This window comes from Pseudomonas sp. SBB6 (genome assembly GCF_024213215.1).
In the GTDB taxonomy this organism is placed as follows: domain Bacteria; phylum Pseudomonadota; class Gammaproteobacteria; order Pseudomonadales; family Pseudomonadaceae; genus Aquipseudomonas; species Aquipseudomonas donghuensis.
Genome location: NZ_JANAVH010000003.1, coordinates 56,862 through 283,366, shown reverse-complemented (window position 1 = coordinate 283,366; position 226,505 = coordinate 56,862). Strand labels below are relative to the sequence as shown.

Sequence of the window (226,505 nt, the reverse complement as noted above, 5' to 3'; positions counted from 1 at the left end):
TGAGTAACGTCCTGACCAACTTGGCCACCTTGTAGGGATTCAACATGCAAAAGCAAAACCTCTTTGTAACTCACGGTGGCACCAGTTACGCCGGCTACGACTATGAAGCACTGCCGTTGGCTGCCGCGCTTGTCGTTGTAGCCCAGCAAATCGATCTGGCTGCAGATCATTCACGTATTGCTGTGCTTGGTGACTCCTTGCGGGTGGCTGAATACCAGTTGGCCGAGGAAGAAGCCAAGGCTTTCGAAGCAATTCACTTCGCAGGAGAAATGCCACCGGCTGTAAAGGCTTGGGCAGACGCCGCCAACCTGCCACCGCAAGCAGCGGCCGAAAGCATCCTCACTGAGGCAAATGCCTGGAAAGCCGCCCTGTATGCCATTCGCGCCGCCCGCCTGAAGGGCAAACAGTCCGCGCTCAAGGCCAGCAGCCACGATGAGGCTGAAGCCATTGCCGATCAGGCTATTGCCGCCATTCGCGCCAGCGTGGTCGGTGTCGGCAACGCCTGAGAGTCTGGAGCATGTTTGAGCGCCCCGACCTTCGGGGCGTTTTCGTTTCTGCAGCAGGCCGGGAGGTAACGGCATGAGTAGTGTGGATCTTTCGGCGCTGCCCGCGCCGCAGGTGCTGGAAGACCTCGATTTCGAGGCGCTCTTCCAGACCGACCTGGCGACCTTCCGGTCGCATATGGGCGACAACTGGGACGCCGTAGTCGAAAGCGACCCGGTGAACAAACTGCTGGAAGTCGGTGCCTACCGCAAGCTGCTCAACCGCGCACGGGTCAACGACGCCGCCAAGGCGCTGTTACTGGCCTATGCGCAAGGTTCCGACCTGGACCAACTGGCGGCCAATGTGCAACTGCAGCGGCTGGTGGTGCAGGCCGGGGACACAAACACGGTGCCGCCAGCGCCGCAGGTGCTCGAAGCAGACGATGCCCTGCGTGAGCGGGTGCAACTGGTCTATGAAGGGCTGACCACCGCCGGCCCGCGCAACAGTTACATCCTGCATGCCCGCAATGCGTCCGGCCAGGTGGCTGATGCCACGGCCGAAAGCCCGTCGCCGGCTCAGGTAGTGGTGACGGTACTGGCGCTCGAAGGCGATGGCAGTGCCGCAGCAGCGCTGCTGGAAACCGTGCGGCTCAAGCTCAATGACGATGACGTGCGCCCGGTTGGCGACCGCTTGACGGTGCAAAGTGCGCAAATCCTGCGCTATCGCATTGATGCGGTGGTGCACATGAGCGGTAGCGGTCCGGAAATCGAAGCGACGCTTGCCGAGTGCAAACGCCGGTTGCAAGCCTGGATCAATCCGCGCCGACGCCTGGGTGCTGAAGTGGCCCGCTCGGGCGTGGATGCCCAGTTGCATATCAACGGCGTCAGCCGGGTCGACCTGAACAACTGGACCGACATCCGCCCGACCCAGGCGCAAGCGGCCTGGTGCGACGGGGTCACCGTGACCCGGGGGAGCTGACATGGACAGCCTGCTCCCGCTCAACAGTACCGATCTCGAACACGCCATCGAGGCCGCCGGCGTTGAAACCACCGAAGTCCCCCTGCGTGCGCTGTACAACCCCGACACCTGCCCGGCGCACCTGTTGCATCAACTGGCCTGGGCCTGGTCGGTAGACCGCTGGGATGAAACCTGGCCAGAGGCAATCAAGCGTTCGGTAATCCGCTCGGCGTTCTACGTGCATGCACACAAGGGCACCATCGGTGCGCTTCGCCGGGTGGTGGAGCCGCTGGGTTACCTGATTGAAGTGAAGGAGTGGTGGCAGACGGTACCGCAAGGTGTGCCGGGTACCTTTGCGCTTCAGGTCGGGGTGCTGGAGAACGGAATCTCCGAAGAGATGTACCTGGAACTGACCCGGCTGATCGAAGACGCCAAGCCGGTCAGCCGCCACCTGACTGGGTTGGCGATCACGCTCGCGAGCAATGGTTATTTGCGCCTGGGAGTGAGCCTTTCTGAAGGCGATGAAATCGACATCTATCCGCCGGCCTCACGCGACATCGAAGTCAGCGGCAGCTACGGCCATGTTGGCCGCGAACACCAAATTGAAACCCTGGACGTGTACTCATGACAGACCAGACAAGCCAGTTCTTCGCCATCCTCACGGCGGTGGGGGAGGCCAAACAGGCCAATGCCAACGCCCTGGGCGTGCCTTGGACCTTTGCACAAATGGGGGTTGGCGATGCCAACCTGACCGACCCGATCCCGTCGAGGGATCAGAAAAAGCTCATCAACGAACGCCGCAGGGCACCGCTCAACCAGGTCAAGGTCGACCCGGACAACGCCAGCGTCATCATCGCCGAGCAGGTGATACCGCCGGATGTGGGGGGGTGGTGGATTCGCGAAATCGGCCTGTATGACGCTGACGGTGACCTGGTTGCGGTGGCCAACTGTGCGCCGAGTTTCAAGCCGTTGCTCAATCAGGGCACCGGCAAGACTCAGGTGGTGCGGCTCAACATTATCGTGACCAGTACTGCCAATGTGCAGTTGAAGATTGACCCGGCCGTAGTGCTGGCCACCCGTGAGTACGTTGACTCGCTGATTTTGAGCGTGCTGCCGCCAAACAAGACAGTAGGCACTTTCACGAAGGTCAGAACCAATGAGCGTGGCATTGTGCAGGAGGGCTTCAACCCGACAACCCTGGCCGGGTATGGCATCGTGGATGCGATTCCCAACCTGAACCCTCTACCTGGTGGAAGCCTGGATGTTCATGCGGGTTTGTACGGATTCCTGTCGTCTGTTTCGGAATCGGTCTTGGCTCAGAATTGCTATTTCAATGGGGTCGATTGGGTTCGGCATAACCCCAATGCGACGGCAATTTGCATCGCTGCTTCAAACGGCAATTTGTTCATTCGTCGCTCCAAGGCCGGGACTAACCCGATTGTGTGGGAAACCACCTCTACCGCGCTGGACACCTCGAACATCGAATTCAGCCATCTGCATCAGCTGCCGCAGACGCTGGCGGGATACGGCATCACCGACGCAGTCAATACGATGGACAAAGCCAGCCAGGCCGAGGCGGAAGCGGGGGTAAGTAGCAGTAAGTGGATGACGCCCAAAGGAGTTTTTCAGGCGATTTATAAAGCCGTTATCCAAGCGACCGAGACCGTGTTGGGTGTGGCGAAAGTAGCGACTCAGGCAATGGTTAACGCAGGAGTTGATGACACCACGTTTGTCACACCTAAAAAGCTTCGTTGGGGCTTTCTGATGAGCATTGGTAGCTCCGGGTTCATTGTCTTTCCTGAGTTTCTGGGTGGTTTAGTGGTCCAGTGGGGCGGCTTGTTTGTTTCTGGCGGTAGCCAAGGATCGGACATAACCATGCCGCTGGCGTTCCCTAACGCGGGCTATGGCCTGTGGCCGATGTGGGCACAAGTTGTACAGGTAACCGATACTGCTCCCACGTTCATGGGCAGCTTTCTGGACAAGACCAAGTATCGAATCTTCACCAATCAGGCGCTCGGCAATTACGGCGTTGTCTGGTTCGCCATCGGGAAGTAACCATGCACATCTTCTATAGTCATGCAAGCGGCGGCTTCTACGCGCCGTGTGTTCATTCTGAAATGCCTGCCGATTCGGTGGCGCTGACTGACAAGCAGTATCAGGCGCTCAAGAAGGGGTTGGAATTAGGGAAGCGAATCGGGCTCGATGTGGACGGGGTACCGATTCTCATCGACCCACCACCGCTGAGCGCGGAAGAAGTGGCGGCCATGGAGCGCAAGTGGCGCGACAGCCAACTGGTTGCTACCCAATGGCTCGTGGCGCGCTACAGCGAAGAGCAGAGCTTGAGCTTAGCGACCACCAACACCCCTGAGCAGATAGCAGTGTTGCTGGGCTACCGTCAGTCTCTTCGAGACTGGCCGCAGTCTGAGGTATTCCCCGATACCCGGCAGCGGCCGGTAGCGCCGCCGTGGATCGCCGAACAAGTCCAATAAAGCCCCGCACCGCCGGGGCTTTTTCTTACCCGCAACAAACCCTTTGAAGGCCCCGCACCGCGGGGCCTTCGCATTTCTGGAGACTTACCCATGAGTGGATTCTTCCACGGCGTTACCGTAACCAACGTCGACACCGGCGCACGCACCATCGCGCTGCCTTCTTCCTCGATCATCGGCCTGGTCGATACCTTCACTGAAGGCCCGGGCGCAAGCGCCAAGGCCAATGACCTGGTGCTGATCACCAGCGAACGTGAAGCCATCGCCGCGTTCGGCGCCGATGCGCCGATCACCCGGGCCTGCCAGGCCATCTACAGCCGCGCCAAGGCGGTTATCGTCGCCTGCGGCGTGGCCAAGCTCGAAGAGGAGGTGGCGCAGACCTCGGCAATCATCGGCGGCGTGCTGGCTGATGGCAAACGCACCGGCCTGCAGGCGCTGCTGGACGGCAAAAGCCGCTTCAACGCCCAGCCACGCCTGCTGGTAACGCCAAAGCACAGCTCCACCCTGGCGGTTGGTACCGCCCTGGTGGCCCTGGCCGACAAGTTGCGCGGCCTGGCCATTATCGATGGCCCGAACAGCACCGACGAAGCGGCGATCGCTTATGCCGAGAACTTCGGCGCCAAGCGTGCCTACCTGGTCGACCCGGGTGTGCAGTACTGGGACACCGGCAAGAACGCAACCCTTGATGCACCGGCTTCGGCCTGGGTTGCCGGCCTGTTCGCCTGGACCGACAGCGAGTACGGCTTCTGGGCCTCGCCGTCGAACAAGGCGTTCGTCGGCATCACCGGTACCAGCCGCTCGATCGAGTACCTGGATGGCGACGCGACCTGCCGGGCCAACCTGCTGAACAACGCCAACATCACCACCGTGATCCGCGATGACGGCTTGCGCCTGTGGGGCAACCGCACCCTGAGCAGCGACCCGAAGTGGGCCTTCGTCACCCGCGTGCGGACCATGGACATTGTCATGGACGCGATCCTCTACGGCCACAAGTGGGCGGTGGACCGCTCGATTACCGCGACCTACGTCAAGGATGTGACCGAAGGCCTGCAGGCGTTCATGCGTGATCTGAAAGCCCAGGGCGCGATCATCAATTTCGAAGTGTTCGCCGACCCCGAGCTGAACACCGCCAGCCAGCTGGAGCAGGGCAAGGTGTACTGGAACATCCGTTTCACCGACGTGCCGCCAGCCGAGAACCCGAATTTCCGTGTCGAGGTCACCAACCAATGGTTGACCGAAGTCCTCGACCAAGCCGCTTAAGGAGCAATAACCATGGCAATGATTCCCGAAACCCTGGCGAACCTGAACCTGTTCGTCGATGGCGTCAGCTTTCAAGGTGACGTCCCCAGCCTGACCCTGCCAAAGCTCACCCTGAAGATGGAGGAGCACCGTGCCGGCGGCATGGACATGCCGGTCGAGATCGACATGGGCATGGAAAAGCAGGAAGCCGGTTTTGTCACCACTGGCGTTCGTCGCGAGTCGCTGAAGTTCTTCGGCCTGGCCGACGGCTCGGCGTTCAACGGCACCTTCCGCGGTGCCTTCAAAGGCCTCAAAGGCAAGATCACCCCGGTCATCGTCACCTTGCGCGGGGCGCTGAAAGAAGTCGACATGGGCGACTGGAAGCCGGGCGACAAGGCCGAGATCAAGCACAACGTGGCCGTGACCTATTACAAGCTCGAAGTCGATGGCCGCCTGGTCTACGAAATCGATCCGATCGGTATGAAGCGCGTCATCAATGGCGTCGATCAGCTTGTCGCCCAACGTTCGGCCCTGGGCCTGTAAGGAGCTGTCATGAATCAAGCAAACAAGACCCCGAGTTGGCTGGCCGTGAGCACCGAACGCGTTGTCGTGACACTCAGTAAACCGTCCGAGGCCAATGGCGTGCAAGTCGACAGCCTGTCGCTGCGTGCACCGACCGTACGCGACATTCGTGCCGCGCAATCGGCCTCTAACAGTGACGATGAGCAACGGGAACTGAACCTCTTCGCCTCGCTGGCCGAAGTGGGGGTCAAGGACCTCGAAGGGCTAGCCCTGAAAGACTATGGCCGCTTGCAGGCCGGGTATTTTCGCCTGGTGCAAGACGACGAGGTTTGACCCCAATGGGCAGAAGGCGGCGGCAAAGCGATTGGCCAGGGAGCTGAACTTTTCCGCCGCCGAAATCATGAGCATGTCGTTCAGCGACATGCTCTGGTGGCTCACGGATTAAGCCTGTGGCGTGGCTATAGGGGGAATCAGATGACGAGCAATTCGGCATTGAAACTGGAACTCGGTGCCGCCGTCGCATTTACGGTAGGTATTGCGTTCAAGTCGATCGAAGACCGTATCAAGGAAAATACCAACGTTCTGGAGAGCATTTACGCTGAAGTCTTCAGCTTGCGCAACGGCGCAACGTCTGCACCGCAAGGCAGCCTGGACTGGCTGGGCGAGTTGCGCCCTTACCTGCAGGCAACGCTCAACCTGCTTGAGCGGCAGGTCGTTGCGCTGGGCAGGTTTCGTCAGCAGCAGATCGTGGTGGCTGTGGGCAAGGCCGGGCCGCCGGCAACGGATACAGCACCCAAACGGGACAACCTGAAGGTCATTGAGGACATTCCGCTCGTTGGCGAGGTATTGAAACGTTCGCGGGTGTTGCTGCTACCCACCCAGATCAGCGCTGAGTATCAGAAGATCACCCGCGATCTTGCCATCAGCGCAGGGGTGGCCGATGGTGCAGAACCTTCGGCGCAAGAGCAGGCAATCATCGCCAAGGTGACGACGATCACCGACGCAACAGGGATGGAGCGCAATCAGGCAGCTGAGCTGATCAAGCAGTTGTTCGACACGGGGATGGGCTTGAATAAAGCCCTTGCTTACGCCCCCGTGGCGGCCAGATTCGCGGTTGGCCAGGATGTGTCAGCCAAGGAGGCGGCACGCCTGGTCGGCGAGGTTCAGAAAAAACCTCAGGTGAGCGGGCCGGATGAGCTGGAGAAAGCGCTGGAGCACATAGTGTTTCAGCGCAAGGGAACGGGCGAAGGCGCTGCCGACAGTCTGTCCGCAGCGCAGAACCAAACGTTGGACAAGGCACTAGGCAGTACCGAAGCCTCGGGTGCCAAGGGCGTGCTCGACAGGGATTTGCTTGCACGCCGTGGAACTTCTGATCAGCGTTTGAGCGAAGCGTCCAACGCGGTCGATGAGGCGCTACGCAGCTTGGGTGATTCCCTGCGGCCGTTGGCGGATGGCTTGGCCTTGGGCGTGGCTGCCATGGCCAAAGAATTCACGGCCGCTCCGGATGCGCTCAAGTGGTTGGTAGCGGGTGCCACGGTGCTCGGTACGACCTTGCTGGCACTCAAAGGTGGTGAAGCTGCCAAGGGCCTTTTGAACAGGCTCAAACGCAAGCCGACGCCGGAGGGGGCTGCGGGCGGTCCAGGGCAGGGCACTGACCTGTCGAACGTAAATGTGCTCAATAACCCGCTCAATGTGTTTGTCGTCAATGCCAGTGACATTGGCTGCTGCGTGAGGAAGCCGGGTCAGTGCCGCAAGCCGACCCGCAACGGGCGAAAGGCACCGCAAGGCCGGACGTCGCAACGCAGGGCACCGCAACGCCAGCCTCGCGCATCGACTCGGCGGGCTCCGACGCGCCCGGCGCCTGCGCCACGTCCGTCCACACCGCCGCCAGCGCCTCCCGCCAGCCCGGTGGGTGCTGCCGGCAAGATTGGTGCGGCGATCAAGGGCGTTCGTGGCCCGGCCTTGCTCACGTCGGGTATCAATACTGTTGCAACGTTCATGACTGCCGACACCCCGGAAGAAAAAGCCGAGGGTTACGGTGCGGCTGCTGGCGGTCTGGTGGGGTCGGTCATTGGTGGCGTGGTGGGCTCGTTCGTCCCGGTAATCGGAACATCCATTGGCGCCATGCTCGGTGGGATGGCGGGTGATGCAATCGGTGGCTGGCTGGGCAAGCGCATGGTGTCTTGCGCTGAGGGAGAAAAGCCTGCCGACACCCAGGCGCAACCCACTAGACCGGTGGCTGCACAACCGGGTGAGGTGGCGCGTTCACTGGTGAGTGCAACGCCTGCAAACGACACCCTGCCAGCGCCGATAAAGCCGGTGGGCGAAGGGCTTGGCCAGCCGCAATCGGTTACCCAGCAATTCACCTTTACCCCCAGCATGCCCATCACGGTCCAGGGCAGCGTCACCGACCCGATGCTGCTCGCCCAGAACCTGCAGGCCATGGTCCGCCGTGAATTCGAGGAACTGATGCGCATGGCGAACTCTCGGCAGTTGTCCGACGTTCCCCATGTTTACGTTTAAGGAGAGTCCATGACCTACATGCAGCAGCTACAGTCGGCGCTGCGCTTCGTGGTGGCGGCAGGGCAGGCGGGGCGGCGTAGCGCCGATGACATGCTGGCACCGATGAACGGCGCTGTCAGCGACATCAGCGGCGCTGTTGCCGAGCTTGAGGCCATCCCTTTTGTCGGGCCGGTTATCGGGGCAAAGCTGCAACGTACGATGCGCGCCATCCATAGCGCACAAGCGGCCGTTAACCGCGTCTCGGCCAAATACGATCAGGGATTGGCAGTAGTGGTGCAGGTTCAGGAGCGGGTTCAGGCATTCGGCGAGCAGGCGGCCAAGGCAGCAGCGACGATCAACCGAATTGCCGGCAAGATCAGCCCATCGCTGGGCAATATTCTGCCCACCGGCAGTTTCGCCCCTACCGTCACCCCAGCCGCGGAGGCGGTCAAACCTTTCCCGCACCTGTTGATCCTGCAACCGCTGGATGGTGAGTCGCCGGGTTACTACTTCAACCTCGACACGGCAGCCTTCGAAGAATTGCGGCGCCAGACCAGCTTTCGCTGGGTCGGCCAGGAGCGTCTCACGCGCAGTGCCGCCCAGCAGGCGGTGAGCCTGGGCGAGGAAAAAATCAATATTCGGGGCGTGATATTTCCCACCTTCAAGAGCGGCCTGGGTCAGTTACAGACGTTGCGCAGCATCGGACGGTTGTTGCGCCCCTTAAGTCTGATCACCGGTTACGGCGAGGTCCTGGGTAACTGGTGCCTGCTCAGCATCGATGAAGATCAGAGCAACCTGTTGGCGGGGGGCATCCCCAGAAAGCAGGGCTTTACATTGGAGTTTGTGAGCTATGGCGACGACCTGCAGAACCTCTGAAGGAGACGTGCTCGATACCCTTTGCCAACACTACTACGGGCATCTCAATGGCAGCGTCGAGGCGGTGCTCAATGCCAATCAAGGGCTGGCCGACGAACCCCAGCCTTTTCGCGCCGGGGTGCTGGTTCAATTGCCAGACCTGACCGCCGCTGCCGATGCCACGGTACAGCTATGGGACTGACACCCCGGCCTGCCGTGCAACCAGCAGCCCCCGCCCCGTGCGGGGGCTGCTTTTCTGGAGCATGAGCCATGCAACCTGTTTTTCGTGTTGTCGCCGATGGCAACGACATTACCACCGTGATCAATGATCGCTTGTTGCTACTGCGCACCTCGGATAAGCCTGGCATGGAGTCGGATGATTTCGAGCTGCGTATCGATGATCGCGACGGTGCGGTGACCTTGCCCGCGCGTGGCGCGCTGATCGAGATTCACCTGGGGTACGCCAGCCAGACGTTGACCCGTCTGGGGTGCTACACCGTGGATGAAGTCGAGTTGACCGGGCCACCCGACAGCGTGGTTATTCGTGGCAAGGCCAGCGATATGCGCGGTACCGGCAAGACCACGCGCAGCGGCAGCTGGGAGAACATCCCGTTGCAGCAGATCGTGCGTGATATCGCCGCGCGTAACGGCTGGCAACCAGCGTGTCCGGTGGTGACCAGGGTGCTGCGGGTCGATCAGTTCAACGAATCGGACTTCAACTTCATCACGCGTTTGGCCAAACAGTACGACTGCACGGCCAAGGTCGGCGACGGCATCCTGCTGGTGCTACCGCGTCAGGGCGGTCAGAGCGCTAGTGGCAAGGCGCTTGGCGTTGTCGGCGTGCGTCGGGCGGATGTCACGCGTTGGCAGTTTCGCCTGGCCGACAAGGGGACCTACAAGGCGGTCCAGACCCGTCATCAGGACAAGCGTAGTGGCCAGCTCATGGTGGTCGACCTGGCGAACGCCGAGACACCGCAGGGGGTGGCGCCGGTTCACACCGACCGCCACCTTTACCCCGACAAGGCCTGCGCCGAGCAGGTGGCCAAAGCCAAGCTGGCGGCGCTCAACCGCAGTACCGCCAGTGTCCGACTGGATATGCCCGGGCGTACAGATCTGTTCACCGAACGGAGCGTGGAGTTGAAGGGCTTCAAGATCGGGCTCGATGGTGAGTACCTGGTGGAGTCGGTGGAGCAGGTGTTCACGGCGTCCGGCTGGACGACCACGGTCGAATGCAATGCTGGCAAGCAGGGCAAGGCTCGGGCCAAGGGCGCCAGGCCGCGCAAAGGCGGTGTCTCTCGTTGAATGGACTAAGCAATACGTATGAGGTATCAATGGCGCTAACTGAAAAAACGCTGCAGTTGATGTTCCCCAACGCCCGCCAGCAAGCGGGCGTTTTTGTTTCTGCGATAAATGCCGCCATGGTCCGTTGGGAAATCGATACCCCGCGGCGTCAAGCGGCCTTCCTCGCCCAGGTCGGCCATGAGTCCGGCCAGTTACGCTACGTCAAGGAACTGGGCAATGACCGCTACCTGGCGCGCTACGACACCGGCACCCTGGCCCTGCGCCTGGGCAATACCCCCGAGGCTGACGGCGACGGTCAGCTGTACTGCGGCCGCGGCCTGATTCAGGTCACCGGGCGCAACAACTACCGGGCCTGCAGCATGGCCCTGTTTGGCGACGAGCGCCTGCTCAAGCAGCCGCAATTGCTCGAACAACCGCAATGGGCAGCCGAGTCTGCGGCCTGGTTCTGGCACTCGCGCGGCCTCAATCAACTGGCTGACCGCAGCGAGTTCAACCGTATCACCCGGCATATCAACGGCGGGCTCAATGGCCTGGAGGACCGCCTGAAACTGTGGGCCCGGGCCCGTGAGGTGCTGTGTTGAGCCGCGTGCAGTCGGGGGCATGCCTGCTGCTGACGCTGCTGGCCTGTGCGCTGACCTGGCAGGTCCAGGGCTGGCGCATGGGCCGGCAACTGGCGGAGCAAGCCGAACAGCATGGACGGGAGTGGCAAGCCCAGGCTGAATCCGCGGCCGCGCAACTGGTCGCCGAACGCCTGCAACGCCAGGGGCTGGCGCAACGGCTGGAAGTCAGTGAGCAGCAACATTATCAGGAGTTATTCGATGCCCAACAGACTCAGGCACGCCTGCGTGATCGCCTGGCTACTGCTGACCTGCGGCTGTCGGTCCTGGTCGAGCGCGACGCCGCCGGTTGCGCCGGCGTGCCTGCCGCCGCCGGCGCCGGCAGCCTGGATCATGACCCCGTACGCGCCCGACTTGACCCGGCGCATGCTCGACGAATTGTCGCCATCACCGACGACGGTGACCGCGGACTGATCGCCTTGCGCGCTTGCCAGGCTTACGTGCGGGCGCTGGCGCAATGAGACTGTGTAGCTGATCGCGGCTGGTGTAGGGTAAGCGGCAGACTTTCAAGGAGCCTGCCATGGACCCGATCACTGCGCTTTCCGCCCGCCTGGGGGAACATTTGCGCCGCTTCAATGCCCAAGTGAGCACTGCCGAATCCTGCACCGGAGGCGGCATCGCCGAGGCCATCACCCGCACTTCGGGCAGCTCGGCGTGGTTCGAAGCCGGTTACGTGACCTACTCCAACAGCCAGAAGACTCGCCAACTGGCGGTGCCCGAGGCGTTGTTCGGCGAGGTCGGGGCGGTCAGCCAGGAAGTGGTCGAGGCCATGGTCCGCGGCGCCCAAGCGGCCAGCGGCGCGCGCTTTGCCGTGGCGGTCAGCGGCGTGGCCGGGCCCGATGGCGGCTCGCCGGCAAAACCGGTGGGTACCGTATGGCTGGCCTGGGCCGACGGCAGCCATGTCAGCAGCGAGCGCCGGCACTTCGACGGCGACCGTGATGCGGTGCGCCGACAAACGGTAATCGCCGCGCTAGAGGGCTTGTTACAGCTTGGTGCAGAGTAAATGCACATCGGGGGTAGGCGGGAAGAAAACCCTGTGGAATAATACTGGCTACTTATACAGGTGTTCTGGCCGTCAGGCCCTATCGATTACGTGAGGACTTCAATGGACGACAACAAGAAGCGCGCCTTGGCTGCGGCCCTGGGGCAAATCGAGCGTCAATTCGGTAAAGGCGCGGTCATGCGCATGGGCGACCACGAGCGCCAGGCGATTCCGGCCATTTCCACCGGCTCCCTGGGCCTGGACATTGCCCTGGGCATTGGCGGTCTGCCTAAAGGCCGTATCGTCGAAATCTACGGCCCTGAGTCGTCCGGTAAAACCACCCTGACCCTGTCGGTGATCGCCCAGGCGCAGAAGATGGGCGCTACCTGTGCCTTCGTTGACGCCGAGCACGCCCTGGACCCGGAATACGCCGGCAAGCTGGGCGTCAACGTCGACGACCTGCTGGTCTCGCAGCCGGATACCGGCGAACAGGCTCTGGAAATCACCGACATGCTGGTGCGTTCCAACGCCGTTGACGTGATCATCGTCGACTCCGTGGCGGCCCTGGTACCCAAGGCCGAAATCGAAGGCGAAATGGGCGACATGCACGTGGGCCTGCAGGCTCGTCTGATGTCCCAGGCGCTGCGTAAAATCACCGGTAACATCAAGAACGCCAACTGCCTGGTAATCTTCATCAACCAGATCCGCATGAAGATCGGCGTGATGTTCGGCAGCCCGGAAACCACCACCGGTGGTAACGCGCTGAAGTTCTATGCTTCGGTCCGTCTCGACATCCGCCGTACCGGCGCGGTGAAGGAAGGCGACGAAGTGGTCGGCAGCGAAACCCGGGTCAAGATCGTCAAAAACAAGGTTGCGCCACCATTCCGTCAGGCTGAATTCCAGATCCTTTACGGCAAGGGCATCTACCGCAATGGCGAGATCATCGACCTCGGCGTGCTGCACGGCTTCCTGGAAAAATCCGGTGCCTGGTACAGCTACCAGGGCAGCAAGATCGGTCAGGGCAAGGCCAACTCGGCCAAGTTCCTCCAGGAGAACCCGGAAATCGCTGCCACCCTTGAGAAGCAGATCCGCGACAAGCTGCTCAACGCCGGTGCTGTCGAAGCAGCTGGTAAAGCTGCAGTAGCCGAGGCTGAGCCGGAAGACCTGGCTGACGCTAACGCTGATTATTGATCGCACCCATGTCCGCCGTACTCGATACTCCCGTCGCCGTAAGGCGGACAGCCATGGACCTGCTCGCACGTCGCGAGCACGGTCGAGTCGAGCTGACGCGCAAGTTGCGTCAGCGCGGCGCTCCCCCCGAATTGATTGACCAGGAGCTCGACCGTCTGACGGAAGAGGGCCTGCTCAGCGAAGCCCGTTACCTGGAAAGCTTCATCAGCTACCGTTCACGTTCGGGCTATGGCCCGGCGCGTATTCGTGAAGAGCTGGGCCAGCGCGGGCTGCACCGTAGCGATATCGATCAGGCCCTGCGTGAATGTGGGGTGGACTGGTTGGCGCGGTTGCTGGACGTCTGGCAACGCAAGTTCGCTGGTCAGTTGCCGACCGATCAGCGCAGCCGCGCACAGCAAACCCGTTTTCTGGTCTACCGTGGTTTTTCCATGGAAGCTGTCGGCCGCTTGTTAAGCGGCCGAGGGCTGGATGACTGACCCTAGGTAACTTTCAGCGCTTCACGAGCCCGCTGGGTGGTATGCATGGGTTCAGGCTTGGCCCAGTTTTCCGACAGGTTGATGTAATCCACCAATTCACGCAGGCGGCCCTGGTCGCGACCGTTGAAGGCAAACGCCAGACGCGTCAGGTGGCTGAAGCGCGCTTCGTCATGGTGTTCGCCGCCATAAGCGTGCTGATGGAAGTGGCCACTCAGGCGCAAGTCCGCAAAGCCTTCCTGCAAATCAAACAGCGCTGCTTCGCTGAGCGGATGCTGCATGCGGATCACGAACTGGTTCTTCAGCCAACGGCTGGAGTGATAGTTGCTGTAGAACTGGTTGATTTCCTCCACGGCCTCGTCGGCGCTGTACACCAGGCGTAGCAGCTTCATGTCGCTGGGCAGGATGTAGCGATTCTCTTCCAACTGGCGGGTGATGAAATTCAAGGCATCCTGCCAGAAGGTGCCGCCTGGTGAGTCCAGCAGCACCACTGGCACCAGCGGACTTTTGCCGGTCTGGATCAGGGTGAGGACTTCCAGCGCTTCATCCAGCGTGCCGAACCCACCCGGGCACAGCACCAGGGCATCGGCTTCCTTGACGAAGAACAGCTTGCGAATGAAGAAAAAGTGGAACGGCAGCAACTTGTCGGTGCCATCCACGGTGGGATTGGCATGTTGCTCGAACGGCAGGGTGATATTGAAGCCCAGGCTGTGCTCCACGCCTGCGCCTTCATGGGCGGCGGCCATGATGCCGCCACCGGCGCCGGTGATAACCATCAGGTCGGAGCGCGCCAGGGTGGCGCCCAGTTCGCGGGCCAGGGCATACATCGGGTGCTCGATTGGGGTGCGGGCCGAGCCAAACACCGTGACCTTGCGTCGACCCTTGTACTGTTCCAGGGTGCGAAAGGCGTGATCAAGCTCGCGCAGGGCCTGCAGGGTAATCTTGGCGTTCCAGCGGTTGCGGTCATCGTGGGCCATGCGCAGGACCGTCAGCATCATATCGCGGTACAGCGGCAGGTTAGGGCTGTTGGGCGCAACCAGGTTCAGTTGTTCTTCAATCTTGCTCAGGTCGATTCCGTTGTCCTTGAAGTGGTTCGAAAGCAGTTCGTTCGGTTGGTAAGGCATTCAAGCGTCTCCTTCTGCAGCAAAACCTCTGACCGGGCTGCAATGGGCTGCCCGGCCGCGACACTGCATGTGTCGCTGGCTGCCGTGGCTCGAGTGTGACCCCCGAGCAGTGCAGTAGACCTGCAAGGTCTCAGTGCAGTGGTAATGGGTCTATACAACTTATTGTTCTTCATGTGCGCAAAGCGTCGCTGGGCAACCCCCTTTGCTTGCCCGAAAAATGAAGGGTGGTTGCTATCAATCTAGACCCTGACACGCGTTTATGCCGAATGATACGAGCGAGACACGCCACCAGGCGGCGCTTGAGCACAGACCGCTCGTCAGCTGGGATCCAATCATTGCGCGAGGGTGGTTAACTGAAGTTCAGAGCGACAGTCGCGGTGCAGGGAGGCTGCAACATGCAACGGCTTGATCTAGAGCTCGACGAGCAGCTATACCAGTTGCTGGAGCGTGCAGCCCAGGCCAATAACCTGAGCCTTGAACAGGAGTGCCTGCGGCGGCTGGGGGGAGGGGAGCGGCACTCGCGGTACATCCAGGCCCTGGTGGCCGAACTGCGCGCCGATGAAAAACAACGGCGCGACAGGGAGCGGGTTGCCTAAGGCGGTTACTTCTTGACGGTCAGGCCACAACTGGCGGCATTGAACGCTTGTTCACCCACCATGCGGTTGCTCTTGTACTCGGTGAAGCGATAGGTCAACACCGCGCCTTTGGCCAGCAACTGGCGAAAACCGCTGTTCTTGCACACGCTGGCGCCCAACTGGTCGCGAACCTTGTCCGGGTTGGCCTGCATTTGCTGGGCGTGGCTGGCGCGTACGCTCAGGTGGTTGATCAGTTGTTTGCCTTCAACGGTATAGCCTTGGTCGAGGATGTCTTCGTTGATCGCCCGCGGCGTGCCCACGCTGCTCTGCGTGGCAACTTTTTGCAGCATCTGGCTCAGCTCGTATTCCTGCTTGGACGCGGCATTGGCCGCCAGGGGCAGGGCGAGCAACAGGCTCAGGGACGGGACGATGAAACGCAGCATGTATCTCTCCTGGTTCGGTAACTGGCAATTGGACCAACAACGGCGCACGGTGTTCCGTCACGGCGCAACGGCAATGCCAGCGGGTAGCGACAGGTTGAAGATTATAGGGAGTCGCCGCTATAGCTGCACGGCAATTCCCCTCAACCCGTAAGCAGGCTCTGATAAACTGCGTGGGTTTCCCGTCTTGCCGAGTCCGTGCAGTGCCATCCCTTTCTTGCTTACGTTGCGCCCAGTCATGAGCCATGCCGTATCGCGCCTGCGCGCCGAACGCTTGGCACGCAGTGTCAAACCCTTCGTTGCCCGCGGCTCTCGGGCGCCACGCTGCCCGCAGTGCCGGGTCATTTTCAGCTATTGCCTATGCGCCTGGCGCCCGCAAGTGCCGGCCGACTCGGGCATTTGCCTGTTGATGCATGACACCGAGCCACTCAAGCCGACCAACACCGGTTGGCTGATCGCCGACCTGATTGCCGACACCTCGGCATTCGGCTGGCAGCGAACGGCCGTCGACGAGTCGCTGCTGGCCTTGCTCGATCAACCGCACTGGCAGCCTTACATCGTCTTCCCCGGCGAGTTCGTCGAGCCTGGGCGGGTGGTCAACGAGGTGGTACGTACGCCGGGCAAGCGTCCGCTGTTCATTCTGCTGGACGCCACCTGGACCGAAGCACGCAAGATGTTTCGCAAGAGCCCGTACCTCAACCGCTTCCCGGTGCTGAGCCTGCAACCTGAGCAGATATCGCGCTATCGCCTGCGCCGCTCCAAGCGTGACGATCACTTCTGCACCGCCGAAGTGGCGGCCATGTGCCTGGAGCTGGCTGGTGATCAACGCGCAGCACAAGCGCTGGACGCCTACCTGGATGTGTTTACCACCCATTACCTGAGCGCCAAGCATCAATTGCCGCTGGATGAGCAGGATACCGTGCACCAGCGTTTGCATACCTTCCTATAGTACAAGGGGCAGGCGCGGGACTTTGTTGCATAATGGGCAGATTGGTGGCCAGGGTCGGCGAGCGCGGCGGGTATTGAACTTGACCACCCGGTCCGGGCTCGGCATCCTTGGCGCCGATTCGGGCACGACGAAGGCTTGAAACGCTGTTTTTCCTGGCCTCGATGTGCCTGTTGGGCATACGGCGTCGCCGTAGCCCCGAGTTGCCCGCCAGGCGCCTATTCTTCCTTCCTGCGCCTGCACAGAACAGGATCATTAGATCGATGGCCACATACGAAATCCTGATTGCCGATGACCACCCGCTGTTTCGCAGCGCGCTGCGCCAGGCCGTTACCCTGGGCCTGGGCCCGGATGTACGTCTGGTTGAAGTGGCAAGCATCGCCGAACTGGAAACCCGCCTGACTGAAAAGGCCGACTGGGACTTGGTGCTGCTGGACCTGAACATGCCTGGAGCCTACGGGTTCTCCGGCCTGGTCCTGCTGCGCGGTCAGTATCCGCAGATTCCAGTGGTGATGGTTTCGGCTCAGGAAGAAGCCGCGGTCGTGGTGAAGTCTCGTGAATTCGGCGCCAGTGGCTTCATTCCCAAGTCCAGCCCCCTGGAAGTGATTCAGGACGCCGTGCAGAAGGTCCTCGACGGTGAAGTCTGGTGGCCGCCGCAGGCTTTCGAGAAAGTCGATGTGTCTGCTGAGGCCAAGGCCGCCAGTGAAGGTCTTGCGAGCCTGACGCCGCAACAGTTCCGGGTGCTGACCATGGTCTGTGAAGGTTTGTTGAACAAGCAGATTGCCTACGAGCTGAGCGTCTCGGAAGCCACCATCAAGGCCCACGTCACGGCGATCTTCCGTAAGCTCGGCGTACGTACCCGGACCCAGGCCGCCTTGCTGCTGCAACAACTGGAATCGGTTTCAGCCGGTTAAGGCCTTTGGCCTTCACGCTTTTTTAACCCCGCCTACACTAGGCTGCAGCGTTTTCAGTGGATGAAGTGACCTTCTATGTCGTCGCCTTTCAAGGGCCAGACCGGCCTTAAACGTATTTTCAATGCCGCCGGCTATTCGTTCGATGGCCTGCGCGCCGCGTTCACCGGCGAGGCAGCGTTCCGCCAGCTGGTGCTGCTCAACGTCTTGTTGATCCCGATGGCGTTCTGGCTGGATGTCAGCCGCGCCGAGCGGGCGATCCTGATCGCCGTGTGCTTGCTGGGGCTGATTGTCGAATTGCTCAATTCAGCGGTAGAGGCAGCGATCGACCGTATTTCCCTCGATCGCCACCCCTTGTCGAAGAACGCCAAGGACATGGGCAGTGCCGCCCAGCTCGTCGCCCTGAGCATGGTCGGCCTGGTCTGGGCGGTGATCCTGCTTTAAGCGATGGTCGGCAGGACGATCTCGTCGCTGCGGCTGACGCCGGCAGTAAAGCTTCTGCACAGTTCGAGAAACTCGCGCATGGCGGACGTCTGGTACTTCTGCTTGTGCCAAATGAAGAAGAACTGTCGGGCCAGGTCCAGTTCCGGGGTTTCCACCGGCACCAGGCTGCCGCGACGAAAGGCATCGCGCAGGGCCAGGCGCGAAATGCAGCCAATGCCCAGGCCCGACTCGACCGCGCGCTTGATCGCCTCGGTGTGCTCCAGTTCCAGGCGAATGTTGAGGTTGGAGCGGTGGTGACGCATGGCCTGGTCAAAGGTCAGGCGGGTGCCCGAGCCCTGTTCACGCAGGATCCAGGCCTCATGGGTGAGCTCCTCCATGCTCGCCTGGCCGCGTTTGGCCAAGGGGTGCTGAGGCGCACAGAACACCACCAGCTCATCTTCGACCCAGGGCTGGACCTCCAGGTCGGGGTGGTTGCAGTCGCCTTCGATTAGACCCAGATCAATTTCGTAGTGAGCAACCTGTTGCACGATATGCGCAGTGTTCTGTACATGCAGCTTGACCTGGCTTTCCGGGTGGATCTGCATGAAGCTGCCGATCAACAGGGTGGCCAGGTAATTGCCGATAGTGAGCGTTGCACCCACCGCCAGCGAGCCGAAACCGGACTTGCCATTGAGCAGGTCCTCGATTTCCTTGGCCTGGTCGAGCAGGGCCACCGCTTGGGGCAGCAGTTGATGGCCCAGGGCGTTGAGGCTCAGGCGTTTACCGGCGCGGTCGAACAGCTGGCAACTGGACTGGCGCTCAAGTTCGGTGATCGATGTACTGGCGGCCGATTGCGATAACGCCAGTATCCCGGCGGCCCGCGAGACGCTTTGGTACTGGGCCACGGCAACGAACACCTGGAGCTGACGAAGGGTAAATCGCATATCTATATAACCGATAAGACATATCTTGATAATTCATTTAACAGATATTGTCGCTGGCACTAAACTATTGCGCAATCGCGCTCTCGCTTAGCGCCGCGTTTTTCTTCAGGAGCCCGTACATGAGCAACATGAACCACGAACGTGTCCTCAGTGTTCACCACTGGAACGACACCCTGTTCAGCTTCAAGTGCACCCGCGATCCGGGCCTGCGCTTCGAGAACGGTCAGTTCGTGATGATCGGCCTGCAACAGCCAAACGGCCGCCCGCTCATGCGCGCCTATTCGATTGCCAGCCCTAACTGGGAAGAGCATCTGGAGTTCTTCAGCATCAAGGTGCCGGATGGCCCGCTGACCTCCCAGCTGCAGCACCTGAAGGAAGGCGATGAAATCATCATCAGCAAGAAGCCTACCGGCACCCTGGTGCTCGACGACCTGAACCCGGGCAAGCACCTGTATCTGCTGAGCACCGGCACTGGCCTGGCGCCGTTCATGAGCGTCATCCAGGACCCGGAAACCTACGAGCGCTTCGAAAAAGTCATCCTGGTCCACGGCGTGCGCTACGTCAACGAAGTCGCCTACCGCGAATTCATCACCGAGCACCTGCCGCAGAACGAGTTCTTCGGTGAGGCCCTGCGTGACAAGCTGATCTACTACCCGACCGTGACCCGCGAGCCGTTCGAGAACCAGGGCCGTCTGACCGACCTGATGCGCAGCGGCAAGCTGTTCAGCGACATCGGCCTGCCACCGATCAACCCGCAGGACGACCGCGCGATGATCTGCGGTAGCCCGAGCATGCTCGACGAGACCAGTGAAGTGCTCGATAGCTTCGGCCTGAAGATCTCGGCACGTATGCGCGAGCCAGGCGATTACCTGATCGAGCGTGCATTCGTCGAGAAGTAAGCGGCGCTGAAAACAAAAAAGCAGGCTTCGGCCTGCTTTTTTTGTGCCTGAAGTAGCGGGTCTGCATGCCGCGGACTTGTGGGCGCGGGCCTTGCCCCGCGATCGAGCGCGAAGCGGTCGCAATCCAGGCGATACCTGATGTGCTGGCTGTACTGGCCTCATCGCGGGTCAAGCCCGCTCCCACTGGCTCGCCAGCCAGGCCCAATGAAGCGCAAGACGCTACCTACAGGTCCATCACCACTTCCAGCACCCGGATCTGATCCGGCTGCGGGTAGTGCCAACGCACCTGCACATCCCAGAACTTCACCCCGTACACGCGCTCGGGCGGTGGTACCTGGTAGGCGGGGCGCGGGTCCTGGGCCAGGCATTGCTCAATCAGCTCCACCAGCGGCTCGGCAAGGCGCAAGGCGTGCTCGCGGGCCTGGGGCAGGGCCGCATCACTCCAGTGTACCGCTATCGCCTCAGGCGGCGCGTCGGCCATCTGGTTGACTGCCACGGCCACGGCGTCGGCGTAGGGGACATAGGGCTTGATGTCGAGCACCGGCGTGCCATCGAGCAAGTCGATGCCAGACAGCCAAAGGCGCCCTGCCTCGACTTTCTCCAGCCTTACCACGGACTGGCCAATGCCATTGGGCCTATGCGTCGCACGGGTAGCGAACACGCCCATGGACTTGTTGCCGCCCAGCCGTGGCGGGCGCACCTTCAGCCGTGGCTTGTCTTCCAGGGCCTGGTGGAACAGGAACAGCAGCCAGACATGGCTGACCTGCTCCAGGCCGGCCACCGCCTCGCCATTGTCATAGGGCGCCAGCAGCTCCAGCACCCCACGGGCAGCCGGCGCCAGCTGTGGCTGGCGCGGAATGGCGAATTTCTCCTTGAAGCAGGAGCGGACGTAGCCGATCGGTGCGACGCTGTAGTTCATCGCCGCTTCAGCCACGAACCCGCAGGGTCAAGCCCTTGAGGAAGTTGCGCAGCAGCTGGTCGCCGCAGGGGCGGTAGTTGTTGTGCCCGACCTTGCGGAACAGCGCGCTGAGTTCCGGCTTGGACACCGGGAAGTCGGCGGCCTTGAGGATCGCGTGCAGGTCGTCTTCCTTCAGCTCGAAGGCCACGCGCAGCTTCTTCATGACGATGTTGTTGGTCACCGGCAGTTCGATCGGCAGCGGCGGGCGGCTGTCGTCCTTGCCGCGCTTGAAAATCACCAGACCGTCGAGGAAATAGGCGATGACCTCGTCCGGGCAGCGCACGAAACCTTCTTCGTCTTCCTTCTTGAGGTAGGCGGCGATATCGGCAGTGGACACCTCGAAGCCGGTCAGCTTGATGATATCGGTGAGCTTGGCGTCGTTGACGTCCAGCAGGTAGCGCAGGCTGCGCAGTACATCGTTGTGAATCATTGGGACAATCCTGTTCAGGGGCGCCGCCCGGGTGACGGCGCCGTGTTGCTTAGAATCTTTCGCTGGTTGCCAGGTAGCGCCACTGGCCGAGTGGCAGCTTGCTCATGGCGACGCCGCCCAGGCGGATCCGGCGCATGCTCACCGGGGTGACCCCGACGCTGCTGCAGAGCAGGTTGATGAGCCCGGCGGGCGGGTTCTTCAGGACCATGCGCAAGCGCGTTTCGTTCTGCCAGCTGGCCTTGATCTTTGGCAGTTCATTGCCCTTCCAGTTGAAGCCTCGATTCAGCCGTTCCAGGCCGTGGGCAATCATCTCGCCGCTGACTTCGACGATGTATTCCTGCTCGAGCTTGGCCAGGTCGGCATTGAGCTTGCGGGTCACGCGCCAGTCCTGGGTGAACACCTGCAGGCCGCTGGCGCCTTCTTGCAATGGCGCGGCGCAGCTCAGGCGGGCGAAGTGGCCCTTGAGCGGACGACGGCTGTAGCTGTGCTCTTGCGAGAGGGTGTCGGCGCTGATGCTGGCACAGGCGCTGTCGACGTCCAGTTCGGCGGGCTGGTTGAGCAGCAGGGTGACCGGCTCCAGGGCTTCGGCTTTGGCACCCTGGCGCAGTTCGACCTTGTGCTCGGTGACCTTGAACTGCGGCTCGTCGATCACGGTGCCGTTAACCGTGACCCAGCCGCCCTCGATGTACAGTTCGGCCTCCCGCCGGGAGCAACCGACCAGTTCGATGAGGCGTTTGGAAAGGCGAATGGGTTCAGACATGACGACAGCCGTAGGCACAGGGAAAGGTGCCTATTGTAACTGCCCCGGCTGGCTTGGGGCCGGGAACATTCGTCGATCCGACCATTAATCTGCTGTTTCGCGGCATTTCAGAGGAAGATTACACAAGCCTTCAGCCGGAGCGGGCAGACTGCGTACGAATTAGCCTCATATGAAGTAGGGGGTAGGGCTGGCCCATGCCGTCCGTTTCCGAGCGGCCGACCACCTCAAAGCCCTGGTGCAGGTAGAAGCCAAGGGCCTGGGCGTTCTGCTCATTGACGTCCAGTTGCTCGGCGTGCAGCTCGTCAATGGCCACCCGCAGCAGCCGTGAGCCCAGGCCCTGGCCGCGTGCCTCGGGGTCGATGAAGAGCATCTCCACCCGCCCGCAGGCGACCCCGGCAAAGCCGCGGATACGCTGCCTGGCGTCTTTGCAGCAAATCAGCATCACCGCGTCCAGGTACTGGCTCAGCAGCAGCTCGCGCAGCAGGCAGATGTAACTGTCGGGGAGAAAGTCATGGGTGGCACGCACGGAGGCTTCCCACACCCGCGCCAGCTCCGGGTAGTCGCTGAGGCTGGGCGTCTGCACGGTCATCTGCCTGCGCATGGCGGTGCTCTCCTCGGGGCAATTGAGGAAACGATAGTTGCAAAAAAAAGCCCCGCCATTGCTGGCGGGGCTTTTTTATCGGCGCCGAATCAGATCGGTTCGGCCCACATGTCGTACTCGTCGGCGTCGGTTACCCGGCAGCGAACCGTGTCGCCCGGCTTGAAGCCGTGGTTGCCGTCGATGAACACGTTGCCGTCGATTTCCGGGGCATCGAAGAAGCTGCGGCCAACCGAGCCTTCTTCTTCGACTTCATCGATCAGCACGTCGATTTCCTTGCCGATGCGCAGTTGCAGGCGTGCGGTGCTGATGGCCTGCTGATGGGCCATGAAACGGTCCCAGCGCTCCTGCTTGATGTCGTCCGGCACTTCGTCCAGGCCCAGGTCGTTGGCCGGGGCGCCTTCGACCGGCGAGTACTGGAAGCAGCCGACGCGATCGAGCTGGGCTTCGGTCAGCCAGTCGAGCAGGTACTGGAAGTCTTCTTCGGTTTCACCCGGGAAGCCGACGATGAAGGTCGAACGGATCACCAGCTCAGGGCACTGCTCGCGCCAGTTCTTGATGCGCGCCAGGGTGCGGTCTTCGAAGGCCGGGCGCTTCATCGACTTGAGCACTTTGGGGCTTGCGTGCTGGAACGGGATATCCAGGTACGGCAGGATCTTACCGGCTGCCATCAGCGGGATCACGTCATCGACGTTCGGGTACGGGTACACATAGTGCAGGCGCACCCAGGCACCCAGGCTGCTGAGGGCTTCGCACAGCTCGAGCATGCGCGTCTTGACCGGGCGACCGTTCCAGAAGTCGGTCTTGTACTTGACGTCGACGCCGTAGGCGCTGGTGTCCTGGGAGATCACCAGGATCTCCTTGACCCCGGCCTTGACCAGGCGCTCGGCCTCGCTCAGCACTTCACCGACCGGACGGCTGACCAGCTTGCCGCGCATCGACGGGATGATGCAGAAGCTGCAGCTGTGGTTGCAGCCTTCGGAAATCTTCAGGTAGGCATAGTGGCGCGGGGTCAACTTGACGCCCTGAGGCGGTACCAGGTCGATCAGCGGGTTATGGTCCTGGCGCGGCGGCACGACTTCGTGCACGGCATTGACCACCTGCTCGTACTGCTGGGGACCGGTCACCGACAACACGCTCGGGTGCACATCGCGGATGCTGCCTTCCTCGACACCCATGCAGCCGGTGACGATGACCTTGCCGTTTTCCTTGATGGCTTCGCCAATCACTTCCAGGGACTCGGCCTTGGCGCTGTCGATGAAGCCGCAGGTGTTGACCACCACCACGTCGGCGTCCTGGTAGGTGGGCACGACTTCATAACCTTCCATGCGCAGCTGGGTCAGGATGCGCTCGGAATCGACCAGGGCCTTGGGGCAACCCAGGGAAACGAAGCCGACCTTGGGCGGGGTGGGCGTAGGGGTGGTGGACATGACTAACCTCGGTGTTGAAGGGCTTGCGGGGCCGGGCAGGCGGGCAAACCTGATGGGCGCTTTGGGCGCCTCTGATCAAAAAGTGCGCAATTCTAGCGAGCGCAAAGTCACTTGACCAGCAGAAATACGACGAACGCTCAGCTATGCTTCGCGGCGATATGCCTGCGTTTGTGTCGGGTCCTGGCAGTGCCGGCGGCGCCGTAGCAGAAATCATAGCGTCTGGCGCGAATCTTACCGGCCTCAAGGGTCTTGGTTGCGGGAGTGGTGGATGGTTCAGGCAAGCAGTCAGACCGATAGCGGGCATTCATCGGCGAAACCGCTGAGCCTGCTGGTGGCGGCAGTGGGGGTGGTCTATGGCGATATTGGCACCAGCCCGTTGTACACCCTCAAGGAGGTGTTCTCTGGCGGTTACGGGGTGCCGGTCAACCATGATGGGGTGCTGGGCATCCTGGCGTTGATTCTCTGGTCGCTGATCTGGGTGGTTTCGATCAAGTATGTGTTGTTCATCCTGCGCGCCGATAACCAGGGCGAGGGCGGCATCATGGCCCTTACCGCCCTGGCCCGGCGCGCCTCGGCGCCTTATCCGAAACTCAAGGTATTGATGGTCGGCTGCGGGCTGATCGGTGCGGCGCTGTTCTATGGCGACAGCATGATCACCCCGGCGATTTCGGTATTGTCGGCGGTAGAGGGCCTGGAGCTGGCGTTTGAGGGTATCGAACACTGGGTGATTCCAGTGGCGTTGATCGTGCTGGTGGCGCTGTTCCTGATCCAGAAGCACGGCACCGCGCGCATCGGTATTCTCTTCGGGCCAGTGATGGTCACCTGGTTCGTGGTGCTGGGGGCGCTGGGCGTGCATGGCATCCTCCAGAGCCCGGAGGTGCTCAAGGCCTTCAACCCGGTCTGGGCAGTGCGCTTCTTTATCGTCCATCCGGGCATGGGCGTGGCCATTCTCGGCGCCGTGGTGCTGGCCCTGACGGGCGCTGAAGCGCTGTATGCCGACATGGGCCATTTCGGTCGCAAACCCATTGCCCGCGCCTGGTTCGCCCTGGTGCTGCCGGCGCTGGTACTCAACTACTTTGGCCAGGGCGCCTTGCTGCTACAGACCCCGGAGGCGGCGCGCAACCCGTTCTACTTGCTGGCGCCGAACTGGGCGCTGATACCGTTGGTCGGCTTGTCCACCCTGGCCACGGTAATCGCCTCCCAGGCGGTGATTTCCGGCGCCTTCTCCCTGACCCGTCAGGCCATCCAGCTCGGCTACGTGCCGCGCATGCAGATCCAGCACACCTCCAGCGACGAGCAGGGGCAGATCTACATCGGAGCGGTGAACTGGTCGCTGATGGTCGGGGTGATCCTTCTGGTGCTGGGCTTCGAGTCTTCCGGGGCGTTGGCGTCGGCCTACGGCGTGGCCGTGACCGGAACCATGCTGATGACCACCTTGCTGGTGTCCACCGTGATGCTGCTGTTGTGGAAATGGCCGCCATTGCTGGCGGTCCCGATCCTGCTGGGCTTTCTCTTTGTCGATGGCCTGTTCTTCGCCGCGAACGTGCCGAAAGTGGTGCAGGGTGGGGCTTTTCCGGTACTGGCGGGGATTGTCCTGTTCGTGCTGATGACCACCTGGAAGCGCGGCAAGCAGATCCTGGTCGAGCGCCTGGACGAAGGTAGCTTGCCGCTGCCGCTGTTCATCGGCAGCATTCGCGTGCAGCCGCCGCATCGGGTCGAAGGCACTGCGGTGTTCCTGACTGCGCGGGCGGATGCCGTGCCCCATGCCTTGCTGCACAACATGTTGCACAACCAGGTGCTGCATTCACAGGTGGTGCTGCTGACCGTGGTCAGCGAGGACACCCCACGGGTGCCGGCGCAGCAGCGCTTTGAAGTCGAGGCGTATGGGGAGGGTTTTTACCGGGTGCTGTTGCACTTTGGCTTCATGGACGAGCCGGATGTGCCCGCGGCGTTGAAGCTGTGTCATCTGGAAGGGCTGGATTTCAGCCCGATGCGTACCACCTATTTCCTCAGCCGCGAGACGGTGATTGCGTCGCGGCTGGTGGGCATGGCGCGTTGGCGGGGGCTGTTGTTTGCCTTTTTGCTGAAGAATGCCAACGGCAACTTGAGGTTCTTCAATTTGCCGTTGAACCGGGTGATCGAACTGGGGACTCAGGTCGAAATCTGAGTTGCCAGTGGTCGGGGCTGCTGTGCAGCCCATCGCTGGCAAGACCAGCTCCCACAGGTTCGGTGCACACAGGGCCACTGTAGGAGCGGGTTTGACCCGCGATGGGGCGTTCAGTTCTGCTCGGCGACGCTGGTCTTGCCCTGGCGGTTCTCGATGTCACCAATCAAGCGCTTGGCCAGCGCCGGGTAGTTTTCGTCAAAGTGATGCCCGCCGGGCAGCTTCAGGCGCTCGCCGACGGCGGTATGGTCGGTACAGCCGCTCTCGTCCGCCTCTTCCTCGCCATACACGCAGACCACCTTGGCGGCCGGCAATTTGGCCATCTCCGGCCCGGTCGGTGCTTCCTTGCCGGCATTGCCCAGCCAGCCTTCGACTTCGATTTCGAAGCTGCCACTGCGGGCAAAGGCCAGCAGGATCACCGCATCGATGCGCTTCTGGTCTTCGGCTGGCAAGCGGTTGTAGATCGCCGGCAACACGTCGGCACCGAAGGAGTAGCCGGTCAGCACGAAACGTTTGGTGCCCCACTTCTGCCGGTAGTGCTGCATCAGTTCGGAGAGGTCGATGGCACTCTGTTCCGGGGTCTTGTGTTGCCAGTAGTAGCGCAGGGTGTCGATGCCGACCACCGGGTAGCCGAGCTTGGCCATCTCACCGGCCACGTCGCGGTCCAGGTCACGCCAGCCGCCATCGCCAGAAAGAAACAGGGTCACGGTATCGGTGGTCTGCCCGGCAGGCACCTCGACCACCGGGATGCTCATGGCGTTGCCATCCTCCCCCACCAGCGCCTGGGTCAGTTGGGCCTTGAGCACTTGCGGCAGATGGATGTCATAGTCGCTGATGCTGGTCTCGGCATTCGGCTGATCGCGGACGAAGGCCGCGCTGGCGTCATCCGGGTTGTCGTTCCAGGCCACGCTCCAGTGGCCGTGGGCGGCAGACTTGGGCAGCGGCGTGGCGCAGCCGGGTTGTTCGAGCGTGAAGTCCACCGAGATTGCCTGGGCCTTGTCATCGGTCTGATTGGCAAGCCAGTTCCAGGCCTGGGCCGCTCCAGGCCCGATCCCGGCCACCAGGGTCGGGGTGCCCTGGAGTTGTTGCAGTGCCTGCTGAAGGGCTTGCTGCTGCTTGCTGCAATCGGCAGGTGGAAGGATCACCTGGACCATCTGCGCTTCACCGCTCTGGCTCAGGTCGAGCAGTTGCTTCTCGCTCAGGGCCTGGTCCTGGGGTACGGCGATGGCCACTCGCGCCCTGGCGCGGGTGCCCGGGTTGACCCGGATCAGGCTGCTGCCATCGCTCAGGCTCAGGTGTTCCAGGCTCGCCTCGGGAGCCGGGCGGGTCCACAGCCAGAAGCCCAGGGCGGCAGCCAGCAAGGCCAACAGCAGGGGTACCAGTAGATACAGCCAGTAACGTCGAATCATCAGCGTTTCACCAATCCAGTCAGGCCGCCCGCGATCAGGGCGGCGGTGTCGGCCAGTGCCACCAGCGGATCGAGTCCGGCCGGCACGGCCATGTAGCGAGGTTCCCAGTCCGGCTGGAACTTGTCCTTGAAGCGGCGCAGCCCCTGGAAGTTGTAGAGTTGCTCGCCGCGCTGGAACACCATCGAGCCCAGGCGCTGGGTCAGTGGCGCGCCGCGCCGTGGTTGCAGCCCGGAAAGGGGCACCATACCCAGGCTGAAGCGCCCATAGCCGTGCTGCTTATAGTGCTGGATCAAGCCGATCATCATGTATTCCATGGTCAGCTTCGGCGCTTCGGGATGGGCGCGCATCAGGTCGAGGCTGGCCAGTTCCAGGCTGCGGGTTTCCAGCAGGTTGGCAAACGCTACCGGGCGCCCTTCGAAGCGGATCAGGGCAATGCGAAAGTGTTGCAGGTACTCAGGGCTGAAGCGGCCAAGGGAGAAGCCTTTCTCGCGCACGTTCTTGCCGCTGAGCCAGGCATCGGAGATGGCCTTGAGTTCTGCCAGCGGGGCTTGCCCCGGCTCGTGCACTTCGAGGCTGAGACCGTCGCGGCCGCCGCGGTTCCAGGTGTAGCGCAGGTCTTTCATCTCCTTGCCTTTGGCGTCGAGGTCAAAGCGCTTGAGGTCGACCCGGGCCTCTTCGCCCAGTTTGATTGCGGTCAGGCCGATGTCCATATAGAAGGGCAGGTTCTCCGCGCGCACCTGGTAGAACACCGGGCGGGCGTGATGCACGTCGCACAGGTCGCGGAACTGCCAGATCATCTCGGCGCGCTCATGAGCCGGGCCGATCGGGTCATACAGCGCCACCAGGCTGCGACCACGGCGGGCATACATGAGGAAGGCATCGTCATTGGGGTGGAACAGCAAGGCCTTGTCGCCGGTCAGTGCCAGGCCGCCGTCGGGTTGATCGGAGGCTTGCAGGATAGCGTTGGCGCGTTGCAGCTCTTCGCTCGTGGGCAGGTGGATGACTGGCCGTGCGGTGCGCAGCAACCAGGTCAGGGCGACGATCACCAGCAGCACCGCGCTGCCCAGTGCCGAGCGCAAGCCGCGTGGGGCATCGGCGTCGAGGGTGAACTGCCACCAGAGTTGATGGCTGTACGGCACATCCTGATAGGCAAACAGCAGCAGCCATACCGACGCGCCCAGTACGCAGGCGCTCGCGGCAAGATAAACCGGCGAGAACGGCAGTTCCAGCAGGCGGCTGGGGCGGTAGAAGGAGCGCCGGAAGACGGCCAGCAGGCAGGCGGTAAAGGTCAGGATGCTGGCCTCTTCCCAGTCGAAGCCCTTGAGCAGCGAGAGCAGGGCGCCGACCAGCAAGAGGATGGTGGTCAGTATCCAGGCGGCCGACAGGCGCCGCCGCAGGCCCTGGGCCAGCAGCAGGCACAGTACGCCAATCAGGCTGGCGCCGAAGTGCGAGGCGTCGATCAAGCGGTGCGGCACCAGGAACCCCAGGTGTTTCAGGCGCTCATCAATTTCCGGCGTGGCGCCTGAGAACAGCAGCACCACGCCGGAGAGAAACACCAGCACCGCCAGCACCGGGGCTGCCAGCCCGGACGCCGCCCTGATCGCCTGCTGGGCAAACAGCAGGCGCCTGGCTTCGCTGGCAAGCAACAGGACGCAGGCCAGCAGCAGTGGCAATACCACGTAGATCAGGCGATACAGCAGCAGGGCGGCGGCCAGCGGTGCAGCCCCCAGCTGGTCGGCAAAGGCCGCCAGCAGGATCGCCTCGAAGACCCCGACGCCGCCGGGCACATGGCTGAGTACCCCGGCCGCCAACGCCAGCAGATACACCAGCAGGAAGGCGCCAAATGGCGGCGTCTCCGGCAACAGCAGGTAAAGCACCGTGGCGGCAGCGGCAACGTCCAGGGCGGTAATCAGCAGTTGCAGCAGGCTCAGGCGCGCGCCGGGCAGGCGCAAGGTGCGCCGGCCTGCTTGCACCAGCAGGTTGTCAGCCAATGGTTGTTCGGGCAGTCGTCGACGGTAAAGGCCATAGACCAGCGCCGCGCTCAGACCAAGTACTGCCAGGGCGATCGCTGCCAGCAGCGCAGGCGAAAGGTGCAAGGCTGAAGCGGTGGCAGGCAGGTTGCTCAAGGTTGCCAATGCCGCCAGGGGCGGCAAGGCGCAGCCGAGGGACAGGCTGGCGAACAGGGTCATCCGTGCCACTTCTGCGGCCCCGATGCCATGGCGGGCGTACAGGCGATAGCGCACCGAACCACCGGACAGCAGCGACAGGCCGATGGCGTTGCCGATGGCAAAGGCACTGAAACCGCCCATGACCAGGGTGCGCGTCGGCAACTGAACGCCGGCGTAGCGGCTGGCCGACCACTCATAACCGAGCAGTATGACAAAGCCTGCAACCGTGGCCAGCAACGCGCCGGCCAATGCTGCTGGCGGCACGCTGAGCAGCGAATCGTGCAGGGCATAGATGTCCAGCTCGCTGAGCAGATGACGGCAGGCGATCAGTGCGACAGCGAACAGCAGCAAGGTCACGCCCAGGCCGATGGGCTGGCGATACTTGCTCAGGCGTTCGAGCCAGCGCAGGCGATGCTCGGCATTGGGCAGTGCGGCAGTAACAGGAGCTTGTGTTTCGGGTGTCTGGGTGCGCATCAACCACCTCGTGGCTTGCGCGCGACAAGCAGGGTGTATCCGGTCAAAGTACCAATCCCTATGGAGATGTAATGGCCGGTATGATCGGGCCGCTGAGCACCTTGAGGATAGTTAAAGAAGTTTCATATTGCCTGAACGGCAGGGGGAGGGCGCGGTAAGGGGAATTGCTTGAGGTACAGACGCAAAAAAGGCCACTTTTTTCAAAGTGGCCTTTTCTGTTGTTTGGTTGCGGGAGCCGGATTTGAACCGACGACCTTCGGGTTATGAGCCCGACGAGCTACCAGACTGCTCCATCCCGCGTCTGTGGGGCGGATTCTACAGCGTTGGGCTTGGCTGTCAACGCTTAATTGTTGATTTACAATAAAAAATTGCCTGGAGCTTTATTTCGGGCAAAGAAAAAGGCCACTCGTGAGAGTGGCCTTTCCTGAATCTGGTTGCGGGAGCCGGATTTGAACCGACGACCTTCGGGTTATGAGCCCGACGAGCTACCAGGCTGCTCCATCCCGCGCCTGTGGAATGAGATTCTACAGTTTTGCCCGTGGCTGTCAATAGCTCATTTACAGAAATCCTTTTCCCTTCAATCGCTTAGGGCGCCCGAAAAGGGCTGCAGGCTAGCTGGGGCGGGCCTTGCAGGGTATCTGCCGGAGAATAAATTAGTTGTGATGCATGGGCCGCTATCGGGTGAGATACTGCTTACATCACTTTAAACCTGTTCTTACGCTACCTATGTCTCAACGCAAGATCATCCATATCGACTGCGATTGTTTCTACGCCGCCATCGAAATGCGCGACGACCCGCGTCTGGTCGGGCGGCCGTTGGCGGTGGGCGGTTCGGCGGAGCGGCGTGGGGTGATCGCCACCTGCAACTATGAGGCGCGGGCGTTCGGGGTGCGTTCGGCGATGTCCTCGCGGCATGCCCTCAAGCTGTGCCCGGACCTGCTGATCGTCAAGCCGCGCATGGATGCCTATAAGGAAGCCTCGCGAGAAATTCACAGCATCTTTCGCGAATACACCGATCTGATCGAGCCCTTGTCACTGGATGAGGCTTACCTGGATGTGTCGGACAGTTCCTGGTTCGCCGGCAGCGCCACCCGCATTGCAGCGGATATTCGCCGTCGGGTTGCCCAGCAGTTGCACATCACCGTGTCAGCCGGCGTCGCGCCGAACAAGTTCCTGGCCAAGATCGCCAGCGACTGGCGCAAACCCAATGGGCTGTTTGTGGTCACCCCCAATGAGGTCGAGGACTTTGTTGCCGCCTTGCCGGTCAGCAAGCTGCACGGGGTAGGCAAGGTCACCGCCGATAAGATGGGCCGCCTGGGCATCAGCAATTGCCTGGAGCTGCGTGACTGGAGCCGTCTGGCCCTGGCCCGTGAATTCGGCAGTTTTGGTGAGCGGCTGTGGGGGTTGGCGCGAGGGATCGATGACCGACCGGTACAGAACGACAGCCGTCGTCAGTCGGTCAGCGTGGAAAACACCTACGATGCCGATCTGCCGGACCTGGCCAGCTGCCTGGAGAAACTCCCGGAGCTGATGGAAACCCTCGCCGGGCGTATGGCCCGTATCGACGACAGTTATCGCCCGGGCAAGCCGTTCGTTAAAGTGAAGTTCCATGATTTCAGCCAGACCACGCTTGAACAGTCAGGGGCGGGGCGTGACCTTGGCAGCTATCAGCAATTGCTCAGCCAGGCCTTTGCCCGTGGTGGCAAGCCGGTGAGGCTGTTGGGGATCGGCGTGCGCTTGCAGGATTTGCGCGGCGCCCATGAACAGCTGGAACTGTTCACTCAGGACTGAGGAGGGCAGCGCCAGCAGGCTGGCGCTATCCGGGTAACGCGCAGGTCAGTGTACGCCGGGGTCGGCAACCAGGCGGCCAGCGTCCTTGGTCAGCGACTTGAGGAATTCCTGTTGCAGCTCCGGATCGTTGCGGGTCAGCTCGATCAGGCTTTGCTCCAGTTCACTGGCTTCTTCTTCCAGGCCCAGCTCCGACAGACGCTTGACCCGATGCACCCACTGGCTGACTTCATCGTCTTCCAGGTCATCGAAAATCAGTTCGTGGGCTTCCACCAGTTTGCCGCGCAAGTTGCTGCTGATCAGCAGGCTGGCATCGCCACGCACATTGTTGTCTTCATCCGCCACCTGCAGGTGCAGGGTGCCGATATGGGTCAGGTTCTGCTCGCTGAACGGGCTGTCGAGCAGGTTCAGCTGCAGTACGCCATTACGGTCGGTGGTCAGCTCGTGATTCACCTTGCCAGCCTTGACCGTTACCGGCCGCTCGCTCCACGGCACGCTGGCGTACTCCTGACGCTTGTCCTTCTGCACCTCGGTGATGCCTGCCAGGTTCTGCTGCGCACGACCGTTGGACTGGGCGTTCATGAACGGGTTGAGGCCGTCGAAGCCATAGCTCAACCAGTCACGGGTAACGCTGTCGGGCAGGTTGCCCAGGGCAAAGACGTTGACCACGTTGGCGCCGACACCGGCAACCACCGCCACCGCGCCCAGCGGAATCTCGTAGACTTCGCGCCAGGGCTGGTAAGGCGTGTAGCGATCGTAGCGACGAGTCACTTCGAACTCGGTGACTTCGAAGTTCTTCTGCTCATGGATGCGCACACGCCGCTGCGGCAGTTCGAGTACCTTGGGGTCTCCGACATCGATCTGCAGGCTGTGTTCGAGCAGCTTGCGCTCGATGCGCTCCTCATGTTCGCTGCGCTGGGACATCTGGTTGGCGCAACCGCTGAGGAGCAGGGCGCCGCACAGTGCGGCACCCCCCAGGTTGATGGTACTTCGCTTGAACATGATTACTCTTGCGTTGGCTTAGCGACGAATGCGGGCTTGCAGGAACGACAGCACCTCGGCCACTGGCAGCGGCTGTGCGTCACGCTCGGTACGGTGCTTGTATTCCAGGTTGCCGTCAGCCAGGCCGCGGTCGCTGACCACGATGCGGTGTGGAATGCCGATCAGTTCCATGTCGGCGAACTTGATCCCCGGGCTGGTTTTCTTGTCGCGGTCATCCAGCAGCACTTCGAAACCGGCGGCGGTCAGTTCGGCATACAACTTGTCGGTGGCTTCGCGAACCTGTTCGGTTTCGTAGCGCAGCGGCACCAGGGCGATCTGGAACGGTGCCAGGGTATCGCTCCAGATGATGCCGTTCTCGTCGTAGTTCTGCTCGATGGCTGCGGCAACCACGCGCGATACGCCGATACCGTAGCAACCCATGCTCAGGGTCACCGGCTTGCCGTTCTCGCCCAGCACCTGGCACTTGAGTGCTTCGCTGTACTTGGTGCCGAGCTGGAAGATGTGCCCGACTTCGATGCCGCGCTTGATCACCAGGGTGCCCTGGCCATCCGGGCTTGGGTCGCCTTCGACGACGTTGCGCAGGTCGGCCACTTGCGGAACCGGCAGATCACGCTCCCAGTTGACGCCGAAGTAGTGCTTGTCGTCGATGTTGGCGCCAATGCCGAAGTCGCTCATCAGGGCGACCGAACGGTCGATGATGCATGGCAGCGGCAGGTTCAGCGGGCCGAGGGAACCGGCGCCGGCGCCAATGGCGTTGCGCAGTTCTTCATCGCTGGCCATGACCAACGGGCTGGCAACCTCTGGCAGGTTGGCGGCCTTGATTTCGTTGAGTTCGTGGTCGCCACGGACGATCAGGGCAATCAGCTTGCCTTCTTCGGCGGCGTGGACGATCAGGGTCTTGACGGTCTTTTCGATCGCCAGCGCATAGTTTTCGACCAGTTGGGTGATGGTCTTGGCGTCCGGAGTGTCGACCAGGCGCAGCGCTTCGGTCGGCGCAGGGCGCTCGGTTTCCCGTGGGATGGCCTCGGCCTTCTCGATGTTGGCGGCGTAGTCGGAGCTGTCGCTGAAGATCACATCGTCTTCACCGGACTCGGCCAGCACGTGGAACTCGTGGGAGTAGCTGCCACCGATCGAGCCGGTGTCAGCCTGCACTGGGCGGAAGTCCAGGCCCAGGCGGGTAAAGATGTTGCTGTACGCCTGGTGCATGCGATCGTAGGTTTCCTGCAGGGAAGCCGGATCGGCATGGAAGGAGTAGGCGTCCTTCATGATGAACTCGCGACCCCGCATCAGGCCGAAGCGCGGACGGATCTCGTCACGGAACTTGGTCTGGATCTGGTACATGTTCAGCGGCAGCTGTTTGTAGCTGTTGAGTTCGTTACGGGCAAGGTCGGTGATGACCTCTTCATGGGTCGGGCCCACGCAGAACTCGCGACCGTGGCGGTCCTTGAGGCGCAGCAGCTCGGGGCCGTACTGTTCCCAGCGGCCGGACTCTTGCCACAGCTCGGCAGGCTGGATGGCCGGCATCAGCACTTCAAGGGCGCCAGCGGCGTTCATTTCCTCGCGGACCACGGCTTCGACCTTGCGCATTACCCGCAGGCCCATCGGCAGCCAGGTATAAAGGCCGGATGCGAGCTTGCGGATCATGCCGGCACGCAGCATCAGCTGATGGCTGATGACGACCGCGTCGGAAGGAGTTTCTTTCTGGGTAGCGAGCAAATATTGACTGGTGCGCATGGTAGGCCGTTGTCGGTTGCTTAAGACTTTAAATGACCCCGCATTGTACGGGGGCGATTCGGTGACGTACAGGATGCCGGAGCGCGAAGGCGTTGTCAGCCCGAATCGAGACAAGAAAAAGCCCGGCAGTGCCGGGCTTCTTCGTACTGGGGATACTGAAAGCCTAAGGCTTACAGGATGCTCAGCGGGTACTCGACGATCAGGCGCAGTTCGTCGATCGATGGCGAACCGTAGTAAACGCCGTCGCCGGAACGGTAGGTGGCTTGACGAATGCGGAAGCTCAGGTCTTTGGCCGGACCTTCCTGCAGGACGTACTTGGCCTCGATGTCGCGTTCCCATTCCTTGCCGTTGTCGGTGCCTTCGACGTTGGCGCCGGTACCTTTGACATAACGGGTCATGAAGCTCAGGCCTGGCACACCGTAGCTGGCCATGTTCAGGTCGTAGCGAGCCTGGAAGGATTTCTCGTCTTCGGCGTTGAAGTCGGAACGGGCGATGGAGTTAGCCAGGAAAATGGTACCGCCGCCATCTACACCGTAGGCATAGTCGCCGTCACCGGTAACTTTCTGGTAGGCCAGGGTGAAGGTGTGCGCGCCAATGTTGTAGGCGCCCGACAGGCTGAACGCCCGGTTGTCCAGCTTGGTTTCGCCGTCGAAGGTACGAACCTTGCCTTCGCCGTCGCTCTTGGTGTCATAGATGTTGAAGTCGAACACCAGGCCTTGCTCGTCATTGATCGGCAGCGCCCAGTTGACGTTGGCGTAGTATTTGCGCCAGTAGTCTTCGACCTTGGAGTAGTAGAGACTGGTGCTCAGGGTGTCGGTGAAGGCATAGGTGCCGCCGAATACGTCGGCCTTGGTCAGGTGCAGGCTGTCGCGGTTGGTTTGTTCTTGCGCGGTGAGGCTGGTGAAGCGGCCAGCGTGCAGGGTCAGGCCCTTGATGTCGTTGCTGGTGATCAGTGCGCCCTGAGCGATTTCCGGCAGCAGGCGGCTGTCGTCGGTCGCGAATACTGGCAGTGCGGTGAATTGGTCACCCACTTTCAGTACGGTGTCGGAGATACGGAACTTGGCGGCTGCACCACCTTTGGAGTAGTCGTCCTGCGAACGACCATCCTCGCCCTGCGGGAACAGGCCGGTGCCGGCGCGGCCCTTGCCGCTGTCCAGTTTCAGGCCGAGCATGCCGATGGCGTCAACACCGAAGCCCACGGTGCCTTGGGTGAAGCCCGACTCGTAGGTGCCGAGGAAGCCCAGGCCGGTTTCTTCACGGCGGCTTTGTTCGTCGCTGGCGTTGTTGCGGAAGTCGCGGCTGAAATACAGCATGCGGGTCTTGACGCTAAGTTTGCTATCTTCAACGAAGCCCTTGGACTCATCCTGAGAAGAGGCCACTGCCATCTGCGAGGTGCCGGCTGCAACAGCCAGGGCGATTATGCTCCACTTCATCACGCGCATCGTGATTTGCTCCTTTGGTTTTTAGGAAGAGTACTGCCGTCGCTGTTTGATTTTTTTATACAGCGCGGCTCTTTCTTTTTGTGTCGGCGGAAATGTATATCACGCTGACCATCGTTGGCGATATGGGGGCAAAGAACCTTTCGGTAACTTTACGGTCATGTCGCTAACCGTTATGTCCTTGTCGCAAATCACGCCCCGTTTTTCGCGGGCCGTACAACTCCAGCGCTGTTTCAGGCGGTTTAAGGATAGGTAAAAAACGCTAGCCCGCACCTTCTGAAACTCCCTGGTTACCCCATGCAGCTGTTGTTATTTGTCGCCGCTCACCGCTTCAATGCAGATGGCGTGCCGACTGTGGTGGATGACAATGCAACAAGCGTGCACAAAATCGAACAGGGTTCACGAAATTTTCACTTTTCTGCAGTGCAGGGCGGCCAGGTGCCGAGAAACCGGGGGTCAAAGAACCTTTGGTTAGCCGTCGGCGCTTGCCATGGAATAACTGAAAAAGTTGCCCGTAAAGTCAAAGCGTTACCGCTGAAGGCTAAAGCTGAGTAGTTTGTGGATGTTCGGTGGGCGAGGAGGGGATGGGTGGCTTCATTTTGGTGCGAAAAGTAGCGTTTTATCGATCGGGCACCGTAACACCCGTTCGTCTGCAGGCCTTTTTTCAGCCGGTATGGGGCCAAAACAGTGCGTCTCTTCATTTATACGGCAGCAGGCAATGCCCCGGCAGCCGATCAGGAGTATCCTGCTGGCTGTGGCTCGCGGTGCTTGCGTGGGCGAGGTATTGTGCTGTTGTAGGAGATTTCGCTGTGTTTGTTCTGGATCAACGTCTTCAACAAGACACCTTGTGCCTGGGGGACTTTCCACTATGTCGCCTGCTGCTGAGCAAGGATGCCAACTATCCCTGGTTTATCCTGGTGCCGCGCCGTGCGGATATCAGCGAATTATTTCAACTTGATGACAAAGATCAGCAGCAACTCTGGAAAGAAACTACAGCCTTGGCGCAGGTGCTCAAGGATACCTTTGCCGCCGACAAGATGAATGTGGCGACCCTCGGCAATGTAGTTAGCCAGCTACATATGCACGTCATTGTTCGTCGTCGCACTGATCCGGCCTGGCCGGCGCCTGTTTGGGGCAATAAGCCTGCGATTGAATATTCGCCACAACAGTTGGCCGATGTTCGTTTGCGCCTTGCCGAGGTATTGGTTGACGATTTTCAGTTCATGGAGGCTTGAATCATGACCCTTGAAGCGCGGGTGACCGAGTTGGAAAGTCGGCTGGCCTTTCAGGACGATACCTTGCTGGCCTTGAACGATGTGCTGGTCGAGCAGCAGCGCGTGGTTGAACGCCTGCAGTTGCAAATGGCGGCGCTGCTCAAGCGCTACGAAGAAATGGTCGGCCAGTACCAGGCCAGTGAAGAAGAAGCACCGCCCCCCCATTACTGATTCTGGGGTGTAAAAAAACCGCGATGGGCAGTGATGCCGTCGCGGTTTTTTTGTTGCTGGCGATCAGCGTCGTGGCGCGGCAATCACATCTTCGGCCTGCAGGCCCTTGTCACGGTTCATGACCGAGAACTCGACGCGTTGACCTTCTACCAGGACGCGATGGCCCTCGCCGCGAATGGCGCGAAAGTGAACGAAGATGTCATCGCCCGAGTCGCGGGAGATAAAGCCGAAACCCTTGGACGTGTTGAACCACTTCACGGTACCGGTATCGCGATTGGACATGTCGTACTGGGTGTTCTGGCTGCGTGAGGCCGTGTTTTTGGCAAAGCCGGCAATCAGGTGCAGGGCGCTGGCCAGCAGGGCGCAGGCCAGCGCTGGCAGGTTGCCGAGCTCTGGACGGGCCAGCAGGGTCACGGTCTGCAGGATCACGGCAAGCACCAGCAAGGCGCTGGCAGCACGCTGCAGATGTTGCCGTGCGCCCCGGTAATGCTGGGGAAGCACGGGAGCAATGACCAGGTTGAGCAGGCCGAAGAGTGCCAGATAAACGGCCTCCGGTTGCTGCAGGAAGGGAATGGCTTCGGTTCTGAGGCTGGGTATGAAGGACAGCAGCAAAGCTGCAACGCCCGTCAACAGGTGGACGATCTTGAACATGTTGGTTGGCTCACATTGATAAGGCGGATCACAGGAAGAGCTGACTTCACGGCGCGCACGGGTCAAAAAGCGCAAAAACGTGAAAAAGGTCAGCCTATGCGCCCGCGCAATGACAATCGGCGCGGGCGGCACGCTGCCTATTTAACAGCAAAGCCCCGGGCTTCTCAAATCAGTGGCCCACCGTGTGTCGCGCGGCCTGCAGCCCTGTGTCGCAGGCACGAGGCTGCAGGGGCTGAAAACTCTTGGTACAGTGGTTTGTACCCGCTTGATCAGCAAGCACTAAGCAAAGGGGAACTGCATGGCAATCGATATCGGTATCAGCGAAGAAGATCGCAAGTCCATCGTCGAGGGTTTGTCGCGCCTGTTGTCGGATACTTATGTACTTTATCTGAAGACCCACAACTTCCACTGGAATGTCACCGGCCCGGCGTTCCGTACCTTGCACCTGATGTTTGAAGAGCAGTACAACGAACTGGCCCTGGCCGTCGATTCAATTGCCGAGCGTATTCGTGCCCTCGGCTTCCCGGCGCCCGGCGCTTATTCGATCTATGCGCGGCTTTCCTCAATCAAGGAGGAGGAGGGCGTGCCGGCCGCCGACGAAATGATCAAGCAGCTGGTAGAAGGCCAGGAGGCAGTCACCCGCACGGCGCGCAGCATCTTCCCGGTGCTCGACAAGGTCAGCGACGAGCCGACCGCCGACCTGCTCACCCAGCGCATGCAGGTGCATGAAAAGACCGCCTGGATGCTGCGCTCTCTGCTCGAAGGAAAGTGATCTTCGCGTTTCTCGAGCCCACTGCAAACGCCCGAACTTGTTGTTGAGTTCGGGCGTTTTAGTTCGTGTGGAAGTAGTTTCCGGTGTTTCAAGTACCGGGTTTATTACCGAGTCTTCCTACAGGCAGAGTGAGTGAGTCTGCTGGCACCGACCGACGGCACGGCGCTTTATTAAGGGCATGTTCCGGCGTGCACAGCGCACGCGGGTTTGTTTCCCGGTTAAACAGTGGCGTGGTACGACTATGTCGGCATGGATGAACCATACAGGGCGCACAGGTGGTGCGCACAAGGAAGGCGTCGATCCGTTCGAGGCAGATTTCAATATGGGCCTGGCCCAGCCGTTATCGCGTTCGGTGCGCCTGAACGGCTTTGCCACCTGCCTGCGCCTGGAGGAGATCTACTGGACCATTCTCGAGCGCATCGCCGAGGCCAACCAGTGCACGGTCAACGCGGTGCTGTCGTATGTAGACCGTGAGGTTCACCTGCGTCATGGCGGGGTTAAAAATTTCAGTGGGCTGATCCGCGTGGTCTGCGTGGTCTATCTGTTGGGGGCGAAGGTGACACGCTAGTCGGTTGCCGGGCTGCACAGCACTCCTTAACCATATATAATCCCGCGCTTTACTGCCTGAACCAGCCTGCGCTGTGGTTAACGAGACACGCCTATGCCCATGTACGACTATCAATGTGCTTCCTGCAACCACCAGATGGAAGCCCTCCAGAAGCTCAGTGCCGCACCGCTGACCGATTGTCCGGCGTGTGAGCAGCCTGCGTTGAAGAAGCTGATCTCGGCCCCGGGGTTCCGCCTGGGCGGTACGGGCTGGTACGAAACCGACTTCAAGACCGGTGCGAAAAAGAACCTGGCAGGCGGCGACAAGGCCGACTGAGTTGATTGCCCCGGCAGGGTCTTGCACTATTAGCCCTTTGGGGCTGCAGGGCCTCCACTGAACATACGAATGACGAGAAGCGAAACCACCATCATGATGCGCAGCCATTATTGCGGCCAACTGAACGAGAGCCTGGAAGGTCAGGAAATTACCCTTTGCGGATGGGTCCATCGTCGCCGCGACCACGGCGGGGTGATTTTCCTCGATATCCGTGATCGCGAAGGCATGGCCCAGGTCGTCTTCGACCCGGATCGCGCAGCAAGCTTCGCCGCCGCCGACCGCGTGCGCAGCGAATACGTGGTGCAGATCACCGGCAAGGTGCGTCCGCGTCCGGCGGGTGCGGTCAACGCCAACATGGCGTCTGGCGCCATCGAAGTGCTGGGTTACGAGCTGACCGTACTGAACGAAGCAGAAACGCCGCCGTTCCCGCTCAACGAATACTCCGACGTTGGCGAAGAAACCCGCCTGCGCTATCGCTTCATCGACCTGCGTCGCCCGGAAATGGCCGAGAAGCTGCGCCTGCGCTCGCGGATCACTACCAGCATCCGCCGCTTCCTCGATGAAAACGGCTTCCTCGACGTCGAAACGCCGATCCTCACCCGTGCCACCCCCGAGGGCGCGCGTGACTACCTGGTGCCAAGCCGTACCCACGCCGGCAGCTTCTTCGCCTTGCCGCAATCGCCTCAGCTGTTCAAGCAACTGCTGATGGTGGCCGGCTTCGACCGCTACTACCAGATCGCCAAGTGCTTCCGTGACGAAGACCTGCGCGCCGACCGTCAGCCGGAATTCACCCAGATCGACATCGAGACCAGCTTCCTCGATGAGTCCGAGATCATGGGCCTGACCGAAAGCATGATCCGCAAGCTGTTCAAGGAAGTCCTGGACCTGGAATTCGGCGAATTCCCGCACATGACCTTTGAAGAAGCCATGCGCCGCTACGGTTCCGACAAGCCGGACCTGCGTATCCCGCTGGAACTGGTCGACGTTGCCGACCAGCTCAAGGAAGTCGAATTCAAGGTCTTCAGCGGCCCGGCCAACGATCCGAAGAGCCGCGTTGCGGCCCTGCGCGTGCCGGGTGGCGCGAGCATGCCGCGCAGCCGCATCGACGAGTACACCAAGTTCGTGGGCATCTACGGTGCCAAGGGCCTGGCGTACATCAAGGTCAACGAGCGCGCCAAGGGTGTCGACGGCCTGCAGTCGCCGATCGTCAAGAACATCCCTGAGGCCAACCTCAACGTGATCCTTGATCGCGTGGGTGCGGTCGATGGCGACATCGTGTTCTTCGGCGCCGACAAGGCCAAGATCGTCAGCGAGGCGCTGGGCGCCCTGCGCATCAAGGTCGGTAACGATTTCAACCTGCACACCTGCGAGTGGGCCCCGATGTGGGTGGTTGACTTCCCGATGTTCGAAGAGAACGACGACGGCAGCTTCACCGCCCTGCATCACCCGTTCACCGCGCCAAAATGCAGCCCCGAAGAGCTGGAGGCCAACCCGGCCACCGCGCTGTCGCGTGCCTACGACATGGTCCTCAACGGTACCGAGCTGGGTGGCGGTTCGATCCGTATTCACCGCAAAGAGATGCAACAGGCGGTCTTCCGTCTGCTGGGTATCGAAGCGGCTGAACAGGAAGAGAAGTTCGGCTTCCTGCTCGACGCCCTGAAGTTCGGCGCACCGCCGCACGGCGGCCTGGCCTTCGGCCTGGACCGTCTGGTGATGCTGATGACCGGCGCCCAGTCGATTCGCGAAGTGATTGCCTTCCCGAAAACCCAGAGCGCTGCGTGCGTCATGACCCAGGCCCCGGGCCTGGTCGATGCCAAGGCCCTGCGTGAGCTGCATATCCGCCTGCGCGAACAGCCCAAGGCTGAGTAAGCGGACCCCGGGCGCATCCACATGGATGCGCCTTTGCGTTAAGGCGCATGTATTCAAGGTCTCGGCCGGGTGTGAGCGCGGCCGCGGCGTGACATTGTTTCAAAGGATTCGGAGTGCGTTATGGCTGGTCATTCCAAGTGGGCAAACATCAAGCACCGCAAAGAGCGCCAGGATGCCAAGCGAGGCAAGATCTTCACCAAGTGGATTCGTGAGCTGACCGTTGCCGCCAAGCAGGGCGGTGGCGACCCGGCCTCCAACCCGCGCTTGCGCCTGGCCCTGGACAAGGCGCTGGGGGCGAACATGAGCCGCGACATCATCGACCGGGCGGTTGCCCGCGGTGCTGGCACGGCCGAAGCCGACAACGTCGAAGAGCTCAGCTACGAAGGTTACGGCCCGGGTGGCGTGGCGGTGATGGTCGAAGCCATGACCGACAACCGCAACCGGACCGCAGCGGCTGTGCGCCATGCGTTCAGCAAGTGCGGCGGCAACCTGGGGACTGACGGCTCGGTGGCCTATCTGTTCGAGCGCAAGGGCCAGATCAGCTTTGCCGCCGGCGTCGACGAAGACGCGCTGATGGAAGCGGCGATGGAGGCCGATGCCGACGACGTGGTCAGCAACGAAGATGGCTCGTTCGAGGTCTTCACCTCGTTCAACAGCTTCTATGCCGTGCGCAACGCCCTGGAAGAGGCCGGTTTCAAGGCTGCCGACGCGGAAATCGTCATGCAGCCGACCACCAGTGCCGAACTCGACCTGGACGGCGCGCAGAAGGTACTCAAGCTGATCGACATGCTTGAAGACCTGGACGACGTGCAGAACGTCTACTCCAATGCCGAAATTCCTGACGAAGTCATGGAGCAGCTCGGCTAGTCTCAAGTCGTTCATTTAGGTGGGAGCGAGCTTGCCTCGCGATGCGATTGGGTGGTAGTGCGCAATCGCGGGGCAAGCCCGCTCCTACCGGCCCGAGGCCGGATCTGCCTGCAGTTGCATTGCACCTGCAAGCCGGTCCGGCTTCTGTTTTTACTATGGCGCAAAGACGTATGACTCTGATTCTTGGCATCGACCCTGGCTCGCGCATCACCGGCTATGGCGTGGTGCGCCATACTGGGCGCGGCTGCGAGTATGTGGCGTCCGGATGTATCCGTACCGGCGCGGGCGAGCTGCCGGAGCGACTGCAGATCGTGTTTCGTGGCGTGCGCGAGATCATTCGCCAGCACGGCCCGGTGACCATGGGCATCGAGCGGGTGTTCATGGCACGCAACGCCGATTCGGCGCTCAAGCTCGGCCAGGCCCGTGGTGCGGCCATCGTCGCCGCCATCGAAGAAGGCCTGGAGATTGCCGAGTACAGCGCCACCCAGGTCAAGCAGGCGGTTGCCGGCACGGGTGGCGCCAACAAGGAGCAGGTGCAGATGATGGTCATGCACCTGCTCAAGCTGACGCAGAAACCGCAGATCGACGCCTCCGACGCCCTGGCCATCGCCTTGTGCCACGCCCATACCCGCTCAAGCCTGGTGCCCCATGGCCTGGGGGCGGCGCGCAGTCGCAGCGGGCGTTTGCGGCTCTGATAGCATCATCTGCTGAAACACATTTTGCCCGGGCAATGCCATCGGCCATTGCATTTGCTGTTAGGGTTGACCGGTCGTTTGCCGGTGCCCATGAGGAAGGATCGGAACGTGATTGGACGTTTGCGCGGAACCCTGGCTGAAAAGCAGCCGCCGCACCTGATTGTCGATGTCAACGGCCTGGGCTACGAGCTCGAAGTGCCGATGACCACCCTGTACCGCCTGCCCAAGGTCGGTGAAGTGGTGACCTTGCACACCCACCTGGTAGTACGCGAGGACGCCCATCTGTTGTATGGCTTTCATGAAAAGCGCGAGCGCGAGCTGTTTCGCGAGCTGATCCGTCTCAATGGCGTGGGTCCCAAACTGGCCCTGGCATTGATGTCGGGCCTGGAGGTCGACGAACTGGTACGCTGTGTCCAGGCCCAGGATGCTTCGGCCCTGGTCAAGGTCCCGGGGGTCGGTAAAAAGACCGCTGAGCGCCTGCTGGTTGAGCTCAAGGATCGTTTCAAGGCCTGGGAAACCTCTCCGGCCATGTTTGCCCTTGTGCCCAATGGTCCACTACCGATTGCCAGCGTCTCCAGCGCCGAAGCGGATGCCGTCAGCGCGCTGATTTCCCTGGGCTACAAACCTCAGGAAGCCAGCAAGGCCGTGGCCGCGGTGGATGCCAAGGGTCTGAGCAGCGAAGAGCTGATTCGTCGCAGTCTGAAGGGAATGATCTAAGTGATTGAAGCCGACCGCCTGATAGCCGCCACCGGACGTGACCGTGAAGAGGTCCAGGACCGGGCGATCCGCCCCTTGCGCCTGGCCGAATACATTGGCCAGCCGGTGGTGCGTGAGCAGATGGCCTTGTTCATCGAGGCTGCCCGTGGGCGCAACGAGTCCCTCGACCACACCCTGATCTTCGGTCCGCCGGGGCTGGGCAAGACCACCCTGGCCAACATCATTGCCCAGGAAATGGGCGTGTCGATCAAGAGCACGTCAGGGCCGATCCTCGAGCGTCCGGGTGACCTGGCCGCCTTGCTGACCAACCTCGAGCCTCACGATGTGCTGTTCATCGACGAAATCCATCGCCTGTCGCCCATCGTCGAAGAAGTGCTGTACCCGGCCATGGAAGACTTCCAGCTCGATATCATGATTGGTGAGGGGCCGGCGGCGCGCTCGATCAAGCTCGACCTGCCACCCTTTACCCTGGTCGGCGCCACCACGCGGGCCGGCATGCTGACCAACCCGCTACGCGACCGTTTCGGCATCGTCCAGCGTCTTGAGTTCTACAACACCGAGGACCTGGCGACCATCGTCAGCCGTTCCGGTGGCATTCTCGGCTTGCCGATCGAAGACGAAGGCGCCTTCGAGATCGCCCGCCGGGCCCGTGGCACGCCGCGGATCGCCAATCGCCTGCTGCGGCGGGTGCGCGACTACGCCGAGGTGCGCGGCAAGGGCCATATCACCAAGCCGGTCGCCGACATGGCGCTGAACCTGCTGGATGTCGACGAGCGCGGCTTCGATCACCAGGACCGGCGCCTGCTGCTGACCATGATCGAGAAGTTCGATGGCGGCCCGGTCGGGGTCGACAGCTTGGCTGCGGCCATCAGTGAAGAGCGCCACACCATCGAGGATGTGCTCGAACCCTACCTGATCCAGCAGGGCTACATCATGCGCACCCCACGGGGGCGGGTGGTTACCCGTCACGCCTATCTGCATTTCGGCCTGAACATCCCCAACCGCCTGGGCGAATCGATCAGTGGCGAGGGTTTTTCTGCCCAGACCGATGAATGACAGATTTATCCAGCGTTTCTGTGGTCCTAACCGCGGGCATGCCTCAGTCGCGCTGGCAATACGACATAATCGATGAAAAACAGTTGCCGGGGCGGATTGGCAAGCTGAGGAGTTAGCACTAGAGTATGCGCGCGCAAAATGAGCTAGAGCCGTTCGCACATCGTTGTCGTGTCTATTACGAAGATACCGATGCCGGCGGCGTGGTGTATTACGTCAATTACCTGAAATTCATGGAACGTGCCCGCACCGAGCGGTTGCGTGACCTGGGCTTTGCCCAGTCGGCACTGGCGCAGGACAACCTGCTGTTCGTGGTCCACTCCAGCGAGGCGCGCTATCACGCGCCAGCGCGGTTGGACGACGAATTGCGGGTTACCGCGCAAGTGCTTGAATTGAACCGCGCCAGCCTGCGCTTCGTGCAGCAGGTATGGCGCGAAAAAGATGCAACGCTGCTCTGTGAGGGGCAGTTCCTGGTGGCCTGTGTGCGCGCCGATACTTTCAAACCCCGGGCCATCCCCCAAGCGCTGCGCGCGGCCTTTGCCGAGGCGGGCGATCCGGGTACTCATTCAAATGCAGGAGATTAAGCGTGGAAGCTAACGTCGTCGACCATACCTCCATGTGGAGCCTGGTCAGCAATGCCAGCATCGTGGTACAGCTGGTCATGCTGATTCTGGTGGCCGCATCGGTAACGTCATGGATCATGATTTTTCAGCGCAGCACCATGCTGCGCGCCGGTCGTCGTGCGCTGGAAAGCTTTGAAGAGCGCTTCTGGTCGGGTATCGACCTGTCCAAGCTGTACCGTCAGGCTGGCAGCAACCCGGACCCGGATTCGGGCGTAGAGCAGGTGTTCCGCGCCGGCTTCAAGGAATTCTCGCGTCTGCGCCAGCAGCCGGGCGTCGACCCTGATGCGGTCATGGAAGGCGTTGGCCGGGCCATGCGCGTAGCCATCTCCCGCGAGGAAGAGAAGCTCGAGCAGAGCCTGCCGTTCCTCGCCACCGTCGGTTCGACCAGCCCGTACATCGGCCTGTTCGGTACTGTCTGGGGCATCATGAACTCGTTCCGCGGCCTGGCCTCGGCGCAGCAAGCGACTCTGGCCACCGTGGCCCCGGGTATCGCCGAAGCCCTGATCGCCACCGCGATCGGCCTGTTCGCCGCGATCCCTGCGGTTATTGCCTACAACCGTTTCGCTGCCCGCAGTGAAGTCTTGATCGGCCGCTACTACACGTTCGCCGACGAGTTCCAGGCCATCCTGCACCGTAAAGTGCACACCAGCGAAGAGTGATCAGGTAAAAGCCCATGGCCCGAGTTCGCCACAAACGCAAGCCGGTCGCCGAAATGAACGTGGTGCCATACATCGACGTGATGCTGGTACTGCTGGTGATTTTCATGGTGACCGCACCGATGCTCAACCAGGGCGTGAAGGTCGACCTGCCCAAGGTTTCCAGCGAAGCCTTGCCGCAGGACAACAACACCCAGGTCCTGACCATTTCGATCAAGGCTGACAAGACCTACTACTGGAACCTTGGCAGCGAAGTCGACACCGACAAGCAGATGGACAAGGCCATGACCTTGCCGCAAATGACCGACGCCGTGACCAAGATCATCGGCGCCGGCCGTGACCAGGGCAAGCAGACCCAGGTCTTCATCCGTGGCGACAAGTCCGTCGACTACGGCGCGGTCATGGGTGCCATGGGCGGGTTGCAGAAGGCAGGTGTCGGTAACGTTGGCCTGATTACCGAGGCGCCCTGATGCAACAGCGAGAGCCATCCGCCTCGGAAAGCTATTTCTGGCCCAGCGTCTGGGCCATTGCGCTGCACGTTCTGGTGTTCGGCATGCTGTTCGTCAGTTTTGCCATGACCCCGGAACTGCCGCCGGCCAAGCCTATTGTCCAGGCAACCCTGTACCAGCTCAAATCCAAGAGTCAGGCCACCACCCAGACCAATCAGAAGATTGCCGGTGAAGCCAAGAAGACTGCTTCGCGTCAAACCGAAGAAGAGCAGATGGAGCAGAAGAAGGTCGAGCAGCAGGCAGTGAAGGCTGCGGAACAAAAGAAAGAAGAAGCGGCTCAAAAGGCCGAAGAGGCGCGAGCCGAAGCCGAAGCGAAGAAAGCCGAACAAGCCGAGAAGGCTGAAGAAGCGAAGAAAACCGCCGAAGCCAAGAAAGCCGAAGAGGCGAAAAAGGCCGCCGAGAAGCAACAGGCCGACATCGCCAAGAAGAAGGCCGAAGAGGAAGCCAAGAAAAAGGCTGACGAAGAGGCCAAGAAGCAGGCAGCTGAAGACGCCAAGAAAAAAGCAGCCGAGGACGCCAAGAAGAAGGCGGCCGAGGATGCCAAGAAGAAAGCAGTGGCCGAGGAAGCGAAGAAGAAGGCCGCTGAAGACGCCAAGAAGAAAGCTGCAGCCGATGCGGCCAAGAAGAAGGCACAGGATGCAGCCCGCAAGGCGGCGGAAGACAAGAAAGCCCAGGCCCTGGCCGAGCTTCTGTCCGACACCACCGAACGGCAGCAAGCCCTGGCTGACGAGCAGGGTGATCAGGTAGCCGGCGACTTCGACGATCTGATTCGTGCACGTGCGGCCGAGGGTTGGGCACGTCCACCTTCTGCGCGCAAGAACATGACGGTGGTCCTGCAGATCGGCATGTTGCCGGATGGCACCATTACCTCGGTGAGCGTAGCCCGCTCCAGTGGTGACGGTCCGTTTGACAGCTCGGCTGTGGCAGCGGTCAAGAACATTGGTCGTTTAACCGAAATGCAGGGCTTGAAACCGAGCGAATTCAATCCCTATCGTTCATTCAAGATGACATTCACACCTGAGGATCTAGCCTTGTGATTAACCTTCTTCGAGGACTGCTGGTCGTTCTCTGCTGCGCAGCAGGGTTGGCCGTAGCAGATGAAAAGAACATTCTGGTCACCAGCGGCAGCGATCGCGCCACGCCGATCGCCGTCGTGCCGTTCGGTCTGCAGGGCGGCAGCGTGCTGCCTGAAGACATGGCTGACATCATTGGTAATGACCTGCGCAACTCCGGTTATTACTCGCCGATCCCTCGGCAGAACATGATCAGCCAGCCGAGCCAGGCCAGCGAAGTGATCTTCCGTGACTGGAAAGCCCTGGGCGCCCAGTACGTGATGGTCGGCAGCATCGTGCCAGCGGGCGGTCGCCTGCAGGTGCAGTACACCCTGTTCAACGTCGCCACCGAGCAGCAAGTGCTGACCGGCAGCGTCTCGGGCGGCGTCGATCAACTGCGCGACATGTCGCACTACATCGCCGACCAGTCGTTCGAAAAGCTCACCGGCATCAAGGGTGCGTTCTCCACCCGCATGCTCTACGTGACCGCCGAGCGCTTCTCGACCAACAACACCCGTTACACCCTGCAGCGTTCGGACTACGACGGTGCGCGGGCGGTAACCCTGCTGCAATCGCGTGAGCCGATCCTGTCGCCGCGCTTTGCACCAGACGGCAAGCGTATTGCCTACGTGTCGTTCGAGCAGAAGCGTCCGCGCATCTTCGTTCAGCACATCGACACCGGCCGCCGTGAGCAGATCACCAACTTCGAAGGCCTCAACGGTGCGCCAGCCTGGTCGCCGGATGGTTCGCGCCTGGCGTTCGTGCTGTCCAAGGACGGTAACCCGGACATCTACGTGATGAACATGGGCTCGCGCCAGCTGTCGCGCGTGACTGCAGGGCCTGGTATCAATACCGAACCGTTCTGGGGTAAAGATGGCTCGACTATCTACTTCACCTCCGACCGTGGCGGTAAACCACAAATCTACAAAACCAATGTTTCCGGCGGTGGTGCAGAGCGGGTAACTTTTGTGGGTAACTACAACGCCAACCCTAAACTGTCGGCGGATGAAAAGACCCTGGTGATGATTCATCGCCAACAAGGTTTCACCAACTTCAAAGTGGCTGCACAAGATTTGCAACGCGGTAGTGTAAAGATTCTCTCCGAGACCAGTCTTGATGAGTCACCCACTGTTGCGCCCAACGGCACCATGCTAATCTACGCCACCCGCCAGCAGGGCCGGGGAGTCTTGATGCTCGTCTCTCTCAATGGACGCGTGAGGCTCCCGCTTCCTACCGCTCAAGGCGAAGTCAGAGAACCGTCCTGGTCCCCTTACCTGAACTGACGCGGCGCTTTACGTTTTACTTAACACACTGGGGTTCATTAGGAGTTTCACGATGGAAATGCTGAAGTTTGGTAAGTTTGCTGCGCTGGCTCTGGCCATGGCCGTAGCTGTAGGTTGCTCCTCCAAGGGCGGTGATGACGCTGGCCAAGGCCAAGTCGATCCTAACGCTGGCTACGGTGCCAACACTGGCGCTGTTGACGGCAGCCTGAGCGAAGAAGCTGCTCTGCGCGCAATCACCACCTTCTACTTCGAATACGACAGCTCGGACCTGAAGCCAGAAGCCATGCGCGCTCTGGACGTTCATGCCAAGGACCTGAAAGGCAACGGCGCTCGCGTCGTGCTGGAAGGTAACACCGACGAGCGTGGTACTCGCGAATACAACATGGCTCTGGGCGAGCGTCGTGCGAAAGCCGTTCAACGCTACCTGGTTCTGCAAGGCGTTTCTCCTGCCCAGCTGGAACTGGTTTCCTACGGCGAAGAGCGTCCAGTTGCTACCGGCAACGACGAGCAGTCCTGGGCTCAGAACCGTCGCGTCGAACTGCGTAAGTAATTCGATATGCGAACGTGCCGTCGTGCTGTAACCGTCCTGGCTCTCACCCTGCCTCTCATGGCCTGGGCTGAGGTTCCTGTTGTTGATGACAACGCAGGCTATAGTGGCGCAAGCAGCTATCCACCTGCGGGTTATGGTACGAACGGCGCCTATGCCGGGGGAGGGGTTACGGCCCCTGCCTCGGCACAGGGCCAGCTGTTCATGCAACTGCAGCAAATGCAGGAGCAGATTGCGCGTCAACAAGGCATCATTGAAGAGCTGCAAAATGATGTATCACGCATGAAACAGGAGAGCCTGGAGCGTTACCAGGACCTGGATCGGCGTATCGGAAGCGGTGTAGCACCTGCCGCGACTCCGACCAATTCCCCAACCGGTGGCGAAGCCGCTGCCGGTGCTGCTGCAGGCGCCGCCGCCGGTGCTACCGCCGGCCAACCGCCTGCCGCCAGCAGCGAACCTGGTGATCCGGCGAAAGAGAAGCTCTACTACGATGCTGCTTTCGACCTGATCAAAGCCAAGGATTTCGACAAGGCCAGCCAGGCGTTCAACGCCTTCCTGCGCAAGTACCCGAACAGTCAGTACGCCGGCAATGCCCAGTACTGGCTCGGCGAAGTAAACCTGGCCAAGGGCGACCTGCAAGCTGCAGGGCAGGCCTTCGCCAAGGTCAGCCAGCTGTATCCCAAGCACAACAAGGTGCCGGACTCGCTGTACAAACTGGCCGATGTAGAACGCCGCCTGGGTCACACCGACCGGGTCAAGGGCATTCTCCAGCAGGTGGTTACCCAGTACCCGGGGACCTCGGCTGCACAACTGGCCCAGCGCGACCTGCAAAAGCTCTGACCCAGCCGTTTTAGAAGAAACCCGCGCTAGTCGCGGGTTTTTTCGTTAGAATCATTGCCCTTTTATGAAACACGCTGCTGCGAACTACGCGATGACGGGTTCTCAGCGGTGCCTGACGGAGGCGGACAGCCTGTTTAGCTGTTACGCCCGTGGCGACTATGCAAGACACATTACGTATCACCGAAGTTTTTTACTCTTTGCAGGGTGAAACGCGTACCGCTGGGCTGCCCACGGTATTCGTCCGCCTCACCGGCTGCCCGTTGCGTTGCCAGTATTGCGACAGCGAATACGCCTTCAGCGGCGGCAGCATCCGCACCCTTGATTCGATCCTCGACCAGGTCGCCGGTTACAAGCCGCGCTACGTGTGCGTCACCGGTGGTGAGCCGCTGGCCCAGCCCAATGCCATTCCTTTGCTCAAGCAGTTGTGTGACGCCGGTTACGACGTTTCGCTGGAGACCAGTGGCGCCCTGGATATTTCCAAGGTCGACACCCGGGTCAGCCGCGTCGTCGACCTCAAGACCCCAGGCTCGGAAGAAGTGCACCGCAACCGTTACGAGAACATCGAACTGCTGACCCCCAACGATCAGGTCAAGTTCGTTATCTGTTCCCGCGAAGACTATGACTGGGCGGTGTCCAAACTCATTCAGTACGGCCTGGAAAAACGCGCCGGCGAAGTGCTGTTCTCGCCAAGCCACCATCAGGTGAGCGCCACTGACCTGGCCGACTGGATCGTGGCCGATAATTTACCGGTTCGCTTTCAGATGCAGCTGCACAAGCTGCTGTGGAACGACGAACCGGGACGCTGACAGGAGCGATGCTATGACTGAGAAACGTGCGGTAATTCTGCTTTCCGGCGGCCTGGACTCGGCCACCGTGGTTGCCATGGCCAAGGCCGAAGGCTATAGCTGCTACACCATGAGCTTCGACTACGGCCAGCGCCATCGCGCTGAGCTGAACGCCGCCGCGCGGGTTGCCCGTGACCTGGGCGTGGTCGAGCACAAGGTCATTGGCCTGAGCCTGGACGGTATTGGCGGTTCGGCCCTGACCGATAGCAGCATCGATGTACCCGAGGCGCCGAGCGAAGGCATTCCGGTCACCTACGTGCCTGCGCGCAATACGGTGTTCCTGTCCTTGGCCCTGGGCTGGGCAGAGGTGCTTGAGGCCCGCGATATCTTCATCGGCGTCAACGCCGTGGATTATTCCGGCTACCCGGATTGCCGTCCGGAGTTCGTCGAGGCTTTCGAGCGCATGGCAAATCTTGCCACCAAAGCCGGTGTCGAAGGGCGGGGCTTTCGCATCCAGGCACCGCTGCAGAACCTCAGCAAGGCGCAGATCGTCCAGGCCGGCATGGCCCGTGGGGTCGATTACAGCCTGACCGTTTCTTGCTATCAGGCCGATGATGAAGGCCGTGCCTGCGGTAAATGCGACAGCTGCCGCCTGCGCGCCGAAGGCTTCAAAGCCGCCGGTGTAGAGGACCCGACCCGATATTTTTAAATTATTTTGCGATGGGGTGTTGATTTCCTGTTAGAAATCAGTATTATACGCGCCATCCAACGGGTCGTTAGCTCAGTTGGTAGAGCAGTTGGCTTTTAACCAATTGGTCGTAGGTTCGAATCCTACACGACCCACCATACGCTGTAAGAGAAAGCCCGCGACCTGCAAAGGTCGCGGGCTTTTTCGTTTCTGTGGGAGCGGGCTTGCCCCGCGATTGCGATATGAAGGACATACGCAATCGCGAGGCAGGTTGCATCCTCGCTCCTACCAATCAGAACGCGTAGGTCGCCGAGAGAATCGCCGAACGCGCATCGCCATACTCGATTGCCGAAGAACGTGCCCCGGTACCGTTTTGCTGGCGGACACGTTCGACATAGTCCTTGTCGAACAGGTTGTTGACGTTCAGCTGCAGATCCAGGTCCTCGTTGACCCGGTACGCCACCATCGCATTGTGCAGCCAATAGGCGTCAAGCTTGGCGCTGGTGCTGGAGGTCACGTTGCGTTCGCTGACGTAACGCGCGCCATAGCCCAGGGTCCAGCCAGCAGGCAGCTCGTAGGTGGTCCACAGGTTGAGCGAGCGTGGCGGGGTGTTGCCCAGCGCCTGGCCTTCACGGGCAATACCGGCTGCGGTGTCGGCGGCCTTGAGGGTTTCACTGTCGAGGAAGGTGTAGTTGGCGAACACATCCCACTGTTCAGTGATGTGCCCGGTCACGCCGACCTCCACGCCCTGTACGCGCTGCTTGCCGGCCAGCTGGGTCGAGCCGTCGGCCATGGTTTCGCGCGCGTTGGTCTTCTCGACGCGAAACAGGGCGGCATCCAGCTCCAGGCGTTTGTCGAGCAACTCCCATTTGGTGCCCAGTTCCCAGGTCTGGTTTTTCTCCGGGGCGAGGTTTTCAGTGGTAGCACTCAGGCCGCCACCGGTGGAGGCCAGGCTTTCGGCGGAGGGGTTGAAGGAGTTGCCCCAGGCCAGGTAGATGCGCCCATTCTCTGTGGGCTTGTAGACCAGCCCGGCGCGGCCACTGAGTTTCTCGTCGGTCGATTCGAAGTCGGAGGTGCGCACACGGGCGGCGTCGTAACCCTGGGCCTCGCCTTTGAACATGTCGTAGCGCAGCCCCAGGTTCAGGTCCCATTGCTCATGCAGGGCAATCGTGTCGAACAGGTACAGCGCCTGGTTGTTCAGCTCGGTCTCGGTGTAGCCGCTGGTGGCCTTGTTGGCAGGTCCCGACCAGTACCCCGGCGGGTTGCTCAGGTCGTAGCCGTTGGCAGGGTACAGGGCGTTGCTCAGCCCATAGCCGTAGGTTTTCAGGTCCAGGGTTTCACGTGACACTTCAATGCCGCTGACCAGGTCGTGACGCATGCCCAGCACATTGAAGTTGCTGATCAGGTTGGTCTGGTTGATCCACATTTCGGTGGTCGCGTCGCGGCCATAGCCTTGCGGGCCTGCGGGGCGGTAACGGCCCGGGGGGACGCCGGTGGTATTGACGTGGGAAGCGGATACCGTGGTATCGCGGGCGATATGGCTGTAGCGCGTGAGGTTCTGCAGGCGCAGGTTGTCGTTGAAGTCATGCTCGAAGTTGGCGGTCAGCGAGCTCTGCTCGATCTCTTCCTTGTCGAGGTTCTTCCAGCCGAAATAGTCGTCGCGGTTAACCCCTGCCAGGCGTTTGCCGTCCAGGGCCGGTACGCCGTAGTCAGGCAGGTTGTCATCGACCTGGTGGAAGGCGCTCAGGGTCAGGCGCGTGGACTCGCTCAGGCCCAGGCGCAGGGACGGCGCGACACCCCAACGTTCCCGGTCGATCTGCTCGCGACCGGCGACATCGTTCTGGTGGCCCATGAGGTTGATGCGAAATGCGCTGTCTTGCCCCACGCCTTCCAGCGGCTGGTTGCTGTCCAGGGTCATGCGGTAGTAGTTGTCGGTACCGACGCTGCCGCCCAGGCGGGTAAATGCCTGGTTCTGGGGCTGCTTGCTGATGATGTTGATGGTACCGCCGGTAGTGCCGGCACCGCCGAACACCGAGTTGGGGCCCTTGATGACTTCGACCTGCTCGATGTTGAAGGTGTCGGTGCGGTTGGTCTGCGCACTGTCGCGCAGGCCGTCGATCTGGATGTTGCTGTTGGCCGAGAAGCCGCGGATGTTGATGCTGTCGCCCGAACCACCGCCGCCTTCGCCAGCGTTGAAGGTGATGCCGGAGACGTTGGACAGCACCTGGCGCAGGCTCAGGGCCTGTTGCTCCTTGATGACCTGGGAAGGCACCACGGTGATGGTTTGTGGCGTGTCGAGCAGTGATGTGGCGTACTTGCTCGAGGCCGAACGTTCGGTCTTGTAGTCACCGCCAGCCTGGGCGTCGACGTTGATGTTGTCCAGCTGTAGCGGGGAGGACGGTGCTTTGTCGGCGACGGCATAGCTTGAGGCCGAGGCGACAGCCAGGCCGATGGCCGAAGCCATGAAGGGGCGGGAGGAACGACCGGGGGTGAGTTCGCGTGTCATGAGCGGAGCTACCTGCACAAATAAAAACGCTGTTGTTTATGAGAATTATTAACAGATGCGTTTTTATGATAAGCGCCCCTGAAGCTTCAGCTTCACGCTCAGTTGTATCTGATTATTTCAAAGAACGGCTGCCCACGACGTTCAGCTGTCGCGGGCCCGTTCAAGGCCTCAGTGCACGTGCTGGCGCAGAAATGTTTCCATGCGTTCAGCTTCGGCCAGGTACTGCTCGAAACCGAGATTGCTGTACAGCTTGCCAGCCTTGATCCGCTTGGCGTCGCGACGCTGCTGCTCGGCGCGCTCGACCAGCGCTTTGCGCAACGCGTCGGCACTGGCCTGCGATGCTTCAAGCAGCGGGCGGGCCATGACTTCGGCGCTTTCCATGTGGCCCTGGGCAACGGCGCTCAGCACGGCGTTGGGGTCGCTCAAGGCACCCATGTCCAGCAAGCGGCAGGCCAATGCCGGAGTCACCTGGGCAGCAGCCACCAAGAGCGTGTCGGCTTGCACCGGGATGCCCTGGTCGAGCAACCAGTTGGCCGCTGCCAGGTGCCCATGCTGCAGGCAGCACTCCAGGCTGGCGGCGTGCCCGCGCAGCGCCTCGCTCAGGTCGCAGCCGGCTTTGCGCAGGGCGTCCAGACGCTCGATGTCGCCGTGTTCGGCGGCATCGAGCATTGCCAGTTGGCGCAAGCGGGGCTGGTTGGCGAGGCTGCCGTCAGCCAGTGCCGGGCGCCAGTCCAGTACCCGTTGACGCAGCAATGCCGCCAGTCGGGCTTTGAGCGCCATGCCCGCTTCGCCGTCATTGTCCAGTTCATCCAGTGCTTCAAGCAGTTCGCTGGCGCTGCTGTATTCAGTCTCTGGGGCGAAGGGATCTGCTTCGTAGGCCAGCAGGCGCAACAGCGCGCCGACGTCATCGGCGATGCGGGCAAGGCTGTCCTGGTGCAGGCTGCCGGCCCAGGCTGGCGGCAGTCCACGGCTCCAGGCAATCACCGCGCCGTACTCGGGCCCCGGAGTGACGCACACGTACAGGCGTTCCAGGTACTCGAAACCACCGAACGGCAGGTAGTCCAACTTGCCGCTCCACGGGTGTCCTGCTGCGCGGGCGGCTTCTTCGGCCTGCTCCAGTTCGTGCTCGATCCAGCCCCAAAGGTCGCGATAACCGTCGCTGTCCGGATAGAACAGCTCGCTGAAGGAAAACGGATGACGGTGGCCGTCGTAGACCACCTCCAGGTCATAGCCAACGCGACCGCCGAAGCAGGTTTGCCACAACCGCAGCAGTTGCTCGGGCACCGGGCCGCTCAGGTGAGTTTCGAGGCGGGCCAGGTTGGCTGCGTCAATGGGCGGTTGGCTGTCGAAGATCACGCAACCCTCGAACAGGGCCAGGCGGTGGTCCTGCAGCAGCTGACATTCGGCGGGGGAGAGGTCCATTCAGGGTCCACCTTCAGATTGGGCCGCAGACTCTAGCACGCTATCAAACCGTCATTGTATTGCCCGCGCCCCTCACGCCGAATCGATCTAAACGTCAGGAATGAGCGGGGTAAAATGGTATCGACGCTGTAGCGCAGGAGTCATGGCAATGAAGTCCTTCAGCACACTTGCGTTAATCACCGCACTGGCCGCGGCCCAGTTGGGCTTGCCAGCCCAGTACTTGCAGGCTGCGCAGTACCAGGAGCCGATCGACATGTCCGGGGTCAACTTGCAGCCCCAGGAGCAGAATGGCGTGAGCTACGTCATTGGCGGTATTGGCCTTGATGAGTCACGGGCTATTCAGCAAGTTCAGGGTTACAACCTGCATCTGACGTTCTCGACCGGCCCGCAGAACGAGTATGTGCCGGACGTCGACCTGACGATTCAAGGGGGGCAGGGGCAAGCCCTGCTGCAACTGAATCAGGTCGGGCCGATGGTCTACGTGAAGCTGCCGCCGGGCCGATACAATCTGCTCGCCTCGCGTAACGGCGAGCAGCAGATGAGCGCAGTCACCCTTGTTCCGGGTCAGACTGGCACGGTGAACCTGCACTGGAAGCAGGACAACTGAGCGGCGTCGGCACCCGGTTGGCCAGCAGTATGCCAAGGATCACCAGGGTGCCGCCGGCCAGCATGGCACCAGTCAGTTGCTCGCCCAGCAGCAGGGCGCCGGCTACCACGGCGGTCAGCGGGTTGAGGGCGATGAAGCTGCCGGCCCGGGTCGGACCGATTTTAGCGATGGCGTCGTAGTACATCACGTATGCCAGCGCGGAACCCACAGCCCCGAGATAGGCCAGGCTGAGGAGGTCGCGCGCCGTCAGCGCGCGCAGCGATGCGAGGCTCATGCTGCCGTTGAGCGTAGCGTGCAAACCGAGCATCAGCGCCCCGGCGAACACCGCATAGGTCACGGTGTGCAGCGCACCGATCTGCTTCACTACGCGGGTGCAGAACACACTGAAGATCACCCAGCTCAGTACACAGCCGAAAATCAACCCGTCGCCGATCCCGTGGCCCTGGCCGAGCGCCCCGGGGGCTCGGGCCAGCACCACCCAGCCGGCGCCCAGCAGGCACAGGGCGACGCCCAGCAGTTGGGCCCTGCCCAGGCGTTGCCTGAAGCACAGGTAGGCGACGATCGCCATGACGGCAGGATTGGTCGCAACGATCAGTGAGGCTCTGGAGGCGTCCGTGTACTGCAAGCCGTGGAAGAAGAACAGGGTATAGGCATAGATCCCGAAAAAGCCCAGCCCCACGATTTGCACGAGCTGCGTTGTGTTGACCCGCACCAAGCCTTGTTTCGAAACCATCAGGATGATCACCAGCACCGCACTAGCGAGGATGAAGCGCAGGCTGCCGAGAAACAGCGGATCGATACCGCTGGCAAGGGCGCGTCCGGCGACGAAGGTGCCGCCCCAGATCATCGCGACCAGTGCGAGTTTCAGAAAGGTGCAAGCGTGAGTTGGCATAGGTAGGCCCTGGCTGACGATGTGGCGTCGATACGCCATACTTGTTCGAATGCAAACTCATAGGGAAATGAGCAAATGCTCATGGGGCTGCTGCCGATGACCTTGACCCAGCTGGAAATTTTCGCCGTGGTGGCGGCGCGCAGAGGCTTTACCCTCGCGGCGGCGCAACTGAACATCTCGCAATCCGGTGTTTCCCACGCTATTCGCGCCCTGGAGCAGGCGCTGGGCGTGGCCTTGTTCGAACGCCAGCAGGGCCGGATCGAACTGACGGATATTGGCAGCCGCTTGCTGCAACGGGCGCAAACGATGCTTGGCCTGGCCGAAACCATGCGCCAGGAGGCCCTGGATGCGCGAGGGATGAAGCAGGGCACGCTGCGCATCGGTTCGTTCGGGCCGACGGCGTCGGTGCGTTTGTTGCCGGCGATACTCAAGGCTTACCGTCAGGCCTACCCCGGCATCGAAGTGCATGTCGACGAGGGCCCGGATCGCCAGGTGTTGCAATGGTTGCAGGAGCGGCGCATCGATATCGGTTTCGTGGTGCTGCCTGAAGAGCAGCTCGACACCTATCCGTTGCTGGAAGACCAGATGGTCGCGCTGCTGCCTGTTGATCATGCGCTGGCGCAGCAACCGGCGGTGACCCTCCAGCAGCTTTGCCGCGATCCCTTCGTGCTGACCGAGGCCGGGTCCGCCGAGATCGTCTCGCGCCTGTTTCTCAGCGCCAGGCTGCAACCACGCATTCGCTACCGCACCTCACAACTGCTCAGCACCCTGGAGATGGTCGCCAGCGGTGAAGGCTTGAGCATCGTTGCCCAGGCGTCCCTGCCGCTGAGCACGACCCTGGAGTACGTGCAGCGCCCGCTCGATCCGCAGGTCAAGCGTACGGTGGGGCTGGCGGTGGTCGATGAGCGAATCATCTCGCCAGCGACCCGCGCCTTTATCGAACTTGCACGGACTTTGCCGCGTAATGTCGCCGACTGATTTATAGTAGCGCCCTCGTCAATGGCGTCTCCGGGAAAAGGAAGTGGTGTGTTTTTCAGGTTTGTTCTGATCGCCGTAATGCTGGCGATGTCCGCATGCAGTTCGCATTCCCCAAGCCCCGGTACCTCTGCCAACAAAGTCGTGGCCGGCACCTACAAGGTCAAGCGCGGCGATACCCTGTATTCGATCGCCTCGCGTCATGGCTGGAGCTTCAAGGAGCTGGCGCGTTACAACGGCATCAGCGCGCCCTATGCGGTGAATGTCGGCCAGACCATTCGTTTTGGCGGCGTAAAAACCACCACACGGACCACCACGAGCACCGCTAGCGCCAGCAAGGCAAGACCCGTGACGCCCGCCACCAAGGTCACCTTGCGCGGTTGGGCATGGCCGCTGCAGGGCACGGTGATCCGCCGCTACTCGTCCGCCGACAAGCTCAACAAGGGCATCCGCATCGCCGCCACACCGGGCCAGCCGGTGTACGCCAGCCTCGGCGGCAAGGTAGCGTTCGCGACGAACATCCGTGGTTACGGCAACCTGATCATCCTCCAGCACGGCACCTCCCATGCCAGCGTCTACGGTCACAACAGCAAGTTGCTGGTCAAGGAAGGCCAGACCGTCAGCAAGGGCCAGAAGATCGCCGAAGCCGGCGACCTGGATACCGACCGGGTGCAGCTGTATTTCGAGATCCGCCAGAACGGCAAGCCGATCGATCCGCTGAGCGTGTTGCCGGCGGCAGGCTGACTCAGCCAAGCACCTCACGCAGGCGATACCAGAACATCCCCAGGGCCAGCAGTGGCGAGCGCAGGGCCTTGCCACCCGGGAAGGTCAGGTGCGGCACGGCGCTGAACACATCCAGGCCCTGGCTGTGCCCGGCATGAATGGCCTCGGCCAATAGCCGCGCGGTCCAGTGGCTGACGTTCAGGCCATGGCCGCTGTAGCCCTGGGCGTAGAACACGTTCGGGTGCTGTTGCAGGCGGCCGACCTGGGGGAAGCGATTGGCGGTGATGCCGATCTTGCCACCCCATTGATAGTCGATGCGGGTGTGCGCCAGTTGCGGGAATACCTTGAGCATCTTCGGCTTCATGTAGGCGGCGATATCCACAGGGTCGCGCCCGGAATAGTGACAGGCGCCACCGAACAGCAGGCGCCGGTCGGCAGACAGCCGATAGTAGTCCAGGCCGACCTTCTGGTCGCACAGTGACAGGTTCTGCGGGATCAGTTGCTCAGCCTGCGCCTGTGACAACGGCTCGGTGGCGATGATGTAGCTGCCGGCGGGCAGCACCTTGCCGCTCAGGCGTGTCTCCAGTTCATCCAGGTGGGCGTTGCAGGCCAGCACCAGGCTGCCGGCGCGCACCGTACCGTGGGTGGTTTTTACCTGCACGGTGGCGCCATGGCTGATTTCCAGCACCGGGCTCTGTTCGAAGAGGCGCACGCCGAGGGACGCGGCCACGCGCGCCTCGCCCAGCACCAGGTTGAGGGGGTGCAGGTGGCCCGAACCGCGGTCGATCAGGCCGCCGGCATAGACGTCGGCGGCGACCACCTGATGCATCTGCTGGGGGCCGACCAATTGTGTTTCATGGCGATAGTTCAGCTCGGCCAGGTGTTCTTGTTCTGCGCGAAAGGCGGCGAACTGCGCCGGGGTGTTGGCCAGTTCGCAAAAGCCCCAGCGCAGGTCGCAATCGATGCCGTGCGCCTGAATGCGCTCGGCTACCACCTCGACCGATTCGATGCCGGCGCGTTGCAGGTACTTCACCCCGTCCTCGCCGACGTAACGGGCAAAACCTGCGACTTCATGGCCGATGCCACGAATCAGTTGGCCGCCGTTGCGACCGCTGGCGCCCCAGCCGATGCGCCGGGCTTCGAGGAGGATCACCGAGAGCCCGCGCTGGGCCAGTTCGATGGCGCTGTTGACGCCGGTAAAGCCGCCGCCGATCACGCAGACATCGGCCTGCAGTTCGGCGCCCAGGGCAGGGTAAGCCGCCAGGTTGTGGGCCGTGGCGCTGTAGTAGGAGCGGGCGTGTTCAGAGGTGTGCTGGTTCATTTGTTCGACTTCACTTTGCTCCAGGAGCGGGTCATCAGGCGCATGATCGCCGGCGTCGGGGTGGTGGAGACATACAGCTTGTCCAGCACCTCTTGGGGCGGGTACACCTCGGGGTTGTTGACCAGTTGCGCATCCATGTACTGCTTGGCCGGCGGGTTGGCGTTGGCGTAGCCGACCACGCCGCTGACCTTGGCGATCACTTGCGGGTCGAGCAGGTAATTGATGAAGGCATAGGCCTCTTTGCGGTTGCTGGCGTCGGAGGGGATGGCCAGCAGGTCGAACCACAGGTTGCTGCCTTCCTTGGGAATGGCGTAGGCGATGTTGACGCCGTTCTTGGCTTCCTTGGCGCGATTGGCGGCCTGGAACACATCGCCTGAGTAACCGAAGGCCACGCAGATATCGCCGTTGGCCAGGTCCGAGACGTATTTGGAGGAGTGGAAATAGGTGATGTAGGGGCGCAGGGTCAGCAGTTTCGCCTCCGCCTTCTTGTAGTCTTCAGGGTTATTGCTGCGTGGGTCCATGCCCATGTAGTTGAGGATGGCCGGGAACAGCTCGTCGGCCGAATCCATGAACGACACGCCACACTGGCTGAGTTTTTTCAGGTTCTCGGGCTCGAACATCACTGCCCAGGAGTCGATGTGATCGACGCCCAGCACCTGCTTGACCTTGTCGACGTTGTAGCCGATGCCGTTGGTGCCCCACAGGTAGGGCACCGAATGCTGGTTGTCGGCGTCGTTCTCCTGCAGGGCCTTGAGCAGTAACGGGTCGAGGTTCTTCCAGTTCGGCAACTGCTCGCGGTCCAGTTTCACAAAGGCCCCGGCTTTGACCTGGCGGGCCAGAAAGTGGTTGGACGGCACCACCACGTCGTAGCCGGTGCGACCGGCCAGCAACTTGCCTTCCAGGGTTTCGTTGGAGTCGAACACGTCGTAGATGACCTTGATACCGGTGCTGCCCTGAAAGTCCGCCAGGGTGGTTTCACCGATGTAGTCGGTCCAGTTGTACACGCTGACACTGGGCTGGGCCTGGGCCGCGGCGCTGACCAGCAGCGCCAGGGTTGCAGTAACGACTGTTTTCATGGGACGCATATCGACACCTTTTCGAATTGTTGTTTTCGATACTTGTTACAAGGTCGAGCTCAAACGCTGAGCAGCAGGAACTCGCGCTCCCAGGAACTGATCACCCGCTTGAAGTTCTCGTGCTCGGCACGCTTGACCGCCACATAGCCACGCACGAACTTGCTGCCCAGGTACTGCTCGATGGTCGGGCAGTCCTCCATGTGCGCCAGGGCGTCTTCGATGGTGATCGGCAGGCGCAGGTTGCGCCGTTCATAAGCGCGGCCCTGCACCGGCGCGCTGGGGTTGATCTTTTCGACCATGCCCAGGTAACCGCACAGCAGGCTGGCGGCAATCGCCAGGTAGGGGTTGGCGTCGGCGCCTGGCAGGCGGTTTTCCACGCGCATGGCCTCGGGGCTCGAGGTCGGTACGCGCAGGCCCACGGTGCGGTTCTCTTCGCCCCATTCGACGTTGACCGGCGCCGAGGTGTCGGGCAGGAAGCGGCGGAACGAGTTGACGTTGGGGGCGAACATCGGCAGCACTTTGGGGATGTACTTCTGCAGGCCACCGATGTGGTGCAGAAACAGCTCGCTCATCTCCCCGTCGGCGTCGACGAAGATCGGCTTGCCGGTGGCGATATCGACCACGCTCTGGTGCAGGTGCATGGCGCTGCCCGGTTCGTCGCCCACAGGCTTGGCCATGAAGGTGGCGGTGACGTTGTGCTTGAGCGCCGCCTCGCGCATGGTGCGCTTGAACACGGTGATCTGGTCGGCCAGGTCCAGGGCGTCGCCGTGACGGAAGTTGATCTCCATCTGCGCCGGGCCGTCTTCGTGGATCAGCGTGTCGAGGTCCAGGCCCTGGGCTTCGCACCAGTCGTAGACGTCTTCGAACAGCGGGTCGAATTCGTTGGCGGCATCGATCGAGAACGACTGCCGACCGCTTTCCGCCCGGCCCGAGCGGCCCAGCGGTGCTTGCAGCGGCAAGTCCGGGTCTTCGCAGCGCTGGGTCAGGTAGAACTCCATCTCCGGGGCGACGATCGGCTGCCAGCCCTTGTCGGTGTAGAGCTTGAGGACTTTCTTGAGCACGTTGCGCGGCGACAGTTCGATCGGCTTGCCCTGCTTGTCGAAGGTGTCGTGGATGACCACGGCGGTCGGCTCGATGGCCCACGGCACCACATACACCGCGGCCGAATCCGGGCGGCAGATCATGTCGATGTCGGCGGGATCAAGCAGGTCGTAGTAGATATCGTCGTCGACAAAGTCCCCGGTTACCGTTTGCAGAAGCACACTTTCCGGCAGGCGCATGCCTCGTTCATGCAGGAACTTGTTGGTCGGTGCGATCTTGCCGCGGGCGATACCGGTCAGGTCACTGACCACGCACTCGACTTCGGTAATCTTGTGTTCTTTCAGCCACGCAGACAGCTGATCGAAAGGGGCATTCATAAAGACCTCGTTGTTGGTTTTATCCACGCCAGGACCGGCAGTTGCGACCGGCTTGCCACCCGAGCGGCTTCCCCTGTAGCGCGTTGAGGTCTATCTTGGGTGACGCGTGCGCATTCGATCTATCCACTTTCAGCAAGACTAAAATGCACCAAAAGAGTGCATAAAGAGCAGCTCATGACAGCGTCAACGCCTTTGCGGGTCCAGGCTTTCAACACCGCCGATGTCACCGAACAGGTCCGCGCCACCCCAGGCTGGACCCAGCATTACCAACAGATGTCTCCCGGGCATTTCGCCGGCCAGTTGCGCTGCCTTGACCTGCAGGGCGTGGAGATCTACGAAGAGTGCATGAACACCCGGATCGAGCAGAATTTCAGTGCGCCGGCCGGCTCCCTGGCGTTTTGCTTCGACCGCAGCGACCACAGCCTTTACGTGCTCAATGGCGAAAGCCGCAACATCTGGATCACCCCGGAGAACTACCAGGAAGTAGCGGTGGTGTTCGGCCCGGAATTCGTCCAGCGCCACGGTCTGGACATCGCCCGCCTCGACGGGCTGTTCATGGCGCCGCTGAATTCGATGCAGAACGACCTGTTCAGCCGCTGGCTGAGCGGGACCCTCACGCGCATCTCGCAGACCCTCGACCCGCCAAGCCAGGATGCGCTGGCCGGGCAACTGCTCGAAGACTGTCTGTTCATTCTCGATAACGCGTGCATCTGCCTCGATCGCGGGGCGTTGTGGCGGCGTACCGAAGAGCGCGCGATCATGCGAAAGGTCGGCGAATGGGCGGCCGATTGCCCGGAAGAAACGCTCAATCTGCTGGAGCTGTCGCAGGTCGCCGGGGTGTCCTTGCGCCAGTTGCAGCACGCCTTCAAGGCCTTCACCGGCATGGCCCCGGCACAGTGGCTACGCCTGCGCCGGCTCAACAGTGCCCGGCGTGAACTGCTCAGTAGCGGGCCCAGCGACACCACCGTGGCCGAGGTGGCCATGCACTGGTCGTTCTGGCACCTGGGACGGTTTTCCGACAGCTACCGCAAGCTGTTCAGGGAGCTGCCCAGCGAGACCCTCAAACGCGCGGCGCTGTCAGTCAGATAGCCAGCAGTGGTAATGTTCGACCTACTAAAATGAAGTCGATAGCCTGGAAAGACCATGCCAAGAGCCTCCCACCAAGACCTGCGTCGCGCGTTCCGCCAACTGCTTGCCTCACCTGCCTGCTACCACACCGCCTCCGTATTCGACCCGATGTCGGCGCGCATTGCCGCCGATTTGGGCTTTGAGGTGGGTATCCTGGGGGGCTCGGTGGCATCCTTGCAGGTGCTGGCCGCACCTGACTTTGCCCTGATCACCCTCAGCGAATTCGCCGAGCAGGCAACGCGGATCGGCCGGGTGGCCCAGTTGCCGGTGATTGCCGACGCCGACCATGGTTATGGCAATGCGCTCAACGTGATGCGCACGGTGACCGAGCTTGAGCGTGCCGGGATTGCCGCGCTGACCATCGAGGACACCTTGCTGCCCGCCCAGTTCGGGCGCAAGTCCACCGACCTGGTCAGCATCGCCGAAGGCGTCGGCAAGATCCGCGCGGCACTGGAGGCGCGGGTCGACCCGGAGCTGTCGATCATTGCCCGCACCAACGCGGCGCTGATTCCTACCGAAGAAGTCATCGCCCGCAGCGTGGCCTACCAGAACGCCGGCGCCGACGCGCTGTGCATGGTCGGTATCCGCGACTTCAACCACCTTGAACAGATCGCCGCGCACCTGAGCGTGCCGCTGATGCTGGTGACCTACGGCAACCCGCAGTTGCACGACGATGCGCGCCTGGCCGAGCTTGGCGTGCGTATCGCCGTCGATGGTCATGGCGCCTACTTTGCCGCGATCAAGGCCACCTACGACTGCCTGCGCGAACAGCGCCGGATCACCGGCAGCGCTTCGGACCTGAGCGCCACCGAACTCACCCATACTTACACCGTACCGGGCGACTACATCGTCTGGGCCCGTGAGTACATGGATGTCAACGAATAAGCCACAAGGCTTAGCCAAAGCAACAACTCTCTACAAATGGAAGCGAAACAATTCATGAAGAAATCTACAGGCGTACTCGGGCTGGTGGTGGCAGTGGCAGCGGTGTGCACCGCAGGTGCCTGGTACACCGGCAAGCAACTGCCAGGCGTGCTGGAAACCACCATCGCCGAGTCCAATGCACAGACCAAGCAGGCGCTGCTGGGCATGGACACGACTATGGAGCTGCAACTGGTATCGCTGGACAGCCGTCTGTTCAGCAGTACCGCCAAATACCGCCTCAAGGTGCAGAACCTGCAGGTTGGCGAAGAAAGCAAAAGTTTCGAGCTGAATTTTGTCGACCAGATCGAACACGGGCCGTTGCCGCTGTCGCGGGTCAAGGCACTGAAACTGATGCCGGTCATGGCTGCCAGCCATTACTCCCTGGAAAAAGATGCCACCACCGCCAACTGGTTCGCCCTGGCCAAGGACGTTTCGCCGCTGCAGGGCCAGGTCGCCTATGGCTATGACCGCTCGATGGACAGTGCTTTCCAGGTGGCGCCGCTGGAGTGGAACAAGGACGGCTCGTCGCTGAAGTTCTCCGGGCTTGAGATCACCGGCCACGGCAACGAAGGTGCCGAGCGGGTGCAGCTCACCGGCCAATCTGCCAGTCTGAGCCTCAACCTGGTCGCCCCGGACCGCGCGCCGCTGAAAGTCGAGATCAAGGGCCTGAGCCTGACCGGCGACATGACCAAGACGCCGTTCGGCTTCTATGTCGGCCAGATGGACATGGCCGTGGCGGACAGCGTCGCGACTTTCGGCGATCAGCAGAAGGTCCTGGTACTCAAGGGCCTGGCGCAGAACAACGAATACAAGAACGACGGTGACAAGCTCTCGGCACGCATGGAATACAAAGTTGCCGACATCAACTACGACGGCAAGGCCATCGGTGCCGGCGAGATGATCTGGAGCCTCAAGCGTTTCGACATCCCGGCCATGCAGGCGTTGATTACCTGGTACCAGAGCCGCCTGCCGGAGTTCCAGCAAGCCGCTGCCGTGGGTGAAGGCATGCCGGACCTGGCGATGACCGACGCAGAAAAAGCCCAGGTGCGCAGCGATGTCCAGCGTCTGCTGGCAGCCAAGCCGCAGATCGCCCTGGAAAACCTGTCGTTCAAGACCGCCAATGGCGAAAGCCGTTTCAACTTCAGTGTTGACCTGGCCAACCCGACCTCCCTGGAGTTGCCACCGCAGGAGCTGTACAAGCAGTTGATCACCCAGGTGCAGAGCAAGCTGTCGCTGTCCAAGCCGATGATCGGTGACTTGGCCACCCTGCAAGCACAGTTCGAAGGCCAGACCGATGCCAACATCGTTTCCCAGCAAGCGGCCCAGGCCGGGGAAATGGTCAGCATGATGGCGGTGCAAAGCCAGATGGCCAAGGTCGAGGGCAACGACATTGTCAGCACGCTGCACTATGCCGATGGCATGGTCGACTTCAACGGCCAGAAGATGACCGTTGAGCAGTTCGCCAGCGTGATCATGGCCAACGCCAGCGCAATGCAGGCGACAGGCGGTTGATGTTCAGGCCCGGGGCGCCCGCCCCGGGCTTGTTTCACTAAAAAAACCTTTTGAATTCATCCGATTATCTGTAGCCTTCGGCATCCTATAAAAACCCGAGGCCGCAGCTGGTCCGTGGTTCTGTGTGCAAGGCTGAGTTGCCCTGCCTGCGGAGCCTGTAGCCGATTTGCCAGGGCTCGGTGATACACTCGACTTACGCGCTCAAGCGCCTGCAGGTCCAGCGATCATGACCCAGATTTCCGAACGCCTTCTCGTCCAGGCCCACCTCGATGCCAAGCAGCCCAAGCCGCTGACGCCCGAGCAAGAGGCCGACTACCGCGCCGCCATTGCCGCCGAGCTCAAGGCGCAAAATGCGGTGCTGGTTGCCCATTACTATTGCGACCCGGTGATCCAGGCCCTGGCCGAGGAAACCGGCGGCTGCGTGTCCGACTCGCTGGAAATGGCCCGCTTTGGCAAGAACCACGCGGCCACGACCGTGGTGGTGGCCGGTGTGCGCTTCATGGGCGAGACGGCCAAGATCCTCACTCCGGAAAAGCGCGTGCTGATGCCGACCCTCGAGGCGACTTGCTCGCTCGATCTCGGCTGCCCGGTTGAAGAGTTCTCGGCCTTCTGCGACAAGCACCCCGAGCGCACCGTGGTGGTGTATGCCAACACCTCGGCGGCAGTCAAGGCCCGGGCTGACTGGGTGGTGACCTCCAGTTGCGCGCTGGAAATCGTCGAAAGCCTGATGGACAACGGCGAGACCATCATCTGGGGGCCGGACCAGCACCTGGGTCGCTACATCCAGAAGCAGACCGGTGCCGACATGCTGCTGTGGGACGGTGCCTGCATCGTTCACGAAGAGTTCAAGTCGCGTCAGCTCGCCGACATGAAGGCGCTGTACCCGGATGCGGCGATCCTGGTGCACCCCGAGTCGCCTGAGGCAGTGATTGACCTGGCCGATGCGGTGGGTTCCACCAGCCAGCTGATTGCTGCGGCGCAAACCCTGCCGAACAAGACCTTTATCGTCGCCACCGACCGCGGCATCTTCTACAAGATGCAGCAGTTGTGCCCGGACAAGATCTTCATCGAAGCCCCCACCGCCGGTAACGGCGCGGCCTGCCGCAGTTGCGCGCATTGCCCATGGATGGCGATGAATACCCTGGAGCGCACCTTGCAGTGTCTGCGTGAGGGCAGCAACGAGATCTTCGTCGAGCCAGCGCTGATCCCCCAGGCGATCAAGCCGCTCAAGCGCATGCTCGACTTTACCCAGGCGGCGCGGTTGAAGCTGTCCGGTAACGCCTGACGGCCCCATCGCTGGCAAGCCAGCTCCCACAGGTTTGGTGCATGCAAATCTACTGTGGGAGCCGGCGTTGCCGGCGATAGGCTGCGAAGCAGCCTCTTGCGGTCTTAGCGCATCATGTCCTTGACCATCCGCTGCTGCTCCATCAGCTCGCGCTGACGCGCATCGATCTTCGACGCCAGGACAAAGTTGTTGCCGGCCCGCTGTTTAGCGTAATCGAGCTGTTGCAAGGCCTGGTCGAAGTCGCCCACCAGGGCGAAGTACTCGGCGCGGGCCTGGTGCAGGCCGATGGTGTTGCCAGACAACCCGCGTACTTCCGCCACGTCATACCAGACATCCGGGTCTTGCGGGCGATTCTTGAGCAAGGCATCCAGCGCCTTCTCCGCCTCGGCGGGGCGGTTCTGCTTGAGCAGCAGGTCGATGCGCGCCTGTTGCAGCGGGTAGTTGCCCGGGTACAGGCCACGCATCCGCTCGACCCGTTGCTGGGCATCGGGCAAGCGGTTGTTGGTGATATCGAGGTCGATCTGCGCCAGGTTGTAGGTGATGTCGTTGGGCGCCTTGGCCAGCAGCGGCTTGAGGTTCTCGCGCGCCTCGTTCAGGCGCCCGCCCTTGATCTGGGCCAGCGCCAGGCCGTAACGGGCAGCGTCCTGCTGCGGGTTTTCATCGAGCTGCGCCTGGAAGCGCTTGGCCGCAAGGCCGGGGGTGCCTTCGTAGATCAACGCCACCCGGGCGCGAATCAGTTGATAACGCTTGCTGTCTTCAGTGCCGCCCTTGGGCGCCTGTTCGGCGCGGTTACGGGTGTCGGCGATCCGCGATTCGGTGACCGGGTGGGTCAGGAGGAATTCCGGCGGCTTGGCGTCATAACGGTACTGGCGCATCAGGCGCTCGAACATGGTCGGCATGTTGCGCGGATCGTAGCCGGCCTTCTCGAGGTTGAGGATACCGATGCGGTCGGCTTCCTGTTCGTTTTGCCGGGAGAAGCGCCGCTGTTCCTGGATGGCTGCGGCCTGGGTGCCGGCGATCGCGGCAATACCGGCATCACCGGCCCCTGCTGCTGCGGCGACGATACCGATCAGCAGCGCGCCCATCATCGGCAGTTGCATGCGTTGCTGGGCCTCGACGCCCCGGGCGAAGTGGCGCTGGGACAAGTGCGCCAGTTCGTGGGCCAATACCGAGACGTACTCGCCCTCGGTCTGGGCATTGAGGAACAGCCCGCCGTTGACCCCGACGATCCCGCCGGGAGCGGCGAAGGCGTTGAGTTCGCGGCTGTCGATGAGGATGAACTCCAGGCGCCGGTCCTGTAGCTGGCTGGTCTCGGCCAGGCGGTAGACGCTGGTTTCGACGTAATCCTTGAGCTGGGGATCGTTCAGTTGGTTGACATTGCCCCGCAGCAGGCTGAGCCAGGCGCGGCCCAGCTGGTGTTCCTGTTGCGGGGAGACAATGGCAGAACTGGCGTCGCCGAGTGACGGCAGGTCGTCGGCATGGCTGGGGAGCGCCATCAAACAGGCCAGCGTCAGCAGGGTAGGGCGCAGAAAATTCATGCACGAAGCTCTGGTCGACAAAGAACCTTACTGTAGCCCGCTCACACGTTGGCGACCAGTGGCGGTATCCTACCGGGCTTGTTCAAAATGCTACCTGTGCCCGCATTCCTGCCTGGAGAACCCCATGAGCGCTACCCCGACCCATGACGCCGAACTCGACGCCAGCGGGCTGAACTGCCCGCTGCCGCTGCTCAAGGCGAAGATGGAGCTCAACCGCCTGGACAGTGGCGCAGTGCTCAAGGTGATTGCCACCGACGCCGGTTCCCAGCGCGATTTTCGCACTTTTGCCAAGTTGGCCGGTCATACGCTGCTGCTCGAAGAGGCCGAGGCCGGTGTGTACACCTACTGGTTGAAGAAAGCCTGAGTTTTCTCTGTTAAAGGATCGTCAATGTTCAAGGTGCTTCGCGACTGGATGCAGCGCTACTTCTCCGATGAAGAAGCGGTGGTATTGGCGGTCTTGCTGTTTCTGGCGTTCACCGCCGTCCTGACCCTGGGCGGCATGCTTGCCCCGGTGCTGGCGGGGATGGTCCTGGCGTTCTTGATGCAGGGCCTGGTCAATGCCCTGGAGCGCCTGCGGGTGCCGACCCGATACGCGGTGGCGCTGGTGTTCACGTTGTTCATGGGCGCCCTGGCGGTGTTCCTGCTGGTGCTGGTGCCGCTGCTCTGGCACCAGTTGATCACCCTGTTCAACGAGCTGCCGGGCATGCTTGGCAAGTGGCAGTCGCTGTTGTTGCTGTTGCCCGAGCGCTACCCGCACCTGGTCTCTGACGAGCAGGTGCTGCAGGCCATCGAGGTGATGCGCGGTGAGATCGGCAAGTTCGGCCAGTGGGCGCTGACCTTCTCGTTGTCGAGCCTGCCGCTGCTGGTCAACATCATGATCTACCTGGTGCTGGTGCCGATCCTGGTGTTCTTCTTCCTCAAGGACCGCGAGCAGATCGCCCACTGGGTCAGCGGTTACCTGCCCAAGGAGCGGGCGCTGATGACCCGGGTGGCCGAAGAGATGAACCGGCAGATTGCCAATTACATCCGCGGCAAGGGCATCGAGATCCTGATCTGTGGTGTGGCCACCTACATCGCCTTCATCAGCCTGGGGCTCAACTATGCGGCGTTGCTGGCCCTGCTGGTCGGCCTGTCGGTGGTGGTGCCCTATGTCGGCGCGGTGGTGGTGACCGTGCCGGTGACCTTGATCGCGCTGTTCCAGTGGGGCTGGGGCGATCAGTTCATCTACCTGATGGCGGTGTACGCGATCATTCAGGCCCTGGATGGCAACGTGCTGGTGCCGTTGCTGTTCTCCGAGGCGGTGAGCCTGCACCCGGTGGCAATCATCTGCGCGGTGCTGCTGTTTGGCGGGTTGTGGGGGTTCTGGGGGATCTTCTTTGCGATCCCGCTGGCGACCTTGTTCAAGGCCGTGCTGGATGCCTGGCCGCGGCGCGAGCCGATGGTGGCGCCGCTGCTTTGATGTAGGGCTGCTTTGCAGCCATCGCTGGCAAGGCCAGCTCCCACAGGGGTTGCATGCGCCGCCAACCTGTGGGAGCCGGCCTTGCCAGCGATGGCATCGCCGCGATTCAGGCCTTGTTCAGCGCCTGCGCTTGCGCCAAAACGGCATCGACATGCCCAGGCACCTTCACCCCGCGCCAGGCCTTGCGCAGCACGCCGTCCTTGTCGATCAGGAAGGTGCTGCGGTCCACACCCAGGTATTCCTTGCCATAGAGCTTCTTCAGCTTGATCACGTCGAACAGCTGGCACAGGGCCTCGTCCTTGTCGCTGATCAGCTCGAAGGGGAAGGCCTGCTTGGCCTTGAAGTTCTCGTGGGACTTGATGCCATCGCGCGAAACGCCAAACACCAGGGTGTTGGCCGCGTCGAAGGCCGCATGCTGGTCACGGAAACCCTGGCCTTCGGTGGTGCAGCCCGGGGTGCTGTCCTTGGGGTAGAAGTACAGCACCACCTGCTTGCCCTTGAGCTCAGCCAGGCTGATGCTCTGGCCGCTGGTGGCCAGGGCCTGGAAATCGGCGACGGGTTGGTCGAGTTCAACGGCCATGAAAGCTTCCTTACATCGGGTTCTGTGGGCGCCACGGTTCGATCAGCGCATCCAGGTTCAGCGCATCGGAGAAGTCCAGGAACTGGTCACGCAGCCAGCTGATCTGGGTACCGGCCGGCAAGGTCACGGTAAAGGTGGCGTTGAGCATGGTGCCGCCGGTCTGCGGCGCCTGGTAGGTGTCGCAGGTCAGGTTCTCCAGCTCCACGTGGTGGTCGATGAAGAACTGGCACAGCTCGTTGATGATGTCCGGGCGATAGGCGGCGCTGACATAGGCCACGTACGGCAGCGACAGCGGGCGTACCTCCAGCTCGGCGCTGCGCACCACGTTGACGGTGAAGGTGTGCTTCTTGGCCAGGCCCGGCAGGGCGGCTTCGAAGCGCGCCAGGGCGTCCCAGCTGCCGGTGACCTGCAGCACCAGGGCGCTGCACTCGCCGTGGCGGGTCAGGCGCGAGGTGACGACCGAGCAGCGATTGTCGTTGCTGGCCCGGCACAGGATGTTGGTCAGCTCCATGGGATTGGCACCCAGGGCGCTGATGACAAGGAATTGTTCGCGAACGGTGGGGGTGGACATGCAGCATTCCTAAAGCGATGAGCGGTCGGTACCTGACGTGGCAAAAAGGCCGGCAGGCAAGAGCCCGGGGCTCAGGATCGAGGCTTCGGGCGCTGGCTACGCGCGTTGTCGGCAGCCCGGCGGGCCACTATGTACCGATCAAAGACAGAAGGGTAGCGAAAATGGCCGCCGAGGGGAATGCTCCGCCCGCCTGCTTCGCTTGTGCAAGGCCGATGGCGCCAGTACCATTACCGCTCTCTTTTTCCGGCAGGAGCAGATTCATGATTGCGGGCAGTATGGTGGCATTGGTCACACCCATGGATGCACAAGGGCGTCTTGATTGGGACAGCCTCGGCAAACTCGTGGACTTCCACCTGGAGAAGGGCACCCATGCCATCGTCGCCGTCGGTACCACCGGCGAGTCCGCCACCCTGGACGTCGATGAACACATCAAGGTCATCGAGTTCGTGGTCAAGCGCGTTGCCGGCCGCATCCCGGTGATCGCCGGTACCGGCGCCAACTCCACCAGCGAAGCGGTGCACCTGACCCGCAACGCCCAAAAAGCCGGCGCCGATGCCTGCCTGCTGGTGGTGCCGTACTACAACAAGCCGACCCAGGAAGGCCTGTACCAGCACTTCAAGCACATTGCCGAAGCCGTCGACATCCCGCAGATCCTCTACAACGTACCCGGCCGCACCGCCTGCGACATGCAGGCCGAGACCGTGATCCGCCTGTCGACCGTGGCGAACATCATCGGCATCAAGGAAGCCACCGGCGACCTTACGCGCGCCAAGGCCATCCTCGATGGCGTCAGCAAGGACTTCATCGTCCTGTCCGGCGACGATCCGACCGCCGTTGAGCTGATCCTGATGGGCGGTAAAGGCAACATCTCCGTGACCGCCAACGTCGCGCCGCGGGAAATGGCCGATCTGTGCGAAGCCGCCCTTGAGGGCAATGCCGAGAAGGCTCGCGCGATCAACGAAAAACTCATGCCGCTGCACAAGAACCTGTTCATCGAAGCCAACCCGATTCCGGTGAAGTGGGCTTTGGTCGAAATGGGCCTGATGCAGCAAGGCATCCGCCTGCCACTGACCTGGCTGAGCGAATCCTGTCACGATACGGTACGCCAGGCGATGCGCCAGTGCGGCCTGCAGTTTTAATTGAGGACGTACACCGCATGAAGCGATTGGCTGGTCTTTCCGCCCTTGCCTTGATCATCTCCAGTACCAGCGGTTGTGGCTGGCTCTGGGGTGAAGAGGGTTACTTCCGTGACCGCGGCAGCGATTATCTGGAGGCCACCCAGAAGCCGCCGATGCAGCTGCCGCCGGACGTCAGCAGCGCCAAGCGGCTCGATCCGCTGCTGCCGATCCCGCGCAACGTCGCCGACGACAACGTCAAGGGCGAGTTCGAAGTGCCACGTCCGCAGCCGCTGAACGCGGGCGCCGACATCAGCGATTTCAGCCTGCAGAAGAGCGGCAGCGCGCGTTGGGTCCTGGCCCAGCGTTCGCCGGCTGAAGTCTGGCCGGTTGCCCGTCAGTTCTTCGAAGACAATGGCTTCCGGATTGCCGAAGAGCGTCCGCAAACCGGCGAATTCAACACCACCTGGCAGCGTTTCGACGAGCTCTCGGCGTCCATGGCCAAGCGTCTGGGCAGTGCTTCGAGCAGCAGCGACAACGAAGTCCGTGCACGCATCCGCATCGAACCGGGCGTGCAGCGCAACACCAGTGAGGTCTACATCGTCACCGTCGAGCGTCCGGCCGGCAGCACGGCCGAGCAGGACTTCCCGGCGCGTTCGGCCAACACCGGTGTCGACGCCATCCTGGTCGACGAAATGCTCGCCAGCATGACCCGCAGCGCCGAGAAGGGCGGTTCGGTATCGTTGCTCGCCGCTCGCGACTTCGACGCCCCGAGCCGCGTCAGCCTCAGCGAAGACGGCAGCGGCAACCCGGTGCTGAACCTGGGCGCCGACCTCGATCGCGCCTGGTCCAGCGTCGGCCGTGCCCTGGAACAGGGGGATTGGCGCGTCGAGGACATCAACCGCAGCCTGGGCCTGTACTACATCAACCTCGCCGAGAAGGCCGAGACCAAGGAGCAGCCAGGCTTCTTCAGCCGCCTGTTCGGCAGCGCACCGAGCAAGGAAGAGCGTGAAGCCCGTGCCGAGCGCTATCAAGTTCGCCTGAGCAAGGTGGGCGAAAGCGTCCAGGTGACCGTCGAGAAGAACATCAACACCGTGGCCCCGGCAGACGTCGCCCGCCGCGTGCTGAGCGTGATTCAGGACAACCTGGGTTAAGTGCGCTTCGCCGTACTTGGAAGTGGAAGCCAGGGAAATGGCACGTTGATCGCCAGTGGCAACACCTTGCTCCTGGTCGATTGCGGCTTTTCCCTGCGTGAAACCGAGCGGCGCCTGGCGCTGCTCGGCGTTTCTGCGGCGCAATTGAGCGCGGTGCTGGTCACCCACGAACATGCCGACCACGTGCATGGGGTCGGGTTGCTGTCGCGGCGCTACAATGTACCGGTCTACCTCAGCCGCGGCACTTTGCGCGGCATGCGCAAGCCGGTCGAGGCCGCAGGCTTTCTGGCCGCCAATGACACGTTGCAGCTGGGCGACTTGAGCGTTACTGCCGTCGGCGTCACCCACGACGCGCTGGAGCCGCTGCAGTACGTATTTGGTGATGGTCGCCGGCGCTTTGGTGTGCTGACCGACCTGGGCTCGTATGATGCGGCCCTGCTCAGCAGCTACCAGGGCCTGGATGCCCTGCTGATCGAGGCCAACCACTGTCGCGACCTGCTCGGACGCGGGCCTTACCCGATGTTTTTAAAGCAGCGGGTGGGCGGCGACTACGGACATTTGAACAACCATCAGGCCGCGCGCCTGGTGTCGGAGCTGGACTGGCAGAACCTGCAACACCTGGTGCTGGCCCATCTCAGCAGCAAGAACAACCAGCCACAGCTGGCCCGGCAATGCTTCGTCGATACCCTCGGCTGCGACCCGGACTGGCTACAAGTGGCCAATCAGGATTCCGGGCTCGACTGGCGTGAAATCGCCTAGCCCATCTCATTTAGCAAGCGGAGCCCATCATGGAAAAACGTGAAGAACTCTACCGCGGCAAAGCCAAGTCGGTTTACAAGACCGACGACGCTGACCGCTTGATCCTGCTGTTTCGCAACGACACCTCGGCGTTCGACGGCAAGCGCATCGAGCAGCTCGACCGCAAGGGCATGGTGAACAACAAGTTCAACGCCTTCATCATGCAAAAGCTTGAAGAAGCCGGCATCCCGACCCAGTTCGACAAGCTGCTGGGTGACAACGAGTGCCTGGTCAAGAAGCTCGACATGATCCCGGTCGAATGCGTCGTGCGTAACTACGCTGCCGGCAGCCTGGTCAAGCGCCTGGGCGTCGAAGAAGGCATCAAGCTCGAGCCTTCGACCTTCGAACTGTTCCTCAAGAACGACGAGAAGGGCGACCCGTTCATCAACGAATCCCACGTGGTTGCCTTCGGCTGGGGTACCGCCGAGCAGTTGGTGAAGATGAAAGCCCTGTCGCTCAAGGTCAACGAAGTGCTGAGCAAGCTGTTCGACGACGCCGGCCTGCTGCTGGTCGACTTCAAGCTTGAGTTCGGCGTATTCCACGGTGAGATCGTCCTGGGCGACGAGTTCAGCCCGGACGGCTGCCGCCTGTGGGACAAAGAGACCCGCAAGAAGATGGACAAGGACCGCTTCCGCCAGGGTCTGGGCGACGTTATCGAAGCCTACGAAGAAGTTGCCAAACGCCTGGGCGTGCCGCTGTAAGCGACAAGTTCACGCAAGCGCCTGATACCACGCGAATTTTTTTCGAAAACAGGCTTTGCCTTTCGGCAAACAGCTGGTATCATGCGCGCCACTGGAGAGATGCCGGAGTGGCCGAACGGGACGGATTCGAAATCCGTTGTACTGGCAACAGTACCTAGGGTTCAAATCCCTATCTCTCCGCCATACATACGAAAGCCCCTGAAACCAATGGTTTCAGGGGCTTTTTGTTTATGGATTGTACGTAGCCGTTGTACCTAGATTTCTACAACTTCAGTGGCTGCGAAGGTCGAAATCGTCGGACATTTCTTGATCAGTAGCTATCTACCAGTTGATTTGCACCCACTTTTGGACTGCGAGACCAGTGCTAATGCCTCCTAGGCACTGTATGAAAAAAGGTGTCGCAGACAACGCATCGCACAAGCCAACGAGATCATCGCTGCAAAACTTTTCGCGAGCTTATCGAAACGAGTAGCGATACGTCGGTGCTCTTTCAGCCATACGAACATCCGTTCGATGATGTTGCGTTGACGATACTTTGGACAGTCGAACAGCCTGGGTAGCCCTGGCTTAGGCTTCCGTTTCATGGTTCGCAGAGGGATTACAGGTTGCATTCTGTAGCGGTCACAGTACCGCCGCAGAGCTTCGGCATCGTAGCCCTTGTCAGCCGGTAGCCATCGGCAGCGCTTGCGCGGCCGACCGCGAGTATTGGGAATGCTCTCGTCATCGAGCAGCGGCTGAGCATAGTTGATATCGCTGGTTTGTCCGCCAGAGAGCAGGAAGCGCAACGGTACCCCGTAGGCATCGAAAAGCATGTGGATCTTGGTGGTCAAACCACCACGGCTGCGACCTAATGCGTGGTCGGCGGATTCGTCAGGCCCCCTTTTTACCCGCGCCTGATGACGCTCGGGTAACGCGAATTGCGGCTGAATCGATTATCCAGGTTTGCAGATCGATCTGACCCTGCTCGTTGAGCCTGATATGAAGACGCTTGAGCATCTGGTCGAACGTGCCGCGGTCTCTCCAGTTACGAAAGCGCTGATAGACCGTGGACCAGGGGCCGAAATACTCTGGCATGTCGCGCCACTTGGCGCCCGAGCACAGGATCCACAGCACGCCGTTGACCATCAGCCGTTCATCAACGCGGGGACGGCCTCTACGGCGGTTTTCAGTGAAGAGATCGGCCACCACATCCCACACAGCATCAGAGAGTTCATAACGCATTGCCATCACAGGATTCCTTTCCTTGGATAGCCAGAGACTCTACAAAATCTCAACGCGTAGCGGGCTGCTGTTGATTTGCCTCGAATTTCGTACAGACCCTAATGCTGTGCACTTAAAATTCAATGTTATCCAGCAGCTCTTGAAGCTTGACCGGATCCGCAATTCTGCCAAAGTAATATTCATTGCCACCAGTTGCCACCAGTTGCCACCAGTTGCCACCAGTTCTTCAGGAGTGGCCTTCCAGTAAAGCACATGGTATTGCTCATCAAAAACATCCTCTAACGCACCACCATCTTCATAGCTTGAAATTCTAATATATGGTCCATATTCAGAGTGGATATGAACAATTACGCGTTGACCAGTTGTCAGGTCTTTCATGGGGGCACCTCACCAGCTAATAATATTAAACCAATCCAACTCTTCCTTGGTAGGTGCACGCTTCGTCCCTTTATTATCCACTTGAGGTAATGATGTAACCAGACATCACACCTTCGTTGACACCCTTCCTCTTTTGCTCATCAACGAGCTGACTGATTTCCGGCTTTTCAGATATCAAGCGTTTGGCAATAACTTCACACTGCGCCAAAGATTTTTGACATAAAGCTCCACTTTCGTCGCTTCTACGAGCGTCAAGCTCAGCATAGCGCTCTTGCACCTCCAACCGCCAAGCCTCAGTCTTCTGTGCATCGATTACTCGCTGTATCTCGAGGATTTCTCGGTGGTAAAGGTAGTTGTAGATCGTCCTGCTTTGCGCAATTTCTGACCCGACGCCTAGATCACCATCAACCGCAGTTTCCGCAACAACCCCGGTCAACTGCGAAAGCATCACGTGAACGTTGTCATTACCCCGAGCAACCGCTGCCAGCCTATTGCTCATTGCTTCGTTCAAACCAGCAGCCATGGCCCCGGTCTTGAAGTCGCTGCCGGTTGCCTCCGCGAGCAATCCGCCCATGAGCGCGTGAGCAAAGATCTTCGGCACGCTGCCATTATCGAACTTGATGGTGCGGTTGCCGACAAAGTTGAAGCCGGTGGCCATCGCAATGGTGCTCGCCTCGCCAACCAACGCCGAGCCGAGGTTGTCACCAAAACTACCGCCATTGACCGCCGTCGAAATGCCGCTGGAAATAACCGCATGGGTTCCTGCGCGAATTTGGTGTTCGCTGAAGGAGAACGCGGACCGTCCGACGATTTACGCCTGCGCTTCGAGGCCGTCGCCATATGCCCGAAGCCGAGAAGTCGGTTATCAAGGCACTACTTGATGGGATGATTCTCAAGTACCAGGCATCGCGAATCATAGGGACGGACAGCGGTAATAGAGCCAGCAGCTAAAGAAAAAACGCAGCTACAGCCACCGTATACAAGCTATAGTCGTTCAAGCGCAGGAATGTCGCAGCTTACAGACGAAGCTGTAGTCGCCTGCCACTACAAGTGAAAGATTCAGAATCAGGACTAAACCCATATAGATCAGTGCATTACGTTCACCCGTAGGGTGCGTATGGTGTATCGCAAAAATGCTGGGATTTAAGGGTGGAATACAGTCGTAAACACACAGCGAATTTAAGGACAGGCGCCGACCAGAGGGTCAAACCCTTCGCCAGCGGCTTGGCCGATGGAAAAAGTAGCCAGAAAGTAGCGCAAAGATAGCAATTAAGAGCAGATAAGTAGCAGCTCGATAGCCGCCGGAGAGCAGAAAAGAAACAACAGTTTGACGGATAACACAACACCGGCGAAAGGCCGGTGTCGAGAGTGTCAGATCAAGTTGAAACCTCTACAACTCGCCAGACCTCATGAGTCTCAGCTCTGTAATTTTTTTCAATGCGCTCAACAAGCAATGGCGCACTGATAATTCCTCTTATGGAATGCTTCAGCTCTTCCGAGCTGATCTCTCTCTCCAGTCGAAGTGCTTCGCTTCCGTTCCACAGCCAAATAGAGCCTCCCGGTCCGCCATTTCTGGAGCGGAACGTAGGAAACACTTGTAACCTTTCGGGGACCGGAACAGTTGCCACAACGGATAGGAGGCCTTGATTTACAGCACTTTGAACAACAAAGAATGCAGAAAACTGTGGCTCGCCCTGAACCACCGCTGAAAAATCTTTTGGCTGTTCATTATGAAATTCGGGGAAAACACGAATTAAAAAACCGAACTCCGGGTGCTTATGAGTAACTTGAGCATATGCGACACCCTGCGAGGTTAACACCTGCAAAATGTCGCCAAGCTTTACTTTCTTAGCCATTTAAAATCCTTCATATCCAGCTTTTTTCAGCAGCTCGGCCCCGCGAATCAAACCCTGTTCATACTTGGTCGGGTTTTTGACAGACGATATAGAGTTGATCTTATTGATTAATTTAACACCACCATCACGTGGTCAACTTTAAACTAGAACCCTAGAATCAATTTTCAGCCCGCCAATCAACCACCCCTTCAAGATACTTCAGTTTTTCCAATATAAACTCTGAAAAACTCGTCGCCACAACTTCGAGCTCGTCTGATTCAGCGCTCAACTCTACTATCGCCCAATGATTTCGCGAGTCAAATGCATATAATGTTTCACCTGAGTTACCGGCAAATACATACATGCTCTCAAACCCATTAATCTCTCTCCCGTAGATGGATGAATATATAACCGGCCCATCCTCAATGCAAAAGGCTGGATCTAGCTCACCAAATCCAAAAAATGCTAGGAAATCTAGGTAGTCCTTTGGAACTTCCTTCCGGGCTGCCTCGTCAACACCACTCAGGACACTGTCTGCACTATCAATGCAGTCTCCATAGTTGCCTTCATAATATTCGCTAGAGGTGATCTTTTTTATAATTCTCTGTATTTCGACTTTATCAAGCATGATTATCTACCAAATAATTTTTCTGCGGGACCTTCAGCCCTATGAATACCACCCTGATGCTCTACACCTCTCATTGCCGGCGTAATATTCCACCACTCGGCCTTACCTCCAAACTTATTCTCTACTACATGATGAGCGTCATAATTTCTCACTTTAGCATTACCATTTTTATCAATGTAATTTTCTTTTGGCCAGCTTTGGCCGGTGTTTTTCTCCCACTCTTTCCTAAGGCGTGGCAATTTCCTTTCGAATTCGATTCTGTTTAACTCGACAACTTCCTTAGACAACCGCGCATACGTACTCTCCCGAAGGTCCGCCTTCAGAATTTCCAGCTGTTGAGGTGTAAACTTCCTACCTGTTAAATCCTGAATATCAGTGAGATAAGCCTTAATGTCTTTTGACAGCTGGGTATTCAAAAGCCCTTTTGCACCCTGCCCAGCTAATGCCTCTCCAAACTTCTTCTCAACCGCTACCAACGCATCCTTGCCGAAGGTATTCGCAATCTTGACAACCACCTTCCCCTTGCCGACCGGCGATGCCGATGGGAAAAACAGGTCAATGGCTATCCCTATACGATCTTCGGTAACCGTCGGCTCAAACAACGCCTCACGTAGAACCCCTGGGGGGAACTGATTGAGAAATGCCACGGTTGCAGGGTTCAGCTTACGCGGATCGCGCTCCCCATCAACAATTCTCTGCAGATCCGTCATGACCTCTTCCGGCTGGAGGTCAAGGAACTGGCCCTGCGCATGCAGTGTGGCAATGCCCTTTTTCAGGCGCGACTCAGCATCCCGGTGTAACTGCTGGTTGTACAGTGTCCCGCTCTGCGCAACCTCCGCTCCTTTCGCCAGGTCACCACCCACCGCAGCTGCCGCCACCAATCCGGTCAACTGCGAAAGCATCACGTGAACGTTGTCATTACCCCGAGCAATCGCCGCCAGCTCATTGCTCATCGCCTCGTTCAAACCAGCAGCCATGGCCCCGGTCTTGAAGTCGCTGCCGGTTGCCTCCGCGAGCAATCCGCCCATGATCGCGTGAGCAAAGATCTTCGGCACGCTGCCATTATCGAACTTGATGGTGCGGTCGCCGACAAAGTTGAAGCCGGTGGCCATCGCAATGGTGCTCGCCTCGCCAACCAACGCCGAGCCGAGGTTGTCACCAAAACTACCGCCATTGACCGCCGTCGAAATGCCGCTGGAAATAACCGCATGGGTTCCTGCGCGAGTGAGCGTATCCGAGGCATTTGCCCAGGTCATGACGTTCTTCGGCGTACTGGTGGCAGGTACAGCCGAACCGTCGGTGACTTTGATAGCGCCCGTCTGGCTACCTTCGGCACCCTTGAACCAAGTGGTGTCGGCATACTGAAGTGCTCCTGCCGTCAGCATTGCCACACCCGCGCGGCCTTCGATGCGGGTAACGCTGTGTTCGTGGTCAGCGTGGTCAGGCTGACCTCGCGCCCGCTGATGATGCCGCCCTGGGCATTGCGATCGCGTCGGTCGCCAGCAGGTCCAGGCGCCCGCCGGCCTCCATCAGGCCGCTGTTGCTGATGTTCTTGGCCGCGGCGGAGAGGTTGTTGGTAGCGCGCAAGGAGTCCGGCAAGCGGCGGATTCAGGTAGCGGCGTTGCCAGAGCTGGCCCGGCTGCTTTCGACCACACTCGAAGAGCTGTTTGGTCAGCAGCAGGAAACCACTGTGCGTAAGCGTGGCCCGGCTCCGAAATGGCAACAGCAACTAGAAACTATCGACCAGCTACCTAAGAGCCAGCAGAAATTTGTTGCGCAGATGCTCGATGCCCTGATCGCTCAGGCCACGACTAAAGCAAGCAGTGAAGGACGGGGGGGTTGCAGTAAGCAGATAAAACAACACCGGCGCGAGGCCGGTGCAATTCCAATCACATTTACAGAAAACACCAGTGCGAGTTCTGCTATCGGGACCAAGCAAAATATCTACATATCAGGTTATGGATATATGCCGACCCGCTCAAGCTCAGAGAAAAAGAATTCCATACCTTCCCGTATGCTATCTGTATCTTTTCTTATTGCAACATCGTTACTTGTCGACATATTTAAAATAAAAGTATAAATATTGCGCTCTCTTTCACCATCCACCTTAAATATGAAAAACCCTTATTTTTCATCGTCACCAATTCTAATATTTGAATAAATTCCTCTAGCCCAACGCTATCCATACTTGGCGAGCCGAAACGGGCTGCATACTTTTCAGAAAGCTCATTGAAAGACATTAATCCAGCCTTCTTAATGCTTTTGAAATGTCTTGGATATTAGTTAGCTTTCCCGTCGCAACCTTATCCATAACATTCCAAATAATTTGTTTTGGCGGGCCATTCACGCTGTTTTTTATAATCAACCGTTCAAGCACTTCAACAGCAGTCCGTTTATTTCCATTATCAAACAGATGCCCGCCAGCAATATCCCTGATCATTGAGCCAGCCTTATTATAAAAACCATCATAATTGGCAGCATTTGCAATAGCCGTATCAATCTCTCTGAATGAAACCGAACCGCCAAACTGTGAATTTATAGAAGTGATGTCGTCTGCACTTAAGCCGACCTTGAAACCACCAAGACCTGTTCCACTTGGCAGGTTTGACGCTGAACTTAAGCCACTAGTAGCTAGATCATCTACCTTTCCGGCAGCGCCACCAGTTGCTTTTGCACCAACAGTATCACCCGACGCGATTTTCGTTGTCTATACGCACAACGCTAGACGCGGCGCGGCCTGCGCGCTGGTCTGCCCAGGTGATGAGCTGTTATAGTATAAAACCACCCGATACGGGTTTTGAACCCGTCACTGCATGCCCAGGACGACCCAAACCAACCAACGACAAAAAAGCCTGGCTGTTCGGTGGCGAAGCCATCGGACAGCCTTCCGCAATGTCTTCCAGATCAGCCGCGCGCTGTTGTTGCTGGTCTCCGATGCGCAGTCGTTGTACCAGGCCGATCACGAGCAGAGACGGGGCGGTAGTAAATCGCAGGCAACAAAAAACCAGTTCGTGGGCTGGGGCTTTTCGTTTGGAAAAATTTATTCCACTACATAAGTAGTGAATTTATTCGGCTCCTCTTCCAAGTGCAGCCTTCTACACTTTGGGCACCTATATGCCGTAATTGCCTTCTCATCGAGAGCTTCATATAGCTGATCAGAAGAAAACCTATCCTCACTGTCCAGCCTATCCCCCAGCACTTCTATTGTTGATTCAGGAATAAGAGTCAACTCGTAGTCGGACCACCCTTGAGAAAGGTTCATAACGTAGCCACAGGTGCATGAATACTTCGGCATAACTAACCTCCCGCCGCTGGTCGATCAAATCTAACCAATGATCCGTCAGGCTTCTGGAAAAAGATAGTCTTTATACGCTGTGCGTTAGTTTTTCCCCACATACGGGCGGCGATGGAAGACATATCAGTACTTGGCAAATCCGCCTGTACCAGAACTCCACCGGCTTGGTTTGACTTTTTCTCTATTGCTCGAGCTATCTTGGTCGGATCAAGATTTTGCGGCGTATACACATCAATAGTGCCAAGCCCATCAACATGTAAATCCGCAGTGCGCTGCCCTTGAACACCTTTGGCTGACGCGGTGGTCTGGTGAGTAACGTCGTAACCGAGGCCAGATAGTCCTTGCCCTGCACGGATTTCGTTTGAGTCAGGTATTGCACCGGACTCAACCTTTATTTTCCCTGCCGTCGCAGCTCCTTTTGCACCCTGCCCAGCTAATGCCTCACCAAACTTCTTCTCAACCGCTACCAACGCATCCTTGCCGAAGGTATTCGCAATCTTGACAACCACCTTCCCCTTGCCGACCGGCGATGGAGATGGGAAAAACAGGTCAATGGCTATCCCTATACGATCTTCGGTAACCGTCGGCTCAAACAACGCCTCACGTAGAACCCCTGGGGGGAACTGATTGAGAAATGCCACGGTTGCAGGGTTCAGCTTACGCGGATCGCGCTCCCCATCAACAATTCTCTGCAGATCCGTCATGACCTCTTCCGGCTGGAGGTCAAGGAACTGGCCCTGCGCATGCAGTGTGGCAATGCCCTTTTTCAGGCGCGACTCAGCATCCCGGTGTAACTGCTGGTTGTACAGTGTCCCGCTCTGCGCAACCTCCGCTCCTTTCGCCAGGTCACCACCCACCGCAGCTGCCGCCACCAATCCGGTCAACTGCGAAAGCACCACGTGAACGTTGTCATTACCCCGAGCAATCGCCGCCAGCTCATTGCTCATCGCCTCGTTCAAACCAGCAGCCATGGCGCCGGTCTTGAAGTCGCTGCCGGTTGCCTCCGCGAGCAATCCGCCCATGATCGCGTGAGCAAAGATCTTCGGCACGCTGCCATTATCGAACTTGATGGTGCGGTCGCCGACAAAGTTGAAGCCGGTGGCCATCGCAATGGTGCTCGCCTCGCCAACCAACGCCGAGCCGAGGTTGTCACCAAAACTACCGCCATTGACCGCCGTCGAAATGCCGCTGGAAATAACCGCATGGGTTCCTGCGCGAGTGAGCGTATCCGAGGCATTTGCCCAGGTCATGACGTTCTTCGGCGTACTGGTTGCAGGTACAGCCGAACCGTCGGTGACTTTGATCGCGCCCGTCTGGCTACCTTCGGCACCCTTGAACCAAGTGGTGTCGGCATACTGAAGTGCTCCTGCCGTCAGCATTGCCACACCCGCACTCTTCAGGCTCTCTTTACTTAGCGTGTCCTTAAGCGCGGCCCCCAGGTCCCCCTTGTTGTTAATGGTACTGACCGTAGCGGTAGTGGCGAGGCTCGCGGCACCCGCCGCCTGAACCGTGCCCAACCCCAAGCCCGCAGGCCCCATCACCGCCGCCATCAGGATCGCAATCGCCAGCTGTGCCCCAGCGCCGAGCCCGGAGTTGGCGTACTTGAAGCTGGTGTGGATTTCCTCCACCTGACGCCAGTCGATACCGCCCTTGGCTTCGACGTCCTTGAGCCAGGCCAGCTGCGGATCGGCCTTGACCATCGCATCGATGGACTGGCTGACCGTTGCCTGGTCGATATGCTTGATGTCGATTTTCAAGCCATCGACCGCCTTGATCGTCAGCTCGCCTTGTGCGACGAGCTGGCTCTGGCGCAAGGTTTCGTCGGTCTTGCCTTCACCCTTGGCACTGGTCCAGGCCAGGTCGCTCTTGGACTTCTCGTGGCTCTCCTGATGCATGTCCTTGACGGCTTCGAAGGTCACCGAACCACCGCTGTCGATGGTCAGGTCCTTGCCCGACTCCAGCGTGGCGCCCTGGTACAGCTGGTCGCCACCGCTTGCCAGCGTCAGGTTGCCGCCGCTGGTGATCTCGCTGCCGACGGCTTTCACGTCGGTCACTTCATCACGCTGGGTCTGCTTGCTGCCCCAGCCGCCTTTCTTGTTCATGTCGTACAGCGAGTACTCGCTGTCGTTGGCCGCCAGCAGCTCCAGCTTGTCGCCGGCCACCAGGTAGGCTTCGTCACCGGCGCTGGCCTTGCTGGCGATCAGGCGCAGGTCGCGACCGGCGTCGATGGCCAGGTCGCCACCGGCATGTACCTCGGCGGCCTGCTGCTTCACGTCGTCCTCTTGGCGAGTGGTCTTGGTGTCGCCTTTCTTGCCTTTGGAGTACGAATGCTCTTCGTTGGCCAGCGCGCCCAGGGTGACATCGCGTCCGGCCTCCAGGGCGATATCGCGACGGGCTTCGACTTCGCTGGCCAGCACGCTCAGGTCCTGGCCGGCGCTGGCGGTCAGGTTGCCGCCGGCTTTCACTTCACTGCCGTACTGGGTGATGGTGGTGTCGTAGCCGCTGACCCGCCGACGCTGGTACTCGTGGCTGTCGGTGCCTTCCTGGCTGATCAGGTAGAGGTCGCGCCCGGCGTCCAGGTCGATGTTGCGCCCGGCCTCCAGCACACCGCCGACGCTGCCGATGTCCCGGCCCGCGTTGATGGTCAGGTCGTTGGCCGCTTCGATCCGCGCGGCGTTGTCGACGATGTCCTTGATCACATGCTCGCCACCCGCGCGGCCTTCGATGCGGGTAACGCTGCGTTCGTTGATCACGTCGCCGGTCAGCGTGGTCAGGCTGACCTCACGCCCGCTGATGATGCCGCCCTGGGCATTGCGGATCGCGTCGGTTGCCAACAGGTCCAGGCGCCCGCCGGCCTCCATCAGGCCGCTGTTGCTGATGTTCTTGGCCGCGGCGGAGAGGTTGTTGGTAGCGCGCAAGGTGCCGACGTTGGTCAGTGCGCCGCCGCTGATCAGGTTGATGTCGCGGCCCTGGATCAGGGCACCGTTCGGCGCGACACGCCCCTTGGCCTGGGCCAGGTACAGCACCGGCGCGAGGAGTTTCTCGCCGTTGACCTCGACCTCTTCCATCCAGACGATGTCGTGGGTCAGGGCCGCCACCTGCTCGGCGCTGAGCGAGACGCCCAGGCTGAGGTTCAGTGCGCTCTTGCTGGCGATGGCGTTGTCCATCAGGTAGCGGAACAGCGTCTCGTCGCTGGCCATGCCGTCGATGTAGCGTTGCCCGGTCCGGGCGACCACCGCTTCGCGGATCAGGCGCTGCTCGTAGAGGCCGTCACCCAGGCGCTTGAGGGTGTGGTCCGGCTTGATGTTCAACTCGCCCAGCAGGTAGTCGGAGCTGAGGAATTGCTTGAGGTCGGTCAGCGCCGGGTTGGTTTCGACCAGGTACTTGTGCGAGTTGTTCGGCATGCCCTTGTCGGGCACGCCCTGGACCAGCGTCACGCCGCTCGGCAGGCTGCTCAGCGAACTGCCCTGCTGGCCTTGTGCGCTCGCGGAGGAGGGCAGGCCGCTGGTGTTCAGGGTCTGGCCCTGGCCGTTGTCGGCGCTGGCGGTCTGGGCCAGCGGCGAGACAAAGGTGCCGTTGCTGCTCAGGGTACGGTCGGCGTCGGCACCCAGTGCGCCGGCGACGCTGACGACCTGGCCGCTCTGGCCGCTGATACGGAACAGGCCGTTGTCGCCCTGCGGCAGGCTGAAGCTCGGCAGGGTCACCGGATTAACCTGGCGCTGGGCCAGGTCCGGCGGCAGTTGCGAGGTGATCGCCCGGACGCTGGTGTAGGCTTGCTTCGGATCGGCACTGGCGTCGCCGCGCGCGCCGATCCCGCCGACACCGGCGGCATTGGCCCGGACGATGCTGTTGTCCAGGCGCTGGCTGGCGTTGACGGTGACGGCACCTGCGGCCTGGACGACCGCAGGCGAGACCACGGCACCGGCAATCGGGGTGCGGTTGTCGACTACGTTGTAGATGCTGTAAGCCGGGTAGCCGGCCGCGGCCATGACCTGGTCAAGCGTCAGGGCGCCCGGGTTGTAGCTGGCGCTACCGGGGGCATGGGCCTGGTTGAACTCGTTCTTCTTCTGGATGAAGGCGTTGTATTGCCCACGGTCGCGTGTGTAGAAACTGGCCGAAAGGTTACGCTGCTCGCCGCCGGCGACACCGACGTTGTTGAATACGGCCGTATTGATCGTGATGTCGCGGGCTGCGGAGACGGTGCTGTAGCGGTTGCTGAACTCGTTGCCGCTGAAGGTCAGGTTCCCGCCGGTGGTGATGGAAGCGGCCAGGCTGTCCTCGTCAATGACGTCCTGATAGGTCTCGACGGCATAGAAGTAGAGCTCGCAACCCTTGCCTTTGCAGTGATCGTCCGAATAGACGTTGACGTTGCCGGAGGTCAGCTGGGTCTTGGCCGTCAGCTTTTCCTTGCGGTTGATCAGGGTGTTGGCCAGCAGGCTCATGTTGCTGGCGCTTTCGATGCTGCCGGAGATGTTTTCCAGCTGGTTGGCGCGGTTGCCGTTGTCGTCGGCGGCCAGGTTCAGGCTGCCCAGGCTGTACACGTCGGCGTAGTTGTTGGTGACGTTGCCCGCCCGCAGCGTCATGTCGTTGCCGCTGAAGATCAACCCGCGTTCGTTGAGCAGGTTACCGGCGTTCACCCGCAGGGCCGCCGCGCTGCCGAGGGTGCCGTAGTTGTTCAGGGTGGCGGCGCTGGCGGTGAGGTTGCCCAGGGCGGTCAGGCGGCCCTGGTTGGTCAGGACGTTGCTGGCGCTGACGACGGTATTGCCGCCACCGGCGATGCTGGCTGTGCCGCTCAGTGCGATGTTGGCCGCGCTCAGGCCCAGCTCGCCCAGGCTGCTGGCCCGGCCGTTGCCGTTGTAGGTGCCGCGCAGGTTGAGCTGGAAGCTGCCGTCACTGGCCAGCAGGCCGTCGTTGCGCCAGTTGCCGCCAAGGCCCTTGAAGTTCTGGGCCGCCAGCAGCTGGCCGTCGGCGGTTTGCACGAACTGGTCGATGTCGAGTTCCAGGCGGTTGGCCTGCAGCACGCTGCTGTTGGTCCAGCTGGCGGCGCTGATGCTCAGCAGGCCATTGGTGTAGAGCGTGCCGCCGGCTTGCATGACCTTGTCCGAGGCCAGGCCGAAGGTGCCGCTGCCGGTGTGCAGCAATTGCCCGCCGGCGTTGCTCAGGCCGCCGATCTGCAGGTCCAGCTCCTGGTTGGCGGTTTCCAGCACGCCGAAATTGTTGTTCAGGCTACCGGCGCTGATGAGCCGGGTGGTGCCGGTGCGGCCGAGGGCGCGCAGGCTGCCATGGGTGTTGTCGATCGCGCTGCTGCGCAGTTGCAGGTCGCCTTCGCTTTCCAGTTGGCCGAACGGGTTGGTCAGGGCCCCTTCGAGGCTGAAGTCGATCCGCCCGGCGCCGACCTTGCCGCCCTGGCCCGCGACAGCGCCTTCGTTGAAGAACTGCTGCCCCTGGACTGTGAGCAGCCCGGCGGCATAGAGGCCACCGCCACGGTTGTCGAAGTCGCCGGTGATGATCTGGTTGTCGCCGCCAAGGGCGGAAAGGAAGCCTTTCTGGTTGTTCACACCCTGGGTGGCTTCGATCTTCAGGGATTGCGCCTGGGTGATGCCGCCGGTGTTGTCGAACAGGCCGCTGAGCAGGCTGTCGAGCCAGCCCTTGCTGCTGTTCAGGGTGCCGCCGGCGCTGTTGTCGATGCTGCTCGCGTGCAGGTCGAGGTTACCTTGCTGGCTGTCGAGGCGACCGGCCTGGTTCTTCAGGTCGCCGCTCAGGCGCAGTTTGATGTCGCCCTGGCTTTTCAGCGCGCCGCTCTGGTTGGTGAGTTCGCCGGCTTCCCCATCGATGGCGCCGTGCTCGCTGAACAGCAGGCCGTTCTGCTCGTTGTGCAGCTCGCCTTTCAGGCGCAGCACCAGGTTCTGCTGGCTGGCGAGGGTGCCGTCGGCGCTGTTGTCCAGGCTCTGCGCGGTGAGTTTCAGCAGCCCCTGGCTGACCAGCTTGCCGCCGTTGTTGGTGACGCTGGCACTCTCCAGCAGCAGGTCGCCGCCACTGACCAGGCGCGCGCCTTTGCCGTTGACCAGCTTGCCGATGAGGGTAGCCCGGAGCAGCGCTTTGCTGGTGATCTGCCCATTGCTGTTGTCCAGGCTGTCGCCGTCGATTTCCAGGGTATTGCCGTTGATCTGCCCGCCACGGTTGTCCAGCGTGGTGCTGGTGCGGTCGAAGGCCAGTGTCTTGGCGGCCGAGATCAGGCCGCCCTCGCGGTTGTCGAGGCGCTCGGCGACGCTCAGGGTGATCGCATCGTTGCCGGAGATGATGCCCTTGCGGTTGTCCAGCTGCTTGGCGCTGAGTTGTTGCTTGCCCTCGCTGGCCAATGCGCCCTTGTCGCGGTTGTCGAGGGTGCCGGTCAGCGTGACGGTGAGTGCGCCGGTCTTGCTGGAAAGCGAACCTTGCGCACTGTTGTCGAGATCCCCGCCCTTGACCTTCAGGCCCTGCAGGCCGGACATCAGGCCCTTGCCGCTGTTGTTCAGCGTGGCGGCATCCAGGGTCAGGTTGGCGTTGCTGATGATGCGGCCTTCCTGCTGGTTGTCGATGCGCTTGGCGAGCAGGCTGAAGGATTGCTCGCTGAAGACTTCGCCTTTCGCGCTGTTGTCGAGCAGGACGAGCCGCTTGAGGGTCAGTGGGCCCTTGGCGCTGATCAGGCCACCCTGGTTGAGGAGGTCGCCCTCGTGCAGGTCGATTTCCAGCGCCTGCTCGCCGATCAGGCGGCCCTGGCGCTGGATCAGGCGGGTGACCCGCAGCAGCAGGTCGCCCTTGGCGGAAATCTCCCCGCCCAGGCTGGAATCGACCTGCCGGCCGGTCAGGGTCAGGGCGCCGTCGCTGTGGATCCGCCCGCCTGGGTGCTGGTCGTCGATGGCGCTGTTGTTCAGGTCGCCGGTGGTCAGCACCATGGCCTGTTTGCTGCTCAGGGTACCGCCGCGGTTGTCGAGGTCGCCGCTGGTGACGCTCATTTCGCCCTGGGTGATCAGCTGACCGCCCTGGCTGTTGTCGACCTTGCCGGTGCCCAGCTCCAGGCCCAGGCCCTTGTTACCGGACAGCAGGCCCTTGCCGCTGTTGTTCAGCTCGCCGCTTTCCACGGTCAGCGTGCCGACGGCGGACAGGGTGCCTTCTGCGCGGTTGTCCAGCAGGCCGTCGAGCACCGCCTTGATGTCGCCGCGGCTGGCCAGGGTGCCGCCCTGGCTGTTGTCCAGGCTGGCGGCTTCGATGTCCAGGCCCTTGGTCCCGGAGAGTACGCCCTTGAAGCTGTTGTCCAGGGCCTTGGCGATACGCAGGGTCAGGGTGTCGGCACTGACCAGGCGCCCGCCCTGGTTGTTCAGGCCGCTGGCCTTGAGGCTGAAGCCGAGGTCGCTGGAAATCTCGCCGCCGGCGCTGTTGTCGACCTCGCCGATCTGGCGCAGCAGCAGGGTGCCGGGCGTCGAGACCAGGCCATTGTCGCGGTTGACCAGCTTGCCGTTCTGCAGGTCGAGGGTGATACCGGTTTCGCTGAACAGGCGGCCCTTGTCGTGCTGGTCCAGGCCGGTCAGCGTGGCGTCGATCTGGCCCTTGGCGGTGATCCGGCCCTGGGCACTGTTGTCGAGCAGGGTGGCATTGAGCAGGATGCTCGCGCCGCCGATGTTGCCCTTGGCGCTGTTGTTCAGCGTGGTGCTGCGGATATCGGCGATGCCCTTGGCGCTGATCGCGCCGGCCTCGCTGTTGTCCAGGTGGCCGCTGCGCAGGACCAGGCCGGCATCGGTCACCAGCTTGCCACCCTGGTTGTTCAGGGTCGCCTTGCTGGTCACCTTCAGGGTGTCGATACCGGAGAGTAGGCCGCCCTGCTGGTTGTTCAGCTCGGCGGCGTTCACCGTCAACTTGCCTTCGCTGACCACTTCGCCCTTGGCGCTGTTGTCCAGCTTGCCGGTCAGGGTCACCTCCAGCTGTTTCTGGCTGCTCAGGCGTCCGACGCTGTTGAGCAGTTCGGTGCCGCTCAGGGTCAGGCCGTCACGTCCGGCGAGCAGGCCCTTGCTCTGGTTCAGCAGGCGTTGCACGGTGAGGGTCAGGCCGCTGTCGCCGATGACTTTGCCGCCCTGGTTGTCCAGTTGCCCGGTGGCGGTCAGCGTTACCTTGCCCTTGCTGGAAATCTCGCCTTTCTGGTTGAGGATCTGCGGCGCGGTAATGTCGACGCCGAAGTTGCCGCCGATCAGGCCGCCCTGCTGGTTGTCGATGTGGTCGGCCTTGAGCAGCAGGCTGCCGAGGCCGAGCAGGGTACCGCCTTGCTGGTTCAGCGTGCCGACGTCGGCATCGAGGCTGCCGTTGGCGACAATCCGGCCTTTGCCGGCGTTTTCCACTTTCTTGACGATCAGGTCCAGGCGGCCGTCGCTCTGCAGCTGGCCGGCGTTGCTGTTGTCGAGCTTCGTCACCTCGACCCGGGCGCTGCCTTTGGTCGTGGCCGAGCCCTGGTCGCGGTTGTCGAGCGTGCCGCCGGTGACGGTCAGCGACTGGTCGGCGACCAGTGTGCCGCCCCGGTTGTCCAGGGTCTCGCCGTGCAGGGTCAGGCCGGTGGTGCTGGAGAGCATGCCCTTGTCACGGTTGTCCAGCTTGCCGACGGTCACCTGCTGGCTGCCGGTGCTGACCAGGTTGCCTTCGGCGCGGTTGTCGAGCAGTTCGGTGACGTGCGCCTGCAGGCGGTCCTGGCTGACCAGGTTGCCCTTGTTGCGGTTGTCCAGGCTCAGGGCGTTGAGGTCGAGCAGGTGCCGAGCCGAGATCAGGCCCAGGCGGTTGTCGATGGCGCCGCTGGCCGTTACCCGCAGGTCGCTGCCAAGCAGCTTGCCGCCGCGGTTGTCGAGGCTGTCGGCGATGATTTCGGTGCTGGTGGCGGAGACTTCGCCGGCCTGGTTGTCCAGGTGCTGCGCGGTGACCTTGACCTTCTGCCCGCTGGCGAGCAGGCCTTTCTGGCTGTTGTCCAGGGCCTTGGCCTTGACCTCCAGCTCGCTCAGGCCGGTGATCTTCCCGCCCAGGTTGTTCAGTGCGCCGGTCGATTCGACGACGGCCTTGGTCTTGCTGTGCAGCAAGCCGCCCTGGCGGTTGTCGAGGTCGGCCACCTTGACCTGCAGCGAGGTGTCGGCCAGGACCTGGCCGTTGCGGTTGTCCAGCAGGCCTGCATCGACCGTCGTGGTCACGCCCTTGAGGCTGCCGCCCTGGTTGTCCAGCACGCCGGTGCTGTCGACCTTCAGGGTCCGGTTGGCGACCACGCTGGCGCTGTTGCGCAGCGTCTGGCTGGTGAGGGTTACGTCGCCGCGTGGGTTGCGCTGGTTGTTCGGCTCCACGCCGGCTTCGATGATGCCGCTGTTGTCGATTTGGCCAGCGTTGACAGTGATGCTTTCACGGGCCGCCAGGCTCTGGCGGTTGGCCAGTTGCTCGGTGGTGCGGATGTCGGCGCTGGCGCTGGCGTAGGTCTTGCCGGTCAGTTCGGCGCTCTGTGCGGTGATCTTCAGGTCGCGGGCGCTGACGGCCTGGGCCAGGGTCAGCTTGCCGTTGGCATCGATCTGGATGTCGCTGGTGGTGGCCGCCATGTTCCCGGCCAGTTTCACCCCGACACCTTTTTCGGTGCCCACCAGGCGGATCGCACCGGCGTACATGCCGCCCAGCGCCGTACTGTCGATCGCCAGCATTGGTTTGTCGCTGCCGTCGTCGGCACGTGCGCTGGCTTGCAGGCTGTCGGCATCGACGTCGTTGCGCCCGGTGACGATGTTCAGTTTGTTCGCGTAGAGGTTGGCGTTGAGCTTGGCGCTGCGGGTGATCAGGTCGAACTGATCGATGTTGGTGGTGTTGAGCTCGGCGCCTTCGATGGCAATGTCGCCGCCGTCCACCTGGAAACGGTCCAGGCGCTCACCGTCCATGATCGGCTTGCCGGTGGTCAGGGTCGCCCGTGGGGTGTTGATGAAGCCGCAGCCCTTGCAGGTGATGCCGTGCGGGTTGGCGACGATCACCCGGGCGGCCTGGCCAGCCACCTCGGTATAGCCTTCCAGGGTACTGCGGTTGCCACCGGTGACCTGGTTGAGGATCACCTGCGCGGCGCGCCCCTGGAGGTTGGGGTTGCCGACGATGATGCCGCCCAGTTGGGTGCTCTGGGTCTTGTCGGTGGCGTTGTTGAGGATCAGCCCGTTGCTGCCGACGTTGTAGTCGTGGAAGGTGTTGTTCGACAGCCCGCTGCCGTTGGGTGTGGCGATGTTGATGATCGGCACGCCGTTGCCGGCCGCGCCCAGGCTGGTGTTGGCCTGGGCCGCCGCATCCACCGTGACCTGCGCGGCGGTGGCGACGATGGGGTTGAGGAACATCACGCCCGCGATGATCAGCGCGATGCATTGGTTCAGGGGGCTGCGAACGTCCATGTCGAAAATCTCCGGTTACTGCACATGCCCCCTGAGGCGTTGGCTCCTGCCAACGACGAGCGGAATTGAAGGGGCTCTATCGCGGGTGTTGTCTTGATTGCGTCGAGGCGGCTTGCCGGTCAGAAAAACGCGTCTACGCGGAAGTAGATCGGGTGCTCGCGGCGCGTGATGACGTCCGGGCGTTCCAGTGAGCGGGCAAAGGTGGCGCTGGCGGCGAAGTACCGGCCGCGCACGTTGAGCTCCAGCGCATTACCGCTCAGGCGACCGTGTTCATCGCCGTTGCCGGGCTCGGCCCGGATCACGCCGGCGTCGTAGGCGAAGGCCGCGCCGTATTCCTGCAACCAGGGTTGCAGCGGCGTCCAGGTTACCGGGCGGCGCCAGCGCAGCTGGCTGCGCCAGTAGCCGCCGCTGTTGCCGGTGAGGGTCTGCTCTTTGAAACCACGTACCGAATTGAGGCCGCCAACGCTGAAACGCTGGGGGCTGTAGAGCGAGTCTTCGCTGCGTTGGCCGGTGGCCAGGCTGTCGAAGGAGAAGTTTTCGCCCCAGAGCTGGAAGGGCTGCAGGTAGCTCAGGGTCAGGCTGTATTTGTTGTAGCGGGCGACCGGCTCGTTGCCGTGCGGGTCGCCGGCGTTCTGGGCGTCGAGGGCACCGATGCCCTGCTGCCAGCCGGCATCGAGGTTGACGAAGGCGTTGCCGATGCGGCGACCATGGTTGAAGCCCAGCTGGCGCTCGGTCAGCCGGGTGCTGGAGACATCGATCAGGTTGTCGTCGAGGTAGTTGCGGGTACGCAGGTGGCTGACCCCGATGTTCATCGCGGTCTTGCTCAGGTTGTCGCGGTGCAGCACGCGTTCGGCCTGCAACTGGTGGATGCTGCTGTCGCCATCGAGCTTGAAGGGGAAGCCGCTGGACTGGTCGCGGGTGCGGTAGTAGCTATGGTTGTAGCTGTAGTTGAAGGTCCACCAGCCCCAGGGCAGGTTGTAGTTCAGGCCCCTGCTGTCGGAGTGGCGCCAGTGGTCGCTGACCGCATCGCTGCTGGTGCGCAGGCTGAGCTGGTCGGCCAGGCCCAGCGGGCTGTCCCAGTCCAGGCCCAGGCCCATTTGTTGCTCGCCGGTGGTGACGTCGCCGTTGTTGTGGCGGTTGGCCGAGACCCGCCAGGGCTTGTCGCGCTGGCCCTTGAGCTGCACGCGGCTGCCGCCCACTTCCTGGCCGGGCACCAGTTCCAGTTCGGTCTGGCGCGAGGGCAGGCGGTTGAGCTGGTCGACCAGTTGTTCCAGTTCGCGCAGGTTGAGCACTTCGCCGGTCTTGCCGGGGAAGGCCATGGCCAGCTCGCGCGGGCTGGCCAGCTCGGAGCTGTCCAGGCCTTCCAGGCGGCCTTCGACGACGATGATCTGCAAGGTCCCGGAAGACAGGTCCTGCTGCGGCAGGTAGGCGCGGGTGGTGAGGTAGCCGCGGTTGAGGTAGTGATCGGTGATCAGCTTGAGCAGTTCGTTGAGCTGGCCGACGAACAGGCACTTGCCTTCGTAGGGGGCCAACAGGTCACGCTGCTCGCGCTCGCCCAGGTGCTCGGCACCTTGCAGGGTGATGGTGCGGATCTCGAAGCAACGGCCTTCGTCGGCGGGTCCGGTCTTGGGGGTGGGCGCTTCCTTGCCGGGCAGTTGCTGCAGTTCTTCCAGGCGTTTCTGCTGTTCTTGCAGCAGGCGGTCCTGACGGTCGCGGATCAGGTCGCGGTCACCGGGGGACTGGAAGGGGGCGCAAACGGCGCACAGGGGGAGAAGCGCCAAGCCTATCGCCAGGCCGCGTGAGAAAAATGCCATCCTTGGTGTGATCCATCACTTTGAAGCAGGGCAGGAATTCGCAGGTCTGCGAAAAAAGGCTGGCAGAGTACTCGAGATGTCGGATGGCGGCAACATGCTGCTATTTGGCAATTATGCCCTGGAGTGTGCGGTCAGGCGTTGTGGCAGCCGCTAGGGCGAGAGTGCAGCGCTGCGGGGACCGGCGAACGCGCTCGTGCCAAGCCAGCGCACTCTTGCTTGCCGGGCCGCGCGTCGCGGAACCTGAAGTGGATGACCACCGGTCGGGACGGGAACTCTCGCGACTTCCTCAGGCGCACGTTGAAACCTCCGAAAGCCAACCGCCACAGGAGAACGCCATGACGATGATAGCCATCATTCAGCGCCCGCCAGTGCTGCTCGATCGCAGCGCGACGATCGTCCGGGCCGTGCAATCGGTCGCTGAGGCTGCGGCGGCGGTATCGCCTGACAATTGATCAAGGAGTCATTTCATGAGCATTGAACGGTCTTACAAGTGCAGTTGTTTTTGCGGCGCGGTCGAGTTCACCGTCAGCGGCGAGCCGGCCGCGATGGGCTATTGCCATTGCGAGTCGTGTCGGCAGGGCCGGTCAACGCCTTCACGCTGTGGAAACCCGAGGCGGTGCAAGTGACCCGGGGTGCTGACAACATCGGCACCTACAACAAGACACTGCAGAGTTTTCGCAAGTGGTGCAAGACCTGCGGCGGGCACATCTTCACCGAACATCCGGGGATGGGGCTCATCGACGTGTATGCCGCGCTCATCCCGGGTTTCGCGTACTCGCCAGGCGTTCACGTCCACTATCAGGAGAGCGTGCTGCGCATCAAGGATGGATTGCCCAAGCTGAAGGATGTCCCCAAGGCGTTGGGCGGATCGGGCATCAGCATGGACGAATAGCGCTAGCAAGGTACGTTTGCTGATCCCAACTTGTTTGATCATCAGAACATCCTTCAAATAGGCAGACGGATCATGCCCATTGACCCGCGCCAGCGCGGTTTCTGACCGTAGCCATCGTCAAACGTACTGCGCCAAAAATGTGCCAAGGTGGTTTGTTTTTCGATTGTACGTAAATTGACGATCTGCACGCTCAGCCAGCCCCGACCAAGGCAGTGATACAACCGCCGTCGCTACGTTAAGATGCGAGCGGGTCGACCAGGGAGGTACACATGACCATCAGTTGGACGTGGACAGCAAACGACAAGGCCGAGGCGGTACCGTCTATTGGTGATCAGTACATTTCCATGGACGAAAACGTTTTGTGCCTGCGCAATCCCATGCCTGCGGATTCAGCGTTCATGGCAAAGATGTTCTCTGCCACGATAGTCATTACGCTACTGCTGTGGGTATGGATGTTCTGCGCCGTGATCAATGACACGCCATCCGCTGAAGTCTGGGTGCTTTTCATTCCCCTGCTCATGCCGCTGGGCGTTTCGTTGTTCCTTTTTTACCGAATCCACTTGATCAGCAGTCAATCGAACTTCTATTTCAATCGCCGCACCCAGAAAATCTACTACCTCAAGGGCAAGACACTGCTTGTCGGTGACTGGGGGAATGTCAACGCCGGCATAATCGGGCGAACCGAGTTTTCCGGCCGGTCGTTCAGTAGTACTACTTCATTAATCCTGAATGCGTTCGATAGCCATCAAGACAGCCTGCAAGCCCGGCAGAATGCCAAATCCTGGGCACCCACCTATAGCATCTGCATAGACAGCAATGAACCCAGCGATCCACGGCCGATCTTCGTTGCTCAGGTGTGGGAATACATTCGTCAGTTCATGGCCCATGGCCCGGATACACTGCCCGTTCCTCAAGAACCCCACTGGTGGTCTGTACCGCATAACGCTATCTGCCTGACACCCCGTCAGGCATTGCGTCATTACGTGCCTTGGCGCACGGGAGAGCCGGGGGAAGAGCAGGGCAAGAAATGGTGGCTGATGCCTCTCTGGTTGGTGTTCTTCCCGTACAACGTCTTCGTTGCGCTTTGCTGGTGGATGACCTGTCGTCTGTTGCGCGTACGTCCGGCGGCGGTACCGCAACAAGCGTTTGAAGGTGAGTCCGGTACAGCAGCGGCCATGGACCTGACAGCCAGGACTCTTGGGCCCTAGCGTTTTGCCGACAGGCTGGCGTAGCGAGACGTTGCCATGCATGAGAAAGCCCTTGAATCGCAAGATTCAGGGGCTTTTCGTTTCTGCTGTTTGAGGTAGGGCAATTGTGCCACTACGCCGCGCTTTACTTTTTCTGACGCCAGAATACTATCAACCACCATTGGCCCAGGCCTGAATTCAGTGTGCTTTGCAGCGCACGTGCCTCTATTCGTTCGAAGCAATCAGAGAAAACATGATTACCATCCAAGAGCTCAACGACTTCATCAGCAATCCGGAATTGAATGACAGTATCGGGCAGGTCTGGGCCTTGATCGGCCAGCACTTCGAACAAGCGCAGGCGACCCTGCCGGCCGAGCAGGCAATGCCGCGCCGCGAATTGTCCTTTCATGATCATGTGCGCCTGCTGGGCTATCTGTCTCTGCTGATTGCCGAGGTGCCGGGTGATGTGGTGGAAATCGGCGTGTGGAAGGGCAAGTCGCTGGTGCTGATGAATGAGGTGTGCAACCGCGAGCGCCGCATCATTGGTATCGACCCGTTCGCGCTGCCAAACCAGTTCGAAGAGTTCAGCCACTACAAGCAACTGATGCTGCCTAATGCCGAAGTGATCCGCGGTTTCTCGGAGCTGTGTGCCGAGCGCTTCTACAGCCTCGCACCCAAGGTCGCGCTGTTGCATATCGACGGTGGTCATGCCGGCCGCAACGTGTTGCTGGACTTCCTGCTGTACTCACCGAGCGTGGTGCCTGGCGGCTTTATCGTGTTCGATGACTATGGTGATTTCCAGCATTCGCCCGAGGTCGGACCGGCTGTTGACCTGCTCAGGGCCACGGGCTACTTCAACGGCTTCCATGTACTGGGCTGTGTGCATGGCTTCGAGAACAGTTACGTGCTTCAACGCATGTAATCGATCCAGGCGGGTGTGCCGTGCTCAGGGCTGGCACACCAGGCGCTGTCGCTCATAGTTCAACGCCTTGTCGCGCTCAGGCAAGTTGTATGGTGCGCTGCACTGGCGCTCCCCCCATTTGATTGTCAGGCTGCCCTGGTCTTCTTCCAGTAGTACCAGCGCCTTGCCGTTGGGGTCGGAAATCGCCAGTTGTTTGCCGCTGGCATCTTCCAGTGAAGCGCCGAACGGGATCATCCCGCCCTGTTCGTCGAACAGCTCGAACTGTACCCGCCGCCCGCTCTTGCCGGTGTAGCGGGCCACCACCACGGCGCCACGGCGAGGCACCAGTTGCTGGGTGGCGTTGTCGATCTCAATGTCACCGCCCAGCTCGCGGGTGTCCAGGCTGATCCAGTTGACCCGGTAAGGTTGTGCGCTGGGGATCACCGCGTAGCCGTTGCGCCCGGTTTCGACGCCGCTGTAGCTGCTGATCTTGGCGCCTTTGACCCCCGGCACCTGGGCCAGGGCGAAGGTTTCGCCGACGGTCTGGCCCAGGTTGATGCCGCCTCCGTGGGCGACCACGGATCCGGCGACGTTGAGGTTCTGCGAGTCGTAGCCGCGGCCCTGGCTGTAGCCCAGGGTGATGTCGGCCACCGAGGTGCGGGTGTTGAGGTTGGCCGACGCGGAGTTGCCGCCGGAGCTGCTGTTGCCGCCCTGTACCGAATAGAACGTGTCGCTGGTCTCGGACAGGTAGCCGTTGACGCCGACCTGGGTGCTGTCGCCGCCTTTTTGCGTGCTGGTGGTGATGAATGCACGCGGCGCGCGGGCGCGGCTGCCCAGTGGGAAGGACACTGACAGGTTGAGCTGGGTATCGCTGCTTGAGCCGCCAAAGCCATCGCCCAGGTCTTTGCTGCGGGTGACGCCGATGTTGTAGCTGGCTTCACCCCAATTGTTGCTGTAGCCGGCCGAAAAGCTCTGCGAGCCGCCGCGGTTCCAGTAGCGCTGGTCGCTGGCATTGACGTACAGGCTGCCCAGTTCGCGGTTGCGGCCCATGCTCTGGTTGATGGTCAGGTCGGTGCGGGTCTTGGAGTTGCCCGGGCGCCGTTCGAGGTCGCTGCTCAAGTCCTGGACGTGGTCGGTCAGGGTGCGGAAACCTTCGGTGGAGTAGCGGTACGCGGCCAGCGTGAAGTTGGTGTCGGTGCCGGTGAAGGTCTTGGCGTACAGGGCGCGTACACTATTACCCTGGGTGGTTTGCCCCTGTGCGCGGCTGCTCGAGTGGGTGACGTCGAATGACACGGCGCCCAGCGCAGTGTTCTTGCCGGCGCCCAGCGACAGCGCCTTGTAGTTGTCGCTGGCCTGTACACCGATGATGCCGGTGAGGTTGCTGCTGATGCCGTAGGCCAGGGTGCTGCTGAGAATGTTCGGCGTGGCCATGCCGTCGGTGTTGCTGTTGTATTGGCCGGCCGAGACGCTGTATTTCACCTGGCCTTCACGGACCATGATCGGCAGGCTGGAGAACGCCTGGGTGGTCACCCGGCGGCGACCGTCGGTTTCGATGATGGTGATCTGCAGGTCGCCGTTGGAGCCGGACGGGTAGATATCGCTGATCTCGAACGGCCCCGGTGGCACGCTGGCGGTATACAGGATGTAATTGTTCTGGCGGATCTCGACGGTGGCGTTGGTCTGCGCCACGCCACGGATGATCGGCGCGTAGCCGCGTTCGCTGTCGGCGCGCATGCCTTCGTCGGACGCCAGCTTGACGCCACGGTAGCGCACGCTGTCGAACAGGTCGGTGTCGCTGAAGATATCACCGGCGCTGAACTGGCCCTTGATCGCCGTTACGTCATGTTGCAGGTAGCTGCGGTTGCTCTTGAAGGTGCTCGGGCGGCCGGTGCTGCTGGTGAAGTTCGACTCGTTGCGAAAACGCCAGGCACCGAGGTTGATGCCGTTACGCAGGCCCAGGTTGTTGGCGATGCGGGTGTCGGCCTCGCCGGCGCTGCGGCTGCTGTTGAACTGGTAGTTGATAAACGCCGCAGGCACGCCGTCGTCCCACAACGCGGGGTCGACATAACCGCGAATACCACGCTGCATCGCCACTTGCGGTACGCTGGCCGCCAACTGCAGGCGGGCGGCGTCATAGCGCAGGCTGGCCTGTTCGATCATGGCGGGCAGGTCGTAGCAGCTTTGCGGGGCGTTCGGGTCGAACTTGCCTTGGGCCTGCAGCTTGTTCATGTCGATGCCCAGCTGTTGCAGCAGTTCCAGGGTCAGGCAGGGCTCGACACGGCCGGTGGCCGGGTTGCGGTTGAAGTCGACGTCACGCCGGCCCACCAGCACTTCGTTGCTGTACAGGTCGACCCGGTAATTGCCCGGCAGTACGCTGTTGGCCGACAGCAACAGTTGCAGGTCAACCGACGACGGCGCGCCTTGCAAAAAGGTGGTGTTGAAGGCTTCCAGTTGTTGCGCATCGCTGGCGTGCTGTTCGGCCAGGGCCGGCAGCGCGGCAACTACCGCCAGCGACAGGGCGCTCAACTTCAACAGGCTGGCCGTTGCAGAGTGGGCGCGCAGGCGTTGGCCGGCGCAATGAGTTGGCCTGTTACCGGAAGAAAAAGACATGCAAAGGAACCTGTATCATCGTCAATGACGACTGGGCGCGGCGAGGGGCGCAATCACGCGCAGGATTAAAGCCTTGGCCTCAATCGTTATTGTTTCGTCGGCGCTTCGGCAGCAGTACTGGCGTGGCCGCTGGACAGTGTCGCGGTGTACTGACTTTGCGCACCGTAGTCATTGATGCTGGAGAACATCAGGCGCACGTTGTTGTCGGCGCTTAGCGTTTTCACCGGGAACGTTTTTACTTCACCGGGCGCCACCATGGTCGAATCCACGGCCAGTTCGCTGTGTTTGCCCGCCTCAAGTTTTATATCCGCCATCGACACGTGATACAGGCTCGGATTATTGACCTGCAACAGGGTCTTGCCGCTTTGGCGAAGCAGTTGCCATTGCAGTTCGGTCGGCGCCAGCAGGGCATTGCCTGGCAAGCCGGCGGGGCGGAAGAAAATCTTGATGCGCTGGCGCACAGCCAACTGCAAGGTGTTGGCCGCCGCCGCCGCCTGAGGGATTTCCTGCACGTTGAGCCAGACCACCGACTCTTTGTCGGCGGGCATGCCCGTGCCTTCGTACAACACCCGCAGCAATTGCTGTTCACGGGCGAACACCCGTGCCAGTGGCGGGGTGACGGCAAAGGGCACGCTGCGCTGGGTATCGTTGTCGTCGACCCAGGATTGAATCAGCACATCCTGGTTGCCATTGCGCACGGTGACGTTGGCTTCCTTGTGGTTGCCATCAAAGACAATACGCGTGGCACTCAATGAAATACTGGCCATGGCCTGGCCGGCCATGAGCATGCCGAGCAACCCCAGGCATGCGGGAATAGAACGACGCAACATGGTGTGTACCGTTTGATTCAGGGCTTTTGATTCAGCGTCAATGGCGAGGCCGGGCGGCCTCGCACATAGCAGTTCCGGCGCTACGCGTTATTCGTATTGCAGGATGAACGGCAGGGTGGCGTCACCGCGACCGGCAGTGGCGGTGCCCGCTGCGCCAGTGGTGACGTAGGCGGCGGAGAAGTTGAGGATCGCGTCGCCACCGGCAGCACTGGTACCGTGCATGTCGCTCTGGATTTTGGCAGTGGTTTTCGAGCTCAGGTCGATCAGCGCGCCGTTGCTGTCGAGCAGGGCGATACCGACGTTGGCTGCAGTGCCGGTGCCTTTGGTCAGGGCCAGGACTTTCTTGCCGGTGACCAGGCCCGAACCGCCGCTGGCAGCGTCAAAGATCATCGAGACTTTGGTGCCCAGGTTGCAGTTGACGTTGAGGTTGAAGTCTTTACCGGTCACACGGCCCGAGGATGGGCTTTCGGCGGTGCCCATGTCCTTGATCGACACAGTGCCCATATCGACGGAAATCACTCGGTCGGCGTTGGCGCCGTCAACCGAGCAGGCGTCGTTGTTGATCACGCCGGTGAAGGTGATCTTGCCACTGCCACCTTGAACAGGGGTCGGATCGGCAGCCAGGGCACTGCCGGAGGCGGCAATGACGGACAGGGTGATAAGGGCCAGTGAGAACTTCTTCATGGTGATGTCCATTTGTATTGGTTGGAAAGTGCTGCATGAAAATGCCAATACACAATAGGCCGCGGGGTGTTTGCCGAACATCAGACGATTCTTATAAGGCCGGCGCTGAAGAAGTGGCGGCTACTTGCGCAACAAAGCCATTATCGACGGATGACGTTGTTGCCATGCCGGTTAGTTGAAGATGCTGCGCTCCAAACAATAAGTCAGTAAATCCTGATCACTATTAACCTCCAGTTTGCGCATGGCCGAAATCTTTTGCGCGCTGATGGTTTTGGCACTTCGGTTCTGGCTGCGGGCAATATCGCTAACACTTTTACCGGCGACAAACAGGCGCAGTATTTCGAACTCCTTGGGTGACAGGGTGGCGAACCGATCCTCGATCGCCGCCGTGGTTTCGATGACCGAGGTTTTCGCCGGCTCCAGGCTGCGATACTGGCTCTGTTGGGCAACGGCCTTGAGTGCCAGCTGGATTTCCGTGTGCAACTGGCTCTTCTGGATTACCCCGACCACGCCCAGCTCATGCAGGCGGGTGAGAATCAGGTGGTTGGAGATCATCGTCAGAATCAGCACCTGCAACTGCGGAAAGTGCCGTTTCAGGTAATCGACCAACTTCAGGCCGTCGCCGTAAGGTGAATCGGCCGGCATGTTGTAGTCAGTGATCACCAGGTCCACCGGTTGTTGCTCAAGCCGTTCGATCAGCCCTTTCGAGCACACGGCCTCGCCGACCACGCAAAAACGTTCGTCACGTTCTACCAGTTCGCGCACGCCAAGCAGCACGATAGGGTGATCGTCCGCGATGATGACTTTGAGTTTGTCCATAAAGGCCGTCCGTAGTACCGGTATAGAGGGTTAGAGGGTGTCCATACGGCCGCAGGTAAGCCTGATTGTTGTTACTCGAGCGCATCCACAACAGCGGCAAGTCGGCTCAGTATCTGCTGCACCTTCAGGTTCAGGGGCGCATCGAGCACCCCGCCTGCCAGCTGACACTCCAGCGCCGTGCAGTGTTCGGCCAGGTTGATGGCCTGTACCGCGCCCAGGGCGCCGGCGATGCTGTGCAGCCTTTGGGCAACGATTCTACCGTCACTTTGTTCCAGCGCGCAGCGGATCAGTTGCAAGTCATCGCGCATGGTGCTGATGAACAGCGGGCGCATCTTCTCGGAAAGCTGCAGGTTATCACTGGCCTGGACGGCTGCGGGGGCGGTGAGGGTATCCGGCTCGACCCTCGCGGCGGCGCTGTGCAAGGCCGGGCGACAGAGCTTGAGCAGATGGCCGCGCAGGGTTTGCAGGCTCAGCGGTTTGACGATCCAGGCGTTCATGCCCACGGCAATGCAGCGCATGCCTTCTTCGCGCATGGCATTGGCGGTAACACCGACAATCGGCAATTGCGGGTCATGCTCGCGCAGTGTGCGGGCCAGTTCATAGCCGTTCATGACGGGCATGTTGACGTCAGTCAGCACCAGGTCAAAGACCTCGGGTTGCCACAGGTGCAGCGCCTGTTCACCGTTGCTGGCCACCACCGCGGTGCAGCCCAGGGCCTCGAGTTGCTCCTTGATGATGGCCTGGTTGATCGGGTTGTCTTCGGCCACCAGGATGCGCAGTTGCAGGTTGTCGGCCGGTTGTTCCGAGGTTTGCTGCTCAGCCAGCGGCTTGCCTTGCCGGGCCAGGGCGACCGCCGCGGCGATTGCGCGCACGCTGTGCAGGTCGACGTCCCAGCCCTGCGCGCTGTATTCAGGCGGGTTGCGCCCGCCCGCAGTGCACAGCACCCGTGGCCCGGGCCAGGCCTGCTCGGCGGCGGTCGGCAGCGCATCGACCAGAATCGCCGGCGCATGTTTGGCTTCCAGCGGCTGGGGCGCCAGCGTGGCAGGGACGCCCAGGCGGACAAGCCAGTCGAGCAATGATTGCGCCAGCTCCTGTACCGGCGCGCGCACATATACCGGTACGGTGGAGGTTACGCTTGGCGTACTGGCGGTCGCTTCGGCTGGCAGCACCGGCAAGCTCATGCGCAGGGCAAAACTGCTGCCCAACCCGGGCTCGCTGACCACTTTCAGTTGCCCGCCCATCATTTCGCTGAGCCACCAGCAGATCGGCAGGCCCAGCCCGGCACCGCCTTCGCTGCAGGCATCCTGGACCTGATAGAACAGCTCGAACAGCTTGGCCTGCTGCGCCGTGGAGATGCCGATGCCGGTGTCGGTGACCTGCCACTCCAGGCTGACACTGGCGTCTTCGTGGGCCAGCACCCGGGTGCGCAACACCACGCGCCCGGTATCGGTGAACTTGATGGCATTGCTCAACAGGTTGTTGAGGATCTGGCGAATACGCATCGGGTCGCCCAGCAGGCGCTCGGGCAGGGTGGCGTCGGTGCAGGCATAGAGCTGCAGGCCCTTGCGCTGGGCGAAGGCGGCATAGGTGTGCAGGGTGTCTTCGATCAGGTCCAGGGGGCAGAACTCGATGGCCTCGATGGCCATCTGCCCGGACTCGATCTTCGACACGTCAAGTACGTCGCTGATCAGTTGGAACAGGGTCGCCGAGGAGCGCTGGATGGTCTGCAGGTATTCCTGCTGGCGTGGCTCCAGGCGGGTCAGGCCGAGCAGTTCGAGGGTCCCGAGTACACCGTACAGCGGGGTGCGGATTTCATGGCTCATGGTCGCCAGGAACAGGGTCTTGGCTTCGTTGGCGGCATCGGCGGCGCGTCGGGCTTCTTCCAGTGCGGTGGCATCCTCGATGTGCCGAGTGACGTCGTTGAAGGCGTACAGGCGTACGTCCTGGCCCTGATAGCGGGTCGAGACAAAGCCCACCTGCAGGTGACGGCCGTCGATTTCCAGGTGGGTTTCGCCCGTTTCACCCTGGTCGTGGCGGCGTTCCAGGGCATTGATCAGCTTGGCGCTGCCCGGCGATTGCTGGGCGCGCTGGTTTTCCATCAGTACCTGGTTATCGGCGCGGCGCACCACGCATAATCCGGTGGGCGCGGTATCGATGACCACGCGGCTGAAGGCTTCGCTTTCGGCGATACTGGCATGGGCCTGGCGGGCCGGCAGGATCACTTGCCGGCGGTACCAGCGGTTGGCACCCCAGCCCATGGCGATGACCCCGAACAACAAGGCACCAAGGCTTGCCAGTGGCCACAGGGCATAGCGGAAAAAGCTGCTGTAGTTGAGGGCGTAGATGGCGGTCCAGCCCGGGCCCGCGTGGTTGACCAGCTTGAACACCAGGCCTTCGGGCTTGAAGTTGATCCCTTCATGCAGCGGCGATTGCGGCCACAGCGATCCAATCAGCACCTGGCCGGAAGGCGCCACCAGAGTGAAGTGGTCATAGATCGACCATTCCATGGTGCGTTCATAATCATTGGCCTGGGACAGGTCCAGCACGCTGGCGATCATCACCTGGGTGTCGGCGCCTTTGATGTGTATCTCGTCTGCGGCCAGCTCGATGCCGATATACGCCAGCAGGCGCTCCGGGCCAGGGCTCTCGGCGCTCGGGCCATAATGCTGCCAGCAGACCTCCCCCTCGTTGAGCAACTGATGATCGCGCGGCAGGCGATCGACCACGGTCTTGACCATGTCGATGAACGTCTCATTGAGCGGTACGGTCTTGGTCCGTGAATGGCCGGCGGCCGGCACGGTAATGTCGAAGTTGCCGTGCTGGTTGAACAGAAATACATGCGGCGACTGGTAATGTGAAGTCGACCAGAAGGCACTGTAGAACGTCGCCAGGTGCACGCCGAGGGAAAAGATCTTGGCATGTTCGCTGGCGGCGATTTTTTGCGGGTCGATTTTTGCGCTGAAGGGCATGGAGTAGGAAAACTCCTGGCCCTGATAGATATTCGGGCCTTCCTCCGGCAAGGCTTTCAACAAGCGAACTTCGGCATTCTCGCCCTTGAGCAACTCGCCCTGGTGGCTGCGTTGCGCCAGGTTGCGCAAGAACACTTCCTGCTCGCGGATGTTTTCCATCAGCCGGGCAAAATGAAAGCGCACGGTGTCGTGCTGCTCTTCGACCAGGCGCTGAAACGACCAATAGCTGGTGCCCACCAACAACAACGCCAGCCCGAGCAGCACCATCATCCCTTTGTTCAGGCGCAACGAGCTGCGGGTGAGTTTGTCCAGCAGGGCGTTGTCGTGCTTCATCAGGAACTTCCGCAATAACGGTAATGTAGGTGGCTGGATGGAGTTTACCTCTGCTGGCAATTAAAGGCTGCGCGGCACATCAATAGAAGGTTGCCGGCCCGTCATGGTTCAGCAGTTGCTGAAACTGCTCGGACGACACCGCATGTGAAATCAGAAAGCCCTGGGCCTGGGTACAGTCGATCTTGCGCAACAGGGCAAGCTCCTGGGGCGTCTCGACGCCTTCGGCGACCACGGTCAGCCCCAGCTTGCGGCCCAGGGCGACGATGCTGGTCAGCGCCGAGGTCATGCCTTCGTTTTCATGGCAGCCCTGAACCAGGGCGCGGTCGATCTTCAGTTCTGTGAAGGGTGTGGAGACCAGGTTCATGTACGAGCTGTAGCCCTTGCCGAAATCATCCTGCGACAGGCCGAAGCCCTTGATGCGCAGGCGGCAGGCACCGGCGTAGAAGTTGCTGATGTCCTGGGGCACCGAGCACTCCATCAGCTCGAAGCAGATCTTGCCCGGGATGCCCTGGTGATGCAGGACGAACTCCAGCAGGCGGTCAGCCAGGTCATGGCTGTTGAGCAGGTGGGTCGGCAGGTTGATCGATACCGGAATGTCGTAACCCTGCTGGCGCCAGCGCGCCTGGGCGTGGATGGCCTGCTTGAGCATCAGCCACAACAGGCGCTCTTCCAGCTCGAAGGTCTTGAAGGCCGGCAGGAACGAGCCAGGCAACAGCACGCCTTGCTCGGGGTGCATCCAGCGCACCAGGGCTTCGGCGGCGACGATGCGGCCATTGCTGAGGGATTTTTTCGGCTGGAACCAGGCCTGGAACTGGCCGTTGCTCAGGCCGTGAATCAGCGCCTGGTAGTCGAACTGCGCCACTGCCGGCGGTACCTGCGGCGCACTGCGGTTCTTGCCGCCGAGCTGTTCGGTGAGGTTGCGCAGGGCGGCCGGCTTGACCGGCTTGGAGATCAAACCGATCACTTCTACGCCGAGGTTCTTGGCCACCAGGCTTGCGGCCATCAGCATGCGCTTGGAGGCGGCGCTCATGATCGCCAGGTCCGGCTTGCTGCGCAGCCTGGCCAGGCCCTGGATGAATTGCACGCCGTCCATGCCCGGCATCAGCAGGTCGGTGAGCACCAGGTCGAAGTCACGCCGCTGCAGGTGTTCCAGCGCTTCCTTGCCGTCCTGGGCCGCTTCGAAATGGAAATCGCCCAATTCGCTGAACAGGTGCTGCAGGTACATGTGCTGGAACGGGTGGTCCTCGACGATCAAGATGTTATAGGGCTTCATGGGAGGTCTCTTGATAAGGCGCCAGATAGTTGAACAGGGCCCGCAACGCGAAAGGTTTGACCAGGCAATGGTTCATTCCGGCAGCAAGGCACAGTTCTGCTTCGCCGCGCATGGCATTGGCCGTCGCCCCGATGATCGGGATCGAACAGCCTTGGCGGCGCAGCTCTCTGGCCAGTTCATAGCCATTGAGTTTGGGCATGTTCACATCGGTCAGGACCACATCGAAGTGCCCGTTTTTCCACAACTGCAGGGCTTCGTTGCCGTCCCCCGCCAACTCGACGGTGCAGCCGAGCTCCTCAAGCTGATCACGCAGGATGAGTTGGTTGATGATGTTGTCTTCGGCCACCAGGATGTGCAGGTCGAGCTTCTGTATTTCGCGCTTTTGCGGGTTATCGGTGCGGGCGATCCACAGTCCCTGGGCTTGTCTGACGGCCTGGTATAAGGCGCTCAGGTGGTTGAGATTGACCTGCCAGCGACCGTCTTCGAGCTGTGGCTCGCAGCAACCGTGGGCGCTGGCCAGGATCAGCGGGCCGGGCCAGTCGGCCACCAGCGGCTGTTCGGAACTGCCGGGGTGCAGCTCCAGCAGCAGGCAGCCGCTGGCTGAGTCCGCTGGCGTCGGCCGCCCGACCTGGGCACGTGCGCCCCAGCGGCGCAGCCAGCCGCTGATCGACTGCGCCAGTTCGCGGATCGGCGAGAGCACATAGATCGTCTCGGGCAACAGGCCGCCTTGGGCGGGCAGGTTGGTGCTGGCCGAAGCTTCTTCCAGCGGCAGGGTCAGGGTGAAGCTGCTGCCCAGGCCCAATTCACTGACCATGCGCAACTGGCCGTTCATCAATTGGGTCAGGCGCTGGCAGATGGGCAGGCCCAGGCCGGTACCGGCCACCACATTGGTGTTGCCTTCGGTCTGGTAGAACGGCTCGAAAATGTACGGATGGTCTTCTTCGGCGATGCCCTTGCCGGTGTCCGACACTTGCCACATCAGGCTCGAGCGTTCGCCATCACGGTTGATCAGCTTGACCCGCAGCACCACCCGGCCACTGTCGGTGAACTTGACCGCGTTGCTCAGCAGGTTGTTGAGAATCTGCCGGATCCGCGTCACATCACCGATCAGCCGTTCCGGCAGTTGTGGATCGAAGCAGGCATACAATTGCAGGTCTTTGCCCAATGCTGCGGCGCTGTAGCCCTGGATGACTTCGTGAACCAGCTCCAGCGGCGAGAATTCGCTCAGCTCCAGCGCCAGTTGCCCGGCTTCGATCTTCGACACATCCAGCACGTCGCAGATCAACTGCAACAGGGTCGCCGAGGAGCCCTCAATGGCATGCAGATAGTCGCGCTGCTGGGCATCGAGCTGGGTTCGCGCCAACAGCTCCAGGGTGCCCAGTACGCCGTACAGCGGGGTGCGGATTTCATGGCTCATGGTCGCCAGGAACAGGGTCTTGGCCTCGTTGGCGGCATCGGCCGATTGCCGCGCCTCTTCCAGCGCCGCTTCCACCTGCTTGCGCGCACTGATGTCGCTGAAGGCGCAAAACAGCACGTCTTCACCGTTGTAGCGGGTTGGGGCGCTGCTCAGGTACAAGTGACGGCCATCGGCGGTGGCAAAGTAGTCAGTGCGTTCAGGTTGCTGGCTGTCGAAGGCCTGGTTGATCCAGCCGGCACATAGCACATCGCGCTCCAGGCCGTCCCCCAGCCATTGTTGTGCCAGGGTGTTTTCCAGCACCACCTTGCCGTCGGTACGGCGCAGTACGCACAAGGCCACGGGCGCGGTCTGGATGACATCGCGGCTGAACGCCTCGCTTTCGATCAGGGCCTGGATGCGGTTGATCGCCGGGGCAATGAAACGATGCTCGATGCGGCGCATCAACAGCAGGACCAGGGTCACGGTGAACAGGCAGAACAGCAGCGAGCCGACCAGTTGCTGCCACAGCCCGGTCATCACGGCCAGCAGGTCTATCGAGTACACCAATTGCCAGTCCGACGATTGCAGGTGTTTGCGGATCACCAGGTGGTCGGGTATCCAGCCGTCGCCGACGAAGCCGAAAAAGTTTTCGCCCTTCGAGTTGAGCAGCATCTGTCCCAATCGTGTGTCGTGGCTGTTGGTGAACACCAGCATGCCTTCGGAGTTGAGCATCATGAACTCGCCGGCGCTCTGGTCACTGAGCGCAGTGGACACTTCGCTGCTGTCCATCTCCAGGCCCAGCCAGCCCGACTCGACGTCACGTTCATCAAGCCGGATGAAGATGTACAGGTACGAACGTTGCTCGGTCTGGTCGGTCAGCCACAGCTCGGCGGCGGGTGACGGGTTGTTGTCCTTGAGCGCCTGCAACTGTTCGAGCATGCGCGGCGAGAACCCGGGCATGCCGGGGGCGGAGTTGTACAAGCGCCTGACTTGCGCGTTCGGCCCGGTGTCGACATACAGCAGGCTGACCTGCTTGTCCTTCATGTAGTCGCGCATGCGCTGAGTCAGCCAGATGCTCCAGCGGTTGTCGGTGGTGCTGCCCAGTTGCAGGTGTACTTCTTCGGTCGATGGCAGGTAGACCAGGGGCTTGGCCTGCTTCGACTTGCGCACCGCCGACAGGCTCAGGCTTTCCAGCAAGGCTTCGCGATTGGTGAAGAAGGTGTGCGCTTCGGCAATCGCGCTGCTCATGTAGCCGCGACGCTGGGAGATGTCGTTGTTGAAGGTGAACAACAGGAAGTTGTACACGCCGCTGAGAATGCCGATCAGCAACACCACGGCGAACAATCGCAGCAAGCGGCGGGCGGCTTCGGGGCTGGAAAGAAGGGGGCTGATTTGCAGCAGGTAGCTTTTTAATCTCATCCGCGGACTCTAGTGAGTCGCGTGCGGCACAGACATCAGACGATCCTTAAACATAGGCGTTGTCGACCCTGTTGGCCAGCCAGGCGCCGCTCATTTATCCGGTTCTGCGACCTGCTTGGCAAAGTGCGGCTTTGCCTATCAGACAATCCTTAAACATTGCGCCGTCTGGTCGACACTCAAGGTATCAACCGTTATCGCAGGAGTGTCAGCATGAACGGGAAGTATGTTGCTATCGCTGCAGGGTTGCTGTTCGGCCTGAACGGGGCCTGTGTGGCCGCCACGCCGGTCGCCCAAGGGGTGATCAATTTCACCGGCAGTATTGTCGAGTCGCCGTGCACGCCTTCGACCCAGGCCGGTGCCTTGAACCTCAGCGATTGCCCGGCGCAGGTGCGGGGTACCCGTATCGGCCTGCAGCGGGTTGACTCGCAAGCGTCGGTCAGTGCGCCCGATCAAACCCCGGTCAACGTCAGGCTGGTGGCCGATAGCGGCAAGGCCGGGCGCTATTACCACCAGCAGTACGCGCTGGTGGATGCTACCGGCAAGGCGGTCAGTTCCGGCGCCTACCTGATCACCCTGACCACGCCTTAAGCCTTCGGCGTAAGGGCGTTTGAGAATTGTCTTAGAGTCTGCGCCCACGACCAACGGTAACCTTGCCAGTACTTCAGCGAGTCGCAGTGTCTATAAAGACTCGCGGAGCCCATCTGTCAGGTTTACCGAATGTCAAACACAGCATTGCGCATCGTCATCGCTGATCGGCAGCAGGATCAGCGCAGCAAAATAGAGAACATGCTCAACCGCCTGGGGTATTGCCGCGTTGCCCACTTGAGTAGCTTTCAAGCGTTGCAGGCGGCTACCCGGACGCAGGGCACCCCCTTCGACCTGTTGATCGTCAACACGGTGCTGGTGCCTTCCCGGCAGTTCAACCTGTTGAAGTTCTGCCACGACAACCCGCGCATCCGCCATGCGCTTATCTATGAAGGGCAGCGCGCCGACTCTTCGCAGGTGTCGGTGCCCGTCAATGGCAGGATTCAGCTGTGCCTGTCACAGGCACCGGACTTCGATTCAATCAAACGTTGCCTGCACAGTGTCGATCCGCTTTTTGCACGTTAATCACTGATCCCGCTCCCCCGCACGCCCTTTTTTTTTCAAACGCCAACTGGTAGCGTGCAGCACCTCGCTGTATTGCCCGATCCCTTTCGCCATCGTTGCCTGTCCAGGGCAGACGTACGCGGGTATCCGTTGGCCCATCAAGGGCGCCGGCGCAGGACGCATCGGGCGATGCACAGTCATTCGCAAAGGGAGTTCACAATGACGCAAAACAGCACCGTGCTGTCCGGCATTCAGCTGGATCAATTCATGGACCGTCTTGAGGTCGAGCATCAGGAACACGGTGCCGATTACCTGCTGAGCCAGCTGCGCGGCCAGCCGCTGAAGGCTGCTTCGCTGGAATCGATCGACCGCCTGCACGTGCTGTGGGTCAATGCCGGTGACGTCGATGCCGCCAGGGCAGTACTGGCCGAAGACGGTCAGGCGCTGCTCGAGGCCTCCGCTGACGACGCGCGCAACGAACTCAAACTCAACCTGCTGGTTTACCAGCTGCGCCTGGCCAACTACCTCAAAGACGAGGAGGGCCTGCTGCAGGGGCTCGACAGCCTGCAGCAACTGAGCAACGAGCGGCTCGACTTCGACGTCGAGCAATACCGGCGCTTTCGCATCTTCGACGAGCTCGAACACACCACGCTCGACGTCGCGCTCAAGGCCATCGAGGTGCGCCACACCCTGGCGCTGATCAACCCCGGGCGCCACGCCCTGCGGGCCTGGGACGATGCCGACCAGCACCGGCGCCGGGCCCGGGTGCTGGCTGCCCACGAGCAAGACGAGCAGGCCCGCGAAGCCGCCTTGAGCGCGATTGCCGCCTTGCGCACCGCAGGCGAGGATCAGGACGTCGACGCTAACGACTGGCTGTGGCTGGGCGACGCGCTGATCGAAATCGTGCCGCTGCGCCTGGCGATGTTCGAGCAGCCTGTTGTGCAGTCGATCGCCGAGTTGTCGCTGCCCCGGCGCCGTGAGTGGGAAGTGCGCCTGGCGCGGCTGGCCGCCCGTGCATTGCAGGCCCAGGGCGACCTGCCCGGGGCCCTGAAGATCTGTGAAGTGGCGAGCCGCAGCCTGGACTCGGATGGTGGCGATAACTTCATTAATTTCGAATTGCCCTGGTTGCTCGAAAGCGGGCGGATCGAGGAGGCTGGACAACGGGCGTTCATGGATGTCTATGAAATGCTCGAGCAGATGTGGCCCGGCACGCCATTCTGGATTCACGACCGGTTGCTCGAGGCCGAGGACAACTCGGTGTGGTGGCCGCTGTGCGTGATGCGCGCCTGCGACAACGCCGCTTTGCTGGAGCGCTTTGTTGCCTGCCTGCCCGAGCGCAGCGAGGCGACACCGGCCTTGAACCCGTTGCTCGAAGCGCTGCACGCGACCCGGGAGAGCCCCGAACTGCGCGACGCGCTGTTTGTCCAGGCGCGCGAAGAAGCCCAGTGCCGTGCGCCGAATCACCCGTGGATCACCCGCCTGGTTGCGGTGCGAGAGGGCGATGCCGGGCTGATCGACGCCAAGACTGAGCTGGCCATGTTGCAGGACGCCGTAAAAGCCGGCGGCCTGCAGGATCGACGCAGTGCCTACAGTGTGTTCTGCGCGCACGTCAAAGCCTTCGGCGTCATCGATGCCCTCAAGCAGCCGATGCCGCAACTGGCCAGTGGCATGTACTGTTACGAGTACGCCGGGTATGTCGAGGACAAGGTGGAAGAGCAGGTCAAAAGCCTCGATGAAGCCACCACGAACGAAGCCTGGTCGCTGCTGCGCTTCCTGCAGCGGGCTGCCTACGAGCAGGGCCGGGTGCGCATGGAGCAGTGCTTTGCCAGTGGCAGCGGCCACCGGTATGACGGCTGCGCCCACCTGTACTCGATGCTGTGCAACAACCTGGCAATCAACTACCGCTGCTACAACGACCAGCAGATGTATGACCAGGCCCTTGAACTGCACGCTTGCGGCATCGCCGCCAGTTCGTTCGCCGAGCACTATCAGGGCGTGCTCAATGCACGTATCTGCCAGAAGGATTACGCGGCTATCGCTGAGGCGGCGGAGCAACTCTGGCACTACGCGGCGGATTACGGCTACAGCCGCCATGACCCGGATGACTACCTGCAAGACGTTACTTTTGCGCTGTATCGCCTGGATCGCGACCGGGAAATGTTGATCTGGCTGGAACGTATCTTGAAGTGGCAGGAAGAGCGCGGGGTCAGTGACAAGGACCTGGAATACTCGCCGCTGTTCTCCCGGCTGAAAGTCGCTATGTACCTGGCTCACAGCCTGCCTGAGGCGGCCACCGGCCTGTGGCAGCGTTACGCGTCGCAGGTCAACGAAAGGGATGAAAGCTCGCTGCTTGGCTGCGCTGGCGATGTGCTCAAGGACCTCGGGCGCAAGGAAGAGGCCCTGGCCTACTATCAGCGCGCCATCCTGCGCAGCGATCCGGACAACGCCGTCGACCAGAGAAACAATAAAGTTTTCAACGAGATGATCGCCGAGCTGCAGGCACCGCAAAAACCGGCAGGCAAGGCCTGGTGGCAGATATGGAAGTGACACCGGAGCTGCGACAGTCCGGTTACGCCCCGCGCAATGCGCTCAATGCCGATCAGCTCAAACGCGGTATTGCCGAGCGCAGCAAGGCCCGCAGTGATGCCCCAGAGGTGAGTAAATGGTTGCTCAACCATTTCTACCGTCATCTGGTCGGCAACTTCGAGCCGGCGCGCCGGATCCTGACCCTGGAGCAGGCCGTCGAGGTACTGGGAACGGAGCCACCGCCATGGGTGGCCAGGCACTTGAGCGACGCCGGTAAAGCGTCGCAGCAGGTGCTTGCGCCCCTGGTATGGGTCGACCCGGAGCAGGCCTCACTGCTGGCGCAGGAGGCCTTGCTGGTGGAGTTTCTCACCTCGCGCCAGGGCACTGCGCTGGCCGGCAAGCTTGATCGCATCAACTGCCCGCAGGCGCTGGCGCTGTGGGAAAAAGAACACGCGCAGATGGCCGCGCGGGTTGACCAGGGCTGGCGTCAGAGCCAGCCCGAGGCCTTGGCCACGGTCGTGACTACCGGCGAACATGTATTGCAGGAGCTGCGGCCCGACAGCCCGTTGTTGCGCGCCGAAATGGCCTTTGAAAGCTATGTGATGCGCCATTGCCTGGGCCAGTTCGCCGACCGCCGCGCCCTGAGCGGTGGCTACGGCGAGCGCTATGCCGAAGCGGTGGAACAGCGGCGCATGCGTGTGCTCAGTTTTCGCGACGCCCAGGGCCAGCCGCATATCACCATCAGCCTGATCGTCCAGGCCGACGGCACCTTGACGGTCGAGCAGGTCAAGGGCAAGCAGAACCGGCCACCGGTCGAGCGTTACTACCAGGACCTGCTGCTGTGCCTGAATGCCCTGGGCACCGACCAGCAGACCCCCGCTGACTGTATCGCCATCGGCATCGTGCGCACCGAGTCCGCCTGGCTGCGCATCGAAGAGGTCACTGATGCTACCGCCCAGACCCGTCTGGTAGCCCGCTACCCGCAACTGTACGAGCGCCTCGATGCACCGTCAGCCATGGTCGAGTGGCTGGTGGCCGGGCGTCAGCCGCAGCAGTTTTTGCAGCTTGCCCCGCAGGCGGTGTCGGTCAAGTACGCCACCCGGCATATCTTCAGCAAACGCTTAGAGCGTCTGCCCGATGATCCGTTGTACCTGACCGAAGGCGTGCCGTGGCCAGACATGGCGCCGCCTCAGGCCGAGGAGATCCAGGCCTGGCAGGCCCGGGCAAGGTAAGGAGAGCGGCATGTTTTTGCTTATCGCGGCTGTTATTTCAGCCTGGTTGTTGTGGCGTGCATTCCGCCCGCGCGGGGCCGCGCCGTTGTTCAGCCAGCGCAAGCACTGGTCGCTGCTGTTGGCCAGGCCCATGGCCGATGCGATGGAGGTCGAGGGCTTTTACTCGCCAGCGTGCGACCACTTCACCGAGCAGGCCCAGACGATCGTGCGGGCGGCGTTGCTGCACCAGGCCGGGATTCGCGGCAATACCAACGAGGACGCGGTGCGTGCGCACTTCAGTGCTACCCTCGAACAGCAATGGTACAGCCTCGACCTGCAAGGGCTGACGGCCAGCGATGAGCCGCGTGCGGCCATGGCCTTTGCCTGTGCGCGGGTGGCGTTTCTGGTCCGTTGTGGGGTACTGATGCATTGGCTCGAGCCCGAGCTCGCCTGGCGCGTGCTGTTGCTCAACGCGCAGCGGGCGCAGGATTGTTTCGACAGTTGGGAAGATTTCGGCAAGGCCTATAAGCTGGGGCGCGAGCAGTGGGTCGCGGCGTTTCGCGTCGACTCGCTGGGCGAAGTGTTCACCGAGCAGCATCTGCACCAGTTGCTGACCCCCGGCAGCGGCGCCTGGGCCGATATACCCTGGCGTACGCCGGCGGCGTTGAGCCCAGCCTTGGCGGGGTAACATCGCCGCTGTTGGTTCACGTATCCAAGAGAGGGCATTGCGATGATTGGCTTCACCTTCCGCCAGCTGGAGTATTTCGTCGCCGCCGCCGAGCAGGGCAGTGTCAGCGCTGCGGCGCGCACCAAGCACATTTCCCAGCCGTCAGTGTCGCTGGCGCTGTCGCAGCTGGAGGCGAGCCTGGGCGAAAAACTCTTTCATCGCCAGGTCAGCCGCGGTCTGGAACTGACCCCGGCAGGGCGCACCTTGCTGGAGCAGGCGCGGGAGATGCTCAACCTGGCCTCGGCAATCAGCGGCAAGGGCGAAGAGCAACAGGCAGTGCGCGGGGCCTTGAGCCTGATCTGCTTCCAGGACCTGGGGCCGTATTACGCGCCACGGCTGCTGAGCGGCTTTCGCCGGCGCCATCCGGAAGTCACCATCACCCTGTTCGAGGCTGACCTTGCCGAGGTCAATCGACGTCTGGCCGATGGCAAGGCGGAGTTGGCGCTGACCTATGACGTGGGGCTCGATGCGCCGATCGAAAAACGCGTGCTGGCGCAGTTGACGCCTTATGCCTTGCTGCCGGCCGACCATCCACTGGCGCTGCAGGAGCGGGTCTCACTGGTGGACCTGGCCAATGAATGCCTGATCCTCGAAGACATCGCCAGGACCCGCGAATACTTTCTGTCGTTGTTCTGGGCCCATGATCTGCAACCGGCAAGCCTGCAACTGACCCAGACCTTCGAGATGCAGCGCGGGCTGGTCGCCCATGGCTATGGCGTGGCATTGTCCTGTACCCGGCCGGTGGCCGATTGCAGCTACGACGGCCAACCCCTGGCTTGCAGGCCGCTGCTGGAAACGGTCAGCCCGCAGCCGGTGGTGCTGGCCCAGTCCAGCGCCATGCGCCCGTCGCCTGCGGCGCAGGCGTTCCTCGACTGGGCCGGCGAGCAGTTTCCGGCCTGATCAGCGGCTGGCCGGATCTGCCAGGGTTGCCAGCGGTTGGCGGGCGACGAACAGCCAGTAGCCCAACGACAGCAAAGCCAGCCAGCCGATGCCCACGTACAGGGCCATGCGTGTGTCCGGGAACCAGGCCAGCACGCCGAAGATGAACAGCATGAACACCACCGCACACGCCGGGCCGACCGGCCAGAACGGTACCGGGAAGTGCAGCCTGGCGACCTCGTCGGCGCTCATGCCGCGGCGCATCACGATCTGCGACAGGAGGATCATCAGCCACACCCAGACGATCGAGAAGGTCACCACGGCGGCGAGGATCAGGAACAGGTTGTCCGGCGCCAGGTAGTTGAGCACCACCCCCAGCAGCAGGGCGACGGCCATTACCACCACGGTCATCCACGGCACGCCAAAGCGCGACAGCTGGGCAAAGCTGGCGGGCGCCTGGCCGTTGTGGGCCATGCCGTACATCATCCGCCCGGCGCTGAAGATGTCACTGTTGATCGCCGACACCGCTGCCGAAATCACCACGATGTTCAGCAGCGTGGCTGCCGAGCCGATCCCCAGGCCGCTGAAGATCTGCACGAAGGGGCTGCCTTCGCTGCCGATCTTCGACCAGGGATAGATCGACATCAGCACCAACAGGGTGAACACATAAAACAGCAGGATGCGCAGCGGCACCGAGTTGATCGCCCGGGGAATCACCCGTTGCGGGTCCTTGGCTTCGCCGGCGGTGATACCGATCATCTCGACGCCGCCGAAGGCGAACATCACCACGGTGAACGAGGCGATCATGCCGCCCACGCCATTGGGGAAGAAGCCGCCATGGCTCCACAGGTTGCTCACTGCCGCCAGCGGCTCGCCGGCGCCGCCCAGCTGGATACCGAACATCAGCACGGCGGCACCTGCGAGGATCATCGAGACGATGGCGGTGACTTTCAGCAGCGACAGCCAGAACTCCAGTTCGCCAAACACTCGGACGCTGCACAGGTTCAGGGCGCCAATGAAGAAGACGATGCCCAGCACCCAGATCCAGCGCGGCGTGTCGGGGAACCAGAAGCTCATGTAGACGCCGAAGGCGGTGACATCCGCCAGGCACACCACCAGCATCGAGAAGGCATAGCTCCAGCCGGTGAGAAAGCCGGCAAAGCGCCCAAGGTACTGGCTGGCGTATTGCCCGAAGGAGCCGGACACCGGGTTGCGCACGGCCATCTCGCCGAGGGCGCGCATCATCATGTAGATGGCCGCGCCACCGATCAGGTAGGCGAGTAACACCGAAGGACCTGCCAGTTTGATAGCCGCTGCCGAACCATAGAAAAGCCCGGTGCCGATGGCAGAACCGAGCGCCATGAAGCGAATGTGGCGGGTACTCAGACCGCGCCGCATGGCGGTGCTGTTTTCGTTCATCCCAGGTAACTCCTCGTTGTTCTTATTCTTGGATAGCAAGGCGCCGTAGGACACAGGCAGGGCCATTAACCGGCCAAAGGCAGGAGGCTGACAACCCGCGCGCCATACAGATTGCCTATAGTGGCGAATAGGTAATCTGTGGTTTACCGGCTGCGCGGGGCCGCCCAATACTTTTGTTCATTACAACAAGAGAGGGTGATCGCGATGAAGGCCGATATCGAACAGTTCCAGCGTGACGGTGCCGTGGTGCTGCGTGGTGTGTTCCGTGACTGGATCGAACCCCTGCGCGAAGGCTTCGAACAGAACCTGGCGGCGCCCAGTGCCTTTGCCATCGAGAACGTCGGCAGTGGCGAAGGCGGGCGCTTTTTCGAGGATTACTGCAACTGGCAGCGCATCCCGGCGTTCAAGGATTTCGTGCTCAATTCGCCGGCGGCGGCGATTGCCGGAGCGTTGATGCAGTCACGGCAAGTGCAGGTGTTCCATGAACATATCCTGGTCAAGGAACCGGGCACCTCCAAACCCACGCCCTGGCACCAGGACCTGCCGTACTACTGCGTCGATGGCTTGCAGACTGCCAGCTACTGGATACCGCTGGACCCGGTCAGCCGCCACAATACCTTGAGCGTGGTGCTTGGCTCGCATCGCTGGCCCAAGCCGGTGCGACCCAAGAGCTGGGCCAGCAACAAGGATTTTTATGGCGCCAGCGATGCAGGGTCCGGGGAAAGCCTGTTCATGGACATGCCGGATGTAGAGAACGGCGAGTACCAGATCCTCTCGCCGGAGCTGGAGCCGGGGGACGTGGTGGTGTTCGATTTTCGTACCGTGCATGGCGCCGCCGGCAACATCGGCAGCAATCGCCGCCGAGCCTTCTCGACCCGCTTCATGGGCGATGACGTGCGCTATATCCAGCGCCCTGGGCGGACCTCGCCGCCGTTTCCGGGGATTGACCTGAAGACCGGCGATCGCATGCGCGAGGACTGGTTTCCGGTGGTGTGGGCGCAGCCATAAGGGCTGCCCGTAGGCGCGAGCTTGGCTTGCGATGCGATGTGGCAGGTAGATCGCGATCGCGGGGCAAGCCCGCTCCTACAGGGGTTACTTCAGATGGGCGACGATCTCGTCCTTGATCTTCAGGCGTTCCTTGCGCAGCCGGGTGACCGTGTCATCGGCGGCGCTACTGTTCTCGGCATTGACGACTTCGGCGTCTTTGCGGTTGTAGTCTTCATGCAGCTGGCTCAGCCTCGGGTCACTTTGTTTCTTCGCGAGAAATTGATCCTTGGTCAGATTCAGGTCTGCGAGTAAATCGTGCTTGACCGGCATTTCTTCACCTCTCCGGGGGTGTGGGGTGGAAGTCATGAACTTAGAGGATAGTCGTCTTTGCCGGGTTTCGCGGCTGGGGTAGTCTGTTGCAACATTTGCCCACCCCAGGACTTTGTGCAATGCCTCACCTTCATGTGGAATACAGCGACAACCTGAAAAACCTCGAGGTCGATCGCCTGCTGCTGCGTCTTAACCATGCCCTGGTGGGCAGCGGCCAGTTCGCTGAAGAGCTCGACATCAAGAGCCGCGCCGTGGCCCTGGCCAGTTTCCGGGTGGGTGTCGCCCCTGTGGAACGCGCGTTCGCCCACATCAAGCTGGCAATCCTCAGCGGTCGCTCCGCCGAGATCAAACGCCAACTGTCGGCCAGCTTGCTGGAGGTGCTCAAGGAGGCCGTGCCGAGCACGCCGGGGCTGGACATCCAGCTGTGCGTCGAGGTAATCGATATTGATCGCGATTCTTATTCAAAAGTGCATCTGCCGGGGTAAACAGACGCCGGGCTGAACACAGGCTGAACAGGTGTATTAAATAGACGCCAGCCGACTAATTGTTGGCGTCTTTTTCACAAAAAATTGATGACTCGCTACTTACAGTTCGGGCAGCTTCCAGGCCGTGCCGCAAGGGCACTGTTCCCGACGTTTAACTAAGCGAATTATCATGTTCAAGGTCAAACCCCTGCGGGCCGAATGGGTCACGTTGATTGCCAGCCTGTACCTGTTGATCGGCTTCAACTCATTATTGTGGCAACACCTGGCGTCGGTGCTTTCCAGCGATGGCCATGGCCTGCTGTTGCGCGTGGCGTTTGGCGTGATGATCCTCTGTGCGTTCAACCTGGTGTTGACCCTGCTGGCCTTCAGGCCCGTGCTCAAACCGCTGTTGATCAGCCTGTTCATGGTCAGCGCCGGGGTGGCTTACTTCATGAGCCAGTACGGCGTGATGGTTGATGTGGGCATGCTCCGTAATGCCATGGAGACCAATGCCACGGAAGTACGTGACCTGCTCTCGATTAAACTTTTTTTATATATCGTAGTGTTAGGTGTATTGCCTTCTTTATTGTTGTATAGCACCCCGGTGCTGTACCGTAACTGGGTGCGTGAGTTAGTCGGCAAGTTGCTCGTCAGCGTTGCCTGCATTGTCGTGTTGGCGGCGGTGGCGTTGGTGAACTATCAAGGCTTGGCTTCGCTGTTTCGCAACCACCATGAAATCCGCCTGTTGCTGGTGCCGAGCAATGTCGTCGGCGCCTCCCTGGGGTATGTGGGCGAGCGGGTCGGCAGCGCCGCCAAGCCGTTTCGCAAGATCGGCGAGGACGCGAAACTGGACGTGGCCTGGCAACAACGCACGCGCAAGTCGCTGACCGTGCTGGTGGTCGGCGAGAGCGCCCGCGCGCCGAACTTCGGGGTGCTCGGCTACGGGCGCGATACCACCCCACAGCTGAGCAAGGAAAAGGGCCTGATCGCCTTCACCGATGTGCACTCCTGTGGCACCGAAACCGCCGTGTCGGTACCGTGCATGTTCTCTGGCTTCACCCGCAAGGATTACGACGCCAGCACCGCAAAAAACCAGGAAGGCCTGCTCGATGTGCTGCAGCGGGCCGGGCTGGCGGTGCGCTGGCGCGACAATCAGTCCGGCTGCAAGGGCACTTGCGACCGGGTGGTGTTCGAGAATGTCAGCAACGTCAAGGACCCGGCACTGTGCGCCGATGACGAGTGCCGCGACGACATCCTCCTCAAGGGCCTGGACAGCTTCATCGACAACCTGCAACAGGACACCGTGCTGGTGCTGCACCAGATGGGCAGCCACGGCCCGGACTACTACAAGCGTTACCCGAAAGAATACGAGCGCTTCACCCCGGTGTGCCGCAGCAATGCCCTGAATCAGTGCAGCCAGGACAGCATCGTCAATGCCTATGACAACACCCTGGTGTACACCGACCATGTCCTGGCCTCGCTGATCGACATCCTGCGCAGCAAGCAGGACAAGGTCGACACCGCCATGCTGTACCTGTCCGACCATGGCGAATCGCTCGGTGAGTACAACCTGTACCTGCACGGCACGCCTTACATGCTGGCACCGGAACAGCAAAAGCACGTGCCGCTGCTGGCGTGGTTTTCCGACAGCTACAAGGCCAGTTTCGGCGTCGATAGCGACTGCCTGCAAAAGGCCCGCAATGCGCCATTGAGCCAGGACAACCTGTTCCACTCCATGCTCGGCCTGCTGCAGGTGCACACCGCCCTGTACAAGCCGCAGCTGGACCTGTTCGCCAGCTGTCGGCCAATGCTGGCCAGACACTGATCACAGGCGCGGTAACGGCGGCAGGGATAGCGGTCGAGTGGTTTCCCGACGATGGCCTGCGCCGTATATACTGCGCGCCATTGTTTGTGGGAGAGCCTTGTGGCCATCGATATTCACTGGATTTGTGACGACCGCAGCCTGGCAGAGCACTGCCAGCAGTGGCGCACGCTGCCCTTCGTGGCACTCGACACCGAGTTCATGCGGGTCGATACCTTCTATCCGAAAGCCGGTTTGATCCAGGTCGGTGACGGGGCGCGGGCCTACCTGATCGACCCGCTGCGGATCGGCGACTGGCAGCCGCTGGCCGGCCTGCTTGAAGATCCGCAGGTGATCAAGGTCCTGCATGCCTGCAGCGAAGACCTCGAAGTGCTGTCGCGCCTGACCGGCAGCCTGCCGGCGCCATTGTTCGACACCCAGCTGGCCGCCGGTTACCTCAACCTGGGTTTCTCCATGGGCTATTCGCGCCTGGTTCAGGAGGTGCTCGGCATCGACCTGCCCAAGGGCGAAACCCGTTCCGACTGGCTGCAACGCCCGCTGTCGGAAACCCAGGTCAGCTACGCTGCCGAAGACGCCGTGCACCTGGCCGAACTGTACGAGCGCCTGCGCCCGCAGCTGTCCGCCGACAAACACGCCTGGGTCCTCGAGGACGGTGCCGAACTGGTTGCCCAGCTGCGCCGCGAAACCGACCCGTACGAGCTGTACCGCGAGGCCAAGCTGGCCTGGAAGCTGTCGCGCGCGCAACTGGCGGTACTGCGCGAGCTGTGCGCCTGGCGCGAACGCGAAGCCCGTGCCCGCGACCTGCCGCGTAACCGCATCGTCCGCGAAAACGCCTTGTGGCCCATGGCCCGCACCCAGCCGGATTCGCTGTCGGCGCTGGCCAAGATCGAAGACATGCACCCGCGCACCATCCGTCAGGATGGCGAGTTCCTGCTCGGCCTGATCAAACAGGCTGCCAGCCTGCCGCCGGAGCAATGGCCGCCAGCGGTGCCCGAGCCGCTGCCGATCGAAGCCTCGGCGCTGCTCAAGCAACTGCGCGCCATCGGCCAGGCCGAGGCCGAACGCCTGAGCATCGCCCCCGAGCTGATGCTGCGCAAGAAACCCCTGGAACTGCTGCTCAAGAGCGGTTACCCCAACGGACCCTATCAACTCCCCGAGTCGCTGCGCGGCTGGCGCCGTGAGCGCATGGGGCAGGCGCTGCTCGATTGCCTGGCGGGCGCCGGAGACCCTTCATGAAACGTATCTGCTCGATCTACAAGAGCCCCCGCAAGAACGAAATGTACCTGTACGTGCTCAAGGCCGACGGCCTGGAGCGCGTACCCGAAGGCCTGCTGCCGTTCTTCGGCAAGCCGGTGCATGCCTTTGACCTGGTGCTGACCCCGGAGCGCCAGCTGGCCCGCGAAGATATCGCCAAGGTTTTGGAAAACCTCGAGCAGCAGGGTTATCACCTGCAGATGCCGCCCGCCGAGGACGAGTACATCGAGCACCTGCCCGAAGAGCTGCTGCGCCGCAACGATCCGGTCTGACCTCCCTATCTGATACGCCGCCAGCCCCTGGCGGCTTTCGCCGTTACCCAAGGTTGTTATGAACATGCGTGTTTTGATCGCTGAACAGGATCATGCCCTCTACGCTCGCCTGTTGCGCGAAGCGGCACCGGACCTGGAGGTCCTGAACAGTGGTGACTCGGCGGAACTTGCGCGGCTGGCCGCTGACAGCCCGGTATGGCTGGGCCAGCCGGACCTCTTGGCGACCTTGTTGCGCCAGGGCCATCAGCCCCAGTGGTTGCAATCGACCTGGGCCGGGATCACGCCGTTGCTGGCTGACGGCCTGCAGCGCAACTATCGCCTGACTCGGGCGGTGGGGATCTTTGGCCAGGTCATGGCCGAGTACGTGCTCACCTACATGCTTGGCCACGAGCGCGAGGTGCTGGCACGGCTGGTCAGCCAGGTCGAGCGCAAGTGGGATGACCGCCCCGGGCGCAGCCTGGAAGGGCGCCGGGCGCTGATTGTCGGCACCGGCGATATCGGTCAGCGGGTGGCGGAGTTCTTGCTGCCGTTTGGCGTGCAGTTGTACGGCATTGCCAGCCAAGCGCGCGAGCAGGCGCCGTTTATCGAAGTGGCGGGTCTTGAGGACCTTGGTCGTCTGGCCGGGCAGGTCGATTATGTCATCAACCTGCTGCCCGACACCCCGGCGACCCATGACTTGTATGACGCCGCGCTGTTCCAGCGCTTCAACCCCGAGGCTTTGTTCATCAATGCCGGGCGCGGCGTCGCGGTGGTCGATGCCGACCTGGTCGAAGCCTTGAAGAAGGGCCATCTGGCCGGCGCGGTGATCGATGTCTGCCGCCAGGAACCGTTGCCCCAGCGCCATCCGTTCTGGACCGCCTGGGGCTTGCTGTTGACCGGACACAGCTCGGCACCGACCTCGCCGGCGGCGATGGTGCGCGTGTTTGTCGAGAATCTGCGGGCGTATCAGGCGGGTGAAGCGTTGCGCGGGGAAGTGGACTTTCAGCGCGGCTATTAAAAGCATCGCCGGCTCCCATAGGTTTTGTAGGCACCGCTGACCCTGTGGGAGCTGGCCTTGCCAGCGATGGGCTGCAGAGCAGCCCTGAAAATCAAAGGCTGAAATCACCTTCAGCCGCCAACTCGCTCAATGGCCGCCGCGGGCTTGGCACTTCCCGCGCCTGCAGGCCTTCAGCGAGGGTCGACTTGTCGCCCAGCTTGCCGATCGCCACCGCCGCGTGCAGGGCATAGCCTTCAGGAATCTTCAGCTCCTTGCGGGTCAGTTCCTGGTCGAAACCGGCCATGCCGTGGGTGTGCCAGCCGCTCAGGCTGGCCTGCAACGCCAGGTGGCCCCAGGCCGAGCCGGTGTCGAAGGTGTGCCACAACGCCGGGGTTTCTTCGCTGGCGCCAGGCGCGGTGAAGGTGGTCTTGGAGATGATGATCACCAGCGCCGAAGCGTGCTGGGCCCAGCTGCGGTTGAATTCGTTGAGCAAGCCGAGGAAGCGTTCCCAGTTCGGCGTGTCGCGGCGGGCGTAGAGAAAGCGCCAGGGCTGCGAGTTGTAGGCCGAAGGTGCCCAGCGTGCGGCTTCAAGGAAGCTCAGCAGGGTGGCCTGGTCGATCGGCTCGCCGGTGAAGGCGCGCGGCGACCAGCGCTGGATGAACTGTTCGTTGATGGCGTGATCGGCAACGCGAGGATTTGCACTCATCTTGAGTTCCTGAGGGGTGGGGTGGTGACCGCTGGTCAAACTACTGTGTCATATGAGCGCTGACAAGCGGTCTGGCAATGGCCGGTGACAGGCCCTAGACTGGCGCCGCCGCGCCGCCGCGCACGAATTGAAACAGGACACCCGCTACATGACTGCCAACGCCGCTCCATTCTGGATGCGTAAAACCCTCGAGCAACTCGACCCGCAGGAGTGGGAGTCGCTGTGTGACGGCTGTGGCTTGTGCTGCCTGCAAAAGCTTGAAGATGAAGACGACAACAGCGTCTATTACACACGTATCGCCTGCAAACTTCTGGACATGAAGACCTGCCAGTGCAGCAACTACCCGAAGCGGATGCAGATCGTGCCTGACTGCATCCAGCTGACGCCGGGCAAGGCCGATCAGTTCAAATGGCTGCCCACCACTTGCGGTTACCGCCTGGTCAGCGAGGGCAAGGACCTGCCCGACTGGCACCACCTGGTGTGTGGTGACCGTGAGCAGGTGCACAAGCAACGGATTTCACAATCCGGGCGCATGCTCAGCGAAGACAGCGTCGATGAGGACGACTGGGAAGACTATCTGATTTTCCGCGCCGGTTGAGCTGCAGAGGCTTGTCGGGGATCGCGTTTGGGGGAACGAGGAGTTTCTGTATGCGTGTGCGTTGCCGTGGATGGCTGGTGCTGGGCCTGCTGGCCAGTTCGCCGGCCTGGGCGAAAAAAGTCGATCTGGATTACCACGTGCGCTTGCTGCCACAAAGCGAGCAGGCCGAAGTGCGCCTGACCCTGGCAGACGGCGCCAGCGTGCGCAGCCTGGACTTCGACCTGGGCAAGGACGGCGCCTACAGCGACTTCAAGGCCGACGGCCAATGGCAGCTGCAGGGCGGCGATCAGCGCGGCCACTGGCAACCGGCGCCAGGCAAGAGCCAGCTGACCTATAAGGTGCGCCTGAGCCAGCGTCTCAAGGGCGGCGCCTATGAAACCCGCATGACCCCGGGCTGGGCACTGTTTCGCGGTGACGACCTGGTGCCGCCGGCGCGCCTGGACCAGCACGACGGCACCGAACTGGTGGCGCGCCTGAGTTTCGAGCTGCCCAAGGGCTGGAAAAGCGTCGAGACGCCGTGGCCGCGCATTGGCAAGCACCGTTTTCGCATCGACAACGTCTCGCGGCTGTTCGACCGCCCGACCGGCTGGATGCTCGCCGGCACCATCGGTACCCGCCGTGCGCGCCTGGGCGAAACCGACGTCAGCGTCGCCGCGCCGCAAGGCCAGGCCATGCGCCGCCTGGACAACCTGACCTTGCTGACCTTCGTCTGGCCGCAGCTGCAGGCGGTGTTCCCGCGCAATCCGCCCAAGCTGTTGCTGGTCGGCGCCCGGGATGAGCTGTGGCGTGGCGCCCGCGCCGGGCATCACTCCATTTACCTGCACAGCAGCCGCCCGCTGGTTGGCGAGAACGGCTCAAGCCCGGTGCTGCGCGAACTGGTGCATGTGTTTGCGCAGATCAATGACCGCGAGGACAGTGATTGGATCGGCGAGAGCCTGGCCGAGTATTACGCCAGCGAACTGCTGCGCCGTGCCGGAGGCATGACCGAGGAGCGCTATCAGGCCCAGCAGGCGAGCCTTGAGCGCAGTGGCAAGAAGGTCAGCAGTTTGCGCGGCGAGCAGGTCGACAGCGCGGTGATCGCCCGTGGCGTGCTGCTGTTGCGGGCGCTGGACCAGGAAATCCGCCTGCACACCCACAACCAGCGTTCACTGGATGATGTCACCCGGGCGATGATGCGCCTGAACAGCGTTAGCACCGCGGAGTTCATCCAGCTCAGCGAAAGCGTGCTGGGCAAATCCTCCGAGGTGCTGCAGAGCCCGCTGTTGCGTTAAGGCCTGGGGTCTTCCAGGGCGTCGTTGCCGGTCACCGTGGTGCCACGGGGGGCGGCTGCGGCGTTGGCCTTGAGTGCTTGCAGCTCGGCACCGCTGCGTTCGATCTTGGCGCGGAGGTTGTCCAGATCGCTGCGGCCGCGCTCGATCAGGCTTTTCACCGAGCTGTGGCCGGTAATGCCACGGGCCAGGGCAACCCCGCCGACGGCCACCTGAATCATCCCCAGCAAACCACCACGGCGCAGGCCCTTGCCGACCATGATCACCCCGGTGGCGACGGAACCTGCGCGTTCCCAGCCGTGGACGTTATGTTCACTGGCCATCTGCGCTGAGTTGGCCGGGATAAGCGTCTGTTTCTCGGACATGGTCATTCTCCAGTAGGGGCGATGGTCTACAGCAGACCGCCGGGCAGGCCGGGCTGTTCAGTCGAGTTACTTGAATTTCGGCCCGGAGCGGGTGTTCAGGCCTTTGGCCAGGCGGTCATAGAGCACCACGTTGACGGTGGCGGCCAGGTTCATGCAACCGTTGGTCGGGATGTAGATGGTCTCTTCGCACCAGGCGCGCACGCTCGGGTCGAGGGAGCCGTCTTCAGGGCCGAAGATGTAGATCGCGCGGTCCGGGTGGGTGTACTCGGGCAGCGGCCGGGCGCCGTCGACCAGCTCCACCGCCACCGGCGTGCAGCCCAGGGGGATGATCTTCTGCAGGTCGTCGATGCCGATCAGCGGGATGTCGTAGTGCACACGCTTGGTGTCGGTGACGAAGTCGCGGGCGCGCTCATAGCGCTTGCCGGTGTAGAACACCGAGTTGACGCCGTAGCAACCCGCAGCGCGCATCACCGAACCGACGTTCTCTGCTGACTTGGGGTTGAACAGACCAATGCAGCTGTACCGTTTGTTCGCCACGTGCCGGGGCCCTTCGCAAAAAAGACGCGATTATACGGGCTTGCCGGCAACTGTGGGCGGCTTCAGTCCTTCTTCAGCATGCCGGCCAGGGCCGCGAACGGATTGTGGGTGGCCTTGGCGATGCTCGGGCTGCTGGTCGAGCCTTCGCTGAAGTACTGCTGGTCGGTATAGCGCGAGTGCTCGTTGTCGTGACAGTACAGGCACAGCAGTTCCCAGTTGGAGCCGTCCTGGGGGTTGTTGTCGTGGTTGTGGTCACGGTGGTGCACGGTCAGCTCGCTCAGGCGCTTGCCGGCGAACTCGCGGGCGCAGCGGCCACACACGTGCGGGTACATGCGCAGGGCCTTGTCGCGGTAGCCCATTTCCTTGTCGCGCTTGGCGTCGGCGAGGATGCGGTCTAGCCGTGCGGTGGCGGCGGCAGAGGATGACGAACTCATGGGATTACCTTTTCTCGGGCTTGTTACGGTTATGCCTTGAAGTTTAGCCCGATGGCGGGCAATTCGGACAGGCAAACCGTGCGCGGTGGGAGTAGCCTGTAGCCAGGACCCTCAAGGAGCCTGTGCATGCGTTACGCGATCATTGCGGTATTGATCTGTGCCAGCCTGCAACCTGCCATGGCCGCTGATTTGCAGCCACGGTTGATCACCCCGGTGCCGGGTGCGCCGGGCACGGCGACGCCAACGCCGTATCCGCAGGTGACGCCGAGTACGCCGCCGCGCGCCGGTGATGCGCAACCGGGCGCGCCATTGCTGCCGCCAATGCCGGTGCCCAACCCGCCCAAGGATCAGCCATTGCCTGGCTTGAACCCGGACAACGGCAAGGACAAGGGCAGCTAGACCTGCTGGGCCAGGCGTTGACCGTCCTGCATGCGCAAGCGCCGGGACAGGGCCACGGCCAGGGCGCGGATGATCTTGGCGGCGATCTTCGGGGCGTCGTTGAGCATCTTTTCCAGCGAGTCCTTGCCCAGGTTGAGCAACTGGCAGTCGCTGGCGGCAATGCAGCTGGCCGAGCGCCGTTCACCGTCGAGCACGGCCATCTCGCCGAACGCGCGGCCCTTGCGCAGGGTGGCGATTTCCACCTGGCGCTGCTCGGCGTCGGTCTTGCGCACTGAAACTACGCCGTGATGGATGATGCACATGAAGGTACCGGCATCGCCTTCGCGAAAAATCTGGGTGCCTTCGCTCATGTTGCTGATGCTGAAGTAGCCGGCGGCGGCCTGGAAGTCGCCGGGCAGCAACTGGTCGAACAGGCCGCAGTCCATGAGCATGTCGCGGATTTCGTTGTTGAGGTGGGTGGGTTCAGGCATTTGCGTCGTTCTTTTAGTTTTGTGGTGTCTGTTCTGGGGCTGCTGCGCAGCCCATCGCTGGCGAGGCCAGCTCCCACAAGGGCCTGCATCTACCCTTCCTGTGGGAGCCGGCCTTGCCGGCGATTTGCGTGATCAGACAACAAATTTTCCGATTTACACCACGCCCAGCACGTTAAATACGAACGCGTACTCCAGCGCCACGTCGCGCAGCCCCTGGTAGCGCCCGCTCATGCCGCCGTGGCCGGCACCCATTTCGGTCTTGAGCAGCAACAGATTGTCGTCGGTCTTGGTCACCCGCAGCCGCGCTACCCACTTGGCCGCTTCCCAATACTGCACGCGGCTGTCGTTGTAACCGGCGATCACCAGCAGGGCAGGGTAGGCCTGGGCGCGGACGTTTTCATACGGCGCATAGGCCTTGATCCGCTCGTAGACCTCGGGCTCTTGCGGGTTGCCCCACTCGTCGTATTCGGTGACGGTCAGTGGCAGCTCGGGGTCGAGCATGGTGTTGAGCACGTCGACGAACGGCACTTCGGCAATCGCTGCCTTGAACAGCTCCGGGCGTTGGTTGAGCACCGCCCCGATCAGCAGGCCACCGGCGCTGCCGCCGCTGATCGCCAACTGCTCGGCGCGGGTCACGCCCTGGGCGATCAGGTGTTCGGCACAGGCGATGAAGTCGCCGAAGGTGTTGTGCTTATGCGCCTGCTTGCCGGCGTGGTACCAGGCTTCACCCAGTTCACCGCCGCCACGCACGTGGGCAATGGCAAAGGCCACGCCGCGCTCGAGCAGGCTCAGGCGGGCGTGGGAGAACCACGGATCGAGGCTTTCGCCGTAGGCGCCGTAACCGTACAGGTACAGCGGCACCGGCTTGCCAACGTCGGCACGGCGCTGCACCAGGCTGATCGGTACCTGGGTGCCGTCGGCGGCGGTTGCCCACAGGCGCTGGCTGACATAGGCGTCCGGGTCGAACGGGCCGAGCACCGGGGTTTCCTTGAGCACTTGCTGGGCGCCGTTGGCCAGCTCCAGCTGGCGCACCTGGGCCGGGCGGTTGAGCGACTGGTAACGCAGGCGGATGCGCGGGCTGACGAACTCCAGGCTGTCCTGCACGTACAGGCTGTAGGCGGCGTCCGGCAGCTCCACGCGGTAGGCCGGCACGCCTTGCGGGTGCACCTCGATGATCGGCAGGCCGCCTTCGCGCAGGCTCAGGCTCAGGGCGCTGGCATTGAGGCTCAGGCCTTCGAGCATTACCGAGTCGCGATGGGCCACCAACCGTTGCCACTGCTCGCGGCTGGGCACTACCTCGGCCGTAGCCTGGTACAGGGCGAAGTTGATGCCGTCCTGGTTAGTGCGGATGAACCAACGCCACTGGCCTTCGAACTGACCGTGGTCGGGGTAGTACTCGTGGCCCTCGACCCGTGGCGCCATGCAGGTGAAGGCCTGCTCGGGGTGTTCGGCGTCGAGCACCCAGGCTTCGCTGGTGGTCTTGCTGTTGAGCAGCAGGATCAATTGGCGCTCGGAGCTGGCGCGGTAGCAGTGCAAGAAGAAACGACCGTCGGTTTCTTCATAGACCGCTTCGACACTGCCGCTGCCCAGGCGATGGCGCAGCAACTTGTGCGGGCGGTGGGTGTCGTCCAGTTCGGCGAAGAACAGCGTCTGGTTGTCGTTGGCCCAGGTCATGCTGCCGTCGCAGTCCTCGAACGGCAGTTGCTCGATGGCGCCGCTGGCCAGGTCCTTGACGTACAGGGTGTAGATCTCGTCGCCCGTGGTGTCCAGGCTGTAGGCCAGGCGCTGGTGGTCGGGGCTGATGCTGAAGGCCCCCATGGACAGGAAGCCGCCCTTGGCCAACGCATTGGGGTCGAGCAGCAGCTCCTCGCGCGCTTCATCGACGGTATTGGCATCATCGGCCGGGCGCGGGCAGCGGTAATGGCGGGCGTACTCGTCACCGGCGGTGGTGCGGGTGTAGTACAGGTACGGGCCCCAGGGCGAAGGCAGCGACAAGTCGGTTTCGAGGATGCGCGCCTTGATCTCTTCGAACAGCTGTTCGCGCAGCGGCGCCTGACCGGCCAGTTGCGCTTGCTGATAGGCGTTCTCGGCGTTCAGGTAAGCCAGCACCTCGGGGGTGTCGCGTTGCTGCAGCCAGGCATAGGGATCGGCACCATCGGCCTTGTGGGCAATCGGGGCACGGGGAGCGGTGGCGTCTGCGGACATGCGGGGTTCTCTTGGCTGGGGGGCGCCTGCGCGCGGAAAAGTGTTTATCATAAGCGTCTATTTGCCTAGCTTGCCACGGACACCATGACCGAGAACGACTATCTGCTCGCCTGGGGCCTCTACGCCCTTGCCGCCTTGGGATGCCTGCTGGTGGGCTTTCGCCTGACTGGCTGGATGTGGCGCTGGCTGCGTGAACCGCTGCGGGTACTGATGGCGGTACTGCTGCTGACCCCGACCATCGTCGACCCGGTCAAGGAAAAATTCGCCCCGGCCATCGCCATTGCCGCCCTCGATACCCTGTTCAAGGTCGGCAACAACGCCCTGCGCGCCGCAGCCGACCTGGCCATGTACGGCATGATCGCCTTCGCCTTGTATGCGCTGTTCGTGTTCATCCGCTGGCCGCTGGAGCGGCGCGCCAAGGCCCGCCGTGAGCAGGCCGAAGCGGCCGCCCAGCGTGAAGCCCAGGAGCCTGTGAGCGATGAGCCGTTCGCCGCCGACCGCAGCGACCGCTACCGTAACCCGCCACCTGCAGCGCCGCTGGGCGGCAGTGGCACGCGGGTCGAGCCGCGTCTGTAGGATTTGCCCGGAGCAGCCAAGCATGTGTGAACTACTGGGCATGAGCGCCAATGTGCCGACCGACATCGTTTTCAGCTTCACCGGGCTGATGCAGCGTGGCGGGCGCACCGGCCCGCACCGTGACGGCTGGGGCATCGCCTTCTACGAAGGCCGTGGCCTGCGCCTGTTCCAGGACCCGGCGGCGAGCTGCGAGTCGGAAGTTGCCAACCTGGTGCAACGCTACCCGATCAAGAGCGAGGTGGTGATCGGCCACATTCGCCAGGCCAATGTCGGCAAGGTCAGCCTGTCCAACACCCATCCGTTCGTACGCGAGCTGTGGGGCCGCAACTGGTGCTTTGCGCACAACGGCCAGCTCGGTGAGTTCAAGGGCCAGGCGACCTTCTACCGACCGATTGGCGACACTGACAGCGAAGCGGCGTTCTGCGACCTGCTCAACCGTGTGCGCGAAGCCTTCCCCGAGCCGGTCGAGGTCGAGCAACTGCTGCCGGTGCTGGTCGAGGCCTGCGCCGAATACCGTGGCAAGGGCGTGTTCAACTGCCTGTTCAGCGATGGCGACTGGCTGTTCTGCTTCTGCTCGACCAAGCTGGTGCACATTACCCGTCGTGCGCCGTTCGGCCCGGCACGGCTGAAGGACGTCGACATGATCGTCGACTTCCAGGCTGAAACCACCCCTAACGATGTGGTCACGGTGATCGCTACCGAGGCCCTCACCGAGAACGAAACCTGGCACCGCTACGCGCCTGGCCAGTGGGCCTTGTGGCGCCGTGGCGAGTGCATCGCCGAAGGTCAGGCCAGCTAAGGATCAGCCCCATGTTCAGAAGTTACCTGCGCTTGCTGTTGTTTACCTGCGGTTTGCTGGTTGGCCTGCAGGTGCCGGGCTATATCGTCGATTATGGCCAGCGGGTCGAGGCGCACCTGCTCGAATCGCGCGAAGGCCTCAAGGGCTTTGAAGACACCGCCAAACGCTTTTTCAACGGCGACCTGCAGGCGCTGCTGGGCCATTACCGCAGCAGCGACGACCCGGTGTTCACCAGCGATGCCAACAGCATCGAAAGCCTGTTGATCCGCAACCGCCAGTTCGAGCAGGAATGGCAGATTCTGCAAGGCCCGTGGCTGGCGAAAACCTGGCATGTGCTGGTCACCGCCAACCCGCAACTGCGCGAAGAAACCCTCAACGGCTACCGCTACCAGATCCTCCTCAACCCCGAGGCCCTGGCTTGGGGCCTGAGCTGCGCGCTGGCGCTGGCGCTGGTGGTCGAAAGCCTGCTGCTGTTGCTTGGCTGGGTAGCACTCGGCGGGCGGCGCAAGGCGGTGCAGGAGAGCTGGCGCTAAACCAGCACGATGCGCTGCGGCCCGGCATCGCGGGCGTAGCGCTCCAGCACGTTGCGGCACAGTTGCACCACCTCATCGACCAGCTCGACACCGGTCTGCCAGGCCACCACCAGCTCCAGGCTCGGTGGTTGCTGGGCCAGCGGCAACAGGATCAGTTCGCCACGGGCCAGTTCTTCGCTGACCAGCGCTGGCGGCAGGGCGCCGATGCCAAAGCCATCACGCAACAAGCGGGTAATCGCCGCCACCGAATTCACGCAGTTCAGCCGTGGCGCGCCGACGCCTTCGGCCTGTAGCAGGCTGAGCACTTCCTGGTGCGGACGCGAGTTCTTCGAGAAAGTGACGATGCGCTCGCGGGCCAGGTCCGCCAGCGAGGCGTAGTCGCGGTTGTAGATCGACTGGCGGGCGACGATCCAGCCCATGGGATAGCGTGCCAGGTCCAGGCTGCGGATCGATTCCTGGCGCAACAGGTCGGTTTGCAGAATCACATCGAGAAAGCCTTTTTGCAGCTGTTCGCGCAAATTAAGCGCGGTATCGGCGACCAGTTCGATTTCCACCTGCGGGTAGCGCTCCATCAGCTCCGACACCAGCGGGCTCATCCAGGTGTGGATCACCGTGTCCATCACGCCGATGCGAATGCGCCCGACCTTGGCCCGGTCGCTGTCCAGCGATTGCTTGAGGGCCTTGGCGGTGTCGAGCATCTGTTCGGCGTATTCCAGCACCTTGCTGCCTTCCGGGGTCAGGCTCACGCCGCGTGAGTCGCGCAACAGCAACCTGACCCCGAGGTCGGCCTCCAGCGCCGCGATACGGCTGGAGATCGACGCCTGGGTGGTGAAGAGCTTTTCGGCGGTCAGGCGAAAGCTCTTGAGCCGGGCCACCCAGACGAAGGTTTCGAGGAATTTGAGGTTCATGGCGCGCTCACTGATCAAGTTTTTCTTATGCCAGACAGCTGGTTTTTCTCGTTGGACGACAACCCGCGCCCGTCGAAAAATGATCCTCAGGCCGCGACATATGCTGTCGTCGTTAAAACAATACCAACAAGCTGAGGCAACCATGAACCCATCGGGCGTGCAGCAACAGGTCAAACCCAGGTCAGTGGCGGGGCCATTCGACTGGTACCGCAACATCAACAAGCAGGAACGCCGGACCTTCTGGAGCTGCAAGATCGGCTACGGCCTGGATGGCATGGACACGCAGATGCTCAGCTTCGTCATCCCCACCCTGATCGCCCTGTGGGGCATCACCACCGCCGAGGCCGGGCTGATTCACACCAGCACCCTGATCGCCTCGGCCCTGGGCGGCTGGATCGCCGGTATCCTCTCCGACCGCATCGGCCGCGTGCGCACCCTGCAACTGACGGTGTTGTGGTTTGCATTTTTTACCTTCCTCTGCGGCTTTGCCCAGAACTACGAACAACTGCTGATTGCCCGCACCCTGATGGGCTTTGGCTTTGGCGGTGAGTGGACGGCCGGCGCAGTGCTGATCGGCGAGGTGATCCGCGCCCAGGACCGTGGCAAGGCGGTCGGCATGGTGCAGTCCGGTTGGGCCATTGGTTGGGGGCTGACGGCGATCCTGTATGCCGTGCTGTTCTCGCTGTTGCCGCCGGAAGACGCCTGGCGCGCGCTGTTCCTGCTGGGCATTGTGCCGGCGGTGTTCGTGATTTTCGTCCGTCGCCTGGTCAAGGACCCGGAAATCTACCAGCAGGCCAAGGCCGCGGAAAAAACCGAAGCGCCGTCGCACTTCTATGAAATCTTCGCTCCGGGCATGCTCTTTACCACCCTGCGCGCCTCGTTGCTGACCACCGGCGCCCTGGGCGGCTACTACGCCATCACTTCGTGGCTGCCGACCTTCCTCAAAAACGAACGGGGCCTGAGCGTGCTGGGTACCGGCGGCTACCTGGCGATGGTGATCTTCGGCTCTTACATCGGCTACGTGATCAGTGCCTACCTGACCGACCTGTTGGGCCGGAAAAAGAACTTCATCCTGTTCGCCGTCGGTTCGTTCATCATTGTCCTGCTGTACACCCAGATGCCGGTCAGTGACGGCGTGATGCTCTGGCTGGGCTTCCCCCTGGGGTTCTTCGCCTCGGGGATTTTCAGCGGCATGGGCGCGTTTCTCACCGAACTGTTCCCCACCCGCATCCGCGGCTCGGGCCAGGGCTTTTGCTACAACATCGGCCGCGCCCTGGCGGCGTTCTTCCCGCTGCTGATCGGCCTGCTCAGCCAGAAGATCCCCCTGGGCCTGGGCATCGGCGGATTTGCCGCGGTGTCCTACGGAGTGGTAATTCTGGCAGCACTGAGCCTGCCGGAAACCCGCGGCAAACAACTAGAAGCCCAATGAGGCCGAGCCTGAAGGAGTGTCAGTCGTGAGCCGCCTGTTACTGAATTGCGATATGGGTGAAAGTTTTGGCAGCTGGACCATGGGCCTGGACGCCCAGGTCATGCCCTATGTTGATTGCGCCAACATCGCCTGCGGCTTCCACGCCGGCGACCCCGGCATCATGCGCAAGACCGTGGCTCTGGCCGTGGCCAACCAGGTGCGCATCGGCGCCCACCCCGCCTACCAGGACCTGGCTGGCTTCGGCCGTCGCTCCATGGCCTGCAGCGCCGAAGAGATTCGCGACCTGCTGCATTACCAGATCGGCGCCCTGGACGGCATTTGCCGCACCCAGGGGACGCAGGTTGCCTATGTCAAACCCCACGGCGCGCTGTACAACGACATGATGGCCGACCCGCTCAAGCTGCGCGCTGTGCTGGAAGCGGTGGCCGCCTATGACCGGCAACTGCCGCTGATGCTGATGGCCACCGCCGACAACAGCGCGGCCCAGGCCCTGGGTGATGAGTACGGCGTGACCCTGTGGTTCGAGGCGTTTGCCGACCGCGCCTATGACGCCAGCGGCCATCTGGTGTCGCGGCGCTTGCCGGGGGCGGTGCATCACGATCCGGCGGTGATCGTCGAACAGGCTTTGCGCCTGGCCCGGGGCGAGCCGCTGATTGCCAGCGATGGCAGCGCGCTGCTGTTGCAGGCCCATACCTTGTGCGTGCATGGTGACAACGACAGCTCGATTGCCGCCGTCCGGCAGATCCGTCAGGCCCTCGATGCCCAGGCGGTGCCATGAACTACCGTATTGAAGTGGTGGCCATCGACTGCCTGATGGTGCGCCTGTTCGATCGCATCGACGAAAGCAACATGCCGTGGATGCTCGCCGCCAGCCAGCGCTTGCGCAGCGCGTTTGCCGAATATCTGGTTGATCTGGTGCCGTCCTATACCACGCTGATGGTGCAGTTCGACTTGCTCCAGATGTCGCCAGCCGAGGCTCAGGCCTGTATCCGCGAAGCGCTCAGCGACCTGCAAGCGGACGCTGGCAGCGGCGGCCGTGAGCATGAGATCCCGGTGTGGTACGACCTGAGCGTCGGCCCGGAACTGAAATTATTGGCCGAGCGTTGCCAGACCTCGCTGGCAGACATCATTCGCCGTCACAGCGAGCGTGAGTACCAGGTCTTCGCCCTTGGCTTTGCCCCCGGCTTCGCCTTCATGGGCCTGGTCGAAGAGGCACTGGCCGCGCCGCGCCTGGCCACCCCGCGCAAACGCGTGGCGGCCGGCAGCGTGGGGATTGCCGAGCGGCAGACCGCCGCTTATCCAGCGGTTTCTCCTGGCGGCTGGAACCTGATCGGGCGCACCCCGAGCAAACTCTTTGACCGTCAGCGCGAGGGCTACAGCCTGCTGCAGCCGGGTGACCGGGTGCGCTTCGTGGCGGTTGAGCGTGCGACCTTCATCAACCTGGGCGGCGACGATACGCCGCTGGAGGCACAGGCATGAGCCGGTTGTCGATCGAGGCCAGCACGCCGCTGTGCCTGTTGCAGGACGCCGGGCGTTTTGGCGTGCGCCACCTGGGTGTGACCCAGGGCGGGGCGCTGGACTGGGTGTCGATGCGCTGGGCCAACTGGCTGCTGGGCAATGTGCCTGAGGCGGCGGTGGTTGAGGTCACTCTTGGAGGCTTGAGCCTGATTGCCGAGCAGGATTGCTGCCTGGCCCTGGCCGGTGCCGACCTGGATGCCCGGCTCGATGGCCAGCCGCTAAAGCCCTGGCGCAGTTTCAGCATGAGCAAGGGCCAGCGCCTGCGTTTGAATTCGCCGTTGCACGGGGCCCGTGGGTACATCGCCGCGCCGGGCGGCTTTAAGGCGCCGCAGGTGCTGGGCAGTTGTGCCAGCGTGGTACGCGAGGCGCTGGGCGGGCTGGATGGCCTCGGTTCGCCGCTGGCCAAGGGGCAGCCGTTGGAATATGCCGGTGCGGCACCGGCGCATAAAGAAGTGCCGGAGGCGTTCTGGCCGGACTTTACCGACAAGTCGCCGCTTGATCTGTTGCTGGGCGCGCAGATCGGCGATTTTAGCGGCCTGAGCCTGTTCGAGGTCTTCAACCGCGACTGGACCCTCGACAGCCGCGCTGATCGCATGGGCATCCGCCTGTTGGGGCCGGCCTTGCAGTACCAGGGCCCGGCGATGATCTCCGAGGGTATCCCGTTGGGCGCGGTGCAGGTGCCGCCGGATGGCCAGCCAATCGTGCTGCTCAATGACCGGCAGACCATTGGTGGTTATCCGCGCTTGGGGGCGTTGACGCCGCTGGCGCTGGCGAGAATGGCGCAGATGCTGCCGGGGCACGTGGTACGGTTCCGGCCGGTGGTGCAGGAGATGGCGTGGCTTGAGCAGCGGGCATTTCTTGAGAGGTTTGTTGGCTGAGAGGGCCTCATCGCTGGCAAGCCAGCTCCCACAGGTGAATGCAAACCTCTGTGGGAGCCGGCCTTGCCGGCGATGGGGCGCGTAGCGGCCCCGTGTCTACTTGGACAAAAACCGCATCCCTTCCTCCAGCCCGCGCAAGGTCAACGGGAACATCCGCTCCTCGACCAGATCGCGAACGATGTTGGTCGATGCCGTATAGCCCCAGGTGTCCTTCGGGTAGGGGTTGATCCAGATGAGCTTCTTGTACTTCTCCATGAAGCGCTGCATCCACACGTAACCGGCTTCCTCGTTCCAGTGCTCGACGCTGCCACCCGGCTGGGTGATCTCGTAGGGCGCCATGGCCGCGTCACCGACGAACACCACCTTGTAGTCGGCGCCGTACTTGTGCAGCAGGTCCAGGGTCGAGGTGCGCTCGGAGGTACGGCGCAGGTTGTTCTTCCACACCGACTCGTAGACGAAGTTGTGGAAGTAGTAATACTCCAGGTGCTTGAACTCGGTCTTGCAGGCCGAGAATAGCTCTTCGCAGATCTTCACGTGGGCGTCCATCGAGCCGCCGATGTCGAACAGCAGCAGCAACTTGACGCTGTTGCGCCGCTCCGGGCGCATCTGGATGTTGAGCAGGCCGGCATCGCGGGCGGTGTGGTCGATGGTGCCGTCGATATCCAGCTCTTCGGCCGCCCCCTGGCGGGCGAACTTGCGCAGCCGGCGCAGGGCCAGCTTGATGTTGCGCGTGCCCAGTTCGACCTGATCGTCGAGGTTTTTGTACTCGCGCTGATCCCAGACCTTGACCGCCTTGCCCTGGCGCTTGCCGGCATCGCCGACGCGGATGCCCTCGGGGTTGAAACCGCCCGAGCCGAACGGGCTGGTGCCGCCGGTGCCGATCCACTTGTTGCCTCCGGCGTGGCGTTCCTTTTGCTCTTCCAGGCGCTTTTTGAACTCTTCGATCAGCTTGTCCAGCCCACCCAGGGACTGGATCTGCGCGCGCTCCTCGTCAGTCAGCGAGCGCTCGAACTCCTTGCGCAGCCAGTCTTCGGGAATCAGCGCTTCCAGGTGCCGGTCGAGGTTTTCCAGGCCTTTGAAGTAGGCCGAAAACGCCCGGTCGAACTTGTCGAAATGGCGCTCGTCCTTGACCAGGATGGCCCGCGACAAGTAGTAGAATTCGTCCATGTCGGCGAAGCTCACGCGCTGCTTGAGGGCATTGAGCAAGTCGAGCAGTTCGCGCACCGAAACCGGCACCTTGGCCGCGCGCATTTCATTGAACAGATTGAGCAGCATGGCTATTGCTCCCGGCTCAGCGGTTACCGCGACGGCTCATGAAGGCCAGGCGCTCGAGCAACTGCACGTCCTGCTCGTTCTTGACCAGGGCCCCGGCCAGCGGCGGGATGGCCTTGGTCGGGTCGCGTTCGCGCAGCACCGCTTCGCCGATGTTGTCGGCCATCAGCAGCTTGAGCCAGTCGACCAGTTCGGAGGTGGACGGCTTTTTCTTCAGGCCCGGCACCTTGCGCACGTCGAAGAACACGTCCAGCGCTTCGCTGACCAGGTCCTTCTTGATGTTCGGGTAGTGCACATCGACGATCTGCTGCAGGGTGTCGCGGTCGGGGAAGGCGATGTAGTGGAAGAAGCAGCGGCGCAGGAAGGCGTCCGGCAGCTCTTTTTCGTTGTTCGAGGTAATGATGATGATCGGGCGCTGCTTGGCCTTGATCGTCTCGTTGGTTTCGTAAACGTAGAACTCCATCCTGTCCAGTTCCTGCAACAGGTCGTTGGGGAACTCGATGTCGGCCTTGTCGATTTCGTCGATCAGCAGAATGACCCGCTCTTCGGACTCGAAGGCCTCCCAGAGCTTGCCTTTTTTCAGGTAATTGCGCACGTCGTGCACCTTGTCGACGCCCAGTTGCGAGTCGCGCAAGCGGCTGACCGCGTCGTACTCGTAGAGACCCTGGTGGGCCTTGGTGGTCGACTTGATGTGCCAGGTGATCAGCTTGGCGCCAAAGGATTCGGCCAACTGCTCGGCAAGCATGGTCTTGCCGGTGCCCGGTTCACCCTTGACCAGCAGCGGCCGCTCCAGGGTGATCGCTGCGTTGACCGCCAGTTTCAGGTCGTCTGTAGCGACATAAGCGCTGGTGCCTTCGAACTTCATGAACCGATCCTCTAACGTAGCGCCGGGGGTACATGGCCCCAGGCGGAAAAATTGTCATGCACGACTATAACGCGGGCTTCGGGCGACTGGGAACGCAGACGGCCCATTCAGTCTCTGAATGGACCGTCACTCGGTGACTCAGTCAACCTTGGGTGGCGTTTGTTCATAGTTGGCGTTGAAGGCCTGGACAAAGCCATTGCGCAGGATCTGCAAAAACGCCTCGAAGGCGCTGATATCGCGCTTATGCACGCTGCCTCTGAGCGCTACGCGGGTGGCGAACTGGTTCTTGCGCTGGTTCTTGAGCGCGGTTTCGCTGCCGCCGACCAGGGCTTCCCAGATCGAGCGGAAAAAGCCCTTGTCCTTGCTCTGAACGTCCTGTTGCCAGTTGAACACATCGACGTCGCGCAGCAACGGCTTGATGTAGCCGTTGAGCTGGCCGTTGCTGGCTTCGGCCTCGATCACCAGGTCGCCATGGCCGGCATTGAAGTCGAACTTGCCATAGGCACTGGCAAAATCGTTCAGCCGGCGCAACTCGATGTCGGTGGCGCGCAAGCGAAACTTGAAGTCTTGGAAATCGCTGAAGGGGTCGAAGGTGGCGCTGCTTTCGACGCTGGCATCGCCGAGCAGGCGGGCCTTGCCGTCGAACGTGGCGTCGCGCCGGCCCTTGCGGTCCTCGACGTTGGTCAGGTTGCGGATGCTGGCATCGAGCTGGGTGGCCTTGAGGTTGACCTGCGGCGTGGAATTGAAGTTGCGAAAGCTCAGGGTACCGTCGTCGATGCGGACTTCGTTGAGGGTGATGGGCAGCAGTTTTTCCAGTTGCTGACGCCAGTCGGTGCCCTGGCCGGTCTGCGAGGTCTGTTTGCTGGCGCCGTCGACGAAGTTCAGTTGCGGCTTGAGGAAGGTTACTTGCGCCACTACCGCCTGGTTGTGCCACAGCGAATGCCAGCTGACCGACAGGTCGATCAAGGGTGCTTCGAGAAACGGCACCGGAACCTTGCCGCTGGTCTTGACGATGTTCAGGCCGTTGATCTTGTAGGCGCCGCGCCACAGCGCCAGGTCGACGTCGGCGATCTGCCCGCGGTATTCACCCATGTCGGCGAGCCTGTCGTTGAGGTAGTTGCGTACCAGCAGCGGCAGGGTCAGGTGCAGGGCCAGCAGTACCAGGGCGATGCTCAACAGCCCCCACAGGGGCCAGCGGTAGCGACGTTTCATCGGCGACGGTTTCCGGCAGGGTAGTGATCGGTTGACCCCCGTCAGCTTCAGGGGTTCGCCGGTTGTGGACGCACTGGCGCTGCAGGCTTACCCTTGAAGTTTTCCGCCCGGTGCATAAAAGGACCCCGCCATGAGCCGTATCTTTGCTGACAACGCGCATTCCATCGGCAATACGCCGCTGGTGCAGATCAACCGCATCGCCCCCCGCGGCGTCACCGTGCTGGCCAAGATCGAGGGCCGTAACCCCGGTTATTCGGTCAAGTGCCGGATCGGTGCGAACATGATCTGGGACGCTGAAAGCAGCGGCAAACTCAAGCCGGGCATGACCATCGTCGAACCGACCTCGGGCAACACCGGCATCGGCCTGGCCTTTGTTGCCGCCGCCCGGGGTTACAAGCTGCTGCTGACCATGCCGGCGTCGATGAGCATCGAGCGGCGCAAGGTACTCAAGGCCCTGGGTGCGGAGCTGGTGCTCACGGAGCCGGCCAAGGGCATGAAAGGCGCGATCGAAAAAGCCAATGAAATCGTCGCCGGCGATCCATCGGCGCACTTCCTGCCTGGCCAGTTCGAGAACCCGGCCAACCCGGCGATCCATGAGAAGACCACCGGCCCGGAAATCTGGAACGATACCGACGGCGCGGTCGATGTGCTGGTCGCCGGTGTCGGCACCGGCGGCACCATTACCGGGGTGTCGCGCTACATCAAGCAGACCCAGGGCAAGGCGATTCTCTCGGTAGCGGTCGAGCCGATCGTCTCGCCGGTGATCACCCAGGCCCGTGCCGGTGAAGAGATCAAGCCCAACCCGCACAAGATCCAGGGCATCGGTGCCGGTTTTGTGCCAAAGAACCTCGACTTGAGCATGGTCGATCAGGTCGAGCTGGTCAGTGACGAGGAGTCCAAGGCCATGGCCCTGCGCCTGATGCAGGAAGAGGGCATCCTCTGCGGTATTTCCTCCGGAGCGGCCATGGCTGCGGCGGTGCGCCTGGCGGAAAAGCCGGAGATGCAGGGCAAGACCATCGTCGTGATTCTGCCGGATTCTGGTGAGCGTTACCTGTCGAGCATGCTGTTTTCCGACCTGTTCACCGAACAGGAAAACCAGCAGTAAGTCGCGGCGGCGCTGATCCCGGGCAATAACCGGCGCCGCTGTTTGTTGCACAATCCTTAACACTGATTCCCGGTCCCGCAGGTTTTCACCGGGACCGGATCGGTTAATATGTTCGATTAATTCGGCAGTGATGGCCTGATCGAAATTCCAAGGAGTGTTGCATGACTTTTTCCTTTGTCGCCAAGGCAGGTGTATTGCTGCTGTTTTTCGGCAGCACGTTGTATGTGCACCTGCGCGGCAAGGCGCGTTTGCCAATGTTGCGCCAGTTCGTCAACCATTCGGCGCTGTTTGCCCCTTACAACGCCCTGATGTACCTGTTTTCCGGTGTGCCGTCCAGACCTTACCTGGACCGCCAGCGCTTCCCCGAGCTCGACGTGCTCAAGGACAACTGGGAAGTGATCCGCGAAGAGGCCATGCACCTGTTCGACGAGGGTTACATCCGCGCAGCCGAGAAAGACAACGACGCCGGCTTCGGCTCGTTCTTCAAGAAGGGCTGGAAACGTTTTTACCTGAAGTGGTACGACAAGCCGCTGCCCTCGGCCGAGGCGCTGTGCCCCAAGACCGTCGAACTGGTCAACAGCATCCCCAACGTCAAGGGTGCGATGTTCGCCTTGCTGCCCGGCGGCAGCCACCTGAACCCGCACCGCGATCCGTTTGCCGGCTCCCTGCGTTATCACCTGGGCCTGTCGACACCGAACTCCGACGATTGCCGGATCTACGTCGATGGCCAGGTGTATGCCTGGCGCGACGGTGAAGACGTGATGTTCGACGAAACCTATGTGCACTGGGTCAAGAACGAAACCGAAACCACCCGGGTGATCCTGTTCTGCGACGTCGAGCGGCCGCTCAACAGCCCGCTGATGACCCGCATCAACCGCAAGGTCAGTGCGTTCCTCGGCCGCGCCACCGCGCCGCAGAACACCGATGACGAGCGCGTGGGCGGCATCAACCAGGCCTATGCCTGGAGCAAGCGCTTCAGCAACGTCATCAGCAACCGGGTCAAGCAGTTCAAGCGGGCCAACCCCAAGGCCTACCGGGTGTTGCGTCCGGTGCTGGCGGTGGTGGTTGCCTATCTGCTGTACCGCTGGTTGTTCTGATGGTTTCGGGCCGCTTTGCGGCCCATCGCCGGCAAGGCCGGCTCCCACAATGGATCTGCATTCACCACCGACTTGCCAGCCTGAAACAGGCTGGTCTATAGTCTCCCCACTTCACCTCATCGAAGACCTGCTCATGCCAGCGTCCTGCCCATCCACCGTATTCGCTACCGCGCCTGACGCGGTTGTCGTTGTGCGTGGGAATCAGCAGCCGGCCATGATCAGTCACTACCCACCACCTGTCAGTAGCGTGGTCGTGTGCGTCGTCGCACCGCCAGCGGTGGTAGTGCTGGGCTAAGCGGCCAATCGCTGCGTCCCCACACACCTGCACCCTACTGAATACGGTTGGCTGCCCCTCGCGGGTAGCACCGTTCGGCTTATCTGCCCGAATTACAGGTGGCATTCATGTCTGTTCTATCGAAACAATCCGTGGTCTCGGCGGCCACTACCAGCCTGTTCGTCCTGCTCTGGAGTAGCGGGGCGATCGTCTCCAAGCTTGGCTTGGCTCACGCCAGCCCCTTTGCCTTCCTGCTGCTGCGTTCGGCCCTGGCCCTGGCGGCCCTGCTGTTGCTCAGCCCGTTGCTCAAGTTGCACTGGCCGCGCACCCGTGCGGCGGTGTTGCAAGCCCTGGCCACCGGTTGCGTGCTGCTCGGCGCCTATCAGATTTTCTACCTGCTGGCGCTCAACACCCACGTCACTCCCGGGGTCATGGCCACGGTCATGGGCGTGCAACCGATCCTCACCGTGGTGCTGATGGAGCGCCAGCGTTCCTGGAGCCGGTTGTTCGGCCTGGGCCTGGGCTTGAGCGGCTTGATCATGGTGGTCTACCAAAGCATCAACCTCGGTGGGGTGTCGCTGGCCGGGATGCTGTTTGCCTTGCTGGCGCTGATGAGCATGACCTTTGGTTCGATCATGCAAAAGCGCATCACCAGTAACCCCATGGGCACCTTGCCACTGCAATACCTTGCCGGGCTGATGATGTGTGCAGTATTTGCGCCGTTTCAGCCGCTGCAGGTGGAACTGACCGACAGCTTCATCGGCGCCTTGTTGTGGATGGGGCTGGTGGTGTCGCTGCTGGCGACCTTGCTGTTGTACCGGTTGATCGCCAAGGGCAACCTGGTCAATGTCACCAGCCTGTTCTACCTGGTGCCGGCCGTCACTGCGGTGATGGACTACCTGATCTTCGGCAACCGCCTGGCGGCGCTCAGCGTGTTGGGCATGGGGCTGATCGTCATTGGCCTGCTGTTCGTGTTCCGCAAGCCCGCTGCCGCGCAGGCACAACTGCAAGCTGACTAGCACTGCTGACCGCCCGGCAAAGCGCCGGGCGGCAAGCCTGCGCCCTCAGGGATGCGCATTAACCTGTCAGGCGCGAACCGGCTTGCCAACCGCCGCAGGCTTGAGCACCAGCCACAACGCCACGGCAATCAACAGCCCGCCGTACAGATGCGCCAGCGACAACGGCTCATCCAGCAGCCAGGCGCCCCACAGCACACCGAAGGCCGGGATCATGAAGGTCACAGTGCTGGATTTGACCGGGCCTATCTCGCTGATCAGGCGGAAGTAAAGGATGTAGGCAAAGGCGGTACACACCAGCCCCAGGCCCAGCAACGACCCCCACACCTCCCAACCGCCCCAGCTTGCCGGTGGCTGGGTCAGCACGCTGTAGCCGAACAACGGTAACAACAGCAAGGTCGCGCCCATCATGCTGCCCAGCGCCGACAAGCGGCTGTCGAGGCCGCCCTGGTGATCGAGCCAGCGCCGGGCCAGAAAGCCGGCCAGGCCATAGCAGGCGGTTGCCGCCAGGCACGAGAGGGCGCCTTGCAGCAGTTTCGCGTCAAACGCCACCGGGCCCGCGCCACTGAGTATGCCGACACCGAACAAACCCAGGAAAATGCCGCTGAGCTTGGCCAGGGTCAGCGGTTCACGAAAGCACAGCGCGCCAATCAGCACGCCCATCAACGGCGTGGTGGCATTGAAGATCGCCGAGTAACCGGCCGGCAGCACTTGCGCCGCCACTGAATAAAGCGTGGCTGGAATCCCTGAGTTGATCATGCCCAGCACCAGGCAGGCCCTGAGCTTGCCGTTGAAGTCCCAGCGCACCCGCAGCAGGGCAAGAATCACCAGCAGGCCGAGGCAGGCGATGGAAACGCGGAAAAACGCTGTGGGCAGGGTGCCAAGCACCGGCGCGATGATGCGCATGAACAAAAAGCTCGCCCCCCAGACAGCAGCAAGTATCAACAGGCGGGTAATGGCGATGGGGCTCATGGGGCTCTCCGGATCCTTTGGGGCAGGGCGCGAGTTTACGTTACAACCCGGGCCGCGCTCTCTCCCTTTCTTGCGCTTGAATTCCGCGCTCGGCGAGTTTGGCCGATACACCCGCGCCAACAGGCTTTCCCTGCCCGTGGCGACTGGCTAAGCTCAGGCTTTGACATTCCCGCAGAGGTCTGACGTATGCCCCAGCAATGGCCGGCCGCCGATATCGCCCGGATGATCCTCGATGGCTTCGACGATTATCGTGAACATTTTCGGCAGATCACCGACGGCGCCCGCGAGCGGTTCGAACAGGCCCAGTGGCAACAGACCCAAAGCGCCTCGGCGGCGCGCATCAACCTCTATGAGGAAAAGGTCAGCGAGGTCAGTGGCTGGCTGCGTCAGGGTTTCGAGGACGAGGTGCTGCTCGACGTCTCGCTGTGGCCGCTGGTCAAGAGTGCCTATATCGGCCTGATCGACCCGCGCCTGGACGATGAACTGTCGGAGACCTGGTACAACTCGATCTTCTGCAGCCTGTTCAGCCATGACCTGATCAGCGATGGCTGCATGTTCATCCACACCACCCGGCCATCGCTGCGCAGCCACGAGCGGGCGGCTCAAACCCGAATCTATCGGCCGCAAAGCGGCCTTAGCGCGTTGCTGGCGCAGGTCTTTGCCGACTACCGCTTCGATGTGCCGTACGCGGACCTTGCCGATGACCTGGCGCGCCTTGACGCGCAGCTGCGGGAAAACCTGCCGGACTGGGTGTGCAAGGACCCGGCCCTGGCCGTCGAGCTGTTTTCCCCGGTGCTGTACCGCAACAAGGGCGCCTACCTGGTCGGGCGCCTGTACACCCAGGACGAGCAATGGCCGCTGGTGATCCCGCTGTTGCACCGCGAAGGCCACGGCATCGAGATCGACGCGCTGATCACCGACGAAGCCGAGGTGTCGATCATCTTCTCCTTCACCCGTTCCTACTTCATGGTCGATGTGCCGGTGCCGGCCGAGTTCGTCGGTTTTCTCAAGCGCATCCTGCCGGGCAAGCACATCGCCGAGCTGTATACCTCGATCGGTTTCTACAAACACGGCAAATCGGAGTTCTACCGGGCCCTGATCAACCACCTGGCCGGCACCGATGACCGTTTCATCATGGCCCCGGGCGTGCGTGGCATGGTCATGAGCGTGTTTACCCTGCCGGGCTTCAACACCGTGTTCAAGATCATCAAGGACCGCTTCTCGCCGTCCAAGAGCGTCGATCGCGCCACGGTGATCGAAAAGTACCGCCTGGTAAAAAGCGTCGACCGCGTCGGGCGCATGGCCGATACCCAGGAGTTTGCCGATTTTCGCTTCCCCCTGAGCAAGTTCGAGCCCGAGTGCCTGGCCGAACTGCTGGAAGTGGCGCCGTCCACCGTCGAAGTACACGGTGACACGGTGCTGATCCGCCACTGCTGGACCGAACGGCGCATGACCCCGCTCAACCTCTACCTGGAAAACGCCAACGACGCCCAGGTGCGCGAGGCCCTGGAGGACTACGGCCTGGCCATCAAGCAACTGGCGGCGGCGAATATCTTTCCGGGTGACATGCTGTTGAAGAACTTCGGCGTTACCCGCCACGGGCGCGTGGTGTTCTACGACTACGACGAGATCTGCTTTCTCACCGAGGTGAACTTCCGCTACATCCCGCCGCCGCGTTTCCCCGAGGATGAAATGGCCTCCGAGCCTTGGTATTCGATAGGGCCGTTGGATGTGTTTCCCGAGGAGTTCCCGCCGTTCCTGTTTGCCGATAGCGGTCAACGCCGCTTGTTCAGCCAGTTGCATGGCGAGTTGTACGATGCCGATTACTGGAAGAGCCTGCAGGCGGCGATCCGCGGCGGCAAGGTGATCGACGTGTTCCCGTATCGGCGCAAGTGCCGGGAAAGCTGAACACTGTGGGAGCTGGCTTGCCAGCGATCGAGCGCGAAGCGCTCGTAATCCAGGCGCCGCCTGCAGTGCAGGCTGTACTGGCCTCATCGCTGGCAAGCCAGCTCCCACAGGGGTTATGAGATGATTTCAAGCGTTCACCCCTCCAAGCACTTCAACTCGCTGAAACTCTGCCGCACCTGCCCAAGCTTCTGTCCCATGTACTGGCGCTGCTGCTCGCTGCTCTGCGCCATCACATCCACCAGCAACCGCCGCGCCTCCTGCTCGGTACGCTGGAAGGCTCTCCGGTACTCCGGGGTCCACAGGCTATCGCGTTTCTTCAGGAGGATTTCCAGGCGCGGCTCGAAGGTGTCGCTGTGGCGCTGGTCCATCGCCGCGCTGAACTGCGCCTGCCAATGGGCACGATTGGCAATCCACTGGCGATTCTGCTCGCCCAGGCCCTGGGACCAGGTCATGACCCGCAACTTCTGTTGCGGGCTGAGCTCGCCCAGCCAGGTGCTCAGACGCTTTTCCATGCGCTCTGCGCGGCGTTCGATCTGCCGCGCCAACGGCGTATTGACGTACTTGGCCTGACGTTCGCGGATGTCCTCGGCAAACGCCTCGCGCATTTCCCGCACCTGATCGTCGTCCATGCTGCGCAACAGCTCGGCCGCCGAGGGGGTGATCTGGTCGGCGACCTTGGCGATCGCTTGCCGGGCTTGCTGGGTGCGCACCTGCAGTTGCTGGTCGGTTACCGCATTATTGGCGACCATCGCCTGGATTTCGTCGATCCAGGTCAGGTAATCGGGCAATTGCGTACGACAATGCCAGGCCAGTTGCTGTTTGAGCCGATCGTTGAGCCAGGTCTTCTGCTGGCGGTTCATGCTCAGGTAGTCGTTCAGCGACCAGGGCACCAGCATGTCGAGGTTGCGGTAGGCCAGGTCGATTCGGTTGCAGGCGACCACCAGCAAGGCCGATATCACCAGCAACAGAACGGTGCGCAGGTACTTGGACAGGCTGGCGTACATGAGCGAATCCTTGCGAAGGCTTGCTTGTCTTTATAGAACAGGCCAGGCCCGCACGGTTCATTTTGCTGACAGGCCGTCATCGGCAACCGGGCGCAATCGCCGCGTGAGGTGTAGAATGCCCCGCTCGCAACGAGGATTTCCGGAAATGGCTTTAGTTGGGCGTTACAACACTTTGCAAGTGGTCAAGCACACAGACTTCGGTCTGTACCTGGACGGCGGGGCGGACGGCGAAATCCTGCTGCCTAACCGTTACATCCCCAAGGACACGCCCACCGAGGTCGAAGACTGGCTGAACGTCTTCGTCTACCTCGACAGCGAAGACAAGCTGATCGCCACCACGGAAAAGACCAAGTTGCAGGTGGGTGACTTCGCCAGCCTCAAGGTCAAGGAAATCAACAGCATCGGCATTTTCCTCGACTGGGGCCTGCCCAAAGACCTGCTGATGCCGTACTCCGAAGAAAAACGCCAGATGAAGGCCGGCGAGTACTGCGTGGTGCACGCTTACCTCGACAAGCGCACCCGCCGCATCACCGCCACCGCGCGTCTGGACCGTTACCTGGACAAGGTGCCGGCGAACTACAAGGTTGGCCAGGAGGTTGACTTGCTGGTGGTCGAAGAAACCCCGATGGGCTTCAAGGCGATCATCAACAACAAGCACTGGGGCCTGATTCACAAGAATGAAGTGTTCAAGTTCCTGCGTTCGGGCAAGCAGGAGAAGGGCTACATCAAGGAACTGCGCAGCGACGGCAAGATCGCCCTGAGCCTGCAGCCCATCGGCCAGGACCTGGCCAACAGCCTGCACGACAAGATCCTCGCCAAGCTCAAGGACGCCAACGGCGTGCTGCCGGTCAGCGACAAGAGCGACCCGCAGTTGATCAGCGACCTGTTCGGGGTCAGCAAGGGCAACTTCAAGAAGGCCATCGGCGCCTTGTACAAGGATGGCCGCATCGTCATCCACGCCGACCGCATCGAACTGGCCTGATCAGACCTGCTTGAAGCCTGCGAAATTCAGGTTTTCACCGCCTGGGCGCAGGTCTTTGAGCAGCGAATCGCGATCGGCACTCAGCGCCAGGCTGATGGTCGAGCGGCGCTTGCCCGGGTGGCGGATTTCCATTTTTTCCAGATGGGCCTGCAGGTAGTTCACCGGCACCTTCAAATGCTGCAACTCGTCAGTTTGCGGGGTGTGCAGCAGCAGGTTGACCCAGTCGGGCTGGCCCTTGCGCAGCAGTTTCACCGGCACATCGAACCACCACAGGCTGCGCTTGGTGTCGAGCACGGCAAACAGGGTGTTGTCGCTGTTGAGCACTGGTCGTTCCAGTTCCTGGTTGCGGCGGGCAATGGCGGTGGGTTTGTCGAGTTTCATGCAGGTTCCTACGGGTGACGCTTGAAAGGTCGCTTATTGTGCTGGCAACTCGATGAAACATAAAGCGACGTTACTCGCCGGCGTATCGATTGCCCCAAAGGCATGGCTAACGAGGCCGTTGGCAAGGTCAAGGATGCGCTGCAGAAGCCTTGAACCCTGAGAACACGGACAGGACGACGGCCATCTTCGGGTGGCCGTTGTGCTATCTGCCGTAATCAATCGCAACTTTGAGGCGATCGTCGATTAGACTTCAGGACGTACCTGCCTGATGAGTGCTGTGAGGAGCCCGCCAATGACCCTCGAGCGGCGAAAGGAGACGCTATGATTTTCCCCGACCTGCGCGGCTTGCCGTTGCACCGTGTGCTGGTGCGCACGGTCAAGGAATTTCTCGATGACGAGATGTCCACCTATGCCTCGGCGCTGGCCTACCAGATGCTGTTTTCGTTGTTTCCCTTCCTGCTGTTCCTGATCGCCCTGATCGGCTTCCTGCATTTACCGGACTTTTTCTCCTGGTTGCGCCTGCAGTCGGAACTGGTATTGCCGCCCCAGGCGCTGGAGCAGGTCAACCCGGTGATCGACCAGTTGCAGCAGTCCAAGGGCGGTTTGCTCTCGGTGGGTATCGTCATTGCCCTGTGGACCGCATCGGCCGGTGTGCGGTTGATGATGAGCGCGATGAACGCAGCTTACGACGTGGTCGAGGGGCGCCCGGTGTGGAAGCGCTTTCCGCTGTCGGTGATCTACACCGTCGGCATCGCCGGCATGCTCCTGGCTGCCGCCGCTCTGATGGTGCTGGGGCCGCAGGTGATGGAGTGGATTGCCTCGCAGATCGGCATGCAGGAGTTCATCGTCACCCTGTGGACCGTGCTGCGCTGGCCGGCGATCATCATCCTGATGATGGTTGCGGTGGCGTTGATCTATTACGTCATGCCCGATGTGAAGCAGACATTTCGCTTGATTACCCCGGGCTCGGTGCTGGCGGTGGTGGTGTGGATCATCGCTTCGCTGGGCTTTGGGTACTACGTCAAGACCTTCGCTGACTACAACGCCATGTACGGCAGTATCGGAGCGATCATTGTCCTGCTGTTGTACTTCTATATTTCCGCTGCCGTCTTGCTGTTGGGCGCGGAGATGAATGCGGTGATCGAACGCATGTCGGAGGAAAGCAAAGACCCCGGCGAAAAAGACGTTGATGGCGTCGCCCATGAGCATGAAAAAATGCATGTCTCCGGGCTTGGCCGTGATCATTCGCTTGATCATCAAACCACACCTGCCAGCGAACCCCTGAGTCGAAGCCATGATTCATGACATCCTGAAAATGGGCGATGAGCGCTTGCTGCGCATCGCCCCGCCCGTGCCGCAACACATGATCGGCAGCGTCGAGCTTGAGCGGCTGATCGCCGATATGTTCGAAACCATGGAGCATGTCGGCGGGGTGGGCCTGGCCGCGCCGCAGATCGGTGTCGACCTGCAATTGGTGATCTTCGGCTTCGAGCGCAGCGAACGCTATCCGGAGGCCGAGGCGGTGCCGCGGACCATTCTGCTCAACCCGCTGATCACGCCGTTGAGCACCGAGGTCGAGGATGGCTGGGAAGGCTGCCTGTCAGTGCCGGGGCTGCGTGGCGTGGTGCCGCGCTACCAGCGGATTCGCTACGAAGGCGTTGACCCGCAGGGGCAGCCAATTGTGCGCAACGCCGAGGGCTTTCATGCCCGGGTGGTGCAGCATGAATGCGATCACCTGATCGGCCGCCTTTACCCCTCGCGCATCCACGACTTCAGCCGCTTCGGTTATACCGAGGTGCTGTTCCCCGGGCTGGACCCGGCCAGCGACGACTGACCCCGCAGCATTGCCAACAGGGGCTTGCTGCGCTGGTAGCGGGCCAGGCGCTCGGCCAAGGACGCGGGCAGGGCGTCGGTGCTGCTGAACGCCTGGCGGGCATAGAAGCCCTCCAGGGCCGGGTGGCAGAACAGCCAGATATTCCCTGGCAACTCGGCCGCTGCCGCTTCGATCAGTTGGCGGGCGACCTGCTGGCCGCGCCAGGCGGGGGCGACGAACACGCCGGTCAGCCAATGGCCGCCGGGCACGTCACTCAGGCACAACGCCGCGACGATTTCCTCGGCCCTGGCCACCCACAGCTGGCCCTGGGCAACCGCGCGCATGGGCGAACCGTGGTTTCGGTAGAATTTATTCAGCAAGGGCCGCTCGGGCGCAAGCAGCCGGCAGTAGCGTAATCGGGTCACTGGTTTGATCTGGCAAAGGCTCTACACCGGGCTTTTACACCGGAAGGCAAAAACTGTCGAGAGCGTTGTACCGAGGCTATTGTTGCAAAAGCAGTAACAGTGAATGTCCGGCTTCGTGATTTAACCGCCCGAAGTACCTTGTAAACTAACCACATCCCACGCAGAAAGTTACAGTGGGGTCGGTACTTCGTGTTATGTCCCCTTGTTTGATATAACAACTTCTCCGCGCCGTTCAAGGTAAATGAAGTCAATCGAGTAGTTTGATTGCTTTGCAGGCCTATTATCATGAAACGCTTATTTGCACTTGCCCTGGTGGCTGTTTCTTCGTTCGCCCTGGCGGATGAAATCAATACTGCGGCTGCGCAACCTGTTGTTGAACAGTATGACTACAGCAGCAACCTGGATATTGCCAAAGTCATCAGTTTGTCGACCATTCCCAATGTTTGTGAAGTGGTACCGGCAACCATGACCTACGAAGACCACCAGGGGCAGCGCCACACCATCGAGTACCGCGCCATGGGTGACGGCTGCAGCAACGGCTGATACCGTTCGGCACCTCTGGGTTGCGCATTGCAGGGCTTGAGCTAGGGTCAATCGTGTCCAGGGTGGACAGTTTTCCTATCTCACACGGAGTGAATGCAATGAACAGCCCTGAGAAAAACTTGCGGCACGGCCGCGTTATTTCACCGGCCAGCCGTGGTTCCAAGACCGTTGAACTGGGATTGCTCGGCAACTGGCAAGTCAATGAAATGGAAGGCGGTAAAAACTTCCCAAGTTTGGTGGCCGGGCCGGTGCCTGCGCCCTTCCAGACGGATGCCCCCAGTGTCGTGCCACCCGCGGATGGATATATTCTAAGTGGTGGCAAACAGGACGCTCGCGACGTCGTCAATTACACGAACGCGGAAATGTCCGCCAAACTCGGCAAACCCTTTAACTGGCCGTTGTTGAATGTGACGCCAGGCCAGACCTTTCAGGTGAAGTGGGAATATACCGCAGCACATACCACCCGGGGCTATCGCTGGTTTATTACCAAAGATGGCTGGGATGTGAACAAGCGCGTCAGTCGCGCCCAGCTCGAGGCTGCGCCGTTTGCCGAAGACCTCTATCCCTACACGCCGTATTACGAGCATAAGGACAAGCTCAAGGCCAAGGTCGAACACGAGGTCAAGCTACCCACCAACAAGCACGGCCATCATGTGATCGTCCTGCTGTGGCTGGTCGCCGATACCGGCAACGCCTTCTACCAGGCCTTCGACGTCAACTTCCAGTAACCCGCCTCACTGGCTCTCGCGCGCCAGTAGCTCACGCTTGCGCTCCACGCCCCAGCGGTAGCCCGAGAGGTTGCCATCGCTGCGCACCACCCGGTGACACGGGATGGCCACAGCCAGGGCGTTGGCCGCGCAGGCCTGGGCCACGGCGCGTACCGCCCTGGGGGAGCCAATCCGCTGGGCGATCTCGGCATAGCTGGCAGTGCTGCCGGCCGGAATCGCCCGCAATGCCTGCCAGACCCGCTCCTGGAACGCTGTGCCGCGCAGGTCCAGTGGCAAATCCAGGCCGATGCCCGGCACTTCGATAAAGCCCACGACCCTGGCCACCAGGGTTTCGAACCCGGCGTCGCCACCGATCAGGTTGGCCTTGGGAAACTTGTCTTGCAGGTCATTGAGCAGCGCCTGCGGGTCGTCACCGAGCAGGATTGCGCAGATCCCCCGTTCGCTCTGCGCCACCAGAATCGCCCCCAACGAACACTGGCCGATGGCAAAGCGGATGTCGGTGTTGGCGCCACCGTCACGATAGGTGCCCGGGGTCATGCCCAGGCGGGCATTGCTCGATTCGTAGAAGCGGCTGTTGGAGTTGAACCCGGCCTCGTACAAGGCGTCGGTGACCGTTGCCGACTGCTGCAATTGAGCGCGTACCTTGCGCGCACGGTGGGCCGAGGCGTAAGCCTTGGGCGTCAGCCCGGTCACCGCCTTGAACACCCGGTGAAAGTGGAACGGACTCATCTTCAGCTGTTCGGCCAGCTGGTTCAGGCTCGGCGCCGGGTCGGCGCTTTCAATCAAGGCACAGGCGCGGGTGACCTGGGCCCGGTGCTGTTCGGCGACATGGGTCTGGTCGGCGCCGCGGCGTTTGCTCGGCCGGTAGCCGGCGGCTTCGGCCTGTTCGGCGCTGTCGAAGAACTCGACATTGTCGATGCGCGGCAGGCGCGAGGTGCTGCTCGGCCGGCAGTACACACCGGTGGTGCGCACGGCGTAGACAAAGGCCTGGTCAGCGGCCGGGTCGCGGGCCAGGATGGCCTGCCAGCGCGGGTCGGACTCGCTGATCCGTGGTTTGCCGGTACTCATGACGGGGTGCTCCTGGCGTTGATCGATGGGTTCAGGCTACGGCTGCGGCTCACGGGAAAAACTCCGGGTCTTGCGTTCAAACTCGCTTGGCCGGTACCCGCCACAGGTACCAGGCGGCCACGGTCCGGTAAGGGCTCCAGCGCTTGCCCAGATCGATCATCTGCCGGCGCGTCGGTTGCTGCTCCAGGCTCTGCAAGCGGCGATAGCCCTCGCGTACGCCGAAGTCGTCGGCCGGCAGGATGTCCATGCGCTCCAGGGTATAGATCAGCAGCATCTCGACAGTCCAGCGACCGACCCCACGCAGGTTGACCAGGCGCTCGATCAGCGCTTCATCCGCCAGTGCCGAGGCCTGTTGATAGTCCGGCACCAGCCCTTCGACCCGTGCCCGGGCGATGCCCTGGATGGTCGCCAGTTTGTTCGCCGAGAAGCCGCAACCGCGCAATTGCTCAGGGGGGGTTGCCAGCACCTGCTCGGGGCTGGGAAACCCGGTGTCTGGGTAAAGCGCCAGAAAGCGCCCGAGAATCGCATCGCCGGCCTTGGCGTGCAGTTGCTGGTAGGCGATGGCCCGCACCAGTGCCTGATACGGGTCGCGGGTGGGTTTGGGTTGATGCAGGCAAGGACCGACCGCCTCGATGTGCGCGGCCCATCGTCGGTCCAGTGCGGCGAGGTAGGTTTGCGCCTCGGCATACAAAGCGTGCTTGCTCATCAGGCCTCCAGCGCCTTTGCCACGTGCTCCAGTGCCTGTTTGAGTTCGGCCCGGCTACCGGCCGCCGACAGGCTGATGCGGATCGCCGCCAGGTCATGCTGTTTTACCGCAAACACGTCGCCTGGCACCACCGCCACGCCGCTGGCCCGGCAGGCCTCGGTCAAGCGTGCGGCGCTGTGCCCGGCCTTGACCCAGATGTGCGGGGAAGGCTGCTGGCTATTGACCAGGTGGCTACCCAGAATTCTGCAGGCCAGGCGCCAGCGCTGGCGGACTTCCTCGCGTTGCCAGGCCAGGCGCCTATGCGCCGTACCGTCGGCAATCCAGCGACAGGCGATCTGCAGGTTCAGCGGCGACACCTGCCAATGGGTGGCCTGGGCATGCGGGTCGACCTGCTCCAGCAATGCCGGATCAGCCACGATCCAGCCCAGGCGCAGGCCGGCGCCAACGGTTTTCGACAGGCTGCTGATCAACACGCCGCGGTGCCCGAGCAACCGCCACAGCGGTGGCTGGTCGGTCAGCGCACCGTAGACATCGTCTTCGATCACCAGCAGGTCATACCGCTCGACCACCTCGGCAATCGCCTGTTGGCGTGCGCTGCTCATGCACGCACCGGTAGGGTTGTGCAGGCTCGGGGTCAGCACCATGACGCGCGCGCCGGTAGCACGGGCGACCCGATCGAGGTCGTCCGGCACAATGCCCTGATCGTCCAGGGCGATACCATGCAGCGGCAGGCGCAATTGCCGGCAGGCGGCCTTGATGCCGGGTGCGGTGAGGGCTTCGACCAACACCGCTTCACCCGGCTGGCACAGTGACAGCAAGGTCGTGAACAACCCCTGTTGGGCGCCGCCGCACAGCAGCAGTTGCCGGTCGTTCAGTTGCAGGCCGCGATTGGCCAACCAGGCGGCGCCGTGCACACGGCCGCGCAGCAACGCTTCGGCGCTCAGGTAATGGTCCAGGCAGTCCGCCTGACCGTCCTGCAACAACGCCTGCAAGGTCGTTTCGCTGTCGCGGTTGGCCGGGTCGATCACGGGCACATTGGTCGACAGGTCGATCAGGCTTGATTGCACGTCGCGCTGCTTGAGGCGAAACAGCGTAGCCTCCTTGCTGCCGGCCAGCACATAGGTGCCACGCCCGACTTCGCCCGAGACCAAATGCCGGGCTGCAGCTTCGCGGTAGGCCTGCTGGGTGGTGCTGGGGTTGAGCCCCAGGTTCCAGGCCAGGCGTCGTTGTGGCGGCAGACGTTCACCGACTTTCAGTTCGCCGCGCTCGATGGCGGCGGCAATAGCGTCGACCAGGGCCAGGTAGCGCGGCTGGGCATCCTCGCTGAGGGTAGGGGTCCACATTTATTGTTGGCCATGCAATATAAGAATTTACCCATACAATGCGCGGCGACTAGGATCAGGTCAAATCCGATCCTGTCGAGGTGCTTCATGTTCGATCTGCCTGCCCTGCGCGATGCTGCCCGCCTGGTTCATGCCAGCGTACCCGCCACCCCGCAATATGCCTGGCCGCGCCTGGCGCAACGGCTGGGCTGCGAGGTCTGGGTCAAACATGAAAACCATGCACCGACCGGCGCCTTCAAGGTGCGCGGCGGGCTGATGTATGTGCAGTGGTTGCTGGCGCAAAAGCCGACGGTTCGCGGCCTGGTCACCGCGACCCGTGGCAACCACGGCCAGAGCATGGCGCTGGCAGCGCGCAATGCCGGGCTGCCGATCATCATCGTGGTTCCCGAGGGCAACTCGCGGGAGAAGAATGCGGCGATGCGCGCCCTTGGCGCCCAACTGGTCGAGCACGGCGCCGACTTTGACCAGGCCCGCGAAGAGGCCGCGCGCCTAGCCGAGTTGCACGGCTTTGAGAGCGTGCCGCCGTTTCACCCCGAGTTGATTCGCGGTGTCTCCACCTATGCCCTGGAGTTACTGGAGGCGGTGCACGCGCTCGATTGCGTGTACGTGCCGATCGGCATGGGCTCGGGCATCTGCGGGCTGATCCAGGCGCGCAACCTGCTTGGCCTGCGCACAGAAATCGTCGGCGTGGTGTCCAGTGCTGCGGACGCATTTGCCCAGAGCCTGGAGCAGGGCCGCATCGTCACCACCGCCACGGCCAACACCTTCGCCGACGGCATGGCCTGCCGCATGCCGTTGCCCGAAGCGTTCGAAATCATCCGCCAGCATGCCGCGCGCATCGTGCGCGTCAGCGATGAGGAAGTGGCCCAGGCCATGCGCATCTACCACGAAGACACCCACAACACCGCCGAAGGTGCAGGGGCCGCCGGGCTTGCCGCGCTGATCCAGGAGCGCGAGCGCCAGCAGGGGCGCAAGGTGGCGGTGATTCTCAGCGGGGCGAATATTGATCGGCAGCGGTATGCGCAGGTATTGGCGGGTGATTGAAAAATCCTGAATTGAAGCATTGGAAAAAGTGCTATCTTATTTTGATAGCATTTTCCGATGAACAATCGATATCGAAAGATCCTCGACAGCATCTTCCGCACACCGACCAGCGCCAGCCTGGTGTTTACCGACATCGAGGCGCTAGTGCTGTACCTGGGCGGGCAAGTGCAGGAACGTGAGGGCTCCAGGGTCAAGTTGATCCTGGGTGATCAGCTTTGGCGCTGTCACCGGCCGCACCCGGGCAAAGAGGCCAAGCGATATCAGGTGGAAGAAGCCCGCGAGTTTCTTCTACGGGCAGGAGTTCAACCATGAACACTATGAGCTACAAGGGCTACACCGCCCGAGTCGAATACGACCCACGGGACGATATTTTCGTCGGTCGTGTCCTGGGTGTGCGTGACATCATCAGCTTCCACGCCAGCGCCGTCAGGCAGTTGCACGAGGCGTTTCACCTGGCGCTGGATGACTACCTGGCCGATTGCGCCGAGCGTGGGGTCAAGCCGGAAAAACCCGCTTCCGGCAAAGTCATGCTGCGTATCAGGCCAGAAGTCCATGCCGCGGCGACCATCGCAGCTCAATCGGCAGGCAAGAGCCTCAACCAATGGGCCGATGAAGTGTTTGAGCGTGCAGCACAAGCCTGAGCAAAGGCAATTTCTTCCAATACAGCCCGGCGAAAAACCGTTTAAATAGCGCCTGCCCTCAACAGCGGTTACGGAACGTCGATGCCTTTTTCAAATGGATTTTTGCTGAGTTTGTCGTTGTGCCTGGATATCGGCATTGCCAATATCGCCATGATCACCCTGGCCATGCAGCGAGGCTTCCTGCAGGGCTTCTGGCTGGGGCTGGGCACCTGTGTCGGTGACCTGCTGTATGCCATTGCGGCATTGGCCGGAATGACCGTGCTGCTGCAATTTGAAACGGTACGCTGGGTGCTGTGGCTGGGCGGGTCGGTGTTGCTGGTGTGGTTTGCCATCAAGATGCTGCTGGCGGCGCTGCGCGGCAACGCCCACCTGGAGACCCGTGGCGAGGTGGTCGTGGAATCGGGCTGGCGCGAGTTCATGCGCGGGATCTTCCTGGCCATGTCGTCGCCCAGCGCCATCCTTTGGTTTGCCGCGGTCGGCGGGGTGCTGATTTCCCGTTCCGGTGGCGGCAGCCTGTTCGAAGCCGGGCTGTTTCTCTCCGGCTTCTTTGCCGCCGGGCTGATCTGGTGCCTGTCGTTGTGCGGCATTGCCAGCCATGGCGGGCGGTTGTTGGGTGACCGCTTGCTGACCTGGTCGTACCTGCTGTCGGCGGGCATTTTCTGTTATTTCGCCGGCTACGTGATTCTTTCCGGTTACCGCGAGTTCATCCTCGCCGTGCCTGCGGCCACCCCGGGTCTATAATGATTCGAGACACCGGTGCGCAGGTGCCGTCAGGCAGGAGGATCTTCGATGAAAGGTCTTGATGCGAAAAAGATGACGAAGAAAAAACCACTGAAAACCGCCAAAGAAAAACACGCCGCCAAACGCGCCAAACGCTCCGGCGGCAGTTTTCTTCCGCAATAAGGCCAAGAGCTCCGCAAGGGGCTCTTTTCGTCCGGGGCAGGCCCTCAAGCAGATTACGAGAATGGGTAATTGCCGCTACTCTAGCGGTGGGTACGGATGCGCTGTGCCCATTACCCTGGCGAACGAGGCAAAGGACATGACTCTGCAGACTCCCCCGATCAAACCCGCGCGTTTCGAAGACGGTCGTACCTTCACGGTTGCCGGACTTGGTGAGCGCTATGGCCAGGCCACCCTCCAGCAAATCCCCACTCTGTGGCAACGCTTCGAGCAGCACATTGGCCGGGTACCCGGGCAGGTGGGCGGGGAAACCTACGGGGTGTGCTGCAACGGTGACGGCAAAGGCAATTTCGACTATATCGCCGGGGTCCGGGTGCAGGACATCGACCTGCTGCCTGCAGAGTTTCAGCATGTCGAGCTCAAGGCCCGGCGTTATGCGGTGTTTGAGCACCATGGCAGCCTCGACAACCTCAAGGCCACCTTTCAGGCGATCTGGCAGGACTGGGTGCCGGTGTCTGGCGAAACTGTGGCCAACGCGCCTGAGTTCGAGCGCTATGGCAAGGACTTCGACCCCAACGACAGCCACAGCGTGATGGAAATCTGGTTACCTTTGGAAGACAAATGATCGAACGCTGTAGCGATGCACAATAAGCCGATTGGCTTGAACTGCGCCAGGCGTTTTGGCCCGATTGCCCGCGGGAGGACCACCGTCGGTCTTTTCTGGTTCTTCGCGGATGTGATCCTTGGGTTGGGTTTTTGGGGCTCGCAATCAGTTTCCCCAGTCTGTCGATTTCAACCACTGCCATTCGACCATCTGTGAACGCGCCGAGTTGTTCGGCGTCTGATCGCGCAGAGGACACGACCATGAACAGTGCCGCCGAGAACGAAATCCGCCAACTCATCGAACAGTGGATTCCGGCTGTTCGCGCCCGTGATATCGAGGCCATCACCGCCCCTTACGCCGATGACATCCGCGCCTTCGATGCGGTCAAGGAACTGCAGTTCAAGGGCAAGGCTGCCTACCGCGCCCACTGGCAGGCCTGTATGGAGCATTGCCCGGGCGAGATGGTCTTCGAGGTCGAGCAATTGCAGATCCAGGCCACCCCGGAGCTGGCGCTGGCGCATTGGCTCAACCGTTGTGGCCCGGCCAGCAGCGAAGGCGGTGAGGATCAAAGCTGCTACATGCGGGTTACCGTCGGCTACCAGCGCATCGGCGGGCAATGGAAGGTCATTCATGAGCACTGGTCGGCACCGTTCGACATGGAGTCCGGTGCCGCGCTGTTCTCGCTCAAGCCTTGAGCTGAAAAACCCGAGAGTTATGCCGAATCGCGCTTTCTAAGGCGGTGCGATCTGCCGCCATAGTATCCCCAGCTGTGGAGACGACGATGAAATACCTGTGCCTGGTCTACTGTGATGAAAGTCTGCTGCACAGCCTGCCCGACAGCCCGGCCGACGCCGAGTGCATGGCCTACGCCGAATCGATCCAGGGCAGTGGTCGCATGCTTGCCGCCGAGGCGCTCAAGCCGGTGCAGACCGCGACTACCGTGCGCGTGCGCGGCGGGCAGATGAGCCTGACCGACGGCCCCTTCGCCGAAACCAAGGAGCAGTTGGCCGGCTTCTATCTGGTCGATGCGCGAGACTTGAACGAGGCCTTGAACATTGCCAAGGGCATTCCCGCTGCGCGGGTCGGCAGTGTCGAGGTGCGGCCGATCCGAGAGTTGCAACCCTGAAGCGAAGGAGAACAACACCATGAGCCTTCTACCCCCCGAGCAGCCCAAGGCGCAGCATGAGTTGTCGTTGACACGCCTGATCGACGCGCCGCGGAGCAAGGTGTTTCGGGCCTGGACCGAGCCGCGACTGCTTGCCCAATGGTGGGGCCCCAACGGCATGACCACACCGGAATGTGAGATGCAGCTGTGGGTGGGCGGCTTGTTTCGTACGGTGATGCGTGCCCCCGACGGCAGCGAGTACCCGAATCAGGGGGTGTTTCTGGAGATCGTGCCGCCAGCGCGGATCGTTTTCACCGATGCCTTCGGCCCGGGCTGGGTGCCTTCGAACAAAGCCTTCATGACGGCGGTGGTGACCTTCGACGACGTCCATGGCAAGACCCAATACACCGCCCGCGCCTGGCACTGGAGTGCTGCCGATTGCCAGGCCCATGAAGAGATGGGCTTTCACCGTGGCTGGGGTGAGAGCCTGGATCGCCTGGTGGCGGTGGTGACCACGCAGATGCCCGACTGATGGCCGCCCTGGCCCAGGTACGGGTGCAACTGGAGGCCGTTTACCGGCAGGAGTCGCGGCGCATCCTGGCGACGCTGATTCGCCTGCTCGGCGACTTCGACCTCGCCGAAGAGGCCATGCATGAGGCGTTCTTCATCGCTGTCGAGCGTTGGCAGCGCGACGGCATTCCGACAAGTCCCAGGGCCTGGCTGGTGTCCACCGGGCGCTTCAAGGCAATCGATAGCCTGCGCCGGCGGGCGCGTTTCGACCGTTCTCAGGCGCAGTTGATGCAGGCGCTGGCGTCGCTCGAGGAGGTTCAGGTGAATGACCAAGAGCTGGAGGATGACCGTCTGCGCCTGATCTTCACCTGTTGCCACCCGGCGCTGGCCGCCGATGCCCAGGTGCCGCTGACCCTGCGCGAAGTCTGCGACCTGACCACCGAAGAAATCGCCCGCGCGTTTTTGCAGAGCCCGGCGACCATCGCCCAGCGTATTGTCCGCGCCAAGGCCAAGATCCGCGATGCGCGGATTCCCTATCAGGTGCCGTCGCTGGCCGAACTGCCGGAGCGGCTTGATAGCGTGCTGCGGGTGATCTACCTGGTGTTCAACGAAGGCTATTCGGCGTCTTCGGGGGAGAGCCTGATGCGCCATGACTTGAGCGATGAAGCCATCCGCCTGGGGCGTTTGCTCCAGCAATTGCTGCCCGATCCGGAGGTGCTCGGCCTGCTGGCGCTGATGCTGTTGCAGGCCTCGCGGCAGCAAGCGCGCAGCGATGCCCAGGGCGAGCTTGTTGTGCTCGATGAACAGGACCGCAGCCTGTGGAACCGCGAGCTGATTGCCGAAGGCTGCCAACTGGTGCAGCAGGCCCTGCGCAGTCAGCAGTTCGGCGTCTATAGCTTGCAGGCAGCGATTGCCGCCGTGCATGCGCAGGCGGCCAGTGCCGAGCAAACCGACTGGCATGAGATCGTCGGCCTGTACGATGTGCTGTTGCAGCACTGGCCGTCGCCGGTGGTCGAGCTCAACCGCGCGGCCGCCCTGGCCCGGCGCGATGGTGCCCAGGCGGGATTGGCGGCGGTGGAGGCGATTCTGGCTCGTGGGCAGTTGCAGGACTATCACCTGGCCCATTCGGCCCGCGCCGAACTGTGCCGCCAGCTAGGCCGGCTGGAGCAAGCCCGCGAGGCCTATCGCAGCGCCCTTGAACTGACCCGCCAGGGCCCTGAGCGGCGCTTTATCGAGCGCCGCCTGCGCGAGCTGTGAGGCTCAGCCGATGGTGATGGGTGGCGGGCTGACCAGGTCGACGGTCTGCTGCTTGCGCGGGGCGAGAATCTCGGCCTCGCCGTCGACCACCAGCTCGTCGTTCTGATTGAACACGCGCGTGGCGATGCGCACCTTGAACTTCGGCAGTTTCTCGAGGATTTCCAGGCGCACGGTCAGGGTGTCACCGAACTTGACCGGCTTCTGGAAGCTCATGGTCTGGCCCAGGTAGATGGTGCCAGGGCCAGGCAACTCGCAGGCCACCGCGGCGCTGATCAGCGCGCCACTGAACATGCCGTGGGCGATACGCTCCTTGAACATGCTCTTGGCGGCGAACTCGGCATCCAGGTGCACCGGGTTGTGGTCACCGGACATCGCAGCAAACAGCTGAATGTCACGTTCTTCGACAGTCTTGCTGAAGCTGGCGGTCTGGCCGACTTCAAGGGCTTCGTACGGCGTGTTGGTGACCTGGGTCATCACTTGTTTTTCCTTCTGTCGTGGCGGCCGGCCGGTCATTCGCTGCGGGCGGGGCGACCAATGGTCAGCGCCTGCTGCAGCCAGTCGATGATCGCGGCCGTGACCTCGTCACGGTTGGTTTCGTTGAGCAGCTCATGCCGCGCCTGGGGGTAGAGCTGCAACTGTACGTGCTGATTGCCGGCCAGGCGCAAGGCACCGGCCAGATCCTTGAGACGCTTGCCGGCACTGACCGGATCACATTCGCCGCCCATTACCAGGATCGGCAGGTTCGGATCGATCTGCGCCAGGTTGCGGGGCTGGCTGATTTGCTCAAGGCCCATCAGCAGGTCGATCCACAAACGGTTGCTGCAGCGAAAGCCGCACAACGGGTCGGCAGCATACTTGTCGACTTCGGCGTTGTCGCGGCTGAGCCAGTCGAAGGCCGTGCGGTTAGGTTTGAAGGCTTTGTTGAACGAGCCGAACGACAGCCATTCGATCAGCGCGCTGTGCCCCAGCGGGCCCTGGCGCCAGGCTTCGAAGCGGGCGATCAGGCACGCGGTGCGGTACAGGGCCGGGGGCTGGAAGTTCGAGCCGCTGAGAATTGCGCCCTGCAGGCTGGCGCCATGGTGCATCAGGTAGGCCTGGGCGATATAGCTGCCCATGCTGTGGCCGAACAGGAACACCGGCGTGCCCGGGAACTGCTGACCGATGTGCTGGCTGAGCAGGCCCAGGTCATTGATCACGCTGTTCCAGCCATTGTGCCGGGCGAACAGGCCTAAAGTGCCAAGTTCGGCGGTGCGTCCGTGGCCACGCTGGTCGTGGGCGAGCAGGGCATAGCCGGCGTTGGTCAGGGCTTCGCCCAGGCGTTGATAGCGCCCGGCATGCTCGGCCATGCCATGGGCGAGCAACACCACCGCTTTGATCGGCGTGTCCGGCAGCCATTGGTAAACGTAGAGGCTGCAGTGATCGCTGGCCGCAAGCCAGAACGCGTCGTGGTGCATGGCGAGTCCTTGTGCACACAAGTCGGAGAATCAGCTCAGTGTATAACCCAGGCGAACAATCGCAGGGTCCTCAGCAATAAGATTCACAATGTTAATGACAGCGCTTGGCGTATTTGCCACCTGCGACATACCTGCTAACGTCGGCAGAGCACCTTCTTCGCCAAGCAGGCAAGGGGGCCGGAACGGCTCAGGTATGAGGACAAGAATAAATGCAAGCTGATTTCTGGAATGACAAGCGCCCGGCAGGCGTTCCTTCGCAAATTGACGTAAATGCTTACAAGTCCGTGGTCGAAGTATTCGAACGCTCCTGCAAGAAGTTCGCTGACCGCCCGGCGTTCAGCAACCTCGGGGTAACCCTGAGCTACGCTGAGCTCGAACGCTATTCTGCGGCCTTTGCCGCTTACCTGCAGCAGCACACCGACCTGGTGCCGGGCGACCGCATCGCGGTACAGATGCCCAACGTGCTGCAGTACCCCATCGCCGTGTTCGGCGCCTTGCGCGCCGGGCTGATCGTGGTCAATACCAACCCGCTGTATACCGCCCGCGAAATGCGCCACCAGTTCAAGGATTCCGGCGCGCGGGCCCTGGTGTACCTGAACATGTTCGGCAAGCTGGTGCAGGAAGTGCTGCCCGACACCGGCATCGAGTTTCTCATCGAAGCGAAGATGGGCGACATGCTGCCGACGGCCAAGGGCTGGTTGGTCAATACCATCGTCAGCAAGGTCAAGAAGATGGTCCCTGACTACCGTCTGCCCCAGGCGGTGCCGTTCAAGAGCGCCCTGGCCCGGGGCCAGGGCCAGTCGCTCAAGCCGGTGGCGCAGAGCCTGGACGACATCGCCGTGCTGCAGTACACCGGTGGCACCACGGGCCTGGCCAAGGGCGCGATGCTGAGCCACGGCAACCTGGTGGCCAACATGCTCCAGGTGCTGGCGTGTTTCTCCCAGCATGGGCCCGATGGCCAGCGCCTGATCAAGGAAGGGCAGGAGGTGATGATTGCACCGCTGCCGCTCTACCATATCTATGCCTTCACCGCGAACTGCATGTGCATGATGGTTACCGGTAACCACAACGTGCTGATTACCAATCCGCGGGACATTCCTGGTTTTATCAAGGAACTGAAGAAGTGGAAGTTTTCTGCGCTGCTGGGGCTCAACACCCTGTTCGTGGCACTGATGAACCACCCCGAGTTCAAGAACCTCGACTTCTCGGCGCTGAAAGTCACCAACTCCGGTGGTACCGCACTGGTCACGGCCACCGCTGAGCGCTGGGAAAGCCTCACGGGCTGCCGCATTGTCGAAGGCTACGGCCTGACCGAAACCTCGCCGGTCGCCAGCACCAACCCCTATGGCCAGCTGGCGCGCCTGGGCACCGTGGGCATCCCGGTGCCGGGCACGGCGTTCAAGGTCATTGACGACGAGGGCGTCGAGCAACCCTTTGGCGAGCGTGGCGAGTTGTGCATCAAGGGCCCGCAAGTCATGAAAGGCTACTGGCAGCACCCCGAGGCGACCGCCGAGGCGCTGGACAGCGAAGGCTGGTTCAAGACCGGCGACATTGCGGTGATCGACCCGGATGGTTTTACCCGCATCGTTGACCGCAAGAAGGACATGATCATCGTCTCGGGCTTCAACGTGTACCCCAACGAGATCGAAGAGGTGGTGATGGGCCATCCGCAGGTGGCCAGTTGCGCGGTGATCGGCATCCCCGACGAGCGCTCGGGCGAGGCGGTCAAGCTGTTCGTGGTGCCGCGTGAGGGCGGGGTGAGCCTTGAAGAGCTGAAAGCCTACTGCAAGGCCAATTTCACGGGCTACAAGGTGCCCAAGCACATTGTGCTGAGGGAGTCGTTGCCGATGACGGCGGTGGGCAAGATTCTGCGCAGGGAGTTGCGCGATATAGCCTGACGGCAAGCCGCAAGCACGCCTCCAGCTTGCGGCTTGTTTCTTGAAACTCAATACTTTAGAATTTTTACTCTAAAAATGACTACGTGATAATCAAGAGTCATTTACGTGACTGTTTGGGCTACTTTAGCTCTAGGCGGCCCTTGGCAAAGCTGCTACTCTCGGCCCGCTTCGGATTATCTGGTTTGCAATAAACCGTAATCTTATATCAATAATAATCGCATCGACTGCGGTGAAGAATTCGCTGTTGCTGGAGGAGTGGGCTTCCATGATCGAAAATTTTTGGAAGGATAAGTACCCAGCCGGGATTGCCTCGCAAATCAATCCTGATGAGTATCCGAATATTCAGGCGGTATTGAAGCAGTCTTGCCAACGCTTTGCCGATAAACCGGCCTTTAGCAACCTGGGCAAAACCATTACATACGGCGAGTTGTATGAGTTGTCGGGGGCCTTTGCCGCCTACCTGCAACAGCATACCGACCTGCAGCCGGGTGATCGTATTGCCGTGCAGCTGCCCAACGTCCTGCAATACCCTGTTGCCGTGTTCGGTGCCCTGCGGGCGGGCCTGATCGTGGTCAACACCAACCCGCTGTATACCGCGCGGGAAATGGAGCACCAGTTCAATGACTCCGGCGCCAAGGCGCTGGTCTGCCTGGCGAACATGGCGCACCTGGCCGAGAAGGTGGTGCCCAAGACCCAGGTCAAACACGTTATTGTCACCGAAGTGGCCGACCTGTTGCCACCGGTTAAACGCCTGTTGATCAACAGCGTGATCAAGTACGTGAAGAAAATGGTCCCGGCCTATCACCTGCCCAAAGCGGTGAAGTTCAACGATGTCTTGAGCAAAGGCCGCGGCAAGACTGTTCAGGAAGCCAATCCGGACAGTAATGATGTGGCCGTGTTGCAATACACCGGCGGCACTACCGGGGTGGCCAAGGGCGCGATGCTGACCCACCGCAACCTGGTGGCCAACATGCTGCAATGCCGGGCGCTGATGGGCTCGAACCTCAACGAAGGTTGCGAGATCCTGATCACGCCGCTGCCGCTGTACCACATCTACGCCTTCACCTTCCATTGCATGGCGATGATGCTGATCGGCAGCCACAACATCCTGATCAGCAACCCGCGCGACTTGCCGGCGATGGTCAAGGAACTGGGCAAGTGGAAGTTCAGCGGCTTTGTCGGCCTCAATACCTTGTTCGTCGCCCTGTGCAACAACGAGAGTTTCCGCAAGCTGGATTTCTCCGGCCTGAAGATCACCCTGTCGGGCGGCATGGCGCTGCAGATGAGTGTCGCCGAGCGCTGGAAGGCAGTGACCGGATGCGCCATCTGCGAAGGTTACGGCATGACCGAGACCAGCCCGGTGGCAGCGGTCAACCCGGCCGAGCAGAACCAGATCGGCACCATCGGTATTCCGATGCCCTCGACCCTGTGCAAGATCATCGACGACGCCGGCCAGGAACTGGCCCTGGGCGAAGTCGGCGAGCTGTGCGTGAAAGGGCCGCAGGTGATGAAGGGCTACTGGCAGCGTGAAGATGCCACCCACGAGATCCTCGACAGCGAAGGCTGGCTGAAGACCGGTGACATCGCCCTGATCCAGCCGGACGGCTACATGCGTATCGTCGACCGCAAGAAAGACATGATCCTGGTCTCCGGTTTCAACGTCTATCCGAACGAGCTCGAAGATGTGCTGGCGGCCTTGCCGGGCGTGCTGCAGTGTGCAGCCATCGGCGTGCCGGACGAGAAGTCCGGTGAGGTGATCAAGATCTTCATCGTGGTCAAGCCGGGCATGACCGTGACCAAGGAACAGGTGATGGAGCATATGCGCGCTAATGTCACCGGCTACAAAGTGCCACGCTTTGTCGAGTTCCGTGATGCGTTGCCGACGACCAACGTTGGCAAGATCCTGCGCCGTGAACTGCGTGATGAAGAGCTGAAGAAGCTGGGCCTTAAGAAGATCGCCTGAGTTTCAGGCGAGCGCTTCGCGCTCGATCGCTGGCAAGCCAGCTCCCACAGGTACGGTGTAATTGGCCCTTGTGGGAGCTGTCTTGCCAGCGATGGTTTCAGCGCAATTTTTCGAGCATCTGGTAGTACCACATCCCCGCCGCCAGCAACGGATTGCCCAGCACATCGCCCATCGGCACCTTGATGTGTTTGCAGCCGGCAAAGGTATCGAATTTCTCCAGTGTCCCGGTCAGTGCTTCGGCCATGATTTCGCCCATGATATGGCTGGTGGCGATGCCGTGCCCGGAATAACCCTGGCAGTACCAGACGTTATCCGAAAGCTTGCCCAGCTGCGGAATGCGGTTGACCACAATCCCCATCGCACAACTCCACTGGAACTCGATCGGCACGCCCTTGAGCGCCGGAAAGGTGCGCTCGATGCACGGGCGCAGTTCACCGGCGATATCCCGTGAGTCGCGCCCGGAATAGTTGGCGCCACCGCCGAACAGCAGGCGGCCATCGGCGGTCAGCCGGTAGTAGTCGAGGACGAAGCGGCAGTCGTACACCGCCAGGTCCTGCGGGTTGATCTGCGCGGCCAGCTCACCCAGCGGCGCGGTGGTGACGATGCCGCCCATGGCCGGGAAGATCTTGCCCTTGAGCTGGCGCTTTTCCAGTTTGTGATAGACGTCGCCGGCCAACAAAACCTGCTTGGCTTCGACCCGGCCGTGGGCCGTCACCACGGCTGGTTGGTCGCCGTGAATGATGTCCAGTACCTCGGAGTTCTCGAAGATCAACGCGCCCAGGCTATGCGCGGCACGGGCCTCGCCCAGGCACAGGTTGAGCGGGTGCAGGTGCAGGTTACGGCGGTTCTTCAAGGCGCCTAAGTACAGCGGGCTTTGCAGGTGTTCGCGCATGGCATGCTGGTCGAGCAGCTCGACCTGATCGCCCATGCCGCGGCGCTCGGCCTCGGCGGCGAAGGTGCGCAGTTCGCCCATGTGCGAATCTTTCATCGCCGCGTGCAGGTGGCCGCGCTTGAGGTCGCAGTCGATGCCGTAGCGTTCCACCCTTTGCTCGATGATCTGGTGGCCGCGCCAGCGCAGGTGCCAGATGAAGTCATCGACCTCGTCCCCGAGCTTGTCGCGCATCTGCTTGCGCATCGCTTCATCGCCCGAGAGGCTGCCGGTGACCTGGCCGCCGTTGCGCCCGCTGGCGCCCCAGCCGATGCGATTGGTTTCGACAATGGCGACCTTCAGGCCGCGTTCGGCCAGCTCCACGGCGCTGGCGACACCGGTAAAGCCACCGCCGATGATTGCCACATCGACCTTCACCGTGCCCTTGAGCGTCGGGTACTGCGTGGCGTCATTGAGGCTTGCGGTGTAGTAGGAGGCACTGCGCTGGGCAGGGCCGGGATTTACGGCTGCATTCATGACAAAAATCCTTGGCGCAAAAAGAGAGAGTCAGGCCTGGGTCAGGTACCAGCGCCAGTCCTGCTCGCCGACTTCGGCCATGAACTGGCGGTACTCGGCGCGCTTGACCGCAAGGTACACGCCGAGGAACTCGGCGCCGAAGGCCTCCCGTGCCCAGCTCGAACGCTCCAGCGCAGTCAGTGATGTCAGCCAGTCGGTGGGCAGCAGTTCGGTGGCCTGGGCATAGCCATTGCCCTCGACCGGTGCGCCCGGGTCGAGTTGTTGGCGGATGCCGTGATGCAGGCTGGCAAGGATCGCCGCCGCGGCCAGGTAAGGGTTGGCATCGGCGCCGCAGATGCGGTGCTCGATATGCCGGCTATTGGCCGGGCCGCCTGGCACGCGCAGGCTGACGGTGCGGTTATCCACCCCCCAGGTCGGCGCCAGCGGCGCATAGCTGTTGGCTTGGAAGCGTCGATAGGAGTTGGCGTTGGGGCAAAACAGCAGCAGTGAGTCGAGCAGCAGCTCGAGCATGCCGGCCACCGACTGGCGCAGCAGTGGCGTGCCAGCCTTGTCTTCGCTGGCATAGAGGTTGTGGCCCTGGGCGTCGGCCAGGCTCACGTGCATGTGCATGCCGGTGCCGGCCAGGTGATCGAACGGCTTGGCCATGAAGCAGGCCTGCATCCCGTGCTTGTGCGCCACGCCCTTGACCAGGCGTTTGTAGCGCACCGCCTGGTCCATGGCGAGCAGCGCATCGCCATGTTCCAGGGTGATTTCCACCTGGCCCGGGGCGTACTCGGAAATCGCCGTGCGCGCCGGAATGCCCTGGGCTTTGCAGGCAGCATAGAGGTCGGCGAGAAACGGCTCGATCTGTTCCAGTTCGCGCAGGCCGTAGACCTGGGTGCCACGCGGGCGGCCGCCGTCGCTGTCCAGCGCCGGTTGCGGCCGGCCCTGGCTGTCGCGCTTCTGGTCAAGCAGGTAGAACTCCAGCTCGCAGGCCATCACCGGGTAGTAACCGTCGGCCTTGAGCGCATCGATGACCTTGATCAGCAGATGGCGCGGGTCGGCAATGCTCGCCGGCAGGCCTTCGCTGGGGTGCATGCTGACCTGCAGCGCTGCCGTGGGAATCTGCCGCCACGGCAGACGCACCAGGCTGTTTTCCAGTGGATAGGCGCGACAATCAATGTCGCCGACATCCCAGACCAGCCCGGAGTTTTCCACATCGTCGCCGTTCAGGGTCAGGCCGAGGATGGTGCTGGGCAATGGCCGACCGCTTTCGTACACCGCCAGCAGCTCTTCGCGGTGCAGCAGCTTGCCGCGCGGCACGCCATTGGCGTCGAGGATGAACAGCTCGATCATCTCGATATCGGGGTTGGCGGCCAGGAACGTTCGGGCCTGCTCGATGGGGGCAAATTGCATGGTGCTCTCGCTCGCGCCGTCAGGCGCACAGGACTGCCTTGCCGGTCAGGCGGCAGTCATCGACAAGGAAGGTCGGCCAGAAGCTGGCCGCACGGTTCAGTGCAGAGCGAGGCGGGCGTCCGGTGGGCGGGCATGGCGGCAGTGCCACAAGGCCCAGAAGGCGAGAATGATGTGCACCAGCGGATTTTCCCCAGAGCGTGCCCGCACCTTCGGGAACGAAGGACGCAGCAGCGGGCGGGGCAAACCGGGAGACGAAGTCATGCCTGGATACTCCCATGCCGGGGAAGGTTCATTAAATAAGCCTTTATGCAACTTCAGGTAAGTCTTGACTAAACAATGTCCGGGCCGCCTGCAACCGTGCCGAGCGTCGGCAAATCTGCGACAATCGCAGCCCTTGAAAAAGCCGATCATGCAAAAGCAGGCTCACCTGCACGACTAAAAAGCCCCCATGACTGACCACGCGATTGATCAACTGCTGAAAAACCTCGACCACGCCATGATTGCCGAACGTCACCGCCTGCGCCGGCAGCTGCACGAGCTGCGCAAGCGCCCGGACGAGGCCAAGCTTGCGCAATGGGTCGACAAGGTTCAGGCCTCCTGCGCCCAGGTCTCTGCGCGCCAGGCCAGCGTGCCGAGCATCCGTTACGACGACAGCCTGCCGATTGCGGCCAAGCGTGACGAGATCAAAAAGGTGCTGGCCGAGCACCAGGTGCTGATCATCGCCGGTGAAACCGGCTCGGGCAAAACCACCCAGTTGCCGAAGATCTGCCTGGAGCTTGGCCGCGGCCAGCATGGCCTGATCGCCCATACCCAGCCACGGCGGATTGCTGCGCGCAGTGTCGCTACCCGGGTCGCCGAAGAGCTGGGCACGCCACTGGGGGCGCTGGTTGGCTACCAGGTGCGCTTTGAAGACCAGAGCGACGCCAACACCCTGGTCAAGCTGATGACCGACGGCATCCTCCTGGCCGAAACCCAGCACGACCGTTTTCTTGAGCGCTACGACACCATCATTGTCGACGAAGCCCACGAGCGCAGCCTGAACATCGACTTTCTGCTCGGCTACCTCAAGACCCTGCTGCCACGCCGTCCCGATCTCAAGGTCATCATCACCTCGGCGACCATTGACCTTGAGCGCTTCTCCAAGCACTTCAACGATGCGCCGATTATCGAAGTGTCGGGCCGCACCTACCCGGTGGAAACCTGGTACCGGCCATTGACCAGTGAGCAGGACGAGGAGGGCAACCGCGTCGAGGACGACCTCACCGTTGACCAGGCGATCCTCGCCACCCTTGATGAGATCGCCGCCCACGAGCGCAGCCTGGGCAAAGGCCCGGGCGATGTGCTGGTGTTCCTGCCGGGCGAGCGCGAAATTCGCGACGCCGCCGAGATGTTGCGCAAGGCCCAGTTGCGCCACACCGAAATCCTGCCGTTGTACGCGCGCCTGTCACCGGCCGAGCAGCAGAAGATTTTCCAGTCCCATCCGGGGCGGCGCGTGGTGCTGGCCACCAACGTCGCCGAAACCTCGCTGACAGTGCCGGGCATTCGCTATGTGATCGACAGCGGCACCGCGCGGATCAGCCGCTACAGCTACCGGGCCAAGGTCCAGCGCCTGCCGATCGAAGCCGTGTCCCAGGCCAGTGCCAACCAGCGCAAGGGCCGTTGCGGCCGGGTCGAGCCGGGCATCTGCGTGCGCCTGTACAGCGAAGAAGACTTCAACGCGCGGCCGGCCTTTACCGACCCGGAAATCCTGCGCACCAACCTCGCTGCGGTCATCCTGCAGATGCTGCACCTGCGCCTGGGCGAGATCGACGCGTTCCCGTTCATCGAACCACCGGATGGCAAGGCCATCAGCGACGGCTTCAACCTGTTGCAGGAGCTCTCGGCGGTCAACCGCGAGAACCAGCTGACGCCACTGGGCCGGCAACTGGCGCGCCTGCCGGTGGACCCGCGGCTGGGCCGCATGCTGCTCGAAGGCGCCAAGCAAGGCAGCCTTAACGAGCTGTTGATCGTCGCCAGTGCGCTGTCGGTGCAAGACCCGCGCGAGCGTCCACCGGAGCGCCAGCAAGCGGCGGACCAGGCCCATGCCCAATGGAAGGATGCCGACTCCGACTTCGCCGCGCTGGTCAACCTGTGGCGCGGCTTCGAGGAGCAGCGCCAGGCCCTGACCGCCAGCCCGCTACGCAATTGGTGTCGGAAGAACTTCCTCAACTACCTGCGCCTGCGCGAATGGCGCGATGCTCACCGGCAGCTGAGCCTGATCTGCCGCGACCTGCAGTTGAGCATCAATAAAGAGCCTGCTGACTACCCGCGCCTGCACAAGGCGATTCTCTCCGGCCTGCTCAGCCAGATCGGCCAGAAGACCGAAGACGGTGATTACCTCGGTGCCCGTCAGCGGCGCTTCTGGGTGCACCCGTCGTCCGGTTTGGGCAAGAAGCGCCCGCAGTGGCTGATGACCGCCGAGCTGGTGGAAACCACCAAACTCTATGCGCGCATGGTGGCCAAGATCGATTCGGACTGGATCGAGCCGCTGGCCGGGCACCTGATCAAGAAAAACCACTTCGAACCGCACTGGGAGAAGAAGCGCGGCCAGGTGGTGGCCTTCGAGCAGGTCACCCTCTATGGCTTGATCGTGGTCGGCCGTCGGCCAGTGCATTACGGCCCGGTCGACCCGGTGATGTCCCGCGAGCTGTTTATCCGCGAGGCGCTGGTCGGTGGCGAGATCCAGTCCAAGGCCAAATGCCTGAGCGCCAACCGGCGCTTGCTTGAGCAGCTCGACGAGCTGGAGGCCAAGGCCCGTCGGCGCGACATCCTCGCCGATGAAGAAACCTTGTACGGTTTCTATGAAGCGCGCCTGCCGGCGGAGATCCACCAGACCGCAACGTTCGACAGCTGGTACCGGGTCAACAGCCAGAAAGACCCGCAGCTGTTGATCATGCGCGAGGAAGACGTGCTGGCCCGCGAGGCCAGTGAAGTCACCGCCGCGCAGTACCCGGACACCTTGCGCCTGGGCGACCTGAGCCTGGCCCTGAGCTACCACTTCGAGCCGAACCATCCGCGAGACGGCGTCACCGTGCGGGTGCCTGCGCCCCTGTTGCCGAGCCTACCGGGCGAGCGCCTGGAGTGGCTGGTGCCGGGCCTGCTGGAAGCCAAGTGTATTGGCCTGGTGCGCAACCTGCCCAAGGCGCTGCGCAAGAACTTCGTGCCAGTGCCGGACTTCGTCAAGGCCGCGTTGCAGCGCATGAGCTTTGGCGAAGGCTCGTTGCCCCAGGCGCTGGGCCGCGAGCTGCTGCGCATGACCGGTGCGCGGGTCAGCGATGAAGCCTGGGCCGAAGCCGCTTCGCAGGTCGACAGCCATCTGAAGATGAACCTGGAAGTGGTCGATGGCCAGGGCAAGTTCCTTGGTGAAGGCCGCGACCTGGCTGAACTGACTGCACGCTTCGCCGCTGCCAGTCAGGCGGCATTGGCGGTGCCGCAGACTGCGCAAAGCCAGCAGCCGGTGCAGGCCAAGGCCTTTACCCAGGTGGCCGAGACCGCGCAACAGAAGTTTGCCGGGCTGTCGATGACGGTGTATCCGGCGCTGGTGGAAGACAACGGCACGGTCAAGGAGGGGCGTTTCTCGACCCAGGCCGAAGCCGAATTCCAGCACCGCCGTGCCTTGCAGCGCTTGTTGCTGCAGCAACTGGCGGAGCCGGCCAAGTTCCTGCGCGGCAAGCTGCCGGGGCTGACCGAGCTTGGCTTGTTGTACCGTGAACTGGGCCGGGTCGAGGCGCTGGTCGAAGATATCCTGCTGGCCAGCCTCGACAGCTGCATCCTTGAAGGTGAAAGCACCCTGCCGCGCGATGGCGCAGGCCTGGCCTCGCTGGCCGAGCGCAAGCGCGGAAGCTGGGCCGAGCACGCCGAACGCCTGGCGCGCCTGACCCTGGACATCCTCAAACTCTGGCACGGCCTGCAAAAGCGCTTCAAGGGCAAGATCGACCTGGCTCAGGCCGTGGCCCTCAACGACATCAAGCAGCAATTGGCTAACCTGGTCTACCCGGGCTTTGTCCGCGAAACCCCGGGGCTGTGGCTCAAGGAACTGCCACGCTACCTCAGGGCCATCGAATTGCGCCTGGAGAAACTCGGTTCCCAGGTGCAGAAGGACCGGGTCTGGAGTGGTGAGCTGGGCAACCTCTGGAGCCAGTACCAGACCCGTCTCGACAAGCATGCCCAGGAAGGCAAGCGCGATGAGCAGCTGCAGCTGTACCGCTGGTGGCTGGAGGAATACCGGGTGTCGCTGTTCGCCCAGCAGTTGGGTACCAAGGTGCCGGTTTCCGACAAACGACTGAGCAAGCAGTGGAGTCAGGTGGAAGCCTAAACCCCTGCAGTTGTGGCACACTTGGCTGATATTCGCCGCGTACCCCGGAATTACCTGCCGGGCGTGCGCGGCTCTCGAATGCAGCACTGCGCAGGGGCCCTGCACGTCAGGGTCATTGCCAGTCAAAGTTGGTACTTTGGTGCCAACTAAAACCGACCGAACAGGCCGTTGCCGGGCTGGCAATGGCCACGAACAGAGGAACGACCGTGCATAACGTCGTCATCAGCGGCACCGGCCTGTACACCCCGGCCAACAGCATCTCCAACGAAGAGCTGGTGGAGTCCTTCAACGCCTACGTGCAGCAGTTCAACCGCGACAACGCTGGCGCCATCGAGCGCGGTGAGGTCCAGGCCCTGGCCGAGTCCAGCGCCGCCTTCATTGAAAAAGCCTCGGGGATCAAAAGCCGCTTCGTCATGGACAAGGACGGCATCCTCGATCCGCAGCGCATGAAGCCGCGCCTGCCGGAGCGCGCCAACGACGAACCGTCGATCCTCTGCCAGATGGCCGTGGCCGCCGCCGAGCAGGCCCTGCAACGCGCAGGCCGCACGGCTGCGGACGTCGATGCGGTCATCGTTGCCTGTTCCAACCTGCAGCGCCCGTACCCGGCCATTGCCATCGAAGTGCAACAGGCCCTGGGCATCAACGGCTTTGGTTTCGACATGAACGTGGCCTGCTCGTCGGCCACCTTCGGCATCCAGACCGCCTGCAACAGCGTGCAACTGGGCCAGGCCCGCGCGGTGCTGGTGATCAGCCCGGAAATCTGCACCGGTCATCTGAACTTTCGTGACCGCGACAGCCATTTCATCTTTGGTGATGCAGCCACCGCCGTATTGGTCGAGCGCGCCGACCTGGCGACCTCCAAGCATCAGTTCGACATTGTCAGCACCAAGCTGCTGACCCAGTTCTCGAACAACATCCGCAACAACTTCGGCTTCCTCAACCGCGCGGGCGAAGAGGGCATCGGCGCCCCCGACAAGCTGTTCGTCCAGGAAGGCCGCAAGGTGTTCCGCGAGGTCTGCCCGATGGTTGCCGAGCTGATCGGCCAGCACCTGACCGATAACAGCCTCAACGTCAGCGACGTCAAGCGCTTCTGGCTGCACCAGGCCAACCTGAGCATGAACCACCTGATCGTCAAGAAACTGCTCGGCCGTGATGCCCTGGAAGAAGAGGCACCGGTGATCCTCGACAGCTATGCCAACACCAGTTCGGCAGGCTCGGTGATCGCCTTGCACAAGCATCAGGATGACCTGCCACAGGGCGCGCTGGGCGTGCTCAGCTCGTTCGGCGCCGGTTATTCGATCGGTAGCGTGATCCTGCGCAAGCGCTGAGCTTCAGTTAAGGGCGAAGTGTCCCACCGTGCTGGTGCACTTCGCTGATGGCGTTGGCTGTAACAAATCCGCCTAATCGGACTCTACCCGCAGAACGATGGATGGATGGCGATGACTGGCGAACAACAAGCCCGCTTGCTGGAGCGGCTGCTCAAGGGTGAGCAACAAGCGTTCAAGGAACTGGTCGACACCTATCAGGGCGCCATGCGCGCAGTCGCCTACGCGATTGTCGGCCGCCGGCACGCCGATGAGGCGGTACAGGATGCCTGGCTGGCGGTGGTGCGTAACCTCAAGGGCTTCGAGCAGCGTTCGAGCCTCAAGACCTGGCTGCTCACCATTACCGCCAACGCGGCCAAGACCCGCTACAAACAGAACCGTCGCGAAGTGCTGCTCGATGACCTGCCTGGCCCTCATGGCACGGTCGGCGACGAGCGCTTCGCCACTGACGGGCACTGGCTGCACGGGCCCTCGGCCTGGCACGAAGACACGCCAGAGGCCATGCTCAGCCGTGAGCAGTTGCGCGAATGCCTTGAACATACTTTGCTGAGCCTGTCGGAACTGCAACGCAGTGTGCTGGTGTTGCGCGAGCGGCAGGGCCTGGAGCTTGAGCAGATCTGTAATCTTCTCGAGATTTCCCTCTCCAATGTCCGCGTGCTGCTGCACCGGGCGCGCCTGAAGGTCTTCGCGACCCTGGAACATTTCGAGGAAACCGGCCAATGCTGAGCTGCAAGCAACTCGTCGCCCGCTCAAGCGACTACCTGGATGAACAACTGACCCTGGGCGAGCGCCTGATGGTGCGTCAGCACCTGTTGTTCTGTCGTCACTGCCGGCGCTTTCTCAAGCAGATGCGCGTGGCCCAGGCGACGGTGCGGGCCTTGCCGGAGGCGCCGGTGGTCGACAGCGATGCCCTGGCCGAGCGTCTGGCCCGGGCGCTGAAAAACTCCTGAATCACGCTTGGAAGGCTCTGCAACGGAGCTTTCCGGCTTATTTCATTTCGAAGTAAAAAAGTTCCCTTGTCACAAAACATTTATCTAAAAGCCACTGATCTGACATAAGCCCCCGCCAAGATTCCTCCCCAGCACAAGTGGCTTGAGCCGCGTGTTTTTCCAACATTATCAAGACCATAAAGTAGGGGAGCTTCTTCGATGATCCGTAAGCACTTCGCAGGTTTCGCAGCCAGCGCCTTGGCCATGGCCGTTACCGCCCAGGCTTTCGCGGGTACCGTGACCACCGACGGCGCCGATATCGTAGTCAAGACCAAGGGTGGCCTCGAGGTCGCTACCACCGACAAAGAGTTCAGCTTCAAGCTGGGCGGTCGGATTCAGGCCGACTACAGCCGTTTTGACGGTTTCTACACCAACAACGGCAACACCGCTGACGCCGGTTACTTCCGCCGCGCCTACCTGGAGCTGGGCGGCGTGATGTACAAGGACTGGGCCTACCAGATCGCTTACGACTTCTCGCACAACTCCGGCGGTGACAATCGCTCCGAAGACGGTTACTTCGATGAAGCCTCGCTGGCCTACAACGGCTTCAGCCCGGTATCGATCAAGTTCGGTCGTTTCGACCCTGAGTTCGGCCTGGAAAAAGCCACCAGCTCCAAGTGGGTAACCGCTCAGGAACGCACCGCGGCCTACGACCTGGTCGACTGGACCAACGCCCACAACGGCGGCCTGGGCCTGCAGGTTTCGGGCAACGCCGGTGACTCGCTGTATGGCTCGGTCGGTGCCTTCGCCAAGGACGCCACCAACCAGGACAAGGACGGCGACAGCACCAAGCAGTTCAACCTGCGCGGCGTCTTCGCACCGATGCACGAAGCCGGCAACGTCCTGCACTTCGGTATCAACTATGCACAGCGCGACCTCTCCGACACCGCGTTCGACGGCCGTATCCGCAGCCGCCTGGGCATGCGCGGCGTCAGCACCGACGGCGGCCAGGATGCCGGTACCAACGGCAACCGCCTGACCCTGGGCGGCCGCAACAACACCCCGGCCGGTGCCTATGACACCGACAAGGCCTGGGGTCTGGAAGCGGCCTGGGCCATGGGCCCGTTCTCGGCTCAGGGCGAATACGTCAAGCGTGACGTCCAGGCCGACAGCGCCGCGTTCTCCGACATCAAGGCTGACGGCTACTACGGCCAGCTGGCCTACACCATCACCGGTGAGGCCCGTGGCTACAAGCTCGGCAAGTTCGACAGCATCAAACCGTCGAACAAACAGATCGGTGCCTGGGAAGTGTTCTACCGCTATGACCACCTGAGCGTCGATGACGACAACGGCGCGTTTGCCAACGTCAGCGATATCGAAGGCAAGGTGCATAACGTTGGTCTGAACTGGTACGCCAACGAGTCGATCAAGCTCAGCGGCGTGTACGTCAAAGCCAAGGTCGACAATGCCGAGAACGCTGCCGGCGACGACAGCGGCGACGGTTTCGTCATGCGCGCGCAGTACGTGTTCTAAGCAATACCGCTCCTCATCCGTTAGATCTTCAGCCCCGCTTGTGCGGGGCTTTTTTTCGTCTGCGCGACGAGGCAGACTGCGTCAATGCCCAAGCTCATCCTGCAACACCTTGCCGAACTCACGCCTGCCACCTGGGATGCCCTGGTGCCGCAGGAGCAGCCGTTTTTGCGCCACGCGTTTCTGTCCAGCCTGGAGGACAGCGGCAGCGTCAGCCGCCACACCGGTTGGAGCCCGGCGCATCAGTTGCTCACCGACAGTGCCGGCCAGCTGCGCGCGGCCTTGCCGGCCTATGTGAAGACCCACTCATTCGGCGAGTACGTGTTCGACCACGGTTGGGCCGATGCCTGTGAGCGGGCGGGGATTGCCTATTATCCCAAGCTGCTCTGCGCCGTGCCGTTCTCGCCGGTGACCGGCCCGCGCTTGCTTGGCGACCCGCATGCGGCGGCCGAGCTGGTCGATCAACTGACGGAGGAACTGTTTGCACAGGGGATGTCCGGCGCGCATATCAACTTCACCGATGAGCGTGCCGATGCGCTGATGCGCGAGCGTGAAGGCTGGATGGAACGCCTGGGTTGCCAGTTTCATTGGCGTAACCAGGGCTACCGCGACTTCCAGGATTTTCTCGACACCTTGAGTTCACGCAAGCGCAAACAGATGCGCAAGGAGCGTGAGCAGGTCGTGGGGCACGGCATCGAGTTTCATTGGTTTCGCGGTGATGAACTGAGCGAGGCCCAGTGGGATTTCGTTTTTGCCTGTTATGCCAACACCTATGCCGTACGCCGTCGTGCGCCTTATCTGACCCGAGCGTTTTTCAGTCTGCTGGCTGAGCGCATGCCCGCAGCGATTCGTGTGGTCATGGCCCGTCAGGGCGGCCGCGATGTCGCCATGGCCTTCAGCCTGGTCGGTGGCGACAGCCTGTATGGTCGTTATTGGGGCTGCCTGGACGCGTTCGACCGGCTGCACTTCGAGACCTGTTTCTACCAGGGCATGGACCTGGCGATTGCCGAAGGTCTGCAGCGTTTCGATGCCGGGGCGCAAGGTGAGCACAAGCTGATTCGCGGTTTTGAGCCGGTGATCACCCGCTCCTGGCATTACCTGCTGCACCCGGGCTTGCGCCGGGCGGTGGAGGAGTTCCTGCAGCAGGAGCGGGCGGGGGTGTTGGCCTATGCCGAGGAGGCGCGTTCGGCGTTGCCTTATCGGCAAGGCTGAGGGCCTCATCGCGGGTCAAGCCCGCTCCCACTGTGGGAGCGGGCTTGACCCGCGATGAGGTTACTGTCAGTCGATCCCGACAAACCCCCCGGTCTGGTGATGCCACAACCGTGCATACAACCCTTGATGCGCCAGCAACTCCGCGTGGCTACCCATCTCGGCGATCCGGCCTTTCTCCAGGACCACCAGACGATCCATGCGGGCGATGGTCGACAGCCGGTGGGCAATGGCGATCACGGTCTTGCCCTGCATCAGGGTTTCCAGGCTCTCCTGGATTGCTGCTTCAACTTCCGAGTCCAGTGCTGAAGTCGCCTCGTCCATGATCAGGATCGGCGCATTCTTGAGCAGCACCCGGGCAATGGCGATGCGCTGGCGCTGGCCGCCGGAGAGCTTGACCCCACGCTCACCCACATGCGCATCGAAGCCGGTGCGGCCCTGGGCATCGGACAGTTGCGGAATGAACTCGTCGGCCCGGGCCCGGCGTACCGCTTCCCACAGCTCTTCTTCGGTGGCGTCGGGGCGGCCATACAGCAGGTTTTCGCGAATCGAGCGGTGCAACAGCGAGGTGTCCTGGGTGATCATGCCGATCTGCGCACGCAGGCTGGCCTGGGTCACCTGGGCGATGTCCTGGCCATCGATGAGGATGCGCCCGCTTTCCAGGTCGTACAGGCGTAGCAGCAGGTTGACCAGGGTTGACTTGCCCGCGCCGGACGGGCCGATCAGGCCGATCTTCTCGCCTGGGCGGATGTCCAGGTTCAGGCCGTCGATGATGCGGCTGCCCTTGCCGTAGTGAAAACTGACGTTGTCGAACTTCACCCCGCCGCGATCGACCTTGAGCGCAGGTGCGCTCGGCGAGTCGGTGACGCTCACCGGCTGGGCGATAGTCTGCAGGCCATCCTGGACCATGCCGATGTTTTCGAAGATGCCATTGACCACCCACATGATCCAGCCGGACATGTTGACGATGCGGATCACCAGGCCGGTGGCCAGGGCGATGGCACCGACCGTGATCAGCGACTGGGTCCACAGCCACAGCGCCAGGCCCGTGGTGCTGACGATCAACAGGCCGTTGAGGCTGGTGATGACCACGTCCATGCTGGTGACCACGCGGGCGGCCAGCTGGGTTTTTTCGGTCTGCTCGCTGATCGCTTCGCGAGCGTATTGCTGCTCGAAGTCGGTGTGGGCGAAGAGTTTCAGGGTAGCGATGTTGGTGTAGCCATCGACGATGCGGCCCATGAGCTTGGAGCGGGCATCGGAGGAGATCACGGCCCGGGCCTTGACCCGTGGCACGAAGTAGCAGAGTGCGCCGATGTAGCAGGCGATCCAGGTGATCAGCGGCAACATCAGCCGCCAGTCGGCCTCGGCAAACAGCACCAGCGAGCTGATCGCATAGATCAGTACGTGCCACAGCGCGTCCACCGCCTGCACCGCCGAGTCGCGCAGCGAGTTGCCGGTCTGCATGATGCGCTGGGCGATGCGTCCGGCAAAATCGCTCTGGAAGAAGTTCAGGCTCTGCTTGAGCACGAAGGTATGGTTCTGCCAGCGGATCATGCTGGTCATCCCCGGGCTGATGGTCTGGTGTACGAGAAGGTCGTGCAGGCCGAGAAACACCGGGCGCAGAATCAGCGCCACTACCAGCATCCACAGCAGTTCGGCAGCGTGATCGCTGAAGAAATCAAGCGAAGGGGTGCCTTGAGCCAGGTCGATGATCCGGCTCAAGTAACTGAAAAGGGCCACTTCGATCAATGCGCCGATGAATCCGATCACCAGCAGCGCGGCAAAACTTGGCCACACCTGGCGCAGGTAGTACACATAGAACGGCCATACCGTGGTGGGCGGCGCCGCAGTAGGCGCCTCACGGAAGATGTCGATGAGCTTTTCGAAGCGGCGAAACAGCATGAAAACGGTAACTCCTGTTCAGTTCGACCCGCAGGCCTGGTTCACGTCCCTGTGAAGCCCGAGGTCAGTCGATACGCTTGGCCGACTTGATGAACACCGGGTCGACCGGTACATCGCGCATGCCTTTCTTGACGGTGGTCGGCGAGTTGACGATCTGGTCGACCACATCCATCCCTTTGACGACCTTGCCGAACACCGCGTAACCGGCGTCACGGCCCGGGTCGAGGAAGGCGTTGTCGGCAACGTTGATGAAGAACTGGCTGGTGGCCGAGTTGGGGTTGGAGGTGCGTGCCATCGACAACGTGCCACGGACGTTTTGCAGGCCATTGCTGGCTTCGTTGCGAATCGGCTGCTTGGTGTCTTTTTGCACCATCTGCTCAGTGAAACCACCACCCTGGACCATGAAACCCGGGATCACCCGGTGGAAGATGGTGTTGTTGTAGAAACCGCTGTCCACATATTGCAGGAAGTTCTTGCTGCTGATCGGCGCCTTGGTTTCGTTCAGTTCGATTTCGATCTGACCGAAGCTGGTTTCCAGCATTACATGAGGCGCTTTTTCAGCGGCCATCAGGCTGGTGGCGAAGACGACCGAGCAGGTGGCGAGCAGGAGTTTTTTCAGCATGGGCTCAATGATCCTTGAGAGGTGGTGGACGCCGCCAGGAACTGCAGCAGCGTCTGATTGAAGAGGTCAGGTTGGTCCAGGGGCGTAGCGTGCCGGGAATCTTCGATCACCGCCAGCCGTGCGTGTGGAATCAGGGCCACGTAGCGCTCTTTAAGTTGTACCGGGGTGTAATCCTGGTCGGCGCTGATGACCAGGGTAGGACAGCGAATCTGCCCCAGGCGTTCCGCCACTCCCCAGCCGACAATGGCGTCGAAACTGGCCAGGTACGCGCGTTTGTCGTTCTTTGCCCAGCGCTCGGCCATCTTGCGCCGCAAATCGGCCTGCTGCGGTTTGGGGAACAGCCGCTCGGCCAGGCCCTTGCCGATGGTTTCAAGGCTCAGCAGCCGCGCCAGGGCCCAGCGCTTGGCCCACCAGATCCAGTCGCTGCGGCTGCGGCGCTTGACCTCCGGAGCACTGTTGACGATGCACAGGCTGCGCAGCCATTCGGGGTGATCGACGGCAAACTGGAAACCGATCATGCCGCCCATGGACAGGCCGACCAGATGCACCGGGCCGGTCTGCAACTGCTCGAGCAGGGCTAGAAGGTCGGCGCTGAAGCTGGCGATGCTGTAGCGCTCGCGGGGCTTGTCGGAGCGGCCGTGGCCGCGGATGTCCATGAGGATCACCCGGTACTGGCGGGCAAGCGTCGGCACCTGCATTTCCCAGTCCTGGCAACTGGAACCCAGGCCGTGCAGCAGCACCAGTGGCTCGCCCTGGCCGTATTCCTCGTAGTGCAGCGAGCAACCTTCATGTTCGAAGTAGGCCATCGGCGTGATTCCTGTCAGGCTTGGGCGGGCGCGGCGAAGGGCACATCCAGCGGTGCGGTGTCGAAGTTGCGCAGCAATTCGACGAGGATCTGCGTCGCCGGGCCCAGGGGTTTGTCCTTGTTCGAGTAAAGGTAGAACAGTGGGTGGCGACTGCCACCCTGATCCAGTGGCAAAGGCTTGAGCAGGCCTTCACGCAGCTCGCGTTCGATCAGGTGGCGGGGCAACCAGGCAAAGCCCAGGCCGCTGCTGACGAAGGTCGCGGCGGTGGCCAGGCTGCCGACCGTCCAGCGCTGTTCGGCGCCCAGCCAGCCGACATCGCGGGGCTGCGCGCGGCCGGAGTCGCGGATCACCACCTGCAGCTGGCTTTCCAGGTCCTGGAAGCTCAGTTCCCGACCCAGGCGGTGCAGGCTGTGTTCGGGGTGGGCAACGGCAACGAACTCGACCGAACTGAGCTCCGTGCCCAGGTAGCCGGAAATGTTGAAGCCGCTGATGGCAAGGTCGGCGACGCCTTCGTGCAGGACTTCCTCGACCCCGGACAGCACCTCTTCACGCAGGCGCACCCGGCAGCCACGGCTTTGCGGCATGAACGCACTCAAGGCGCGGACCAGGCGGGCGTTGGGGTAGGCGGCATCGACCACCAGGCGCACTTCGGCTTCCCAGCCCTGTTCCATATGGTGGGCCAGGTCTTCGAGCTGGCTGGCCTGCTTGACCAGTTGCCGCGAGCGGCGCAGCAGCACGTTGCCGGCCTCGGTCAGCACCGCCTTGCGCCCGTCGATGCGCAGCAGCGGCACGCCGAGCTGGTCCTGCATGCGCGCCACGGTGTAGCTCACCGAGGATTGCGAGCGGTGCAGGGCCTCGGCGGCTTGGGCAAAGCCACCATGATCGACCACCGCCTGCAGGGTCCGCCACTGGTCCAGGGTTACGCGCGGCGCTTTCATCTTCGGCTCCTGTTGTCCTAAGCTGGCGCTCTTTCATGGAGAGCGTCGTATGAAGAAATATTGTGCTGTATTGCTGGCCCTGCTTCCGCTCACGGCCCTGGCCTATCCCATCGACGTGGAAAAGGATATCGACGGCGTCAAGGTCGACTACACCACCTACGACACCGACCGTGACATTGGCTCGATCACCCTGAACAACTATGGCGACGTTGCCGCGCAGTGCAAGGTGTCCTTTCGCAACGGCCCGGAAGCGCCGCGGGTGCGCCGCGTACTGGTGCCGGCGAAAAAAAGCGTCGATGCCACGGCCAAGTTCAACCGGGAAATCATCAAGCTGCGCATCGCCTTGAGCTGCAAACCGGAATAAAACAATTTAACTGATAGGTTGGACCCAGTTTTTACGCTTTTTTATCGATAGGTCAATCATTAATCTTGCCTCCATCGACTTACCGAACTCGCCGATGGAGGCAAGCCCCATGTCCCGTGTACTCGTCATCGAAAGCAGCGCCCGCCAGCAGGACTCGATCTCCCGGCAACTGACCCGTGACTTCGTCAGCCAGTGGCAGGCTGCCCACCCGGCCGACCAGGTGACCCTGCGCGACCTGGCCGTCAACCCGGTGCCGCACCTGGATGGCAACCTGCTCGGTGGCTGGATGAAGCCCGAAGCCCAGCGCAATGCCGATGAGCTGCAGGCCCTGGCCCGCTCCAACGAGTTGACCGATGAAGTGCTGGCGGCCGACGTGCTGGTCCTGGCCGCACCGATGTACAACTTCACCATTCCCAGCACCCTTAAAGCCTGGCTGGACCATGTACTGCGTGCCGGCATCACCTTCAAGTACACCGAAACCGGGCCGCAGGGCCTGCTGACCGGCAAGCGCGCCTACATCCTCACCGCCCGTGGTGGTATCCATGCCGGTGCCAGCAGCGATCATCAAGAACCTTACCTGCGCCAGGTCATGGCCTTTATCGGTATCCATGACGTGACCTTCATCCACGCCGAAGGCCTGAACATGGGCGGCGATTTCCACGAGAAGGGCCTGAACCAGGCCAAGGCGCAGCTCGCTGCGGTGGCATGAGCCGGCAATGAATTTTCCCGCCTGACACCTGTTGCTCCTTTGGGTGTGCCTGCCCGGTCACTGCCTTGTGCAGGACCGGGCTTTTTTATTTCGCGATTGCATGCAAGCACTGTGGGAGCTGGCCCTGCCAGCGATACGGCCCGCAGGGCCTTCGACTATTGCCGGGTTTGCCGCTAACCGCTAAGGTCGCCGCCTCTACAGCAAGGGGCACACATGGGCTATTTATTGATTGTCGCGTTGATCCAGGCGTTTTCCTTCAGCCTGATCGGCGAGTACCTGGCCGGCCATGTCGACAGCTACTTCGCCGTGCTGGCGCGGGTGCTGCTGGCCGGGCTGGTGTTCCTGCCGCTGACTCGCTGGCGCCAGGTCGAATCGCGCTTCATGCGTTCGATGCTGCTGATCGGTGCGCTGCAATACGGCATCACCTATGTCTGCCTGTACCTGAGCTTTCGCGTGCTGACGGTGCCGGAGGTGCTGCTGTTCACCATTCTCACGCCCTTGCACGTGACCCTGATCGAAGATGCCCTGAACCGGCGCTTCAACCCCTGGGCGCTGGTGGCGGCGCTGGTGGCGGTTGCCGGCGCGGCGGTGATTCGCTTTGACCGCATCAGCCCGGACTTCTTCATGGGCTTTTTGCTCCTGCAACTGGCCAACTTCACCTATGCCGCCGGGCAGGTGCTGTACCGCCACCTGATCGCGCGCAACCCCAGCGAGCTGCCGCATTACCGGCGTTTCGGCTATTTCTACCTGGGCGCCTTGCTGGTGGTGCTGCCGGCGTTCCTGCTGTTCGGCAACACCCAGCACCTGCCGAGCACCGACGTGCAATGGCTGGTGCTGCTGTTCCTGGGGCTGTGCCCGACGGCGCTGGGGTTGTACTGGTGGAACAAGGGCGCCTGCCTGGTTTCAGGCGGCACCCTGGCGGTGATGAACAACCTGCACGTGCCGGTCGGCTTGCTGCTCAACCTGCTGATCTGGAACCAGCACGAGCCGCTGGGCCGGCTGTTCATCGGCGGGGCGGTGATCCTGGCGTCGCTATGGCTCAGTCGTCTCGGCGCTCAGCGCCCGCTGCTGGCTGGGCAAGGACGAGGGTAACAGGCCGGCGCGCAGGTCGTTGCCACTCGGCTGCTGGTACAGGCTCAGGCCGAACTCCGGCAGCACTGCCAGCAGGTAGTCGAAGATGTCGCCCTGGATACGCTCGTACTCGGCCCACACCGTGGTGCGGGTGAAGCAGTAGATTTCCAGCGGCACGCCCTGGGCGGTGGTCTGCATCTGGCGGACCATGCAGGTCATGTTCGGCTGGATGTCCGGGTGGCTTTTCAGATAAGCCAGGGCGTAGGCGCGGAAGGTGCCGACGTTGGTCAGCTTGCGGCGGTTGGCCGACAGCTCTGCCACCGGCCCCTGGGCCTCGTTCCAGCTGTGCAGTTCATTGCGCTTGCGGGCGATGTAGTCGGTCAGCAGGCGCACCTCGGACAGGCGCTGCTCTTCGGCGCTGGTCAGAAAACGCACGCCGCCGGCATCGATGAACAGGCTGCGCTTGATCCGCCGCCCGCCCGATTGCTGCATGACTGCTTCCTGAATGGTTGGTACGTGTCCATTCAAGTTCAGCTCACAGGTTATGTCAAACGGGCGGAGCTCACGGGTGGTTCTGCACCTTGACCGTGTGCAGGGTGATGTCCACCACATCGCCGTCGGCGCCCACCTGGGGCATCTCGATCCAGTCGCCGACCCGCAACATGTCGTTGCTGGTCAGTTGCACGCTGGCGACGAATGACAGCAGGGTGTCCTTGTAGACCAACAGGATGACTGCCGACATGGCACCGAGACCTGAGAGCAGCAACAGCGGCGAGCGGTCGATCAGGGTGGCGACGATGACGATGGCGCCGAACACGAACAGGACCATCTTGGCCAACTGCACATAGCCCTTGATCGAGCGGGTGCGGGCATGTTCGGTGCGTGCGTAGATGTCCAGCAGGGCGTCGAGCAGGGCGCTCAGGGCCAGGGTCAGGAACAGGATGGTGAAGGCCAGGGCAACGTTGCCGAGGAAATGCTGGCTGGTGGCGCTCAGCTCCGGCACCAGCTTGAGGCCAAACTGCACCACCAGCGACGGGGTGGTCTGGGCCAGGCGCTGGAATACCTTGTTCTCGCGCAGGTCATTGACCCAGTGCAGGGCTGGCTGGCGGCCGAGCAGGCGGGCGGCGTGCAGCACCAGAAAGCGCGCCACGCGGCCGAGCAGGCGGGCGGCGTGCAGCACCAGAAAGCGCGCCACGCGGCCGAGCAGCAGGGCGATCACCAGCAATACGCCCAGGCCGATACCGGCGTGCAGCACCGGGTGTTGATCGAGGGTGCCCCAGAGGTCCAGGGTGTTTTGCCACAGCTGTTGAATGTCCATAACGGTGTCGTAGAGGGTCCGCAAGTCGAAAACAAGGCCATTAGAGCGCGGATTGGCAAGAAGTTGCCAAAAGAAATTCGGCTCCGACGCCGGAAAACGTTACCCTATGCAACTGAATTTTTTGCACATGCCCGAGGTACACCCGTGTTTTCCCAATTCGCCCTGCACGAACGCCTGCTCAAAGCCGTGGCCGAGCTGAAATTTGTCGAGCCGACGCCGGTGCAGGCAGCGGCCATCCCTTTGGCGTTGCAAGGGCGTGACCTGCGGGTGACGGCGCAAACCGGTAGCGGCAAGACCGCAGCCTTCGTCCTGCCGATGCTCAACCGCCTGGTTGACCTCAAGCAAAAGCGTGTCGAAATTCGTGCCCTGGTGCTGCTGCCAACCCGCGAGCTGGCGCAGCAGACCCTCAAGGAAGTCGAGCGTTTCTCCCAGTTCACCTTCATCAAGGCCGGCCTGATCACCGGCGGTGAAGACTTCAAGGAACAGGCGGCGATGCTGCGCAAGGTGCCGGACGTGCTGATCGGCACCCCGGGTCGCCTGCTCGAGCAGCTCAATGCCGGCAACCTGCACCTGGAGCATGTCCAGGTCATCGTGCTCGATGAAGCCGACCGCATGCTCGACATGGGCTTTGCCGAAGACGTCGAGCGCCTGTGCAACGAATGCCCGAACCGTGAGCAGACCATGCTGTTCTCCGCCACCACCGGCGGTGCAGGCCTGCGCGACATGATCGGCAAAGTGCTGAAAACCCCTGAACACCTGATGCTCAACAGCGTCAGCCAGCTGGCCGAAGGCACCCGCCAGCAGATCATCACCGCCGACCATAACCAGCACAAAGAACAGATCGTGCAGTGGCTGCTGCAAAACGAGACCTACGACAAGGCGATCATCTTCACCAACACCCGGGTGATGGCCGACCGCATCTACGGGCACCTGGTGGCCAAGGACTACAAGGCGTTCGTGCTGCACGGCGACAAGGACCAGAAGGACCGCAAGCTGGCGATCGAGCGCCTGAAGCAGGGCGGCGCGAAGATCCTCGTCGCCACCGACGTCGCTGCCCGCGGCCTGGACGTCGACGGCCTGGACCTGGTGATCAACTTCGACATGCCACGCAGTGGCGACGAGTACGTGCACCGCATCGGCCGTACCGGCCGTGCCGGTAACGAAGGCCTGGCGGTATCGCTGATCTGCCACGGCGACTGGAACCTGATGTCGAGCATCGAGCGCTACCTGAAGCAGAGCTTCGAGCGTCGGGTGATCAAGGAGGTCAAAGGCACTTACACCGGGCCGAAGAAGGTCAAGGCCTCGGGCAAGGCGGCCGGTGTGAAGAAGAAAAAAGCTGACAAGAAAGGCGATAAGAAGGTCGTTGCCAAGCGCAAGCCGACCGCCAAGCCAAAGCCTAACGCCCCACTGGCCAGCGCCGATGGCCTGGCACCGCTCAAGCGCCGCAAGCCGGCGCCGGCTGCGGAGTAAGCGCCGGCCTCATCGCCGGCAAGGCCGGCTCCCACAGGTTCTTTGCCGTCCTTGTGGGAGCTGGCTTGCCAGCGATAGCTTCACCCCGATTTCAAACCTTCTTCTCCGCTGCCTTCAGCTCCTGCAACCGCTTGTCGATCAGCGGGCAGCAGGCTGGCGCACGCTAAAAATCAGTCGAACCGCAGCCCCGCGCACCGGTCACAATCTTACTTACCCCTGATTGAGGCTATGCCGATGACCACCTACGACTGGGACCTGATCGAACGGCTGTTGCATGAAGCGCAGAACAGCGCCGGGCACAGTTTCACCCCCAGGCCATACGCCGAGCAGCATGCTGCCCAGCTCGCGGTTGAGGGCGCGGCCCCTGGCGATCTCGATCATCTGAAAACGCTGGCCTGTGAGTACGAAAAGTTGCTGTTCGAGCGCGGTTACTTTGCTTCACGCCCGGAAGATGAGGGCGGCAACGGTGAGAATTTTGTCCTCACCGAGCGTGGCTCGCGGCTGCTGAGCCTGCTGGACAGCAGCATTCCGGGCAACGCTCACCCGCTTCAGGTACTGGATGAACAGGACGATCCCCTGGACGAAACGACCTTCGATCAATTGGCCTCCAAGGCGCAGATTGCCTGAAGCAGGCGACACAAGGCTGGCATTGAGCGGCCGCTGCCGCTGATAATCGGCGCTGGATCCACTTCTGCCGAGAACCTGCCATGTCGATGCCTGATTCCGGGGGCGCCCGATGAGCGTCAGCCGCCGCAATACCGATGCCTTTGCCCTGCAGGTGATGCTGGTACTGTGCCTGATCTGGGGCATCCAGCAGGTCATGATCAAGTGGGCCGCGCCGGATATCGCCCCGGTCATGCAACAGGCCATGCGCTCGGGCATGGCGGCGGTGCTGGTCGGCCTGCTGATGTGCTTTCGCGGCGGCTGGGATCAGGTAGCCAGCACCTGGCGTGGCGGTCTGCTGGCCGGTGCGCTGTTCGGCCTGGAGTTTCTGTTCATCGCCGAAGGCCTGAAGCTGACCTCGGCGGCGCACATGTCGGTATTCCTTTACACCGCACCGGTGTTCACTGCCCTGGGCCTGCATTTCATGCTGCCGAGCGAGCGCCTGCGGCCCTTGCAATGGCTGGGCATCCTGTTGGCGTTTGGCGGCATTGCCTTTGCTTTTGCAGGTGGTATCTCGTTGGCGCAGTTGGACGGGCGCATGTTGCTCGGTGATGCCTTCGGTGTGCTGGCGGGCCTGGCCTGGGGCGCAACCACCGTGGTGGTGCGTGCTTCGCGGTTGTCTGAAGCCCCGGCGACCCTGACGCTGTTCTATCAATTGGCGGTCGGTTTCGTCGGCTTGCTGCTGATAGCCGTCGCCAGTGGTCAGGTTACCCACGTGCAGTTCACCCCGCTGTCGATCGGCAGCCTGCTGTTCCAGGGCCTGATCGTGTCGTTCTTCAGCTACCTGACCTGGTTCTGGCTGCTGCGCCGCTACCTGGCCTCGAACCTGGCGGTGTTCTCCTTTATTACCCCGTTGTTCGGGGTGACCTTCGGGGTGCTGCTGCTCGGCGAGCCGCTGAGCCTGAACTTCGTCCTCGGGGCGATCATGGTGCTGCTCGGGGTGACCCTGGTCAGTGCTGAGCAGTGGGTGCGCCGACGCCTGCGCAGCCTGCTCGACTAGCCTGCGCGCGTAACAGCAGCACGCCTGCGAGTAGCAGGCCGCTGGCCGCGATGACCAGCGCGGCTTGCAGGCTGCCGGCAAACTGATTGCTCAGCGCCGCCAGCAACGGCCCGCTGAGCTGGCCGAGGGCAAAGCAGGCGGTCAGCAACCCGGCATTGCGTTGGCTGGCCTGCGGTGCCAGCTCTCGCGAGCGTTGCATCACCAGTTGCATACAGGCCAGGAACGGGCCGCCACAGAGGACCACCCCGAGCGCCAGGCCCAGGCCGTTGCCCAGCAGGCAAGCGAACACGCCGGCGGCCTGCAGCCACAGGGTTGCGATCAGCCAGTGTGAGGTACTGCCCATGCCCGGGCGGCGCAGGCTGACCAGCACCACGCCCAGCGCTGCCGCGAGGCCGAAGCCGGGCCAGAACAGATCAGCCAGCCAGTGCCCGTGAAAGCGCGCGCTGGCCATCTGCGACATGAAGGTCGCGGGAATGATGTAACCGATACCGTACAGCGCATACACCCCACCCAAGCGCCCCATCCCTTGTGCGGCGGGCTGGGCGAGCGCCGGGCTGCCAGCAGGCATTGCTGGCTGCGGACGTGGCAGCGCTGGCAGCACGACCAGCAGCATCAGCAGGGCAACCGCCGCGTAGATCAGCCACAAAGGCGCCGAACCCAGGCCCTTGAGGTTGACGACCAGCGCCAGCATGCCGGTAAGCAAAATTCCCACGCCAGGCCCGGCAAATACCAGGGCCCCCAGCCGTGGCCGGTTGCTGGCCGCCGCCACTTGCTGGCTGAGGCTGGTGAGCATGACCAGCACCCAGGCGCTGGCCACGCCGGTACCAAAGCGCAGCAGCAGGTGGGCCCAGAAGCCGCTGGCCCAGAACGACGCCAGGGTCAGCACTACACACAGCCACAGCCCTGCGTGCAGGCGCGCGCTGACCTGGCCCGGGCGGCGGGCGAACATGGCGTCCAGCGCACCGAGGAAATACCCCAGGTAGTTGGCGGCGGCGATCAGGCCGGCGGCGGTCAGGCTGATCTGGCCTTCGCTGATCAGGTGCGGCAGCTGCGGGGTCAGGGCGAAGCGGCCAATGCCCATGGCCATCATCAGGGCAACGGCACAGGCGAGAAGGCGAGCAAGTGGCGACATGGCGGCGATTCCTGCACAGGCGTGGATGACCGTCAGGCTAAAGCCGGTTGACTTTCAATAAAATTGAATAATGATGAGTAACTTGTTCTGTTTTGGAGAATGGCTCATGGAGCTCAGCCAGTTGCGGATTTTCCAGGCGGTGGCCGAGGAGGGCTCGGTGACCCGCGCTGCCGAGCGCCTGCACCGGGTACCGTCGAACCTGTCGACCCGCCTGCGCCAGCTCGAAGAGCAACTGGGCGTCGAGCTGTTCCGCCGTGAACGCCAGCGTTTGCAGCTATCACCGGCGGGCAAGGTGCTGCTCGATTACGTCGGGCGCATGCTTGCCCTGCATGATGAAGCCTTTGCCGCCGTGCAGGGCGGGCAACCCGCCGGGGAGTTCGTCCTCGGCTCGATGTACAGCACTGCGGCGATTCACCTGCCGGAGCTGCTGGCCCGGTACCACAGCGCTTATCCGGCGGTGAACCTGCAGGTGCAGGCGGCGCCCAGCGGCGAGTTGCTCGAAGGCTTGCTCAGTGGCCGCCTGGACGCGGCATTGGTTGATGGACCGCTAGCCCTGGCCGGGCTCGATGGGGTGCCGCTGTGCGATGAAACCCTGGTGCTGATCACCGAGCCCGGCCATGCGCCAGTGCGCAGTGCCCGCGATGTCGCCGGGCGGGCGGTGTTCACCTTTCGTCAGGGTTGTTCCTACCGGATGCGCCTGGAAGCCTGGTATGCCGATGATCATGCGGCCATGGGCCGGGTCATGGAGATCGAGTCATATCCAAGCATGCTCGCCTGCGTGATCGCCGGGGCAGGGGTGGCGCTGATGGCCCAGTCGATGCTCGACAGCCTGCCGGGCAGGGAGCGGGTGGCGGTGCATCGCCTGCAAGCGCCGTTCGACCAGGCCACCACCTGGCTGATGTGGCGCAAGGGCATGCGCGGGGCGAACCTGAGTGCCTGGCTCGATTTGCAACAAGGGGAAACAGTTGCACAGGCGCCGGGGCTGGCGGTCAGTGCTTGAGGGAGATCAAACTCGGCTTTGGTCGTATGTTTTCAACATGCGCAATGTAAGACATCGGGCTATGATCTGTATGAAGCATCGCAGGATTTGTTCGCCGTGCAGGCTGACCCGTAAGGGGGAGTTATGAGAAACCATCTGTTCAACTGGCTCCACGACCTGGCCGCTGCCTTGGGCCTGATCCCGCCACCGCTACAACCGGTGCCGATTCCAACCGACGAAGAACAGCGCAAGCGCCAGCCACGTCGCTAAAACACGTCGGCCGCCGCATCATTGCTGATGCGACGGCCGTGCTGCATCTGCAGGTCAGGCCAGGTTGACGGCGCCTACCGGGCGGCGCGACATCAGGCTGACGAGCACAAAACTCACCAGGCCGATCGCCAGGCTGTAGTAGATCGGCGTGTTGGCATCCATCCCGTCCTTGATCATGAACGCCAGAGCGGTGACGAAGCCCAGGCTCATACTGGTGATCGCCGCTGCGGTGGTGGCGCGTTTCCAGTAGATGGCCCCGATCAGCGGAATCAGCATGCCGCCCACCAGCAGGTTATAAGCCAGGGTCAGCGCGCTGATGACATCGGTCACCACCAGGGCGATACCCAGCACGGCAATACCGGTCAGCAGGGTGAACAGGCGGTTGATGCCCAGGCTCGACTGCTTGCCGCCACGCAGTTTCGGCAGCAAGTCTTCGGTCAGTACCGTGGAAGCTGCCAGCAGGCCGGCACTGGCGGTCGACATCATCGCCGCCAGCGCAGCAGCAATCACCAGGCCGCGGATGCCGTCGGGCAGGGCGGATTTGACGATCGCGGCAAAGGCGTTGTTGGCGTTGTCCAGATCCGGCAAGAGGATATGCGCCGCCATGCCGATCACTGCGCACACTAGGCCATAGATCACGCAATAAACCCCAGCGGTGGTGCCGGCGTACTTGGCGACCTTCTCGTCACGGGCGGTGAACACCCGTTGCCAGATGTCCTGGCCGATCAGGATGCCGAAGAAGTAGATCAGGAAGTAGGTGATGATGGTGTCCCAGCCGATGGTGGTCAGGCTGAAGTTGCTGGCGGGCAGCTTGGCCACCAGTTGATCCCAGCCACCGACCTTGTACAGGCAGATGGGCAGCAGGACGAACATCAGGCCGACGGTCTTGATCACGAACTGGACGATGTCGGTCAGGGTCAGCGACCACATGCCGCCGATGGTCGAGTACACCACTACCACGCCACCACCGAGCAGCACCGCGCCCCAGAACGGCAGGTCGAACAGCACTTGCAGGACGGTGCCGATGGCCAGGGTCGAGGTCACCGCGATCATCAGCGCGTAAGCGAGCATGATCACCGCGCTGGCCTGGCGGGCCATGGGGTTGTAGCGTTTTTCCAGCACCTGGGTGACGGTGAAGATCTTCAGGCGCAGCAGTGGTTTGGCCAGGAACAGGTTCAGGGCAATGATGCCCAGGCCCAGTGCGGCGCACAGCCAGAAGCCGGAAATCCCGTGTACATAGCCAAGGCGTACGGTACCGACGGTCGAAGCGCCGCCCAGGACCGTGGCGGCCATGGTGCCCATGTACAGGCTTGGGCCCAGGTTGCGCCCGGCCACCAGGTAATCTTCATGGGTTTTTGCCCGGCGCATGCCGAACCAGCCAAGCGCGAGCATGCCGGCCGCGTAGATCAGAACAACGAATATGTCCAAGGCCATGGGTGTCTCCAATTATCTTTATTATGGTGAGATCGACCCCGGCGCCAGGCAAGCCTGGCGCCGGGTCATTCGTCTACTCAGTGGGCCGTCGTTGCGGCCCGACTGTCATGGCTCCTGCCCTGTTGCAACTCCTGGTGTGCAACCGTTAGCGGCGAGCCACGCCCGGCAGCGCACAGAGCATTTCGTACAGCAGGTTGGCACCGAGCAACGAGGTGTTGCCGGTGGTGTCGTAAGGTGGCGAGACTTCCACCAGGTCGCAGCCGATCAGGTCCAGGCCCTGGCAACCGCGGATGATTTCCATCGCCTGGATGGTGGTCAGGCCGCCGATTTCCGGGGTGCCGGTACCGGGCGCCCAGGCCGGGTCGATACCGTCGATGTCAAAGCTCAGGTACACCGGGCCGCCGCCGACTTTCTCGCGCACTTCGGCCATCAACGGCGCCAGCGACTTGTGCCAGCACTCTTCAGCCTGAACCACCCGAAAGCCCTGTTTGCGGCTCCAGTTGAAGTCTTCGGCGGTATAGCCCTGGGCGCGCAGGCCGATCTGCACCACACGGTCGCAGTCCAGCAGGCCTTCTTCGACGGCACGGCGGAAGGTGGTGCCGTGGGCGATTTTCTCGCCGAACATGTGATCGTTGACGTCGGCGTGGGCATCGATGTGCACCAGCCCGACCTTGCCGTGCTTCTTGTGGATCGCCCGCAGGATCGGCAAGGTGATGGTGTGGTCACCGCCCATGGTCATGGGGATGACGTTGTGTTCGAGGATTTCGTCGTAGGCTTGTTCAATGATCCGCACAGCGTCGAGCAGGTTGAAGGTGTTGATCGCCACGTCACCGATATCGGCAACCGACAACGAATCGAAGGGCGCAGCGCCAGTGGCCATGTTGTACGGGCGGATCATCACCGATTCGGCGCGGATCTGCCGTGGGCCGAAGCGGGTGCCGGAGCGCAGCGAGGTGCCGATGTCCAGGGGGATGCCGATGAACGCGGCATCCAGGCCTTCGGCGCTTTGCAGGTGAGGGAGACGGAGCATGGTGGCGATGCCGCCGAAGCGCGGCATTTCGTTGCCGCCCAGTGGTTGGTGCAGAATCTTGTCCACGGTCGGGCCTCATCGATTCGATTGTTCTAGTTGTTGGAACCTGTCTGGCTGGCCCGGGGCAACCCCTGAAATGCCGGCAAGCAGGTGCATTGCGGCAGAGTCTGCAAAAGGTAGTGGATGAAAAGAATCGCTACAGGCAAATACTTAGTTCAGGTTTTTCTGAACTAATGCCGGTGTTGGGGTTAGAATCCGGCCATCTGTTACCCTGCGGACCGCGATCACATGGCCTCTGCCTTGCCTGACCTGAAACTCCTGCGCATCTTTGTCAGCGTCGTGCGTCATCAGGGTTTCGCCAATGCCCAGCGCGAGCTGAACCTGTCGACCTCGGCGATCAGTACCTACATGAGCCAGCTGGAGGCGGCGTTGGGCATCGTCCTCTGCCATCGCGGCCGCGGCGGTTTCAGCCTGACCAGCAAGGGCGAACTGTTCCACCAGGAGACTTTGCGCCTGCTGGCGGAAATGGACGGCTTTGAACAGTACGCGGCGGCGCTCAAGGGCGAATTGCGCGGCACCCTCAACCTGGGGGTGATCGACTCCACGGTGGGGGATCGGGCCTTGCCCCTGGCCGAAGCCATTGGCGCCTACAGCCAGGAACACCCGGCGGTGCACTTGCACCTCTCGGTATCGAGCCCCTACGAGCTGCAACTGGGGGTACAGGACAACCGTCTGGACCTGGCCATCGGCGCCTTTTCCACGCGCATGAGCGGCCTGGTGTATCAGCCGTTGTACCGTGAGCAGCACTGGCTGTATTGCAGCAACCGCCACCCGCTGTTCAACGAGCGGCGCATTCCCGAGCAGGTAATCACCCAGCAGCGTATGGTCGGTCGCGGCTACTGGAGCCAGGCAGAGCTTGCCCGCCACGGCTTCAAGCACAGCGCGGCGACCGTGGAAAGTATGGAAGCGCAGCTGATTCTGGTGTTGTCGGGTGCCTACATCGGCTACCTGCCGGAGCACTATGCCCAGGCCTGGGCCGACAAGGGCGATTTGCGGGTACTATCGCCGGCGACCTTCGGCTATCAGGCGCCGTTCTCCATGATCATTCGCCGTGGCCGCAGCCGCGAACCCTTGATCCAGACCTTCCGCGATCTGCTCAAGGCGCAACTCACGCCTGCCTGAACGAAACGGCCACTGAAAAATTTAGTCACTGCTGCAAAAAATCCTGAAAGTACCGGCCGCAGCCGCGTAATTGCTCTGCTAAACCTGTATTGGTTTGATGAAATTTCCCATCATTTCCTTTGCAGGGATCGCCCAGATGCGCATGAATTTGCCCGTCACTGAGCATGAAAGAACCTTTCCGAGCGAACAGCGGCTGATTTCCACCACCGACCTCAACAGCCGTATCACCTATTGCAACGATGCCTTTGTCGCCATCAGCGGTTTTACCTACGAGGAATTGCTCGGTCAGCCACACAATCTGGTGCGTCATCCGGACATGCCGCCTGCAGTGTTCGGCCACATGTGGGAAACCATCAAACAGGGCAAACCCTGGATGGGGGTGGTGAAAAATCGCTCGAAGAATGGCGATTTTTATTGGGTCAGTGCCTACGTCACGGCGATTTACGAGAACGGCCGGATCAGTGGCTACGAGTCGGTGCGTTCGGTACCGAGCCGTGAGCAGATCCGCCGCGCGACAAATCTGTATGCGCGGTTGCGCCAGGGGCGAAGCCCGGTGCCGCTGGCGGCGCGACTTGGCGCTAGCCTGGAACATGGCTGGCCACTGCTGGCGGCAGGTGTGCTTTCGGCGATCAGCTACCTGTGGCTACCGCAGTACGCTGCGCTGGGCGTATTAATGGCCAGTTTGCTCAGCGCCTGGTACCTGATCGAGGCACGGCAGAACCGGGTGATTCGCCGTACCCTGGGCGAGCACCCGAAAGCCTTCACCAGCCCTCTGGTGGCCCTGACCTATAGCGACAACAGCGGCCTGCAGGGCCAGTTGGACCTGGCAATCCTCAGTGAAGAAGCGCGCTTGCAAACGGCACTGACCCGGCTGGTGGATGCTGGCGTGGGGGTGAAGGCGCGTGCCGCGCAGTCGTCCGATTTGTCTGGCGCCCAGGCGCAGATGCTCGATCGCCAGCGCAGCGAAACCGACCAGTCGGCCACGGCCATCGCGCAAATGGCGGCGACTATCCAGGAAGTGACCCACAACGTGCAGAACACCGCTACCGCCGCTTCTGACGCCGACCACCTGGCTCAGCAGGGCAGTGACCTGGCGCAGCAGAGCCTGCGCGCCATGGGCAGCATGGCCGAGGCGGTCAGCGACATCGGTCAGGCGGTCAATGCCCTGGCCGACCAGACCCAGTCGATCGGCAGCGTGGTCGATGTCATCACCTCGATTGCCGAGCAGACCAACCTGCTGGCGCTCAATGCCGCCATTGAAGCGGCGCGGGCCGGCGAGCAGGGCAGGGGCTTCGCGGTGGTTGCCGACGAGGTGCGCTCGTTGGCTCAGCGCACCCGCACCTCGACCGAGGAGATCCACCAGATCATCGCCTCGTTGCGCGCCGGTGCCGAGCGGGCGGTCTCCAGTGCCAGCAAAGGCGAGCAGATTTCTCGCGACAGTGTGCACAGCGTCGAGGCGGTGCAGTCGGCGCTGGTGGGCATCACCCAGGCGGTCAGCCGCATCACCGGTATGAGTCAGCAGATGGCCACCGCCTCGGAACAGCAGAGCCATGTCGCCGAGGACATCAACCAACAGATCACCCGCATCGCCCAGCTCTGCGATCACAGCGCCGGGCAGGCCAAGCAGGGCGCCGAGATCAGCCAGGACCTCGAGCGCATGGCCGATTACCTGTACAGCCTGGCTGAACGTTTCAACCGCTGACGCTTTGCGTCTCTCCCACAGGGAAGTGGGCTTTTTTCGGGGCTGCTGTGGCACACTTTGCCCGCTCAGGAGAACCCGATGTCCAGAATCCACTGCGAGCGCTGTTTGCGCCCACAAGCTCATTGCCTTTGTCCGTTGATCCCGTCCCTGGACAGCCGCACCCGCGTGCTGTTGCTGCAGCATCCCAGTGAAGTGCGCCATGCCCTCAATACCGCCAAGCTGGCGGCGCTTGGCTTGCGTAATGCGCAGTTGCGGGTGGGGGAAGTGTTCGAGGACCTGCCTGAGCTGCTTGAGGCGCCGGGGTATCGCAGTGCGTTGTTGTTTCCGGGGGATGAGGCGTTGCCATTGGTGGCTTATGCCGACGGCCAGGATGATCGCCCGTGGCAGTTGGTGGTGCCGGATGGCACCTGGCGCAAGGCGAGCAAGTTGCTGCATTTGAATCCGTTGCTGGGCGCATTGCCGCGGGTGACCCTGGCGCAAGTGCTGCCGTCGCGTTATCGCCTGCGCAAGGCACCGCAGCCGGGCGCATTGTCGACCCTGGAGGCGGTGGTGCAGGCGTTGAACGTGCTGGAGGCGCCGCAGAACTTTGATGCGCTGTTAAAGCCGTTCGAGGCGCTGATCGAGGGGCAGATTGCGGCGATGGGGCGCGAGACGTACGAGCGTAATCATCTGCGCTGAGCCGCTGCGAGCGCTTCGCGCTCGATCGCTGGCAAGGCCAGCTCCCACAGGATGGACTGCCCCCAAGAAGTTGGACACCAATCCAACCCTTGGGGGCAGTCCAGGACCGGTAGACACACTCACTGTGGGAGCCGGCCTTGCCGGCGATGAGCTGCGCTCAGCAGCTCCCGAACGCCTCAGCGTTCGCGCATCGCCTCGGTCTGTGCCTTGAGCACCGGCTTGAGCAGGTAGTCGAGCACGCTCTTGTGCCCGGTGATGATGTCCACCGTGGCCGTCATGCCCGGGATGATCAGCAGCGGTTTGTTGTCACCGCCCAGATGGTTGCGGTCAGTACGCACCTGGATCAGGTAAAAGGCATTGCCCTTGTCATCGGTGACGGTGTCGGCGCTGATCAGCTCGAGCTTGGCCTTGAGGCCGCCATAAATGGTGTAGTCATAGGCGCTGAACTTGACCATCGCCGACTGCCCGGGGTGCAGGAAGGCAACATCTTGTGGGCGTACCTTGGCCTCGATCAGCAGGTTGTCTTCCAGCGGCACGATTTCCAGCAGGTCGCTGCCGGGCTGGACCACACCGCCAATGGTGTTGACCTTGAGCAGCTTGATGATCCCGTGTACCGGCGAAACCACCGTGGTGCGGGTCACCCGGTCGTCGATGGCGATGCTCGAGGCAGTGATCTTCGACAGGTCGGTGCGTTTTTCGTTGAGCTCCCTGGCGGCCTCCGAGCGAAACCCGGCTTCAGACTCTTCGATCTTGCTCTTGATCTCGGCCACTGCCGCTTCGGCGCGGGGGATCGCCAGGCTGGTGGCGTTGAGCGAGCCGCGGGCTTCCACAGCACTGCGCTTGAGGCGCAGGATCTCTACCGGCGAGATTGCCCCGGTGCCGACCAGGGGCGTGGACATGTTCAGCTCTTGCTGCAGCAGCGCCAGGGCCGAGCGGTACTGCTCGACCTTCGAGCGGAACTCGGCCAGTTCCTGGGTTTTCTGCCGCAGTTGTTCGTTGAGGGTCTGCTTCTCGCTGTTCAGGCGGCGCTGGCGCGACTGATACAGCGACAGCTCGTCTTCAGCCACCTGTGGTGCCTTGCTGCGTACCTCTTCGGAGAGCTGGAACGGCCGGCCCTCGGCTTCGGCCGAGAGGCGCTCGACCTGGGCGGTGAGGGCAAAGCGGTCGGCCTCGCTCTCGCCCTTGTTGGACAGAAAGCGCGTGTCGTCCAGGCGCAGCAGGGTATCGCCCTTGTTCACCATCTGCCCTTCGCGCACGAAGATTTCGGTGACGATGCCGCCTTCAAGGTTCTGGATCACCTGGATCTTGCTCGACGGAATGGCCTTGCCTTCGCCCATGGTCACTTCATCGAGCACGGCAAACTTGGCCCAGAGCAGCGCTACCAGCAACAACGCTGCGGCCAGCCATACGGTGATGCGTGACAGGCGCGGCGAATCCTGCAGCGTGGCGCCCGCCACGTCGGGCATGAACTCGCGTTCGGCGGTCTTGCCGAAACTCTGGAAGTAACTGCGCAGGCCTTGGCTTACGGACATGGATGGACCCCCTAGAGTGCCGCGCCAACGCGGCCTTTGCGCAGTGCATCGATGACCGCGACCTTCGGCCCGTCGGCAACGATCTTGCCGTTGTCCAGCACCAGCAGGCGGTCGACCAGGCTGAGCAGCGAGGTGCGGTGGGTGACCAGCAGCAAGGTCTTGCCCTGTACCCAGCCATGCAGGCGCTGGCGCAGTTGGTCTTCGCTGCTGTTGTCCATGTGGCTGGTGGGTTCGTCGAGGATCATGATCGGCGGTTCGAGCAGCATCGCCCGGGCCAGCAGCACGGCCTGGCGCTGGCCACCGGAGAGCAGTTGACCGCGCTCGCCCACCGGGCGGTCGAAGCCTTGCGGGTGCTGGCGGGCCAGCTCGCTGACGCCGGTCAGTTCGGCGACTTCGAGCATGCGCGCATCGCTGACATAGCGGGCGCCGAGGGTCAGGTTGTCGCGCAGGCTGCCGGCTAGCAGCGGCAAGTCATGGGCGACATAGCCCAGTTGGTGACGCAGGTCGGCGATGTCCAGTTGGCGCAGGTCAATGTTGTCGAGCAGGATTTGCCCTTCATCCGGGGCATAGAAGCCCATCAGCAGGCGTGCCAGGGTACTTTTGCCGGAGCCGCTGCGGCCGATGATGCCGATGCGCTCGCCCGGCTTGACGCTGAAGTTGATGTCGTTGAGGGCGGCGGCGTTTTGTCCGTGGTAGCGAAAGCTCACGTGGTTGACGTCGAGGGCGCCGTGCAGGTGGGTGCGTTCCAGCGGCTGCTGGCCGGCCTGGCGTTCCTGGGGCAAGGCCATCAGCGCATCGGTGCTGCGCATGGTCAGTTGTGCCTGCTGGTAGCGGGTGATCAGCCCGGCGATTTGCCCCAGCGGTGCCAGTACCCGGCTGCCGAGCATGTAGCTGGCAACCAGGGCACCGACGCTGAGGTTGCCGGCAATGATGCTGTAAACCCCGGCAACGATGGTGGCCATGCCGCAAAATTGCTGGATGAACAGGGTGCCGTTGGTGGCCATGGCCGACAGGTTGCGGGCGTGGGCGTCGAGGCGGGTGAGGGCGCCATGGGTGCTCTCCCACTGGTATTGGCGCTCGCTTTCGGCGCTGCAGGCCTTGAGGGTTTCCAGGCCGCCGAGGGTTTCGATCAGCAGCGCCTGGCGCACGGCACCCAGGGCCAGGCTTTTTTGCACGGTATCGCGTAGGTGCACCTGAATGAACAAGGCGAAGAGGATGGTCAGCGGGAAGGCGATCAGCGGGATGACCACCAGCCAGCCGCCGAGCAGGCCGATCACTGCCAGCATCAGTACCACGAAGGGCAGGTCGATGACGCTGGTCAGGGTCACGGCGGTGAGAAACTCACGCAAGCCCTGGAAGTCGTGAATGCTCTGGGCAAAGCCGCCAACGGTCGCGGGGCGGGCTTTCATCGACATGCCGGTGATGCGTTCGAACAGGGTGGCAGAGAGAATCAGGTCGGTCTTTTTCCCGGCCTGGTCGAGCAGGTGGGCGCGGACCACGCGCAGGGTCAATTCGAACAGGGTGCCGATGAGCAGGCCGGCAGTGAGCACCCAGAGGGTCGAAGTGGCCTGGTTGGGCACCACCCGATCGTAGGTCTGCATGACGAACAAGGGCACCATCAGCCCCAACAGGTTGATCAGCAAGCTGGCGAGGATGGCGTCGCTGTAGAGCCAGCGAGACAGCTTCAGGGTGTCGCGGAACCAGGCGTTGACCCGCGGCATCAACGGCGCGCGCAGGTCTTCGAGTTCGTGGCGGGGGCGGGCGAACAGCGCTTCCCCTGCGTAGGCTTCAAGCAGTTCCTGGCGGCTGACCCACTGCTCGCCACCTTCGGCTTCACACGGCAGGATCAACGCCCGGCCGTCATCGCCCCAGCGGCGCAGCACTGCGCAGCGACCGTCCTTGAGCAGTAACAGCACTGGCAGGTTGAGCGCCGAGATCGCCCCCAGCTCACGGCGCAGGACGCGCGCCTGCAGCCCGACCCGTGCCGCTGCCCGGGGCAGCAGCTCAAGGCTCAGGCGTTGCTCGGGCAGCGGCAGGCCGGCACTCAGGCCGGCGCGACTGGCGGTGCAACCATGCAGCTTGCAGAGGATCAGCAAGCCATCGAGTAACGGGTCATCGAAACTCTGGCGCGGATCTATTGCCGAGCTCGCAGGTTGCATGCTGGTCACGGTCGCTTACTCCTGCAGCGGGTGGAGGGGATTAGCGCATATCGGGCAAGCGCGCCTCGCTCTTCACTTCGCTCTTGGCGATCGCTTCGGCTGGCAGCGAGATGCGCTGCTTGCTCAACAGCTCACCCATGTTGGCCAGTACCCGGTACATGGAGAACTCTTCGGTGTAGCGCACTTCGGTGTAGCGGCGGTTGGCGTTGTACAGCTCGTTTTCACTGTCGAGCAGGTCGAGCAGGGTGCGTTGGCCGAGGCCGAACTGATCCTGGTAGGCGGCCCGCACACGGGTGGTGGTCTCGGCGTATTCGCGCGCTGCTGGCAGTTGTACGCGGGCGTTGTTCATGGCGTTCCATGACAGCGCCAGGTCTTCGTTGAGCTGGCGCAGGGCGTTATTGCGGATGTCCATGGCCTGGTTGATCTTGTGCGCATCGGACTGCAGGCGGGCCTTGTCGCTGCCGCCGCGGAACAGGTTGTAGTTGAGCTCGACACCGGCCTGCCAGTCGTTGTTGGCATGGCCTCGTTGGCCTGCAACGTTGTTGTCAGCCCCGGTGGCCAGCACCGCGTCCAGGCGCGGGTAGAACGGCGACTTGGCCACTTCGTATTGCTGCTCGGCCGCATTGACGTCGGCCTGGGCGGATTTCAGGTAGGGGTTGTTGTCGAGCATGTCCTGGCGCGCAGCCCCCAGGTCGCCAGGCACTTCGCCCTTGATGGTCACCGGGGTTTCCAGCTCATCGGCCGGGCGACCGACGACGCTATAGAACCTGGCCTCGGCATCGGCCAGGTCGACCTCGGCGGTGTACAGGTTGTTTTCCGCCAAGGCGCGACGGGCAGTGGACTGGTCGCGGTCGGCGATGCTGCCGACGCCACGCTCGCTGCGCAGGCCGATCTGGTCGTTGACCCGCAGGTGCGCTTGCAGGTTGTTCTTGGCCAGGGTTACCAGCTCTCGGCGTTTGAGCACTTCAAGATACACCTCGATGGCGCTCAGGGCGACGGACTGGGCGGTGGCCTGGGTGTAGTAGGCGCGCGAATTCACCACAGCTTCCGTACGGTTGACTTCGTTGGGGGTATTGAAGCCATCGAAGAGCATCTGCCGCAGGCGCAAGTCGGACTGGGTGTAGGTCAGTGTCTCTTTATTGTGGTTACGCGTGCCGTCGGCGTTGAAGCCACGGGTATTGGTGTTGTCGGAACGTTGCCGACCGTAGCCGGCCACCAGGTCGACTCTGGGGAAGTAACCGCCTCTGGCGAACTTCACGTCTTCATCGGCCGACAGCCGACTGTTCCTGCTGGCATTGATTTCCGGATGGTTATCCACGGCGCTTTGCACAGCTTCATTAATTGACATCGCCTGGGCACTGGAACATGCCATGGCCAACAGAATTGCGCTGGTGATGGGGGTCAAAACGCGCATGGGTTACATCTCCCTGATTTCTAGTAATGGTCCTGCGATTCGTCAAAAAAGTGACGAAAACCTGAGTTCAAACCGTATCAGGCTTGTAACAACAGAGCTAAGAACATTTACGCGTGAAGCTAAGAAGATTTCTTCATAAGGGTTATGCGAAAAAAAACTTATGCGGTCTAAGAAATCCGCGACATTGTTCATATCAGACAGCCCGTGGAATCAGCGCTAGGGTGCATTTTATCGGGCGTCGGAGGAAGTTCCCGTGTTTTGCAGCAAAGGGCATGGATGTAGCGGAGGGGATGGAGGCGGGGCGAAGTTTGGCGACAATTTATTGGCACATGTCACTTGGCCACTTCGTTCAATCACGTTCACCACGGCACTGGTAGGCGAAGTCATTGATTTCATTGAAATCATAGCGCCCGCTGGGCTGTTTCAGCGCTAGCCCGGGGTAATCCCGCCGGGGTGGTCACGCAATGTTCAGCGCACGTTTGCTGCAATCAACCGACTTGCAGTGGAGGAGTGCGCTCATGGCTAAGTTAATCGGTATCGTCAGCAAGGTGGTGGGTGAAGTCTTCGCTGTAGGCAGCGATGGCAGCCGCCGGGTGCTGGTTGAAGGCGATCGGCTGTATGCCGGTGAGCAGTTGGACACAGGCCTGGCGGGCGCTGTCGCCGTCCACCTGCAGAACGGTGCTGAACTGACCCTTGGCCGCGGTAGCAGTCTGACCCTGACCCCTGAACTACTGGCCAACCACGCGCCTCATGCCGACACACCGCAGGCGCTGACCCCCAGCCAGGCCCAGCTGACCGACGTGGAAAAACTCCAGCAAGCCATCGCCGCCGGTGCCGACCCGACCCAGGACGCCGACCCCACTGCGGCCGGCCCAGGTACTGGCGGTGCCCCGGGTGCACTGGGGGGCGGGCATACTTTTGTGATTCTTGACGAGGTGGCCGGGCGCGTTGATCCGCAAATTGGCTTTCCTACTGCGGGTTTCAATGGCTTTCCCGAGTTGCCGGAGCTGGACGTCGGTCTGATCAACACCAATAACGACGCACCGCCGCTGCCTGTGGTCGACAACCCGGTCAGCATCGAAGGGCTCGCCGTCGAGGGCGGCGAGCTGTCGTTGAACGAGGCCCATCTGCCCCAGGGTTCGGCCAGCGATCCGGCGGCGCTGACCCAGGTGGGCAGTTTCACGGTGCAGGCGCCGGATGGGGTGTTCAACCTCAATGTCGGTGGCATCAACGTTGTTACCGCGGGTGCGGTGACGGGGGTTGGCCAGTCGATCACCACCGGCCTGGGCAATGGGCTGACCATCACCGGCTATGACCCTGCGACCGGTGTGGTCAGCTACAGCTACACCCTCAACGGTGCCGAGACCCACACCAGCGGCGCTGGCGCCAACGGGCTCGGCGAAAGCATCGCGGTACTGGTCAGTGACACTGATGGCGACGTCGCCAGTGGCTCACTGGACATCGCAGTGATTGACGATGTGCCGCGGGCGCTGGCCGATACCAATGCCGTCACCGCGACCGAGAGCCAACTGACCCTGACCGGCAATGTGCTGAGCAACGACGTGCAGGGCGCAGACCGAGTACCGAGCGGGCCGATCACCGCCGGCACCTTCACCGGTACCTACGGCACTCTGCTGTTGGCGGCCGACGGTTCCTACACCTACACGCTGAACACTGCCGATCCGGACTTCTTCAATCTGCAGGGTGGTGGTAACGGCATCGAGACCTTTACCTACACCCTGACCGATGCCGATGGCGATGTGTCCAGCGCCAACCTGGTGCTGAACGTTACCAACCTCAATGATCCGGTGGAGCTCAACGGGCTGAGCATCAACGGTGGCGAGCTGGTGCTGTCCGAGAAAAACCTGGCGGCTGGCAGCAGCCCCGATGCAGTGGCGCTGACCCAGAGCGGCAGCTTTACCGTGACCGCAGCGGATGGCCTGCAATCACTGACGGTTGGTGGCATCAATGTGATCAGCGGCGGGGTGGTCAATGGCTTCCCGCAAGCGTTTACGACCGCACTGGGCAATACCCTGACCGTCAGCGGCTACAACCCGGCTACCGGTGAAGTGACCTACAGCTATACCCTGAACGGCAGTGAGGCGCATGCCACTGCCAATGGCAGCAACTCGCTTGGCGAGAGTTTCAATGTGGTTGCCACCGACACCGATGGCAGCAGTGCGAGCATGAGTATCGATGTTTCCATTGTCGATGACGTGCCGACGACAGCGAGCGATGCCAACGCTGTCAGCGCCACTGAGAACCAGTTGACCCTGACTGGCAACGTGCTGAGCAACGACGTGCAGGGCGCGGATCGCGTGCCAACCGGGCCAATTACCGCCGGCACCTTCGCCGGTAACTACGGTACCCTGGTGCTGGCTGCTGACGGCTCCTACACCTATACGCTCAATACCGCCGATCCGGACTTCTTCAACCTGCATGGCGGCGGTAATGGTGTCGAGACTTTTACCTACACCCTGACTGACGCTGACGGCGATGTGTCCACCGCCAACCTGGTGCTCAACGTCACTAACATCAACGATCCCGTTACTCTCGGTGGTTTGAACGTCGAGGGTGGCGAGCTGACCGTCTACGAGAACAACCTCAGCGATGGCAGCAGTCCAAGCAATGCGGCGCTGACTCAGAGCGGCAGCTTTACCGTGACGGCGCTGGACGGCGTGCAAACCCTGACCGTCGGCGGCATCAGCGTGGTCAGCGGCGGAGTGGCCAACGGCTTCCCGCAGTCGGCGACCACGGCGTTGGGTAATACGTTGACCATCACCGGCTACGATGCCTCGACTGGCGTGGTGACCTACAGCTACACCTTGCTCGACAATGAAGCCCACGCCACGGCCAACGGCACTAACAGCCTGGGAGAGAGCTTCACGGTCAGTGTGACCGACACTGACGGCAGCACTGCCAGTGGCGCCATCGACGTCAATATCGTCGACGATGTGCCGACGGCAGCGGGCGATGCCAACGCTGTCATCGCCACTGAGAACCAGTTGACCCTGACTGGCAACGTGCTGACCAACGACGTGCAGGGCGCGGATCGCGTGCCAACCGGGCCAATTACCGCCGGCACCTTCGCCGGTAACTACGGTACCCTGGTGCTGGCTGCTGACGGCTCCTACACCTATACGCTCAATACCGCCGATCCGGACTTCTTCAACCTGCATGGCGGCGGTAATGGTGTCGAGACTTTTACCTACACCCTGACTGACGCTGACGGCGATGTGTCCACCGCCAACCTGGTGCTCAACGTCACTAACCTCAACGATCCCGTTACTCTCGGTGGTTTGAACGTCGAGGGTAGCGAGCTGACCGTCTACGAGAAGAACCTGGGCGACGGCAGCAGCCCGGATGCGCCTGCGTTGACTCAGACGGGTAGCTTCACGGTGACGGCGCTGGACGGCGTGCAGACCTTGACCGTCGGCGGCATTAGCGTGGTCAGTGGCGGGGTGGCCAACGGCTTCCCGCAGTCGGCGACCACGGCGTTGGGTAATACGTTGACCATCACCGGCTACGATGCCTCGACTGGCGTGGTGACCTACAGCTACACCTTGCTCGACAATGAAGCCCACGCCACGGCCAACGGCACTAACAGCCTGGGAGAGAGCTTCACGGTCAGTGTGACCGACACTGACGGCAGCACTGCCAGTGGCGCCATCGACGTCAACATCGTCGATGATCTGCCGACGGCAGCCGGCGATACCAATGCTGTTATCGCCACCGAGAACCAACTGACGCTGACCGGCAATGTGCTGACCAATGATGTACAGGGTGCTGACCGTGTTCCGAGCGGGCCAATTACCGCCGGTACTTTCGTGGGTACCTACGGCACCCTGGTGCTGGCTGCTGACGGCTCCTACACCTATACGCTCAATACCGCCGATCCGGACTTCTTCAACCTGCATGGCGGCGGTAATGGTGTCGAGACTTTTACCTACACCCTGACTGACGCTGACGGCGATGTGTCCACCGCCAACCTGGTGCTCAACGTCACTAACCTCAACGATCCCGTTACTCTCGGTGGTTTGAACGTCGAGGGTGGCGAGCTGACCGTCTATGAGAAGAACCTGGGCGACGGCAGCAGCCCGGATGCGCCTGCGTTGACTCAGACGGGTAGCTTCACGGTGACGGCGCTGGACGGCGTGCAGACCTTGACCGTCGGCGGCATTAGCGTGGTCAGTGGCGGGGTGGTCAGCGGCTTCCCGCAGTCGGCGACCACGGCGTTGGGCAACACCCTGACCATCACCGACTACAACCCGGCCACCGGCGTGGTGACTTACAGCTATACCTTGCTCGACAACGAGGCGCACCCGAATGCCAACGGTGCCAACAGCCTCAGCGAAAGTTTCACCGTTACCGCCACCGATACCGACGGCAGCAGCGCCACTGGCAGTATCGACGTCAACATCGTCGATGATCTGCCGACGGCAGCCGGCGATACCAACGCCGTCATCGCTACCGAGAACCAACTGACGCTGACGGGCAATGTGCTGACCAATGATGTACAGGGTGCTGACCGTGTTCCGAGCGGGCCAATTACCGCCGACACCTTCGTCGGTACCTACGGCACCCTGGTGCTGGCTGCTGACGGTTCCTACACCTATACGCTGAACACCGCTGATCCGGACTTCTTCAACCTGCACGGTGGTGGCAACGGCATCGAGACCTTCACCTACACCCTGAAGGATGCCGACGGAGACACCAGCACCGCCAACCTGGTGCTCAACGTCGGCAACCTCAACGACCCGGTGACCCTCGACGGCCTGAACGTAAACGGTGGTGAACTGACCGTCTACGAGAACAACCTCAGCGATGGCAGCAGCCCAAGCAATGCGGCCCTGACCCAGAGTGGAAGCTTTACCGTGACGGCGCTGGACGGCGTGCAAACCCTGACCGTCGGCGGCATTACTGTAGTCAGCGGCGGGGTGGCCAGTGGCTTCCCGCAGTCGGCGACCACTGCACTGGGCAACACCCTGACCATCACCGACTACAACCCGGCCACCGGCGTGGTGACTTACAGCTATACCTTGCTCGACAACGAGGCGCACCCGAATGCCAACGGTGCCAACAGCCTCAGCGAAAGTTTCACCGTTACCGCCACCGATACCGACGGCAGCAGCGCCACTGGCAGTATCGACGTCAATATCGTCGATGATCTGCCGAGCGCAGCCGGCGATACCAATGCTGTCACCGCCACCGAGAATCAGTTGACCCTAACCGGTAACGTGTTGAGCAACGACGCGCAGGGCGCAGATCGTGTGCCGACCGGGCCGATTACCGCCGGTACCTTCGCGGGTACCTACGGTACCCTGGTGCTGGCTGCTGACGGTTCCTACACCTACACCCTCGACACCAACGACGCCGACTTCAAGAACCTGCACGGTGGCGGCAACGGCATCGAGACCTTCACCTACACCTTGACCGATGCCGATGGCGATGTGTCCAGCGCCAACCTGGTGCTCAACGTCGGCAACCTCAACGACCCGGTGACCCTCGATGGCCTGAACGTCAACGGTGGTGAACTGACCGTCTACGAGAGCAACCTCAGCGATGGCAGCAGCCCAAGCAATGCGGCCCTGACCCAGAGTGGAAGCTTTACCGTGACGGCGCTGGACGGCGTGCAAACCCTGACCGTCGGCGGCATTACTGTAGTCAGCGGCGGGGTGGCCAGTGGCTTCCCGCAATCGGCGACCACGGCGCTGGGCAACACCCTGACCATCACCGACTACAACCCGGCCACCGGCGTGGTGACTTACAGCTATACCTTGCTCGACAATGAGAATCACCCTACGGCCAACGGTGCCAACAGCCTCAGCGAAAGTTTCACCGTTACTGCCACCGATACCGACGGCAGCAGCGCCACTGGCAGTATCGACGTCAACATCGTCGATGATCTGCCGAGCGCCGTTAACGACACTAACGCGGCCACTGCCAGCGAAGTGCAGCTGACCTTGACCGGTAATGTGCTGACCAATGACGTTCAAGGTGCCGACCGCGTAACCGGACCGATTACTCCAGGCACCTTCACTGGTACCTACGGCACTCTGGTGCTGGCAGCTGATGGCTCCTACACCTACACCCTGAACCCTGGCGACCAGGACTTCATCAACCTGCATGGCGGTGGCAATAGCGTCGAGAGTTTCACCTACACCTTGCGCGATGCCGATGGCGATACCAGCACGGCGACGCTGAAACTCAATGTCAGCAACCTGGACAACCCGGTGACCCTTGACGGCCTGAACGTCAATGGTGGTGAACTGACCGTCTACGAGAAGAACCTCAGTGACGGCACCAGCCCCGACTCTCCGGCCCTGACCCAGTCCGGCAGTTTTACCGTGACGGCCCCCGATGGCCTGCAGAGCCTGACCGTCGGTGGTGTCGGCGTCGTCAGTGGCGGCGTTGTCAATGGCTTCCCGCAGACGGGGACTACACCGCTGGGTAACTCCATCACCATCACCGGCTACAACCCGGCTACCGGAGTGGTCAGTTACACCTACACCTTGCTCGACAACGAAAACCACCCGAACGCCAATGGCATCAATAATCTGAACGAGAGCATCAATGTCGTCGCTACCGACACCGATGGCAGTTCAGCCAACGCGACGATCGATGTGAAGATCGTCGACGACGTGCCGAGTGCAGTGGGGGCCGAACGCTCGGTTACCCCGGGGCAGGTGGACTCCAACCTGCTGTTGGTGATCGACGTCTCCGGCAGTATGGGTGAAGCCTCTGGCGTGCCAGGGCTGACGCGCATGCAGCTGGCCAAGCAGGCCATCAATGCCTTGCTCGACAAGTACGATGAAATGGGCGACGTGAAGGTCCAGCTGGTGACGTTTTCCACGGGGGCCAACCAGCCTTCAGCCGTATGGGTGACCGTCGACCAGGCCAAGGCTATCGTCAACGGCCTGAGTGCAGGTGGTTCGACCTATTACGACTCGGCAGTCAACTCGGCGCAGTCGGCCTACACCACGGGTGGCAAAATTACCGGTGCGCAGAACATCGTGTACTTCTTCTCCGATGGCGAACCGACCTCGGGCCATTCCATCACTGCGCCACGGGAAGAGGCTTGGGAGAGCTTCCTCGACAGCAACGGCATCAAGTCCTTTGCCATTGGTCTTGGCGGTGGCGTCAACGCCGGCAACCTCAACCCGTTGTCCTACGATGGCAGCACCCACACTGACACCAATGCCACCGTGGTCACCGACCTCAACCAGCTCAACTCGGTGCTGTCCGGCACCGTACAGGGCGCGCCGATCACCGGCAGCCTGATGAGTGGTGGCGAGTTTGGCGCTGACGGCGGCTTCATCAAGTCGTTGGTGATTGACGGCACTACCTACACCTTCGATCCCACGGGCAACAGCGGCGCAGGCTCCTATGCCACCAGCGGTGCGGCGGACCGCGGCACCTTCGATACCGGTACTAACAGCATCACCGTGAAGACCGCGATAGGTGGCAGCATCGTGGTCAACATGGACACCGGCGATTTTACCTACACGCCACCTAAAGACAGCGGCAGCAGCCAGGTCGAGCAGATCGGTTTCGTGGTCAGTGACAACGATGGCGATACCGCCAGCGCCAACCTGATGATCAATGTCTATGCCAATACCGCGCCAGTGGCCGGGGCCGACCATATCATCAGCAACATCCTTTCGAGCAGCATCACCGTGTCAGCCGAGGTGCTGTTGGCCAACGACAGCGATGCCAACCATGACCGCCTCAGCGTGCCTTCGACGACCACGTTCAATACCGGCTGGGAGGCCACGGGCACGGGCTTTACGGTGGGCAGCGGTACGCCGACGGTGAGCTTCAATGGCACCAACAGCAGCAGCGGCAACCGGCTGCGGGATCTGCCGCGCAGCTCCTTCAGCGGCCCGGCCAATAGCATGACCGCGGCTTTGATCGTCAATGGTTACCTGGGGGCAGTGAAGGCGGGCAACGCCAACGATGAGGACGTATTGACCGTCACCTTGAAAAAAGGCGAGACGCTGACTCTCGATCACGATCTGGCGGCCGGCAACATCCTGATGGAGTGGAAGGATGACAGCGGCAGCTATCAGACCATCGCTGACGGTGGCGCCTTCACCGCCAGCCATGCTGGCGTCTACAGCATCCACCTGGTCAACCTGGCCAACAGTAACGGTTCCACCGCTGCGGAAAACTACGCGTTGACCATGACGGTTGACTATTCCAATGCGCAGAACGAAACCGCCTACGGCACTTACACCGTCAGCGACGGGCATGGCGGCACCGGCACCGGCAATGTCGACATCACGTACCAGGTGGGCAACACCCTCACCGGTACCGGCGGCGACGACACCCTGCTGGCAGGTGCCGGCAACGACACCCTCAATGCCGGGGCGGGCAATGATGTGCTGGTCGGTGGGGATGGCAACGATTTCCTCTACGGTGGCGATGGCAACGACCTGTTGATCGGTGGTACCGGCAACGACCTGCTCGACGGTGGCGCGGGTATCGACACCGCCAGCTATGCCAGTGCAGGCAGTGCGGTGACGGTCAACCTGGGTACAGCCGGTGCGCAGAATACCGGTGGCGCGGGCACTGACACCCTGGCGGCGATCGAAAACCTGATCGGTTCGGACTACGACGACAGCCTGACCGGTAACGACAATGCCAACGTGCTCAATGGCGGCTTGGGTAACGACACCCTGATAGGGGGTGACGGCGACGATGTATTGATCGGCGGGCCGGGCAACAACACCCTGACGGGAGGCACGGGCAGCGATACCTTCCTGTATCAGCAGGGCAACAGCGGCCATGACGTGGTCACCGACTTTACCCCGGGCACCGATCACCTGGACCTGTCGCAACTGCTGCAGGGTGAGAATGCGACGACAGCGTCGCTGGATGATTACCTGCACTTCAAGGTCACCGGCAGTGGCGCCAGCGTTGTGTCGACCATCGAGGTCAGCTCGGTGGCGGGGGCGGCGCCAACCCAGACCATCGACCTGGAGGGCGTCAACCTGGCCCAGCACTATGGTGTGACGGCAGGGGCCGGCGGGGTGATCGCGGCAGGGCAGGACACGGCGACGATCATCAACGGCATGCTCAATGATAATTCGTTGAAGGTGGACACCGTCTGACTGTGTAGACCTGTGGGAGCTGGCTCAGGACGGACGCCGCAGGGTCTTTTGCCGCAAGATGTAAATGCTCACCAGCACCGCGCTGGTGAGCATGAACCCTCGTGCCCAGATCAGCGGTACCAGGTAGCAGGACAGGCCGATGCTCAGCCACATCAGGCCGATGGCGTAGACCTTGCCTTTGAGGGGAATGCCTTCGCCATTGAGGTAGTCACGAATCCACGGCCCCAGCCGCGGGTGGTTGACCAGCCAGTGGTGAAAGCGCGGCGAGCTGCGCGCAAAGCACGCAGCGGCCAGGAGCAGGAACGGGGTGGTGGGTAGCACCGGCAGGAAGATCCCGATCACCCCCAGCGCAACGCTGAGCCAGCCGGTGGCCAGCAGCAGGTAGCGCATTGACGCCGACTCAGTGGTGGCGAGGCTTGAGCAGTGCCGGTTTTTCGTCCGGTGCGTGCAGCAGCAGGTACAGCGCAGTCAGGGCTTCCGGGATCTGCACGATCATGTCGTCCATCAGGTTGGCGTCGCTGGCGATGTCGGCGAACTCTGGCTGTTCATCGAACAGGCCGGAACCGACCATGATCGGCAGGAGCATTTCACTGACTTCTTCTTCAGCGGTCTCGAACCAGGCTTCCTCGCGCATGAATACGCCTTCCATGAAGCCGATGCACCAGCCGCGCAGGTCGGAGTCATCCGGGTCGTCACCCAGGTCCAGGTCGCAAGGCAGCTCGAATTCCTCGTCGCTGGCCAGTTGGCGGGCAACGTGGGCTTTGAGCTGGATCAGCGTGGCTTCGATGTCCTGACGCTGGGCGTCATCCTTGTAATGCGGCTCTTCGGCGAACAGGGCATCGATCCATTCGCGCTCGGGGATTTCCTCGGCACCAATCGACAGCGCGGTCAGGAAGCCGTGAGCGGCCACGTAGTCCAGCGCCTCTTCGTGCAGCTCGTCGGCGTCGAGGAAGGCTTGCAGGCGGGTCAGTTGCTCGGCGAAGGACATTACGGGGCTACCTTGGGAATAAACGATACTGAATTCTAGCACCTTGCAGCGCAAACGATGCAAAGGAAGACGTCTATCGCAGAGCATCCTGCAAGGTCGCAGGCTCCGGTATAATGCCCGGCTTTTATCCCAGGGCCCTCGCAACTCGGGGGTCGGGTAAAAGCCGCTTACGCATTTTTGCGTGTTGCCAGCGGGTTTTTCGTCCAGCCTGTGCCCAGGATGGTTCTGCGATTTTTGGAGTTTTTATGCTCGAACAGGCTCAGCGCGTCCTCAAGGACATCTTCGGTTACGACAGCTTTCGGGGACGCCAGGGTGCGATCATCGAGTGCGTGGCCAAGGGTGGCGATGCGCTGGTACTGATGCCCACCGGTGGCGGCAAGTCGCTGTGCTTCCAGGTCCCGGCCCTGCTGCGCCCGGGCCTGGCGGTGGTGGTGTCGCCGCTGATCGCGTTGATGGATGACCAGGTGGCGACCCTCGACGAGCTGGGCGTCGCCGCCGCCTCGCTGAATTCCACCCTCAGCGCCGAGCAGCAGCGCGAGCTGGCCGGGCGTATCCGCCGGGGCGAGGTGAAGATGCTCTACCTGGCCCCCGAGCGCCTGGTGCAGCCGCGCATGCTGGAGTTTCTGCGCACCCTCGACATCGCCCTGTTCGCCATCGACGAAGCCCACTGCGTATCGCAATGGGGCCATGACTTCCGTCCCGAGTACCTGCAACTGGGGCAACTGGCCGAGCTGTTCCCGAATGTGCCGCGCATTGCCCTGACCGCCACCGCGGACATGCGCACTCGCGAAGAGATCGTCACCCGCCTGCACCTGCAGAACGCCGAGCGCTTCCTGTCGAGTTTCGATCGGCCGAACATCTTCTACCGCATCGTGCCCAAGGAGCAGCCGCGCAAGCAGTTGCTGGCGTTCCTCGGCGAGCGGCGTGGCAACGCCGGTATCGTCTACTGCCTGTCGCGCAAGAAGGTCGACGATGTGGCCGCCTACCTGTGTGAGCAGGGCTTCCCGGCCCTGCCTTACCACGCCGGCCTGCCTGCCGAGACCCGGGCCTCCAACCAGCGGCGCTTCCTCAACGAGGAAGGCCTGATCATGGTCGCCACCATCGCCTTCGGCATGGGCATCGACAAACCCAACGTACGCTTTGTCGCCCACCTGGACCTGCCCAAGTCGCTCGAGGCCTACTACCAGGAAACTGGCCGTGCCGGTCGTGACGGCCTGCCTGCCGACGCCTGGATGGCCTACGGCCTGCAGGACATGGTGATGCTCAAGCAGATGCTGCAGAACTCCGAGGGCGACGAGCGCCACAAGCGCATCGAGCAACACAAGCTCGATGCCATGCTGGCCCTGTGCGAAGAAACCCGCTGCCGCCGTCAGACCCTGCTCAACTACTTCGACGAAGAGCTGCCCCAGCCGTGCGGTCATTGCGACAACTGCATCGATGGCGTGCAGACCTGGGACGCCACCGAGCCTGCGCGCCAGGCGCTGTCGGCGGTCTATCGCACCGGTCAGCGCTATGGTGTTGGCCACCTGGTGGATGTATTGCTCGGTCGAGATAACGAAAAGATCCGCAACTTCGGCCACGAGAAGCTCGCCGTATATGGCGTCGGCAAGGACCGCTCCGAGCACGACTGGCGCTCGCTGTTCCGCCAGCTGGTGGCACGCGGCCTGGCCGACATCGACCTCGAAGGCTACGGTGGCCTGCGCCTGTCCGACAACTGCCGGCCGTTGTTGCGCGGCGAAGTCAGCCTTGAGTTGCGCAAGGACCTCAAGCCACAAACCAGCAGCAAGGGCGGCAGCAGCAGTGGCGGCAGCCCGGCCAGCCAGTTGGTGCGCGGCGACGAGCGCGAGCAGTGGGAAGCCCTGCGGGCGCTGCGGCGCAAGTTGGCAGAAGAGCACGGCGTACCGCCATATGTGATCTTCCCCGACTCGACCCTGCTGGAAATGCTGCGCAGCCAGCCCACCAGCCTCAGCGAAATGGGCCGGGTCAGCGGTGTTGGCGCGCGCAAGCTGGAGCGCTACGGCGAGGCCTTCCTCGAAGTGCTGGGCGGTGGCGTCGAGGCGCCGAAGATCGTCACCGACCTGCGCCACGAACTGGTCAGCCTGGCCCGTGCCGGCATGACCCCGATGCAGATCGCCGGGCAGTTGAACTGCAGCGAAAAGAACGTCTACAGCTTGCTCGCCGAAGCCATCGGCCGCCAGGAGCTGTCGCTGGACCAGGCCCTGGACCTGCCGGAAGAGCTGTTGGGCGAGATACAGGATGCCTTCCTCGATGGTGAAGGCGAGCTGCCGCCGGTGTCAGCCATTGCCGAACAGTTTGGCGCACGGGTGCCCGAAGGCGTGCTGTATTGCGTGCGGGCTGCGCTGGCGGCCGAATTCGAGATGTAAACCCGGCTTTGTCATCATTTATAACGATTATCGAAGCACTGCCAGCCGTATGAACCTTGCTTGCGGCTCACGGTCATGATTAGCTGACTAATAATTAGTTCTGATGATGAGTTTCTCTATGCCGTTGACCGACCAACACAAATTCGGGATGCAGCTGGCACACATGTCCCGCGGCTGGCGCGCCGAACTGGATCGCCGCCTGGCCGGGCTGAACCTGTCCCAGGCCCGTTGGCTGGTGCTGCTGCATCTGGCCCGATTTGACGAAGCACCGACCCAGCGCGAGCTGGCCCAGAGTGTCGGTGTCGAAGGCCCGACCCTGGCTCGCCTGCTCGACAGCCTGGAAACCCAGGGCCTGGTACGCCGTCAGGCGGTGCTGGAGGATCGTCGGGCGAAAAAGATCGTCCTCTGCCCGCCGGCCACGCCGCTGATCGAGCAGATCGAAACCATTGCCAACGCCCTGCGCGCCGAGCTGTTCGTCGGCGTCGACGAAGAGGAACTGCGCATCTGCATGCGCGTCCATGCACGAATCCTGGCCAACCTGGAAAAGTCCTGAGCCCACCTCAGAAGGTGTGACCCAGGTTCAGGTACATCGCCTTCTGATTCTCGCTGTTGGCCCCATAGCTGAAGTTCAGCGGCCCCAGGGGCGTTTCGAAACCGACGAAGATGCTGGCTGCATTGATGTAGCCACTGTCGAACTCGTTGTCGTTGTTCCAGGCCCGGCCGCGCTCCAGCGAACCGCCCAGGTACAGCGGGAAGTCCAGCGGCAGGTAGGCGCGCGGGGTCAGGCGGCGGTAATAGACCACGCGCATCAGGCTGACGTTCTGCCCGGACACCGAGTCCTGGCGAAAACCCGACAGTTGCCGGGCGCCGCCGAGCACGAAGCTTGAGGTGACCACCTCGGCATCATCCAGGGTCCTGCCGTAACGGCCACCCACCACCCAGGTGTTGGGGCCGCTGCTCATGGCTTTGTCCAGATTGAAATCCCACTGCCGGTAACGTTGGTCCGAGCCCAGGTTCGGGTCGTATTGGCGCAGGGTCAGGTTGATGTCTTCGCCACTATGGGGGAAGTAGACGTTGTCGAGGGTGTCGAACGAATACTTGAGCTCATAGAAGCCTTCGTTGAAGTTGACCTTGGGCAGGTCCTGGTCGCCGATGCGCACCTCGGCCTGGCCCCAGGCCTGGCCAACGCCGAAACGCACTTCACCGTTGTTGCCGATCTGGCGCCCCAGGTTGAGGCCGAAGCCGTAGCGTTCCAGGCGGTACTCGGCAATCGGGTCGTCGTCCAGGGTGGCCTCGATGTTCTGCGAGCCCAGGTCGATGTATGGGGCGATGAAGTAACGCGAACCAGCGTCCAGCGGCTGATAGAACTCGCTGTAAAGCTCCTGCTGGTCGCCGATCTGGGCGCGGGTCAGCCATTCGGCGCCGAGCGTGTTGATGCCATTGACCCGGTAGCTGGCGCCGATGTTGAAGGCGCTGTCGCCGCGCATGTCGTCCGACAGGTTCAGGCCCAGGCGCAGGTAGTCGGTGCCGCCGCGACGGCCACGGGCGTTGATCACCAGGGTGTTGTCGTTACCCTTGTGCACCACCCGGTATTGCACCCGGTCGAAATAGTCCAGGCCGTAGAGGGTGCCCATGTCGGTCTGCAGGCGGCCCAGTTCCAGCGGCTCGCCGATGGGTTGGCGAATGTAGTAGCGGATCACGTCGTCGCTGACTTTCGAATCGTTCTCGATGCGGATGGCGGTGATCACCGGGGTGCGCTGGCTCGGTGAGCGGGCGGCCAGCAGCTCACCATCGGTAGTTGGCGGGCGCTTGAGCACCGCCAGGCGCGTATCCAGGGCGCGGGCCGCGCGGTAGCCGGCGTCGATCATGTCCTGGGCGCGGCCGAAATCGGTGACGCCAAAGCTCGACAGTGGTGGCTGGATGAGGATGTCGTCGCGGTGCAGGGCCGCCAGTTGCTCCTCGGAGTTGCGCCGGGTCATCAGGGTGATCGACTGGTTGAGGACATCGACCACGGTCGCCAGTTGCTTGCGGCTGCGCAGCGGGGTACCGATATCGACGACGATGGCTACATCCACGCCCATTTCGCGGGCAACGTCCAGCGGGATGTTGTCGACCATGCCGCCATCGACCAGCAGCCGGCCATCGAGCTCGACCGGGGCGAATACCGCTGGGATCGACATGCTGGCGCGAATCACCTGGGGCAGGTGGCCACGGCGGAATACCACTTTCTCGCCGCTGGCGATGTCGGTGGCCACGGCGCGGAAGGGGATCGGTAGCTTGTCGAAGTCGCGAGTGTCGCTGGTGTGGGCGAGCATGCTTTCCAGCAGCAGCGCCAGGTTCTGGCCCTGGATCACCCCCAGTGGCAGGCCCAGACTGCCGTCGTCGCGAAAGCTCAGCTTTTGTTTGACGAGGAAGTCGCGGTCATCCTGTTTGCGCCGGAACGGCACGTCCTTACGCGGCGGAGCGTCGGACAGCGCCTGTTGCCAGTCGATGCCCAGCGCCAGTTTTTCCAGCTCCTCGACCTTGTAGCCGGAGGCGTACAGGCCGCCCACCACCGCTCCCATGCTGGTGCCGGCAATGGCATCGACCTTGATGCCCTGTTCTTCCAGGGCCTTGAGCACACCGATATGCGCCAGGCCACGGGCTGCACCGCCGGAGAGCACCAGGCCGACTTTCGGTCGGGGCGCTTCGGCTGCCAGCAGCGGGAGGGAAACGAACAACAGCAGCAGGGATAACAGCAGGCGGTGCATCATGGCTCTCGGAGCGAAGGCTAAAGACCGCTAGTATAAGCATGCCCACCTGTCAGGAGACGTTCAGTGTATGTCCACGCCTAAAGCGGAAATTGTCATTACCTACTGCACCCAATGCCAATGGCTGCTGCGCGCCGCCTGGCTGGCCCAGGAACTGTTGAGCACCTTCAGCGACGACCTGGCCCGGGTGGCCCTTGAGCCTGCCACGGGCGGCACCTTCCGGATCACCTGCGATGGTGTGCAGATCTGGGAGCGCAAGGCTGATGGCGGCTTCCCCGAAGCCAAGGTGCTCAAGCAGCGCGTGCGCGACCAGATCGATCCGCAGCGCGACCTCGGTCACAGCGACCGGCCCTGATCCTTAGCCCTCTACGGCCGCGGTTTTGGCTGGTGGGTTGCTGGCCTCCAGACGGCTGGAAATAACGATTGCGAGGATGATCAGCACGCCACCGAGCAACATGCGCAAGGTCGGGGTTTCGGCAAAGATGGCCCAGGCCATGGCGATGCCGTAGACCGGCTCCAGGGCAAACACTACGGCGGCGGTGCGCGCTTTGATCACCGCCAGGCTGGCGACGAACAGGCTGTGGGCCACGCCGGTGCAGAATACCCCGAGCAGTCCGATCCACAGCCAGTCCATGGCGCTGACGGCGCCCAGCGCGGGCGCCGCAGCCGGCAACAGGCACAAGGCGACCACGGCGTTCTGGCACAGTGCTGCCTGCACCGCCGGGATGCGCCCGGAACCGGCACGGTTGGTCAGCGACAGCAGCGCAAACAACAGGCCTGAAAGCAGGGCCCAGAGCAGACCGCCAGTGGCCTGGCTGGCCAGGTCGAAGTCCGGGGTCACCAGCACCAGGCCGATGCTCACCAGCAGCACCAGGATGATCTCGTTGCTGCGGATGCGTTCGCGAAACAGCAGCCCTTCAAGGATCACGGTAAAGGCCGGAAAGCTGGCAAAGCCCAGGGTGGCGATGGCGACACCGGCAACTTTTACTGCGATGAAAAAACTCACCCAGTGCCCGGCGAGCAAGACGCCACCCAGCGCCAGACGTTGCCAGTCCCGTGCTTGCAGGGGTTGCCAGGCCTGGCGGGCGAAGCCTGCGAACACCCCCAGGGCCAACACGGCAAAGGCGGCGCGGCCGAAGACGATGATCGCAGGCGCGGCGCTGGCCAGTTTGCCGAACACGCCGGTCAGGCCGAAGAACAATGCGCCGATGTGCAGGGCGCCGAGGGCAGTGCGGTGGTTCATGGTGGTCCTTGTGGTAGGGCAGGGCAGCGGCGTCAGTTTACGAGCCGGTCGCTGCCACTGTCTGTCGCGGTCCTCGCGTCAATTGTTTTCAGAGTCTCGCCGCAAGGCGCCGGGGGAGCGGCCAAAGGCCTTGAGCATGGCGGCGGCAAAGGCGCTTTGCGAGCTGTAGCCGACCTGGCAGGCGATCTCGCCGATCGGCAACTGGGTGTCGCGCAGCAACTGGCGGGCACGCAGCAGGCGGCGCTGGCGCACATAGTCCATGGGCGTGACCCCGCATTCGGCCATGAACCGCGCATGCAGGCGCGCGCTGGACAGCCCGGCCAGACGCGCCAGGTCGGCTACCTGCAGCGGGTAGGCGGCGTTCTGCTCGATATGGGCGTCGAAGCGGGCGTACGGCAGTGACGGTGTCGCCATCGCTGTAGCCGGTGTCGCGCTGCTGCTCAGGCTGGCCAGCAGCAATACCGCGCCCTGCTGGGCAATGAGCGGGTCGTTGATCGGGCTTGCCGCCAGCCAGTCCACCAGTTGCTGCTGGCGATGGTCCAGGTTCAATGACCTGGCGCGTTCCAGCAGGCGCTGACTGGCACCCAGGTGCGCGCCCAGGCGCTGGCTCAGCCAATCGTCGGCGGGGATATCCAGCACCAGGCAATCACTGCCGGCGGTACTGCCGCAGGTGTGGTGGCTGCCGGCCGGGACCACCATCAGGTCCTGGCGATCAAGCCGCGCACCGCGGCCTTCAACCTCGAACTCCAGGCACCCGCGCAGGCCGAACACCAATTGCGGGTGTTCGTGGCTATGGGCGATCAGGTCGTGGCGATAATGGCGCAGGGAAAGAATCGGGCCGCTGCTCATCGAAAGGTCCTCCGGCAATCGCCGCAGTGTACAGGCTGGGCGGCGGGGTGGGCATGTCATCAGATCGACACTTGATGGTCACTTTCGATTAACCACCGCTTGGCAAGCTGGCGCAAACCTTCCCGGAGCCTGCCGATGACCCGTGCCGAGCTTGCCAGACCCTCGCGCAAACAGCGCGTACGCACCTTGTGGATATCGGACGTGCACCTGGGCACCCGGGATTGCCAGGCCGAGCACCTGTCGCAGTTTCTCAAGGGCTATCAGGCCGATCGCATCTACCTGGTCGGCGACATCATCGATGGCTGGAAGCTGCGCGGCGGCATGTACTGGCCCCAGGCGCACACCAACGTGATCCGCCGCTTGCTGACCATGAGCAAGCGTGGCACCGAAGTGATCTACGTCACCGGCAACCATGACGAGTTCCTGCGCCGCTACTCCAAACTGGTGCTGGGCAATATCCAGCTGGTCGACCAGGCCGAGCACCTGACGGCCGATGGCCGGCGCCTGCTGGTGATTCATGGTGACCAGTTCGACGTGATCACCCGCTATCACCGCTGGCTGGCATTTCTGGGCGATTCGGCCTACGAGTTCACCCTGACCCTCAACCGCTGGCTCAACCACTGGCGTGCCCGCTATGGCTACGGCTACTGGTCGTTGTCGGCGTACCTGAAGCACAAGGTCAAGACCGCCGTCAGCTTCATCAGCGACTTTGAAGAGGCCATCGCTCATGAATGCGTCAAGCGCGGTTTCCACGGTGTGGTGTGCGGGCATATCCACCATGCCGAGATCCGCAAGGTCGGCGAGGTGGATTACCTCAACTGTGGCGATTGGGTCGAGTCGTGCACGGCGCTGATCGAGCACTGGGATGGCAGCATCGAGCTCTATTGCCTGGCCGATGCCCAGGCCGAAGCCGCCCGGCGCCAAGCCGGGCTTGAGGCGCTGGTTGATTCAGGCGGTGGCGGTGGCGGCGGGCTGCTGTAGCGCGGCTTTGTAGATTGACTGCCGAGGGTGGGCGAACAGGCGCTGCAGCATGGGCTCGAAAAAGCTCAAGGGCAGGTTGTCGTAGGCTGGATCGAAGGCCGCCGCATCGTAGCGGGCGCAGAACTCGATGGTTTGCTGGTACTGCGGATGGTCCTGAAATTGCTCGCGCAGGTGCCGGTCCATGCCCAGGTGATGGAAAAAGTAGTAGCCCTGAAAAATCCCGTGCTTCTCCACCATCCATAGGTTTTCCGGGCTGACGAAGGGCTTGAGGATGGCGGCGGCGATATCCGGGTGGTTGTAGCTGCCCAGGGTATCGCCGATGTCGTGCAGCAGCGCGCAGACCACGTACTCCTCGTCACGCCCGTCGCGCCAGGCGCGGGTGGCGGTCTGTAGCGAATGGCTCAGGCGGTCGATGGGAAAGCCGCCAAAGTCGCCATCGAGCAGGCGCAAGTGCGCCAGGATGCGGTTGGCCAGTTGGCTGGCATAGGCCCGAAAGTCATCGGCAATGATTGCCCAGTCCTGTTCGGTACCGTCCTGCATGTGAATGAAACGGGCCTGCTGGTTCATCGGCGCTCCGAAACGCGGTGTTTCAAGGCACTCTACCCGCACCGTTGGTCGGGACAGTGGCCGCGCGGGACGGGTTTCTGGCCTTGCGGGCCGAAATCAGAAGCTGATCTTGCCGCGCAACATGTCGCGGTACATGGCGAAATCACCGATCAGGCTGTACAGCGGGTGTGTGAAGGTGGCCGGGCGGTTTTTCTCGAAGAAGAAGTGTCCGGCCCAGGCAAAGCCGTAACCGGCAAGGGGCAAGGCCAGCAGCGACCGCCAGCTGCCGCTGCCCAGGGCAAAGGCGAGCACGGCGATGACCAGGCTGGTGCCGACGAAATGCAGGCGGCGGCACATCGGGTTGCTGTGCTCGCTCAGGTAATAGGGGTAGAACTCGGCAAAACTGCGAAATTGCTGAGGGCTGTTCACGATAGTGCTCCAGAGGCTTCTCGACCTGACAAAGATACACGGCGTGGAGCCTGATCTGAGTCTAGAGTGAGTAACACGACAGAGCAGTGACAATAGGCGCCAATTGAGTATCCTTTGAGTTCGCCGCAGGAGCGGCTTGCCGGTAAGAAAAGAAGCCAGCCATGAGCGAAAGAACCACTTCAGCAAGCTGGGCATCAGGCATCGTCAAGGCACTCGAACTGGAAGGGCTCGATTGCCGTGCCATGTTCAAGCAACTTGGCCTGGATTTCGCTGCGCTCGATGACCCCGACGCACGTTTCACCCAGGATTCCATGACCCGCCTCTGGCAACTGGCGGTTGATCTTTCCGGCAACCAGGCGATCGGCCTGAACATGGCGCGAGTGGTACGCCCGGCGTCCTTTCATGTGGTCGGTTATGCGCTGATGTCGAGCCGCACCCTGGCCGAAGGTTTCGAACGGCTGGTGCGCTATCAGCGGATCATCGCCGAAAGCTCCGACTTGAGTTTTCGTCTGCAGCCCGACGGTTATGCGCTGGTTCTTACCGTCCATGGCGATCACCTGCCGCCGACCCGGCATAGCGCCGAAGCCTCGCTGGCCTGCGCGCTGTCGCTGTGCAGCTGGCTCAGCGGGCGGGTGATCCAGCCGCGTCGGGTGCTGATCCAGGGGCTGCAGCCCAAGGACCTGACACCTTACAAGACTGCCTTCCATGCCCCGCTGGAGTTCAGCGCGCCCCACGATGCGCTGGTGTTCGAGCGCGCCGACATGGAGGCGCCGCTGCCGACCGCCAATGAAGCCATGGCTGTGTTGCACGACCGTTTTGCCGGCGAGTACCTGGCGCGCTTCTCGGAAAGCCGCGTCACCCACCGTGCACGCCAGGTGCTGTGCCGGGTGCTGCCCCAGGGTGAGCCCAAGCGCGAAACCATCGCCCAGGCCCTGCACTTGTCGCAGCGCACCTTGCAGCGGCGCTTGCAGGAAGAGGGGACGAGTTTTCAGACGCTGCTGGACGATACCCGTCGGGAGCTTGCCGAGCAGTACCTGGCGCAACCCAACATGACTTTGCTGGAAGCCGCCTACCTGTTGGGTTTTGCCGACCCGAGCAATTTCTTCAGGGCATTTCGCCGTTGGTTCAACGCCACGCCTGGCGAGTACCGGGCGCGTTTGAGCGGGGCCGCGACAGCCCCGCTGGAGAATGGGCCGGTCAGTGACGCCAGAACGCCGGCATACACAGCACCAGCACCGTAATGATTTCCAGGCGGCCAAGGAGCATGCCGAAGGCCAGGATCCACTTTGCCGCATCCGGGAGGGTGGCGAAGTTGCCCGCCGGGCCTATGGTTTCTCCCAGGCCCGGGCCAACGCCCGATACGGTGCTGGCGGCACCGGTCAGCGCCGTCATCCAATCGACGCCCAGCAGCGACAAGGCCAGGGCGATGATGCAGATGGTGATGGCGAAGAAGAACGAGAACGTCAGGATCGAACGCACGATCTCTTCATCGAGACGGTGGCCGTTGTACTTCTGCTTGATCACCGCCCGAGGGTGAATCAGCTGGTTCAAGTTGGCCTTGAGCAGGATGTAGGCGACCTGGAAGCGGAAGATCTTGATCCCGCCGGCGGTCGAGCCCGAGCAGCCACCGACAAAGCCCAGGTAGAAGAACAGCATCAGCGAGAAATTGCCCCACAGGCTGTAGTCGCCCAGGGCAAAACCGGTGGTGGTCACTACCGAGGTCACGTTCAGCGCCACGTGACGCAGGGCGTCGAGCCAGTGCAGGTCGGTGGTGGCCCAGTACCAGGTGCCCAGCACCAGCCAGGTGGCCAGCAACATGGCCAGCAGCCCCTGCACCTGTTGGTCCTTGATCAGTGCCTTGCGGTTGCCGCGAATGGTCGCCACGTACAGGGCAAACGGCAGGCTGCCAAGAATCATCACCACCACCGCGACCCAGTGCACCGCCGGCATGTCCCACTTGGCCAGGGACTGGTCGGAGGTGGAGAAACCGCCGGTGGAGATCGCCGACATGGCGTGGTTGATCGCATCGAAGGGGTTCATGCCGGCCAGCCAGAAGGCCAGGGCGCCGAGGGTGGTGATGCCGATGTACACCAGCACGATCGACTTGGCGACCATGTGCGAGCGCGGCATGACCTTTTCCGAGCGGTCCGAGGACTCGGTCTGGAACAGGCGCATGCCACCGATACGCAGCAGCGGCAGGATCGCCACGGCCATGGCGATAAAGCCGATACCGCCGAGCCAGTGCAGCAGCGAGCGCCACATCAGGATCC

General features: G+C 62.0%; 208 protein-coding genes, 4 tRNA genes and 2 pseudogenes (2 of these 214 cut by a window edge). 130 read left to right on the top strand and 84 right to left on the bottom strand.

Annotation, left to right across the window (positions count from 1 at the left end):
* The 18 genes from NLX68_RS07430 to recX form a co-directional block, all read left to right on the top strand.
* Positions 1 to 35: the 3' portion of a hypothetical protein gene (locus NLX68_RS07430; protein WP_254283489.1), read on the top strand. 703 nt of this gene lie to the left of the window's left edge; only the last 35 of its 738 coding nucleotides appear in the window; the start codon falls outside the window, past its left edge; the stop codon is at positions 33 to 35.
* A gap of 9 nt (positions 36 to 44) precedes the next feature.
* Positions 45 to 506, top strand: coding sequence for a hypothetical protein (locus NLX68_RS07425; protein ID WP_100783002.1), 462 nt, complete (start codon positions 45 to 47; stop codon positions 504 to 506).
* A 73-nt stretch (positions 507 to 579) separates the two neighbouring features.
* Complete coding sequence (locus tag NLX68_RS07420; protein ID WP_254283488.1) at positions 580 to 1,461, top strand: baseplate J/gp47 family protein; 882 nt, start codon at positions 580 to 582, stop codon at positions 1,459 to 1,461.
* Position 1,462: 1 nt separating this feature from the next.
* A complete protein-coding gene (locus tag NLX68_RS07415; RefSeq protein WP_254283487.1) occupies positions 1,463 to 2,068 on the top strand; it encodes a phage tail protein I in 606 nt (201 codons plus the stop codon).
* Entirely contained in the window at positions 2,065 to 3,495 is a 1,431-nt protein-coding gene (locus tag NLX68_RS07410; protein ID WP_254283486.1) for a phage tail protein, read from the top strand. Before NLX68_RS07415 ends, NLX68_RS07410 begins: the two co-directional genes overlap by 4 nt.
* Before the next feature lie 2 nt (positions 3,496 to 3,497).
* The gene (locus NLX68_RS07405) at positions 3,498 to 3,929 is read left to right on the top strand and encodes a phage tail assembly chaperone (protein WP_254283485.1); all 432 of its coding nucleotides are present in this window, start codon (positions 3,498 to 3,500) and stop codon (positions 3,927 to 3,929) included.
* Between the two features lie 90 nt (positions 3,930 to 4,019).
* Positions 4,020 to 5,186, top strand: a complete 1,167-nt coding sequence (locus tag NLX68_RS07400) for a phage tail sheath family protein (RefSeq protein WP_254283484.1) — start codon at positions 4,020 to 4,022, stop codon at positions 5,184 to 5,186.
* Positions 5,187 to 5,198: 12 nt separating this feature from the next.
* A complete protein-coding gene (locus tag NLX68_RS07395; RefSeq protein WP_254283483.1) occupies positions 5,199 to 5,708 on the top strand; it encodes a phage major tail tube protein in 510 nt (169 codons plus the stop codon).
* 9 nt (positions 5,709 to 5,717) lie between these two features.
* Positions 5,718 to 6,020 (top strand): phage tail assembly protein, encoded by a 303-nt coding sequence (locus NLX68_RS07390; RefSeq protein ID WP_010224786.1) that lies wholly within the window; start codon positions 5,718 to 5,720, stop codon positions 6,018 to 6,020.
* Positions 6,021 to 6,161: 141 nt separating this feature from the next.
* Positions 6,162 to 8,210, top strand: coding sequence for a hypothetical protein (locus NLX68_RS07385; RefSeq protein ID WP_254283482.1), 2,049 nt, complete (start codon positions 6,162 to 6,164; stop codon positions 8,208 to 8,210).
* 9 nt (positions 8,211 to 8,219) lie between these two features.
* Positions 8,220 to 9,065 (top strand): phage tail protein, encoded by an 846-nt coding sequence (locus NLX68_RS07380; RefSeq protein WP_254283481.1) that lies wholly within the window; start codon positions 8,220 to 8,222, stop codon positions 9,063 to 9,065.
* Positions 9,040 to 9,246 carry a tail protein X gene (locus tag NLX68_RS07375; RefSeq protein ID WP_254283480.1) on the top strand — a complete coding sequence of 69 codons (207 nt, stop codon included), beginning with the start codon at positions 9,040 to 9,042 and terminating at the stop codon, positions 9,244 to 9,246. Before NLX68_RS07380 ends, NLX68_RS07375 begins: the two co-directional genes overlap by 26 nt.
* Before the next feature lie 68 nt (positions 9,247 to 9,314).
* Entirely contained in the window at positions 9,315 to 10,346 is a 1,032-nt protein-coding gene (locus NLX68_RS07370; protein WP_254283479.1) for a phage late control D family protein, read from the top strand.
* A gap of 29 nt (positions 10,347 to 10,375) precedes the next feature.
* A complete protein-coding gene (locus NLX68_RS07365; RefSeq protein WP_254283478.1) occupies positions 10,376 to 10,927 on the top strand; it encodes a glycoside hydrolase family 19 protein in 552 nt (183 codons plus the stop codon).
* On the top strand, positions 10,924 to 11,424 hold the full coding sequence (locus NLX68_RS07360; protein ID WP_254283477.1) for a lysis system i-spanin subunit Rz: 501 nt from the start codon (positions 10,924 to 10,926) through the stop codon (positions 11,422 to 11,424). Before NLX68_RS07365 ends, NLX68_RS07360 begins: the two co-directional genes overlap by 4 nt.
* A 59-nt stretch (positions 11,425 to 11,483) precedes the next feature.
* Positions 11,484 to 11,966, top strand: a complete 483-nt coding sequence (locus NLX68_RS07355; protein WP_254283476.1) for a CinA family protein — start codon at positions 11,484 to 11,486, stop codon at positions 11,964 to 11,966.
* 102 nt (positions 11,967 to 12,068) lie between these two features.
* Positions 12,069 to 13,136, top strand: coding sequence for a recombinase RecA (gene recA, locus NLX68_RS07350; RefSeq protein WP_254283475.1), 1,068 nt, complete (start codon positions 12,069 to 12,071; stop codon positions 13,134 to 13,136).
* 8 nt (positions 13,137 to 13,144) lie between these two features.
* A complete protein-coding gene (recX, locus tag NLX68_RS07345) occupies positions 13,145 to 13,612 on the top strand; it encodes a recombination regulator RecX (RefSeq protein ID WP_254283474.1) in 468 nt (155 codons plus the stop codon).
* A gap of 2 nt (positions 13,613 to 13,614) precedes the next feature.
* On the opposite strand, the gene NLX68_RS07340 is transcribed toward recX, so the two are convergent.
* On the bottom strand, positions 13,615 to 14,733 hold the full coding sequence (locus NLX68_RS07340) for an LOG family protein (RefSeq protein ID WP_254283473.1): 1,119 nt from the start codon (positions 14,731 to 14,733) through the stop codon (positions 13,615 to 13,617).
* 395 nt (positions 14,734 to 15,128) lie between these two features.
* Here NLX68_RS07340 and NLX68_RS07335 point away from each other — a divergent pair, with 395 nt between their 5' ends.
* Complete coding sequence (locus NLX68_RS07335) at positions 15,129 to 15,329, top strand: hypothetical protein (RefSeq protein WP_010224767.1); 201 nt, start codon at positions 15,129 to 15,131, stop codon at positions 15,327 to 15,329.
* A 5-nt stretch (positions 15,330 to 15,334) separates the two neighbouring features.
* On the opposite strand, the gene NLX68_RS07330 is transcribed toward NLX68_RS07335, so the two are convergent.
* Positions 15,335 to 15,751, bottom strand: a complete 417-nt coding sequence (locus tag NLX68_RS07330; RefSeq protein WP_010224766.1) for a quorum-sensing-regulated virulence factor family protein — start codon at positions 15,749 to 15,751, stop codon at positions 15,335 to 15,337.
* A gap of 235 nt (positions 15,752 to 15,986) precedes the next feature.
* On the opposite strand from NLX68_RS07330, the gene NLX68_RS07325 reads away from it, so the two are divergent.
* From NLX68_RS07325 to NLX68_RS07315, 3 genes are all read left to right on the top strand, one after another.
* Complete coding sequence (locus NLX68_RS07325; protein WP_254283472.1) at positions 15,987 to 16,697, top strand: tRNA-uridine aminocarboxypropyltransferase; 711 nt, start codon at positions 15,987 to 15,989, stop codon at positions 16,695 to 16,697.
* 260 nt (positions 16,698 to 16,957) lie between these two features.
* Positions 16,958 to 17,608, top strand: a complete 651-nt coding sequence (gene erdR, locus NLX68_RS07320) for a response regulator transcription factor ErdR (RefSeq protein ID WP_010224764.1) — start codon at positions 16,958 to 16,960, stop codon at positions 17,606 to 17,608.
* Between the two features lie 75 nt (positions 17,609 to 17,683).
* Entirely contained in the window at positions 17,684 to 18,049 is a 366-nt protein-coding gene (locus NLX68_RS07315) for a diacylglycerol kinase (RefSeq protein WP_010224763.1), read from the top strand.
* Here the strand turns inward: NLX68_RS07315 and NLX68_RS07310 are convergent.
* Positions 18,046 to 18,972, bottom strand: a complete 927-nt coding sequence (locus NLX68_RS07310) for a LysR family transcriptional regulator (protein WP_010224761.1) — start codon at positions 18,970 to 18,972, stop codon at positions 18,046 to 18,048. The two genes, NLX68_RS07315 and NLX68_RS07310, sit on opposite strands and share 4 nt — an antisense overlap.
* A gap of 119 nt (positions 18,973 to 19,091) precedes the next feature.
* Between NLX68_RS07310 and fpr the strand changes: the two genes are divergently transcribed.
* A complete protein-coding gene (gene fpr, locus NLX68_RS07305) occupies positions 19,092 to 19,871 on the top strand; it encodes a ferredoxin-NADP reductase (RefSeq protein ID WP_003222277.1) in 780 nt (259 codons plus the stop codon).
* Positions 19,872 to 20,094: 223 nt separating this feature from the next.
* Here fpr and tsaA read toward each other — a convergent pair whose 3' ends face one another.
* From tsaA to rimO, 5 genes are all read right to left on the bottom strand, one after another.
* A complete protein-coding gene (gene tsaA / locus NLX68_RS07300) occupies positions 20,095 to 20,790 on the bottom strand; it encodes a tRNA (N6-threonylcarbamoyladenosine(37)-N6)-methyltransferase TrmO (RefSeq protein ID WP_254283471.1) in 696 nt (231 codons plus the stop codon).
* Between the two features lie 7 nt (positions 20,791 to 20,797).
* Positions 20,798 to 21,259, bottom strand: a complete 462-nt coding sequence (locus tag NLX68_RS07295) for a DUF1456 family protein (RefSeq protein WP_010224755.1) — start codon at positions 21,257 to 21,259, stop codon at positions 20,798 to 20,800.
* A gap of 49 nt (positions 21,260 to 21,308) precedes the next feature.
* A complete protein-coding gene (locus NLX68_RS07290) occupies positions 21,309 to 22,019 on the bottom strand; it encodes an rRNA pseudouridine synthase (protein ID WP_010224753.1) in 711 nt (236 codons plus the stop codon).
* A gap of 130 nt (positions 22,020 to 22,149) precedes the next feature.
* Entirely contained in the window at positions 22,150 to 22,620 is a 471-nt protein-coding gene (locus NLX68_RS07285) for a GNAT family N-acetyltransferase (RefSeq protein ID WP_100783011.1), read from the bottom strand.
* An 89-nt stretch (positions 22,621 to 22,709) separates the two neighbouring features.
* On the bottom strand, positions 22,710 to 24,047 hold the full coding sequence (gene rimO, locus NLX68_RS07280) for a 30S ribosomal protein S12 methylthiotransferase RimO (protein ID WP_254283470.1): 1,338 nt from the start codon (positions 24,045 to 24,047) through the stop codon (positions 22,710 to 22,712).
* Between the two features lie 268 nt (positions 24,048 to 24,315).
* Here rimO and NLX68_RS07275 point away from each other — a divergent pair, with 268 nt between their 5' ends.
* Positions 24,316 to 26,214 carry a potassium transporter Kup gene (locus tag NLX68_RS07275; protein ID WP_254283469.1) on the top strand — a complete coding sequence of 633 codons (1,899 nt, stop codon included), beginning with the start codon at positions 24,316 to 24,318 and terminating at the stop codon, positions 26,212 to 26,214.
* A 110-nt stretch (positions 26,215 to 26,324) separates the two neighbouring features.
* Here NLX68_RS07275 and NLX68_RS07270 read toward each other — a convergent pair whose 3' ends face one another.
* From NLX68_RS07270 to NLX68_RS07255, 4 genes are all read right to left on the bottom strand, one after another.
* On the bottom strand, positions 26,325 to 27,620 hold the full coding sequence (locus NLX68_RS07270; protein ID WP_254283468.1) for a virulence factor family protein: 1,296 nt from the start codon (positions 27,618 to 27,620) through the stop codon (positions 26,325 to 26,327).
* On the bottom strand, positions 27,620 to 30,262 hold the full coding sequence (mprF, locus tag NLX68_RS07265) for a bifunctional lysylphosphatidylglycerol flippase/synthetase MprF (RefSeq protein WP_254283467.1): 2,643 nt from the start codon (positions 30,260 to 30,262) through the stop codon (positions 27,620 to 27,622). The genes NLX68_RS07270 and mprF overlap by 1 nt, the downstream gene beginning before the upstream one ends.
* A gap of 223 nt (positions 30,263 to 30,485) precedes the next feature.
* Positions 30,486 to 30,562, bottom strand: a tRNA-Met gene (locus NLX68_RS07260).
* A gap of 131 nt (positions 30,563 to 30,693) precedes the next feature.
* A tRNA-Met gene (locus NLX68_RS07255) sits at positions 30,694 to 30,770 on the bottom strand.
* A 218-nt stretch (positions 30,771 to 30,988) separates the two neighbouring features.
* On the opposite strand from NLX68_RS07255, the gene dinB reads away from it, so the two are divergent.
* On the top strand, positions 30,989 to 32,053 hold the full coding sequence (gene dinB, locus NLX68_RS07250) for a DNA polymerase IV (RefSeq protein WP_254283466.1): 1,065 nt from the start codon (positions 30,989 to 30,991) through the stop codon (positions 32,051 to 32,053).
* 45 nt (positions 32,054 to 32,098) lie between these two features.
* On the opposite strand, the gene NLX68_RS07245 is transcribed toward dinB, so the two are convergent.
* From NLX68_RS07245 to NLX68_RS07235, 3 genes are all read right to left on the bottom strand, one after another.
* Positions 32,099 to 33,052: a hypothetical protein gene (locus tag NLX68_RS07245; RefSeq protein WP_010224736.1), complete on the bottom strand. Its 954-nt coding sequence runs from the start codon at positions 33,050 to 33,052 to the stop codon at positions 32,099 to 32,101.
* Positions 33,053 to 33,070: 18 nt separating this feature from the next.
* The gene (locus NLX68_RS07240) at positions 33,071 to 34,786 is read right to left on the bottom strand and encodes a proline--tRNA ligase (protein ID WP_010224734.1); all 1,716 of its coding nucleotides are present in this window, start codon (positions 34,784 to 34,786) and stop codon (positions 33,071 to 33,073) included.
* A 170-nt stretch (positions 34,787 to 34,956) separates the two neighbouring features.
* Positions 34,957 to 36,228 carry an OprD family porin gene (locus NLX68_RS07235; RefSeq protein WP_254283465.1) on the bottom strand — a complete coding sequence of 424 codons (1,272 nt, stop codon included), beginning with the start codon at positions 36,226 to 36,228 and terminating at the stop codon, positions 34,957 to 34,959.
* Positions 36,229 to 36,522: 294 nt separating this feature from the next.
* Here NLX68_RS07235 and NLX68_RS07230 point away from each other — a divergent pair, with 294 nt between their 5' ends.
* The 3 genes from NLX68_RS07230 to NLX68_RS07220 all read left to right on the top strand — a co-directional run bounded on the left by NLX68_RS07230 (position 36,523) and on the right by NLX68_RS07220 (position 37,670).
* Positions 36,523 to 36,780 carry a hypothetical protein gene (locus NLX68_RS07230; protein ID WP_254283464.1) on the top strand — a complete coding sequence of 86 codons (258 nt, stop codon included), beginning with the start codon at positions 36,523 to 36,525 and terminating at the stop codon, positions 36,778 to 36,780.
* 254 nt (positions 36,781 to 37,034) lie between these two features.
* Positions 37,035 to 37,460, top strand: coding sequence for an HIT domain-containing protein (locus NLX68_RS07225; protein ID WP_010224730.1), 426 nt, complete (start codon positions 37,035 to 37,037; stop codon positions 37,458 to 37,460).
* Positions 37,461 to 37,463: 3 nt separating this feature from the next.
* The gene (locus tag NLX68_RS07220) at positions 37,464 to 37,670 is read left to right on the top strand and encodes a SlyX family protein (RefSeq protein ID WP_010224728.1); all 207 of its coding nucleotides are present in this window, start codon (positions 37,464 to 37,466) and stop codon (positions 37,668 to 37,670) included.
* Between the two features lie 63 nt (positions 37,671 to 37,733).
* On the opposite strand, the gene NLX68_RS26450 is transcribed toward NLX68_RS07220, so the two are convergent.
* Complete coding sequence (locus tag NLX68_RS26450; RefSeq protein ID WP_302056108.1) at positions 37,734 to 38,321, bottom strand: cold-shock protein; 588 nt, start codon at positions 38,319 to 38,321, stop codon at positions 37,734 to 37,736.
* A gap of 298 nt (positions 38,322 to 38,619) precedes the next feature.
* On the opposite strand from NLX68_RS26450, the gene NLX68_RS07210 reads away from it, so the two are divergent.
* The 18 genes from NLX68_RS07210 (at position 38,620) to NLX68_RS07125 (ending at position 52,318) form a co-directional block, all read left to right on the top strand.
* Positions 38,620 to 39,093: a Dps family protein gene (locus NLX68_RS07210; protein WP_010223201.1), complete on the top strand. Its 474-nt coding sequence runs from the start codon at positions 38,620 to 38,622 to the stop codon at positions 39,091 to 39,093.
* Between the two features lie 241 nt (positions 39,094 to 39,334).
* Positions 39,335 to 39,661, top strand: a complete 327-nt coding sequence (locus NLX68_RS07205; protein WP_026001328.1) for a ribbon-helix-helix domain-containing protein — start codon at positions 39,335 to 39,337, stop codon at positions 39,659 to 39,661.
* Between the two features lie 93 nt (positions 39,662 to 39,754).
* Positions 39,755 to 39,976, top strand: a complete 222-nt coding sequence (locus tag NLX68_RS07200; RefSeq protein WP_010223199.1) for an FmdB family zinc ribbon protein — start codon at positions 39,755 to 39,757, stop codon at positions 39,974 to 39,976.
* A 93-nt stretch (positions 39,977 to 40,069) separates the two neighbouring features.
* Complete coding sequence (gene aspS / locus NLX68_RS07195) at positions 40,070 to 41,845, top strand: aspartate--tRNA ligase (RefSeq protein ID WP_010223198.1); 1,776 nt, start codon at positions 40,070 to 40,072, stop codon at positions 41,843 to 41,845.
* A 120-nt stretch (positions 41,846 to 41,965) separates the two neighbouring features.
* Positions 41,966 to 42,712 (top strand): YebC/PmpR family DNA-binding transcriptional regulator, encoded by a 747-nt coding sequence (locus tag NLX68_RS07190; protein ID WP_115088309.1) that lies wholly within the window; start codon positions 41,966 to 41,968, stop codon positions 42,710 to 42,712.
* 170 nt (positions 42,713 to 42,882) lie between these two features.
* Positions 42,883 to 43,407 carry a crossover junction endodeoxyribonuclease RuvC gene (ruvC, locus tag NLX68_RS07185; protein WP_010223196.1) on the top strand — a complete coding sequence of 175 codons (525 nt, stop codon included), beginning with the start codon at positions 42,883 to 42,885 and terminating at the stop codon, positions 43,405 to 43,407.
* Between the two features lie 108 nt (positions 43,408 to 43,515).
* Complete coding sequence (gene ruvA / locus NLX68_RS07180; RefSeq protein WP_010223195.1) at positions 43,516 to 44,124, top strand: Holliday junction branch migration protein RuvA; 609 nt, start codon at positions 43,516 to 43,518, stop codon at positions 44,122 to 44,124.
* Positions 44,125 to 45,180 (top strand): Holliday junction branch migration DNA helicase RuvB, encoded by a 1,056-nt coding sequence (gene ruvB, locus NLX68_RS07175; protein WP_010223194.1) that lies wholly within the window; start codon positions 44,125 to 44,127, stop codon positions 45,178 to 45,180.
* Positions 45,181 to 45,305: 125 nt separating this feature from the next.
* Positions 45,306 to 45,761, top strand: a complete 456-nt coding sequence (gene ybgC, locus NLX68_RS07170) for a tol-pal system-associated acyl-CoA thioesterase (RefSeq protein WP_045193538.1) — start codon at positions 45,306 to 45,308, stop codon at positions 45,759 to 45,761.
* 2 nt (positions 45,762 to 45,763) lie between these two features.
* Positions 45,764 to 46,459, top strand: coding sequence for a protein TolQ (gene tolQ, locus NLX68_RS07165; protein ID WP_043864241.1), 696 nt, complete (start codon positions 45,764 to 45,766; stop codon positions 46,457 to 46,459).
* A 14-nt stretch (positions 46,460 to 46,473) separates the two neighbouring features.
* On the top strand, positions 46,474 to 46,926 hold the full coding sequence (gene tolR / locus NLX68_RS07160; RefSeq protein ID WP_010223191.1) for a protein TolR: 453 nt from the start codon (positions 46,474 to 46,476) through the stop codon (positions 46,924 to 46,926).
* The gene (gene tolA / locus NLX68_RS07155; protein ID WP_254283463.1) at positions 46,926 to 48,002 is read left to right on the top strand and encodes a cell envelope integrity protein TolA; all 1,077 of its coding nucleotides are present in this window, start codon (positions 46,926 to 46,928) and stop codon (positions 48,000 to 48,002) included. The genes tolR and tolA overlap by 1 nt, the downstream gene beginning before the upstream one ends.
* A gap of 17 nt (positions 48,003 to 48,019) precedes the next feature.
* Positions 48,020 to 49,300 (top strand): Tol-Pal system beta propeller repeat protein TolB, encoded by a 1,281-nt coding sequence (gene tolB, locus NLX68_RS07150; protein WP_223253888.1) that lies wholly within the window; start codon positions 48,020 to 48,022, stop codon positions 49,298 to 49,300.
* A 52-nt stretch (positions 49,301 to 49,352) separates the two neighbouring features.
* Entirely contained in the window at positions 49,353 to 49,850 is a 498-nt protein-coding gene (gene pal, locus NLX68_RS07145; protein ID WP_010223188.1) for a peptidoglycan-associated lipoprotein Pal, read from the top strand.
* A gap of 6 nt (positions 49,851 to 49,856) precedes the next feature.
* Positions 49,857 to 50,687 (top strand): tol-pal system protein YbgF, encoded by an 831-nt coding sequence (gene ybgF / locus NLX68_RS07140; RefSeq protein WP_254283462.1) that lies wholly within the window; start codon positions 49,857 to 49,859, stop codon positions 50,685 to 50,687.
* Positions 50,688 to 50,845: 158 nt separating this feature from the next.
* Positions 50,846 to 51,493, top strand: a complete 648-nt coding sequence (gene queE / locus NLX68_RS07135) for a 7-carboxy-7-deazaguanine synthase QueE (protein ID WP_254283461.1) — start codon at positions 50,846 to 50,848, stop codon at positions 51,491 to 51,493.
* Between the two features lie 13 nt (positions 51,494 to 51,506).
* Positions 51,507 to 52,181 (top strand): 7-cyano-7-deazaguanine synthase QueC, encoded by a 675-nt coding sequence (gene queC / locus NLX68_RS07130; RefSeq protein WP_254283460.1) that lies wholly within the window; start codon positions 51,507 to 51,509, stop codon positions 52,179 to 52,181.
* 61 nt (positions 52,182 to 52,242) lie between these two features.
* Positions 52,243 to 52,318, top strand: a tRNA-Lys gene (locus NLX68_RS07125).
* Positions 52,319 to 52,452: 134 nt separating this feature from the next.
* Here the strand turns inward: NLX68_RS07125 and NLX68_RS07120 are convergent.
* Positions 52,453 to 54,666, bottom strand: a complete 2,214-nt coding sequence (locus NLX68_RS07120) for a TonB-dependent siderophore receptor (protein ID WP_254283459.1) — start codon at positions 54,664 to 54,666, stop codon at positions 52,453 to 52,455.
* Between the two features lie 168 nt (positions 54,667 to 54,834).
* Positions 54,835 to 56,088 carry an SMI1/KNR4 family protein gene (locus tag NLX68_RS07115; RefSeq protein WP_254283458.1) on the bottom strand — a complete coding sequence of 418 codons (1,254 nt, stop codon included), beginning with the start codon at positions 56,086 to 56,088 and terminating at the stop codon, positions 54,835 to 54,837.
* A 148-nt stretch (positions 56,089 to 56,236) separates the two neighbouring features.
* Here NLX68_RS07115 and NLX68_RS07110 point away from each other — a divergent pair, with 148 nt between their 5' ends.
* Positions 56,237 to 56,695, top strand: coding sequence for a carboxypeptidase-like regulatory domain-containing protein (locus NLX68_RS07110; protein WP_254283457.1), 459 nt, complete (start codon positions 56,237 to 56,239; stop codon positions 56,693 to 56,695).
* Here NLX68_RS07110 and NLX68_RS07105 read toward each other — a convergent pair.
* Positions 56,637 to 57,587, bottom strand: coding sequence for a DMT family transporter (locus NLX68_RS07105; protein ID WP_254283456.1), 951 nt, complete (start codon positions 57,585 to 57,587; stop codon positions 56,637 to 56,639). The two genes, NLX68_RS07110 and NLX68_RS07105, sit on opposite strands and share 59 nt — an antisense overlap.
* Positions 57,588 to 57,683: 96 nt before the next feature.
* On the opposite strand from NLX68_RS07105, the gene NLX68_RS07100 reads away from it, so the two are divergent.
* On the top strand, positions 57,684 to 58,565 hold the full coding sequence (locus NLX68_RS07100) for a LysR family transcriptional regulator (protein WP_254283701.1): 882 nt from the start codon (positions 57,684 to 57,686) through the stop codon (positions 58,563 to 58,565).
* A 48-nt stretch (positions 58,566 to 58,613) separates the two neighbouring features.
* Positions 58,614 to 59,306: a peptidoglycan DD-metalloendopeptidase family protein gene (locus tag NLX68_RS07095; RefSeq protein WP_254283455.1), complete on the top strand. Its 693-nt coding sequence runs from the start codon at positions 58,614 to 58,616 to the stop codon at positions 59,304 to 59,306.
* 1 nt (position 59,307) lies between these two features.
* Here the strand turns inward: NLX68_RS07095 and NLX68_RS07090 are convergent, their stop codons facing one another.
* From NLX68_RS07090 to NLX68_RS07080, 3 genes are read right to left on the bottom strand one after another with little or no spacing between them, the layout of a single operon-like run.
* Positions 59,308 to 60,606 carry an FAD-binding oxidoreductase gene (locus NLX68_RS07090; protein WP_254283454.1) on the bottom strand — a complete coding sequence of 433 codons (1,299 nt, stop codon included), beginning with the start codon at positions 60,604 to 60,606 and terminating at the stop codon, positions 59,308 to 59,310.
* A complete protein-coding gene (locus NLX68_RS07085; RefSeq protein WP_254283453.1) occupies positions 60,603 to 61,691 on the bottom strand; it encodes a polyamine ABC transporter substrate-binding protein in 1,089 nt (362 codons plus the stop codon). Before NLX68_RS07085 ends, NLX68_RS07090 begins: the two co-directional genes overlap by 4 nt.
* Positions 61,692 to 61,741: 50 nt before the next feature.
* A complete protein-coding gene (locus NLX68_RS07080) occupies positions 61,742 to 63,100 on the bottom strand; it encodes a glutamine synthetase family protein (RefSeq protein ID WP_254283452.1) in 1,359 nt (452 codons plus the stop codon).
* A gap of 174 nt (positions 63,101 to 63,274) precedes the next feature.
* Between NLX68_RS07080 and NLX68_RS07075 the strand changes: the two genes are divergently transcribed.
* The 4 genes from NLX68_RS07075 to nadA all read left to right on the top strand — a co-directional run bounded on the left by NLX68_RS07075 (position 63,275) and on the right by nadA (position 67,949).
* Complete coding sequence (locus tag NLX68_RS07075) at positions 63,275 to 64,189, top strand: helix-turn-helix domain-containing protein (RefSeq protein ID WP_254283451.1); 915 nt, start codon at positions 63,275 to 63,277, stop codon at positions 64,187 to 64,189.
* 54 nt (positions 64,190 to 64,243) lie between these two features.
* Positions 64,244 to 65,113 carry an oxaloacetate decarboxylase gene (locus NLX68_RS07070; RefSeq protein WP_254283450.1) on the top strand — a complete coding sequence of 290 codons (870 nt, stop codon included), beginning with the start codon at positions 64,244 to 64,246 and terminating at the stop codon, positions 65,111 to 65,113.
* Between the two features lie 54 nt (positions 65,114 to 65,167).
* On the top strand, positions 65,168 to 66,664 hold the full coding sequence (locus tag NLX68_RS07065; RefSeq protein ID WP_254283449.1) for a YdgA family protein: 1,497 nt from the start codon (positions 65,168 to 65,170) through the stop codon (positions 66,662 to 66,664).
* Positions 66,665 to 66,890: 226 nt separating this feature from the next.
* Positions 66,891 to 67,949 (top strand): quinolinate synthase NadA, encoded by a 1,059-nt coding sequence (gene nadA, locus NLX68_RS07060; RefSeq protein ID WP_010223172.1) that lies wholly within the window; start codon positions 66,891 to 66,893, stop codon positions 67,947 to 67,949.
* Between the two features lie 104 nt (positions 67,950 to 68,053).
* Here nadA and NLX68_RS07055 read toward each other — a convergent pair whose 3' ends face one another.
* Positions 68,054 to 69,487 carry a M48 family metalloprotease gene (locus NLX68_RS07055; protein WP_036994159.1) on the bottom strand — a complete coding sequence of 478 codons (1,434 nt, stop codon included), beginning with the start codon at positions 69,485 to 69,487 and terminating at the stop codon, positions 68,054 to 68,056.
* A 124-nt stretch (positions 69,488 to 69,611) separates the two neighbouring features.
* On the opposite strand from NLX68_RS07055, the gene NLX68_RS07050 reads away from it, so the two are divergent.
* Positions 69,612 to 69,851 (top strand): sulfurtransferase TusA family protein, encoded by a 240-nt coding sequence (locus tag NLX68_RS07050; protein WP_010223170.1) that lies wholly within the window; start codon positions 69,612 to 69,614, stop codon positions 69,849 to 69,851.
* A 24-nt stretch (positions 69,852 to 69,875) separates the two neighbouring features.
* Positions 69,876 to 70,946 (top strand): AI-2E family transporter, encoded by a 1,071-nt coding sequence (locus tag NLX68_RS07045; protein WP_010223169.1) that lies wholly within the window; start codon positions 69,876 to 69,878, stop codon positions 70,944 to 70,946.
* A 106-nt stretch (positions 70,947 to 71,052) separates the two neighbouring features.
* Here the strand turns inward: NLX68_RS07045 and NLX68_RS07040 are convergent, their stop codons facing one another.
* Together NLX68_RS07040 and NLX68_RS07035 are read right to left on the bottom strand one after the other, a co-directional pair.
* Positions 71,053 to 71,526 (bottom strand): peroxiredoxin, encoded by a 474-nt coding sequence (locus NLX68_RS07040; protein WP_010223168.1) that lies wholly within the window; start codon positions 71,524 to 71,526, stop codon positions 71,053 to 71,055.
* A gap of 10 nt (positions 71,527 to 71,536) precedes the next feature.
* Positions 71,537 to 72,097 (bottom strand): glycine cleavage system protein R, encoded by a 561-nt coding sequence (locus NLX68_RS07035; RefSeq protein ID WP_010223167.1) that lies wholly within the window; start codon positions 72,095 to 72,097, stop codon positions 71,537 to 71,539.
* Between the two features lie 260 nt (positions 72,098 to 72,357).
* Between NLX68_RS07035 and dapA the strand changes: the two genes are divergently transcribed.
* From dapA to NLX68_RS07010, 5 genes are all read left to right on the top strand, one after another.
* Positions 72,358 to 73,236: a 4-hydroxy-tetrahydrodipicolinate synthase gene (gene dapA / locus NLX68_RS07030; protein ID WP_254283448.1), complete on the top strand. Its 879-nt coding sequence runs from the start codon at positions 72,358 to 72,360 to the stop codon at positions 73,234 to 73,236.
* A 17-nt stretch (positions 73,237 to 73,253) separates the two neighbouring features.
* A complete protein-coding gene (gene bamC, locus NLX68_RS07025; protein ID WP_254283447.1) occupies positions 73,254 to 74,366 on the top strand; it encodes an outer membrane protein assembly factor BamC in 1,113 nt (370 codons plus the stop codon).
* Positions 74,367 to 75,125 (top strand): MBL fold metallo-hydrolase, encoded by a 759-nt coding sequence (locus NLX68_RS07020; RefSeq protein WP_010223164.1) that lies wholly within the window; start codon positions 74,367 to 74,369, stop codon positions 75,123 to 75,125.
* Positions 75,126 to 75,154: 29 nt separating this feature from the next.
* Entirely contained in the window at positions 75,155 to 75,865 is a 711-nt protein-coding gene (gene purC / locus NLX68_RS07015) for a phosphoribosylaminoimidazolesuccinocarboxamide synthase (protein WP_010223163.1), read from the top strand.
* 93 nt (positions 75,866 to 75,958) lie between these two features.
* Positions 75,959 to 76,048, top strand: a tRNA-Ser gene (locus NLX68_RS07010).
* Between the two features lie 191 nt (positions 76,049 to 76,239).
* On the opposite strand, the gene NLX68_RS07005 is transcribed toward NLX68_RS07010, so the two are convergent.
* The 6 genes from NLX68_RS07005 to NLX68_RS06980 form a co-directional block, all read right to left on the bottom strand.
* Positions 76,240 to 77,092, bottom strand: a protein-coding gene (locus NLX68_RS07005; RefSeq protein ID WP_254283446.1) for an IS5 family transposase whose coding sequence is annotated in 2 segments (ribosomal slippage) — positions 76,240 to 76,737 and positions 76,739 to 77,092 — 852 coding nt in all. Because the reading frame shifts where the segments join, the coding sequence is not laid out codon by codon here.
* Positions 77,093 to 77,125: 33 nt separating this feature from the next.
* Entirely contained in the window at positions 77,126 to 77,464 is a 339-nt protein-coding gene (locus tag NLX68_RS07000; protein WP_254283445.1) for a hypothetical protein, read from the bottom strand.
* 73 nt (positions 77,465 to 77,537) lie between these two features.
* On the bottom strand, positions 77,538 to 78,212 hold the full coding sequence (locus NLX68_RS06995) for a DUF637 domain-containing protein (RefSeq protein WP_367949527.1): 675 nt from the start codon (positions 78,210 to 78,212) through the stop codon (positions 77,538 to 77,540).
* Positions 78,213 to 78,840: 628 nt separating this feature from the next.
* Positions 78,841 to 79,320: a hypothetical protein gene (locus tag NLX68_RS06990; RefSeq protein ID WP_254283444.1), complete on the bottom strand. Its 480-nt coding sequence runs from the start codon at positions 79,318 to 79,320 to the stop codon at positions 78,841 to 78,843.
* A 157-nt stretch (positions 79,321 to 79,477) separates the two neighbouring features.
* Positions 79,478 to 79,927, bottom strand: coding sequence for an SMI1/KNR4 family protein (locus NLX68_RS06985; RefSeq protein WP_254283443.1), 450 nt, complete (start codon positions 79,925 to 79,927; stop codon positions 79,478 to 79,480).
* A 2-nt stretch (positions 79,928 to 79,929) separates the two neighbouring features.
* Positions 79,930 to 81,312, bottom strand: coding sequence for a DUF637 domain-containing protein (locus NLX68_RS06980; protein WP_254283699.1), 1,383 nt, complete (start codon positions 81,310 to 81,312; stop codon positions 79,930 to 79,932).
* 188 nt (positions 81,313 to 81,500) lie between these two features.
* Here NLX68_RS06980 and NLX68_RS06975 point away from each other — a divergent pair, with 188 nt between their 5' ends.
* Complete coding sequence (locus tag NLX68_RS06975) at positions 81,501 to 82,007, top strand: hypothetical protein (RefSeq protein ID WP_254283442.1); 507 nt, start codon at positions 81,501 to 81,503, stop codon at positions 82,005 to 82,007.
* A 159-nt stretch (positions 82,008 to 82,166) separates the two neighbouring features.
* Here the strand turns inward: NLX68_RS06975 and NLX68_RS06970 are convergent, their stop codons facing one another.
* The 3 genes from NLX68_RS06970 to NLX68_RS06960 form a co-directional block, all read right to left on the bottom strand.
* Positions 82,167 to 82,367, bottom strand: coding sequence for a hypothetical protein (locus NLX68_RS06970; RefSeq protein ID WP_254283441.1), 201 nt, complete (start codon positions 82,365 to 82,367; stop codon positions 82,167 to 82,169).
* Between the two features lie 857 nt (positions 82,368 to 83,224).
* The gene (locus tag NLX68_RS06965) at positions 83,225 to 93,634 is read right to left on the bottom strand and encodes a DUF637 domain-containing protein (protein WP_254283440.1); all 10,410 of its coding nucleotides are present in this window, start codon (positions 93,632 to 93,634) and stop codon (positions 83,225 to 83,227) included.
* A gap of 119 nt (positions 93,635 to 93,753) precedes the next feature.
* Positions 93,754 to 95,448: a ShlB/FhaC/HecB family hemolysin secretion/activation protein gene (locus NLX68_RS06960; protein ID WP_254283439.1), complete on the bottom strand. Its 1,695-nt coding sequence runs from the start codon at positions 95,446 to 95,448 to the stop codon at positions 93,754 to 93,756.
* A 467-nt stretch (positions 95,449 to 95,915) separates the two neighbouring features.
* Between NLX68_RS06960 and NLX68_RS06955 the strand changes: the two are divergent.
* The 3 genes and pseudogenes from NLX68_RS06955 to NLX68_RS06945 all read left to right on the top strand — a co-directional run bounded on the left by NLX68_RS06955 (position 95,916) and on the right by NLX68_RS06945 (position 98,449).
* A pseudogene (locus NLX68_RS06955) lies at positions 95,916 to 96,340 on the top strand (GFA family protein).
* Between the two features lie 269 nt (positions 96,341 to 96,609).
* A complete protein-coding gene (locus NLX68_RS06950) occupies positions 96,610 to 97,548 on the top strand; it encodes a hypothetical protein (RefSeq protein WP_254283437.1) in 939 nt (312 codons plus the stop codon).
* 232 nt (positions 97,549 to 97,780) lie between these two features.
* A complete protein-coding gene (locus tag NLX68_RS06945) occupies positions 97,781 to 98,449 on the top strand; it encodes a class I SAM-dependent methyltransferase (RefSeq protein ID WP_010223154.1) in 669 nt (222 codons plus the stop codon).
* Between the two features lie 24 nt (positions 98,450 to 98,473).
* Here NLX68_RS06945 and NLX68_RS06940 read toward each other — a convergent pair whose 3' ends face one another.
* The 7 genes from NLX68_RS06940 to NLX68_RS06910 all read right to left on the bottom strand — a co-directional run bounded on the left by NLX68_RS06940 (position 98,474) and on the right by NLX68_RS06910 (position 110,761).
* Complete coding sequence (locus NLX68_RS06940) at positions 98,474 to 101,038, bottom strand: fimbria/pilus outer membrane usher protein (protein ID WP_254283436.1); 2,565 nt, start codon at positions 101,036 to 101,038, stop codon at positions 98,474 to 98,476.
* 86 nt (positions 101,039 to 101,124) lie between these two features.
* Positions 101,125 to 101,868, bottom strand: coding sequence for a molecular chaperone (locus NLX68_RS06935; RefSeq protein ID WP_254283435.1), 744 nt, complete (start codon positions 101,866 to 101,868; stop codon positions 101,125 to 101,127).
* A gap of 87 nt (positions 101,869 to 101,955) precedes the next feature.
* The gene (locus tag NLX68_RS06930) at positions 101,956 to 102,552 is read right to left on the bottom strand and encodes a fimbrial protein (RefSeq protein WP_026001321.1); all 597 of its coding nucleotides are present in this window, start codon (positions 102,550 to 102,552) and stop codon (positions 101,956 to 101,958) included.
* A 171-nt stretch (positions 102,553 to 102,723) separates the two neighbouring features.
* The gene (locus NLX68_RS06925) at positions 102,724 to 103,371 is read right to left on the bottom strand and encodes a response regulator (RefSeq protein WP_254283434.1); all 648 of its coding nucleotides are present in this window, start codon (positions 103,369 to 103,371) and stop codon (positions 102,724 to 102,726) included.
* Positions 103,372 to 103,442: 71 nt separating this feature from the next.
* Positions 103,443 to 106,673: a hybrid sensor histidine kinase/response regulator gene (locus NLX68_RS06920; protein ID WP_254283433.1), complete on the bottom strand. Its 3,231-nt coding sequence runs from the start codon at positions 106,671 to 106,673 to the stop codon at positions 103,443 to 103,445.
* Positions 106,674 to 106,752: 79 nt separating this feature from the next.
* Positions 106,753 to 107,946, bottom strand: a complete 1,194-nt coding sequence (locus NLX68_RS06915; RefSeq protein ID WP_010223148.1) for an EAL domain-containing protein — start codon at positions 107,944 to 107,946, stop codon at positions 106,753 to 106,755.
* Complete coding sequence (locus tag NLX68_RS06910) at positions 107,933 to 110,761, bottom strand: ATP-binding protein (RefSeq protein WP_254283432.1); 2,829 nt, start codon at positions 110,759 to 110,761, stop codon at positions 107,933 to 107,935. The genes NLX68_RS06915 and NLX68_RS06910 overlap by 14 nt, the downstream gene beginning before the upstream one ends.
* Positions 110,762 to 110,971: 210 nt before the next feature.
* Between NLX68_RS06910 and NLX68_RS06905 the strand changes: the two genes are divergently transcribed.
* From NLX68_RS06905 to NLX68_RS06880, 6 genes are all read left to right on the top strand, one after another.
* Positions 110,972 to 111,349 (top strand): type 1 fimbrial protein, encoded by a 378-nt coding sequence (locus tag NLX68_RS06905; protein WP_254283431.1) that lies wholly within the window; start codon positions 110,972 to 110,974, stop codon positions 111,347 to 111,349.
* Between the two features lie 144 nt (positions 111,350 to 111,493).
* Positions 111,494 to 111,871: a chemotaxis protein CheY gene (locus NLX68_RS06900; RefSeq protein WP_159388230.1), complete on the top strand. Its 378-nt coding sequence runs from the start codon at positions 111,494 to 111,496 to the stop codon at positions 111,869 to 111,871.
* A gap of 198 nt (positions 111,872 to 112,069) precedes the next feature.
* On the top strand, positions 112,070 to 114,397 hold the full coding sequence (locus tag NLX68_RS06895) for a hypothetical protein (RefSeq protein ID WP_254283430.1): 2,328 nt from the start codon (positions 112,070 to 112,072) through the stop codon (positions 114,395 to 114,397).
* Positions 114,388 to 115,608 carry a hypothetical protein gene (locus NLX68_RS06890; RefSeq protein ID WP_254283429.1) on the top strand — a complete coding sequence of 407 codons (1,221 nt, stop codon included), beginning with the start codon at positions 114,388 to 114,390 and terminating at the stop codon, positions 115,606 to 115,608. The genes NLX68_RS06895 and NLX68_RS06890 overlap by 10 nt, the downstream gene beginning before the upstream one ends.
* Positions 115,609 to 115,618: 10 nt before the next feature.
* Complete coding sequence (locus NLX68_RS06885; protein WP_254283428.1) at positions 115,619 to 116,275, top strand: DUF1266 domain-containing protein; 657 nt, start codon at positions 115,619 to 115,621, stop codon at positions 116,273 to 116,275.
* Between the two features lie 42 nt (positions 116,276 to 116,317).
* Positions 116,318 to 117,214, top strand: a complete 897-nt coding sequence (locus NLX68_RS06880) for a LysR substrate-binding domain-containing protein (protein ID WP_254283427.1) — start codon at positions 116,318 to 116,320, stop codon at positions 117,212 to 117,214.
* On the opposite strand, the gene NLX68_RS06875 is transcribed toward NLX68_RS06880, so the two are convergent.
* The gene (locus tag NLX68_RS06875; RefSeq protein WP_254283426.1) at positions 117,215 to 118,612 is read right to left on the bottom strand and encodes an amino acid permease; all 1,398 of its coding nucleotides are present in this window, start codon (positions 118,610 to 118,612) and stop codon (positions 117,215 to 117,217) included.
* A 204-nt stretch (positions 118,613 to 118,816) separates the two neighbouring features.
* On the opposite strand from NLX68_RS06875, the gene NLX68_RS06870 reads away from it, so the two are divergent.
* Complete coding sequence (locus tag NLX68_RS06870) at positions 118,817 to 119,620, top strand: phytanoyl-CoA dioxygenase family protein (RefSeq protein WP_254283425.1); 804 nt, start codon at positions 118,817 to 118,819, stop codon at positions 119,618 to 119,620.
* Between the two features lie 84 nt (positions 119,621 to 119,704).
* On the opposite strand, the gene NLX68_RS06865 is transcribed toward NLX68_RS06870, so the two are convergent.
* Positions 119,705 to 119,929: a YdcH family protein gene (locus NLX68_RS06865; protein ID WP_254283424.1), complete on the bottom strand. Its 225-nt coding sequence runs from the start codon at positions 119,927 to 119,929 to the stop codon at positions 119,705 to 119,707.
* A gap of 119 nt (positions 119,930 to 120,048) precedes the next feature.
* Between NLX68_RS06865 and NLX68_RS06860 the strand changes: the two genes are divergently transcribed.
* The 5 genes from NLX68_RS06860 (at position 120,049) to NLX68_RS06840 (ending at position 124,738) form a co-directional block, all read left to right on the top strand.
* Complete coding sequence (locus tag NLX68_RS06860) at positions 120,049 to 120,414, top strand: 5-carboxymethyl-2-hydroxymuconate Delta-isomerase (protein ID WP_254283423.1); 366 nt, start codon at positions 120,049 to 120,051, stop codon at positions 120,412 to 120,414.
* 169 nt (positions 120,415 to 120,583) lie between these two features.
* Complete coding sequence (locus NLX68_RS06855) at positions 120,584 to 122,218, top strand: phosphoethanolamine transferase (RefSeq protein WP_254283422.1); 1,635 nt, start codon at positions 120,584 to 120,586, stop codon at positions 122,216 to 122,218.
* Between the two features lie 99 nt (positions 122,219 to 122,317).
* Positions 122,318 to 123,451: a ribonuclease D gene (gene rnd, locus NLX68_RS06850; protein WP_036994177.1), complete on the top strand. Its 1,134-nt coding sequence runs from the start codon at positions 122,318 to 122,320 to the stop codon at positions 123,449 to 123,451.
* Positions 123,448 to 123,741, top strand: coding sequence for a YcgL domain-containing protein (locus NLX68_RS06845; RefSeq protein WP_115088258.1), 294 nt, complete (start codon positions 123,448 to 123,450; stop codon positions 123,739 to 123,741). Before rnd ends, NLX68_RS06845 begins: the two co-directional genes overlap by 4 nt.
* 64 nt (positions 123,742 to 123,805) lie before the next feature.
* Positions 123,806 to 124,738: a D-2-hydroxyacid dehydrogenase gene (locus tag NLX68_RS06840; RefSeq protein WP_254283421.1), complete on the top strand. Its 933-nt coding sequence runs from the start codon at positions 123,806 to 123,808 to the stop codon at positions 124,736 to 124,738.
* A gap of 91 nt (positions 124,739 to 124,829) precedes the next feature.
* Here NLX68_RS06840 and NLX68_RS06835 read toward each other — a convergent pair whose 3' ends face one another.
* Complete coding sequence (locus tag NLX68_RS06835) at positions 124,830 to 125,423, bottom strand: nitroreductase family protein (RefSeq protein ID WP_254283420.1); 594 nt, start codon at positions 125,421 to 125,423, stop codon at positions 124,830 to 124,832.
* Between the two features lie 148 nt (positions 125,424 to 125,571).
* Here NLX68_RS06835 and NLX68_RS06830 point away from each other — a divergent pair, with 148 nt between their 5' ends.
* Together NLX68_RS06830 and NLX68_RS06825 are read left to right on the top strand one after the other, a co-directional pair.
* Positions 125,572 to 126,021 carry a YcgN family cysteine cluster protein gene (locus NLX68_RS06830; protein WP_010223128.1) on the top strand — a complete coding sequence of 150 codons (450 nt, stop codon included), beginning with the start codon at positions 125,572 to 125,574 and terminating at the stop codon, positions 126,019 to 126,021.
* Between the two features lie 56 nt (positions 126,022 to 126,077).
* Positions 126,078 to 127,292 (top strand): hypothetical protein, encoded by a 1,215-nt coding sequence (locus NLX68_RS06825; RefSeq protein WP_254283698.1) that lies wholly within the window; start codon positions 126,078 to 126,080, stop codon positions 127,290 to 127,292.
* On the opposite strand, the gene NLX68_RS06820 is transcribed toward NLX68_RS06825, so the two are convergent.
* The 3 genes from NLX68_RS06820 to NLX68_RS06810 form a co-directional block, all read right to left on the bottom strand.
* Entirely contained in the window at positions 127,289 to 127,654 is a 366-nt protein-coding gene (locus NLX68_RS06820; protein WP_254283419.1) for a DUF2892 domain-containing protein, read from the bottom strand. The two genes, NLX68_RS06825 and NLX68_RS06820, sit on opposite strands and share 4 nt — an antisense overlap.
* Before the next feature lie 66 nt (positions 127,655 to 127,720).
* A complete protein-coding gene (locus NLX68_RS06815) occupies positions 127,721 to 128,191 on the bottom strand; it encodes an RNA methyltransferase (protein WP_010223125.1) in 471 nt (156 codons plus the stop codon).
* Positions 128,192 to 128,253: 62 nt separating this feature from the next.
* A complete protein-coding gene (locus tag NLX68_RS06810) occupies positions 128,254 to 128,625 on the bottom strand; it encodes a YajD family HNH nuclease (RefSeq protein WP_038996595.1) in 372 nt (123 codons plus the stop codon).
* Positions 128,626 to 128,751: 126 nt separating this feature from the next.
* Between NLX68_RS06810 and NLX68_RS06805 the strand changes: the two genes are divergently transcribed.
* The gene (locus tag NLX68_RS06805; protein ID WP_254283418.1) at positions 128,752 to 129,024 is read left to right on the top strand and encodes a hypothetical protein; all 273 of its coding nucleotides are present in this window, start codon (positions 128,752 to 128,754) and stop codon (positions 129,022 to 129,024) included.
* Here NLX68_RS06805 and NLX68_RS06800 read toward each other — a convergent pair.
* Positions 129,021 to 129,494, bottom strand: a complete 474-nt coding sequence (locus NLX68_RS06800) for a cyclic nucleotide-binding domain-containing protein (RefSeq protein ID WP_010223122.1) — start codon at positions 129,492 to 129,494, stop codon at positions 129,021 to 129,023. The two genes, NLX68_RS06805 and NLX68_RS06800, sit on opposite strands and share 4 nt — an antisense overlap.
* Before the next feature lie 153 nt (positions 129,495 to 129,647).
* Positions 129,648 to 131,699 (bottom strand): S9 family peptidase, encoded by a 2,052-nt coding sequence (locus tag NLX68_RS06795; protein WP_254283417.1) that lies wholly within the window; start codon positions 131,697 to 131,699, stop codon positions 129,648 to 129,650.
* An 84-nt stretch (positions 131,700 to 131,783) separates the two neighbouring features.
* On the opposite strand from NLX68_RS06795, the gene NLX68_RS06790 reads away from it, so the two are divergent.
* Genes NLX68_RS06790 through NLX68_RS06780 form a run of 3 tightly spaced genes read left to right on the top strand, consistent with a single transcriptional unit; the run spans position 131,784 to position 133,607 of the window.
* Positions 131,784 to 132,275, top strand: a complete 492-nt coding sequence (locus NLX68_RS06790; RefSeq protein WP_010223120.1) for a hypothetical protein — start codon at positions 131,784 to 131,786, stop codon at positions 132,273 to 132,275.
* A gap of 22 nt (positions 132,276 to 132,297) precedes the next feature.
* Positions 132,298 to 133,074 (top strand): class II glutamine amidotransferase, encoded by a 777-nt coding sequence (locus NLX68_RS06785; protein ID WP_254283416.1) that lies wholly within the window; start codon positions 132,298 to 132,300, stop codon positions 133,072 to 133,074.
* 11 nt (positions 133,075 to 133,085) lie between these two features.
* Positions 133,086 to 133,607 carry a DUF2937 family protein gene (locus NLX68_RS06780; protein WP_254283415.1) on the top strand — a complete coding sequence of 174 codons (522 nt, stop codon included), beginning with the start codon at positions 133,086 to 133,088 and terminating at the stop codon, positions 133,605 to 133,607.
* Here the strand turns inward: NLX68_RS06780 and NLX68_RS06775 are convergent.
* Positions 133,604 to 134,515: a LysR family transcriptional regulator gene (locus tag NLX68_RS06775; RefSeq protein WP_010223117.1), complete on the bottom strand. Its 912-nt coding sequence runs from the start codon at positions 134,513 to 134,515 to the stop codon at positions 133,604 to 133,606. The genes NLX68_RS06780 and NLX68_RS06775 overlap by 4 nt on opposite strands.
* Positions 134,516 to 134,657: 142 nt before the next feature.
* On the opposite strand from NLX68_RS06775, the gene NLX68_RS06770 reads away from it, so the two are divergent.
* Genes NLX68_RS06770 through NLX68_RS06755 form a run of 4 tightly spaced genes read left to right on the top strand, consistent with a single transcriptional unit; the run spans position 134,658 to position 138,340 of the window.
* Positions 134,658 to 135,944 carry an MFS transporter gene (locus NLX68_RS06770; RefSeq protein ID WP_254283414.1) on the top strand — a complete coding sequence of 429 codons (1,287 nt, stop codon included), beginning with the start codon at positions 134,658 to 134,660 and terminating at the stop codon, positions 135,942 to 135,944.
* A gap of 16 nt (positions 135,945 to 135,960) precedes the next feature.
* Positions 135,961 to 136,722 (top strand): 5-oxoprolinase subunit PxpA, encoded by a 762-nt coding sequence (locus NLX68_RS06765; protein WP_367949526.1) that lies wholly within the window; start codon positions 135,961 to 135,963, stop codon positions 136,720 to 136,722.
* On the top strand, positions 136,719 to 137,423 hold the full coding sequence (gene pxpB, locus NLX68_RS06760) for a 5-oxoprolinase subunit PxpB (protein WP_254283413.1): 705 nt from the start codon (positions 136,719 to 136,721) through the stop codon (positions 137,421 to 137,423). The genes NLX68_RS06765 and pxpB overlap by 4 nt, the downstream gene beginning before the upstream one ends.
* Positions 137,420 to 138,340: a biotin-dependent carboxyltransferase family protein gene (locus NLX68_RS06755; RefSeq protein ID WP_254283412.1), complete on the top strand. Its 921-nt coding sequence runs from the start codon at positions 137,420 to 137,422 to the stop codon at positions 138,338 to 138,340. Before pxpB ends, NLX68_RS06755 begins: the two co-directional genes overlap by 4 nt.
* A gap of 96 nt (positions 138,341 to 138,436) precedes the next feature.
* Here NLX68_RS06755 and NLX68_RS06750 read toward each other — a convergent pair whose 3' ends face one another.
* The 3 genes from NLX68_RS06750 to NLX68_RS06740 form a co-directional block, all read right to left on the bottom strand.
* Complete coding sequence (locus NLX68_RS06750) at positions 138,437 to 139,615, bottom strand: VWA domain-containing protein (protein ID WP_254283411.1); 1,179 nt, start codon at positions 139,613 to 139,615, stop codon at positions 138,437 to 138,439.
* 16 nt (positions 139,616 to 139,631) lie between these two features.
* The gene (locus NLX68_RS06745) at positions 139,632 to 140,477 is read right to left on the bottom strand and encodes a MoxR family ATPase (protein ID WP_254283410.1); all 846 of its coding nucleotides are present in this window, start codon (positions 140,475 to 140,477) and stop codon (positions 139,632 to 139,634) included.
* A gap of 138 nt (positions 140,478 to 140,615) precedes the next feature.
* A complete protein-coding gene (locus NLX68_RS06740) occupies positions 140,616 to 141,689 on the bottom strand; it encodes a DUF748 domain-containing protein (protein ID WP_254283409.1) in 1,074 nt (357 codons plus the stop codon).
* Between the two features lie 130 nt (positions 141,690 to 141,819).
* Between NLX68_RS06740 and cysK the strand changes: the two genes are divergently transcribed.
* The 3 genes from cysK to NLX68_RS06725 all read left to right on the top strand — a co-directional run bounded on the left by cysK (position 141,820) and on the right by NLX68_RS06725 (position 145,184).
* Complete coding sequence (gene cysK / locus NLX68_RS06735) at positions 141,820 to 142,794, top strand: cysteine synthase A (protein ID WP_254283408.1); 975 nt, start codon at positions 141,820 to 141,822, stop codon at positions 142,792 to 142,794.
* Between the two features lie 161 nt (positions 142,795 to 142,955).
* Positions 142,956 to 143,891: an aspartyl/asparaginyl beta-hydroxylase domain-containing protein gene (locus tag NLX68_RS06730; RefSeq protein WP_254283407.1), complete on the top strand. Its 936-nt coding sequence runs from the start codon at positions 142,956 to 142,958 to the stop codon at positions 143,889 to 143,891.
* Positions 143,892 to 144,293: 402 nt separating this feature from the next.
* Complete coding sequence (locus tag NLX68_RS06725; RefSeq protein WP_254283406.1) at positions 144,294 to 145,184, top strand: DMT family transporter; 891 nt, start codon at positions 144,294 to 144,296, stop codon at positions 145,182 to 145,184.
* Positions 145,185 to 145,250: 66 nt separating this feature from the next.
* On the opposite strand, the gene NLX68_RS06720 is transcribed toward NLX68_RS06725, so the two are convergent.
* On the bottom strand, positions 145,251 to 146,153 hold the full coding sequence (locus NLX68_RS06720) for a DMT family transporter (RefSeq protein WP_036994194.1): 903 nt from the start codon (positions 146,151 to 146,153) through the stop codon (positions 145,251 to 145,253).
* Between the two features lie 186 nt (positions 146,154 to 146,339).
* On the opposite strand from NLX68_RS06720, the gene aceK reads away from it, so the two are divergent.
* Positions 146,340 to 148,061 (top strand): bifunctional isocitrate dehydrogenase kinase/phosphatase, encoded by a 1,722-nt coding sequence (gene aceK / locus NLX68_RS06715; RefSeq protein ID WP_254283405.1) that lies wholly within the window; start codon positions 146,340 to 146,342, stop codon positions 148,059 to 148,061.
* A 134-nt stretch (positions 148,062 to 148,195) separates the two neighbouring features.
* Here the strand turns inward: aceK and NLX68_RS06710 are convergent, their stop codons facing one another.
* Positions 148,196 to 149,065, bottom strand: a complete 870-nt coding sequence (locus NLX68_RS06710) for a DUF6279 family lipoprotein (protein WP_254283404.1) — start codon at positions 149,063 to 149,065, stop codon at positions 148,196 to 148,198.
* Between the two features lie 145 nt (positions 149,066 to 149,210).
* Between NLX68_RS06710 and NLX68_RS06705 the strand changes: the two genes are divergently transcribed.
* Positions 149,211 to 150,047, top strand: a complete 837-nt coding sequence (locus NLX68_RS06705) for a S1 RNA-binding domain-containing protein (protein WP_010223103.1) — start codon at positions 149,211 to 149,213, stop codon at positions 150,045 to 150,047.
* On the opposite strand, the gene NLX68_RS06700 is transcribed toward NLX68_RS06705, so the two are convergent.
* Complete coding sequence (locus tag NLX68_RS06700) at positions 150,048 to 150,428, bottom strand: hypothetical protein (RefSeq protein WP_254283403.1); 381 nt, start codon at positions 150,426 to 150,428, stop codon at positions 150,048 to 150,050.
* A 321-nt stretch (positions 150,429 to 150,749) separates the two neighbouring features.
* Between NLX68_RS06700 and NLX68_RS06695 the strand changes: the two genes are divergently transcribed.
* A complete protein-coding gene (locus tag NLX68_RS06695; protein ID WP_254283402.1) occupies positions 150,750 to 151,733 on the top strand; it encodes a YihY/virulence factor BrkB family protein in 984 nt (327 codons plus the stop codon).
* Positions 151,723 to 152,262 (top strand): peptide deformylase, encoded by a 540-nt coding sequence (gene def / locus NLX68_RS06690; RefSeq protein WP_254283401.1) that lies wholly within the window; start codon positions 151,723 to 151,725, stop codon positions 152,260 to 152,262. Before NLX68_RS06695 ends, def begins: the two co-directional genes overlap by 11 nt.
* Here the strand turns inward: def and NLX68_RS06685 are convergent.
* Entirely contained in the window at positions 152,214 to 152,585 is a 372-nt protein-coding gene (locus NLX68_RS06685; protein ID WP_254283400.1) for a GNAT family N-acetyltransferase, read from the bottom strand. The two genes, def and NLX68_RS06685, sit on opposite strands and share 49 nt — an antisense overlap.
* Before the next feature lie 366 nt (positions 152,586 to 152,951).
* Here NLX68_RS06685 and NLX68_RS06680 point away from each other — a divergent pair, with 366 nt between their 5' ends.
* Both NLX68_RS06680 and NLX68_RS06675 read left to right on the top strand, forming a co-directional pair.
* Positions 152,952 to 153,209: a DUF2790 domain-containing protein gene (locus NLX68_RS06680; RefSeq protein WP_010223098.1), complete on the top strand. Its 258-nt coding sequence runs from the start codon at positions 152,952 to 152,954 to the stop codon at positions 153,207 to 153,209.
* A 98-nt stretch (positions 153,210 to 153,307) separates the two neighbouring features.
* Positions 153,308 to 153,937, top strand: a complete 630-nt coding sequence (locus tag NLX68_RS06675; RefSeq protein WP_254283399.1) for a lytic polysaccharide monooxygenase auxiliary activity family 9 protein — start codon at positions 153,308 to 153,310, stop codon at positions 153,935 to 153,937.
* A gap of 6 nt (positions 153,938 to 153,943) precedes the next feature.
* Here NLX68_RS06675 and ada read toward each other — a convergent pair whose 3' ends face one another.
* From ada to NLX68_RS06660, 3 genes are all read right to left on the bottom strand, one after another.
* Positions 153,944 to 155,005: a bifunctional DNA-binding transcriptional regulator/O6-methylguanine-DNA methyltransferase Ada gene (gene ada, locus NLX68_RS06670; protein ID WP_254283398.1), complete on the bottom strand. Its 1,062-nt coding sequence runs from the start codon at positions 155,003 to 155,005 to the stop codon at positions 153,944 to 153,946.
* A gap of 76 nt (positions 155,006 to 155,081) precedes the next feature.
* Positions 155,082 to 155,711 carry a DNA-3-methyladenine glycosylase gene (locus tag NLX68_RS06665; RefSeq protein WP_254283397.1) on the bottom strand — a complete coding sequence of 210 codons (630 nt, stop codon included), beginning with the start codon at positions 155,709 to 155,711 and terminating at the stop codon, positions 155,082 to 155,084.
* Positions 155,711 to 157,054 carry a PLP-dependent aminotransferase family protein gene (locus NLX68_RS06660; protein WP_254283396.1) on the bottom strand — a complete coding sequence of 448 codons (1,344 nt, stop codon included), beginning with the start codon at positions 157,052 to 157,054 and terminating at the stop codon, positions 155,711 to 155,713. Before NLX68_RS06660 ends, NLX68_RS06665 begins: the two co-directional genes overlap by 1 nt.
* Positions 157,055 to 157,141: 87 nt before the next feature.
* On the opposite strand from NLX68_RS06660, the gene NLX68_RS06655 reads away from it, so the two are divergent.
* From NLX68_RS06655 to NLX68_RS06615, 9 genes are all read left to right on the top strand, one after another.
* Entirely contained in the window at positions 157,142 to 158,098 is a 957-nt protein-coding gene (locus NLX68_RS06655) for a threonine dehydratase (RefSeq protein ID WP_254283395.1), read from the top strand.
* Between the two features lie 57 nt (positions 158,099 to 158,155).
* Entirely contained in the window at positions 158,156 to 158,410 is a 255-nt protein-coding gene (locus NLX68_RS06650; RefSeq protein WP_010223091.1) for a type II toxin-antitoxin system HicA family toxin, read from the top strand.
* On the top strand, positions 158,407 to 158,739 hold the full coding sequence (locus NLX68_RS06645) for a type II toxin-antitoxin system HicB family antitoxin (RefSeq protein ID WP_010223090.1): 333 nt from the start codon (positions 158,407 to 158,409) through the stop codon (positions 158,737 to 158,739). Before NLX68_RS06650 ends, NLX68_RS06645 begins: the two co-directional genes overlap by 4 nt.
* An 81-nt stretch (positions 158,740 to 158,820) precedes the next feature.
* Positions 158,821 to 159,480 (top strand): LysE family translocator, encoded by a 660-nt coding sequence (locus NLX68_RS06640; RefSeq protein WP_254283394.1) that lies wholly within the window; start codon positions 158,821 to 158,823, stop codon positions 159,478 to 159,480.
* A gap of 298 nt (positions 159,481 to 159,778) precedes the next feature.
* A complete protein-coding gene (locus NLX68_RS06635) occupies positions 159,779 to 160,264 on the top strand; it encodes a GyrI-like domain-containing protein (RefSeq protein WP_254283393.1) in 486 nt (161 codons plus the stop codon).
* 239 nt (positions 160,265 to 160,503) lie between these two features.
* Positions 160,504 to 160,938 (top strand): SgcJ/EcaC family oxidoreductase, encoded by a 435-nt coding sequence (locus NLX68_RS06630; RefSeq protein ID WP_254283392.1) that lies wholly within the window; start codon positions 160,504 to 160,506, stop codon positions 160,936 to 160,938.
* Between the two features lie 86 nt (positions 160,939 to 161,024).
* Entirely contained in the window at positions 161,025 to 161,369 is a 345-nt protein-coding gene (locus NLX68_RS06625) for a YciI family protein (RefSeq protein ID WP_010223085.1), read from the top strand.
* Positions 161,370 to 161,388: 19 nt separating this feature from the next.
* The gene (locus NLX68_RS06620) at positions 161,389 to 161,880 is read left to right on the top strand and encodes an SRPBCC family protein (protein WP_254283391.1); all 492 of its coding nucleotides are present in this window, start codon (positions 161,389 to 161,391) and stop codon (positions 161,878 to 161,880) included.
* The gene (locus NLX68_RS06615) at positions 161,880 to 163,115 is read left to right on the top strand and encodes an RNA polymerase sigma factor (RefSeq protein ID WP_254283390.1); all 1,236 of its coding nucleotides are present in this window, start codon (positions 161,880 to 161,882) and stop codon (positions 163,113 to 163,115) included. Before NLX68_RS06620 ends, NLX68_RS06615 begins: the two co-directional genes overlap by 1 nt.
* A gap of 3 nt (positions 163,116 to 163,118) precedes the next feature.
* Here NLX68_RS06615 and NLX68_RS06610 read toward each other — a convergent pair whose 3' ends face one another.
* Positions 163,119 to 163,589, bottom strand: coding sequence for a MaoC family dehydratase (locus NLX68_RS06610; RefSeq protein ID WP_010223082.1), 471 nt, complete (start codon positions 163,587 to 163,589; stop codon positions 163,119 to 163,121).
* 35 nt (positions 163,590 to 163,624) lie between these two features.
* A complete protein-coding gene (locus tag NLX68_RS06605; RefSeq protein ID WP_254283389.1) occupies positions 163,625 to 164,569 on the bottom strand; it encodes an alpha/beta hydrolase in 945 nt (314 codons plus the stop codon).
* 209 nt (positions 164,570 to 164,778) lie between these two features.
* On the opposite strand from NLX68_RS06605, the gene fadD2 reads away from it, so the two are divergent.
* Both fadD2 and fadD1 read left to right on the top strand, forming a co-directional pair.
* Positions 164,779 to 166,467 carry a long-chain-fatty-acid--CoA ligase FadD2 gene (gene fadD2, locus NLX68_RS06600; protein ID WP_254283388.1) on the top strand — a complete coding sequence of 563 codons (1,689 nt, stop codon included), beginning with the start codon at positions 164,779 to 164,781 and terminating at the stop codon, positions 166,465 to 166,467.
* A 265-nt stretch (positions 166,468 to 166,732) separates the two neighbouring features.
* Positions 166,733 to 168,430: a long-chain-fatty-acid--CoA ligase FadD1 gene (fadD1, locus tag NLX68_RS06595; protein WP_254283387.1), complete on the top strand. Its 1,698-nt coding sequence runs from the start codon at positions 166,733 to 166,735 to the stop codon at positions 168,428 to 168,430.
* 97 nt (positions 168,431 to 168,527) lie between these two features.
* On the opposite strand, the gene NLX68_RS06590 is transcribed toward fadD1, so the two are convergent.
* The 3 genes from NLX68_RS06590 to NLX68_RS06580 all read right to left on the bottom strand — a co-directional run bounded on the left by NLX68_RS06590 (position 168,528) and on the right by NLX68_RS06580 (position 171,491).
* Positions 168,528 to 169,835 carry an FAD-binding oxidoreductase gene (locus tag NLX68_RS06590; protein WP_254283386.1) on the bottom strand — a complete coding sequence of 436 codons (1,308 nt, stop codon included), beginning with the start codon at positions 169,833 to 169,835 and terminating at the stop codon, positions 168,528 to 168,530.
* 30 nt (positions 169,836 to 169,865) lie between these two features.
* Complete coding sequence (locus tag NLX68_RS06585) at positions 169,866 to 171,230, bottom strand: glutamine synthetase family protein (protein ID WP_254283385.1); 1,365 nt, start codon at positions 171,228 to 171,230, stop codon at positions 169,866 to 169,868.
* A 96-nt stretch (positions 171,231 to 171,326) separates the two neighbouring features.
* Positions 171,327 to 171,491: a hypothetical protein gene (locus NLX68_RS06580; RefSeq protein ID WP_167336594.1), complete on the bottom strand. Its 165-nt coding sequence runs from the start codon at positions 171,489 to 171,491 to the stop codon at positions 171,327 to 171,329.
* 187 nt (positions 171,492 to 171,678) lie between these two features.
* Between NLX68_RS06580 and hrpA the strand changes: the two genes are divergently transcribed.
* The 6 genes from hrpA (at position 171,679) to NLX68_RS06550 (ending at position 180,580) form a co-directional block, all read left to right on the top strand.
* Complete coding sequence (gene hrpA / locus NLX68_RS06575) at positions 171,679 to 175,584, top strand: ATP-dependent RNA helicase HrpA (RefSeq protein WP_254283384.1); 3,906 nt, start codon at positions 171,679 to 171,681, stop codon at positions 175,582 to 175,584.
* A 206-nt stretch (positions 175,585 to 175,790) separates the two neighbouring features.
* Positions 175,791 to 176,912, top strand: a complete 1,122-nt coding sequence (locus NLX68_RS06570) for a beta-ketoacyl-ACP synthase III (RefSeq protein ID WP_254283383.1) — start codon at positions 175,791 to 175,793, stop codon at positions 176,910 to 176,912.
* Between the two features lie 111 nt (positions 176,913 to 177,023).
* Positions 177,024 to 177,635, top strand: a complete 612-nt coding sequence (locus tag NLX68_RS06565) for an RNA polymerase sigma factor (RefSeq protein WP_254283382.1) — start codon at positions 177,024 to 177,026, stop codon at positions 177,633 to 177,635.
* Positions 177,629 to 177,859: an anti-sigma factor gene (locus NLX68_RS06560; RefSeq protein ID WP_254283381.1), complete on the top strand. Its 231-nt coding sequence runs from the start codon at positions 177,629 to 177,631 to the stop codon at positions 177,857 to 177,859. Before NLX68_RS06565 ends, NLX68_RS06560 begins: the two co-directional genes overlap by 7 nt.
* A 198-nt stretch (positions 177,860 to 178,057) precedes the next feature.
* A complete protein-coding gene (locus NLX68_RS06555) occupies positions 178,058 to 179,371 on the top strand; it encodes an OprO/OprP family phosphate-selective porin (RefSeq protein WP_254283380.1) in 1,314 nt (437 codons plus the stop codon).
* An 84-nt stretch (positions 179,372 to 179,455) separates the two neighbouring features.
* A complete protein-coding gene (locus NLX68_RS06550) occupies positions 179,456 to 180,580 on the top strand; it encodes a GNAT family N-acetyltransferase (protein WP_254283379.1) in 1,125 nt (374 codons plus the stop codon).
* 66 nt (positions 180,581 to 180,646) lie between these two features.
* Here the strand turns inward: NLX68_RS06550 and NLX68_RS06545 are convergent, their stop codons facing one another.
* The 4 genes from NLX68_RS06545 to NLX68_RS06530 form a co-directional block, all read right to left on the bottom strand.
* Positions 180,647 to 182,479, bottom strand: a complete 1,833-nt coding sequence (locus NLX68_RS06545; protein WP_254283378.1) for an ABC transporter ATP-binding protein — start codon at positions 182,477 to 182,479, stop codon at positions 180,647 to 180,649.
* Between the two features lie 64 nt (positions 182,480 to 182,543).
* Positions 182,544 to 183,101 carry a peptidylprolyl isomerase gene (locus tag NLX68_RS06540; protein WP_254283377.1) on the bottom strand — a complete coding sequence of 186 codons (558 nt, stop codon included), beginning with the start codon at positions 183,099 to 183,101 and terminating at the stop codon, positions 182,544 to 182,546.
* Positions 183,095 to 183,907: an alpha/beta fold hydrolase gene (locus tag NLX68_RS06535; protein WP_254283376.1), complete on the bottom strand. Its 813-nt coding sequence runs from the start codon at positions 183,905 to 183,907 to the stop codon at positions 183,095 to 183,097. The genes NLX68_RS06540 and NLX68_RS06535 overlap by 7 nt, the downstream gene beginning before the upstream one ends.
* Positions 183,908 to 183,921: 14 nt before the next feature.
* The gene (locus NLX68_RS06530) at positions 183,922 to 184,845 is read right to left on the bottom strand and encodes a LysR family transcriptional regulator (protein ID WP_010223067.1); all 924 of its coding nucleotides are present in this window, start codon (positions 184,843 to 184,845) and stop codon (positions 183,922 to 183,924) included.
* Between the two features lie 49 nt (positions 184,846 to 184,894).
* Here NLX68_RS06530 and NLX68_RS06525 point away from each other — a divergent pair, with 49 nt between their 5' ends.
* From NLX68_RS06525 to NLX68_RS06515, 3 genes are all read left to right on the top strand, one after another.
* Positions 184,895 to 185,209, top strand: coding sequence for a hypothetical protein (locus NLX68_RS06525; RefSeq protein ID WP_010223066.1), 315 nt, complete (start codon positions 184,895 to 184,897; stop codon positions 185,207 to 185,209).
* 109 nt (positions 185,210 to 185,318) lie between these two features.
* Positions 185,319 to 185,918 (top strand): FMN-dependent NADH-azoreductase, encoded by a 600-nt coding sequence (locus NLX68_RS06520; protein WP_100783142.1) that lies wholly within the window; start codon positions 185,319 to 185,321, stop codon positions 185,916 to 185,918.
* A 213-nt stretch (positions 185,919 to 186,131) separates the two neighbouring features.
* Positions 186,132 to 187,010, top strand: coding sequence for a carboxylate/amino acid/amine transporter (locus NLX68_RS06515; protein WP_254283375.1), 879 nt, complete (start codon positions 186,132 to 186,134; stop codon positions 187,008 to 187,010).
* On the opposite strand, the pseudogene NLX68_RS06510 reads toward NLX68_RS06515, so the two are convergent.
* A pseudogene (locus tag NLX68_RS06510) lies at positions 186,951 to 188,307 on the bottom strand (mechanosensitive ion channel family protein). The gene NLX68_RS06515 and the pseudogene NLX68_RS06510 overlap by 60 nt on opposite strands.
* Positions 188,308 to 188,451: 144 nt before the next feature.
* Between NLX68_RS06510 and NLX68_RS06505 the strand changes: the two are divergent.
* From NLX68_RS06505 to NLX68_RS06495, 3 genes are all read left to right on the top strand, one after another.
* A complete protein-coding gene (locus NLX68_RS06505; protein WP_010223062.1) occupies positions 188,452 to 189,777 on the top strand; it encodes a DEAD/DEAH box helicase in 1,326 nt (441 codons plus the stop codon).
* A 234-nt stretch (positions 189,778 to 190,011) separates the two neighbouring features.
* Complete coding sequence (locus NLX68_RS06500) at positions 190,012 to 190,404, top strand: transcriptional regulator (protein ID WP_254283374.1); 393 nt, start codon at positions 190,012 to 190,014, stop codon at positions 190,402 to 190,404.
* 109 nt (positions 190,405 to 190,513) lie between these two features.
* A complete protein-coding gene (locus NLX68_RS06495) occupies positions 190,514 to 191,440 on the top strand; it encodes a DMT family transporter (RefSeq protein ID WP_254283373.1) in 927 nt (308 codons plus the stop codon).
* Here NLX68_RS06495 and NLX68_RS06490 read toward each other — a convergent pair.
* Positions 191,391 to 192,572, bottom strand: coding sequence for a YbfB/YjiJ family MFS transporter (locus tag NLX68_RS06490; protein WP_254283372.1), 1,182 nt, complete (start codon positions 192,570 to 192,572; stop codon positions 191,391 to 191,393). The genes NLX68_RS06495 and NLX68_RS06490 overlap by 50 nt on opposite strands.
* A gap of 106 nt (positions 192,573 to 192,678) precedes the next feature.
* On the opposite strand from NLX68_RS06490, the gene NLX68_RS06485 reads away from it, so the two are divergent.
* Positions 192,679 to 193,572: a LysR family transcriptional regulator gene (locus NLX68_RS06485; protein ID WP_254283371.1), complete on the top strand. Its 894-nt coding sequence runs from the start codon at positions 192,679 to 192,681 to the stop codon at positions 193,570 to 193,572.
* A 123-nt stretch (positions 193,573 to 193,695) separates the two neighbouring features.
* Positions 193,696 to 193,821, top strand: coding sequence for a PA1414 family protein (locus NLX68_RS26445; RefSeq protein WP_010223057.1), 126 nt, complete (start codon positions 193,696 to 193,698; stop codon positions 193,819 to 193,821).
* Positions 193,822 to 193,875: 54 nt separating this feature from the next.
* Here the strand turns inward: NLX68_RS26445 and NLX68_RS06480 are convergent, their stop codons facing one another.
* On the bottom strand, positions 193,876 to 195,255 hold the full coding sequence (locus NLX68_RS06480) for a sodium:solute symporter (protein WP_010223056.1): 1,380 nt from the start codon (positions 195,253 to 195,255) through the stop codon (positions 193,876 to 193,878).
* 145 nt (positions 195,256 to 195,400) lie between these two features.
* The gene (speB, locus tag NLX68_RS06475; RefSeq protein WP_254283370.1) at positions 195,401 to 196,351 is read right to left on the bottom strand and encodes an agmatinase; all 951 of its coding nucleotides are present in this window, start codon (positions 196,349 to 196,351) and stop codon (positions 195,401 to 195,403) included.
* 222 nt (positions 196,352 to 196,573) lie between these two features.
* Between speB and NLX68_RS06470 the strand changes: the two genes are divergently transcribed.
* The 3 genes from NLX68_RS06470 to NLX68_RS06460 all read left to right on the top strand — a co-directional run bounded on the left by NLX68_RS06470 (position 196,574) and on the right by NLX68_RS06460 (position 199,847).
* Positions 196,574 to 197,467, top strand: a complete 894-nt coding sequence (locus tag NLX68_RS06470) for a LysR family transcriptional regulator (RefSeq protein WP_038996504.1) — start codon at positions 196,574 to 196,576, stop codon at positions 197,465 to 197,467.
* Positions 197,468 to 197,603: 136 nt separating this feature from the next.
* Positions 197,604 to 199,169, top strand: coding sequence for a PAS domain-containing methyl-accepting chemotaxis protein (locus NLX68_RS06465; RefSeq protein ID WP_254283369.1), 1,566 nt, complete (start codon positions 197,604 to 197,606; stop codon positions 199,167 to 199,169).
* Between the two features lie 78 nt (positions 199,170 to 199,247).
* Positions 199,248 to 199,847, top strand: a complete 600-nt coding sequence (locus NLX68_RS06460; protein WP_254283368.1) for a tRNA-uridine aminocarboxypropyltransferase — start codon at positions 199,248 to 199,250, stop codon at positions 199,845 to 199,847.
* A gap of 176 nt (positions 199,848 to 200,023) precedes the next feature.
* On the opposite strand, the gene NLX68_RS06455 is transcribed toward NLX68_RS06460, so the two are convergent.
* The 3 genes from NLX68_RS06455 to NLX68_RS06445 are packed head-to-tail and all read right to left on the bottom strand — an operon-like array spanning position 200,024 to position 204,952.
* Entirely contained in the window at positions 200,024 to 201,379 is a 1,356-nt protein-coding gene (locus NLX68_RS06455) for an HlyD family type I secretion periplasmic adaptor subunit (RefSeq protein ID WP_254283367.1), read from the bottom strand.
* A gap of 11 nt (positions 201,380 to 201,390) precedes the next feature.
* Positions 201,391 to 203,547, bottom strand: coding sequence for a type I secretion system permease/ATPase (locus NLX68_RS06450; RefSeq protein ID WP_254283366.1), 2,157 nt, complete (start codon positions 203,545 to 203,547; stop codon positions 201,391 to 201,393).
* A 31-nt stretch (positions 203,548 to 203,578) separates the two neighbouring features.
* Positions 203,579 to 204,952 carry a TolC family outer membrane protein gene (locus NLX68_RS06445; RefSeq protein ID WP_254283365.1) on the bottom strand — a complete coding sequence of 458 codons (1,374 nt, stop codon included), beginning with the start codon at positions 204,950 to 204,952 and terminating at the stop codon, positions 203,579 to 203,581.
* On the opposite strand from NLX68_RS06445, the gene NLX68_RS06440 reads away from it, so the two are divergent.
* Together NLX68_RS06440 and NLX68_RS06435 are read left to right on the top strand one after the other, a co-directional pair.
* Positions 204,909 to 205,091 carry a hypothetical protein gene (locus NLX68_RS06440; RefSeq protein WP_254283710.1) on the top strand — a complete coding sequence of 61 codons (183 nt, stop codon included), beginning with the start codon at positions 204,909 to 204,911 and terminating at the stop codon, positions 205,089 to 205,091. The two genes, NLX68_RS06445 and NLX68_RS06440, sit on opposite strands and share 44 nt — an antisense overlap.
* Before the next feature lie 379 nt (positions 205,092 to 205,470).
* The gene (locus NLX68_RS06435; RefSeq protein WP_254283364.1) at positions 205,471 to 214,065 is read left to right on the top strand and encodes a retention module-containing protein; all 8,595 of its coding nucleotides are present in this window, start codon (positions 205,471 to 205,473) and stop codon (positions 214,063 to 214,065) included.
* Positions 214,066 to 214,089: 24 nt separating this feature from the next.
* Here NLX68_RS06435 and NLX68_RS06430 read toward each other — a convergent pair whose 3' ends face one another.
* Together NLX68_RS06430 and NLX68_RS06425 are read right to left on the bottom strand one after the other, a co-directional pair.
* Positions 214,090 to 214,455 carry a YbaN family protein gene (locus NLX68_RS06430; RefSeq protein ID WP_254283363.1) on the bottom strand — a complete coding sequence of 122 codons (366 nt, stop codon included), beginning with the start codon at positions 214,453 to 214,455 and terminating at the stop codon, positions 214,090 to 214,092.
* A gap of 10 nt (positions 214,456 to 214,465) precedes the next feature.
* Positions 214,466 to 215,053, bottom strand: coding sequence for a YecA family protein (locus NLX68_RS06425; protein ID WP_010223045.1), 588 nt, complete (start codon positions 215,051 to 215,053; stop codon positions 214,466 to 214,468).
* 245 nt (positions 215,054 to 215,298) lie between these two features.
* Here NLX68_RS06425 and recQ point away from each other — a divergent pair, with 245 nt between their 5' ends.
* Positions 215,299 to 217,437, top strand: coding sequence for a DNA helicase RecQ (gene recQ, locus NLX68_RS06420; RefSeq protein WP_254283362.1), 2,139 nt, complete (start codon positions 215,299 to 215,301; stop codon positions 217,435 to 217,437).
* 118 nt (positions 217,438 to 217,555) lie between these two features.
* Entirely contained in the window at positions 217,556 to 217,990 is a 435-nt protein-coding gene (locus tag NLX68_RS06415; protein WP_010223043.1) for a MarR family transcriptional regulator, read from the top strand.
* A gap of 7 nt (positions 217,991 to 217,997) precedes the next feature.
* Here NLX68_RS06415 and NLX68_RS06410 read toward each other — a convergent pair whose 3' ends face one another.
* Positions 217,998 to 220,187: a patatin-like phospholipase family protein gene (locus NLX68_RS06410; protein ID WP_254283361.1), complete on the bottom strand. Its 2,190-nt coding sequence runs from the start codon at positions 220,185 to 220,187 to the stop codon at positions 217,998 to 218,000.
* A 70-nt stretch (positions 220,188 to 220,257) separates the two neighbouring features.
* Between NLX68_RS06410 and NLX68_RS06405 the strand changes: the two genes are divergently transcribed.
* Positions 220,258 to 220,542, top strand: a complete 285-nt coding sequence (locus tag NLX68_RS06405; protein ID WP_010223040.1) for a SelT/SelW/SelH family protein — start codon at positions 220,258 to 220,260, stop codon at positions 220,540 to 220,542.
* Positions 220,543 to 220,545: 3 nt separating this feature from the next.
* Here the strand turns inward: NLX68_RS06405 and NLX68_RS06400 are convergent, their stop codons facing one another.
* Together NLX68_RS06400 and NLX68_RS06395 are read right to left on the bottom strand one after the other, a co-directional pair.
* Positions 220,546 to 221,430 (bottom strand): DMT family transporter, encoded by an 885-nt coding sequence (locus NLX68_RS06400; protein WP_254283360.1) that lies wholly within the window; start codon positions 221,428 to 221,430, stop codon positions 220,546 to 220,548.
* 78 nt (positions 221,431 to 221,508) lie between these two features.
* Complete coding sequence (locus NLX68_RS06395; RefSeq protein WP_254283359.1) at positions 221,509 to 222,279, bottom strand: AraC family transcriptional regulator; 771 nt, start codon at positions 222,277 to 222,279, stop codon at positions 221,509 to 221,511.
* Between the two features lie 135 nt (positions 222,280 to 222,414).
* On the opposite strand from NLX68_RS06395, the gene NLX68_RS06390 reads away from it, so the two are divergent.
* The gene (locus tag NLX68_RS06390; protein WP_254283358.1) at positions 222,415 to 223,260 is read left to right on the top strand and encodes a UDP-2,3-diacylglucosamine diphosphatase; all 846 of its coding nucleotides are present in this window, start codon (positions 222,415 to 222,417) and stop codon (positions 223,258 to 223,260) included.
* Here the strand turns inward: NLX68_RS06390 and NLX68_RS06385 are convergent.
* Positions 223,228 to 223,827 (bottom strand): HD domain-containing protein, encoded by a 600-nt coding sequence (locus tag NLX68_RS06385; RefSeq protein ID WP_254283357.1) that lies wholly within the window; start codon positions 223,825 to 223,827, stop codon positions 223,228 to 223,230. The two genes, NLX68_RS06390 and NLX68_RS06385, sit on opposite strands and share 33 nt — an antisense overlap.
* A 96-nt stretch (positions 223,828 to 223,923) precedes the next feature.
* Complete coding sequence (locus NLX68_RS06380; RefSeq protein ID WP_254283356.1) at positions 223,924 to 224,235, bottom strand: DUF962 domain-containing protein; 312 nt, start codon at positions 224,233 to 224,235, stop codon at positions 223,924 to 223,926.
* Positions 224,236 to 224,396: 161 nt separating this feature from the next.
* Between NLX68_RS06380 and NLX68_RS06375 the strand changes: the two genes are divergently transcribed.
* Positions 224,397 to 225,476 (top strand): AraC family transcriptional regulator, encoded by a 1,080-nt coding sequence (locus NLX68_RS06375; RefSeq protein ID WP_254283355.1) that lies wholly within the window; start codon positions 224,397 to 224,399, stop codon positions 225,474 to 225,476.
* Here the strand turns inward: NLX68_RS06375 and NLX68_RS06370 are convergent.
* On the bottom strand, positions 225,433 to 226,505 hold the 3' portion of the coding sequence (locus NLX68_RS06370; RefSeq protein WP_254283354.1) for a TrkH family potassium uptake protein. It continues 382 nt past the right edge of the window; 1,073 of the gene's 1,455 nt are visible here — the last part of the coding sequence; the start codon falls outside the window, past its right edge — the gene reads right to left on this strand; its stop codon occupies positions 225,433 to 225,435. The two genes, NLX68_RS06375 and NLX68_RS06370, sit on opposite strands and share 44 nt — an antisense overlap.

Coding starts and splice junctions, on each gene's coding strand:
- NLX68_RS07375 (WP_254283480.1), top strand. CDS start 9,040: ATGGCGACGACCTGCAGAACCTCTGAAGGAGACGTGCTCGATACCCTT.
- NLX68_RS06395 (WP_254283359.1), bottom strand. CDS start 222,279: ATGAGCAGCGGCCCGATTCTTTCCCTGCGCCATTATCGCCACGACCTG.
- NLX68_RS06520 (WP_100783142.1), top strand. CDS start 185,319: ATGTCCCGTGTACTCGTCATCGAAAGCAGCGCCCGCCAGCAGGACTCG.
- NLX68_RS06790 (WP_010223120.1), top strand. CDS start 131,784: ATGACCGAGAACGACTATCTGCTCGCCTGGGGCCTCTACGCCCTTGCC.
- NLX68_RS06470 (WP_038996504.1), top strand. CDS start 196,574: ATGGCCTCTGCCTTGCCTGACCTGAAACTCCTGCGCATCTTTGTCAGC.
- NLX68_RS06480 (WP_010223056.1), bottom strand. CDS start 195,255: ATGGCCTTGGACATATTCGTTGTTCTGATCTACGCGGCCGGCATGCTC.
- NLX68_RS06550 (WP_254283379.1), top strand. CDS start 179,456: ATGCCCAAGCTCATCCTGCAACACCTTGCCGAACTCACGCCTGCCACC.
- NLX68_RS06665 (WP_254283397.1), bottom strand. CDS start 155,711: ATGAGCAAGCACGCTTTGTATGCCGAGGCGCAAACCTACCTCGCCGCA.
- NLX68_RS07335 (WP_010224767.1), top strand. CDS start 15,129: ATGCAACGGCTTGATCTAGAGCTCGACGAGCAGCTATACCAGTTGCTG.
- NLX68_RS06490 (WP_254283372.1), bottom strand. CDS start 192,572: ATGTCGCCACTTGCTCGCCTTCTCGCCTGTGCCGTTGCCCTGATGATG.
- hrpA (WP_254283384.1), top strand. CDS start 171,679: ATGACTGACCACGCGATTGATCAACTGCTGAAAAACCTCGACCACGCC.
- NLX68_RS07310 (WP_010224761.1), bottom strand. CDS start 18,972: ATGCGATTTACCCTTCGTCAGCTCCAGGTGTTCGTTGCCGTGGCCCAG.
- ybgC (WP_045193538.1), top strand. CDS start 45,306: ATGCGCGCGCAAAATGAGCTAGAGCCGTTCGCACATCGTTGTCGTGTC.
- NLX68_RS07120 (WP_254283459.1), bottom strand. CDS start 54,666: ATGACACGCGAACTCACCCCCGGTCGTTCCTCCCGCCCCTTCATGGCT.
- NLX68_RS07400 (WP_254283484.1), top strand. CDS start 4,020: ATGAGTGGATTCTTCCACGGCGTTACCGTAACCAACGTCGACACCGGC.
- NLX68_RS07415 (WP_254283487.1), top strand. CDS start 1,463: ATGGACAGCCTGCTCCCGCTCAACAGTACCGATCTCGAACACGCCATC.
- NLX68_RS06445 (WP_254283365.1), bottom strand. CDS start 204,952: ATGCGCGTTTTGACCCCCATCACCAGCGCAATTCTGTTGGCCATGGCA.
- queE (WP_254283461.1), top strand. CDS start 50,846: ATGCAAGACACATTACGTATCACCGAAGTTTTTTACTCTTTGCAGGGT.
- NLX68_RS07425 (WP_100783002.1), top strand. CDS start 45: ATGCAAAAGCAAAACCTCTTTGTAACTCACGGTGGCACCAGTTACGCC.
- NLX68_RS07420 (WP_254283488.1), top strand. CDS start 580: ATGAGTAGTGTGGATCTTTCGGCGCTGCCCGCGCCGCAGGTGCTGGAA.
- NLX68_RS06820 (WP_254283419.1), bottom strand. CDS start 127,654: ATGTCCGAGAAACAGACGCTTATCCCGGCCAACTCAGCGCAGATGGCC.
- NLX68_RS06635 (WP_254283393.1), top strand. CDS start 159,779: ATGACTCTGCAGACTCCCCCGATCAAACCCGCGCGTTTCGAAGACGGT.
- NLX68_RS06515 (WP_254283375.1), top strand. CDS start 186,132: ATGGGCTATTTATTGATTGTCGCGTTGATCCAGGCGTTTTCCTTCAGC.
- mprF (WP_254283467.1), bottom strand. CDS start 30,262: ATGCGCACCCAGACACCCGAAACACAAGCTCCTGTTACTGCCGCACTG.
- NLX68_RS07355 (WP_254283476.1), top strand. CDS start 11,484: ATGGACCCGATCACTGCGCTTTCCGCCCGCCTGGGGGAACATTTGCGC.
- NLX68_RS06730 (WP_254283407.1), top strand. CDS start 142,956: ATGACTTTTTCCTTTGTCGCCAAGGCAGGTGTATTGCTGCTGTTTTTC.
- NLX68_RS07050 (WP_010223170.1), top strand. CDS start 69,612: ATGAGCGCTACCCCGACCCATGACGCCGAACTCGACGCCAGCGGGCTG.
- pxpB (WP_254283413.1), top strand. CDS start 136,719: ATGAACTACCGTATTGAAGTGGTGGCCATCGACTGCCTGATGGTGCGC.
- ruvC (WP_010223196.1), top strand. CDS start 42,883: ATGACTCTGATTCTTGGCATCGACCCTGGCTCGCGCATCACCGGCTAT.
- NLX68_RS07380 (WP_254283481.1), top strand. CDS start 8,220: ATGACCTACATGCAGCAGCTACAGTCGGCGCTGCGCTTCGTGGTGGCG.
- NLX68_RS07315 (WP_010224763.1), top strand. CDS start 17,684: ATGTCGTCGCCTTTCAAGGGCCAGACCGGCCTTAAACGTATTTTCAAT.
- NLX68_RS06870 (WP_254283425.1), top strand. CDS start 118,817: ATGAAGGCCGATATCGAACAGTTCCAGCGTGACGGTGCCGTGGTGCTG.
- NLX68_RS07040 (WP_010223168.1), bottom strand. CDS start 71,526: ATGGCCGTTGAACTCGACCAACCCGTCGCCGATTTCCAGGCCCTGGCC.
- pal (WP_010223188.1), top strand. CDS start 49,353: ATGGAAATGCTGAAGTTTGGTAAGTTTGCTGCGCTGGCTCTGGCCATG.
- NLX68_RS06810 (WP_038996595.1), bottom strand. CDS start 128,625: ATGAGTTCGTCATCCTCTGCCGCCGCCACCGCACGGCTAGACCGCATC.
- NLX68_RS06945 (WP_010223154.1), top strand. CDS start 97,781: ATGATTACCATCCAAGAGCTCAACGACTTCATCAGCAATCCGGAATTG.
- NLX68_RS06585 (WP_254283385.1), bottom strand. CDS start 171,230: ATGCAATTTGCCCCCATCGAGCAGGCCCGAACGTTCCTGGCCGCCAAC.
- fadD1 (WP_254283387.1), top strand. CDS start 166,733: ATGATCGAAAATTTTTGGAAGGATAAGTACCCAGCCGGGATTGCCTCG.
- NLX68_RS06875 (WP_254283426.1), bottom strand. CDS start 118,612: ATGAACGAAAACAGCACCGCCATGCGGCGCGGTCTGAGTACCCGCCAC.
- NLX68_RS06620 (WP_254283391.1), top strand. CDS start 161,389: ATGAGCCTTCTACCCCCCGAGCAGCCCAAGGCGCAGCATGAGTTGTCG.
- recA (WP_254283475.1), top strand. CDS start 12,069: ATGGACGACAACAAGAAGCGCGCCTTGGCTGCGGCCCTGGGGCAAATC.
- NLX68_RS06785 (WP_254283416.1), top strand. CDS start 132,298: ATGTGTGAACTACTGGGCATGAGCGCCAATGTGCCGACCGACATCGTT.
- NLX68_RS06465 (WP_254283369.1), top strand. CDS start 197,604: ATGCGCATGAATTTGCCCGTCACTGAGCATGAAAGAACCTTTCCGAGC.
- purC (WP_010223163.1), top strand. CDS start 75,155: ATGGAAAAACGTGAAGAACTCTACCGCGGCAAAGCCAAGTCGGTTTAC.
- NLX68_RS07035 (WP_010223167.1), bottom strand. CDS start 72,097: ATGTCCACCCCCACCGTTCGCGAACAATTCCTTGTCATCAGCGCCCTG.
- NLX68_RS07045 (WP_010223169.1), top strand. CDS start 69,876: ATGTTCAAGGTGCTTCGCGACTGGATGCAGCGCTACTTCTCCGATGAA.
- NLX68_RS07080 (WP_254283452.1), bottom strand. CDS start 63,100: ATGAATGCCCCTTTCGATCAGCTGTCTGCGTGGCTGAAAGAACACAAG.
- NLX68_RS06775 (WP_010223117.1), bottom strand. CDS start 134,515: ATGAACCTCAAATTCCTCGAAACCTTCGTCTGGGTGGCCCGGCTCAAG.
- NLX68_RS07370 (WP_254283479.1), top strand. CDS start 9,315: ATGCAACCTGTTTTTCGTGTTGTCGCCGATGGCAACGACATTACCACC.
- NLX68_RS06400 (WP_254283360.1), bottom strand. CDS start 221,430: ATGAACCACCGCACTGCCCTCGGCGCCCTGCACATCGGCGCATTGTTC.
- NLX68_RS06415 (WP_010223043.1), top strand. CDS start 217,556: ATGCCGTTGACCGACCAACACAAATTCGGGATGCAGCTGGCACACATG.
- NLX68_RS06460 (WP_254283368.1), top strand. CDS start 199,248: ATGTCCAGAATCCACTGCGAGCGCTGTTTGCGCCCACAAGCTCATTGC.
- nadA (WP_010223172.1), top strand. CDS start 66,891: ATGACCCAGATTTCCGAACGCCTTCTCGTCCAGGCCCACCTCGATGCC.
- NLX68_RS06405 (WP_010223040.1), top strand. CDS start 220,258: ATGTCCACGCCTAAAGCGGAAATTGTCATTACCTACTGCACCCAATGC.
- NLX68_RS06615 (WP_254283390.1), top strand. CDS start 161,880: ATGGCCGCCCTGGCCCAGGTACGGGTGCAACTGGAGGCCGTTTACCGG.
- NLX68_RS06485 (WP_254283371.1), top strand. CDS start 192,679: ATGGAGCTCAGCCAGTTGCGGATTTTCCAGGCGGTGGCCGAGGAGGGC.
- NLX68_RS07100 (WP_254283701.1), top strand. CDS start 57,684: ATGACCTTGACCCAGCTGGAAATTTTCGCCGTGGTGGCGGCGCGCAGA.
- NLX68_RS06855 (WP_254283422.1), top strand. CDS start 120,584: ATGTTCAAGGTCAAACCCCTGCGGGCCGAATGGGTCACGTTGATTGCC.
- NLX68_RS06580 (WP_167336594.1), bottom strand. CDS start 171,491: ATGACTTCGTCTCCCGGTTTGCCCCGCCCGCTGCTGCGTCCTTCGTTC.
- NLX68_RS07410 (WP_254283486.1), top strand. CDS start 2,065: ATGACAGACCAGACAAGCCAGTTCTTCGCCATCCTCACGGCGGTGGGG.
- NLX68_RS06890 (WP_254283429.1), top strand. CDS start 114,388: ATGGAAGTGACACCGGAGCTGCGACAGTCCGGTTACGCCCCGCGCAAT.
- NLX68_RS06725 (WP_254283406.1), top strand. CDS start 144,294: ATGTCTGTTCTATCGAAACAATCCGTGGTCTCGGCGGCCACTACCAGC.
- NLX68_RS06800 (WP_010223122.1), bottom strand. CDS start 129,494: ATGCCTGAACCCACCCACCTCAACAACGAAATCCGCGACATGCTCATG.
- NLX68_RS07395 (WP_254283483.1), top strand. CDS start 5,199: ATGGCAATGATTCCCGAAACCCTGGCGAACCTGAACCTGTTCGTCGAT.
- NLX68_RS06530 (WP_010223067.1), bottom strand. CDS start 184,845: ATGAAAGCGCCGCGCGTAACCCTGGACCAGTGGCGGACCCTGCAGGCG.
- NLX68_RS06960 (WP_254283439.1), bottom strand. CDS start 95,448: ATGGCATTTTTCTCACGCGGCCTGGCGATAGGCTTGGCGCTTCTCCCC.
- NLX68_RS06655 (WP_254283395.1), top strand. CDS start 157,142: ATGTTCGATCTGCCTGCCCTGCGCGATGCTGCCCGCCTGGTTCATGCC.
- NLX68_RS07055 (WP_036994159.1), bottom strand. CDS start 69,487: ATGAATTTTCTGCGCCCTACCCTGCTGACGCTGGCCTGTTTGATGGCG.
- NLX68_RS07110 (WP_254283457.1), top strand. CDS start 56,237: ATGAAGTCCTTCAGCACACTTGCGTTAATCACCGCACTGGCCGCGGCC.
- NLX68_RS07000 (WP_254283445.1), bottom strand. CDS start 77,464: ATGAAAGACCTGACAACTGGTCAACGCGTAATTGTTCATATCCACTCT.
- NLX68_RS07220 (WP_010224728.1), top strand. CDS start 37,464: ATGACCCTTGAAGCGCGGGTGACCGAGTTGGAAAGTCGGCTGGCCTTT.
- NLX68_RS07285 (WP_100783011.1), bottom strand. CDS start 22,620: ATGCGCAGGCAGATGACCGTGCAGACGCCCAGCCTCAGCGACTACCCG.
- NLX68_RS06625 (WP_010223085.1), top strand. CDS start 161,025: ATGAAATACCTGTGCCTGGTCTACTGTGATGAAAGTCTGCTGCACAGC.
- NLX68_RS06425 (WP_010223045.1), bottom strand. CDS start 215,053: ATGTCCTTCGCCGAGCAACTGACCCGCCTGCAAGCCTTCCTCGACGCC.
- NLX68_RS07405 (WP_254283485.1), top strand. CDS start 3,498: ATGCACATCTTCTATAGTCATGCAAGCGGCGGCTTCTACGCGCCGTGT.
- NLX68_RS06385 (WP_254283357.1), bottom strand. CDS start 223,827: ATGAACCAGCAGGCCCGTTTCATTCACATGCAGGACGGTACCGAACAG.
- bamC (WP_254283447.1), top strand. CDS start 73,254: ATGAAGCGATTGGCTGGTCTTTCCGCCCTTGCCTTGATCATCTCCAGT.
- NLX68_RS06440 (WP_254283710.1), top strand. CDS start 204,909: ATGGCCAACAGAATTGCGCTGGTGATGGGGGTCAAAACGCGCATGGGT.
- NLX68_RS06965 (WP_254283440.1), bottom strand. CDS start 93,634: ATGGACGTTCGCAGCCCCCTGAACCAATGCATCGCGCTGATCATCGCG.
- dapA (WP_254283448.1), top strand. CDS start 72,358: ATGATTGCGGGCAGTATGGTGGCATTGGTCACACCCATGGATGCACAA.
- NLX68_RS06925 (WP_254283434.1), bottom strand. CDS start 103,371: ATGGACAAACTCAAAGTCATCATCGCGGACGATCACCCTATCGTGCTG.
- NLX68_RS07340 (WP_254283473.1), bottom strand. CDS start 14,733: ATGCCTTACCAACCGAACGAACTGCTTTCGAACCACTTCAAGGACAAC.
- NLX68_RS07270 (WP_254283468.1), bottom strand. CDS start 27,620: ATGATTCGACGTTACTGGCTGTATCTACTGGTACCCCTGCTGTTGGCC.
- recX (WP_254283474.1), top strand. CDS start 13,145: ATGTCCGCCGTACTCGATACTCCCGTCGCCGTAAGGCGGACAGCCATG.
- NLX68_RS07205 (WP_026001328.1), top strand. CDS start 39,335: ATGTCGGCATGGATGAACCATACAGGGCGCACAGGTGGTGCGCACAAG.
- NLX68_RS26450 (WP_302056108.1), bottom strand. CDS start 38,321: ATGTTCAAGATCGTCCACCTGTTGACGGGCGTTGCAGCTTTGCTGCTG.
- NLX68_RS06930 (WP_026001321.1), bottom strand. CDS start 102,552: ATGAAGAAGTTCTCACTGGCCCTTATCACCCTGTCCGTCATTGCCGCC.
- NLX68_RS06950 (WP_254283437.1), top strand. CDS start 96,610: ATGACCATCAGTTGGACGTGGACAGCAAACGACAAGGCCGAGGCGGTA.
- NLX68_RS06640 (WP_254283394.1), top strand. CDS start 158,821: ATGCCTTTTTCAAATGGATTTTTGCTGAGTTTGTCGTTGTGCCTGGAT.
- NLX68_RS07240 (WP_010224734.1), bottom strand. CDS start 34,786: ATGCGCACCAGTCAATATTTGCTCGCTACCCAGAAAGAAACTCCTTCC.
- erdR (WP_010224764.1), top strand. CDS start 16,958: ATGGCCACATACGAAATCCTGATTGCCGATGACCACCCGCTGTTTCGC.
- NLX68_RS07070 (WP_254283450.1), top strand. CDS start 64,244: ATGCCAAGAGCCTCCCACCAAGACCTGCGTCGCGCGTTCCGCCAACTG.
- NLX68_RS06695 (WP_254283402.1), top strand. CDS start 150,750: ATGATTTTCCCCGACCTGCGCGGCTTGCCGTTGCACCGTGTGCTGGTG.
- NLX68_RS06390 (WP_254283358.1), top strand. CDS start 222,415: ATGACCCGTGCCGAGCTTGCCAGACCCTCGCGCAAACAGCGCGTACGC.
- NLX68_RS07210 (WP_010223201.1), top strand. CDS start 38,620: ATGGCAATCGATATCGGTATCAGCGAAGAAGATCGCAAGTCCATCGTC.
- NLX68_RS06905 (WP_254283431.1), top strand. CDS start 110,972: ATGAACGGGAAGTATGTTGCTATCGCTGCAGGGTTGCTGTTCGGCCTG.
- NLX68_RS06835 (WP_254283420.1), bottom strand. CDS start 125,423: ATGAGTGCAAATCCTCGCGTTGCCGATCACGCCATCAACGAACAGTTC.
- NLX68_RS06700 (WP_254283403.1), bottom strand. CDS start 150,428: ATGAAACTCGACAAACCCACCGCCATTGCCCGCCGCAACCAGGAACTG.
- NLX68_RS06610 (WP_010223082.1), bottom strand. CDS start 163,589: ATGACCCAGGTCACCAACACGCCGTACGAAGCCCTTGAAGTCGGCCAG.
- NLX68_RS07230 (WP_254283464.1), top strand. CDS start 36,523: ATGCAGCTGTTGTTATTTGTCGCCGCTCACCGCTTCAATGCAGATGGC.
- NLX68_RS07235 (WP_254283465.1), bottom strand. CDS start 36,228: ATGCGCGTGATGAAGTGGAGCATAATCGCCCTGGCTGTTGCAGCCGGC.
- NLX68_RS06830 (WP_010223128.1), top strand. CDS start 125,572: ATGACTGCCAACGCCGCTCCATTCTGGATGCGTAAAACCCTCGAGCAA.
- NLX68_RS06845 (WP_115088258.1), top strand. CDS start 123,448: ATGAAACGTATCTGCTCGATCTACAAGAGCCCCCGCAAGAACGAAATG.
- NLX68_RS06540 (WP_254283377.1), bottom strand. CDS start 183,101: ATGCTGAAAAAACTCCTGCTCGCCACCTGCTCGGTCGTCTTCGCCACC.
- aceK (WP_254283405.1), top strand. CDS start 146,340: ATGCCCCAGCAATGGCCGGCCGCCGATATCGCCCGGATGATCCTCGAT.
- NLX68_RS07200 (WP_010223199.1), top strand. CDS start 39,755: ATGCCCATGTACGACTATCAATGTGCTTCCTGCAACCACCAGATGGAA.
- NLX68_RS06860 (WP_254283423.1), top strand. CDS start 120,049: ATGCCTCACCTTCATGTGGAATACAGCGACAACCTGAAAAACCTCGAG.
- NLX68_RS06740 (WP_254283409.1), bottom strand. CDS start 141,689: ATGAAACGTCGCTACCGCTGGCCCCTGTGGGGGCTGTTGAGCATCGCC.
- NLX68_RS06525 (WP_010223066.1), top strand. CDS start 184,895: ATGAAGAAATATTGTGCTGTATTGCTGGCCCTGCTTCCGCTCACGGCC.
- queC (WP_254283460.1), top strand. CDS start 51,507: ATGACTGAGAAACGTGCGGTAATTCTGCTTTCCGGCGGCCTGGACTCG.
- NLX68_RS07275 (WP_254283469.1), top strand. CDS start 24,316: ATGGTTCAGGCAAGCAGTCAGACCGATAGCGGGCATTCATCGGCGAAA.
- NLX68_RS06560 (WP_254283381.1), top strand. CDS start 177,629: ATGCTGAGCTGCAAGCAACTCGTCGCCCGCTCAAGCGACTACCTGGAT.
- NLX68_RS06605 (WP_254283389.1), bottom strand. CDS start 164,569: ATGCACCACGACGCGTTCTGGCTTGCGGCCAGCGATCACTGCAGCCTC.
- NLX68_RS06555 (WP_254283380.1), top strand. CDS start 178,058: ATGATCCGTAAGCACTTCGCAGGTTTCGCAGCCAGCGCCTTGGCCATG.
- NLX68_RS07330 (WP_010224766.1), bottom strand. CDS start 15,751: ATGCTGCGTTTCATCGTCCCGTCCCTGAGCCTGTTGCTCGCCCTGCCC.
- NLX68_RS07385 (WP_254283482.1), top strand. CDS start 6,162: ATGACGAGCAATTCGGCATTGAAACTGGAACTCGGTGCCGCCGTCGCA.
- def (WP_254283401.1), top strand. CDS start 151,723: ATGATTCATGACATCCTGAAAATGGGCGATGAGCGCTTGCTGCGCATC.
- NLX68_RS06990 (WP_254283444.1), bottom strand. CDS start 79,320: ATGGCTAAGAAAGTAAAGCTTGGCGACATTTTGCAGGTGTTAACCTCG.
- fpr (WP_003222277.1), top strand. CDS start 19,092: ATGAGCAACATGAACCACGAACGTGTCCTCAGTGTTCACCACTGGAAC.
- NLX68_RS07390 (WP_010224786.1), top strand. CDS start 5,718: ATGAATCAAGCAAACAAGACCCCGAGTTGGCTGGCCGTGAGCACCGAA.
- tsaA (WP_254283471.1), bottom strand. CDS start 20,790: ATGAACTACAGCGTCGCACCGATCGGCTACGTCCGCTCCTGCTTCAAG.
- ybgF (WP_254283462.1), top strand. CDS start 49,857: ATGCGAACGTGCCGTCGTGCTGTAACCGTCCTGGCTCTCACCCTGCCT.
- recQ (WP_254283362.1), top strand. CDS start 215,299: ATGCTCGAACAGGCTCAGCGCGTCCTCAAGGACATCTTCGGTTACGAC.
- NLX68_RS26445 (WP_010223057.1), top strand. CDS start 193,696: ATGAGAAACCATCTGTTCAACTGGCTCCACGACCTGGCCGCTGCCTTG.
- NLX68_RS07290 (WP_010224753.1), bottom strand. CDS start 22,019: ATGTCTGAACCCATTCGCCTTTCCAAACGCCTCATCGAACTGGTCGGT.
- NLX68_RS07365 (WP_254283478.1), top strand. CDS start 10,376: ATGGCGCTAACTGAAAAAACGCTGCAGTTGATGTTCCCCAACGCCCGC.
- NLX68_RS06805 (WP_254283418.1), top strand. CDS start 128,752: ATGCGTTACGCGATCATTGCGGTATTGATCTGTGCCAGCCTGCAACCT.
- NLX68_RS06935 (WP_254283435.1), bottom strand. CDS start 101,868: ATGTTGCGTCGTTCTATTCCCGCATGCCTGGGGTTGCTCGGCATGCTC.
- NLX68_RS06970 (WP_254283441.1), bottom strand. CDS start 82,367: ATGATCAGGGATATTGCTGGCGGGCATCTGTTTGATAATGGAAATAAA.
- NLX68_RS06430 (WP_254283363.1), bottom strand. CDS start 214,455: ATGCGCTACCTGCTGCTGGCCACCGGCTGGCTCAGCGTTGCGCTGGGG.
- NLX68_RS06940 (WP_254283436.1), bottom strand. CDS start 101,038: ATGTCTTTTTCTTCCGGTAACAGGCCAACTCATTGCGCCGGCCAACGC.
- NLX68_RS07295 (WP_010224755.1), bottom strand. CDS start 21,259: ATGATTCACAACGATGTACTGCGCAGCCTGCGCTACCTGCTGGACGTC.
- NLX68_RS07065 (WP_254283449.1), top strand. CDS start 65,168: ATGAAGAAATCTACAGGCGTACTCGGGCTGGTGGTGGCAGTGGCAGCG.
- NLX68_RS06915 (WP_010223148.1), bottom strand. CDS start 107,946: ATGAAGCCCTATAACATCTTGATCGTCGAGGACCACCCGTTCCAGCAC.
- NLX68_RS06675 (WP_254283399.1), top strand. CDS start 153,308: ATGAACAGCCCTGAGAAAAACTTGCGGCACGGCCGCGTTATTTCACCG.
- NLX68_RS06660 (WP_254283396.1), bottom strand. CDS start 157,054: ATGTGGACCCCTACCCTCAGCGAGGATGCCCAGCCGCGCTACCTGGCC.
- NLX68_RS06375 (WP_254283355.1), top strand. CDS start 224,397: ATGAGCGAAAGAACCACTTCAGCAAGCTGGGCATCAGGCATCGTCAAG.
- NLX68_RS06500 (WP_254283374.1), top strand. CDS start 190,012: ATGACCACCTACGACTGGGACCTGATCGAACGGCTGTTGCATGAAGCG.
- dinB (WP_254283466.1), top strand. CDS start 30,989: ATGTCTCAACGCAAGATCATCCATATCGACTGCGATTGTTTCTACGCC.
- NLX68_RS06920 (WP_254283433.1), bottom strand. CDS start 106,673: ATGAAGCACGACAACGCCCTGCTGGACAAACTCACCCGCAGCTCGTTG.
- NLX68_RS07190 (WP_115088309.1), top strand. CDS start 41,966: ATGGCTGGTCATTCCAAGTGGGCAAACATCAAGCACCGCAAAGAGCGC.
- NLX68_RS06435 (WP_254283364.1), top strand. CDS start 205,471: ATGGCTAAGTTAATCGGTATCGTCAGCAAGGTGGTGGGTGAAGTCTTC.
- NLX68_RS06710 (WP_254283404.1), bottom strand. CDS start 149,065: ATGTACGCCAGCCTGTCCAAGTACCTGCGCACCGTTCTGTTGCTGGTG.
- aspS (WP_010223198.1), top strand. CDS start 40,070: ATGATGCGCAGCCATTATTGCGGCCAACTGAACGAGAGCCTGGAAGGT.
- NLX68_RS06895 (WP_254283430.1), top strand. CDS start 112,070: ATGACGCAAAACAGCACCGTGCTGTCCGGCATTCAGCTGGATCAATTC.
- NLX68_RS06720 (WP_036994194.1), bottom strand. CDS start 146,153: ATGAGCCCCATCGCCATTACCCGCCTGTTGATACTTGCTGCTGTCTGG.
- NLX68_RS06535 (WP_254283376.1), bottom strand. CDS start 183,907: ATGGCCTACTTCGAACATGAAGGTTGCTCGCTGCACTACGAGGAATAC.
- NLX68_RS06750 (WP_254283411.1), bottom strand. CDS start 139,615: ATGCTGCTCAATCTGTTCAATGAAATGCGCGCGGCCAAGGTGCCGGTT.
- tolR (WP_010223191.1), top strand. CDS start 46,474: ATGGCCCGAGTTCGCCACAAACGCAAGCCGGTCGCCGAAATGAACGTG.
- NLX68_RS06770 (WP_254283414.1), top strand. CDS start 134,658: ATGAACCCATCGGGCGTGCAGCAACAGGTCAAACCCAGGTCAGTGGCG.
- NLX68_RS06880 (WP_254283427.1), top strand. CDS start 116,318: ATGATTGGCTTCACCTTCCGCCAGCTGGAGTATTTCGTCGCCGCCGCC.
- NLX68_RS06980 (WP_254283699.1), bottom strand. CDS start 81,312: ATGCTGACGGCAGGAGCACTTCAGTATGCCGACACCACTTGGTTCAAG.
- NLX68_RS06565 (WP_254283382.1), top strand. CDS start 177,024: ATGACTGGCGAACAACAAGCCCGCTTGCTGGAGCGGCTGCTCAAGGGT.
- ada (WP_254283398.1), bottom strand. CDS start 155,005: ATGAGTACCGGCAAACCACGGATCAGCGAGTCCGACCCGCGCTGGCAG.
- NLX68_RS06910 (WP_254283432.1), bottom strand. CDS start 110,761: ATGAGATTAAAAAGCTACCTGCTGCAAATCAGCCCCCTTCTTTCCAGC.
- NLX68_RS06885 (WP_254283428.1), top strand. CDS start 115,619: ATGTTTTTGCTTATCGCGGCTGTTATTTCAGCCTGGTTGTTGTGGCGT.
- NLX68_RS06795 (WP_254283417.1), bottom strand. CDS start 131,699: ATGTCCGCAGACGCCACCGCTCCCCGTGCCCCGATTGCCCACAAGGCC.
- NLX68_RS06455 (WP_254283367.1), bottom strand. CDS start 201,379: ATGTCCGTAAGCCAAGGCCTGCGCAGTTACTTCCAGAGTTTCGGCAAG.
- NLX68_RS06840 (WP_254283421.1), top strand. CDS start 123,806: ATGCGTGTTTTGATCGCTGAACAGGATCATGCCCTCTACGCTCGCCTG.
- NLX68_RS06685 (WP_254283400.1), bottom strand. CDS start 152,585: ATGCGCGCGGTTGCCCAGGGCCAGCTGTGGGTGGCCAGGGCCGAGGAA.
- NLX68_RS06985 (WP_254283443.1), bottom strand. CDS start 79,927: ATGCTTGATAAAGTCGAAATACAGAGAATTATAAAAAAGATCACCTCT.
- NLX68_RS07245 (WP_010224736.1), bottom strand. CDS start 33,052: ATGTTCAAGCGAAGTACCATCAACCTGGGGGGTGCCGCACTGTGCGGC.
- NLX68_RS07105 (WP_254283456.1), bottom strand. CDS start 57,587: ATGCCAACTCACGCTTGCACCTTTCTGAAACTCGCACTGGTCGCGATG.
- fadD2 (WP_254283388.1), top strand. CDS start 164,779: ATGCAAGCTGATTTCTGGAATGACAAGCGCCCGGCAGGCGTTCCTTCG.
- NLX68_RS07325 (WP_254283472.1), top strand. CDS start 15,987: ATGAGCCATGCCGTATCGCGCCTGCGCGCCGAACGCTTGGCACGCAGT.
- NLX68_RS06865 (WP_254283424.1), bottom strand. CDS start 119,929: ATGCCGGTCAAGCACGATTTACTCGCAGACCTGAATCTGACCAAGGAT.
- NLX68_RS06630 (WP_254283392.1), top strand. CDS start 160,504: ATGAACAGTGCCGCCGAGAACGAAATCCGCCAACTCATCGAACAGTGG.
- NLX68_RS07115 (WP_254283458.1), bottom strand. CDS start 56,088: ATGGACCTCTCCCCCGCCGAATGTCAGCTGCTGCAGGACCACCGCCTG.
- NLX68_RS06495 (WP_254283373.1), top strand. CDS start 190,514: ATGAGCGTCAGCCGCCGCAATACCGATGCCTTTGCCCTGCAGGTGATG.
- NLX68_RS06410 (WP_254283361.1), bottom strand. CDS start 220,187: ATGCACCGCCTGCTGTTATCCCTGCTGCTGTTGTTCGTTTCCCTCCCG.
- NLX68_RS06745 (WP_254283410.1), bottom strand. CDS start 140,477: ATGAAGTTCGAAGGCACCAGCGCTTATGTCGCTACAGACGACCTGAAA.
- tolA (WP_254283463.1), top strand. CDS start 46,926: ATGCAACAGCGAGAGCCATCCGCCTCGGAAAGCTATTTCTGGCCCAGC.
- NLX68_RS07090 (WP_254283454.1), bottom strand. CDS start 60,606: ATGAACCAGCACACCTCTGAACACGCCCGCTCCTACTACAGCGCCACG.
- NLX68_RS07085 (WP_254283453.1), bottom strand. CDS start 61,691: ATGCGTCCCATGAAAACAGTCGTTACTGCAACCCTGGCGCTGCTGGTC.
- NLX68_RS06755 (WP_254283412.1), top strand. CDS start 137,420: ATGAGCCGGTTGTCGATCGAGGCCAGCACGCCGCTGTGCCTGTTGCAG.
- rimO (WP_254283470.1), bottom strand. CDS start 24,047: ATGTCCACCACCCCTACGCCCACCCCGCCCAAGGTCGGCTTCGTTTCC.
- NLX68_RS06705 (WP_010223103.1), top strand. CDS start 149,211: ATGGCTTTAGTTGGGCGTTACAACACTTTGCAAGTGGTCAAGCACACA.
- NLX68_RS06590 (WP_254283386.1), bottom strand. CDS start 169,835: ATGAATGCAGCCGTAAATCCCGGCCCTGCCCAGCGCAGTGCCTCCTAC.
- NLX68_RS07075 (WP_254283451.1), top strand. CDS start 63,275: ATGACAGCGTCAACGCCTTTGCGGGTCCAGGCTTTCAACACCGCCGAT.
- NLX68_RS06680 (WP_010223098.1), top strand. CDS start 152,952: ATGAAACGCTTATTTGCACTTGCCCTGGTGGCTGTTTCTTCGTTCGCC.
- NLX68_RS06645 (WP_010223090.1), top strand. CDS start 158,407: ATGAACACTATGAGCTACAAGGGCTACACCGCCCGAGTCGAATACGAC.
- cysK (WP_254283408.1), top strand. CDS start 141,820: ATGAGCCGTATCTTTGCTGACAACGCGCATTCCATCGGCAATACGCCG.
- NLX68_RS06545 (WP_254283378.1), bottom strand. CDS start 182,479: ATGCTGTTTCGCCGCTTCGAAAAGCTCATCGACATCTTCCGTGAGGCG.
- NLX68_RS06650 (WP_010223091.1), top strand. CDS start 158,156: ATGAACAATCGATATCGAAAGATCCTCGACAGCATCTTCCGCACACCG.
- NLX68_RS06780 (WP_254283415.1), top strand. CDS start 133,086: ATGTTCAGAAGTTACCTGCGCTTGCTGTTGTTTACCTGCGGTTTGCTG.